The organism is Bacillus cereus group sp. BfR-BA-01382, assembly GCF_022663475.1.
Classification (GTDB): Bacteria; Bacillota; Bacilli; order Bacillales; family Bacillaceae_G; genus Bacillus_A; species Bacillus_A thuringiensis_S.
Window position 1 is genome coordinate 1 of the sequence record NZ_JAKUFQ010000002.1, and the last position, 204,036, is coordinate 204,036.

The window sequence follows — 204,036 nt, forward strand, 5'->3', positions numbered from 1 at the left end:
TAAGTTTCCAAGCATTCCAAGCTGACCGTTACCTCCGGTATTTCCCCATCCCATTGGGGCCCACGGACCACCCCATCCTGAAGGATTTCCAAAAACACCCGAGTTATTGGTATTGAAATGAAAAGGCTTGGCTGGCGGCGATAGTAAAGCGGCAAGATGACCTTGTGCGAACATCCCTGTATGATTGAATGGTTGCGCCCAGGGGAAGGGAGGTTTTTGAAAATTAAAACCTGCATGACCTGGTAATGGAGTCCAATTAGCAGGGTGACCTTGTGGTATTATCCCTGTATAATTAATTGGCTGCTGCCCCCAAGAGAAGGGAGGGGGTTGGGGAGTGAATCCCGTATAATTGGCTGATGAATCCCAACTAACTGGATAGACTCGGTAACTCCAATTCTCAGGAATCTTCAAATCATTCATTACCTCAGATTTAGTTATTTCGGGCTGTGAATATAATGAAATTTGGTTAGTATATTGTTCCCCGTTTCCCTTTGAATTCAAATACCAATATTGGTGCATACGCTTATTCTCCTCACTTTAAAAATGTAATGTTAGACTTAGCCTATGTAATATTCCTTTTTATGGATGGTTACATAACTAGATCTACAAGCCTGTATTTAAAGGAATGGGTGTGTGGCCTTGTTGATTTAAAGTTTCACTTTATTTTAGAAGGGTATTTTCAGTCGCTTCTTTTATATATTTCAGCCTAATTTAAATTCCGTTAACAAACGTTTTTATAAAGGTTTAATCAAAAAAAGATTTTAAAATGTTATGTTGGGCAAGTGGAATTGCTAAAAAGAGAATATCCATTCGAAGAGTTTGGCAAAATACTGCAAGGGTAATGTTTTCTTGTGCAAATATGTAAACGATTTAAACGAATCAATGAAATTTATAATGAAGGGGCAATTAAATATATGAGTGAAACATTACATAAAAGAAAACCACCATATTTAATGCTTGTAATCCTTTTTATTGGGGCATTTGTTTCATTTCTAAATAACTCGCTTTTAAATGTAGCCTTGCCATCAATAATGAAAGATTTAGACATTCAAGATTATTCAACGATCCAGTGGCTTTCTACAGGGTATATGCTTGTAAGTGGTATATTAATTCCGGCATCAGCATTTTTAATAACGCGTTTCTCGAATAGAAGCCTATTCATTACATCTATGGTGATTTTTATTCTTGGTACTGCCTTAGCAGCTGTAGCGCCGAATTTTGGTTTATTACTTACTGGTCGGATGGTTCAAGCGGCAGGCTCTTCAGTTATGGGGCCTTTGTTAATGAATATTATGCTAGTAAGCTTTCCAAGAGAAAAAAGGGGAACAGCAATGGGGATTTTTGGACTAGTTATGATTACAGCTCCAGCAATTGGACCGACACTATCAGGTTATATTGTAGAGTATTATGACTGGCGTTTGCTTTTTGAAATGATTTTACCGTTAGCAATCATTAGCTTACTGTTAGGGATTTGGAAATCTGAGAATGTCATGAAACAAAACAAAAATGCAAAACTTGATTATCTCTCATTACTATTATCTTCTGTCGGTTTTGGCGGTTTGTTATATGGATTCAGTTCTGCAAGCTCCGATGGTTGGACAAATAAAGTTGTCTTAACAACCTTAATCATAGGCGCTATTGCCCTAATTGCTTTTATTATCCGCCAATTAAAAATGGATGAGCCGTTATTGGATTTACGTGTTTACAAGTACCCAATGTTTGCACTTGCGTCTGTAATTGCAATTGTCAACGCAGTGGCCATGTTTTCGGGGATGATTTTAACACCAGCTTATGTACAAAACGTCCGCGGTATTTCACCGCTGAGCTCTGGGCTGATGATGCTTCCAGGTGCGGTAATAATGGGGGTTATGTCACCAATTACAGGTAAACTATTTGATAAATATGGCCCTCGGATTCTTGGTATAGTAGGACTTTCCATTACAGCCGTTTCAACTTATATGCTGGCAAATCTGCAACTCGATTCTAGTCACACACATATTATTCTTATTTACACATTGCGGATGTTTGGGATGGCGATGGTGATGATGCCACTTATGACAAATGGCCTCAATCAATTGCCAACGCGCTTAAATCCGCACGGTACAGCTGTTAATAATACAGCTCAACAAGTGTCCGGTTCGATTGGTACTGCTATTCTTGTTACGATTATGAATTCTGTAACAAAAACAAAAGCTGAAAGTCTAATGGCTGATGTAGATCCAACAACCTTCACAGAGGCTACGAAGGCAATGTTAACTCAGAAGGCTTTATTATCCGGAATTCAATATTCATTCTATGTAGCGCTTGGCATGAATGTTGTTGCACTACTATTAGTTTTTTTCGTTAAACGTGTAGATACAAGTGCGGAAGCTGTCGAGAAGTTAAATCGGTAGAGAAGAATAAAACGCTAGATAATGATTCCTACAAGTTTTTTTGCTGCTAAGGCGCCGATATTTAAAGCTGGAAAAGAGCTGAAAGAAGCAGTGAAATAATTATATATAGTGAAAGAGGACCTGACGTTCATATCAGGTCCTCTTTCATTAGTAACACGGTATACTTGCTTATCGTATTGGTTTAACTAAACTACTGATTTTTCGAATACTACAATCTTAAGCTCGTCAACTTCTCTATTTTGGGGTGTTTTAGAAGAAAATAAATCAAAATGATCGTTTTATAAACAAATGCAAGAGATGAGATCCGTTTGCAAATTCTCATAAACATTATAATTTTAGCTTATCTTTTAACGCCAATATTAAAAGGATCCAATTATATTTATTCGCTTCATTTTAATTTAGTATTTTTCTACAATTTATAAATCTAATTGCCAAGCTTATACTCAATATCATAATCATGAATAGTTAGGGAAAAGATAAAATAAGGTAATCAATTACATATCTGTATCCCAGGCAATTAGTTGCTATTTCCTCTTTATTAAATGGGATATGCTATTTCATGCTTTTTTGAAAGGGTGTTTTAAATGGAAAAAAAAGTATCTGCCATTCCCCAGCCGAAAACATATGGACCGCTGGGTAATCTCCCATTAATCGATAAAGATAAACCGACTCTATCGTTTATTAAGCTGGCGGAAGAGTATGGTCCCATTTTTCGAATTCAAACTTTAAGTGATGCCATAATTGTCGTTTCTGGACATGAACTGGTAGCAGAAGTTTGTGACGAAACGCGGTTCGATAAAAGCATAGAGGGTGCTTTGGCAAAGGTTCGTGCCTTTGCTGGAGACGGATTATTTACTAGCGAGACTCACGAGCCTAACTGGAAAAAAGCTCATAATATTTTGATGCCTACATTTAGCCAACGGGCAATGAAAGATTACCATGCCATGATGGTCGATCTTGCTGTACAACTCGTTCAAAAATGGGCACGGCTTAATCCGAATGAAGACGTAGATGTTCCGGAGGATATGACTCGCCTTACGTTAGATACAATTGGTCTATGTGGTTTTAATTACCGATTTAATAGCTTTTATCGTGAGACCCCTCATCCTTTTATCACTAGCATGAGCCGTGCTCTAGATGAGGCAATGCACCAATTGCAGCGGCTGGATATAGAAGACAAACTCATGTGGAGAACGAAACGTCAATTTCAGCATGATATCCAATCTATGTTTTCTTTAGTAGATAATATTATTGCTGAACGTAAAAGTAGTGGAGATCAGGAAGAAAATGATTTACTTTCCCGTATGTTAAATGTACAGGATCCGGAAACTGGTGAAAAATTAGATGATGAAAACATTCGTTTCCAAATTATCACTTTTTTAATAGCTGGGCATGAGACAACAAGTGGATTGTTATCTTTTGCAATTTACTTTTTATTAAAGAATCCGGATAAGTTAAAAAAAGCCTATGAAGAAGTAGACCGTATTTTGACAGATCCTACTCCAACATACCAACAAGTTATGAAACTGAAGTATATACGGATGATTTTAAATGAATCGCTACGTCTATGGCCTACCGCTCCAGCATTCAGTCTCTATGCAAAAGAAGATACAGTGATTGGCGGGAAATACCCAATTAAGAAAGGAGAAGATCGTATTTCTGTTCTTATTCCACAGCTGCATAGGGATAAAGATGCATGGGGAGACAATGTGGAAGAATTCCAACCTGAACGATTTGAAGAGCTGGATAAGGTTCCTCATCATGCTTATAAGCCATTTGGAAATGGCCAGAGAGCATGTATCGGTATGCAATTTGCACTTCATGAAGCCACTCTTGTAATGGGAATGCTTCTTCAACATTTTGAATTAATCGATTATCAAAACTATCAGCTGGACGTAAAACAAACATTAACGCTAAAGCCCGGTGATTTTAAGATTAGGATTCTACCCCGAAAACAAACTATTAGTCATCCTACTGTTCTTGCACCTACAGAGGACAAGCTGAAAAACCATGAAATTAAGCAGCACGTTCAGAAGACACCTTCTATTATTGGGGCTGATAATCTTTCACTTCTTGTTCTGTACGGCTCGGATACAGGTGTAGCAGAAGGTATTGCAAGAGAATTAGCAGATACAGCTAGTTTAGAAGGGGTTCAAACGGAAGTGGTAGCTCTTAACGATCGAATTGGAAGTCTACCGAAAGAAGGAGCGGTTCTTATTGTAACTTCTTCTTATAATGGAAAACCGCCAAGTAATGCAGGACAGTTTGTGCAATGGTTGGAGGAACTAAAACCAGATGAGCTAAAAGGTGTTCAATACGCAGTTTTTGGTTGTGGAGATCATAATTGGGCTAGTACCTATCAACGGATTCCAAGATACATTGATGAGCAGATGGCTCAAAAAGGAGCAACAAGGTTTTCTAAACGCGGAGAAGCAGATGCAAGTGGTGATTTTGAGGAACAGCTCGAGCAATGGAAACAAGGCATGTGGTCTGATGCGATGAAGGCATTTGGATTGGAATTTAACAAAAATATGGAGAAAGAGCGTAGTACTTTGAGTCTGCAATTTGTCAGTCGTCTTGGAGGATCTCCTCTTGCACGAACATATGAAGCAGTTTATGCAACTATACTAGAAAATCGTGAACTCCAATCATCCAGCAGCGATAGAAGTACACGACATATCGAGGTATCCTTGCCAGAAGGCGCTACATATCAAGAAGGAGACCACCTTGGAGTGCTGCCAATTAATAGCGAGAAGAATGTTAATCGAATTTTAAAACGCTTTGGATTAAACGGAAAGGATCAAGTCATACTGAGTGCAAGTGGACGAAGTATAAATCACATACCTTTAGACAGTCCTGTTAGTTTATTGGACCTTCTTAGTTATAGTGTCGAAGTTCAAGAAGCAGCCACTCGTGCACAAATACGGGAAATGGTAACATTCACAGCATGCCCTCCTCATAAAAAAGAATTGGAAGCATTATTAGAAGAAGGGGTCTATCATGAACAAATACTAAAGAAACGTATTTCAATGTTGGATCTTCTTGAAAAGTATGAGGCTTGTGAAATCCGATTTGAACGCTTTTTAGAACTGCTTCCTGCGCTCAAACCGCGTTACTATTCTATTTCAAGCTCTCCACTTGTTGCACAGAATCGTCTGAGCATTACGGTCGGTGTTGTTAATGCGCCTGCATGGAGTGGAGAAGGGACATATGAAGGAGTCGCTTCTAATTATTTAGCTCAGCGTCATAATAAAGATGAGATTATTTGTTTCATTCGAACGCCACAATCAAACTTTGAATTACCTAAAGATCCAGAAACACCAATTATTATGGTTGGGCCAGGTACTGGAGTTGCACCATTCCGTGGATTCTTGCAAGCGCGTCGTGTTCAAAAGCAAAAAGGTATTAATTTAGGACAAGCGCATCTATATTTTGGTTGTCGTCATCCTGAAAAAGATTATCTCTATCGTACAGAGCTAGAAAATGATGAAAGAGATGGATTAATCTCTTTACACACAGCTTTTTCTCGTCTAGAGGGACATCCCAAAACATATGTACAGCATTTAATAAAACAAGATAGTATCAATTTAATTTCGTTATTAGATAATGGAGCTCATCTTTATATATGTGGTGATGGCAGTAAAATGGCTCCGGATGTAGAAGATACCCTTTGTCAAGCATATCAAGAAATTCATGAAGTCAGTGAACAAGAAGCAAGGAATTGGTTGGATCGTGTGCAAGATGAAGGGCGATATGGAAAAGATGTTTGGGCTGGTATATGAATGTTTCTTAATTAGATACGTATTAACTAATGAACTTCTTTCGAATAAATTTCACTTTATTAGTATCGTGTATTTAGCTGAATAATGATTAACCGGACTATTTAGTATCTACTAAATAAAAAACAGGACCTGATATGCATCTATCAGGTCCTGTTTCACATAGACATTATACATGGATATTTTCCACACATTATCAATGTTTGTAATGTAGTTAGCCTTGTGGGTCAGCTATAAAATCAGATATTATTTTTTCAATATCGAAAGGAGTAATCCCTTTATCCAAAGAGAAAATAGTTTCTGCTTCTTCGATGTCTTGAACGAGTTCACCTCTAGCTTCAATATGTAATCGGAACAAGTCATATAAATTCGGTTTAACTAAATTAGTTAAAGCCTTTCCAACTAGTATCATACCTTTTTGATTCGCCTCGATGGTATTATCATAAGTTAGATCTCTTGTAAGAGATAAATCTGTCCAAATCAATTTTCGTTCCTTTAAGTCTAAGATAACTGGAATAGAGATTTGGGTGTCGGCAGTAATATCCACTTTATCTTGAACAGTAGAAGGTTCAAATATTTCACCTGAACCAGGATATTGACGAACCATCCAACCAGTAAAGCATTCTGGTAAATCTTTATATGGTTGGTCTGTGTAAGAAAGCAAAGTCATGACTACATAGCGTCCACCATATTTCAGCACAGACGGAATATCGAAATCAATGAATTCAGATGCCCCCTTTGGTGCAGAAGTAATGTCTCCGCTATGGTAGGCTTTGAAATTTTTTGAACGTAAGTTCGTGAAGGATACATGTTCTTTGTATTGCCAATCTTCGTCGTACATTGCAGCAGACAAATCAATGTCAACGCGTCCTGTATGTTGTCCATTCACATAGCCTTCTTTCCACCATAGGAAAAAACGAATCGTATCTCCTTCTGGCAAATCTACTTTACTTCCTCGAGATAATGTGCGAAGCGCTTTGCTGGCTGAACGTTGAGAGAAGGGAACTAAGTGATTTTTTAACTGTTCATCCAAAAATACTTTTCCGAGACTTGGAAGTTTTGCGAAGCGATTTTTTAAAGTATCTTCACACATTTTTACAATCATTAAACAAATATCCTTTGAGATAAATGGAAGTGTATTTTCAATACCTATAGCTTTTGCTACATTTCCCTTTGGAAAAAAGGTACGAAATTCATTTTTATCATTTCGATGCTTAAAATGAGCTGTGAGTTGAAGTAATACAGGAGTAGAAACATCTCCTATTATACTTAGAAACTCTTCGAGAATATGGAAAACATCTGTTGACTTATCACTACATAAACGGATTAAATGATCCAAGCGTCTGGCAAATTCCCCAGGGCGAGTTTTTAAAAGATTTTTCGCTGTCATGATATCACGATTCAACAAAGCTGCTTCTATTTTTCCATTAAATGTTTCAACTTTAATGTTGTTGCGAAGAATCTCAAATGCTCGGTGGGTTTTTGGGAAACGAGTATGATATTCTGCTGGATGAAGAATTTCACCTAGACGAATCCAACGTTTTTTGTATCGAAGCATATCTTCGGTAATGTTTCCGCATTGCTCTAACAATCCTAAAAGGAAGCGTCTTTCTGCTCGGTTAAACTTCTTGAATCGAACGGAAGATGCTAAACTCACATCGCCTTCAGATAAAGCAACTGCAAGGCGAAGAACATCAGTTGCTGTTTTAAAATACTTTGCAGCAGCATCGGCTGATATTTTTCTGTTTATTAATAAAACTCCAATTATAAAAGACATATTTTCCTTATGAGGAATTACATTAGGTAGAAAACAGGAAACATCTTCAGTGTGTGTAATAGCCCATTCTACATCTGTCTTATCAGTTGAGGAAATAGAGCTGTTTGCACTAATCAATTGAGAAATCATTTGATTGAAATCTTCTTCACTTCCTAAGTTAATAACTTTCAAATCAACGCTATCTAAAAGAGGAAGTCGTTCTTCTACTTTTGATACAGGTAGGCGCAACGTCACATAATGAATAATAGCATTAATGTATAAATCAGCGTCACTTAAATCCATCATTTGTTGCGGAAAGTTTGGATACATAGGAGCAAACTGAATATGTGCACCAACCATTTCTTTTAAATGTTTTACCAACTCTTTGTAAAACGATGTGAATGTATCAACCGAAAGTGTTTGCAACTCTTCTATTAAAGGCTCGGAAAAAGTAAATCCTAAACTTTCCAAGTTTTTTAAAACAGTGGCTAAATAAATGTTCGGTAGTTTATTTTCTTCTCTTTTTATAATTACTTTCAAACTTCTTCTTATGTAAATAGAATTTTTCATGAGAACGCCAGCTATTCACTCCTTATAAAAGAGGGGAATAGTCTGACTGTCCTCCTTTCAGTGGTAGATTTTTATTTTTACATGCATAAACACACTAATTATAGAGAAATGCACTGAGGGTACATAGCTATTTTTTAGTGGAAAATTAGGGGTATAACATTTAGTTGTTAAGTGGTAATTTGTTAATTAAGAAAAGAAAACCTCTACATCAATGGTTGATAAACTAAAGTTTATTCAATCCCAAAGAAGAAAGAGGTTTTATAGTCTAATTATTTTCATAGGAAATTGACAACTCTAAAACAATTTGAAATTTCTACAAAGAAGGAAGAATTGTCATAGCCTATGTGTTTAGCAGGAAAGTAACATCCCTATTTGGTCAAAGAAGTTAGAAGGAAGGAACGTCATAGCCTGCTTTATTAGTATATTCTCTTGCGAAGAGCAATTCAAGTATACTGTCTGATTTTTTATATTTTTCTTAAAGGGGAATTTTCATGTTTATCCCGCATTAACGGGTAGCCCGATTGGTGAGTGGGATTAAAGTTTCACTTTATAAATAGGGAGACCATCACATGCCCTTTTTATAATACTATTACGGGAGGATTTTTATTTTTGATATATTATACCATTTATTTAATGGTATAATATGGTATTAGTTCTATGGAATGGAGTTGAATGAGTATTATAAATACAAAAGGTGAAATTAAAAAAAACAAAAAGAAAAGTATTACTAACTATAATTACTATGTTAGTAATTATAGTTGGGTTTGGATATTGGAAATTTTTTAGTTTGCAAGGTGTTCCAAAAGGGGAATTAATTCGAACAGTGAAATCTCCAGATGGAAAATATCTCATCAAGACTTATTTTCATAATGCAGGATCATTAAGTGCGGATGCTGTTAGGGGTGAATTAGTTAACCTTGATACAGATTCAGAGAAAAATATATATTGGAATTATCCAGATACCGATCCATATATTGAATGGGTAAATAAGAATATTGTTAGAATTGGAGATCAAACTTTAGATATTTCACAGAAAGAAACCTATGATTGGCGTGATGATGATAAGCACGTTAAAGAAATGCCTAAACAGTTTAGTAGATAAAGCAAGAAAATTTAAATTTATTTAATCTTATTCGTTTAACTATAGATAGGATTATATGAGTAAAAAAGTCCATTTAGATCTTCTAAATGGACTTTTTTAGGTTTCTAGATACGACTACTGATAAAAATGGAACAAACTTGTTACTTAAGTTGTCTATTAAGTATACGTATAAAACAGGTGTTCATGATAATTCGCTCATTTTATCCCGCTATTTACCCGTAAAAGCCCGATTGGTGAGGGCTTCTTGCATTTCACTTTATGAAAAGTGAGATGCAAGAAGAGTGATATCCGATAGACTTTTTCATTGTGTCGGTATGTATAACACCTAGAAAAACTATATATTCTTGAAAGAGGTTGAAAATGTATGATAGTCTTAAACAAGTTTTTTAACATTTTACATTACAAAAAGATGGTACCTGTAGTATTTCTTTCATGTGCAACGCTTATAGGCTGTTCCGATGGTAATACTCAATCTGAATCACTTAAACAAACGAAACAAACAAATCAAATCAAACAAGAAACTACTGGTAATGATTCTTTTGCTAAACTTGAAAAAGAATTTGATGCTAAACTTGGTATTTATGCATTGGACACTGATACGAATCAAACCGTTACGTATCAATCAGATAAACGGTTTGCATACGCATCTACCCACAAAGCTTTAGCTGTGGGAGTACTTTTACAAAAGAAATCAATAGAAGATCTAAATCAAAGAGTTTTGTATACTCGTGAAGATCTTGTTAATTACAATCCAATTACAGAAAAGTATGTTGATAGGGGGATGACTCTGAAAGAGCTTGCAGATGCTTCCCTTCGATATAGTGATAATACTGCACAAAATCTTATTCTTAAACAATTAGGTGGACCTAGTGAATTCAAAAAATCACTGAGAGAAATAGGAGATACCGTTACAAATCCTGAACGTTTTGAACCAGAGTTAAACGAAGTGCATCCAGGAGACGTACATGATACTAGTACCCCAAAGGCATTAGCTACTAGTCTTCAGGCTTTTGCGCTAGGAGATGTACTTTCAACTGAGAAACGGGATTTATTAATAGATTGGATGAAAAGGAATACTACGGGAGACAACTTAATTCGTGCTGGAGTTCCAGGAGGATGGGAAGTAGCTGATAAGACGGGATCGGGATCTTATGGAACCAGAAATGATATCGCAATTATTTGGCCACCAAATAAAAAGCCAATTGTTCTTGCGATACTTTCTAATCATGATAAAGAGGATGCTAAATACGATGATAAGCTTATTGCAGAAGCAACCAAAATAGCGCTGGGTGTCTTAAAAGCTAAAAATAAATAATAATAGTATTAGTTATTGAAGTTTTCCTGTTTTTCCGTCACAATACTGTGACGGTCTTTTTGTGTATTTTACAAAGAATCGTCTTAAGTAAAGAAAAAAGATAGAAACCATCTCTATTAAGTTTATTAACTAAGTAACAACAAATATATGCTTTATTGAATACTTATTGCATTTAATGTGGAGGAATAATATGGAGTCAAAAATTCTTATTGTTGATGATGATAAAGAGATTAGAAATCTTATCTCTGTATATCTAGAAAATGAAGGCCTAAAAACTCAAAAGGCAGAAGATGCTATACAAGCTTTACAACTGTTAGAAGAAAAGGAATTTGATTTGGTTATTTTAGATATTATGATGCCGAATATGGATGGCATTGAAGCATGTATGAAAATTAGGGAAGATCGCAATATGCCTATCATTATGCTATCTGCAAAATCTGAGGATATAGACAAAATTCAGGGCCTAGCCTCTGGTGCAGACGATTATTTATCAAAACCGTTTAACCCATTAGAATTAATCGCTAGAGTGAAATCCCAATTAAGAAGATTTAAAAAATACAATACGTCCGTAGAACATAATAAAAGCATTCTAGAAATTGGTGACTTAACCGTAAATACAGATACACGTCAAGTATGGGTAAGAGGAAAAGAAACAAGGTTAACTCCAAAAGAGTTTGCTATTCTCGAACTACTTGCCCGCAATAAAGGGATTGTCCTGAGTGTAGCAAAAATATATGAAGCAGTTTGGAAAGAGGTTTTTTATAAATCAGACAATACCATCATGGTGCATATTACAAAAATAAGAGACAAAATTGAAGAGGATTCTAAACATCCCATTTACATTAAAACTGTTTGGGGAATTGGGTATAAAATATGAAGAATGTTAGTTTCAGAAATAAGATCATTATAAAACTTCTTGGTGCTGTTGCAATTAGTTTTTTTATTTCATTTGGTTTAACAATCCTCATTTTGGCATACGTCATAGATCCATTATTTATAAAACACGAAGAATTTGGTATGTTTGAATTCAATGTCGCAATGTTGTTCTTATTCGCGTTCGCAATCTTTACCTTTATTATACTTTTTTTGATATTGGTTCGAAAGAAAATAGTATATTTGAAGCTTATTTCTGATAACGTGAATGATATTGCCAATGGAAAACTAGGTCTAACAATTGGGATTAAGGGGAAGGACGAATTGACCCAACTTGCTAAAAATATCAACTATATGTCTAAGGAATTGGAAAATACATTTGAACAAGAAAGACGATTAGAACGTACAAAAAATGAGCTCATAACTAACGTATCTCATGACTTACGCACACCGTTGACATCTATTATTGGTTATTTAGATTTATTAAAAAGAGGGCAATACAACAATAACACACAATTACAGGAATACCTTGAAACCACTTATTCAAAGTCACAGAGACTGAAATATTTAATTGATGAGCTGTTTGAATATACTCGTTTATCAGGCATAGATGCTAAGTTAAATCTTAATGAAGTTGATTTATCAGGTCTGTTGGAGCAAATAGTTGGAGAATACATTCCTATATTTGAAAAGGAAAGTTTAATCGTTCAAAAATCAATTACACAAGAAATAATACCTATCTTCATAGATGCAGAAAAAATGGTACGTGTATATGAAAATCTGTTTATGAATGCGATAAAGTACAGCATGAAACCATCCCAATTATTCATATGTCTTGAATTAATGGATAACAAAGCAATTTTAAAAGTATCAAATAAAGTCGAGAGATCGCCTGTTAGCGATCCAAATAAATTGTTTGAAAGGTTTTTCAGGGGTGATAAGGCAAGAAAAAATAATCAAGGAAATGGGCTGGGACTTGCTATCTCAAAAAGAATTGTTGAACTTCATGATGGTAATATACATGCAGAATATAAAGATGGCTGGATGTCCTTTATTGTTGAACATCCAATCAAATAGAACGGCTTATGGAATTACAGGTTCCATAAGCTTTTTTTATAAAACTTAAGAATTCTTAAGGATTTTACAGGGTGTTTCCTAATTTTTATAGTTTATCATGGGTGTATTCAAAGTGATGAGGTGAGCAAAGAAGAAAAAAGGAAAGACTTCATTGTAGCTTTAGGGTGAATGCAATATGACTATTTTATTAGTAGTAAACAAACGTAGTAGCTTATTGTAATGAAATAAAAAATGTAGGAGGATATAAATGATAAAGCCAGTTGTAGATGTAAAAAACATTCAAAAATTGTACGGTAAAAAAGGTGAGAATCAATCACATGCATTAAAAGGTGTATCATTCTCAATTCAAGAGGGGGAGTTTGTCGGTATTATGGGGCCTTCTGGTTCTGGTAAAACAACATTATTAAATGTAATTTCAACGTTAGATAAAGCGACAGGCGGCGTTGTTGAAATTGCAGGAACGGATATTACGAGGATGAAGCAGGGTGAACTTTCTGATTTTCGTTCACAAAAGTTAGGATTCATTTTCCAAGACTTTAACTTATTGGAGAATTTATCTATCTATGAAAATATCGCACTCCCACTTTCACTTCAAGGTGTTTCATCTCGTAATATTGGAAAGAAAGTAGAAAAAGTAGCTGATATGTTAGGCATTACAGCTATACTTCAAAAATATCCTTCTGAAGTATCTGGTGGACAAAAGCAACGTTCCGCAGCAGCACGTGCGTTAGTTCATGAACCAGCAATTATTTTGGGAGACGAGCCGACTGGAGCCCTAGATTCTAAAAATGCAACGAGTTTACTTAATGCCATGACAAGCTTAAATAAAGAGCAAGGTGTATCCATTATGATGGTTACGCATGATCCTTACAGCGCAAGTTACTGTCAACGTATTTTATTCATTCAAGATGGTGAGTTATATAAAGAAATTCATCGCGGTAGTACCCGTGAAGAATTCTATAAAGAAATTTTAGATGTGCTTGCAAACTTAGGCACAGAAAAAGCGTAAGGAAGGAAGTTCAATCATGTTATTTAAGCTTTCTATGTCAGGCCTAAAAAGTAAGTTGCAAGATTACATTGTTTTACTTGTTGGTCTTATTGTCTCTATTTCAACTTTTTATATGTTTCAAACGCTAGCATCCAATAAAACGTTCCTTGAATCTAACTCTTCTATTAGGGATATTGTGGCTGTCTTTAAAATTGGTTCCGTTTTGTTAGCGATTATCACATTTTTCTATATTTTATATGCAAACTCTTTCTTATCAGCTCTTCGTCAAAAAGAATTTGGTATGTATATGATGTTAGGAGCAAAAAAGCATAAAGTTACCTTACTTATGTTCATTGAAACAATCATATTAGGTGCCACCTCTCTTTTGATTGGAATTACAATTGGTGTAGGACTTGCAGAAGGTATCGGTCAGCTATTAATGAAACAACTCGAGTTTGCTGGTGAAGGTTATAAAGCATTTTATCTGCCATCAATAGCTATTACTTGCGTCTTCTTCTTTGCACTATTTGTATTATCTGCAATTATGAATAGTATTAAATTATCGCGTATTTCTGTACTGCAACTTGTACATGCAGATGCACAAACAGAACGTGTTGCCATAAAAGGAAAAATGACAGTTGTAATTGCATTCCTTGGTATTCTTTTATTAGGTATTGGTTATGCATCACTGATCTATATGTCATATGCAAATCCGCTAATTGCTTTGGGATTAATGGCCGTCGGATTAATCTCAGCAACCGTTGGTACTTACCTTATATTTGGATCCCTTCTTCCAGTTATGATTAACAAGCTAAAGAGTAATAAAAAACGTAGTGAAAAAGGCCTCAATGCTTTTACTTTTGCACAATTAAATTTCCGCATTAATAGTCTAACAAATGTGCTTGCAACAGTAGCAATTTTAGTGGCTCTTGGTGCTGGTGGAATTGCTTGTGGTATGGCATTTAAAAACAACATTATAAACATGACAGATCAAATGCGAATTTACGATTCAGTCATTCATAATCCAACTGCGGAAGAAAAGACAATTTTGGGTGGTATCTTATTTCAAGAAAAATTTGAATACCATTACAAAGTTGATGATAGGTATGTTTATTATCTTAAAGAAGATGTAGAAAAAAATCGTCCTTTCTTGCAAGGTATGAAAATAGAGAAAGTTTCAGAGGAAGTACCAATTGGTGCATTTTCAATAAAATGGGTTAAAGGAGAGATCGACACAAAACAATGGATTCAGGCTTTCAGAACGATCCAGCCAAATTATATGTATCCTGATTATGAAATCAAAATTGTAGAACAAAACATATACGATGGGTTGAAGGGTAAAGAAAGTACTGTATTTATAGGGAAAACAGATGATTTTGGATCATACATAAAAGAATGGAAAAAACTTGATGAATTACAGATAGCAAAATATAAAAATGTGAAAGCGGAAGAATTGGATAGTAAGTATCAAAAATATATTACGAGTCATGATTTTTCCAGCGGACTAATGTTTATGGGCTTTTTCGTTGGAGTTGCATTTTTAGCAATGATGGCAAGTTGCTTAATGTTTAAAGTTCTGTCGGGAGCATCAAAAGATGTAGCACGTTATCAAATGCTTCGTAAAATTGGTGTTCGCCGAGAATTATTAACAAAATCAATCTATAAAGAGTTATTCTTCATATTCTTATTCCCAGCAATTGTGGGGATTACTCACATATTAGTTGGTATGAACATGTTTGGATCGCTTTTAATCGATCCGTACTTTCGTATTTGGTTACCACTTGTTATTTTTGTAGTAATTTACTCGATTTATTACTTGATTACAGTTCAATTATATAAAGGGATTGTACTCCCGAAAAAAGATTAATGTAATGATGTTATTTATACGAAGTACAGACATAATCGGACCTCGTTTTATTGATTATTTTGAATGGGTACAAGAAATTTAGAAATAATAGGTGGACTAGCACTACAGTCCATAAACTATTTATTTTAGATTTTAAATTAAAAATTTATCTTTTATCTAAGAAGGGGCGCGGCAACGATTACTACTTTTAGGGGCCATTGGCAAGTTTTATTTAATAGGATTAATTTGTATGAGTTTTCTTTAAAGCTTGTAATGCTATAATCTCATAAGTTAAAGTTTCACCCTGAAAATCTATTATTTATAATGAGTAGCCCGAAAGAGAAAGGATTGTTGCCGTGTCCTATCACCATCAAGCAAGGTTGATAGGTATGTATGCGTCACTACGCCATATAGTAAAAATAAAGTCTCAAAAACGGCTTTTGTCGATTTAAAAGCTGCACGGATTTGTTTAATTTTATGAAAAAAAGTAAGAATCACCAATATAATTGGCGGTTCTTACTTTTTTTTACATACATATTATTAGCATGATAGCATTAAAAATTTTTGTACGGAGAGAGAGGTTTCTATATGCTCTATGATGAAAATATAAGTTTAACAGGACGTATTGTATCGCCTGGTGAAGCGCAATATGATTCAGCACGTCAAGCGTTCAACACATTTTTTAATAGATTCCCTTTTGTTATTGTCTTTGCACAAAATACTCAAGACGTTGTGAATGCAGTACGATGGTCGTTACATAATAACGTACCTATCCGAGTACGTTCAGGAGGGCACAATTATGAAGGCTTGTCAGTTTTAGATGGTGGTATTGTAATTGATGTCAGTGAGATAAATCAAATAAAAATAGATCCAACATCAAAAACTGTTACAGTAGGAGCTGGTTGTAAAAATCTCCATCTAGCTGAGCTTCTTGGGAAAGAGGGATTAGCTATTCCTAATGGGGTCTGTCCTAAACCAGCTATCGCAGGAATAGCGCTAGGTGGTGGGCAAGGTATTCTTTCTCGACCATTAGGACTACTACTTGATCATGTCGTAGAAATAGAAATGGTTGATGCTAACGGCTGTGTATTGCAGGTTAATGATCAGGAGCATCCTGATCTATTTTGGGCTTTACGTGGTGGAGGCGGAAGTTTCGGTATTTGTACATCTTTTCGCTTTCGTACTCAGGAAATTAAGACTGTTGGTTTTGTTGAAGTTAGTTGGAGGCATCAAGATTTAAAAGCCGTTATACAGGAATGGCAAAAGTATACTCTACCTACTTCTGATAAACGCTTTACTCCTACATTATTATTGTCTTCAGAAAAGACAGCTCCTGTGTTGATGCATGGGATTTTTCATGGATCAGTTACAGACTTACAGAAATTGATACAACCACTTCTCAAAATTGGATCACCTATAAAGGTAGACATAAAAGAACTCTCTTATTTAGAAGCTATAACGTTAATATCCAATCATCAGCCTACAACTCCTTTTCCATTTAAAAGCGTAGCACCTTTTATGGATTCTTTATTACCTGAAGAAGGTATTGCTACGATTCAACATTTTATGAGTCAATCTCCACCTAATTCTACTGTTTCTATATTTTTTCAGGGCTTAGGGGGGACTGTTTCTGCAGTACCCGAGGAAGCAACTGCTTATTTTTATCGAAAAGCTCTAATGAATATGGTGTTATTTTCCACTTGGGACAAACCTGAGGGAGCTGCACAAGGGATTCGTTGGGTAGAAGCTTTTCGTCACGCGTTAATTCCTTTTACGAAAGGTGTCTATGTTAACACACCTGACCTCTCAATGAAAGATTGGTCGGATTTATATTATGGTGAAAACTTTAAACGATTGACTCAAGTGAAAGCTAAATACGATCCAGAAGATATTTTCAATTTTCCACAAAGCATTCCACCTGTTTATAAAAAATAGAAATCCTTTGCCGACCTTAAATTTTGCAATTTATAAAGAATGATAGATAATCCTTTTTGGAAATAACAATTAAAAGAGAGAGATAACATTGATTATTGACTGTATCAAAAGTTAAATCACTTCTTTACAGAAGGAGAAGGAGAATTAAGTCAATCGGATGAATAGTATAGTCCTGCTAATATCCCAGAGTATGTTATAAATGATATTGCCACTTGGGTGCAAGGAAGAGTGAAATGAAATTAGCAACTATATTTTTAAATGACTATTTTCAGAGACAACAAGTGAATTAGGGGGGACTGGTTTAGAGGAATTCCCACATGAAAAGACCTGAAACTGTCTTCCGTATAGCGATAATAAAGATGTTTAATTTCTAATATAGAAAACAATAGCGTTGCTACATTCAATATGTAGTAACGCTATTTAAATTTTTTAAAACAGGGTTAAATTTTTCAAAAAAATTACCTATCAAAAATAATATTCAACTAAATTCATAAGTTTATCCCGCATTAACGGACAGTGAGACCCCCACCTCAAAATTCAGCGAGAGCAAAAAAGTGAGGTGGGGCGGGCTGCCCGTAAAAGCCCGATTGGTGAGGGCTGATTAAAGTTTCACTTTATCCTTTACTGTATCTTGTAACTACATTTTACCTTGCTGTAGAGAAACAAAAAACATTTTTCTTATTCAATAATTCCAATTTCTAGAGCCTTTTGAACAGCTTCTTCTTTGTTGCGGACTCCTAGCTTTGTATAAGCTGTGGAAGCATAATTTCTGACCGTACCATTCGATAAATATAACCTTGATGCTATGGTAGTGTATCGAAGTCCCTTTGCCACTAGCTGCAATATTTCTATCTCCCTAGCTGTTAGCTCATAAGCGGTTGCTTTTGATTGTGGTGTCTCTTTTTGCTCATCAAACTTCTCAAATATTTTGTGAGACATTCCCTGATCAATCAGTGTCCCACCTTTGTGAATAAGTCGGATCGTATTAGCTAGCTCCAATGTTTCAATAGATTTGAGTAAAAAACCATCCGCACCGTTGCGAAGGGATTCCAACGCCTGTTCGGTATCCTGAAAAGTTGTGAAAATCAATACGCGGATATGTGGCCATTGTTGCTTGATTTTTTTGGTTGCTTCGACTCCATCCATGTGCTGCATATCTAAATCCATAAGTATAACATGGGGTTGAAGGCGCCCACACAAATCGATGGCTTCATTGCCATCCTCAGCTAAACCGACTACATTTAAATCTTCATATCTATCGAGTAGTGTCCTCAAACTTTCCCGAACAAATGGTTGATCGTCTACAATTAACAAACGAATAAGTCCATCTTTTATTTCAGTTTGTCGCGGTATGGTACATGTAATAAGCATTCCTTCCTCTGGCTTTGTATATACAGACAATTGACCTTGCAAGTTCATTGCCCGTTCTTTCATCGCATTCATACCAAAGCCTTCCTGCCATTCTACATTTCCTTTTCCATTATCTTGAACTTCTAACCTCGTATATTGTTCGTCAAACTGCAATGAAACTATAATTTCAGTCCCCAGACCATGACGTACTGCATTCGTAAGGGACTCTTGTAAGCAACGAATGAATGCGATCTTCGCTTGCCGAGACAGCTGATATTCCTCTCCGAATGTCCTAAAACTTACATTTACCTGAGCGTGCTCCTGAAATTCGGCTCCAAGATTTTGTAGAGATTGAATTAAGGAAGGCGATTGACATGAAGAATCCATTTGATGTAGGTAACCTCTCACGTCCTCGATACTTTTCCGTCCCATTTCAAGCAGAGAGTCTAGCCTCTGTATACCCATTTCAGTAGAAAGTTCGGTACGCAACGTTTCCATCCCCATAATAATAGAAGTATAAGCATGACCAACTGTATCATGAAGCTCACTCGACAGTCTGTTCCGTTCTTCCGCCAGTGTGATGCGTTCAATCTGAGACATATATTGCTCAAGTACCGCGTTTTGTTTACGAATTGATTCATTTTGTTTATGATTGACGATTAATAAATGAAAAGCGAAGCCCATTACATAAGCAAGTCCATAGTAGGTAACCAAAATCCAATAGCTATTACTTGGCGCAACCGCATAGAGAATTCCAGTTGTTATAAAAACTGTTGTTGGAGCTGTCCAATAATAGGACAAATGCTTACTATTCGCAGCAATTAGAAAAGCCGATATCAGAAATGTAACGTTAGCTTCCGGAAATAAAGAGGTTAAATATATACACAGTCCACCATATAGCAGTATTTCTGTGAACAAGTAATATTTGTAATTGAACAGTAAGGCTACCCATGGAATCGAGAAGGCAACAACCTCCCAAAAAATAACAATCCAAAGTGGCAATGTTAAACTATCCTGAAAATCTAATGTGGTTATGGCGATAGAGACACTAACAAGTATACGGACTCCTAACATAATCCAATCGTACCAAAACCAATACTTAACCATATCTAACAAGTCATTTACCCCCTAAATAGCCTACCTTTTTACTTCCTATAGTATAAATTAATCCTTCATGCCTTATTATACTTTTTAATTTAAAACTGCGATACTACTCACAGACTGCAAACTTCTATTGATTTAGTTGCTGAATCATACTACGTGTATAGCCCCCAATTTTCTGTGTCAAACCTTCTACTATTCTAATACTTATGGCGGTAAATACTATACCCATAAACATTACAAAGAGTGACTTGGCAAACGTATCTATCTGTATGAATATAATATTCATATCGATGTATCGATACAGTAGTGGTGCCAACAGGAACATAAGTGGCATTACATAAAAAATGATTGCACTAATAAGACTGAAAATGCCAATCACAAATTTCTGCATTAACCAATAGACAGCAGACCAAGTACAACGATCTGTAAGCACTAATTTCACCTGAGCCCAGTTCGATGTATCCATTGTTATATTTCTATCGTAAGAGTCTGTTGAAATATCTGTATAAATTTTCGTCTGTATGCGCTCGAATTGGATAAAGTGTGTGGTAGTCTGTAGTACGCGCATAATTAATGGAATCCCAACAACAGTAAATGAAAGGGTGAAACTAAATAGCAGAGCTATTAGATAAAAACAAAAATAAAACAATCCTGTAACGAAAGTTAGCAATAAAAAATAACCATTCTGGATGAATTTTGATTTCATAAAGTTCATCGCTCCTATCTATGTAATAACCGAATCATACTGCTTTTTTTGTCATTCTCACTAGTGTAAAAGTGTCATATGACATTTCTAAATGATGCTAAAAAGGGGAGAGCAGCCTACTGCTGGTTAAAAAGATGCTTATATCCCGCTATTTGCCGGGCAGTAAGACCCCCACCTCAAAATTCAGGTGGAAGCAAAGAAGTTAGGTGGGGGTCGGGCTGTCCGTAAAAGCCCGATTGGTGAGGGCTGATAATCAGTTGGGATGAACAAAACCCCTACTGAATAAAGTTTCATTTTATTAATCCTCCACAAAACAATCCCGTTTTTGCATTTGCAAGAACGGGATTGTTTTGTACTTTTATTTAATATGAGATGGACTTGTTTTTCGAATGTGAAAAATAATATCAAATTGCTCAAGCAATGATTTATCAAAGTATGTCGATTCGTTTGGGAATATTTGTCCCCCTATACTTAGTAATGGTCTTTTGGCTTTAACCCATTTCTCTGCTTGTCCTTTAAGGTGACGGTTATCCAATAAAAACATGTTATATGGTACTTTTCCGAGGGTATAGTTAAAACTATTTACATTTTGTGGAATCGCACGCGTTGTAATCTTACCTCCAGTAGAAGGATCATATTCGCTGTATAAGGTGAAATTCCCCTTCGTAGTTGTACTACCAATTGTGACATAATTATTGTCTAAACGTTCCTTCAAAAATTGCCCCGCAACATAAGGGTATAATTTCTCATCGATAATTCCTTTAGCAATATGAATATTGTGTCCCCATACCATTGTTTTACCACCAAATGTTTCTTGTGCCCACATTGCATGATCGGCCAAGTATTGCTCATGTAGCTTTAACATACTTGGATAGTCGTTAGGAATTAGCATTGTGGTAAATTTCTCTATTGCACTTGCCGTTGCTTTCGCCCAGATGTACTCGGGTGAAACTATTTCTGTGTTGGCTTGTTTATTCTCATCTTTTAGTAATCGAGCTACTCTCTCAGCGTTTGCTTTGAACTTTTCTTTTATTTCAGGAGCAAGGTCCATATATTCCTGTGTACTTCCATTAAAAGCCGACAATTCTTTATAATTTTCTTCTACTTCTGCCAGCAAATTTGGTCGATGCAGCTTTACATAATCAATTACTTTATTAAAGCAACCTTGGTCCAATTCCTTTAAGTCGAGCCCGATAAATTGGATCTTGTTTTTATTGGATGGATCGGCATTATAATCTTTCATCCACTCAATCATGGCTATAATTTCATCAGTAGGATATAACAAGTTTAAAAACTCCCTAGGGTTTCCTTTTCCTGTTTGGATATATTCATTTAGCTTTAAGCCGTTTCCCCAATCTTCTTCCATTGCGAAATTTGTAAAACCCATCTCAGTAACCAAATATTTCACAAGGCGAAATTTCATAGTGAAAATTTCAGAGCTTCCATGAGTATTCTCTCCTAATCCCACATATTGCGCGCTCCCAATCATTTTCTTAAGTGGTTTTAAATCCTCAAATGATTTTGACGGCTCTATCGTTTTTAATGGGTAAGCCTGTGATTGTATGGATTTAACTATATTTTTTTGTATTGATTGACCTGAATTTTCGACTGCTACTGTTTGAGCGTTTCCTACTTCTACACATCCTGTGACTAATAAAGCTGTACTAACCATTGCAATTATGCTTTTCTTATTCATTTTTTCCACCTCAATTGAATTATTTGTAAAGCAAGATTGATTCATTGTACTTGAACGAATCAATTGCCTTAATTCAATTGTTATCTATTCCATATCATATTTTCTAGTTACATATTGTCATAAGGTTAATTGACACAGGTCATAGACTAATCATTACACTTTTGTACTATCGGTTATGACAACTTATAAATAATAATTACATTGATGAGTCGTAAGTAAGACTAGACTATAAATTGGGGAGGGATTTTAAAGATGAATGAATCTGTATACAAAAACATTTTTATTCTAAGTTGTGTCTGTGGAAATGACAAGAAGTAAATTCGATAAACAAGTGAATGAAAGGGGAAGGGCGGATTAAAATGATATTACACGCAAAATCGTTCCACAATAAAGATAAAATCCAACGTGCTAAAATAGGACTTCAACTCTTTTTGAGTATCTTAATCATTACTTCTATTATCCTAAATGTAGTAGTAATAATTACGAAAAGTATGCCGCTTATTGTGGTATATATGTTTACCCCAGCATTATCTTCTATTTTGACTCGCATAATACTGAAAGAAGGGTTTAAAGATGTATCTTTTAGTCTCGGTAACTTAAAGATATGGAAAGGGATTGGTTTTGCTCTGCTAATCCCTATGATTATTTGTGGAATTACTTATTCTATCGCCTGGTTGAGCGGAATTGCGGGGTTTCAGTATCCCGAAGTTGGTATGTTTATTTTAGAACCGATCTACAATATGCTTGGGCTTCAGTATGTAACGGCACCATTCAACTTCATTTATCTAGTAGTATTGAGCGGCATTTTCGGAAGTTTGCTTGGCTTAATCCCGGCTTTGGGAGAAGAAATGGGTTGGCGAGGTTATATGCTCACAAGGCTAGTCGATGCAGAGTTTTCACGGCCCATCCTTATTAGTGGATTGATTTGGGCAACGTGGCATGTTCCAATAGTTATTGCTGGTCTATATGTAGCGGGACCATCTGTCGTTCTTTCAGTACTTGGTATCTATCTTTGTATTGTACCATTCGGTTATATTATAGCTTATTTACGACTTATCACAGGTAGCATTTGGCCTTCGGTTATCATCCATGCTACTTGGAATGCCATTATTCAAGGACCTTTCACACGTGCAAGTACAGGGTATCAAACTGAGATTTGGATTGGAGAATCTGGCTTGATAACCGCTATTATTATCTTGATTACTGCAATAATTACGTCTCGAATCGTAAATTTTACTAAATAGCATACGGATGTGTTTTAAATTCAATTAGTGAAATATGACGAGGCGAAATAAGATGCACCTAAAAATATTAGAAAAAATCTAGTTGAATGGACTCTTACTTAATCTTAGGCTGCTGGATATATGGGAGGCATCAAGCTAAGGGTTTAATTTATAAAAATAAACTTGATTGTCATAAAAAACATAATGTTTTTCATTTAAAGGCTATGAGATGAAATTTCATCATCTTCATCACGTTAGACCTTCAGGAAATAAAAAGTTAAACGATTATACAAATACTCTAACTGAAAAAACGATAGTCCTTTTATCAAAAATGTAGAAGGACTATCGTTTATTTTTTTGACAAAATTAGGGGTTGATGTTCATAAAATGGAGAATATAATTCGTATTTTACGTAAAGAGGAAAAATTTTCGGAATAAGATTTAGCTAATTTTCTTGATGTATAACGATTGATTGAAATTTCACTTTATGACTTGTAAAGGGATGTTCAATGCATCGTACCATTAAAAAATCTAAATTTAATCGATGAATTGCGATAAAATGTGGTCGGAAATAATGAAATTTTAGGAAAAATAAGGTACACTAGTCTATGATTTTAGTTGAAAATCGTTTGACGTTAATGCATACGGGGGAAAGATTGATGAACAACAATACAACAAATGAATCAGTTGAAGAAATTGATCAAAAACGAGTAAGATCAAAAAAACGTTATACAAATTGGAAGTTTATCGCAGTGGGTATTGGTGTAATTGCACTTCTTATTGGGGGAATGAGTTATTATCAGGCAACTCACTTCAATTCGAATGTTACAATTAATGACACAAAAGTTGGTGGTCTGAGCGCTGATCAGGCAATACAGAAATTAAAGACATCTGGACTAGCAAACAAAGTCTATGTTGATCAACAACAAATTTTAGATGAAAAAGATACAAAAACGGAACTTACGGAAAAAGATTTGCCTCAAGTTAAGAAACTATTAAAAAGTCAGTGGACATTTGTCCCTACCTCAAAGGGAGAAAATTATTCATTGCTACCAGAGAAGGCAGATCAGTATCGTAGTGAAACGATGAAAAAACTTGTAGAAGAAAAGCTCATCTCTATGAATGCAAAATTAAAAGCGCCTCAAGATGCTATGGCGAAGCTAGAACAAGGAAAAATAGTTATTTCGAAAAGTGTTGAAGGAAAACAGTATGACGTTACTAGTCTACTAAAAGATTACGATAAGCAAAAATATAAAAGCGAAATTCACCTGAAGTCTGCATACATAAAACCTATTAAAGAAGACGATCCAATTGTCAAAAAAGAGGAGAAAGCACTACAGAATCTTCTTGGGCAGTCTGTTGAGTATAAAGTGCAGAATGAAGTTTATCCTTTAAAAGCGAAAGATTTAATTCAAAATGCCTCTATGTCAAAGGATATGAAAGTTACAATTGACGCGAGCGACATTAAGAAGAAAATTATTGAAATTAATAATGCCAAATCAACATTAAATAAAGATTTCTCATTTAAAACGCATTCCGGTTCAATCATATCAGTAAAAGGGCAAGGCTACGGCTGGGCACTAGATGTTGAAAAAGAAACTAAACAAGTTCAACAAGCCTTTGAGAAAGGCGAAAAATCGCTTTCTGCTTCTAATATTCATGGAAATGGTTGGGAGAAGGAAGGTATCGGTTATAAAACAACATCGAATAATGGCATCGGAGACACATATGCAGAAGTTTCAATTGCAGAGCAACAAATTTGGATTTATAAAGATGGAAAATTAGTTGTTACAACAAATGTAGTAACTGGTAAACATAGCACGGGTGAAGATACATCACCAGGTGTTTGGTACGTCCTATATAAACGAACACCATACACGCTCAGAGGCAGCGCAGTAGGTAAAGCTGATTATGCAGTTAAAGTAGATTACTGGGTCCCATTCACAAATAGCGGTCAAGGGTTCCACGATGCCGGTTGGCGAAAAGACTGGGCAAATAATGCTTATTTAACAGGAGGATCAGGTGGGTGTGTGAACCTTCTTCCTAATGTTGCAAAAACTGTATATGATAGTTTGAACACTTATGATCCAGTTATCGTGTACTAAAAAATAGCTAAGTATCAAGAAATAAACAAAGCAGGAAATCTTACCTGATGGTATATGAAAAAAACACCTCTTGCATTCGCATACTAAGTGTGCAAATGTAATGGAGGTGTTTTTGTTTGAATATAAAAGTGTATTGCTTATAAGAAACAAAGTAGAAAGAGATTGAGAATAAGTATTCAAATAATCAATAAAATTGACAATGAATATCATTTTCACTTAATATAGAATCGTCGCATTTAATTAGACATGAATTTTTTGTTAATATAATAGATTTCTATTAAGTTGTCATATTTACGAACTATCATTAAATATTTTAAGAATTTAAACGTAGGAAAGGGTAATATAAAATGAACTGGAAAAAAGGCGGGTTATGGGTTATTATTTTTTTCGTTGTAAAAGGCACGATTTCTACACTTTTAATCGTTACAGGTGCTAAATATTTTGATTTATCATTTATGCAACTTATCTTATTAATTCTGACCTTATTAGTGATTTCTCTAATAAGTCGAAAATTGCTGTATAGACATAAACAAAACAAAAAGCAAAAAGAGCTAAATATATAATGGAGCCCCAGAGACCGTTGGATTTCTGGGGTTTTATTTCGATAGTTTTTTCGCATGTATATCAATTTAACAGAATAGGTTGTCCAAAATGATAAAATCGATGATGTTTAAAATGCGTCAGTTATTTTTACATAAGGATTGTAGAGAGCCTTTAAATATCAATCTTTATTTTGAAGCGACAGATGCGCATAAATTATGCTTGTTTTTCAATTGGTAGTTTAAATGTAAAAGTACTGCCTTCTCCTAATTCACTTTCAACTGTAATTTCTCCTCCGTGTAGTTCGACAATCCATTTTACCATAGACAATCCTAAACCTGTGTTTCCGATGTTTGAAGATGTTCGTGCTGCGTCAACTCGATAGAAGCGGTCCCATATTTTAGTAATATGTTGCTCGCTGATGCCTATACCATTATCAGAGACTTTACCTATTATGTTGGTTTCATCACGGAATAGTTGCATATTCACAGTTCCACTCGCTTTACTATAAGCAATCGCATTCGTTAGTAAATTCATTAATAAACGCATCATCAATGTTTGATCGGCTTTAATAAATAGGTCTTTCTCTATATTAATTGTTATATCAATCGAAGCCTCTTGTACCATTAATGAGAGCTCTTCTACGACGATTTCCGTTAATTCACTCATATTGATACATTCAAATTGGAAAGTATTATGGTTTCCTTGGTCAGCTCTTGCTAATAATAAAAGTTGTGAGATTAGAGTGGATATTTTACGTGATTGCTTTAAAATTACTTCTAACGATTCTTCCATTTCTTTCGGATTATTCTTCTGCGATAAAGCGTATTCGCATTGTGAAATAATAACAGATGTTGGTGTTCTTAATTCATGAGATGCGTCAGATGTAAATTGTTTTTCACTTTCAAATGATGTCTCCAATCGCTCAAACATTTTGTCAAAGGTTTGTGCTAAATGATACATTTCGTCTTTCGGTGAACCTTGTAAATTAATTCTCTTCGAAAGGTCTTTACCATCACCAATTTTACTAGCTGAATCACTCATTTGTTGCACAGGTCGAAACGCCCTTTGCGTAATAAAATATCCTCCGAATGCCGCAATAAGAATAAGTAATGGGAATGAGATGATTGTTACCACGATAAGCGTATTCATCGTTGAGGATAATTGGTTCATAGTCATTATTCCACGAACCCAGACTTGCTCATCGCCGCCTGCATTATGGAGAAAATCATATACTATCCATTCTTTATTGCCGTCTTTAATGGTTTGTATTTCATCGGATTTAAGCGATATCTTTTTATTAAAGCTTGTTGGACTATGTCCTACTAACAGCTCACCTTGTTTACTATAAATACTAATATTTACGCCATCTTCTAAGGTTTCAAAATCATCGTCAATCTTTAACTGCCCATGCTTATATTTGATATCTTCCATGCTTTCTTTTACTGTGCTCTTTAATTGATCTTTCATATTAAAAAGCAAAACTTTATCTGAAGAAGTTAAAATAAAAGCTAACACGAGTGCCATAATAATTACAATTAGCCCCGTATACCACAGGGTTACTCTCATTTTTATTGATAGTCTTTTCATGATTCTACTCGCAATACGTAACCAGTTCCTCGTACTGTATGAATTAACTTCGTTTCAAACTGGCTATCAATTTTTTTGCGAAGATAGCGGACGTAAACATCAATAATATTCGAGCCACCTTCATAGTCGTAATTCCACACATGTTGCTCAATTTTATCTCGTGTCAGCACAACTTCTTTATTACGAATCATATATTCTAAAATAGCAAATTCCTTACTGGAAAGAGTGATAACTTGGTCTCCTCGTGTTACTTTATGCATATTGCAATCTACCACTAGGTCAGCGATTTCAAACACATTAGATGTATTTCCTGTTTTTCTTCGCATTAACACTCGAATTCTTGCTAACAGTTCGTCAAAAGCAAACGGCTTTACTAAATAATCATCCGCACCTAAGTCGAGTCCTGTTACACGATCATCAATTGTATCTTTAGCTGTAAGAAGCAAGACAGGAGTTGTATTATTGTCCGCGCGTAATCTTTGTAATACTTGTAAACCATCTATTCCTGGAATCATAATGTCAAGCACAATCAAATCGTAGGTAGCCATGTTTATATAATCCAAGGCATTTTCTCCATTCCCACATGCATCGACACTATAATGTTCTGCATTTAATCGTTTTACCAATATATTTTGTAAGTCTTGTTCATCTTCGACAATAAGAACTCGCATTAACATTCTCCTTTTCTTCTTATTAATATGTATCACTATAATTCCAAAACATTAAAGCAAGATTAGAAACGATTTAATTATATCATTTTATCCAGCATTAACGGGCAGTAAGACTCCTCCTTCAAAATTCGGCGAATGCGAGGGAGTTAGGGGAAGTCGGGCTACCCGTAAAAGTCTTCACTTTATTTTTTTATACATTAATCTTCCTTTAATGTTTGTTCAGTAATATAAAGGCAAGGATAAGGTGCACATGTAAAGGGAGGAAAACAGAATGCGAAAATGGATGCTGATTGGAGCGATATCTTGTGTATTGTTAACAGCTTGTTCTACTCAAGCTGTTAACAATACAGAAGTGCAACAACTGAAAGTGGAAAATGATAAATTACAAAAAGAAGTTGCTCAACTACAACAAGAACCAAACAAAACAGAGCCTGCTACGAATGATACGAAGCAAACACAAGATTTCAAAAACGAAGTCACATCTATTGTAGAAAAGGCAAATAACACGAAACCAGTTGGAGCAAAAGAAGATAACTTAAATATGTACTTGGCAACAAAAAAAGAAATTGACCAATTGGATGACAAGATAGATCTATCTGATAATCAGCTAGAAGCAGATTATCACGCTGGAACGATAACTGTTGAACAATATCAAACGCAAGAAAAAGAACACGATATACTGGAAGATCAATTAGAGCAAGCAGAAAATGCGCTTGAAGCAAGATTTGGAATAGAGGAGTAATCATTAAGGAGTGGATGAAAATGTTAAAGCATAAAAAGAAAATAATTATAAGTGTAATTGCTATTTTAGTAAGTGGTATTGCTATTGTTGGTGGATATTATGGTATGGGTTACAATTATGCAAAAAAGAATGAAAACTACACAGAGAAACAAGTTCGTGAAATTTCTTTAGCTCATACAAATGGAGAAATTATTAATGTGAAAAAAGAATTCGAATTAGAAGATGATAACTTAGCACAATCAAAATTTGAATATGAAGTAGAAATCAAGACACCTGATAATTTGTTAAATATTTTAAAGGTTAGTGCTAGAACGGGTACAATAGAAATCGATAATGAAGATTGAAAAAATATCGACAAATAAAATATTACGTACTTGATTTTTGTTATCGATAGCGAAGAAAAAGACGGTTCCCTAATTTTACAAGGGAATCGTCTTTTTTTTTGTTCTATGGATCTATGCATTTTTTATACTTTCCTATCCTGGTGCGGTTTTAGGGTTCTTGTCTCTTATTGGATTAACTGAAAAACTGTATAAAACCTTGTATACCCTTAGTGTGGTTTTTTCCGAAATACTGGCGGTACCCCGTCGCTATCAATCAAAGCTCATACAACGTCAATTATATTAGGGGGTGTTTCAGTTCTCGTTTTATCTTTTTACAATGATGAATATGAAATAATGACTTCCACTTATAAGAATGTGAAGAAGTGTTGATGCCAGTTGGAACTGTGGTAAAGGTTGAGGGTGGAATCTAAGGGAATATTAGAGATGTGCATGAAAGGTTATTAATCCATCTTCTATAAAATCGTGGGATTATATATGCACTTATTATCCTGGAGATTTTAAAATAAAACCTATCTAATTATAGAAGTGATTTGAACGTAAGGAAATTGTAAGAAATGGATAAGAAAAAAGAAATTTTTATTGTGTAGGATACAAATATAGAGAAGCGTAAAAGAGGGAGGGTAAATAGGATACATTTATACGAAAAACAAACTAGTAATAAGAGCATTCTATTGGTGGCAATTACTGAAAGAACAGAATACTCACTACAGTTCCTACAGGAAAGGGAAGAATCAATGGATATGGTCTAGGAATCTATGAAATTATATTTCCTAACGGTGTCCCGATATGGGAACATACAGATGTTATTCTAGGATTTGATACTTTTGCTGGAGGGGCATATGTTGACGGCAATTTGAACAGTATGGGTAGAGCCGAGAATACTGGTCTTTTTAAAAGTATTTTACTTGTTGAATATAGACAGTAGGGATAAAGCCAGAATAGTAGTTTATGTGATGTTTGTAATTGAACAAATAAAAGATGAAATCGATCATTTATCTAAGGAGGAATTTTTCTTATGGAAAATAAATTATCTGGAGTGTTAGCCGCTACCTTAGCTCTAACGATGAGTCTACCAACAGGAGCGATAGCGTCTTCTAGCAGTAAGACTCCGGTTGTATCTAGCCAAGAAGTTGCTAGCAAAGATTTGGAGAAGATTGCTGCAGAGAACGCTGCACTGCTCACGAAGTCCTATGAGACGACTAGTGTACAGTATGCGCTGATTGATAATGGTAAACTTATTTTGTCGGGGCAGACAGGTAAGAACGACATAGAAGGGAAAGAGCCACTAACCAAAGATACTCTATACGGAATTGGTTCAACCAGTAAAGTATATACAGCTGCGGCTGTTATGAAACTGGTAGACGAAGGAAAAGTTGATTTGGATGCTCCTGTTGCCCGCTATATTCCTGATTTTAAAATGAAAGATAAACGATATAAGCGTATTACACCGCGTATGCTGTTGAATCACTCCTCGGGTTTGCAAGGTTCGACGTTCAATAATGCATTTTTATTTAAAGATAATGATGCTTATGCCCATGATATATTATTGCAACAATTGTCCAACCAAAACTTGAAGGCAGACCCTGGTGCGTTCTCAGTATACTGTAATGACGGTTTTACACTGGCTGAGATCTTGGTAGAAAGAGTCAGCGGTATGAGTTTTACTGAATTTCTACATCAAAAGTTTACAGAGCCATTAAAACTGAATCATACGATAACATCGCAAGACAAATGGGAAGACGAAAAGCGGGCTGGACTGTATTCTCCGACATACCAGGGACAGCTACCAAGTGAAATGGTGAATCTAATTGGTACGGGAGGAATCTCTTCTACTGCAGAAGATGTGGTGCGATTCTCACAAATATTTATGGGACAGGGAAAAGAAATTCTCTCTAATAAAGCAGTCAAGGCGATGGAACAAGAAGAATATAAAAAAGGAATGTGGCCGGGAGATAGCGGAAATGTGTTCAACTATGGACTTGGCTGGGATAGTGTAAAACTATACCCATTCAGTGAATATGGGATAAAAGTGTTGACTAAGGGTGGGGATACGATACTGCAACATGCTACATTGGTCGTGCTTCCAGAACAGAAGATGGCAGCAGCTGTATTGTCCTCCGGCGGCAGCAGCATGACAAATCAACTGTTGGCAAATAAATTACTGCTAGCTAGGCTTAAAGAGAAAGGGACAATTAAGGATATAAAGCCAGATAAATCCTTCGGAAAGCCCGTCAAGGCTAAAGTGCCTCAAGACGTGGTAAAAAAAGCAGGATTTTATGGAAATAGCTATAGCCATTTCAAAATAGAAATTACGAAGAAGGGAGAACTGGTTTTACCAACTAAACCGGAAGAAAAATATGTATATACGGCGGATGGAAGCTTTATAAATGAGAAGGGTACTTCCAAGCTTAACTTCGTCACAGAGAAGAATGGAAAAGTTTATTTGAGAGAGAGCACATATGAATTATCACCGGGATTGGGGCAAAATGTGCTGACTCACTATTTAGCCCAGAAATTAGAAAACAATGTGTTACCGAAGAAAACAGCTGCTGCATGGGCGAAGCGCGAGGGTGGCAAGTTCTATCTCGTTAACGAAAAATTTAATTCTATGAACTATCTAGGACAACTAATGCCTCTTAACACACAAATTACGATCAAGGATGGATATTGGGACGGCAAAAAAATTACAGGTCCGAATACGGCGACGCATCAAATTCAAATTCCTGTGATGAATGGGCGGGATACAAAGGAAGCCCATTTCTATACAGAGGATGGTACTGAATATATGGAGATGTCCAGCTTTTTATACGTCAGTGAATCTAACGTAAAACCCCTTGATACAGGTCGATTATCAAAAGTTACATTGCAAAAAAATGGGCATGCGAAATGGTTTACGGTCCCGCAAGAGGCAGCAGGGAAAACGATGAATGTGGAGTTGCCATCAGGAAGTTCATTCGCGGTGTATGATGAGAATGGAGTATGCGTCAATTTTACCGTCGTTAGTGATAATAACAAAGTGAAACTACCAGGGAATGGAACGGTTGTATTTGCTGGCGCACCGAACTCCGAATTTACAGTCGCATTGAACTAGCTACAACTCGGGATAGACTTCAATAAAACAGTGCGACATGGAAAAGATATTTTATTTGTATCTTAAGTATTACCTTATTACAATTAAATTCTTAGCTTAATAGCAATGGGATAGCACCACATGCCTATCAGCCTAAGAAAATAAATCAACCCCATGTCCATCAAGCTAGTAAAAATAAATACCCAAAATATAGTAAAATTGACATCTCCAGAGTAAAAATGTAAAAAATTATTGTTTAGGGGCAACATAAAACCTTAGTTTGATAACGATATGGCGCTACTCATAAAAAAGAAATAGGAGAGAATATCCTATTTCTTTTTATTGATATAATAAAATGTAATGAATAGATCCAAAGTAATGATAATAATTAGAAGTAACAAGTGTATAAGTGCATCAGTTTTTCCGTTTAGTAAAGACTTTACAAAGAAATCCCATTCTGTTTCATAGGGAGGTTCTACCCAATTTCGTTGCAGACCTAATACCATTCCATTTATAAAATAGACAATACTTAATAGAATCCTTCCAACAAATAAGGCAGCTGTTTTTATATTCCAATCCTTTATCTTGATTACATAAAGGATTGGAAATAGTATCAGTATCCAAAAAACAATAATAAAGACTGTATTTCCCATTCTCTCCTCCTAACAAAATGATTGTATTTTTAATCTTGGCAAATTCTTAGGTTGGAGGTATGTTTCATTGTTACTGGTTAAAAACAAGGACCGTAATTCCGGCTCCTTTTCTATCCCGCAAAATAAAGGTTTGTTTTATCTCTCTGTCTCAAAAAACTCAATCCACTCTCCATCAGGACCAGCGAAGAATATGTAACGTGTTCCATCTGGTAATGTTTCGACTTCTTCTCCTAGTAAAAAGGTTACTGTGTGTTTCTTTAGTCTTGTGATTTCTTCTTCTAATGAATCTACCTTAAAGCAAATGTGATGTACTTTTCCTTCTGCCGGAAGAGAAGAATTGTAGCCTTCAATTAATTCAAGTATCGTTTCCTTCGATTCTTCTACACCTAAAAAAGCGAGTTTTAAGTCTGGGTTTGGGTGTCCCATTCGCTTAATGAGCTGTAAGCCAACTACTTTTTCATAAAAAGTAATAGATGTTTCTAAGTTTGCAACCATAAGTCCTACGTGTTCAATTCTTCTAACTGGCATGTAGATTCCTTCTTTCTGAAAATTATATACAATATATTATTGAAAATTAAGAAAATAAGCAAGATAAAAACCTTACAAATTTAAGCGTGTTGTATGGTATAGTGAGAAAGTATGTTTGGGGAGAAGGAAGGAGATTATACGATGAATATACCTACTCAAACTCCTTCATTATCGGAAACGATGAAAGAGTGGCATTATGCATTAGCATATGAAATTAAACATTGGAAAACGATAGGTGGTAGTAAAATTTCTATCATGAACGGTCGTTTTTTATATACAGATTATGAGAATACAGTGTATGTATTTCAGCTTATTTCGGAAGTAAGTTTACCTGAAGGTTCACCAATTCGAATTGAGTTCGATGGTGAGGAAGCGACAGGAGAAGTATTATCTGTACATGGATTAGAAATAGAATTGAAATTAAATGATTATATACAAGGTGAAATAAGAGAAGCGGTTTTATACAGTGAACCGTGGCAACTTTTAGAGCAACTGCAAGAGCGATTGAAAGAAGCACGTAAAGATAAGCTAAAACGTAATCGTATAAAGCGTCTCGTTGATGGGACGAGCAGTCCGAAGCATATTGAGAAGATGAAAAATCCGAAAAATGAACTAGCATATCGTTCGTTTTACAATCCGACAACGTACGTATGGGGACCGCCTGGAACAGGGAAGTCGTACAATTTATCACGTATTATTTCGGCTCATTACCAAAAAGGAAAATCGGTACTTGTGTTAGCTCATAGTAATGCGGCAGTGGACGTATTAATGAGCGAAGTAACGAAACAAATTGAGAAGAAAAAGAAATGGACACCTGGCGAAATTGTTCGTTACGGTTATAGTCAACATGAACATATACGAAATCATGAAACATTACTTACGTCGAAGCTAGTTGAAACGACGAACGGATCTTGGGGAGAAGAAAGACTCTATTTAGAAGAAACACGACAAGATCTTCGTGAAAAGATTTTATCATATAAAGCGACTTCTGCTGATAAGAAGCGTATACAAGAGATTGAAAGTGATCTTCGAAAGCAAAAAGCGAAAATTAAAGAAGTAGAAAAAGAATATATTGAAAATGCGAAAGTAATTGGTGCAACTCTATCAAAATGTGCAATTGATGCGCTAATTTATGAGCGTACATTTGATTTAGTTGTCGTAGATGAAGTGAGTATGGCGTTCGTTCCGCAAATCGCATTAGCTGCTTCACTTGGAAAACGTATCGTTGTTTGTGGCGACTTTTTACAATTACCTCCAATTGCGATGGCGAACCATGAACTTGTTCGCAAATGGCTTGGGGAAGATATGTTTTACCATGCTGGGATTGTTGAGTCTGTTAATAAATCAGAAGCACATCCGAACCTATTTATGTTGCAGGAACAAAGACGTATGCATGCGGATATATCGAAGTTTACGAATTCGTTTATTTATAAAAATAGAGTATACGATCATCCGTCTGTTTCAGAGCGTAAAGAACTTGCGCAATTGCAGCCGTTCGCAAATGAAGCGAGTGTTTTATTTGATACGAGCCAAATGGGAGCTTTTTCGTTAAAAGATGCGGCTTCTGGTTCACGTTTTAACATTATGTCTGGTTTAGTAGCGATGCAAATGATGTTAATCGGATTATTAGACGGTGTTCAGTCGATTGGTGTTGTGACACCTTACAGGGCGCAGTCACGCTTTTTATCAACGTGTATTAGAGAAATGTTGCAGAGAACGAAATATCAAAACATACCAGTTTTAGCGGCGACAGTTCATAAGTTCCAAGGTTCTGAAAGAGATATGATGATCTTTGATACGGTTGACAGTTATCCGCAAGAACGACCTGGCGTATTATTCTTTGATCACAAAAACCATCGCCTCGTCAATGTAGCAGTGACAAGAGCGAGAGGGAAGTTCATTCAATTATCAGATTGCCATTATATGCGTAAAAACCTTTCGAGAAAACAAGCGTTATCACAATTAACAGCTCATATAGAACGTCATGGAGATGTGTATGATCGCACGACATCAAGACAATTGTGGGAACGGAAAATTTCGAAACGTTTACGCTGGTTTATGGAAATGAATCTTGAAGAGCCGAAAGGGTTATTAAAAGATATTTTAGCCGCAAAACGAAAAATTATTATTTCACTTCCAAGTACAAAACAAGTGGATAAGCGAGTATGGCAAGCGTTAATGCGTACAAATGCACAGATAACAGTTTATAGTGATGGACCAGTTCCACTGAAAAATGTAAAGTTACAAAGACAAAATAAAGCATTCCCGTTTATCGTAATTGATGATGAAATCTTCTGGGCAGGCGCACCGCTTACATCTCAAATGATGTTTGAAGGTAGTACAGAATTTCCGTACGTATGTGCCAGACTGCAAGCGCCAGAAACAATTGGTGTATTAAAAGGATTTTTAGATATTCGGTAAATTCGGATAGGAATTCCTTGACTTTTATTTGGAATGAACTTAGAATGAATGTAATTTAATATAATTTTATGAAAATTCTTATCACGAGAGGTGGAGGGACTGGCCCTATGATACCTCGGCAGCGGATTCGTTATGAATACTGTGCCAATTCCAGCAAGGTAACTTGAAAGATAAGAAAGAAGCTCATTTCGATTGTATATACAGAAGCCTCTTTCTATCTTTTAGAAAGAGGCTTTTTTACGTGAAAATAAAAGGAGGAAGAACAATGGGAGCGACAGGAGTAACGTCACAAAGAAAAACAATTGAAGAGAGTATCGAAAGAAATAAGGAAAAGTACATAGAAACAAGTCATGATATTCATGCGAATCCGGAGATTGGAAACCAAGAGTTTTACGCATCCAGAACGTTAAGCTTATTACTAGGTAGTGCAGGATTTCAGCTGCAACACAATATAGCTGGACATGAAACAGGTTTTATCGCGCGAAAAAGTTCAGGAAAACAAGGACCAGTCATTGCATTTTTAGCGGAGTATGACGCTTTACCAGGACTAGGTCATGCGTGTGGTCACAATTTAATTGGCACAATTAGCGTTGCAGCAGCAATCGCATTATCAGAAACGCTTGAAGAAATTGGCGGGGAAGTTGTCGTGTTTGGTACACCAGCAGAAGAAGGCGGGCCAAATGGTAGCGCGAAATCAAGTTATGTAAAGGCAGGTTTATTTAAAGACATTGATGCGGCGCTTATGATTCATCCGAGCGCAAAGACAGCGACAACGAGTCCTTCATTAGCAGTCGATCCACTTGATTTTCATTTTTACGGAAAAACAGCTCACGCTGCAGCCTCACCAGAAGAAGGGATTAATGCATTAGATGCGGTTATTCAGCTTTATAACAGTATTAACGCACTTCGCCAACAACTGCCGTCAGACGTGAAAATTCATGGCGTTATTACAGAAGGCGGAAAAGCACCTAACATTATTCCTGACTACGCCGCGGCAAGGTTCTTCATCCGCGCAGCAACGCGAAAAAGATGTGCAGAAGTAACAGAAAAAGTAAGAAACATTGCTGAGGGAGCAGCGTTAGCAACAGGTGCAAAAGTAAAAATTCATCAATTCCAAAATGAAATCGATGAATTACTCGTAACAAAAACATATAACGATATCGTAGCGGAAGAATTAGAACTATTAGGTGAAGAGGTAAATCGTAAAGAAAGAGTAGGGATCGGTTCAACCGACGCAGGAAACGTAAGTCAAGTCGTACCGACAATTCATCCGTACATTAAAATCGGACCAGATGACTTAATTGCACATACGAATGAATTTAGAGAAGCAGCACGTTCAGAACTTGGAGATAAAGCATTAATTACATCGGCAAAAGCATTAGCAAATACGGCGTATCGATTAATTACGGAAGAAGGGTTGTTAGAGAAGGTGAAGGAGGAGTTTAGAGAGGTGCAGAGGAATCAAGGGTAAGGGATTAAGGTGCTTTTTTCGAATAGCAATCGAATTAATAAGTAGAGATATAAAAAGAACATTGAAAAATCAATGTTCTTTTTTGTTTGCTAGTCATTGATTTTGTTGGTTTTTCTCAAGAAAGAGAAAATTTTACTGTTAGTGAGGATAATAATACGTATCCCTTTATTAGAATGACAATTTCTCCTCGAACTCACTCTTTAAAACAATTAAAGGAGATGATAATCCGAATTGCATTAACGAGTCTAAAAACGCAGCGAGGGAATCCATCGAATCGCTCATGACCTTCATCATATAATTAAATTCCCCGCTAATTCGATATAAATCAGTTACTTCAGGAGCGGCATTACAATATTGGATGAAATCAGAGCATTGGCTCGTTTTAAACATGATGAATGCTTGAATGTTTTTATTAATTTTGGAAGGCTCAAATTTCGTTCGGTAAGCCGCTATAACTCCTTGATCTTCAAGTTTATTAATACGCTCTTTTACAGCAGGTTGCGTCATGGATATAATTCGTCCTATTTCTGAAACAGAAATTCTCGCATTTTCATACAACAAGTTCATAATCTTATGATCGATTTCATCCAGTTTTACTGTGTTTTGCATTGTGTAGTCTCCTTATTTTATTTTCTAAAGTAAAACGTAAGTTATAACTATAATATCATAAGTGAACGAACTGAATTACTTATAAATCTATATTTAAAATTATCGGTGTTTGCATAAAAATATAAGTGTTGGATTTTTTAAACGGAAATTTAGAAAGGATGGAAAAAATGAAGAATCTTGATGGGAAAGTAGCGTTAGTAACAGGGGCGAGTCGCGGTATTGGTCGTGCGATTGCGATGAGATTGGCAAACGACGGTGCATTAGTTGTGATTCACTACGGACGAAATAAGGCAGCTGCAGATGAAACAATTAGTGAGATTGAATCTAATGGAGGAAAAGCATTCTTAATTGAAGCAGAACTCAATTCAATTGATGGTGTCAAGAAGCTAGTAGAACAATTGAAGAATGAATTACAAGTAAGGGTTGGTACATCAGAGATTGATATTTTAGTAAACAATGCAGGGATAGGTACACAAGGAACGATTGAAAATACGACAGAAGAAGTTTTTGATGAAATTATGTCTGTAAATATTAAGGCACCGTTCTTCTTAATTCAGCAAACATTGCCGTTACTACGAGCAGAGGGGCGTATTATTAACATTTCATCAGCTGAAGTACGACTTGGTTTTACAGGCTCAATTGCATACGGCTTAAGTAAAGGTGCATTAAATACGATGACACTTCCTCTAGCTAAACATCTCGGAGAAAGAGGTATAACAGTGAATACAATTATGCCTGGATATACGAAGACAGATATTAATGCAAAATTGCTAGATGATCCGGAAATACGAAGTTTTGCTACGAATTCATCTGTGTTCGAACGAATAGGGCAAGTTGAAGATATTGCAGATGCAGTAGCATTCCTTGCTTCTGCTGATAGCCGCTGGATAACAGGGCAGATTTTAGATGTTTCTGGAGGGTTTTGTTTATAGGGGCACTACTCCATACCCATCAAGCTAATCAAGTAAATTACTAGATATGAAACGATCCTTGTTTCATATCTGGTAATTTATAGAAAGATAGGCATGCTAAAGAAGTCTATTAAAACGTGATTTTTTGGCTAGGCAACTTGAATAAGGGGGCATTTCTTTTTCTTAAGTTGATGGGTATGTATGGTGACCTCTATTAGACGATAGTGAATTAACAATTTCGGGGTTCAGTTCAACTTTATTCAAAATAAGATTTTTTTTGCAGTAAAATCAATGTTAGTGGAACTTTTTTAAACAAACTTTTTTCTAAATTAACATAAATACTTGTAATATTTAAATTAGTACTATATAGTTCTAGTTATGACAAAGGTAAAATTAATGAATCAAAAACGTGTGATTGAAGTAGCTGCAACATTATTTTTAGAAAAAGGGTTTGCTTATACAAGTATGGATGAATTAGTACGTGTAAGCAAAGTTTCAAAGTCTAATGTGTATTATCACTTTTCTAATAAGGAAGTATTATTAGAAGGGGTCGTTGATTATTGGATTGAAATGTATCAATCTGCAATTGATGACGTACTTTCTCAGAACCAATTTTTAGTTGAAGATCGTATCCAACTGTTTTTAAAGCAATTATCACAAGGAGTTCAGTCGAGAGAGTATAAGGGGAGCTGTCCATTTATTACTCTTTATATTCAAAGTCCTAAACAGGCCACGCAAATAAAAGAAAAAATAGGTCTTTTTTTTACAGGATTACAAAAGAAAGTTTCTCTATTACTTAAACAAGGGGTAGAGAATGGAGAATTTAGAAATACGATTCATATTGATGAGGTTGCATCACTTTTTATTACAAATCTTGAAGGAGCGTTATTTATTTCAGAAACATTGAAGGATGCAACTGTAATCACGAAAACAGCAGATCATTTTTTAAAATTGCTTCGATAAAAGAAGCATTTTTTTTAAATTAAATTAGTACTGATTAGTACTAAAAGGGGGATTTTATATGAGAACAGTATTTTTAACTGGTGGAACAGGCTTTATTGGAAAGCAATTAGTGAAAGAATTAGCCAAAGAGGATGTTAAAATTCTTCTTTTAGTAAGGTCGAAAAGTAAAGCAATACGCCTTTTTCAAGAAAGAGGAAACTTAAAAAAGGAAGTTATGGACTTTATTGAAGGTGATTTGACGAAAAAAGATTTAGGTCTAAGTGCTGAAGATAAGGAGAGGGTATTGAAAACGGATGTGATTATTCACGCAGGAGGCCCCATGGATATTCAAGCGACAAGTAAAGAGGCAGCTTCCGTATTTTTAAATGGCGCAAAACATATTAGTGAATTAGCTAAAAGTATTCATCAATTGAAGGGCTTGCAACAATTTATTCATGTTGTAGGTTATATGAGTCCCTTTGATGATAAAAATAGCAAGATTGCAATTGATGTGTTTCAAGAAGGAAATAATTATTTGAAAATAAAAAATCCATATGAGAGAACAAAATTTTTAGCAGATCTTTATATCCGTCAGCAGGCATCAGCAGTAGGTTATCCGCTTTCTGTAATTAATCCGCCAACTGTAGTCGGTAGTAGTAAAACAGGGAGTACAGAGCAGATAGCAGGATTAGGTTTGCTTGTGATGAGTATGCGAAGAGGGCTCATGCCAATGATTCCTGGAGGTAAGGGATATAGGTTACCACTTATTTCAAACGATGAGCTTGCGAAGTTTATTGTGCAGGTTTTCAGATTAGAGCAACCGACTATTCAAACATATACACTTGTTGAAGACAAACAGCACGATCAGAACATTGCTGAGTTATTAAGTATTATGTCAGAAAGTATGAATATGAGGGCACCAAAAATCTCTGTCCCAATGCCACTTATGAAAGCAATTATGAATAGTGGAGTAAGTAAAATAACAAAAATTCCTTCTGATGGACTGAATTTTATTACAAAACGAAAATTTTCAAATGTTTCAGCGAAAAAAATTATGGGAGGAGATTGGTTTAAGGAGACGAGTGTAATGAAATTTTTCCCTGCCGTAGTAGCTGATCTGGATTATCGAATGATGTATCAATATGGCCAGCATAATCATGTATTTAAACGAACATTATGCGATAACAATACCCTTTACCAATTACAAGGAGAGGGTAAACCGTTTATTTTATTACATGGTTTATTGAGTGATGGAGAGGATTTATTTCCTTTAGCACAAGAGCTTCATGAAAAAACTGGTCAACCTGTATGGATTTTGGATCTTCCAGGTTTGGGACGTTCTCCTTTTAAACAAGAGAAAAATCTTCTAGCTATCTATTTGAATGTAGTGAAAAAGTTATTGGAGAAAGCTACGAATGGTGCACATCTAATTGGCCATTCATTCGGTGCATTTATTCTTCTGGAAGCATTGGTACAAGAGTACATAGATAAGAAGTATTCAATTACGTTACTTCAGCCACCTGTTGCTAAAAAAAATGCTAAATTGCTAAATGTTCCCCAATTTATAAACAAATGGACATTAAAATTGGCAACTCCTAATTTGATAGGGCGTTATTTATTAAATAATGGTTTGTTTGAAAGTATGGAGAGCATCCCTGAACATTATATCGAAAAAGTAAGTAACAGTTTTACTTCTCCTAGAATTTTAAATACTACGGTTCAGCTTAACAGTTTACTACTGAAAAAAGATCAAGGTGATTTCAAGGAAGTAACAAAGTATAATCTTCACATTATTTTGGGGGATTATGACAGAGGTTATTCTGCTCCATCGTATCTTGGTAAGGTTGATTTTGTTCCATATGGCCATCATTTTCCTCTTAGCCATCCGAGTGAAACGGCAAGATTAGTAATGAAAAATAGTAATACTAGCAGATGAGAGTTTGGGATAAATAAAAAGTGTGTAGTAAAATCGTTGTGTTTTTGAAATAAAATCGTACTGTGTGGGGGCCCACCCCATCACTATCAGACTAAGAAACGCAAATACCTCAAAACGAAAAAATGAGCATTTTATTACAAGATAGTACAAAATTTCGTTCTGGGGGTGCTATAAAATTTTAGCTTGATGGCGATGTGGTGCTACCCCATGCCCATCAACTTAAGAATGTAGAACTCCCCAAAAAAATTATGAGTTTTTTGTTACAAGTTATCACAAAATTTCGTTTTTGGGTAGTTTTATTTTCTTAGCTTGATGGCGATGAGCGGTACCCCATAAAGGCCCCTGATACATAATTGATGTTCTGCCATTTGTAGAAAACAATCCACTTATACCATTTTAACAAGAAGAAATATCTCGTCCATGTTGTAATATTGGCTTACGTTAAGCTTGTGAAAAAAACATATTCATGTATAATACAATTGATGTATGATACATTAGTTGTAGGAGGGTGACCTATTTGAAAAGAGAAGATGCCTTAAAACTAAGAACGGATATTAAGAAAATGATTATAATAACTGGGGTTTTTGAATCTCAAAATTTGCCCAATGGACCATTTGAAAAACCTTTACCAACTTCTCAAATGATGGCGTTAGAGGAACTAGAGGTGGAAAAATTAACTGTTTGGCAACTATCCAATAAACTTAGATTAGAGACTTCAACTGTAAGTAGATTGGTAGATAAGTTAGTAAAAAAGGGGCTTGTTTATCGTGAAGTAAATGAAAAAAATAGAAGAGAACTTTTTCTGCACCTCACAGAAAAAGGTCACATAACTGTTAATTGCTTAAGAGAGCAATCCATTACATTTTATCAAAGTATTCTCAATAATTTATCAGAATCAGAACAAAAAATAGTTGTGGATGGTTTTGAATTATTTATTGATTCTATTTCTAAGTCTTTTGATTAGAGTGAGGTAAGTCATAACATTTGGAGGATAAAATGAGTTTGCATTTTGAACGTCCTATTATTGAATTAAAAGAGAAATTTGATGAATTAAAGAAAATTATGAAAGAAAATAATGTAGATTTATCGTCAGAAATTCATGAATTAGAAAAACGTTTAAATAAAATGCAAGATAAAATTTATTCTAATATTACACCTTTTCAACGAGTTCAAATTGCAAGGCTACGTAACCGACCCACGACATTGGACTATATACCTTTATTGTTTACAAACTTTCTCGAACTTCATGGTGATCGATTATATGGTGATGATAAAGCAATGATAGGTGGTATTGCAAAATTTAAAGGAATGCCCGTTACGGTTATTGGTCATCAAAGAGGTAGAAATACAAAGGAAAGTATAGAAAGAAATTTTGGAATGGCACATCCAGAAGGTTATAGAAAAGCGCTAAGACTTATGAAACAAGCTGATAAATTTAATCGCCCTATTATTACATTTATTGATACAATAGGCGCCTATCCAGGGATAGGGTCTGAAGAACGTGGGATTTCTGAAGCGATAGCTCGAAATCTATTTGAAATGACTACACTTAAAGTGCCAATTGTTTGTATTGTAATTGGAGAGGCATCAAGTGGTGGAGCTCTTGGCATTAGTGTCGGTAACCATATCCATATGTTAGAGTATTCATGGTACTCGGTGATTTCGCCAGAAGGAGCAGCATCTATCCTATGGAAGGACGCTAAGTATGCTCCAGAAGCTGCTGAACATATGAAAATTTCAGCAAAAGATTTAAAACATTTAGGAATTATTGATGAAATCATTCCTGAAATTAAAGGTGGAGCACAAAATGATATAAAATCACAGGCAAAAATGATTGAATCTGTAATCGAATTATCTCTAAAAAAATTGATACTATTATCCTCAGAAGAGCTTATACAACAGCGGTATGAAAAGTATAGACAAATAAAGAATTATAAATGAAAATATTTAAAGTCCGTATTACATTTCGGAGGATTCTCGCGGAAAAATTTTAAATATTTTGTAAGTAACCTCTTAAACTGGGATATGCTGATACTATTACTCTACAAAAGATGTGTGATTGGTATGGAAAAGGAAAATTTGTTCAAATGGAAGCATTATCACATACCCATCAACTTAAGAAATTGATTGTTCCCCAAAACGAAAAAATGAGCTGAATTCTCATAAATAATTGTAAAAAGGTGAAAATTTCGTTATGGGGGGTATCACAAAAGCTTAGGTTGATGGCAATGGGGTACCGCCACATCGCTATCAAGCTAAGACCATAAAACGTTAATTATAATAGAGGTTGTTTCTTTTTTTTAAAAGCTACGTGTAGGGAATTTAAAGATTTGCATACGAAATAAACCCTAATGGGTTTTAATTTTTTGATTTAAGCCGCTTGATTATCAAACATGGTACAATTGTAAATGACACCTAATATATCAAAGACTGTTTTCTTCTCATATCGATGAGATTTTCTCCCGTTTTGCTGTAGGAGGTTGAACAGGCGAATTAAAATCTTTGATAGCTCTTGGGTGTCTTTCTGTATAGCTTGGAAAATAAGAAGAAAGTAATCTTTAATCATATATATGGCCTTATATTCACTCAGTTCTCGTTTCTTTTTCATAAGAAGCAATTGTCGCATTTGAAACATGGTAGAAGAACAAAGTAAAATGGCAATCAGTTGCCCATACAAATGGCATTCTAATCGTTCTCGTTTTATCTTTTTACAATGATGAATATGAAAGAATGATTTCCACGTTTTAAATAAAAGCTCGATTTGCCAACGTAAAGAATACCAATCATGTACTTGTCCCATCGGGACAATATCTATAGAGGTATTTGTCATATATACATTGATACCGCTAAGTCGTTTACTACGAGCAGAATACTTCATTCCTTTCTTTTTTTCTCTTACAGTTTGATCGTGTAATCGTTTTTGTTGTTGTTCTTTTGTTAGTCGATGAACAATCACACGAGTCGGCACTTTATCAGTCATTCCTACATAAGCGTCAGCTATTTCACATGTTTGTCCTGGTTGAAGAGAGCTCATTAAACCCTCCATATCTATTTGAATATACTCTGTACCTTTCTTAATTCTTCCATCTTGAAAATAATCAGGATTGGGATTTTTTTGATAAATACGTGTATTCGACTTGATACGAGAGATATAGTAAGCCTTTTGGTCTTGTATATGTTTAAGATCTTTCAAATGAAAATACCCTAAATCTCGGATACATAAATCATTCGCTGTCACAGTTGGAACACGCAGGGAACCGTAGGTTCGATCATGTTGTTTACCTGGACCTGTATGGATATGCAGGAACTGGCCACTTAATAGATCATACTCTAGCTGAATCTTCACCCCCGCTGTATGGCTGTATCCTCCTGCACCTGGATAAACAAATGAAAAGGGATCTGGAAGTTGAAATGCAGTTGAATCTAAAATACGAATACGCTTGAAAACAGAAATATATGGAGAAGGAATAGGTATAGATGAGGCCAATTTTTGGTTTAGTAGTTTAGATAATATGTGTTGTAAAAATTGGACAGCCGCTTTATTAAATCGTTGATTCAGTCCCTCAGGACTGATGAGCACTTCTGTCGATGCTTCTAAACAGCTAGATAACTGGGTTGAAGAAGTTGTAGCGACATTTTGACTCATCCATACACATAAAGCGACTAAATCTTTTGCTTGGTATTTACTAGTTCTTTGTACAAAATCAACATCTCTAGCAAGATCTCGTAAGATATTTGGAGATAAGAATTTTTGAATTTCTTGAGCAAATAGTTGTAATTCATCAGATACAGAAATAGACATACAAAAACGCCATCCTTTCCTATGATTCTACAGAAAGAATAGCGTATTTTTTCATTTTATGGGGTATTTTGTTTTGGTATCTTGATAGCGATGGGGTGGACTCCCTTTTTAACATAAGGGTAATTTATGTCGTGTTTAGCAATTATTCATTACATAATGCAAATGATTGTTTACATTTTGTTAGTAATCATTTACAATTACAGTAATTGTAAATGAGGAAAGGGGAATTATGATACTAGAAAACAGAGTTAGAGAATTACGAGCACGATTTAGATGGACTCAGCAAGACTTGGCCGATGCAATTGGGGTCACAAGGCAGACAATTGGATTAATAGAAAAAGGTGATTATTCTCCATCTGTCACTATGGCGTTAAAATTAGCTGCTGTATTTCAAGTTACCGTAGAAGAGGTTTTTTATTTAAAGGGAGAGGAACGATTATGATAAAACAGGTTTTAAGATCTCCACTTATAGGGGCCAGTATATTTGTGTTGATTATTGCATTTTTACTATTTTCTCTTATGAATACACAAGTCATTTTAGCTAAGTTATGTTTCGGGATTTTAGTGACGGTTACTTTTTTATGGCTCATTCTCACAAGGATTTATAACCGAAAGAATCCTCATGATAAGATTAGGCTATTTGGTTTTATACCATCCGAATTTCGTGAAATAGATGAAGGGCAGCAGTGGGTAACCTATAAGGCTTGCCGAAATGTGTATATTTACTATAGCATTGCGCTTCCAGTAACGGCAGGGATTTGCTTTCTCTTTTCTCAACATAATTTTGTTCCATTATTGTGCATTGGTTTACTAGGTGCAGGTCAATATATTGTCTATTGGTTAACCACTATTTTTATTTTAAATCGTATTTAACAAAGGGGATGAAACAATATGGTGGAGTGGGCTCAAAATGCGGGGGCATTATGGCAATATGTAGTGTTATTTCTTTTAGCATTTGCCCCATGGATGGATGTATCAATTGTTGTACCACTTGGTATCGCATGGGGATTACAACCATTTGCAGTAGGAGTAACAGCATTTGCAGGAAATCTTATCTTGGTTCTATTACTCGGTTTTTTCTTTAAACAGTATGCAAAATGGCAAGCAGCAAGAAAACAAAAAAAAGGTATAACAACACCTTCTAAAAAAGAAACCCGATCAAGAAAAATATGGGATCGATATGGTATTCCAGGTTTGGCTCTTCTAGCTCCAATTCTCGTAGGAACTGATATTGCAGCCGTATTAGCTTTAACATTTGGATCTAACCGGACACACGTCATAAGTTGGATGACGGTCAGTCTAGCAGTATGGACAGTCATTTTTACAGTTGCTGCGATGTATGGACTTAGCTTTTTAAATATTATTTAGGATATCATAGTGATTTTAGGTAATCTAAAATCGTTCACTACCTAAAAATTATGGAGTGATGAAGTGAGTTCATATGATATTAGGAGAAAAGCTTTGACCAAAAACATTTGAACACTCAACTAGCTGTACGATATGGTCATAGTACCGTAATTCACGAACCTATATGGATAGAGACACATTGCTATCAAACTAATATTTTGAAGCATCCTCAAAATAAAAAATGAGCATTTTGTTACAAGTTAGTACAAAATTTCGTTCTGGGGGGTACTATAAAATTTTAGCTTGATGGGCATGGGGCACTTCAAAATATTAGCTTGATGGGCATGGGGTCCCGCCCCACAACCATCAACTTAAGGATTTAGACTATTTTTGAGATTAAAAGCACGTTACTATTCTCTTATGTTAATGAGAAAGGGTGACGTGCTTTTTATGAATATGCACCAAAAACAAGAGTTATCTTTATTTGCCGAAGAGTTATATCGATTTTTCTCATTTGGGGGTATTTGTTTTTCTTAGATTGATGGTAATGGGGCACTACTCTATAATAATCAAATTAAAAGTTAAATAGTTATAGAGACTCCATTACTAGGAAATATTGTAACTATTAAGTTGTAAAAAGAACCGTAGTTTTTCATTTTTGAAAAGGCGATGGTCCTTTTTACTTGTAGCAAAGATATAATGGGAGAAATTTTTTCTAAATCAAAAAACTTGATTAATAAGTTGCATAATAAACTCACTAGCGTATATACTATAAACATCAAAAAAAGTTGATGAAGGGAAGTGAACTACAGTGGCACAAGATTTTCAGCTCTATGAGAAAAAATTTAAAGCGTTGGCGGATCAGAAACGTCTAGAAATCATGTATGAACTTTGTCAGCGAGGACAGACGTGTGTATGTGATTTAACCGAAGTTTTTGAAATGACGCAATCTAAGTTGTCCTATCATTTAAAGATTTTATTAGATGCAGGTTTAATTGTAAAAGAAACAACAGGTACGTGGAGTTATTATGATTTGAATGATGCGGAAGTGAATAATTTATTATCAGAAGAATTGTGTTGTATCTTTAGAAAAACAGGAAAAGGTAGTTGTTGTTAAAATTTTGTACTATTAATCAAAAAAAATTGATTAATGACATATAAAGAGGAGGAATAAGGTATGAGATATGTTCACGTCGGTATAAACGTTACGAATTTAGAGAAATCTATTGAATTTTATGAAAAGGTATTTGGTGTATTACCAGTTAAAGTGAAATCAGATTATGCAAAATTTCTATTAGAGACGCCAGGACTTAATTTCACGCTAAACGTACGAGATGAAGTGAATGGAAATCAAGTAAATCACTTTGGTTTCCAAGTGGATACAGCTGAAGAAATTACATTACATAAAGAGCGATTAGAAAAAGAAGGTTTCTTTGCGCGTGATGAGATGGATACGACTTGTTGTTATGCAGTGCAAGATAAGTTTTGGGTAACGGATCCCGATGGTAATGAGTGGGAGTTCTTTTATACAAAAGCTGATAGTGATGTTCACAAAATAGAAGATTCATCTTGTTGCATGACTTCAAATGAGGTAGCTAAAAATTCTTGTTGTTAATAGGAGATGGAAAATAAAATGAAACGTTTATCTTTTCTAGATCGATATTTAACACTATGGATTTTTCTAGCTATGGCAGTTGGAATTGGTTTAGGGTTTGTGTTTCCTAGTGTAGTAGATGGACTGAATACATTACAAGTTGGAACGACGTCTATTCCGCTTGCTGCTGGTTTAATTGTCATGATGTATCCACCATTAGCAAAGGTTCGTTACGAGGAAATGGGCCGAGTATTTAAAGACGTAAAAGTATTGGTTTTATCTTTAGTACAAAACTGGATTATTGGACCTGTACTTATGTTTGTTTTAGCAATTATTTTTCTTCCTGATAAGCCAGAATACATGGTCGGGCTCATTATGATTGGTTTAGCACGTTGTATTGCAATGGTAATTGTTTGGAACGACCTTGCTGATGGGGATAAAGAGTATGCGGCAGGTTTAGTGGCTTTTAACTCAGTATTCCAAATGTTATTCTTCTCCGTTTATGCATACGTGTTTGTAACAGTCATTCCAGAATGGTTAGGAATTGAAGGTGCTATTGTCGATATTACAATGATAGAAGTAGCGAAATCCGTATTTATCTATTTGGGAATTCCTTTTATAGCAGGTATGTTGACACGCTTTGTACTCGTTAAGTTAAAAGGAAGACAGTGGTATGAAAAGGTGTTTATACCGAAAATTAGTCCACTTACATTACTTGCATTACTATTTACAATCATCATCATGTTCTCCTTAAAAGGGGAGATGATTGTTAGCGTGCCACTAGATGTGGTAAGAATAGCGATTCCGTTACTCATTTATTTTATTGTAATGTTTTTTGTATCTTTCTTTATGGGAAGGAAAATTGGTGCCAACTATCCGGTGACGACAACGTTAGCATTTACAGCAGGTAGTAATAACTTTGAGTTAGCAATTGCTGTAGCAGTTGGGGTGTTTGGTATTCATTCAGGCGCAGCATTTGCAGCTGTTATCGGACCGTTAGTGGAAGTACCTGTAATGATTGCACTTGTAAACGTTGCTTTTTGGTTTAAACGTAAATATTTTAATGACCAACCAGTCTAAATATAAAATAAAGGTGGAAAATACCATGGAAAACAAAAAGACAATCTATTTCTTATGCACAGGAAATTCATGCCGAAGCCAAATGGCAGAAGCGTGGGGCAAACAATTTTTAGAAGATAAGTGGAATGTGTATTCTGCAGGAATCGAAGCACATGGAGTAAATCCGAACGCAATTAAAGCAATGAACGAAGTAAATATCGACATAACAAATCAAACATCAGATATAATTGATGCAACCATTTTAAATAGTGCTGATTTAGTCGTTACGCTTTGTAGTCATGCAGATGCTGTCTGTCCATCTACTCCGCCGCATGTGAATCGTGTTCACTGGGGATTTGATGATCCAGCAGGAAAAGAGTGGTCTGAATTTCAACGTGTTCGCGATGAAATTGGTGAACATATAAAGCGATTTTCTGAAACAGGGGAGTAAATAAAGGAAAGAGTCAATCTTCTATTTTATAGGGATTGGCTCTTTTTATTATCTACTTCTTTGGTTTAAAACAACTATTAAAACGAATAGAGAATATTCTGTCATGGTGGTAAAGTTAGAATAGAGCAGTTTCAGGGGGGATAACATATGATTTCTGAATTAAACAAGGATGATTTTTATAAATGTAACCGTTTAGTAAATGAAAAAGGGCAATTGGAGGTAAAGGCTGTAATTGCAAGAGTGAATCCTGGTCGTATATTTGTAGATAACATTTATTGTCCTAATTTACGATTCAAAAAAGAAACAATATGGGGTGTCCGAAAATGAAAATACAAATTGTATTGTTTGATGGCTTCGGAGAACTTGTCTCTTTCGCGTCGTTTGAAGTACTGAAAAGAGCAATAGAAGAAGGGGCTCCGTTTACAGTTGAACTCGTATCAAGTGAACGAAAACAAGAAGTTACTACCTCGTTTGGAGTTACGGTTACACTACATGATTTTTTACGAATGGATAATCGCCCAGATTTGTTAATTGTACCTGGTGGTGGCTGGAATCATAAAGCTGAACATGGGGCACGAAAGCAAGCAGAGCTTGGAACACTGGCAGAAACGATTAGAGAGATGCATAATGAAGGAACGATTGTTGCGGGAGTTTGTACAGGAGGTATGCTACTAGCAGCCTCAGGTATATTGAATGGTAAAAAGGCGACGATGCACCATTTGGCACAGGGTGAAATGAGTAAATATGGGGCAGAACTTCTTCATTACCGAATTGTAGATCAAGGCGATATTATTACTGCAAGAGGAGTTACTTCAGGAACTGATTTAGCTCTTTGGATTACGGAAAAGTTCGCAAGTTCTAAAATTGCAGCTGCTGTTGAATATAGAATGGAATATGAGAGGCGAGGTGTTGTTTGGAAGTAATTTAATTATATTTTTTGCTGCAGAGCGTATCAAATATTGTAAAAGAGAAAGAGCCAACTCATACGAGTAGGTTCTTTCATTTATATACTATATTGCTTATTTTTTCACAGTAATATCTTTTTCAAAAAATCATAAAATAGATAATATATTTTGTTCCACATTGATAATTATTTTCATTATATATTTATAAATTAGTAAAATTTAGTTTACAAATTTTCATATAGCTTATATAATTTGACTCATATAAAAAAGTTTCCTTAAGGAAACTTAAGCGCGGGTTTACATTCGCTTTATATTTTTTTGCTTAAAAGTTGCCTTTGCGCAAAATAATTATATACACGAAAAAAAGAAAGGGGAATGCATAAAAAATGGGTGAGGCTATAATTGTTAAAGATTTGTTTGTATCGTATCAAGGGAATCAAGTAGTTCAAAATGTCTCCTTCGATATTGAAAAAGGGAAGCTCGTTGGAATTATTGGTCCAAATGGAGCGGGGAAATCTACTTTAATGAAAGCTGTATTAGATTTAATCCCAAATGATAAGGGATATGTCCAAATTCTTGGAGAGGATATTCGAAGCGTTAGAAAGAGTGTTGCATATGTACCGCAAAGAAGTGATATAGATTGGGACTTTCCGATTACAGTTTTAGATGTCGTGCTAATTGGAACGTATCCATCTTTAGGTATGATGAAAAGACCGAAGAAAGAGCATCGGGATTGGGCGTTTGATTGCTTAAAAAAAGTCGGAATGGAAGAGTTTAAAAATCGCCAAATCGGTGAGTTGTCAGGTGGACAACAACAACGTGTCTTTTTGGCGAGAGCTTTAGCGCAAAAGGCGGAAATATTCTTCTTAGATGAGCCGTTTGTCGGAATTGATGTAACAAGTGAAGAGACAATCATTAAAATTCTTAGGGAACTACGTAAAGAAGGAAAAACGATTGTCGTTGTCCATCATGATTTAAGTAAAGCAGAATCGTATTTTGATAAATTACTATTAATGAATAAAAGCTTAATTCATTACGGAGAAGTACGCCAAGTATTAGAACCAACTGTTATGTCAAAAGCGTATGTGAATCAAGGAATATTGTTTAATAATGCAGCGGAGGTACATTCATCATGAAGATTGTAGAATTTATAGATGCATTAACGCAGTATAGTTTTCTGCAGAAGGCGTTATTAACTTCCGTTATGGTAGGAATTATCTGTGGTGTCATTGGATGTTTTATTATTTTACGAGGTATGGCATTAATGGGTGATGCCATTTCACATGCTGTTCTTCCAGGAGTAGCGCTTTCTTATATGATTGGAATGAACTATTTTATAGGAGCGGTTTTAACAGGTGTTATTACTGCAGTAGGAATCGGATTTGTAAGTCAAAATAGTCGTATTAAACATGATATGGCGATAGGAATTATGTTTACATCTGTTTTCGCTGTAGGGATTATTTTAATTACCTTTATGAAGAGTAGTTCTGATTTGTATCATATTTTATTCGGGAATGTCTTATCCGTTCGTTCTTCTGATATGTGGATGACACTGATTATTGGAGTGGTCATTATTGGTCTTGTAATGTTGTTTTACAAAGAATTACTCGTATCCACGTTTGATCCAACTATGGCGCAAAGCTATGGATTACCGAATAAATGGATTCATTATGGCTTAATGATTCTCCTTACAATGGTTACAGTAGCTTCACTTCAAACTGTTGGAATTATTCTAGTCGTTGCGATGCTTATTACACCAGCGGCTACAGCGTATTTATTAACAAACCGTTTATGGGTCATGATTTATTTAGCAGCAGGCATTGGTGCGCTTTCATCTGTAGTAGGGTTATATTTTAGTTTCTCTTATAATCTTGCTTCAGGTGCAACAATTGTTCTTGTCGCAACATTCTTGTTCGGATTGGCATTCTTTTTCTCACCGTCACAAGGTTTGTTTTGGAGAGCTATCAAAATTAGAAAAAATAGAGCAGAGTTGTCATAATTGATTGGAGGATAATGATGAAATTTAAAAATGTTGTATTATCGGTAATTTGTATTTTTGTATTTGCATTAACAGCGTGTTCGAGTAACACAAATGGAAAAGAAGAGGGTAATGGAAAATTAAAAGTTGTAACTACATACTCCATTATATATGATATGGTGAAGCAAATTGGTGGAGATAAAGTTGAGATTCATAGTCTTGTTCCAATCGGAGCTAACCCGCATGAATATGATCCACTACCAAAAGATGTTATGAAAATGACAGATGCAGATATGGTATTTTACAATGGGCTAAACCTAGAAGAAGGTGGAGCGTGGTTTAAAAAGCTATTAAAAACGGCAAATAAATCAGCGAAAGATGCACCGGTTTATAAAGTAAGTGAAGGTGTAGAAGCTATTTACTTAGAAACAAAAGGATTAGAAAAAGAACCAGACCCACATGCTTGGATGAATATTAAAAATGGTATTTTATACGCTGAAAATGTGAAGCAGGCATTAATTAAAGAAGATCCTAAAAATAAAGAGTTCTATACTAAAAATGCTGATGAGTATGTAGCAGAACTTCAAAAGTTACACGATGAGACAGTAAACAGAATTCATCAAATTCCTGAAGAAAAACGTTTCTTAATCTCTAGCGAAGGTGCTTTTAAATACTTTGGAAAAGCATATGACATTAAGACGGGATACATTTGGGAAATTAACTCAGAGAATCAAGGTACGCCAGATCAAATTAGAGATGTTGTAAGTTTAATTCAAACAAACAAAGTGCCAGCTTTATTTGTTGAAACAAGTGTAGATCGACGTAGTATGGAAACTGTTTCAAAAGAAACAAACGTGCCAATTGCAGGGACAATTTTTACAGACTCACTAGGTAAATCAGGTGAGGATGGAGATACTTACTTAAAAATGATGAAATGGAATATAGATACCATTATTAATGGGCTACAAAAGTAGGATTTATCTGTTTTTCAATGTAGCGTAACTATTGAATTTTTATAAAATAAGAGATGAAAGAGCTAGCTCATATGAGTTGGCTCTTTTATTTATCCCAATATTTGCGGGCGGATAAGATTTCCTCCTTAAAAATTCAGCGAATGGGAGGGAGGGCTGCCCGTAAAATCCCACTGAATATGTACTAATAATCAGTGGGGGTGACAAAACTTCTACTAATTAAAGTTTTATTTTATAATTTTTACTTTATTAAAAGTAGATTTGTTAGAAAGGATAATCATTTATTGATATAATGAATGGATGCGTGGCAGGAAATAGATAGAAAGATACTGCTAGTAATTTATACTTAAAATGTAGGGAGATTGAACAGAGTTATGGGGAATGAAAAAGAAATTAGTTCCGCTAAATTAATATGGAAGATGACGCGCCCACATACATTAACGGCGACGTTTTCTCCTGTAATTTTAGGAACAGTGGCATCACTTTATGTTGCCAAAATTGATTGGCTTTTATTTATTGCGATGATGCTTGCATGTTTAGCATTGCAAATCGCAACGAATTTATTTAATGAGTACTATGATTTCAAACGTGGATTAGACACTGCTGAATCCGTTGGCATCGGTGGCGGAATTGTCCGTCATGGATTGAAGCCAAAAAATGTGTTAACAGTTGCGCTTTTATTATATGTCGTAGCAGCTTTTATTGGCATTTATATTTGTATGAATAGTAGTTGGTGGTTAGTGGTTATTGGTTTAATTGGAATGGCGGTTGGCTATTTATATACAGGTGGTCCATTACCAATTGCGTACACTCCGTTTGGAGAATTAGTTTCTGGATTGTTAATGGGGACATGTTTTGTACTTATTGCTTTCTTTATTCAAACAAATACGATAACGATTGAAAGTGTATTGATTTCCATTCCAATTGGGATTTTAGTAGGTGCAATCAACATGTCGAATAACATCCGAGATATCGAAGAAGATATTAAAGGTGGAAGAAAGACGTTGGTAATCCTCCTTGGGAGAGAAAAAGCAATAGTAACACTAGCTGTAGCCTTTTTCATTGCTTATTTATGGATTGCGGTGATTGTATTGATGGGTTATATAAGCCCTTGGGCATTAGTTATGTTCCTAGGTTTGAGAAAGCCAATCTCTGCTATTCAAAGTTTCCAAAAAGGAGCAAAGGACCCTGGGTATATGCGCATCGCAATGAAATCAACAGCAATGACAAATACGATTTTTGGCTTCTTATTATCGGCAGGATTATTAATTAGTTATCTGTTTTAGATAAAAAATCTTGTTAAATAACTTAACCCCAATTTCTCAATTTTAATATGGAGAAATTGGGGTTTTTATTTTGACTTTGTTTAATGCTAAAAACAGTTTCATTTGAAATATAAATACCAATAAATTGCAACTTCATCATTTTCAATATCTAAACCTTTATAAACAAGAAAATCAAACCCACCAATTACAAATCCACATTTTTCATAAAATTTACATGCTGCGACATTATTATTTTGCGTTTCAAGCATGATCCCGGGCATGTTGCCTTCTTTTGCCCATCGCTTTGCCTGATCAACCAATCTTTTACCAACTCCGAGTGTACGATATTTTTTATCCACCGTTATATCTTCTATGTAAGCATAGTGATTCCAATTCTTTTTCAATACCATTAATCCAATGATTTGGTTATGTAACAGTGCTATGTAAATGACTTGATTAGGTTTATTTATATATTCATTGTAAGCCAGTTCTTCATTATCATCTTGATTTTGTAAATAACTTTTTTCATAACTTGGAACGTCTTCTACTGTATATTCTATGCGTCTATTTACTTTGGAAAGAGAAAGAATTAACCGAGCATTCACTATAAAACTGTCATCGATCTTCGGGAAATTGTCTAAATCATTTTTTTCTAACTCTCTAATTAAAAGATTCATCGGAGCACCTCCACATAATAATATTTCTTCTAGTTCTTTATTTGATTCAAATGAATTCCAATTACAAAATTATAATAGAATTTCAATAGTATGGCTAACTCAGTATTTTATCTTTATAACAGCATACTATTATCTTGATATAAAAATTTTGTTTAGAAAGAGTAGTATTTTTTATTTTGGATGTATATCCAGTTTTCAAATTTAACTGTATTAGAGAAAACAATATTTTTCTAAAGAGTGGATGCAGTACGCTATTCTTTAACTAATTTCGACATTATCTGCATTTTATCTTCACCTTCCTCTATTAATCTATTTATTGTAAATATCAACTGGAGTTAATGCTTAGCTGTATAAATAATGAATATGAAAATTAGTAGGGAAAGGATCGAAACATAATGAAAGAATCACAAAATAAGAAAAAAACAAATGTAGGAACTAAGGCAATACTATCTCTAGGGGTTGTTTTAGCAACGACCTTTTTCACATTCTTTTTAATTGGGAAATGGAACTCTATCCCAGCGAAGGGAGTAGCTAATGAAAGTAGTAATCAAGTTAATACGCAACAACAAGAAAAGAAAAAGGAGACACCACCAGCAAAACAGAAAAGACCTGATGGAAAACCGGTAGGAAAGGTTGTTTATTTAACATTCGATGACGGTCCTAGCGAATTAACTGGGAAATTTTTAGATGTACTAAAAGAGCAACATGTTGCTTCGACATTTTTTATGCAAGGTAGCAATTTACAGAATACCGCTTTTCAGGAAAACGTAAAGCGAGCAGTAAAAGAAGGACATTATATTGGTGCTCATAGTATGACACATAATAGTGATAAGTTATACAAAAAAGGACAATTTGTACCGGAGATGAAAGAAACGTTAGCTCTTATCCATAATATTACGGGTACAACTCCTAAACTAGTTCGTCCGCCATATGGATCTGCACCAGGATTAAAGGGCGAGGAAATTCGTAACCAAATTGTAGAAGCAGGAATAAAAGTTTGGGATTGGACGATAGATTCAAATGATTGGAAATTAAAAGGTAATCCACAGCAAATTATAGAGAATGTAAAGCGTACAACAACAGAAGATGTGGAAGTAGTTCTAATGCATGAAAAACCACAAACATTACAAGCGCTTCCTGAAATTATTAAATTTTATAAGGAAAAAGGATATGAATTCGGGGTATACAATGAAGCGGATCATTTTCAACTAAACTTCCAGAAAGATCAACGTCTATAGTATAAACATAATTATCTTAAAAAGGTGTTTTCCATTACTAAATCAATAACTAAGCCAAAAGTTGATTTCTTATTTTATAAAGAAATCGGCTTTTTCGTTTGTATATTACGTTACAAGAGTTTTCTTATTTTCTCCGGAATGTCCTTTTTAGAAATGTATGCAACAGAGTCTTTATAGTAAGAGTATTATGTTGGAGATAATCAAAAAAACGTATATTGCAATATAAAAATTCACTTTAATACTAAAGGATACATGACAACGATTCCTATAAATTCTTCTCAATAATTGAAAATAAAATCAATCCAGATTATTATATTGTTATTGTAATTACATTTTATTGAAGGAGGATACAAAGATGAAAAACTCAAAAGGCTCTATTGAATCAGAGATAAGCAAAGCAATTACTCACTGGGAAAAGGACTACCTAGGACGCGGGTCTATATCCGTTAAGACAGATATAGTACGGGATATGATTATCGTAAATTTACAAGGTGTTTTAACGCCGGCTGAATATACGGTTTGCGAAACAAAAGACGGTATGCTAACGATAAAGAAAAATCGTTCGGAGCTAGTTGAATCTGGAATTGATGATCTGAAAGAGATTATACTAGAATTAACTGGAGAAAAAGTGAAAAGCTTTCATACGGATATAAGCTCCCGTACAGGCGAACGAGTAATGATTTTTAAATTGCTTCATAATCTTGAGGAGAAATTTTAAAAATACCTTAAGGTTAGTGGAAGGATTAAGAAACCTACAAGTTTGGCACTTTATTAACAGGCTAATAATTAAAAACTTGAAGTTATTTAGGTATAATAAATCTTAATTCTAATAACTCTTAAAAAACGGATAAAGAAATTGACAAACTGCTTAATATGGTTTATCTTATAATTGTTTTAAAAAATTGATAGATGCTCATTTTAACAGTTTGCTATAATTAAGGCTTTAGCATTTTTTTAATATGTAATATTGACTAAATGAAAAAGTTTCTTAATTAAAAGATAGCGTATAACATAAATTGATATATTGATTGCATAATCTAGGAGATCAGAAATATACATTTCTTTTTAACAGGAGTAATACATACATTATTATCCTCTATAAAATGGGAGCTCTTCAAAAAACTTTATTGAAGTTAGTTGAAGGGAAACCGACAATCTCCATAATTCAATGATGATATAAAATCATTGAATTATGGAAGTTGTCGGTTTTTTTATGGGAAAAAACGATGCACTAAAAAGAGTGAATGAAAATTGAAATTTAAAAAATCATCTTAATTAAAAGGAATTTTTATAGTTTATTTTTGCTTAGAAGGGGGTATTTAACATGTTAATTTCGCTGAGTTCATCAACACTGTTAACATTATTTTTTATGGCGCTTAGTGCTTCTTGGCTAAGTGGATTATTGTTTTTACATGCAAGGATGCCTTTACGTTTTGTTCATATCCATATTGGTATCGCTGCATTGCCTTCATTGGTTTCTTTACTCGCACTTGTTAATCACAATGAAGATAGAGTTGTAGGGCCTTGGCATCTAGATACTTTAGCTTGGTTCATGGCTTTCTTTGTTCTTACAATTGGTTTAATCATTCAGCGTTTTTCTATACGTTACTTACTGGGAGATCGCTCATATCGAAAATACTTTGCACTTTTTACATTTACTACAGGTGTATCTTCAGTCGCATGGTTAAGTAATGATCTTCGTTTCATGATTATTTGTTGGGGAGCAACTCTTATAGGATTGGTTCTACTCATAGGGCTAAATAAAGGTTGGAAAGTAGTTAGTGAAGCAACAAAAATTTCTAGTTATTTATTTACAATAAGCTGGATCGCCTTGCTATCAGCTATCATTTGGCTTTTTCAAGGCACTGGACAGTGGCAATTAACATCAGTTTTAACGAATGAAAATGTAGCTCAATTTGGAACGTTGGAGAAAACAGGAATTAACTTATTGATTATAGTAGCTGTGATGATTCCAGCAGCACAATGGCCTTTTCAAAGATGGTTAATTGAGTCAGCTGTAGCTCCAACTCCTGTGTCTGCTATTATGCATGCTGGTTTAGTAAATGCTGGCGGTATCATGTTAACTAGATTTTCACCTCTTTTTCATGATGATATTGCACAAATCATTTTACTAATTTTCTCAAGTATTTCTATCTTAATCGGAACAGGAATTAGCCTAGTTCAAGTTGATTATAAACGTCAGCTAGTGGGATCAACTATTGCACAAATGGGGTTTATGCTTATTCAATGCGCATTAGGAGCCTATTTAGCGGCTGTTATTCATTTGATTTTACATGGTTTGTTTAAAGCTACACTGTTTTTACAAGCTGGTTCTTCCGTGCAACGTTTTGGGGCAGTGAAGCAGTCTAATGAAAAGATATCTGATTTATGGATTATGGTCGGACGTGTTTTCGGATTATTTATAGCGATTGCTTTTTGGTTTACGACTTCTGGAGAAGGGTATGAATTAGTTAGTGCGTTCATCTTAGGGTGGTCATTATACTTTTCATGGAAACAGCTTGTTGTTTTTGGAGAGGGAAGAATGGGACGAATTGTTGGCGTAGTTATTTTAGCTGGTTTTTCTCTCATTTATTTTACCGTTCATAATTCTCTTTACAAATGGTTGCATACTGACATGTATCAAAGTGTTCAACCTTCAGCTCCAGCTGTTATCTTTGTTATATGTATTTTACTATTTAGTAGTGCTATTAGTACTTTCGTTACTCGTAATCAATCTTCTACTTTATTCGCTGTACTTTATCTTTGGTTAGTTCGAGTAGGTGAGGCGAGAAGAAAGTCAGTAGAAAGTCACCCAGGCTATCTGAAACATTATGTATCAAAGGGAGGTAATTCGTGATGAGCATATTGTCAATATTAAAGAAAGATACAAATATTGATATGCAAGAAAATAATATAAATGATTTAGTTGCATCTGCTAGCCGAGTGATTGCACCACTTTGGCCTATCTCTACGTTTGCAGCTCATCACCCTTGGATGGGACTTGAAAAACAATCATTTGAACAAGTTGCAGATTGGTTAAAAGAAATTCGTAATGTGGATATATATCCGAGTGCTGCTATGATTCATTCGGCAAAGGCAAAAGGGGAGATTGAGGAATCATTTTTACAAAGTGGCTTGTCTCGTTGGCTTGATTCACAATCTTTTCATATCCCGCGAAAGAAAGTGGAGCAGTTTTGCCAAGTAGCTTTAAAATTAGAGGAATTACCTTCTAGTCTATTATCATTGCCAGAAGTAAATAAACTGGCAGAAGAAATGAGTTATATAAATACAGAGAGTATGAAAGACTCTTCTTTGCAACCTGTAAGTTCACTTATAGAGAACCAAAAGGGTGAAAACCTATCTGATATTCTTAATTATCATATCATTAAATGGTGTAAATTATATCTTGATGACTCCGGATCAAGTTGGACGATGCCAAATCGAGAGAAAGGTTTTTATCGTGCATGGCAACACCTTATTAAATTTGATCCAGCGCTCAGTAAAAATGAGCGTAAAGTTTTAAAAGATTGGCCACAAGATGCCCAAGTAGCTTTAGCGAGAGCATTATCTGAACTAGGAATTTCTGAATCTAACATACAAGCTTACCTTGAAGGGCACTTACTTTCTTTGCCTGGGTGGGCAGGAATGATACGATGGCGCTCACAACAATCAATTCAGGAACAGGAACTCCTAATAGAATATTTAGCAGTTCGAATTTCTATGGAGCTGGCTATTACAAAGCCTTATTTACCTTTAAAAAATCAAAAGGTTGAGAAAAAAGTTGCAATCGTCCCGCTTATAGCTTCTTGGATCTATTGGGGGAATATTTCAACACGGGAATGGTTACAAATGCCTGCTGCTGAACAAAGTGAATTATTAGTATTCGCTTATCGTTTTGATGAAAATATTCGTAGGAAACTTTGGCTGGAAGCTTGGGAACAGACGCATGCAGAGCAATTAAGGAAGAAGATTGCTTCTAAACAACGTGCAACTAATGATAAAAAGCGTGTATTAGCTCAATTAGCATTCTGTATTGATGTACGTTCAGAACCGTTTCGTCGCCATCTTGAAAAATTAGGTCCGTTTGAAACATTTGGAATAGCTGGTTTCTTTGGATTACCAATTGCAACTAGTGAACTAGGTAGTAATAACAACCATCCTTCTTTGCCAGTTATACTCAAACCGAAACATCAAATAAAAGAGCTCACAAATGAAAATGAACTTAAATCTTATGAGCAACGTAAGAGGGTAGGCAGTTCGGTACGTTATACATTTAAAACGATGAAACAGAACGTACTGACGAGTATGGCGCTACCTGAGTTAAGTGGTCCTTTATTTGGTCTACAAATGGTGACAAGAAGCTTTGTCCCAAGAGGAGTTGGTGCTTTCATTCGTAACCTTCGTAAAACTATGTTACAAAAACCTGATACAACATTCTCACTTAATCATGTTCATGACACAAAGGGCGAGATACCTATCGGTTTTACGAAAGAAGAAAAAGTGAACTATGTGCGTCAAGCTTTAAAAATGGTGGGACTGACAGAAAAATTTGCTCCTTTAGTTGTAATGTGCGGACATAGTAGTCAAAGTACGAACAATCCTTATGCTGCAGCGCTTGAGTGTGGTGCTTGTGGCGGAGCAGCAGGGGGATTCAATGCAAGAGTTTTTGCTACTTTATGTAATCTTCCAGAAGTAAGAGAGGCATTGGCTGCTGAAGGTATTAAAATTCCTGAGGACACCATTTTTGCAGCAGCTGAACATAAAACAACAGTGGACGAATTGGAATGGATTTACGTCCCGGAACTTTCGGAAGCTGCGCAAGAAGCATTTGATTGTATCGAGTCGATTATGCCAAATGTGAGCCAACATGCAAATAGAGAGCGTTTAACGCAATTACCAAATTTTAAAACGAAAATAAAAAATGCGAGTAAAGAGGCACATCGATTTGCAGAAGATTGGAGTGAAATACGTCCAGAATGGGGATTAGCTCGTAATGCATCTTTTATTATCGGGCAACGAGAATTAACTCAAGATTGTGACTTAGAAGGTAGGGCGTTCCTCCATAATTATGATTGGAAACAGGATGAAAGTGGCGATATATTAGCTAACATTATTGCAGGACCAGGAACAGTAGCTCAGTGGATAAATTTACAATATTACGCTTCAACTGTAGCACCTCATTATTATGGTAGTGGAAACAAAACAACCCAAACTGTAACGGCAGGTCTCGGTGTTATGCAAGGGAATGCAAGTGACCTGTTGCCAGGCTTACCTTGGCAATCGGTTATGCAGTCAGATAGTGAGACGTATCATTCACCACTTCGTTTACTAATTGTCATTCAAGCACCTATTGAATATATAGAACGTTTGTTAAATAATGATTTCACATTTCGAGAAAAAGTTCAAAATGGATGGGTTAGACTTGCAAGTGTTGATCCAGAGGGACGCTGGAAAAACTGGTAACAATTATTATTGTTACTAGCTTAAAAGTTTCATAAATACAATAATGAAGAAGGAGTGCTCCATATGAATTCAAAGAATAAAAAAGTTTTATTATTAACAGACATTGAACACGGAATAGAGCCTAGTATCCAACAAGTAACTAACATTCACCAAGAAAACATGTTGACTATACACAGCTATGATTCTGTAATTGTACATCCTTATGGAGATATAATGAGATCTATTATTATTGCTATTTATCAAGAAAATGTTAAAGAAATTTTTGTTGTTGGAATAGAGGATAAAGAAACGTCTTCAGTTAATCTACAAACTCAACGTGATTTCATAAAAGATAATATAGAATTAGACTATCTCTTTAAAAATTGCATGCCTGAATTTTCAAGTGGTAGCCTCGATGAATGGCTAATTGGAAAAGAAAATGTTAGTGAAAATATTGAGAAGAGTATAGATATGATTTGTCATCATCCACTAGTACCGTCTGATGTTAAAGTTCATGGTTTCAAGATTGATAGAATAGGGGAAAAAGAAACGGTTGTTAAAATTCCTACTAATAAAATAGTTGAAAAAGTTAACTAATTTATTAAAGACAAATAAATTCTTATGTATAAATTGCTGTTGTATAATAAATTTTATTATGTTTTAAGAATCAGAAGAGGTAGCCATGCAAAACAAAATTATCGTTATGTTTCAAAAAGATTTTCGTTTATATGATAACCCAGCTCTATTTGAGGCTGTTCAGTCCGGGGAGGTTCTTCCGGTATATGTACAAGATGAAACTTTTTCAATAGGAAGTGCGGCAAAGTGGTGGTTACACCATGCTGTAATAGATGTAAAGAAGCAACTTGAGGCATTGGGCTCTACTTTAATAATTCGTAAAGGACGTACGGAGGAAGAAATACTTTCTCTCATAGAACAATTAGATATAACGGCTGTATATTGGAATATTTGCTATGATCCGGACAGATTACAATCTAATCAAAAAATGAAAATGATGTTAGAAGATAAAGGTATTATTTGTAAGGAATTTAATTCGCATTTATTATTAGAACCGTGGATTATAAAAAAGAAGGACAACACTGAATATAAGGTGTTTACGCCTTTTTACAATGCATTTCAAAAGCAGGTAATACCTAAACCTATTAGCAAAGTGCAGAGTATAAAATGGGGAAGCTCTTTACCAGCAAGCTTATCTGTTTCAGAATTACACTTGCTGCCAACTATACCGTGGACATCTCATATTGAATCAATATGGGAGCCTACAGAGGAAGGGGCATACAAAACATTCAAGAAATTTTTCTCTAGCAAATTAGCCTCTTATAGTGAAGGAAGAGATTTTCCAAATCAAAATGCTCATTCGATGTTGGCGCCATATCTTTCATTTGGCCAAATATCAGTGAAGTTAATGTATCATTACTTAATAAATAAAAGTACCGAAAGACAATGTAGTCTTTTTGAAAAACAAGTGAATAGTTTTATACGCCAATTAATTTGGCGAGAGTTTTCTTATTATTTGCTATATCACTATCCGTTTACAGTATATAAACCTCTTAATAAAAACTTTGAACATTTTCCGTGGAATAAGGAAGAGGAGTTATTAAGAGTATGGCAAAAAGGTGAAACTGGTTATCCGTTTATTGACGCGGGAATGCGGGAGCTTTGGCAAACAGGTTTTATGCATAATCGGACAAGAATGGCTGTAGCCTCTTTTCTTGTAAAGCATTTGTTAATTCCGTGGCAAGAAGGAGCAAAATGGTTTATGGATACACTACTAGATGCTGATATTGCAAATAATACAATGGGATGGCAATGGGTTGCTGGAAGTGGAGCAGATGCATCACCGTACTTTCGTATTTTTAATCCTATCACACAAGGAGAAAAGTTTGATAAAAATGGAGAGTATATAAGAAAATGGGTACCAGAATTAAGAGATATACCGAATAAGTATATACATAAACCTTGGGAAGCACCTGAGCATATTTTACAAAAGGCCAATATAAAGCTTGGTAATACATATCCTTTGCCAGTCGTTGATCATAAGGCAGCAAGAGAGAGAGCACTGTGTGCATATAAAAGTATGAAAGAGTTCGTATAAAATAGATTAAACGATATGTATTTGAAATTTAAATATTAGAAATTTATCCATTACAAGGGCATACTAATCATATAAAGTTTCTATAATCTTCTAGTAAAAAGGAGAATGTTTATGAAAAAATCTAGTATTATAGTATTTTTACTAACATATGGTTTGTTTTATGTTTCTAGTGTTTTATTCCCTATTGATCGTACTTGGTATGATGCGTTAGAAAAGCCGTCTTGGACACCTCCTGGTATGACAATCGGAATGATATGGGCTGTATTATTTGGACTTATTGCATTATCAGTTGCAATTATTTACAACAACTATGGATTCAAGCCAAAAACATTTTGGTTTGTATTCCTTTTAAATTATATGTGCAATCAAGCGTTCAGCTACTTTCAATTCATTCAAAAAAATTTGTTTTTAGCAACAGTAGACTGTTTACTAGTCGCTATTACTACGTTACTTCTCATTATGTTTTCTTCCAATTTATCTAAAGTATCGACAGGGTTGCTAATTCCATATTTTTTATGGTCTGCATTTGCTACATATTTATCTTGGACAATTTATAGTATAAATTAAAGACGTAAATGAAAACTTGAGCACAATAAAAATGCTCGAGTTTTTATGTTTATTAATGATAATCTAAAGTATAGAATATATACATCTTAGGGAGGTCATACATATGAAGAAATGGATGAAAATTGTTCTGTACTCTTTACTTGGTATTTTACTTATAGGGAGTATTACTTTTTTTACTTGGTCCCAGTTTACTTACAAACCAACGAAAGAGGCTTTGTCGTTAGTGAATGATAAAAAAGATGAAGATAATATAGTTTTTGGACAGAAAGATGCTAAAATAGGGGTTGTTTTTTATCAAGGTGCTAAAGTAGAAGCTGAAGCTTATAGTTACTTAGGAGAAGCTCTTGCAAAAGATGGGCATTTTGTAGTAATGCCTAAGTTACCATTAAACTTAGCGATACTTGGAATCAATGCGGTAGATAGTGTAATTGAACAGTACCCTGAAGTTCAAAAATGGTACGTTGCTGGACATTCAATGGGCGGAGCTATGATTTCTAAGTATGCCTTTCAGAATGAAGACAAGGTAGATGGGATCATTTTCTTAGGCTCTTATCCTGCAGATGATTTCTCTACAAAATCGATTCCAATGTTATCTATTTATGGAGAAGTAGATGCTTTAGCAACTGTAGAAAAAATAGAGAACAATAAAAAGTTAATGTCAAAGAATACAACTATGCACATGATAAAAGGCGGAAACCATGCTCATTTTGGCATGTATGGTGAGCAAAAAGGTGATAATGCAAGCTTAATTACGTCAAAAGCACAACGGGATGAAACAGTTAAAGTAATTGAAGAATGGTTGTTAAAACAATGATAACGAACTTAATAAATCGATCGAAAGAATTCTCCAAACGGTAGATGGGAGCGATAATAAAGAGCCAACTCGTACGAATTGGCTCTTTTATTTCTTTGCTATCTCCAATTGTCCCCTTATTTTCTCTGGAATGTCCTTTTCAGAAATAATATCGTAGGAATAGACATACTTACCTTTCACATGAATTTTTAAGTAAATTTTTCTTGTAAAATCATTAGGCGTGTTCGTTCCAACTTTATATTCTTTTTCATTGCTTAATTCATCAACACCTTTTAGTGAGTACATAGCTCTTCCTTTATGATGATAATCTGGAACACCATATCCTTTCGCAACGGCATATACATTCTTTTCTTCAGCAATCGGATTAAATCTGTCTAAATCTCCGCGTAATATGAAAGGTAGTAAGTATATAGGGAGGCCTATTCCTAGTATGCAAATTACAAATTTCTTCATGATCGTTTCTCCTCTTGTTCATTTACATGATTCAGTATAGAAAAAAATTCTTATAAATATAGAGGGAAATTCCTTAAGGTTTTCTTAATAAAGTTTAACCGTGTGAAAAAAGACTAACTTGAGCAGTAAGCTTACGGAATGAATAGCCAAATAACCTGTTTTCTTTATTTTTTGAGGATAGGTTATTAGGTTTTATATTGGTATGAGTGAATTAAGAAATAAGTGAGATTTAGGAAATAGAATAAATTTATTTTACAGTAATAAGAGAATTAACTAAATAAATGAGAGTGAGAACAATTAAAGAAAGCATCTAGTGGGGTGCTTTTTTCTTTTGAAACAGAGAATCTCATGGGTCATTTACATGTAAATTAGTGCTGTGCTTCTAAGTCCTTGGAAAATCCAACAATAAAAAAAGAGGGGGAGGGCATTTTTTATTGAAGTTTGTTAATGATAGATTTTTAATTAGTTAGGGGGGATCGTAAAATAGATTATTAATCTCTTTGATAATTTTTATTTTCCTTATAGTTGGCATACTGTATTAGAAATTTTAAATTTTGAAAGGAGAATCAATAAGTATGGGTAAGAAAAGAAGAACAAGTAATAAGTTATTACTTGTTAGTGCGATTTTTTCAATAACAATTCCCTCAGTCTCATATGCGGAGGAAGTAATTTTACCTGAAAATTTTACGAGTTCTTCAAGTTTGTATGAGGGACGGAATACGGAAGTATTGAAAACAAGCTTATATCCTGATACATATAATTATCCGTTTAACCATCAATTTATTTCGAAATTAAAGGAAGCAAACACAACTATAAAAAAAGTAGACAATAGTGATGATGAAAATCCTATTATATCTACTACTCTTTCATTTATTCGTCATATGAATAGTGAAGATTATAAATCTGCATTTGATTTAACCTCAAGGTCATTACAGAAAATAATATCCGAAGAATGGCTGAAGAGCTATTGGGAGGGACTCCCAGTACAATTACAAGCAGGTTCTTTTATAGAAATTGGAGAGGTTACACAAAAAGAGACAAATCCTGTTCATACAAATGTGGAGATTCAATTAGTTTTTGAAAAAATGACTGTACCTTTACTAATTAAACTAGATCCATCTGGAAAAATAGACGATTTTCAACTAAGCATGTCGTTTAGTCCTGTTGCAGAGCGTCCATCATATAGTAAGCCTGAATCATTTGTTGATAAAGAAGTAGTAGTTGGAAGTGGTGCATTTCCATTACCAGGAACATTGTCGGTTCCAAAAGGAAAGGGTCCTTTTCCAGCGGTTATTCTTGTTCAAGGATCAGGAGCAACCGATCAGGATGAAACAGCGTTTGCTTTAAAACCATTTCGCGATTTAGCTGAAGGTCTTGCATCGAAGGGAATTGCTGTTCTTCGCTATAATAAAAGAACTTATGAACATGGGTTGAAAACACAATTTAGTCCCTTTTATACAGTTGATAAAGAGACAACAGATGATGCTCTTTTTGTAACTCAATTTCTTAAAAATGAGCCTCTAATAAATAAGAATCAAATATATATTCTTGGTCATAGTCAAGGTGGAATGATGCTTCCGAAAATGATTGAAAAAGACCAAAATAATAATATTGCTGGGGCAATTGTAATGGGTGGGCCAGCTCGTACGATCCAAGACGTTGTTTTAGATCAATTTGAGTACCTTTTTTCTATTGGAGCAATGAATCTAGATGAATATAAATTCTACAAAGCACAATTTGAATTATTAAATGATCCAAATTTCTCTAGTCAGAATCCCCCAAAAGATTTTTACTTAGGATCAGCAATATTTTGGGATTCTATCCGAAAAATTAAAGCAGCCGAAATGTCAAAAGAACAAAAGACACCGCTTCTTATTATTCAAGGGGAAAGAGACTATCAAGTTCAATCAAAAATCGAAATTCCTCTTTGGAAAGAACAATTAAAAGAACGAGATAACGTCGATTATCGACTATATCCGAAGTTAAATCATTTCTTTACAGAAGGTGATGGAGAAATAAGTAAACCGGATGAATATTATAGTCCTGCTAATATCCCTGAGTATGTTATAAATGACATTGCTGCTTGGGTGCAAGGAAGATCGCAATTAAATTAGCAACTATATGTTTTAATAAAGACTTTCTTTCTGTAATCAAACTAGAAACATTATTAGGTTATATGTTTTTTAGCACTCTTTTAAAAAGAGTGCTTTTTTATTTTCCTAGGATTTAATTAACGAAAAAAATATCTTGTACTCCTTTTGTAACTTTTTCTAAATAGAAATTTTCTATAAAACAATGGGCTTGCCTTCCAAACAAATCGTTATTTGTAGCACTTTTATCAAAGCAAACTTCTCGTGACATCGCTGTGATATTCAAAAACATTTATAACTTATTTTATGAAATTTTTTGAAAATTTAGGTTTAACATCTTTAAAATAGGTGTATTACATATTACATAACAACTAAATAAAAAAATAAAAAATTTAAAGGAGGAAAAATACAATGCACAAGAATGAAAGAAAACCGGTGGTTCATGAATATGAAAATGAACAGGAAGTAGTTATGAAAGTAAAAGAGCTAGAATTGCAAGGGATTCACCAAGATGACATGTATGTCTTAACACATGAAAAACATCTAACAAAAAAGATTGCGGATGATACAAACACAAATACGATTGGAGTAAAAGAACAAGGATTGGGAACAAGTATTATCAACTTTTTCTCCAAAAAAGGGGACGAACTTCGAAATCAAATGGAAGAAATGGGATTGTCGAAGGAGGAAGCTAACTTATATGAAGAAAAGCTAGATCAAGGGAGGATTTTACTCCTAGTAACAGCTGAAACACCAATGGCGAGTGATAGGAAGTCGCAAACCTATCATTCTCTCTAATAGATTGCAATAGGTAAGGTAATTATTTTAAGTTGTAGCATTGAAGAAAATAAAAGTAGAGAAGGGTGAGAAAAATGAAACATACAATATTTAAATATGCTGTGATTGGGATTACGACCGGAGTCATCGTCTCCCTATTAAAAAAAGAAAATCGGAAAGCTATACAAACAAAAGGAAAAAGCGTAAAAGAAAAACTACAAGAAGGAAACATAAAGGAAACATTGGAGAAGGTAACTGAGACAAGTAAACAATTCTCTGCAACTGCAGCTAATGTTGCAAAACAAACATTACCACAATTGCTTACAGCCACACCAGTTGTCATTTCTACCATTAAAGACTTAACAGAAAACGAAAGTAACAAAAAGAAAAAAGATGAAAAGGATTACGAAATAAATGAAAATAGTAGGAACCTAGACGGAGAAAAAACGGAAAATGAAAAGAAATATGTGAAAGAAGGGAAAGAAGAGAAAGAAGAGAGTGCCTAGATTTAATTCTTAAAAGAGAAAGTGAGGAAAAAAGTATGAAATCTCTGTATGCAATTGATGTAGGAATTGGCTTTACCAAGCGGGCATATCGACAGGATGTAGATTCTGAGATGACGATTAAGAGTGAAGCTTCCACACTAGCCCCTGTACCTAATCATACTGACAGTGAAGATTTAACAAAGGTGAGTTTTATAGACTTAGACTTTGCATACTACATGGGAAATGAAGCACATCAATCTGACGCTTCATTGCTTCCTCCATTTAATGAAGAAATAGAAAATTATTATGAAAGCGAACGTTTTAAACAACAAATATTTGGTTGCATTGCAAAGGATTATAAAGAAAATGTCGTGTTACCTTTAGTTGTTACCGGGCTTCCAGTCACTTGTTTTGGTAGTCAGCACGAGCAATTACAACATGCACTAAAAAAAGAAACTTCCGTGCAAATTGATGGGAAATTTATTAATATTACGGTGGAAAATGCTTTGATTCTTCAGCAACCAGTCGCTTTACATGCCTATTTCTTAAAAGAGGGAATTATTCAGGAACAAGATCGCATCTTAATTATTGATGGTGGATTTCGTACATTAGAAATGGCAGATATGAAACAGAATCTCATTTTAAATCATTATGAGACGGAACTAGGATGTAGCAAGCCTTTGAAAAATATTAAGAATATCCTGCAGAATCATGCGGGTGAAAGTAATCAATTGCATATTAACGACATGCCAAAAATATTAGAAAAAGGATATGGAGATCGAGACGAAAATTATGAGACAAGTCAGGTGGATATTTTAATTCAAAAAGAGTTGGATGCACACTTCCAAGACGTCATGCGTGTATTACAAGAACAATTTAAGTTAGACCAGTATGATACTATTATTTGGACCGGAGGAATAGTAGATATCCACAAAAAACGAATTGAAAAAATGCAAGGTGAAATTGCTTCTTTCCGTATGGTAGACGCTTCAAAAGAGGCCGCGCTTCATGGATACTATATTATTGGAAGTCAAGTATTTGAGGACATCACCAATCAATCTGCATATGAATCCAAATTATAATAACGACTGAAATGGAGTTCATTGAATAGACGTGCCAAATTATGTAGCTTCTTTTCCACATATAATAAATTCTTTATAAGAAAAGATAAAAAGTGCTTGTATAGAGGAAATGTTTAAAATTGAAAATAAAAATAACTAATATATAGGGGGTCTTCCTTTTAAAAGAATAAGACCTCCTATGTCATTTATTTTGTAATTTAGATGATTTAAAAACTTTTCCTCCAAGACATGAATACCTACATACAAATTTCGTATTACGGATATGATTCGATCAAACATAAAACTATTTAGAAAGGAAGAATAATATGGAATGCATAAAAATGACGAAATGGAGTTGGTATCATGTGAAAACTAGTGAGCTTGAAAAACTTTCTTCTATAATCCCTCGTGATGTAACATCTTATTTCTCTCAATTTGTAAAGAAAATAAGTTCTCCTTGTGAAAATGGATTATATGTTTATACGTTATCACCAAGTCAAACTTGTGTATATGGTTCGTTTTTATATGATCAAGATAAAAAGGACGCCAAAATTCAAAAATTTCTTCATTATTTCGTAGCTCATGGAATACTGATAACAGTTCAGGAAAAAGAGGAAGAGGATTTCCAAAAATTAATACATAATTTCCCTATGGGTATAAAAAATTGTAATAGTTCCGCTGAAGGAGTATGTGCTATCTTATCAATATTTATATCTCACTATTTACGAAAGGTTGACTATTTTGAAAACAATTTCAGAAATGTATTATGGGATTTTTATCATCATAATAACATAGCAGTTTTAGAAAGAATTTATCATATTCGTCATGAATTATTTATGAACACACATGTGTTTCGCTTAATACAGGAAGTGTTACAAGGCTTGGAGGAAGCTTGGTTAGAAAACTTAACAAACACCCTTTGTTATAAACAAACACACGTAAAATTAGAGCGTGGATTACAACTTGTTAAAGAGTACCAAGAAGAATTAGACACGATGATTCATTTACAAGAAGTTGTTTCTTCTCATCGTGGGAATGAAATTATGAAAGCTCTTACTGTATTAACTGCTGTGAGTACGCCTTTGACAGCTTTAGGAGCATTATGGGGAATGAATTTTAAATACATGCCTGAACTAGAATGGAAATATAGCTATTTAATCGCTCTCTTATTTATTATTTTCACAACGGTAGGTATGTATATGTATATGCGATTCAAAGGGTGGACAGGTGATTTATTACGAGTAAAGAAAAAGAAATCTTTTTTTAAATCTAATTAGTCCTGTTTATAAAAAATATGATAGATATATAGTTAATAATATTTATTAATTGGGGTAGTGCCATATCCCTATCAAGTTAAAGTTTTGATGTCCCCGCAATGATAAAAATTGTGAATATTTATATGAAAGATTAGAGCTCTCCTTCTTGTAGGAGGGCTCTAATCTTTGTTTAAAAACTATAGCATATACATGGGCAGACTCAATATGTGAACTTTGTCCGGATTCAATTTAGAATATAAAAAAGGAGAACTTGCGTTAGAATACAAGCTCTCTTTAAAAGAAATAACGTAATTGAGATACTTATATATTAACAATTTTTTCTTCTAATTCCATATTTCTTATGTTGAGAAATAAATGATAAGGGGCTTAATAAAACTAAAATGAATTATTGACATAATATTTCGACGATAATATAATAAATCTCGAATTCAAGATAACTTGTAAAGGATTGGTAATTATGAGTGTGATTAATGATGAGAGCTTATCTTTAAAGTTATTTGTTACATTATCAAGGGCAGCACAGGCAATTACTAAGCGTATTGAAGAGGATATAAAAAGTTATGGACTTAATCCAACTGAATTTGCAGTGCTTGAGCTACTATATAGTAAAGGCGATCAGCCTATACAAAAAATTGGAGGGAAAATATTACTTGCAAGTAGTAGTATCACGTATGTAGTGGATAAGTTGGAAAAGAAGAGGTTCTTAATACGAAAACCATGTCCAAAAGACCGCCGTGTCACGTATGCGTCAATTACTTCAGATGGTATTCAGTTAATGGATAGTATTTTTCCTCAGCATAAAGAGGCGATTCGGCATATATTTGGTGGTTTGGACTATATTGAGAAAAAAATGATAATCGAAAAGTTGAAAAAATTAGGGTATTATGCACTCGAACTATAAATTTTTAGAAATATATCTCGAATTAGTAATGTCCTAATTAAATCTAATTTAAATAAATAGGAGGAAAAATTAATAAATGGTAGTAAATTTATTATAATACAAAATGAATAAACCATGTAATTTCAATTGGTATAGCATGAAATAAAGTTGTTATGTTAACGTATACATATCGTCCTTTAAATTATAAATCTTTCATAAAGCGGAGAGTGGGTATCAAGAATGGAATTACGTCATTTAGAGTATTTTATTCAAGTTTGTAATAATAATAGTTTCACTAAAGCTGCGGAAGTTCTAGGTATTTCACAGCCGACTTTAAGTCAACAAATCCGTGTTTTAGAAGGGGAACTTGATACACCCTTGTTTCATCGAGTTGGAAGAGGTATCAAAATGACAGAAGCGGGTAAGCTGCTATTTGATAAAGGAAAATTTATCATGCAACAATTTGATGACGTGTATAATGAAATTTTTGAATTAAAGGGTGTAAAAAGAGGTGTGATTACTATAGGAGGTTTATTAGAGGATCTCACTTATTTAACACCTTATATTATGAAGTTTCAACAACATTATCCCAACATTGTAGTAAAGATTATAGAATCCGAAGTTGCTGTAAATCAAATCGTTGACAAAAATATTGATTTCGGGATTACACGTAGTGCTCAAATTCCAGACATATTAACAAGCACCCTTTTGTATAGTGAAGAGCTCGTCCTTGTAATTCCAAAAAATCATCCTTTGAATGAAAAATCATTTGTTTCTTTTCGAGAATTAGTAGGGCTGAGTAGAATAATGGTTTCATGTAGTTGTCGTGAATCTATTAAGATATATTGTGAGAGTTTAGGGTTATCTTTATCTGAAGCAAATATAGAAACAAAATCTTCTATTTCTCTATTGAGCCTTGTATACAATGGACATGGGGTTGCCATAATACCTCTTTCACTGGTTAACTTTGTTAATAATGATACTTTGAGCATAGTTCATATTACTGATCCAACACCAAGCCAAGATATTAATCTTATTCACTTTGATGATAAATTTTTAAGTTTTGCAGCACGTATCTTTATGCAGAAGTTAAATGATTCGCAAAAAGTATCAGTGTAATAGAAATAATAATGATTCTAGTGTAACAATTGAAAAATTAAGATCTATATTAAAGTCAAAGGGCAGTGGATTTATATGTGTGGTGTAGTCGATCAAGAGGGGGATACCATTGACTTTTAATTAAGGAAAAAAGGACAGACTTTGCAAGGAGAGAAGGCTATCAAAAACAAGTTAAGTTAATCAATCAATTCTTCGGTCTTATCGCATAGTAACACATTCCATGTAGGGATATAAAATGCTATTTCGAATCTACATACCCTTATTGCAGAAAGAAAACCACCGGCATTATACCGGTGGTTTTGACTTAGAAAGCAAAGCAAGTACAACCGATACCCCATGTAGTTCCATCTTTTCCTATTACGGTATGAGTGTGTTGATGGAGAGGGTTACTGCAACTATGTAACTTGTTATCATGGGAATCGTGGGAAAGTATAGTGTTGGCTAGGTTAGCACCACCATAACCATAAACGCCCGTCGGTGACCAATCAGGTGATGCTGGCGGCAATTCAGGTGATAAATTTTTAAATTCATCATTTCCATAAACAACCTGCCCACCCATAATGGTGAGTAATGATTCAAGGTTTTTGATTTCTTCTTCTGGCACAGTAAAGTAGTCAGCAGACAATACAGCAAGATCAGCAAACTGACCTACTGCCAGGGTTCCCTTTTTACCTTCATCATCAGAGAACCACGCACTTCCTTTTGAATATAATTCCAGGGCTACTTTTCTATCAAGTTTATTTTTTTCATCGTATATGGAAAGCCCACCAATGGTTTTTCCGGCAACCATCCAGTAAAGGGCAACCCAAGGGTTATAGCTGGAAACCCTAGTTGCATCACTACCGGCGCCAACAGGTATACCAAGGTCTAACATACGATAAATCGGAGGAGTACGCTTTGCAGCTTCCTTTCCGTATAAATCAACAAAGTATTCACCTTGAAAAGCCATGCGGTCTTGGATGGCAATACCGCCATTTAAAGCCTTAACACGTTCCATACTACGATCTGAGATTGTTTCTGCATGGTCAAACCACCATCGTAGACCATTAAAAGGAATTTCACTGTTAACTTCCTCAAATACATTTAAGAAACGTGTGATTGACTCATCATAAGTTGCATGTAAACGGAAGGGCCAACGGTTTTCCACCAATAGAGAAATTACTTTCTTTAAGTCAGCTTCCATCATCGTAGCTAGTTCAGGCCGTGGCATTTGAAATTTTTCAAAATCGGCTGCTGAGAATACTAACATCTCTCCGGCACCATTCATTTTATACTTATCACTTCCTTGACCTGGAGAAACAATTTTTGCCCATGAAGCAAAGTCTTCATATTCATGATTTGGATTTTGCGTAAATAGATTATAAGCAATACGCAAAGTTAATTGTTCCTTCTCGGCTAAATGTTCAACAACTTTGTAATCATCCGGATAATTTTGGAATCCACCACCTGCGTCAATAGCACTTGTAATACCTAATCTATTTAATTCGCGCATAAAATGGCGAGTTGAGTTAATCTGGTCGTCAAAATTAAGTACTGGTGCTTTACCCAAACTTGAATAAAGAATAGAAGCGTTAGGATTCGCAATTAAAAGGCCTGTTGGATTACCTCGTTTATCCCGCTCAATTAAGCAGCCTGGAGGGTCTGGTGTATCTTTCGTATATCCCAGTGCATGCAGCCCTGCACGATTTACAAGTGCTCTATCGTAAAGATGTAGCACAAAGACAGGAGTGTGTTCAGAAACGGCATTAATTTCTTCCAAAGTTGGCAACCGTCTCTCTTTAAATTGAAATTCAGACCAACCTCCAACTACTCTTACCCACTGAGGAGCAGGTGTACGCCTTGCCTGTTCTTTGAGCATTTCTAGAGCAATAAAAAGTGATGGCACGCCTTCCCAACGTAATTCCATATTATAATGTAGACCACCACGAATAACGTGTATATGAGAGTCATTCAGGCCTGGAATAGCTCTCTTTCTTTTAAGGTCTATTTTCTTTGTTTTTTCCGTGGCACTATTAAGAAGCTCATCTCCACCTACTGCAGTGACTAAACCATCAGTTATGGCGATAGCAGATACCTCAGGTTGAGAAGGGTCAAGGGTAGTAATTTTTCCGTTATATAAGATCATATCCGGTAAAGTCATGTTCACACCTCGTCTACTTTCTATTATTTTGTAACCATGGATGAAATAATTTACCGAAAATCGGCATGACTACCCATGATAGCAAGGACACTATACATACAGAAACAAAAAAAGCTGACATAATAGGATTCATATGTTTTATAATAGGTCCTATCAATTTAGGAACTAACATGCTAAGAGGCCATACACCCAAAAGGGTAACGATAGACATTTTCCATTTTGGCGGTGGAACTGGCGTTTTCGGAGTAACAAACCAATAAGCCAAACTGCTTTCAGTTTTGTAAGTTGGATTAGTGGCTTGAAATTGCTCGGCCGTTTTTAACAAATCCCGGCGAACATCTGATTCTTGCCAAGCACGTAGATGCTCATACGTATCAAAGCGAAAAATAACAGTATACTCTCTGGATTCGTTACTTGGGACTATTAGATTTACACCTAAATGTCCTGGGAATTTAATAGCCGCAGCCTCAATTTCATGTCTCCATGTTTCAAACTGTTTTTCTTTACCCTGTTGAATTTCCCATGTAACAATCGTTGTTACTGGATTAGCAGCATCCATTGTGTTCTCTGTATGAGTCTCTTCGACAGCTACTCCTTCTAGTTTCATATTTTTCTGCTTGGAAGCGCGCCGTGAACCATAGTATATGCGTATTCTACACCTTGACCATAAGCGCCAGTGTGTTCTTTTACAATCTCCATTACAGCATCATAAGTGTCTTTGTGTGCCCAATCACGTTGGTATTCAAGTAAAACTTGAATTGCTGTCACTGGAATTGCACCAGCTTGTTCTACACGACGCATAGCAGCGTTATGTGCTGTCAAACTAGTACCACCTGAAGCATCATCAACTGCATACACCTCATAGCCAGCTTTAATTGCTTCAAGCACAGGGAATGCAAGGCAAACTTCAGTCCAAAGTGCTGCAAATATTAATTTCTTTCTACCTGTTGCTTTAACTGCTTCAACAAATTTTGGATCTTCCCAAGAATTCATTGAACTGCGTTCTATAATTTCATGGTTTGGGAATATGTCAAGAATTTGCGGCCAAAAATAACCAGAAAAGCTGCGTGTTTCAACTGTAGTAAGAATAGTAGGTACGTTAAAAGTTTTTGCTGATTTAGCAAGCAGCATAACGTTATTAATCAATGTTTGTCTATCAATACTTGCAACTCCAAAAGTCATTTGAGGCTGAAAATCAATCAAAATTAAGGCACTGTTCTCCGGATTTAACAATTCTAAATTACTCATAATAAAACGCTCCTTTTTTAATTGTTTAAAATCAATATTATTGAAAATAATGTTTTTTCTGTTAATTAAAAAGAGAGTGCTGATTTAATCAGCACTAAATGTATACTATCCATTTTTTAAAAAGTGATTTAAAGCTATTTCCTTGAAATACATTTATGCATTTTGTTTACTAAGATCTCGCTGTGCGCCCATATAGCTTCCAATTATATTTTGATAGCCTGGAAGATTGCTAGCAAGCAAATTGCCAAAACCTTCGACATCGTTGCGCCAATCGCGTTGTAATTCGCAAGCTACGCTAAACCAGTTCATAAGTTGCACACCACTATGTGCCATACGAGTATTTGCAGCATCTGCAACTTGTTTATTGAAAGTACCTGAAGCATCAGTAACAGCAAATACTTCATATCCAGCTTTTATAGCGGAAAGTGCAGGGAAAGCAACACAAACGTCCGTAACTACGCCGGCGATGATAATTTGCTTTTTTCCAGTTTCTTCGATTGCTTTTACAAAATCATCATTATCCCATGCGTTAATTTGTCCAGGTCGAGCTATTTTTGGTGCATGAGGAAAGAGATCAACCAATTCTTGCATTAAAGGTCCGTTAGGTCCGTTTTCAAAACTTGTTGTTAAAATAACTGGTAAATCAAAAAACTTAGCAGTATGAGCAAGAGCTAAAACATTGTTCTTGAATTCATCAACACCATAGTCACGTACTAGTCCGGACATAAGACCAGTTTGATGATCTACTAAAAGCACGACAGCATCATCTTTGTTAATACGAGAATAGAGATCAGTCATTATGTATTCCTCCTAAAAATTAAGTAATCGAAGAAAGTTTAAATAGTCGAATACTATCATAAGTTTCTTCGTTTATAACTAAGCTGACCAATAATATTGGTTATAGCAGCATTCACAGAACATGAAGTGCTATACAAATTTATAGTATTTGAAAACTGATTCATTAATCAATTCTAAATTATCTATAATTTGTATAGGTCGTAACTATAGTTGTTTTCACTATAAAATAGATTGGTTTTACCTATACATCCTATAGATAGAACAATATTGATAGTCACCTATTTTTGTTATTACAATTGAATATGAGTAATGTTCAGTAATTATTTTATGATGAAAAAGGTATTAGAGGGGGGATTGTTCCAAACGGAGAAAAAATGCATTGGAACAATAGAGTTTCATACTTAGAGTTCACAACATAAACGTGCATGAATAGCTTATGAGATTCATCCGAATTATTGAAGAAAAGGATACATATTAAAGGAGGTAGGAGAATGGCAAAAATTACTGTAGGAACCGAAAATCAAGCACCAATTGAGATATATTATGAGGATCATGGTATAGGAAAACCAGTTGTACTCATTCATGGTTGGCCGTTAAGTGGTCGATCTTGGGAATATCAAGTTCCCGCTCTTGTTGAGGCTGGATACAGAGTTATAACATATGATCGTCGAGGCTTTGGAAAATCATCTCAGCCGTGGGAAGGGTATGAATATGATACCTTTACTTCTGATTTACATCCACTATTAGAACATTTAGAGCTTCAAAATGTCACACTTGTTGGTTTTTCTATGGGGGGAGGCGAAGTAGCCCGGTATATTGGGAAATATGGAACCCATAGAATAGAGAAGGCTGTATTTGCCGGAGCTGTACCACCATTCCTTTACAAGTCAGCAGATCATCCTGAGGGTGTATTAGATGATGTAGCAATTCAAGGATTTGAAAATGGAGTGAAAAGTGATCGCATAGCATTCCTTGATGAGTTTACGAAAGGTTTTTTTGCTGCTGGAGATCGAACTGACTTAGTTAGTGAACCATTTCGACTTTACAATAGGGATATCGCTGCGGGTGCATCACCTAAAGGAACATTAGATTGTATCGCTGCTTTCAGCAAAACAGACTTCAGAAGCGATTTAGCCAAGATTAATATACCTACCCTTATCATTCATGGTGATTCAGATGCAACTGTACCATATGAATATAGTGGGAAATTAACACATGAAGCAATTCCTAATTCTAAAGTAGCATTAATAAAGGGTGGTCCACATGGGCTCAATGCAACGCATGCTAAAGAATTTAATGAAGCACTCCTATCATTTTTAAAGGACTGATTACAACTATATAATTGTTAATTGAGACATTATAAATAAGTTAAAATAAAGCTTTATAAAAGATGCTCTTGGATAAATCCAGGAGCATCTTTTTAAATATTGATATTGAGATGTTAGGTTAATAAATCGCCATAAGTTTTGGATTGAATATTCTTCTTAACAGCTAAAATGTATTGATTAGAGTTTTTTAGATTTCTTAGAAGTATTGTTATATTACTATCAAGATAATATTTCTTCCTCAAAACAAAGAAATATACATTTTTTTGAGGAAAAAATATCTTGTCAGAAAACAATAAAATCTTATTAATTTTTATAATTGGTAGAATTTTTATGGAAATAATTCTCTTAATATATTAAAATAACATCGTATTATGTCAGATTTTAATTAGGGGAGAGAAATTTTATGTTGAAAAAAATCATTCCAGTTGCTTTAGCATTAAGTACAGTTACTTTTACTAGTGTATTTGCTGCGCCTTCAATCCAAGCGAGTACAGAACCAAACCGCTACATAGATGTGCAAATGCTCGGTATTAACGATTTTCATGGGCAACTAGACACTGTAAAAAAAATTAACAATAAAGATGCAGGGGGAATTGAGTACTTAGGGGCTTATTTACGTGATCGTGAAAAACAAAATCCGAATACATTAAAGGTACATGCTGGCGATGTTGTTGGAGCAAGTACTCCTGTTTCAGCATTATTACAAGACGAACCTACGATTGAATTTCTAAATGATTTGAAATTCGATGTTGGAACTATAGGAAATCATGAATTTGATGAAGGTGTTGCGGAAATGAACCGCCTTATTTATGGTGGATATCATGAGAAAACAGGGAATTTTAAAGGAGCAAAATTCCCATATGTTGCTGCAAATTTCTATAATAAATCCACCGGTCGTTTATTTTTACCACCATTCACTATAAAAAAGGTACAAGGAGTTCCTGTTGGATTTATCGGAGTTGTAACAACGGATGTTCCTAACCTTGTTATGCCTACTATGCTAAAGAATGTGGAAATTACAGATGAAGTTGAAGCTATTAACAAATCCGTAAAGCAATTAAAAAAACTAGGCGTTAAATCTATCGTTGTTCTTGCACATAACGGAGGTACAACAGATGGGAACGGCGTAACGAATGGTGATATCGTCCGATTAGCAAATGAGACTGATCCAGAAGTCGATGTTATTTTTGGTGGGCATAGCCACACGTATGTAAATGGAACTGTTAATAATAAACTTGTCGTACAAGCAAATTCATATGGTATGGCTTTTGCTGATGTTGATGTAAAGATTGACCGTAAGACACAAGATATTGTTGAGAAAAAAGCAGAAATTGTTACAACTTACCATGAAGGCATGGAGCCTGATAAAAAAATAAAGAAGAAGATGGAGAAATATCAAGCAAAAATCGCACCTCTTGTTAATGAAGTTGTAGGTAAGTCTATTGCTCCACTAGATCGCAAACTCAATACGGCTGGTGAATCTACTCTCGGAAATTTGGTTGCTGATGCCCAGCGTGCAACAATGCAATCCCAAATTGCACTTATGAATCCTGGTGGTATTCGTAATGACTTAGATGCTGGTGATATTACATGGGGAGAGATATATGGTATTCAACCATTCGGAAATCAATTAATAAAAGTAAATTTAACAGGTCAAGACATTCGTGATATTTTAAATCAACAATGGCAAAAAGACATAACAAGAATGCTTCAAATTTCAGGGATCCAATACACTTGGGATGCGAACAAGCCTAATGGAGAAAAAGTAACAAGTATTCGCTTAACAAATGGAGAAGAAATTATTCCTTCGAAAACTTACAGCGTCGTTGCTAACGCATTTCTAGCTTCAGGTGGAGATGGATTTGTATCTTTTAAAAACGGTAAAGATGCTGAAACAGGACCAACTGATTTTGAAGCATTAGTAGATTATATAAAAAAATCAAAAGAACCAATTCAGTCTATTATTGATGGAAGAATTCAAAAAATAAATTAGGTTTTTATTAATCTCAAAAAAAATAGATTACCTATACTTTTTATTGTACAGGTAATCTATTTTTTGTGGGTTTGAAATAAAGTCTTACTGTGGCCAATTAATAGTGACGGTGAATTTGGCCCCTATGGAACATTAAAATTGGATGATCCAAACAGTTATAACTACATTTTTGGACAGGTCAAAAAAGATCAATTTTTTATTGATTTACGTAAGGCGAACGGCGTGACAAAAACTTGGTTACACGAACAACATCCAATTTTCGCTGGAATAACTACCGAAGGGCCTGATATACCAAAAACTGTTGATATATCATTAGGTAAAGCGTTTGATATACTTGTTCAAATTCAAAAAGTGAGTCCATCTCAAGTACATCAATAAATTTAGAATAATATGCCTTAATGACAAATTTCATAGTGTTTCATATAACACAATGAAATTTGTTTTATATAGCAAGAAGAATAATCGCATTAGAAAAAATTAGCAGTTTAACCTGTTAAGAGTAAAACGAATCTTCAATATGTAAAGCGCAAAAACACTGAAGCGAAAAGCATCGGTGTTTTTTGCGCTTTCGGGCACAGATGCTACTTCAACCCTAGTGTACAAGTGATTTTGTATGTAAGGAATTTGTAAGGAATAGGTAAGAAAAAAGAGATTTTCATTGTGTAGGATAAAAATATAAGGAGTCGTGAAGGGGGGATAAGTACGGCCTATATATAACAATCAGTAACAAGAGTGTTTTGTGAAAATAATGAGTACAATGATTGCAAATGCATTGTTGCCTTTTCATCATTGGGAGAATGGATAGCTGTGTGGTTCGTATATGACACTGCTATCAACTATCTATACAATTTTAATAGAAGAGAGGAATTCTTTATGAAAACACGCAGTAAAATTACATGTGCAAGTCTAGCACTTTTAATAGCTGGAAGTTCCCTGTTATACATAACACCAACATCAATTGTAAAAGCAGAACCTACGCAAAATGTATCTAGTTCGTTACAAACAAGTACGAAAAGCGATCGTACTTCCGTTAAGAAAGCAATGCGAGATGAACTGCAACTTGGATACCCGGGAATACTCGCTCAAATTTCTAAGGGGGGTAAAACTTGGAGTTATAGTGCTGGGATAGCGGATTTGAGAACTAAGAAACCAATGAAAGCAGATTTTCGCTTTCGCATTGGCAGTGTGACGAAAACGTTCATTGCAACAGTTCTACTTCAATTATCTGGAGAGAACCGTTTGAATCTAGACGACTCAATTGAAAAATGGTTACCTGGTGTGATTCAAGGAAACGGATATGATGGTAACCAGATTACTATCCGGCAAATATTGAATCATACAAGTGGTATTGCTGACTATATAAATTCAAAAGACTTTGATATTACGGATATAAAAAAATCGTATACGGCTGAAGAATTTGTAAAGATGGGGATTTCACTTCCCCCAGACTTTGCCCCAGGAAAGGGTTGGTCTTATTCAAACACAGGATACGTATTACTGGGGATCCTTATTGAAAAAGTAACTGGCAACAGTTATGCCGAAGAGGTTGAAAATCGGATTATTGAACCGCTTGATTTGTCAAATACATTCCTACCTGGCAATTCAAGCGTGATTCCAGGGACTAAGCATGCCCGTGGCTATTTGCAACTAGACGGAGCGAGTGAGCTAAAAGACGTTACTTATATTAACCCAGGTAGCTCGGATGGAGATATGATTTCTACTGCTGACGACTTAAGCAAATTCTTCTCTTACTTACTAGGTGGCAAATTACTGAAGGAACAGCAGTTAAAACAAATGCTTACTACAGTTCCTACAAATAGAGAGGGAACCGGATATGGTCTTGGAATCCTTGAAATTAAGCTTCCGAACGGTGTCTCGGTATGGGGACACAGGGGGGCCGTTCCAGGGTTTTCCACTTTTGTTGGTGGAACACTTGGAGGTAAACATATACTCGCTATCAATTCGAACAGTTTAAACATTAATAACCCGGAATTTTTTAAAAACATTTTACTTGCTGAATTTAGCAAGTAGGAAAAACGGATAAATTTTGTCATTTGTAATTTCCATCGGAATGGATTACCGCTTGAAATGAGTATAGAGGGATTAAGTATCTAGAAACAATCAAGCCAATCATGAAGGATGGCTAAGTAAAAGGATTTGTTTATACATTGGCCAATTAAAAGAGCAACACATATAATGAGTGATTATGTATATAGTATTGCATTTGTGTTGGTATCGTCACGGATTGTAAATTTGTATAAGGTGCGAAGTCTAATTTAAGACTTCGCACTTTTGCTGTTTAACAGCTTTTATTACGAAGCTATTAACAATAGAAAAAGGAGAATGTAACTAGTTATGTGGATACTACTGTATGATTGGTGCAACAAATTGTGACTCTAACGTATTTGAAAGGTTTGATAAATTCACCGTTTATCGTCCTGACATTGATATTAAAAAGGCATTTAGTGGTACTGCAAGACATCTTGCTTTTGGATCAAGTATCTATAATTGTGTAGGAGCAGCATTTGCAAAATTAGAAATTGAAATAGATTCAACGATCAAAGATAATATTAGCGGAAAAAAATTGAGGGACATTAAAGATTTTGTGAAGAGGACTTCAAAAATGAAATAACATTGTAATAAGTTATATTTCTATTATTAATTGAAAGTTATTACCCTATAAATTCAGTCATTTATTATATAACTGAGTGCATAAAAAATGAACCGAACTCTATTAAATAACGTAAAAGCTAAAAGGTTTTCGCTTTGGGAACATCTCAAAATATTAAATTGATGGTAACTTTGTTGTAGCTCTTTAAACATACCTATATTAAAACCCAAATTTCTCAATTTAATGCTGAGAAATTTGGGTTTTTCTAAAGGAATCAATTTTTTAAAAAATTTTTAGAAATTTAAAGATAAAGTATTGTATACATGTAAGTATGATTAAAAATGAAAAGTTGTAAATGCTAAATTTAATTAAATATGCCTTACTCTCTTTAACATTGGCCTGAATGAATAGTTTATAGGAGATTACACTGGCTAAAGATGCGATAATTGTTCCAAGCCCTCCAATATTTACTCCTAGTAATAAAGCTTTCCAATCAGAAGTAAAGTTTGATAGAAGAATTGAAGTAGGAAAATTGCTAATCAATTGACTCAAAAATATGGAACTAAAGAAGACTGAAGTATCTCCTCTTAAATTAGCGCGAGCAAATGTCCCCAGTGCATCGGAATGGGAAATGTTTCCGATAAAAATAAAAAAACAGACAAAGGTTATTAGAAGAAAGTAATCGATCTTAAATAGTAAGTTTCTATCTAACGTAAATGCTGCTATCAGTGTGACTATTAGCGCGATGTAATAATTAATAACACCAAAAATAGATGCAATGATAGTAATAAGTATCAAAATCCAGACGGTAGCTTTTTTTCGATTTTTCACGGTAATAACAGGTAGTTCTATTTTCAAATCTGTTTTTTGAAGTTTTTGAGTAAATATAAATAATAAACTAATTCCAAGTACAGCTAAAAGCAGAATTGAACCTAAAAATGGGATGAGCTTAATTCCATAGTAAGAATATAGGTATAAATTTTGTGGGTTTCCCATAGGCATCAAGCTACTACCGATGTTTGCTGCAATTGTCTGCAGGATGATTGTCTCCATCATGTTCATTTGTGTTTTTTTACTAATGACAAGTGTTATTGGTACAAAAGTGAGGAGAGCAACATCATTTGTTACAAACATGGAGCAAATAAAGCATAACAAAATTAGAATAATAGATATTGACCTGCTGTTATTGCATTTATTTAAAATCGCAACGGCAAGTTTGTCTAATATCTTTAGCTGTTCCAAGGCCTTAATGGCTACCATCAGATTAAATAAGCTAATTAACACTTCAAAGTTAATATATTCGATCTTTGGCGAATGTATTAAGCAGCTTACAATTGCTAGTATCAGTGAAATGGTAAGTACTAAATCCTTTTTTAAAAATTCGAATTTCATAAGGAGTCTTTTTTTATTTTGAACGAATACTATTTCTTTCACAATACACCACCTGTAATCTATGTTAGTAAATATACGTTTTTTGGGATAACTCGATATTGCTAGAAAAGAGGATGTCATAAGGTCCTAAATAAGAGTTTTGTAATGTTTCATCCCTTCAACAAAATCTTTTTTTCTTAGTGTCTTTCCTGTTGTAAATATGTGCAATATAGACGAATCCAACTAGGGGGATTAATTGAGAAAACAAATGTTTTTTGTATGATAACATAAATAAATTAAATGTTTTATTTTTTTTAATATTCTTATAATATTCCATTGATTCTTGATTTCAAATACTTTATATGAACTTCTAAAAGAGAAAAAATATGCATGTTTTTATGAAGAAAATAGAGGCTTGTCAGAGGTTAGGTAGAACAGCATCCGCGACGTTTGGATACTGTATAAAATTCACAAAATCTCACTGTTTTTTTAGATGAAAAATCTTAAAATATTTTTTTGTTTTTATAAAAATCTGTACTTTTTCGTAACATTCTGTACTTTTAATTATAAATTAAAGACAAGCTTCTCTTAGTTGAAGATTGAAAGCGCTTCATAGTTTTTCTATAAATTTTTTATCTAGCCTATTTTTGAGATTAGTAGTGAGAAAGGAGATATTTCCATGTTCTTGAGAAAATTAACAAATAACCAGTTAATCACTATTGATTTTATGATTTAAATCACCGGTAAACGAAACAAACATAATAGTACAACAATGTTAGTGGATAAAAATATTAGTTTGCAGAAAGGGGTAGAGCATCCGTTTGTATAAGCGTTAAGTACTTCAAAATTTCAGTTTTACGGTTACATGTTGTGCTGTTTGCTTAAACAGGCCAATCCGATTAATATAGAAAATTTTTATCCTTGTTGTATTTGAATATGAAAGAGGTATTTATACCAGGAAATATAGGTGATTTTATATAAATTATAATATATAAACTTTGGCATGGAGTGATGATATGGAAAGGTTTTTTGTAGAGTTAGTCGGATCAACAAATGATTTTTTATGGTCTAAATTGTTAATTATTATGCTTGTTATTTGCGGAATTTATTTTACATTTAAATTGAATTTTGTACAGTTTCGAATGTTAAAAGAGATGGTCCGTGTATTAATGGAGGGGAAAAGTGGTTCTAAAGATCAAATCTCTCCTTTTCAAGCGTTTTGTATTGGTATGGCAGCCCGCGTTGGGACAGGGAATATTACAGGAATTGCGATTGCAATTGCATTAGGTGGTCCTGGAGCTGTATTTTGGATGTGGATTATTTCTATTATTAGCTCGGCATCTAGTTTTGTCGAAAGCACATTAGCACAGATATATAAAGTAAAAGATAAAACTGGTTTCCGCGGTGGTCCATCCTATTATATGGAAAAAGGGTTGAATAAACGTTGGATGGGAGTATTATTCTCTATTTTAATCACAATTACTTTTGGACTTGTATTCAATTCAGTACAATCAAATACAGTTACAATTGCTTTTCAAAACTCATTTGGTACAGATCGTCTAACAGTTGGGATAATCATGGCCATTGCTTTCGCTGCGATTATTTTTGGTGGTGTACAACGTATTGCAAAAATGGCTGAATACAAGGTGGTATTTTTAGCGGTATTATACATTGGAGTTGCATTATTTGTTGTAGTTACCAACATATCAAAAATGCCGGAAGTTCTTTCTCTTATTGTTCAAAACGCATTTGGTTTTAAACAAATAGCAGGCGGTTCAATTGGTGCAGCACTTATGAATGGAGTTAAACGCGGTTTATTCTCAAATGAAGCTGGTATGGGAAGTGCACCAAACGTTGCTGCAACAGCAACAACAAGTCATCCGGTGAAACAAGGACTGATTCAAGCATTTGGTGTATTAACGGATACACTAATCATTTGTACTAGCACCGCCTTTATTATTTTGCTGTCTGATGCATATAAACAACCGGGGTTAAATGGTATTGCACTTACACAAGCAGCATTAAGTGAACACATAGGCCCTTGGGCATCGGGTTGTCTTGCTATCTTTGTTTTTTTATTTGGATTTGGTGCGTTAATTGGCAACTATTATTATGGTGAAACAAACATTCGCTTCTTACATACAAGTAAAGTGTGGTTAATGATATACAGAATAAGTGTGTTGGCTATGATTGTATTTGGTTCTGTTGCAAAGATTCAAATTGTATGGGATTTAGCGGACTTATTTATGGGCTTTATGGTTATTATTAATTTAATTGCTATTACCTTACTTTCAAAAGTAGCATTTGCGGCGTTACAAGATTATATAAACCAGAAAAAAGCTGGTAAAGATCCTATTTTTTATAAAGAAAACATTAAAGGACTTGAAAATATTGAATGTTGGGATAGTTATGAGAAAACTTCAAAAAAGAAAAGTGTGTAATAAGAAGGATATTCAGACTGCAATATGTCTGAATATTTTTCTTGGTTCTAGTGCAAATATTATTGATTATAGTAAAGAAAAAATCATTCTATATAAAGTTAATAGTACGGGGGAATATTATTAAATGATAAAGGATTCTAGCGTTCAAGTTGAGGGGCAAGAAAAAGTTTGCTTAGATCAATGGGTAGCTCATTATCGAGCGTATGCAGCTAAGGGACGAAGCGCCAGTTATATTCCCGCTCTGGGGGAAATAAATGTATCGCAGTTAGGTATTTGTATAGTAAAGCCAGATGGAACAATGATAAAATCAGGAGATTGGGAGATACTTTTCACATTACAAAGTATATCAAAAGTAATCGGTTTTATAGCCGCTTGTTTAAGTCGCGGTATTTCTTATGTATTAGAACGAGTTGACGTAGAGCCAACTGGAGATGCCTTTAATTCAATTATTCGTTTAGAGATACATAAACCAGGAAAACCTTTTAATCCTATGATCAATGCTGGAGCGATTACGATAGCTTCACTTTTGCCAGGGACATCGGTGCAAGAAAAATTAGAATCTCTATACGTATTAATTGAAAAAATGATAGAGAAGCGTCCCGCTATTAATGAAATAGTATTTCAATCAGAATGGGAAACGGCTCATCGTAATAGAGCATTAGCATACTATTTAAAGGAGAATGGTTTTCTAGAATCAGATGTGGAGGAGACACTAGAGGTTTACTTAAAACAATGTTCGATTGAAATAAATACAGAAGATATTGCCTTAATAGGGCTTATACTAGCACATGATGGATATCATCCTATTCGCAAAGAACAAGTGCTCCCTAAAGAAGTAGCTAGGTTAACAAAAGCTTTAATGCTTACTTGTGGAATGTACAACGCTTCTGGAAAATTTGCTGCTTTCATTGGATTACCAGCTAAGAGTGGGGTATCCGGCGGAATTATGACACTTGTTCCCTCAAAATCTAGGAAGGATTTATCGTTTCAAGATGGATGTGGTATTGGTATTTACGGACCAGCCATTGATGAGTATGGGAATAGTTTACCAGGAATTATGTTGTTAGAACATATTGCAAAAGAATGGGATTTAAGTATATTTTAAAAAGGAGCACAGATATTTTGGTGTTAGAGCGAGTCCAAAAGTGTTCAGACCTTATATTGTGTCTGAACATTTTTGAGTTATAAAGTATCTTTCTAAAGTAGAAGAGTGTAATGAATACTCACAATCTATAATGCTTTCGTTTATAACTTATTTATCAGTTTTTGAAAAAAATAGAGTAAGTATTGTATTAATGCAAATAGGTTTGTATACTGACTGTTAGGCGAAAGTGAGAAGTGATTATTTTGAATCTTAGTAATTTAGTAAAAAAAGACATCTATATTCTCGTTTTAATGATACTTACAGTACCCTTAGTAGGTGAAATAAAGTCATTTCCCTTAAATGAAACATTTAGAATGAGCTTTGGTGCACCAACATTTTTCTTTTTTTTATTATTGTTTCGACGATTTCCAGCATTTTTACCGGGTTTTTTAACAGCGATAGTCGTGGTAGTATTTCGTATCTCAATGGATGTCATTATAAAGGAAAATATGGATTGGCTAGCCGCTTTTCATACTCACTATCCTAGTTTTTTCTTTTATTTTACTTATTCGTATCTCTTTCATTTAGCAAAAATCAAACGTTTTTATCATCAACCACTAATGATTGGTTTTATTGGTTGCATGATTGAAATACTGTCAGACTGTGTGGAATTAATGATTCAATATTTCGTATTAAAAACATCGATCACATCCGAGGCAATAAATGAGATCATTGTTATCGCATGTTCCCATAGTTTTATAGTTCTAAGCTTTTTCAATATGATGAAATTGTATGAAGCACAATCAAGGGAGCGACATATAAAGAAACAAAATGAACATATGCTCATGCTCATCTCTAATTTATATGAAGATGCTGTTCATTTAAAAAAAACATTACAAGATGCTGAGAATATAACAAAAAAATCCTATGATTTATATAAAACTTTAGACTCTTTTGAGCATAAACAGATGGATTTTCAGTTTGAGGATTTAAGGCAACAGGCATTACAAATTGCTGGTGAGGTCCATGACGTTAAAAAGGATAACCAACGTATTTTTGCGGGACTTTCAAAACTAATTTCTGATGAAAGTTTTACAGATTATATGTCTGTACATGAACTAGTAAATATCATTATACGGGCAAATACGAAATATGCACAGTTGTTAGAGAAAGATATCCAATTTGTGTATAAAATTGATGGTGTGCATCCTCATTATCATATTTATACAATCTTATCTATTATAAATAATATCGTTACAAACGCTGTAGAAGCTATCCAAGGTATGGGAACCATCACAATTGACATTAATAAAGACCACCATTTTGTTGAATTTCAAATAGGCGATAATGGTCCTGGTATTTCTTCAAAATATAAAGATTCAATTTTTGAGCCTGGGTTTACTTCTAAATATGATGATTTAGGCAATCCATCGACAGGTATCGGATTATCGTATGTTAAAGAAATGGTCGCACAACTTGAAGGTGATGTTACGCTTGGGGACAGAACCGAAGGAAAAGGATCAATTTTTATAATTAGATTAGGGATTGATCATATAATTTCGAAAGGGTGATTCTATGTATTTTTATATAGTAGATGATGAAAAAGCGGTTCGCTCAATGTTGGCTCAAATTATCGAGGATGAAGATCTTGGGGAGGTTATAGGAGAAGCTGAGGATGGTTTATCTTTAGAGCAACAAATGGTAATCCTTAAAAATATAGACATTTTATTTATCGATTTGTTAATGCCGAATCAAGATGGAATAAAAACAATTCGTCAAATAAAGCCTTCGTTTAAAGGGAAAATCATCATGGTCTCTCAAGTAGAATCAAAAGAATTAATTGCTGAAGCTTATTCGCTTGGTGTTGAATACTATATTATTAAGCCAATTAACCGGATTGAAGTATTAACAGTTGTTCGGAAAGTCATTGAACGAATTCGTTTGGAAAAATCAATAAAAAACATTCAAGAATCGCTTAATATGGTACTAAAATTGGATAGTAATTCAAGTGTGCAAGAAAAATACCGTAATGAAAAACATTTAAATACTTTCAATCATTTTCAAAATTCCATTCATTTTCTTTTGTCTGAATTAGGAATAGCCAGTGAAAGTGGAAGTAAAGATTTAATGGATATGCTAGATTATTTATATAAATATGAACAAGATAACACGTTGGAACAAGGCTTTCCCTCACTAAAAGAGATTTTTATGAATTTGGCTCAAAAAAAACTTGGGGATTCAGCTGAAGATGCCGAATTAAAAAGGTTCATAGAAGCTTCCAAACAACGGATTCGGAGAGCTATTTATCAATCATTAAACCATTTAGCATCCCTTGGACTTACTGATTTTTTAAACCCGAAGTTCGAAAATTATGCTTCTAGATTTTTTGATTTTACTACCGTAAGGAGAAAGATGACAGAATTGAATAATGAACCAACATTACCTGCTCGTATTGATACGAAAAAATTTATTCAAGTTCTTTATTTTGAAGCAAAACGAATACACCTGGAGTTAAGATGATAAACTCTTACTAATTATTATTTTCAATTGCTAGATTGATAATTGTTTTCATGTTATTTGTTTTATATAGTTTTTCTAAGAGAGTATTTTCCTTTATTTCATATTGATTTTAAAATCAGAAAATTCCGTATCGATTTGGTAGAAGTGTATGAACTTAGAACAAAAGAATATGTATTTTTTATTTTTTTAAACATTAATATTCATTAAAAAAAACGAGTATTTTCACAATAAAATATAAATACATAGTAAGTTGAATTTAAAAAAAGATGCTATCTTCTAGCATCTTTTTTTCTTTAAGAGGAAATATCATTGATCCTTATATTATTTGAAATTCAAATGCGGGCATATAAATAACGGAAAAGGAGATAATATTTAACAAATTATAATTGGAAATGGTATTTTAGGTCAGAAATGTTTTTATACTAATTAGGTTATTGGTACTAAATAAGCATAAAGTATCGCTTTTCTGCTCTTTAATCTTATCGTTATTTTTTATTAAGTACATATCGTTTTTTAGAAATCTCAATCCTAGCAGAGTATATAAATTGGGTGATAAAAATGTGGAACATAATTACTTCTTATCTTCCAGATTGGAAAGTCTTTGTACAAGCTTTTATCTTGTTTTTAATTCCGTATACTATCTCAAGAGTTTTTCATTGGGTTCGTATGTCAGAGAAAGAGTGGGAAGAATGAGTTGGTGGAAGTCAAGAGACAAACAAGTGAAAAAAAATAATATTCAAAGTAAAACGAAACAAGAGCATAAACCTTCTCAAAATGCAATCGTTCATTTCACAAATGATTTTGCCTCTAACTTAGAACTTATAAAGCAACAAATCGGACATAATTCTGATGTTCGCTTTCGGAAGTTTAATATTGGACGCACAGATATTCAGGCTGGGATCGTTTTTGTTGATGGCCTATCAGATAAAGAGATAATTGACAAACATATTATGAAATTACTAATGGATGATTTTTCTGATGAATATAAAAATGAAACTTCTTATGTGGAGGGGACTGTTTCAAAAGAATATATTAAAAATAAAGTTCTTACAATTAGTGAAGTAGCAGAAGTCCATTACATAAAAGATTTAATACCCAAAGTATTGATAGGTTCAACAGTTCTTTTAATTGATGGTTTAGCAGATGTGTTTATTCTTGGTACAACAAAAGCAAATAAACGAAACATTGAAGAACCAGTATCGGAGGCATTAGTCAGAGGGCCACGGGTCGGTTTTACTGAAGTATTAAGTGATAATACCTCACTTTTGCGACGACATTGTGCGGATGAGAGCTTATCATTAGTAAAGCTACCAGTAGGAGAACGTGCAAAGAAAGAGTTAGTTGTCGCATTTATTAGAGATCTTGCTAGTACAGAATTGGTGGATGAAGTAAAAAACAGAATTCAGAAAATTGACATAGACAGTGTACTCGAATCTGGTTATATAGAGCAACTCATTGAAGATAATTATCTAAGTCCTTTTCCACAGATTCAAAATACAGAACGACCTGATCGTGTTATTAGTGCTTTAATGGAAGGTCGAGTAGCTATTTTGTTAGATGGAACACCATTTGTTTTAATTGCTCCAGTTACATTTAGTATGCTGCTGCAATCACCAGAAGATTATTATGAAAGGTGGCTTCCTGGTACGCTTCTCCGCTTATTACGCTTCATGACAGCTTTTGTTTCATTATTTGCTCCAGCACTGTATATTTCTTTTATTTCATTTCATCCAGGATTAATTCCCACTAAGCTCGCTATTTCTATTATCGGATCGCGAGAAGGAGTTCCTTTTCCCGCTTTAATAGAAGCGTTAATTATGGAAGTAGCTATCGAAGTTTTGCGAGAAGCAGGTTTACGTCTGCCTAAACCGATTGGACCTGCAATGGGAATTGTGGGCGGTTTAATAATTGGTCAAGCTGCCGTAGAAGCAGGAATTGTTAGTCCAATAATGGTTATCGTTGTTGCGGTAACAGCTATTTCTTCTTTTACTATTCCACAATATAGTGTAGGAATTACGTTACGCATTCTTCGTTTTGTAGCTATGTTTTGTGCTGCGATATTTGGTTTGTATGGAGTTATTCTCTTCTTTCTTTTACTTTGCAGTCATTTAGTGAAACTGAAAAGTTTTGGCGTTCCTTATACCAGTCCTGCTGTTCCATATCGATTCAGTGACTGGAAAGATTTTATGGTTCGCATGCCATTAAAAATAATGAGACGACGACCAAAAATAATGCATACCCAAAAAAATATCCGCAAAAGGTAGCTGATGACGAAAGGAAGTGGCCTTCAGTGATTACTAAACTTAAAGACCGAATAACAACTTCACAGGCAGTTGTTATTATTGTAAATTACATACTTGGGACAGGAATTCTCACTCTGCCTAGAGCATCTGTGGAAAAAGTGAAAACACCAGATGTATGGATAAGTGTGATATTAGGTGGAATACTGGCAATGGTTTCAGGAGTAATTATGGTCAAATTAAGTCAGCAGTTTCCAGAAAAAACATTTTACCAATACAGTCAAGATATTGTAGGGAAATGGATAGGCAGGTTGCTTAGTTTTCTTATTATAGGGTATTTTCTTACAACTTCAGCATTTCAAATTCGTTCAATGGCAGAAGTAATAAGCTTTTTTTTGCTCGAAGGAACCCCCACATGGGCTATTGTTATGCCTTTTATGTGGATAGGTCTCTATTTGATTATGAGTGGTATTAATTCAATTGCACGGATGTTTGAAATAATATTTCCTATTACTGTTTTTATTTTTTTAATCATTTCCTTTATGAGCATCGGAATATTCGAGATAGATAATCTCCGTCCCGTATTAGGTTTGGGAATTAAACCAGTATTAGATGGGATAAAAACAACGTCTCTCGCATATACAGGTCCTGAAATTATGTTAATTCTTTTGGTATTTATGGAACAACGAAATAAAGCAGTAAAAGCTATTTTAGTTGGAATTTCTATTCCGTTAATCTTTTATGTAATAACTGTTGTAATGGTCATTGGTGCATTATCAATTGATGGGGTTGTAACAAGAACATGGCCGACAATTGACCTTATGCGCAGTTTTGAAATTTCTGGATTGATATTTGAACGTTTTGAATCTTTACTGCTTGTAATATGGATTATGCAAATATTTGCTACCTATACGATTAGTTATTATGCAGCTGCATTAGGATTAGCGCAACTCTTTAAAAAGAGTATTCATCCGTTTATTTTTGCTTTGATTCCAATCATTTACATCATTGCTATGACTTCGAAAAATATAAATGACTTGCTTAAATTGGGGGATATGCTCGGTAATGCTGCTTTATTTTTATTTGGTTTACTGCCACTGCTTCTTCTTATTATTACGCGATTAAAAGGAGGAGTAGTGTGAAAAATAAATTTAATTATATGCGGTTCTATTTTGCTTTGTTATGGACGCTTTTGCTTCTATTTTTAACAGGATGTTGGAGCAGTAAAGAAGTAGAAGAGTTGAGTTTAACTGCAGGTATAGCACTAGATAAAGGGAAGAATTCAACAATTGAGAAAGAAGATGAGGAAGGAGGTTATCCTAAAAGAAATCTTATAACAGCTACTTATCAAATTGTTAGTTCGCAAGCACAAAGTAAAGGAAATGGACAACAAAAACGTTATATTAATGTTTCTGAGACAGGTGATTCCATTCATCAAATTGTTCGTGAGTTTTCATTGAAAAGAGAGAGCACAATGTTCAGCCCACATTTAAAAAACATTGTTATTAGTGATAGTCTTGTACGTACATACAGTTTAGAACAATTACTTGAACAGTATCTCCGTGACAATGAAGTTCGGCTTAGCTGTATGCTCTTAATTAGTAAGGGGCTAGCGAAGGAGGTACTGGAATCAAACAAAAAAGGAGAAATTCCAGCATTTCGTTTGTCTGGAATTGCAGATAATAGAAATAGAACAACAAGGATTTTACCTCCTGTATCGCTCGCTAAATTGGAAGGAAAGATGCGGTCAGGATCCAGTTTTCTTTTGCAAAATATAATCTCGATAAAAGGGGAAACAAAATTTGCAGGAGCTGCTGTAATTAAAGGGAGGACAAAAAAGTTGATGGGCTTTTTAAATGAACAGGAATTGGAAGGAGTAGTATGGATAAACGGAAAAAGGAATGGTGGTGTGGTAAAAACTTTTGATAAAGAATCAAAGAAACTCATTATATACGAAATAAAGTCAATAAAAAGCAAAATCATACCACATGTTAACGGAAATAATATTTCCTTTGATGTAAACATTGAATCAGAAGGGCGTTTGTCTGAAAATTGGATGCAATCAGGAAAAGATTTTGAAAATGAATTTTTAAAAAAGGAAGAAAAAGCTATTGAAAAAGAAGTAAAGCACTTAGTACATCATGTTACAAAAAAAATACAAAAAGAATATCAAGTCGATATTGCGGGTTTTGGCAACCAATTAAGAATTAAACACCCGAGAACATGGGAGAAAGTCAAAAAAGATTGGGATCAAAAATTTAGTAAAGTACCGATTAAATATCATATAAATGTAACTATACAAGATTATGGAGCGTCAAGTTTAAAACGATGAGATACCTTAATTGAAATTATATTTGAATCAAAACAAAAAGTTATAAAAGTTTTAATTTGAAAATTTTTGTAACTTTTTGTTTTTTTATGTCCTTCTTATTATAGATTAAAGAAATGATTTTATCCCGCTATTTGCCGGGCAGTAAGACTCACACCTGAAAGCAAAGAAGTTATTAGAGGTATATGTAAGCTCTATATAGGAAGGAGAATTTTGAAATTCTATTGATAAACCAAGTAATTGTAATAGCCCTTATTTAGAATAATAATTTCAAAATCAATAAAATTTAGAGTAGAAGGAGCAAGAGCAAATTATTATGAATAAACAAATAGGTTTTATCGGATGTGGAAACATGGGTATTGCTATGATAGGTGGGATGATTAAAAAAAATATAGTTTCTCCAGATCAAATAATTTGTTCAGATTTAAATGTCATTAATTTAAAAAATGCTAGTAATGAATATGGCATAACTATAACTACTAACAACAATGAAGTCGCTAACAGCGCTGACATTTTAATTTTATCAATCAAACCAGATTTATACTCATCGGTAATTAACCAAATAAAAGATCAAATAAAAAATGATGTAATCGTTGTAACTATTGCTGCAGGAAAAAGTATTAAGAGCACTGAGAATGAATTTGGTAGAAAGTTGAAAGTTGTTAGAGTAATGCCTAATACACCGGCACTTGTTGGAGAAGGAATGTCTGCGTTATGTTTTAATGAAATGGTTACAGAAAAAGATATAAAAGAGGTACTGAACATATTTAATATTTTCGGCCAGACGGAGGTCATAAATGAAAAACTAATGGATGTTGTTACATCTATTAGTGGTTCTTCTCCAGCATATGTGTATATGTTTATAGAAGCCATGGCAGATGCTGCTGTACTTGGCGGTATGCCGAGAAAACAAGCTTATAAATTTGCGGCTCAGGCTGTATTAGGTTCTGCAAAAATGGTATTGGAAACAGGAATACATCCAGGTGAATTGAAGGATATGGTTTGTTCTCCAGGTGGAACGACGATAGAAGCTGTAGTAACGCTAGAAGAAAAAGGTTTAAGAACAGCTATCATTTCAGCTATGAAACGTTGTACGCAAAAATCTATGGAAATGTCTAGTTTAACTAGTAAGTGAGAAGCGAATTTATATAATATTTCAAATCTATTTAATGTAAAAGAAATATTATAAGACTATCTAATAACTAAGTAAATTTATATACAACAATAATGAGAAGAGCAAACCTTATTTTAAAGGGGATACAGAGAATATGAGTAAGTTATTAAAAAAGAAATCCGTTACACAATTGTTGGAGCATAATCAAAGTAAGGCCTTAACGAAAACATTAGGAGCATTTGATTTAATTATGTTAGGGGTAGGCTCGATAATTGGAACGGGGGTTCTTGTGTTAACTGGATTAGTAGCAGCAAGAGATGCTGGTCCAGCAGTTATTTTTTCATTTGTACTTGCAGCAATTATATGCGGATTTATAGCATTATGTTACGCAGAAATTGCTTCCACACTCCCGGCGTCTGGTAGTGTATATACGTACTCATATGCAACAATTGGTGAGTTTGTTGCTCATCTAGTAGGTTGGTCTTTACTGTTAATATATATTGTGGCAACAGCGGCTGTCGCTGCTGGATGGACAGGCTATTTCCACAATTTAATAAAAGGGGTTTGGATTAGAGATACCTAAAGCTCTAGTAACGATCCCTTCACATGGTGGTATTGTGAATCTACCAGCAGTAATCATTACATTGATATTAGCATGGATGTTATCCCGTGGTACAAGGGAAAGTAAACGAATCAATAATATAATGGTATTGATTAAAATTGGTATGATTTTGTTGTTTATTACAGTTGGTATATTCTATGTAAAACCAATGAACTGGATACCAATTGCACCATACGGTTTAAGTGGGGTTTTTACGGGTGGAGCAGCTATTTTATTCGCTTTCACAGGTTTTGATATATTAGCAACTTCAGCAGAAGAAGTAAAAGATCCGAAGCGTAATCTTCCCATCGGTATTATTGCATCATTAATCATATGTACAATTATTTATGTTATCGTATGCCTTGTTATAACAGGAATGGTTTCCTATAAAGAATTAAATGTCCCTGAGGCAATGGCTTATGTAATGGAAGTGGTAGGACAAGGAAAAGTCGCTGGTGCAATTGCTGCAGGTGCTGTAATTGGCCTTATGGCTGTTATTTTTTCCAATATGTATGCAGCAACACGAGTATTCTTTGCAATGAGTCGTGATGGATTGTTACCGAAATCATTTGCGAAAGTTAATAAGAAAACTGGAGCACCCACTTTTATAACTGGATTGGCAGGAATAGGGAGCTCTATAATAGCTGGGTTTATTGATTTGAAAGAATTGGTTAATTTAGTTAATATCGGTAGTTTGGTGACGTTTGCGTTAGTTTGTCTATCAGTTATTATTCTACGTAAATCACACCCAAATTTAAAACGTGGATTTATGGTACCTTTTGTACCTGTATTACCAAGCGTTTCAATTGTATGTTGTTTGTTTTTAATGCTAAATTTACCGTTAAGGACATGGATGTACTTTAGTATTTGGATTACTATTGGGGCAGTCATATATTTCTTTTATTCGATAAAACACAGTAATTTAAATGAGGAAACGATCTCGAAATTACATAATAAAATTGCGAGATAATAACGATAGAAAATTTTATTAATAATCATATTGATAGTTGAGCAACATAGAAACAGTTTTTTGATATTTAGCAAGAAATAAAATGAAAAATCCTAGGACAGCTGAGTGCCTTTTTTAGAAACCTTGCCTGTTTTTCATGATTTAAAACTAATAAGGAGAGGAAAGTATGAGTGAATTGCATTTTATGAGTCTAGAAGAACTGGATAATGAATTAGAAAAAGATGACAGTGGTATTTATTTTATTAAAGATTATAATGACAATATTATTTATATAGGCAAGGCTTTTAGTATAAAAAGTAGAGTATTAGCTCATTTTAATAGTTATTCCAATATTAAGGAATATGTACATTTATTTAATAAAGTAGCGTATCTCATTGAAGATAGTTTGTTAAAACGCTCATTGTTACAAGTTACTTATATGATTAAATATAAACCAGTATTAAACAAAGAAGTCCAAAAAGAATTCCCAGAGTTATATACTCAATACATTAAGCAAACAAATAAAAAATCCATGTTGTTAGAAATTGAGGAAGCTAAAGAAAAAAGGGATGAGTTAAAGAATAGATTGATAAAATTAGTAGGCGGAAAAACTATGTTTTATGACATAATTTCTCTGTTAAACAATGGATATAACTATCATGTTCTCGCAAAAGTATTGAGCATAGAACTTCAAACTTTAATTATAATGAAAGAACACCGAAACAAATTCCCGATGCCACATAATTATAAGAGGACAATAAAGCATCAAGATATAATGTATGCTTTATCTGGAAAAAAGAATTTAAGTATTTCAAGGTTAAACACTTAACTTTAAAGTAGTAAATTCGTTGCTTTTGTAGCTTTTATTGTTATATTGAACTGCAATGTACATTTGTGTTTCAAATTTAATTGGTGGAATAAGGGGAGGGAAAGGGTTCCTATAAAAATGCTGGAAGAAATTAGGTTACTTATGCATAAATAGCATAAGTAGGCACATGTTATTTATAAATATATTGGAAGTGCAATTATAAATATTCAAAGATACGAAAGTAATACAAATGAAATTCTTATTTCTGCTACTACAAGTACTATTGAGCAAATAAAGTATGAAATTGCTTTTGAACTAGGAGTCACACTGGGACCTGATACATCACATCATCTGCAAATGGTTCGGATCGGTGGAGAGATTACAAAACGCTTAGTTCGAATGGCTGATAAACAGTTAACAGGTCAATACAGATTACACTAAGAAAATAATCCGTATATATATGGATTATTTTTCCTTTAATTTACAAAAAAATAAATTTCGGAATTGAAAAAACCTCTCAGATTCCTTTGTGATAATCTTTTTTAGTTGTGTTAATGACATAGGTATCTAAAGGTGGTAAATTCGATACGAACGATGTATGAGCTCTTAAAATAGTTTTGGTGTTATTTGTAATTTTAATTCCATAATACTTAAGCTGATATAATATAATGTTTTATGTCTAAATCGATATAAAATAATAATTGTTAAGTGATATTTCTTTTTTTATAGAATAAGTAAAAACTGATACTGTAGTAATTACTGTTTTGAGATCAATTTACTGTGTACCTTAATTATTGAAGTTTTTTGTTGATTAACAACTATTGTGTTTGGAAATTAATAATAAGTTTATCCCGCTATTTGCCGGGCAGTAAGACCCCCACCTCAAAATTCAGCGGAAGCAAAGAAGTTAGGTGGGGGATCAACTGTCTGTAAAAGCCCGATTTGTGTGGGCTAATAATCAGTGGGGGATGAACAAAACCCCCACTGATTAAAGTTTCACTTTATGTGATGCGGTAATAAAACTAGCTATTTTGCTATTCTTAGTATTTGTAAAGTCTATATATTTTTCCCTCTTTTGTGGAAAGTAAAACTAATGTTACGACCAGTAATATAGTGTCATTTTTTGAATATTCCATTCGTTTTTTATTTTTATTTTTAGTTGATGAAAAGACCTTTCTCTCAATTAAATGTTTAATTGAGCACTTGAATTTCCTCCACCTTGTACTTTTCAAAACATAGTGTTTCAAAAATAGCCGTATCGCTTTCCTCTTTTTCCGATTTCACGACTTCTTTATTATCTTTTTCTAAAATTTGGAGCAAAATAGTTTTTCAGTTTCATATTTAAATTAGCAGTATTTATTTTTTGAATTCAATTTGTATAAATGATTGAATTGGAACTTTGACTGTTATTTCTTGCGGTGGTACAGTATCTCCTGTTACTTTCGTTTTATTTGTAATATTTTTCTATCTCGGTCCTCGCATTGACTACCACTGTATTTTGTAGTGCTTCACTGTTTTCTCAAGTTCAATAATTATATCTTGTAGAATTAAGAAAAGAACTTAGCTTATTTCGTTTACTTATCTACTCTGATATTTAGATGCTAACTACAATTAAATAATATATGATTTTTATAAAAAAGATATAGTAATATTTTGTTGTGAATTGTACTAATTTGATATTTTATAGTATTATTTGTCGTGAATTATATCTAACAGAATATATTTTATGGATCTATAAAGGAGAATGTAATGAATACTTCTATCGATATACAACACTTGTGTGATCTTGCACATAAAGCATTTAATGCCCCTGTACATATTTTATCTGCAGACAGAAAAATTTTATATCATTCTACATCTGATAATGTTTGTAGTCCTTTTTATTCTTCAAAAGAAGAACATCTTAGTGATATTTATCAAGAAAACGATCCCTTTAACTTGCCACTTTTCCGAAGTAACAACTATCTTGAAAATTTTGTTCTAATTCATATAGAAAATCATGATGATATTAAAGGGACTATTATAATCGGTCCTACTATACATCCAAAAGATTCAGATGATATGATCATAAAATTTCAGAAAGAATTTAAATCAAATGATAACATTCAAGAAAGACTTGCCTATTATCAGTGTTTATCTGAGATTAAAAAAACTACATTAATTGATATGGGAATTCTATTACATTACATGATTTTCAATGAAAAGTTAGATGTAGATATTGTCTTGGAAAAAAATAAAGTACTAGAGGAAATTCCTAATAAAAATGTGAAACCTGATTTATATATTTTAAAACGTCGACAAAACAAACCTAAAACGCACAATATGTCATTAGTAAATGATTTCTTTTCGACTATTAAAGAAGGGAATAAAAAAAAGTTAATACAGTATATGTATGCGGTTTCGCAAGAAGATGTTGAACTTATGCTAATAGAGGATCCGCTGAGGAATCAAAAAAACCTTGGAATTATTGCGATTACCTTAGCCACTCGATATGCAATAGAAGGAAACCTGCCACCAGATATTGCTTTTGCTCATAGTATTTTATATATACAAACCCTGGAACAATTAGATAATGTAGAATCTGTAAAGCGATTGTCAGGGGATGCTTTACGTACTTTTGCAGATCGTGTGAAAGAATACAATGCAAAAAAGTATTCTTACGCGGTTACTACATGTATAAAACATATTAATAAAAATGTTTACGATGGAATATCTCTGAATGAACTTGCTAATCATTTAGAAATTACGCCTACTTATCTGTCTAAACTATTTAAAAAAGAAATGGGAATTACTTTAAGCGAATATATTCAAAGGGAACGAGTGGAAGAAGCAAAGAAATTATTAACACTCACTACTTATTCGTTATCAGATATCTGTGCTTGGCTTAACTTTAATGACCAAAGTTATTTTATAAGAGTTTTCAAAAAAATCACTAGCATGACCCCTAGGCAGTACCGTGAAAAATATACAATAATATAAGTTTGTTACCTACTGTCTCCAATGTAAAGACTTAAACATGGGTGTAAGTATCCCAAAAAATGAAAATTCACTAACCATTATTTTGCTAAAGGAAACAAAAAGATAGAAGGCTGCAAAGTGTTCCAAGGAAGCTTTGTAGCTTTTTTGTAATTTAAAACCTATGTTTATAACGATGATAAGTTTATAGACTAATATCTTCATATTAGATATTTATTAATAATGATATTGGGATATTCCGTGAAAAAATCAATAATATAACATATATTACTAAATATATCTACATTTTATGCAATTATACATAACTAAATAAAGGTAAAAAAGTATAAAAAAACCTATTATATTATTCTATAAGTATTTTTTCTAAAATAAAATTTCTTGGTTGAGCTAAAATAGTTATTTTTAACCGTATACACATTAATTTGTAATCATTACAATTACAGAAATGAAATTTACGAATAACTATATTTATATAATTTTTTTCGGTTCATATTTTTATTTAACAGTAAATTATCGAGCATAATCGACAAAATTTTTCTATTTACGCATTAAAAATTTAATGTTTTAATGAACAACATAACTGGTATGACCAGACAGAAAGGAGAAGGTTACGCTAATAGGAATTATAGTGAAGTTATAAGTAACATTATGTCTTTAATAATTTTCTAAATAGTCAATTTATTTACAAGAGGTCAAGAATCAAATTGGTAATAAACGTGTTCTAAGTTTCTGCATAACAAAAGTGAAGTTATTCCGCAATAAAAGTATAAGTAATGTACAGTATAATTTCACCTTTTGTTGTCTACTAAGGAGTTTGCTGACAAAACTAAGAGGGATATTATCAAATTGAAATTAAACAATGTTATGACAAGATTAACTGTAAGCATTGGTTTATTGATCCTCACGATTCTGTAAGTTAAACCGCAACTTTAGGAAAGAATTAATAATTTACTACTCATAAGGTGCCTGATTCAAATATAGTTAATAAATTTTTGTTATTTATATTTAAAAAAATAGAGTATCGAAATGAGAGATAAATAAAATCCTTACATCCTATTAGAAGTAAAAAACAACGATATTAACGTATCTGAAAGATTTCTCCTTCTTATCCAGTTTACAAAGAGAGCGGTCGTACAAGTTATATGAATTAAGTTATAAAAACAATGGTAAAGGAGTGTACGGAATGAAAACTAAAATAATGACAGGATTATTAGTCACATCCATTGTAACTGGAGCAACTATTCCTATCAATACTCTCGCAACACCAATCGTTCAAGCGGAAACTCAACAGGAAGGCATGGATATTTCCTCTTCATTACGAAAATTAGGTGCGCAATCTAAATTAATCCAAACGTATATTGATCAATCTTTAATGAGTCCTAATGTACAGCTAGAGGAAGTCCCAGCTTTAAATACCAATCAATTCCTAATCAAACAAGATATGAAGGAATGGTCATCGGAACTCTATCCACAGTTAATTCTATTAAATTCAAAAAGTAAAGGATTTGTAACAAAATTTAATAGTTATTACCCGACATTAAAATCGTTTGTAGACAATAAAGAAGATAGAGAAGGGTTTTCGGATAGACTTGAAGTACTTCAAGAAATGGCTATGACGAATCAAGAAAATGCGCAACGACAAATCAATGAATTAACAGATCTTAAATTACAGCTTGATAAAAAATTAAAAGATTTTGATACTAATGTGGCAACTGCGCAAGGCATACTAAGTACAGATGGAACAGGAAAAATAGATCAGTTAAAAAATGAAATATTAAATACCAAAAAAGCAATTCAAAATGATTTACAGCAAATTGCATTAATACCAGGAGCTTTAAATGAGCAGGGATTTGCTATATTCAAAGAAGTTTATAGTCTTTCAAAAGAAATTATTGAACCAGCTGCTCAAGCAGGGGTGGCAGCGTATAACAAAGGAAAAGAAATTAACAACTCTATTCTAGAAGCGGAGAAAAAAGCGGCGCAAGAAGCGACAGAACAAGGTAAAACTGCTCTAGAGATTGAATCAGCAAAAAAAGCAGCTCGTGAAGCAATTGAGAAAAGCAAACAAGGTGAAATAGCAGCCGCAGCCGCAGCAAAAACACAAGAGTATGACCTGATGAAGGTCATTGATACCGAAAAGATTAAGAAAACATTTGGCGTTTTTGCTGAAGTAAATAAATTAACAGCAGAACAGCGAGCATATTTAGATGATTTAGAGAAACAAAATCAAAAAATATATGATTTAACAACGAAACTATCAATAGCTGATTTACAAAAATCAATGCTTCTTCTTACACAAAATGATTTGCATACGTTTGCAAATCAAGTAGATGTAGAACTGGATCTACTAAAGCGCTATAAAGAAGATTTAAATCTAATAAAAAATAGCATTACAAAATTATCTACTAATGTTGATACAACTAACGAGCAGTCTCAAAAAGATACATTAAGACAATTAAAAAATGTAATAAGTTACCTTGAAGAACAAGTATATAAATTTTAATATTGCGTTTTTAGGGAATTCATACAGATTATAAGCATTTAGCGAAAGAAGGAGAATAGTCATGAAAAAATTTCCATTCAAAGTACTAACTTTAGCTACATTAGCAACTGTTATAACTGCTACTACCGGTAACACTATTCATGCATTTGCACAAGAAACGACCGCTCAAGAACAAAAAGTAGGCAATTATGCATTAGGCCCCGAAGGACTGAAGAAAGCATTAGCTGAAACAGGGTCTCATATTCTAGTAATGGATTTATACGCAAAAACAATGATTAAGCAACCAAATGTAAATTTATCTAATATCGATTTAGGCTCAGAGGGGGGAGAGTTGCTCAAAAATATTCACCTTAATCAAGAGCTGTCACGAATCAATGCGAATTACTGGTTAGATACAGCGAAGCCACAGATTCAAAAAACTGCTCGTAATATTGTAAATTACGATGAACAATTTCAAAATTATTACGACACATTAGTAGAAACTGTACAAAAGAAAGATAAGGCAGGTCTAAAAGAGGGTATAAATGATTTAATTACTACAATCAATACAAATTCAAAAGAAGTTACAGATGTGATTAAGATGCTACAAGACTTCAAAGGGAAACTATATCAAAATTCTACAGATTTTAAAAATAATGTTGGTGGTCCAGATGGGAAAGGTGGATTAACTGCAATATTAGCAGGTCAACAGGCAACGATTCCACAACTTCAAGCTGAAATTGAGCAACTTCGTTCTACACAGAAAAAACATTTTGATGATGTATTAGCATGGTCAATTGGTGGTGGATTGGGAGCAGCTATTTTAGTTATTGCAGCTATTGGAGGAGCGGTAGTTATTGTTGTAACTGGCGGTACAGCAACACCGGCTGTTGTTGGTGGACTCTCGGCTCTTGGTGCAGCTGGTATCGGTCTAGGAACTGCGGCTGGTGTCACAGCATCTAAGCATATGGACTCCTATAATGAAATTTCTAACAAAATCGGAGAATTAAGTATGAAAGCAGATCGTGCTAATCAAGCAGTTCTTTCGCTTACTAACGCGAAAGAAACATTGGCATATTTATATCAGACTGTAGATCAAGCGATATTGTCTCTAACAAATATTCAAAAGCAATGGAATACAATGGGCGCAAATTATACAGATTTACTGGATAATATCGATTCTATGCAAGACCACAAATTCTCTTTAATACCAGATGATTTAAAAGCCGCTAAAGAAAGTTGGAATGATATTCATAAAGATGCAGAATTCATTTCAAAAGATATTGCTTTTAAACAGGAGTAGAACTGAAATTTAAAACCTAAATTGGAGGAAAATGAAATGATAAAAAAAATCCCTTATAAATTACTCGCTGTATCGACGCTATTAACTATTACAACTGCTAATGTAGTTTCACCAGTAACAACTTTTGCAAGTGAAATTGAACAAACGAACAATGGAGATACGGCTCTTTCTGCAAATGAAGCGAGAATGAAAGAGACCTTGCAAAAGGCTGGATTATTTGCAAAATCTATGAATGCCTATTCTTATATGTTAATTAAGAATCCTGATGTGAATTTTGAGGGAATTACCATTAATGGATATGTAGATTTACCTGGTAGAATCGTACAAGATCAAAAGAATGCAAGGGCACATGCTGTTACTTGGGATACGAAAGTAAAAAAACAGCTTTTAGATACATTGAATGGTATTGTTGAATACGATACAACATTTGACAATTATTATGAAACAATGGTAGAAGCGATTAATACAGGGGATGGAGAAACTTTAAAAGAAGGGATTACAGATTTGCGAGGTGAAATTCAACAAAATCAAAAGTATGCACAACAACTAATAGAAGAATTAACTAAATTAAGAGACTCTATTGGATATGATGTTAGAGCTTTTGGAAGTAATAAAGAGCTCTTGCAGTCAATTTTAAAAAATCAAGGTGCAGATGTTGATGCCGATCAAAAGCGTCTAGAAGAAGTATTAGGATCAGTAAACTATTATAAACAATTAGAATCTGATGGGTTTAATGTAATGAAGGGTGCTATTTTGGGTCTACCAATAATTGGCGGTATTATAGTGGGAGTAGCAAGGGATAATTTAGGTAAGTTAGAGCCTTTATTAGCAGAATTACGTCAGACTGTGGATTATAAAGTAACCTTAAATCGTGTAGTTGGAGTTGCTTACAGTAATATTAATGAAATGCACAAGGCGCTTGATGATGCTATTAACGCTCTTACTTATATGTCCACGCAGTGGCATGATTTAGATTCTCAATATTCGGGCGTTCTAGGGCATATTGAGAATGCAGCTCAAAAAGCCGATCAAAATAAATTTAAATTCTTAAAACCTAATTTAAATGCAGCGAAAGACAGTTGGAAAACATTACGAACAGATGCTGTTACATTAAAAGAAGGAATAAAGGAATTAAAAGTGGAAACTGTTACTCCACAAAAATAGGGAAATATTAATTCTGCGTAAAGTGAACTAAAACATAGAAAGTCTATGATTACACTGTTAAACAGAAAAGTAATAATTAATAAATCCTTATATAACAGAAAGGCGGAGTCTCATTAAAGACTTCGCCTTTCAATTATATATAAGTATGATTCGAATAAAAAATAACCTTGTAGTTTAATTGCTTTTTTAAAATTTGCAACAGAATCGGTTAATTTGAAGCAGATTATATACATTTTCTTTAATACTTAATGATTTGAAGGCTGCTAAAGAAAGTTCAAACGATACTGATAAAAGATGTAGAACTCATTTTGAAAGACATCGCTTTTTAATAAGATTAGAACTTGAAACCATACCTTATATAGGAGGAATACGAAATGATGAAAAAAATCCCTAATAAACTACTCGCTGTATCAGCGTTTTTAACTATAACAACTACTTATGCAGTCATACCACTAGAAACTTTTGCGATTGAAATTGAACAAACGAACAATGAAAATATATCTCTTTCAGCAAATGAAGAACAGATGAAAAAAGCTTTGCAAGATGCTGGTTTATTTGCAAAAGCTATGAATGAATATTCTTATTTGCTAATTAATAATCCAGATGTGAGTTTTGAAGGAATAACTATTAATGGAAATGCAGATTTACCTAGTAAAATTGTACAAGATCAAAAGAATGCAAGAGCACATGCTGTTACATGGAATACACAAGTGAAAAAACAGCTTTTTGATACATTGACAGGCATTATAGAATACGATACAAAATTTGAAAATTATTATGAAACATTAGTAGAGGCGATCAATAATGGAAATGGAGATACTTTAAAAAAAGGGATTACAGATTTACAGGGAGGAATTCAACAAAATCAAAAGTCTGCAAAAGCATTAATAGAAGAATTAATTCAATTAAAAAATGCTATTGGAGAAGATGTTAGAACATTTGGAAGTCATAAAGAGACATTGCAATCGATTTTAAAAAACCAAGGTGCTGATGTGGAGGCTGACCAAAAGCGTCTAGAGGACCTTTTAGGACAAGTAAAATATCAGAAAGACATAGAATCTAAGGGGTTAGACATGGTAAAAATCCCCTTTATTCCAACCTTGATTGCTGGTGGCATAATGATAGGTGATGCAAGAGGTAAGTTAGGTTGGCTAGAACCTGAATTAGCAAAATTGCGTCAGACTGTAGATTATAAAATAACATTGAATCGTGTAGTTGGAGTTGCATTTCATAATATTAGTGATATGCATAGTACGCTTGATAGTGCTATCACTGCTCTTACTTATATGTCTACGCAATGGGAGGATTTAGATTCTCAATATTCGGGTGTACTGGGACATATTGATAAAGCTGATCAAAAAGCTGATCAAAATAAATATAAATTCTTAACCCCTAGCTTGAATGCAGCGAAAAACAGTTGGAAAACATTAAAAACAGATGTTGTCACTTTGCAAGAAGGGATAAAAATTGCAGAGAAAAAAGAACAGGATTTTTTGAATCAGCTTCGTCCATCAAACGTTTTCTACTTTTATAAAAAAATTCATAACGCATACACTTTTGAAATAAAGACTGGAACAAATGCGCCAAATGCGTCTTATAAAGTTATGAATTTAACTAAAAACACTGTTCATAATATGTGGAGTGGAGGGGCTAATACTAACATGTGGGCTGATTGGCTTTCATTCAATCCAAATGATGAATTTGCGGTAGTAGCAGTAGTGGATGGTAAAGAATATGTTGTGTATAAAGACAAAGTACAAAATATAATGAACTGAATCTGAAAGTAACGAAGTAATTGGAGCTGGAGAATAAACTAGACACCAAGTTAATTGAAAAATCTCCTTATATCCTAGAATATTTTGCTCAAGAAAAAGAATTTGTTCAGCGAAAAAGTAAATATTGAACCAAGGAGTTAGTTGTATTATGTGTATGGTTTTACCGAAAGGTTTCAAGTACATTACTCATACAATTATGTAGTTATCCTGAAGCATCTACAGGTGTTCTTATCGACCTTGAAGAACTACTTAGCTTCCTAAGTGGAGTGACTTTATGCAAAATTAAGTGAACGTTTTTGTACATAGATTAGTTGACATTTATATAGATTTTTTCCATTTTCAAAGATAGTTTTGTTTTTTTATGTTATTTTTCAAAAATTACTGTTGAAGTTTCTATATTCATGACTCAGCATATAATCATTGTTTAATGAAATGACATACCACGTCCCTTAGAGTTTCATACGTATTACGATAACTTAAAGAAAAAAGATAATAGTAGTCAACGGTTACTATTATCTTTTTTGAACTATTTTTCATTAAAATATCTCATCTGCTGTGCTCCTTATTTACTTTTCCAGATTTTATCCTAGTTTAAAATTTATGCATTTGAACTGTTTATACAATTTGTAGGATTTTTAGCTTTTTTGTCGAATACACTTAATGCAAGGAGGGACATTACATGATTATTAAAGATTATTTCATCAACCTTTCTATTTTTTCTTTATTAGTTAGCGCAGCAATATTTATTCAAGTGTTTACAATTAATTCTAGTCGATATTTCGAAAAGCTCTATGGAGGGATTATTGCAGTTACGTTAATGTTCTTTTCTTTTCCATACATGGGATTTTCTTACGATCTTCGGGTTGTTCCTCTTATTCTATCTTTTATTTACTTTGGTCGTATTGCTGGTTGGATTACGTTAATTAGCATAATTGTAATGCGTATCTTTTACACAGGAGGGTACTGGGAACCTCCTGTGATTGCTTATTTAGGTATGGGGATTCTATTTTCTACCTTTAAAACTTATTTTAAAAAACTACATCCTTTTAAAAGTGCATCGTTATATTTTTCTGTTTTTATTGGAATAAAGTGGTTAGTTGGCGTATTATTTAATACTACATTACTTTACACAGGAGGCTTATTATATATAGCGTTAGGACTTTTAATTGGGCTATTTCTTATGGAAGCCTACCAGAGATTGTATTATTTAACACAGGACTTATCTAAAATGAATCGAGAATTAAAAAAATCGAAGCAAGAACTTGCAGATACCGTACATGAGCTTCAAGGAGGAATTTTTAAATTTAAAAAAGTGGATAAGCACTTTATACACACTTTATGTGATGGACAGTTTTATTATCAAAACGGATTTTATTCTGAACAGGTGGTAGGAAAAAGCTTACGTACTATTGATGCTTCTATTGTTCCTCCACATTTAGTTCCACAATTGATGAAGTACTATCTTCAGGCATGGGAAGGAAAAGAAATTATATTTGAATTACCTTGGCCAAATGATAAAACTATTATTCTTATTGCGCTTAGGCCGATTAAACGAAATGGACAAGTTATTGAAGTTGTTGGTTCTACAGTTGATATAACCGAAAGGAAAAAGGTAGAATCAGAATTAAGCGCTACCAAAGAATTATTGGAATCATTTATAAAGCACAATCTAGATGCTATTACCATTTCTGATCGAGAAGGGCATATTTTACAAGCAAATAAAGCTTATGAAAAGATATTTGGGTGGTCATCACAAGAAATCATAGGTAAGAGATTACCTTGTGTACCAGATTTTTTAATGGAAGAATCGCTTAAAAATATTCAGAAAATTCTAACAGGCGAATCTGTGGTTACTAGATTAGAAACTGTTAGACAAAGGAGCGATGGGAGTCTTCTTGATGTCAGTCTGACAGTTTCTCCTATACTAGATGTAAGAGGAAATGTGATAGCTTTATCAGCAATATGTAGAGACATCTCTGAAAGAAAACAAGCAGAAAGAGAACGACATCGATTACACCAGCAATTAAGAGATAGTGAAATGAAGTACCGTGCACTAATTGAACAAGCAACTGATGCGGTATATGTAGTAGAGCTGAATGAAGATAATGCTCCAAGTCGATTTATTGAGGTAAACCCTGTTGGGTGTAGAAGATTTGGATATAGTAGAGAAGAGTTGCTCTCATTATCATTTTCAAATATAGTACCACAAGATTCTCAAATGATCGTAAGGCTATTAGAAAAAATTAAAAAGGGACAAACTTCCTTCACTTTGCAAGATGAATATGTTTTTCCAACAGGAAAAGTAATAACAGCTGAGTTTAGTGTTCGTGTTTTTAACTTAAATGGTAAAAAGGTTTTCCTAAGTATTTCTCGTGATATCACTGAACGGCTAAAAACAGAAGAATTATTACGAAAATCTGAAAAACTTGCTGTTGTAGGACAATTAGCGACTGCAATGGCTCATGAGATTAATAATCCATTAACTGCAATGAAAGGGTTCATGCAATTACTAAAATCAACAGAAAATGAGAATAATCAGGGTTATATTAATATAGTATCATCAGAGATTGAGCGTATAGAGAGCATAACAACTGAATTTATGGCGGTAGCCAAACCACAGGTGGTAAAAATACAACCTAATGATATTAGTGTGCTAATGGATCAAGTTTTAATGCTACTACAACCTCAAGCAATGATGCATAATATAAAATTTAGAATCGATCTTAACCCTGGTATTCCATTGATTTCATGTGAAGGAAATCAATTAAAACAAGTATTTGTTAATATATTAAAAAATGCAATTGAATCTATGCCGATGGGAGGGGAAATTCTGATTCAAATAAATATACTTGATAATAATCAAGTAAGAATTCGTTTTATCGATCAAGGGTGTGGGATTCCAAAAGAACGTATACCATACCTTGGAGAACCTTTTTATAGTATTAAAGAAGAGGGGGTTGGCTTAGGGTTAATGATCTGTTATAAAATCATTGAAACACATCAGGGAAAGGTATTTATTGAGAGTGAAGTGAATAAGGGGACTACAGTTGAAGTCACTCTCCCTATTTGTACACTTCAAAATTAATATATTCTTTTACTGAAATTTTTAAAGAAACCATACAGAATGTAATGCTAATGTTACTTAATGAAATAATAAAGAGAAGAACACTGGTAAATTTACCCTATAGAATAGACAATTGAAAAAGCTTGTTATAAAAACATCCTTTCTTTAGAACTAAAAGAAAGGATGTTTTTAATATTGTAATTATGCTCGAAAACATTTCTTATTTTTACTTTTAATACATTTTTTAACTAATTTTGGTTAAGTTATTTTCAAAGGCGTTATTATTAATTCAATAAGTATATTTACATATCACCATCCCTAATTTTAAAAATAGCAATTTCCTGAAAACTATATATAGTTTCTTTCTGAAAGGAAGGGTATTATCAATTGAAACCACATGAAAGAATATCTGTTTACTCTATAGAATCTTTGCAGGATTTAATGAAATTACTAAAAAAATCTAAAGATTTTATAACGTTGGAAATTGCTTCTAATAATTCCTCTATAGTCATTTCATATTTTAGAACATTAATCGATGTAAATATATTTCATGAAGAGGTTTTGACTTATATAAAAGAGAAGAGCTTCGATTCGTTACAAGATATTCACTCTGTCTTACCTTTTGAGAATTCAAAAATAACAAATCAAATGGAAGATATTCAGGATAGTATTTTAAATGGCTATATACTGATTCAGTTCGATACAGATAAATTAAATTGTTTGTTAGTAAATGTGTCAAAGAAAGAAAAAAGGGATATTACAAAAGCCGAAATTGAATACAATATTGTGGGTCCGCAAATCGCATTTGTCGAAGATTTAGATGTAAATTTAAATTTAGTACGTAGAAAGCTTCCAACACCTTATTTACAAATGAAAGAATTGAAAGTAGGATCTCTCTCTAACACAACTGTTGCGATTGTATTTATTGAGGGAATTGTAAATGATCAAAATCTACAAGAAATTATAAAAAGGGTAAGTCAAATAAAAACAGACCATGTTTTGGATAGTACTTATTTGATGCAGTTAATTGCAGACAACCCGAATTCTATATTCCCTCAATTTTTGAATACAGAACGTCCGGACCGTGTGGCAGCTGTATTAGCAGAAGGGAAAATTGCACTTTTTGTAGATGGCTCGCCTTATGCTATCACTCTTCCAACAACATTAATTGACTTTTTTTCTACGACAGAAGATTACACCATGCCTTGGATTATTTCCTCCTTTTTTCGACTGCTAAGGCTTTTTGCTTTTATTTTTTCTGTCTTAACAACTCCATTATATGTTGCAATTTTAACATATCATTACGAGCTAATTCCGAGAGAACTTCTTGAAACGTTAATCATATCGAGAAGTAAAGTACCTTTTCCTCCAGTTATTGAAGCACTTTTTTTAGAAATAACGATTGAATTACTGAGAGAAGCGGGGGCACGTTTACCAACTAAAGTGGGTCTAACTGTCGGTATAGTAGGTGGTATTGTAATTGGACAGGCATCGGTAGAGGCAAGTCTTACAAGTAATGTACTTATTATCATTGTTGCACTTTCAGCCCTTAGCTCATTTACAGCACCAATATATCGAATTGGTAATACAATTCGAGTAATTCGTTTTCCTTTTATAATCGCCGCACACCTGTTGGGTTTATTAGGAATTGTTTTAACAAGCTCTTTGCTTTTAGCACGTTTATTACGTACAGAATCATTAAGACGTCCTTATTTGTTTCCTTTTTATCCTACACGCCTTACAGATTGGAAAGACAGTATTGTACGTATGCCGATTTCAGCGATGTTTCGACGTCCTATTTTTTCAAGGTCTAAACAGCGTTTTCGCTTTAATCCAGAAGAGGTAGAGAAAAATAAAATACTATCAAGAAATGATTTTGATGATTGAATTTAACAGGGAGGAGCATTATGAAACAGATCCCAATTGAGTATCAAGTCTCTCCATATATGGTATTTTTTTTAATTATTACTATACAGATGGGGGTTGGTATGCTTGGTTTTGAAAGGATTAGTGCAAAATTAGTTGGAAATGATGCGTGGATTAGCACGCTACTTTTTGGAATATCTGTTAATCTTATGATTTGGATCATATATCAGATTTTAAATCAGGGTAATGGAGACATCATTGCAATCAATCAAAACGTACTTGGAAAATGGATTGGTGGAATATTCAACTTCATTTTTTTATCCTATATTGTATTGTTAGGTGCAACAACACTACATACTTATATCGAAGTAGTACATGTTTGGATGTTTCCTTCTATTTCATCTTGGGTTATAGCTGGGGCTTTTTTGGGTTTATGCTATTACATTGTTACTGGAGGATTTCGTGTAGTTGCCGGAATCGGTTTCTTTGGAATCGTTATCCCAAGCATTCTAATCTTCACATTTTTTTATCCTTTGCAGTATGCAGATTTCCGAAATTTATTTCCAATTGCACAGCATTCATTCCTAGAAATTATGAAAGGAATGAAAGGAAATATGTTTAGTTTTTTTGGATTTGAAATGTTATTGCTGTACTACCCATTTATTAAAAAGGCAAAAACGTCTCAAAAATATGCGCACTATGCAAATTTAGTAACGACTATTGTCTACACATACCTTATGATTTTAACTCTTGCGTTTTTTAGTGAAAAACAACTAGCGAGTGCGATATGGGCATATTTAAGCATGATTAAAATTATACAATTTCCCTTTATAGAGCGGTTTGAATACATTATTGTTTCTGTTTGGGCTTTTTTTATATTACCCAATGTTTCCTTTACATTATGGGGAGTAAGTCGTGGTATAAAAGAGGCACTGGGAATAAAGCAAAAATATGTTTTGCCAGTTATCATCCTATTCATCTTTGTTTTATCATTTTTCTTGAATAACCGTAATAAAATTAACTTATTAAATACTTGGACAGGTCAAATGGGCTTTATATATATATATGTATACCTACCTGTACTATGGCTAATTCAAACCGCCAAAATAAAGTTAAGGAGATAAACATGAAGCGATGGATACTTTTCCTTATAGTAAGTGTCTTCTTAATAGGTTGTGCTAAAACGAAAATTGTGGATGACATTGACTTAGTTCAAGTTGCGGCATATGATACCGAAGCAAAAGGTAAGCTAAAAGGAACCTTTGCGATTTCAGCTTATAAAGGAGGCGGGGAAGGTGAAACGAAAATCTATTCAGCATCAGGCCAGACTGGTAGAGAAGTTCTTGCAAGAGCATCCGAAAAATCTTCTGGACCTCTAGAGTTGGGGCAATTGCGTGTTATTATATTTAATGAAAAAATAATTGAAAAGGGAATGCAGGAAATTTTAGAGACTTTGAATCGAAATCCTAGTGTAGGAAATGCAATTTATTTAGCAATTACAAATGTAAAAGGGGAATCACTATTAAAGGGGAACTATTCTGAAGAAAAAGAAATTGCTTCCTATCTATCCTCTTTACTGGAGCAAAATATGGATAATGGAACGCAGCCAAAAACAAATTTTTTTATGTTTTTAAACCAACTTAATGATGATGCGAGAGATTCATATTTACCGATAATATCTAAAAAAGGTAATGTGTTGGAGTTAGATGGAATAGCACTTTTTAAAAGATGTAAAATGGTTGATAAAGTAAACCCTAAAGATTTATTTGTATTTAAATTGTTGACAGATAATTTTAAACAAGGTACATACCAATTCAAACTACCTGGTTCCCCAAATACTTACGCCACGATAGAGAATATAAAAGCTAGAACAAAATATAAGATGGAGGGGAATAGTAAGCATCCATTCGTAAATGCTCATATTCAAGTTAAAGCTGAAATTCAAGAATTTACAAAAACAAAAAATCTAGATAATCCTAAAGAAATAAAAAAATTAGAAAAAATTATGGAAAAAGAAATAGAGAAAAAAGCAACTACATTGATAAAGAGATTTATTAAAAAAGACACAGATCCTATAGGACTTAGAAAGCTTGGTAGAACTCACGTAAGAAAATGGAACAGTCAAGAATGGGAAGAATCCTATAAACATTTACGTTTTCGTGTAACAGCTGATGTAAAAGTAACCCAATCTGGTGTTACAGAATAAATCAAATAAGATATGGGGAATTTTAATGAAAAAATATAGTCTCGCAGGAGATTAGGGAGAAGAGAAACGATTAACAAAGAATTTCATAAACATTAAGATGCTTTGTTAATCGTTTTTATACCTGTAGCTTTATCACTTATAGTAATCATAATTATAATAAAAGAACACCGAAACAAATTCCCGATACCACATAATTATAAGAGGAAAATAAAGCATCAAGATATAATGTATGCTTTGTCTGGAAAAAAGAATTAAGTACTTCAAGGTTAAACACTTAACTTTAAAGTAGTTGTAGCACTTCAACTAGACTGTGCCCCCGAAAGTTAGAAAGGTCGGTTTATTAAGTAGTCTCTAGGGAATGAGCCTAGTACAATACTGGATTCATTTCCTTTTATTTTTCCTTGATTCTTTCATGATTATAGTACTTTATCTACTTTATCTACTTTGCTAATTCTTGTTAATTCTGTTATACTTTCAAATTCTTTCGATACAGAAATAGACATACAAAAACGCCATTCTTTCTTATAAATCTACAGAAAGAATGGCGTATTCTTCAAAAGTGAGTTCCTTTATTGAAAAGCTTTAGTTCTATATGACAGATAAAAGGGCAAGCAACGCTAAAATAGCGAGAAATCCTTGTTTCATGATAATTGATTTATTGGATGTGAAACCTCCGAAAATAGCTGCTACCACTACACAAATGATGAAAAATAATTGAATCATATAACCAATGGGATTATTTCCAAGTATAAGTCCCCGAATGAGGCCAGCTGCTAAGAATTCATTATATAAACCGTTTGCAAATTAATTGTCTAAGTATTTCTAAGTTTAAAGAGTACAGTGTCTTCGTTTTTTATTGAATCAACTTTTACATGTTGGTTCAATATTTTCTATTCTCTTGGAACTTAGTTCTCGTTTACTTCTCACAAAAGCAATAAAATCTATTATCTCTTCTGTTGACAGTGCTTCTCCATCTATTAAAAGTGTTGGATCTGGATCGTTTAGGAGTCTTGTAATATCAATTACATCTTTGTTTTGATGTGAATGTTCAATTCGACCTAATATATAATCTACAGATGTATCAAATAAATCGGCTATTTTTGATAAAGATTGTAATGAAGGTAATCTATAACCATTTTCATACCCGGCATAGGTGCTTTTCGCAATCCCAAGTCGATCTGCTGTCTCTTGTAAGGACCATTTTTGATTTTTTCTTAATTTAGATAAACGTTCCAGCATTCGTCTCATACCCCATCTAATTTTATTAAATTAATTATAACATAGAAAAAGAATCAAGAATAGAAAAAAGTACGCGTATTGAATACAAAATCTTGATTAATTCAAATTAAGTTCTATAATGATAAATATAAATACGCATTACGCGAACGATATATCGTTGTTTATTTTATGGAGGGGTTGTGTATGAAGAAAATTTTATTACTTGCAACTGGTGGGACAATTGCATCTGTGGAGGGGAATGAGGGGCTTGTTCCAGGATTGTCCGCTGAGGAATTATTGAATTATTTTTCGAAGTCTTCTCGAAACTTAGAAATAGATTGCAAAATCTTAATGAATATTGATAGTACCAATATGCAACCTGAGCACTGGAAAGAAATAGCTAATGCTGTTTTTAATCACTATGATGACTATGACGGGTTTGTGATTACACATGGAACGGATACGTTAGCTTATACATCTTCCGCGTTATCTTATATGCTTCAAGGTTTAAGAAAACCAGTTGTTTTAACAGGTTCACAAGTACCTATTAGTTTTAAAAAGACAGACGCAAAGAAAAATGTAGCTGATGCTCTTAGATTTGCCTGTGAGGATGTTGGGGGTGTGTTTATTGTTTTTGATAGTAGGGTGATTATTGGGACGAGAGCAGTTAAAATGCGAACAAAAAGTTATGATGCATTTGAAAGTGTGAATTATCCATATGTTGCTGAGGTAAATGAAGATGAACTGAAATATCATTGGAAGCCAAAGTCCTCCCATAATGAACTTTCAATAAATACTAATTTATGTACGGATGTTTTTCTTATGAAATTGTATCCAGGTACAAAACCAGAGATATTTGATTGTTTAAAAGATTTGTATAAAGGGGTTATTATTGAAAGTTTTGGTAACGGTGGATTACCTTTTGAAGGAAGGAACTTGCTTTCGAAAATTCAAGAGTTGACTGAAATGGGGATTGCTGTAGTGATTACTACTCAATGCCTGGAAGAAGGAGAAGACATACTTCTCTATGAAGTAGGACGGAAAGTGGCACAACATCAAGTAATATTATCTGGAGATATGAATACGGAAGCCATCATAGCAAAATTGATGTGGGCGCTTGGGAAAACTAATAAATTAGAAGAGATTAAAAAAATTATTGAAGAGCCTTTAGCCTACGATTTAACAATAAAATCTGATAAGGATTGGTAATGACTTCATATGATTTATTTAGGTTTTACATTTAATATGGGGGAGAAATTAAAATGGCAATGACAAACAAGAACGTGCGAGTGGAGAATGATTTTTTGGGAGGAAAGGAATTACCTATTGAGGCATATTACGGAATTCAAACTTTACGCGCTGTTGAAAATTTCCCGATTACAGGGTATAAAATTCATGAAAGTTTAATTAAAGCGTTCGCAGTTGTAAAAAAAGCTGCAGCGCTTGCCAATACAGATGTAGGAAGATTGGAATTAAACAAGGGCGGTGCCATCGCAGAAGCTGCTCAAGAAATTCTTGATGGAAAATGGCATGATCATTTCATCGTAGATCCAATCCAAGGCGGAGCGGGTACTTCAATGAACATGAATGCAAATGAAGTCATGGCCAATCGTGCTCTTGAATTATTAGGGATGGAAAAGGGAGACTATCATTATATTAGTCCAAATAGTCATGTAAACATGGCGCAATCAACAAACGATGCATTCCCAACGGCGATTCATATTGCAACATTAAACGCATTAGAAGGCTTATTACAAACGATGGGTTATATGCACGATATATTTGAATTAAAAGCAGAACAGTTCGACCATGTGATTAAAATGGGTCGTACACATTTACAAGACGCTGTGCCAATTCGTCTTGGACAAGAATTTAAAGCATATTCTCGCGTACTTGAACGTGATATGAAACGTATTCAACAATCGCGTCAACACTTATATGAAGTAAATATGGGGGCAACTGCAGTTGGTACAGGCTTAAATGCAGATCCAGAATATATTGAAGCAGTTGTAAAACATTTAGCTGCAATTAGTGAACTCCCGCTTGTCGGTGCAGAAGATTTAGTAGATGCGACGCAAAATACGGATGCGTATACTGAAGTATCTGCAGCACTGAAAGTATGTATGATGAATATGTCTAAAATTGCGAATGACCTTCGCTTAATGGCATCAGGTCCTCGTGTTGGTTTAGCTGAAATTATGTTACCAGCTCGCCAACCAGGTTCTTCTATTATGCCAGGGAAAGTAAACCCTGTTATGCCAGAAGTAATTAATCAAATTGCGTTCCAAGTAATTGGTAATGACCATACAATTTGCCTTGCTTCAGAAGCAGGACAATTAGAATTAAACGTTATGGAACCAGTACTTGTTTTCAACTTACTGCAATCGATTAGCATTATGAATAACGGTTTCCGTGCCTTTACAGATAATTGCTTAAAAGGAATTGAAGCGAATGAAGATCGCTTAAAAGAGTATGTTGAGAAAAGTGTAGGAATTATTACAGCCGTGAACCCTCATATCGGTTATGAAGCAGCAGCTCGCGTTGCGAAAGAAGCAATCGCGACAGGGCAATCCGTTCGAGAACTTTGTGTGAAAAATGGTGTACTGTCACAAGAAGACTTAGAATTAATTCTAGATCCATTCGAAATGACACACCCAGGGATTGCAGGAGCAACTCTTTTAAAGAAAAATTAAAAGAAGAGGGGGGAGAAGTCCCTCCTCTTTGTTTACAATATAAGGATGTTATACGTGAATAGAGGTAGAGAGATTATAAGTAAGTATACAGTGGCGTTTAATGGTTCATAGAAACAAAATTAAGAGGAGCAGCAATATAATCAACATCACTTTTAAATAAAGAGGATTTATTAAAACATCCTATCATGTTAACAACAAGTTTACATGAATCTTTATAAATAACTATGACCAACCATGAATCAATAGTTGGCCATAATGATCTTAAAGACCCATATCTTTTAATCCAGGACTATGCTCATTTGGCATTTCAGGAAGTTCTGGTACAGGAAAACCTTTTGGCGGGTCAGTTACTGCTAATGTTCCTTTGTTTCTACTTGGTGATTCACCTTGGAATATTTCTCCCATTCTTGTTGGATCTAAGCTAAAATTAAATTGTGCGTTATGGAATCCCATGTCTACATACTTTCTGCACTCTGGGTATTTATTAATATCATAGTTCGGCACAGGGAAGAGTTTTCCCCATTCAACACCCAATGTCTCTAAAGCTTTTGCGAAAGCATTTTGATGTGCATTATCACGTACAATTAAAAATGCAAGAGTTTCTCTAAATGTTTGATTAGAACTCATTTCATAAATTCTAGTCTTTTGAAGTACGCCTGTAGATTCAAGTACGACATTATCTAGTAAATCGCTAATTAAGTTTCCATGACTATATACCCAAGATCCATTCCACGGATTTCCAGCTGCATCAACAGGCAATGAACTTTGAGCACCTACAATAAAGTGGTGAGGGTTTGCATGTTTAACCGCTTCATCAAGCGGTGCTTTGTCAATACCAGCATTTCCTGGCGTAGGTTCACCAGATCCAGTTAGTAGCTGATTAATTGTATGTTGTACAAGTTCTACATGGCTTATTTCCTCTAAAAAAACACCTCGAAGTAAATCGCGATATTGCTTCTCTTTACCTCTAAAATTTGAGCTTTGGAAGAAATATTGCATCATTGTACGCATTTCCCCATAATGCCCGCCTAATATTTCTTGTAAAACTTTTGCAGCAGCTGGGTCTGGTTTATCCGGCTTAATCATATTAATTATTTCCTCTTTATAATAAAACATGAAGTACACCTCTTTTAAGTTAGTTAACATTGTTATCGTGTCCGCTATTTGGTTGCTTAATACTTTAATTCATGTTTTTACCAATTATTTATTAACTCAAAATGCAAAGTTTTTGAAAATAACTATTTTAGATGTGAGATGAAAATAGGGGATAGATACTTATCTTTTCATTAAGAATAATGAATTGTAGCTTCAAGGCTTCAGAATGACTTTTATACAATCATCTTCACGATTATTAAAAATTTGATAACCGTAGCTCGCTTCTTCAAGGGGGATTTTGTGTGTAATAATCTCTTTTGGATCAAATTCTTTATTTGTTATTTTTTTAAATAGTTCCGGCATAAAATGAATGACAGGTGCTTGTCCCATTTTAAGATTAATATTTCTAACCCAAAATGCCCCGAGTGGAAATGCATTATAATTGCCACCATAAACGCCAGTCATTTGAACCGTTCCATATTTCCTTACGGCTTTCGTAGCGATTTGAATAGGGCCGAGAGTTCCGCCTTGTAGTTTCAATTTTTGTTCCAGAAATTCTAGAGGCGATTTTTTTCCATCCATTCCCACGCAATCAATGACTACATCGGCACCGCCATGTGTAATTTCCTTTAAATGTTCTCCCATATCTGGAAATTTTGTAAACTCAAATACCTCAACATTGTTAATCTTTTTTGCGTAATTCATTCGATAATCTAAGTAATCCACTGCTATTACGCGCTTAGCACCTTGCATCCAGGCAAATTTTTGTGTCATTAATCCAACAGGTCCACAACCAAGGACGATAACGGTATCACCTGGTTTAACGCCTGCGTTTATTACACTCCAATAGGCTGTTGGTAAAACATCTGATAAAAATAGTAGGGATTCATCTTCAAGATCGCATGATTCCGGTATAACAAATGGAGTGAAATTTCCAAAAGGAACTTTTAAATATTCTGCTTGTCCGCCTGGATGATTACCAAATTTCTCCGTATAACCAAAGTATCCACCAGAATCGTAATGAGGGTTTGAGTTATCACATTGACTTTCCATTTCATGTTGGCAATAGAAACAATGTCCACAAGAAACGTTGAAGGGGATGACAACACGATCGCCTTTTTTCACTTTAGTGACATCTGGCCCGACTTCTTCAACGATTCCCATTGGTTCATGGCCGATAATGTATCCTTGAGGTAAGGGCATGTTACCTTGATATAAATGTAAATCAGAACCGCAAATAGCGGTTGAAGTAATTCTTACAATAATATCATCTTTTTTCTCTAACTTTGCATCATCAACTTGTTTAACTTGTACTTGATTTGGTCCTTGATAGGTTACAGCTTTCATCTCATATCTCCTTTTGGATTATGTCTCAAAACATAATTTTATTTAATCTCTTGGTGAAATAGAAATCTTTCTTTTATATACTGAAGGGAATTAGGAAGTATACATAGTGTTGTTATGAAAGTATGTTATATCAGTTATTCTTTCTTATATGTTTTGCCCTACTTTAAGAAAAAAATCAATTTTTATTCATAATCTAATTCCCACAAAAAGGATAATTATTATTTCATAATTTGTAGCATATTAAAAACATCGGAGGTGAAACAATATGGCAAACAATAATAGTGGAAGTCGTAATGAATTGTTAGTTGGAGGTGCTGAACAGGCCCTTGATCAAATGAAATATGAAATTGCACAAGAGTTTGGTGTACAACTTGGTGCAGATACAACAGCTCGTTCAAACGGATCTGTTGGTGGTGAAATTACAAAACGTTTAGTAGCAATGGCTGAACAACAACTTGGTGGTAGAGCTAACCGCTAAGTAAATTGGCATACAATATAGCAGATATGTAAATCAATTTCTTTTGTATATGTATAAAAATAAAAACCCTTATAGTAAATGGATTCTCACTCAAAGATTATTGATAATCTTCTTTCATAATCTTTGAGTATTTAATTTGTAAACTACTTTCCTAAACAATAAACACGCAGTGTTGGAAAGGTGTTTTCCATGCATAGTAGAAAATCTTTTGCAGGAAAAAGCATACTTAAAAATTTGATTTCAATATTGAAATCAATATTGATTATGATATTTTCGAAAGGGAGGAATTTAAAAATGGGTATTTTAAGTGGAAATCCTCAAAATGAACCGTTACATTACGGAGAAGTATTTGATATTTGGAGTTATCTTCTAGCTGCACAAGGTGGAATCGCAAGCCATCAAGTGTTTATGAATCACACAGGTGACGAAGATTTGAAGAAGTTTTTAGAAAGCTTAATTGAAAATGATATGAACTCGGAAATAGAAGAGTTAAAAACTCTTTTAAAGGTTAATGGCGTAGCTTTACCGCCTGCTCCTCCAGAACGACCAGTTGCATCTATCGAAGACATTCCCCCAGGGGCACGTATTAATGATGCTGAAATAGCAGCAGCTGTTTCTACAGGATTAGCAGCTGGACTTGTGACATGTAGTCAAGTGATGGGAAAATGTCTTCGAGAAGATGTAGGGATGTTATTCGGACAATTTCATATGAAAAAAGCGCAAGCAGGTGTAACTTTGCTGCGTTTAAGTAAGAAAAAAGGGTGGGTAGTTCCACCACCGTTACATGTAAGAAACTCTGATCAAGCTTAATAACCAAAAATAAAAAAGTGGCATTGGCCACTTTTTTATTTTTTAGATGTATCCCCAATTTTGGATTTATTTATTGTAGAAGAATCCATATATTCATCTGACATTTCCATAGCATATTTATCATGATGAATATGCTTGTGATTTCTTAATTCATCGTCGTTACGCAGCACTAGTCTCTTCATATAAATGTGGAAGAAAATTTCTGTTCCACCAATAATTAAAGCGGCTATAAATGAAGAAAGTCCAATATTACGAGTAGTGTCTAAATTAGTGAATAAGTATGTTAGTAACCAAATTCCGAAAAAAGTTAAGCCGAAATCTGCAATTGTAGCAATCATATTTCCGTATTTAGGTAAAATGAAGAGATCGCCGATTAAATAGGCAGCCCCTGTTAAGAAAAGAGAAATGAGTAATACTCTAGGAATTGAAATGCCTTGAAAGATACTGAGTACGATAAGTAATACTGCAGTTATCGCTGTGTATTTAATTAATAAAGCAACAATATGTTTCATCATTTTCCTCCATTATTTAAACGTATATGGAATAAAAGATTTCATTAAAAACGGGTTATGCTATATAGCGTAACCCATTTTAATCAACCTTTAATGGTAAGAAGTACAACCTGGGTAAGAAGCGGGCTTATACTACAGATAGTATTTGAGGAATATCGAGTTTTATTCACAAGGCGTAGTTCTATTCTAATAATAGAGATGTTGCCTAAGTACAGTGTTTTTTATTAAACTTAATAATTTTTTCCGTTTTGATTTTGTTTCTTAAATATAAGAATAAAAATTATTTTCATGCTTAATGTATCTTTTAGTCTACATATTTTCCATAATCGGGTAAAGCGATTTTATCAAATTCTTGAACGAGTGTTTTGAGGCTTGTTGATAGCAATTCACCCGACATCGGTATCCCATGTCCAGTAACAGCGGTTAGAGGCTTTAACTTCTCTAGCTTAATAACTGACTCTTTAGCGGCTTTCCAGTCTGTTGTTAAATAACGAGGCGGACCGCTTATTTCCTGTTCTTGAGTTATTACTTTATACAGATACTCCTGTTTCACTGTAACAAAAGCGTCCCCAGCAATTAAAGTTCGTTCTTTTTCTCGGAATAATGAAATATGCCCTGGAGTATGTCCTGGTGTATGAATCCATCTAAACTCTGGCATATGGGGAACAGTTCCATCGGTAGGTAGCGCTTTTACGTTATTTCCTAAGTCAATTGGTTCGTTTGGGAACAGAGGAGACATTTTTGCTACCATACCACCTTCAACTGTAGGGTCTGGTTCTGGATAGCTTTGTTGTCCGGTCAGGAACGGTATCTCCATCTGATGTGCATAGACGGGAACATCCCAATACTTGATGAGTTCAATTATTCCCCCAACATGATCAAAATGGCCGTGAGTTAAAATAATGGCTTTTGGGCGACTATTGGTACCAAATCGATCCTCAGCGATAGAGATAATTTTATTTGCACATTTAGGCATTCCAGCATCAACTAAAACAAAATCATTGGTCTCAGGATTTCCAGCAAAGCATATATTGACGATTTGAATCGTGTAACAAAATAAATCAGGCAATACTTCAATGCCATGACCACTTTCAATTGAAGTTGCTGGAATAAACTTGTAATCACTTCCATAATTCATTTCATTGTCCAATTTTTCTCCCCCTTAATATATTTTAATACGACATTATAGTTCCCTAATCTTGAAAATTCATTTTGGCGAATTTGAGAAAAGAATTAATGTGGGATTAAAAAACAATAATTTAGTCCTAGAATTAAGAGAGATTCATATCAATTTATATAAAGTGCAAACAGGAAATATTAATTTTACAATTGTAGTTTCTACTATTTTTTGAGGAGGGATTACGAGTTAATAAAAGATTCATCTGGATATTATAATGTAAGTTTATACAAAAATTACATAACAGTAGCTGATATAAATCCATTAAATAAGACGATTACTTGTATCGATGCTTTTCATAATCAAAGAATGTTTAAGTTTGGAGATATAATTGAAGTGAATTCGAGGGGATAAATAAAAAAGATTATCTCTTCCTAACTTAATTATATCATGTAAATCAAGTTCGAAATAGACTGTTTCTTCTCATTTACTACTGATACAATCAAGAACACAAGTAAAGTAAGGAGAGATGTTACATGAGTTCTTTCGTTCTCGATTTTCAGGAAATAGAAAACACGTACCTTTCACTTGTCGGTGGAAAAGGTTTGAATTTAGGGGAGTTATCCAACATTCAAGGGATACAAGTGCCAGAAGGATTTTGTGTTACAACGATAGGGTATGAAAAGGCCATCGAGCAAAATGAAGGGCTTCAAATTTTGTTGCAGCAGCTAACGATGCTAAAAATTGAGGAACGAGGTCAAATTTGTGAAATTAGTAAGAAGATTAGAGAAGTCATTATGGCGGTGGAAATTCCAGTTGATGTAGTGGAATCAGTAGCTCATCATCTCTCTCGCTTTGGCGATGAACATGCGTATGCAGTGCGTTCGAGTGCTACTGCTGAAGATTTACCGTATGCCTCGTTTGCTGGTCAACAAGATACGTATTTAAATATTATTGGAAAAGAAAGTATTTTGCAGCATATTAAAAAATGCTGGGCTTCTTTATTTACAGATCGAGCGGTTATATACCGAATGCAAAACGGTTTTGATCATAATCAAGTTTCTATATGTGTTGTCGTTCAAAAAATGGTTTTCCCTGTGGCTTCAGGGATTTTATTTACTGCCGATCCGATTACTTCGAATAGGAAGGTGTTGTCAATCGATGCCAGCTTTGGACTTGGCGAGGCGCTAGTATCTGGATTGGTTTCTGCCGATAATTATAAGGTAAAAGAAGATGAAATCGTCGGAAAGGTCATCGCAACGAAAAAATTAGCCATCTATGGACGAAAAGAAGGCGGAACAGAGACAAAGAAAATTGCTCCTAATCAGCAAAAAGTTCAAACACTTACTGAACAACAAATTTTACAACTAGCACGCATCGGAAGACAAATCGAAGTTTATTTTGGTTGTCCGCAAGATATTGAATGGTGTTTAGTTGATGATACATTTTATATAGTCCAAAGCAGGCCGATTACGACTTTATATCCAATTCCAGGAGTAAATGATGGGGAAAATCATGTGTATATATCGGTTGGTCACCAACAAATGATGACCGATGCGATGAAACCACTTGGGTTATCTTTTTTCTTGTTAACGACTAGTGCTCCTATGCGTAAAGCGGGAGGCAGGTTATTTGTTGATGCTACGCAACAATTAGCTTTACCTGCTAGCAGAGATTACTTAATAAACACTTTAGGAAAATCGGATCCACTTGTAAGAGATGCATTAACGACTATAATCGAGCGAGATGATTTTATTCAATTGTTACCGGATGATGAAAAAGGAAAGAGTGCTAGTAAAAGTAAGCAACCTGCAAGTTCGCAAACAGAAATCGAAAATAATACGGCAATCGTTACGAATTTAATACAGAATAGTCAAGAATCGATCGAAGAGTTAAAACGAAACATGCAAACGAAATCAGGTGTGGATGTATTTGATTTTATTTTGCAAGACATCCAGCAATTAAAGAAAGTATTATTTAACCCGCAAAGTATAGCTGTTATTATGGCTGGTATGAATGCTTCAACATGGATGAATGAAAAGATGGAGCAATGGCTAGGTGAAAAAAATGCAGCAGATACACTTTCTCAATCCGTACAAAATAATATTACTTCAGAAATGGGTTTAGCATTATTAGATGTTGCAGATGTGATTCGGCCGTATCCAGAAGTCATTGCGTATTTACAGCATGTAGAAGATGACAGCTTTTTAGATGAATTAGTTCAGTTTAAAGGCGGGGAAAAAGTTCGGGATGCAATCGAGGCGTTTCTAAGCAAATATGGAATGAGATGCAGCGGAGAAATCGACATTACGAAAACGCGCTGGAGTGAAAAGCCAACAATCATTATCCCGATGATTTTAAATAATATAAGAGACTTTGAAGCTGGCGCTAGTAAGCGAAAGTTTGAAGAAGGACTACAGGAAGCTTTGAAAAAAGAAGAAGAGTTAGTAGAGCGATTACAAGACTTGCCGGATGGAAAACAAAAAGTAGAAGAAACGAAGCGAATGATTCGCAACATCCGTAATTGTATCGGTTATCGTGAATATCCAAAATACGGCATGATTAATCGTTATTTTATATATAAGCAGGCGTTATTGAAAGAAGCTAAGCAACTTGTGCAGAGCGGGGTCATTCATGAAGTCGATGATATATACTACTTAACTTTTGAAGAACTTCACGAAGTCGTCCGCACAAATAAACTAGATTACGAGCTTATTCATAAGCAAAAAAATGAGTACAAATTATATGAAAAACTAACGCCGCCGCGAGTTATGACGTCTGATGGAGAAATCATTACAGGTAAATATAAACGAGAAAATCTCCCAGCTGAAGCAATAGTAGGTTTGCCTGTTTCTTCTGGAGTGATTGAGGGGAGAGCACGCGTTATTTTAAATATGGAAGACGCGAATTTGGAAGAGGGAGATATATTAGTTACGGCATTTACCGATCCTGGCTGGACACCTTTGTTTGTTTCTATAAAAGGGTTAGTAACAGAAGTCGGTGGGCTTATGACGCACGGAGCAGTAATTGCACGTGAGTATGGATTACCAGCAGTCGTCGGAGTAGAGAATGCTACGAAACGAATAAAAGACGGTCAACGAATTCGGATACATGGAACAGAAGGGTATATTGAAGTGTTGTAAGTAAAAGAGCATCCACTATTATAGTGGATGCTCTTTTATTATATAGCTGACTTATTTCTTTAAACCAGCCGCATAAAAAGGTCCATGAACTGCAATAGTTGATAAAAAGCGAGCAATCTCCTCAGGTGTTTCTTTTTGTCCATTATTTAACCATTGCTGTATGACACCTATATGTGCAGATGCCATATAAGAAGTTAAGTATTCGCTTGGAACAAGTAAATTTTCCTTATTAATGAGAGGACCATTCGTATCTTCAAATAATGTTTTCCACATAAAATCTTTCAGTTTTGTTTGGAAAGATAAATCTCCATTTGGGCTAAGCACAGCTCTCATAAAATCACTATTTTCATTTAGAAATTCAAGAATAGAAGTGATAAGTATAAATGGCATTGTTGGAGAAGGATTTGTTCCAAGATCAGCAATAACTTCCGGGAATTTCTGTTTGGCAATTTTAGAAAACTCGTACATAATGTCTTCTTGGCATTTTGTCATTAAATCAAATTTATCTTGATAGTGCGCATAGAAAGTACCGCGATTAATGTTTGCTTTCGTTGTAATATCTTTCACTGTAATGGCGTCAAAACCTTTTTCTTCAATTAGCTCCACCAATGCATTTCGTATGGCGGTTTTCGTACGAACAACACGCAAATCTAAATTGCTATCGCGCAACGCATGTCCCTCCTTAATTTTACTCAACACATTTAGAAAATGTGTCTTATAACCGACACATTCCCGATTTTTGATTATTGTATATGGTTCAACTCGAACATATAATTCAAAATATAAATAAACAACACGTTGTTGATTATTATAAATCAAATTAAAGGAGGAAAAAAGAAAATGTTTAAAAATAAACTTTTATTTTTATCACCAGTTATTGCACTGCTTGTTGTTTTTATTTTTTCATTAACGTTATTTCCAACTGTTCAACCGCAGCCGAAAAACTTGCCAATTGCAATTGTAAATGAGGATCAAGGTGTAGAAATTCCAAATCAACCGAAAATGAATATGGGGCAAACAATTGTTGATACGGTGAAAAAATCATCGAAATCAGATGAAGAACCTGCGGTAAAGTGGGTAGAAGTGAAGAATAAGGAAGCAGTTCAAAAAGGGCTAAATAATAAAGAGTATTATGCAGCGTTAGTCATTCCGAAAGAATTTAGTGCAAAACAAGCATCGTTACGAACACCACAGCCATCTTCACCTGAGATAGAAATATATATTAATCAAGGAATGAATACGGCTGCATCAACTATGGCAGGACAAATATTAAATGGCGTGGTTGATAATATGAACAATAATGTCCGTACACAAATATTAGAAGGGTTGAAAACAAAAGGAGCTACTGTAACAACAGACCAAGCTGAGAAATTAGTAACACCTATTGTAAAGAACGTGAAAAATGTGAATGAGGTCGGCAAAAATAGTGCGAACGGTAACTCACCAATATCATTGTTCCAACCGTTATGGATTGCAAGTTTAGCTAGTGCAGCGATTATTTTTATTGCGATTAGTAAAATGCCAGTAAGCTCAAGAAAAGAAAACTTTCTGTTAAAAGTAAAACAAATCGTAACAGGGGCTATTGCGACACTTGTAATTGGGTTTGGTCTTACATGGATTGCAGATGGGATGGTAGGGTTAAATATTTCGAACTTCACGGATACAGCTCTATTCTTATCTATTACTTCTTTTAGTTTCTTCTTAATGATATCTGCGGTACTTTCATTAGTTGGACTAAAAGGAATCGGTTTATTCGCTTTATTACTATTCTTCGGAGCGCCGTTATTATCGTTAGCACCTGAGATGTTGTCTCCGTTTTATCAAGACTGGGTTTACTCATGGTTACCAATGAAATTTATGATTGAAGGCCTAAGAGAAATCTTCTTCTTCGGAAAAGGATTAAGCTGGAATACACCTGTTACTGTACTCGTTTGGATTGGTATAGTAAGTATGGTTACTATATTAGCAACTACATTCAAACGTAGTGTAGTAAAAGGGCATAAAACAGAATTGAACGCTTAAAAAAAGCCGTTTCACTAAATTAGTGAAACGGCTTTTTTGTGATGAAATCTAAAAGCTGAAGAATGAGTATCTGCTGTTGTCGCCTTAGAATTAAGTCGGAATCTCTAAAAATCGCGTACGTTCCAAACAATCTCACCACGTTCATCATCCCACGTACTGTGATGACGCTTAAATCCTATCTTTTCTAGTACCCGGAGTGAAGCGATATTCCAAGTGCCTACAGTCGACCAAAGTCTATGGCGCCCAGTAGCAATCGCAGCGTCCAGTACAACGGATGCCGCCTCAGTTGCATAACCTTTACCATGGGCGCTGCGGAACAACTCGTATGCAATCTCCGGCTCTTCAAGTGTGGAACGACCGATAATTAAGCCGCAGTATCCGATGAAATCGCCTTCATTGCGCCTTCGAATAGTGAGAAGGGAAATGCCATTTTCCTCTGCCTTCTTGCGCATCTCAATGAGCCGGTTACGAACGGAATCAACGGCTGGAATGTCCACACCACGTTCGCCAATTAATTTGCTCAGCCAAACGGAATCGGATTCCTCCCACATACTAAGCTCAAGTCTTTCGGTTTTCAGCTGGAAGGCCATAGGTTTAAATAAAGATGGCATAGTGGTACCTCCTAGTTATATGACTGGATTCATAATAGCTTCGCATCTCAACACCACATCTGGTTGGAAACCTGATTCATTCGCGAATTTATAGCAACAGCGTACAAAAAAATAGTGATATTTTATCCGCTATTTGCCGTGTAGTAAAATCCCCATTGATTATAGTTTCACTTTATGAATAAGCAATTCCTTTGCAAAATAGACCCTTTTCTCAAACTTTACTTTCAATCTAAAGTCGTCCCGTTATATACACAGGCTCCTACTATTTCTAAATGCATAAAATGTTAAGCGAAAGTATGGAGGGATACGATGTATAATTCGAATTATTATGATTGGTATAGACAAAATGATAAGTTGATTAGTGATATTGAAAAAGCTATAAACGGAGAGTATAGCGCTATAAGCTGCTATGCAAAATTAGCGAATATGGCTCCAAATCAAGTAGAACAAAAACAAATTCTTGAAATTCGTAATGATGAAATAAAGCATTTCCACAACTTTGTACAAATTTATACGAGTTTAACTGGTAGGCAGCCAAAACCACAAATTACTGAAGACTGCCCAAATACGTATTTACAAGGATTAGAGTTCGCTATACAAGATGAACAAAAAACAGTAGATTTTTATTTGGAAATTTCAGATGAGACATCGGATGCACATCTGAAAGAGTTGTTGCGGAGAATAGCTGCGGATGAACAAAATCATGCAGTATGGTTTTTATATTACTTCGTGAAGTCGAAGTGAGCATTAAGAATGAACGACTGATGTGGTGCATATATTAAAAAATATTTTAAAACGTAGTGCAACAATTGAATGAAATATTTAAATGTAAGCAGAAGGAAACCGTTTCGCTAGTAGTGGAGCGGTTTTTTTATGATGTACATATGTATCGACAAAATATAGTAATTACATTTGATATATAATGTATGAAATGAAAATGAATAAGTTAGGAGCAAGCATATGAAAAGAGGGATTACAGTAGATATTCTAGATGGATATGATAATTTACTTTGGAAAGTATTAAAGCCAATTGATATTACTGTATTTGATTGGCAAGTCATGGGAAGGGAGGAAGCTTATATAATAATAGGGAATGAATTAGGTTCAGAGTTATTTTCAGAAGATAACGAGATTATGGAAGGATCAGAATTAAAAAAGCTAATAAAAGATAACATATATTATCTTTTATTTTTAGATTTAAAAGCATGTCCAAAAGGAGAGGTACTAGGAGAAATTGCAACATTTGAAGAATTTAAGGAGAGTAAGTGTGAAGTAGTCGTATTAGTAGCGGATGGTGAGTATATACAAATTTATGCGAAAAACCAAGAAGAGATTGAAATGATGTATGAAAACGCAGTGAATCAAGGATTTTATGTAGAATATATTATAGATGAAAATGATGGAAGGACGCATTTGTCAGTATGGTAGCAATTTGAAAGGGGAACGGCAATATGGAGAGAAATATAAGTAAAGAACATGAAATTCGAATTGCTACTGAAATTGAAAGTGATAGTATTCTCCTTTTATTAAAAGAAGTAGCGCAATGGCTACAATATAAAGAAGTGGATCAGTGGCAGTATCTTTTAGGAGAGGAAGCTACGGCTGAAATACTAGAATGTATAAGAGAAAAATATACATATGTTGTTCTGAAAGAAGATGAAATAGTTGGTACGGTTACAGTTTCTCCTAAACAAAATGAATGGGATGAACATATTTTTGGTAAAGAGGAAGTTTCTAATTCATTATATATTCATAGATTTGCGGTGAAACGGAAGTATAAGGGAAATGGAATAGGCGAATGGATTTTACAGTGGGTAGAAGAGAATGTGCAATGTGATAAAGAGTATTTGAAGTTAGATTGTGTGGGGCATAATCGTACGTTGAATGATTTTTATAAGAAAAATGGTTTTGAATATGTTGGAAGTACGGATGGGCTTAGTAAGTTTCAAAAGAAAAGGAGAATGTGAATGCATCTAATTAATGTAAGTTTAGTTGAAAAGTTAATACAGGAACAGTTTCCCGAATGGGCCCATTTAGAAGTGAAACCTGTAAAGTTTAGTGGGCATGATAATAGGACGTTTCACTTAGGGGATGAGATGAGTGTAAGATTGCCAAGTGATGTGGCATATGCACCGCAAGTAGAGAAAGAAAATAAGTGGTTACCACTATTAAGTAAGAGGCTTTCTTTACCGATTTCTACCCCACTTGCGAAAGGAAATCCATCTGAAGCGTATCCATTGCCTTGGTCTATTAATAAGTGGATAGAGGGGGAAACAGTTACGAAACAAAAAGTTCGTGATTTAAATGAATTTGCAGCGGATTTAGGATCTTTTTTAGTAGAATTGCAATCTATTGATGCGAGTAACGGACCTTTAGCTGGAACACATAATTTTTACCGGGGCGGACTTATATCGGTATATGATGAAGAGGCGAGAGTTGCTATTGAAAATAATAAGGATGTTTTTGACGAGGCATTATTAAAGCACCTTTGGAATGTAGCACTTAGTTCAACATGGGACCGTAAGCCAGTTTGGGTTCATGGAGATGTAGCGCCAGGGAATTTACTCGTTAAAGATGGAAAGCTTTGTGCTGTAATTGATTTTGGTATTTTAGGAGTAGGAGATCCTGCATGTGATGCGGCGATGGCTTGGACATTTTTTGATGAAAATAGTAGAAACGTATTTAAAGAAGTGTTACGTATGGACGAAGAAACATGGAATAGAGCGAGAGGATGGGCACTTTGGAAGGCGTTAATTACATATGACGCAAATAAGGATAGTAATGAGAGGGTGGCAGAAGAATCTTATCGTATCATTCAAGTGATTGTGGATGATTATAAAGGGGAATAGAAAAGCCTATTTCAAAATAGGTTTTTTCATATGATTAAATAGTAGAAACGGAAAGAAGGAATATAACATAATTATACAGAATATTTAGATAATAGGAGGTGTCGAATTTTGAGTGAAATTGAATTAAAGAGCAATATAATTAAGGCAGGGCGAGAGAAGGGGATTATTCTCCGGTTTATACTTGCTAGTCTCGTTGGAGTGTTTATGTTTTTCGTTCCTGTTACGATAAACGGTGCATCGTCTATTATGATTGATCACATCGTATCGTGGATTAGGGCTTCGGTTCCTGACGTAGTACCTTATTATGCATTATTTGTTATGGCAATTGGTGCAATTTATCCATTTTATACGAAGAAATGGAATGCATCTATCGTAGACATTTGTTTTTCTATTTTAAAAGTAGTTGGCGTTGTTTTTGGCATATTATATTGTTTAAAAGTAGGACCAGCTTGGTTCTTTGCGCCAGATGTTGGACCGTTTTTGTATGAGAAGCTAGTCATATCAGTAAGTTTGCTCGTTCCAATTGGCTCGGCGTTTTTAGCGTTATTAGTCGGATATGGATTGCTTGAATTTATCGGTACATTTTGTCGTCCGATTATGAGGCCATTATGGAATACGCCGGGGAGATCGGCAATCGATGCAGTTGCGTCCTTCGTTGGAAGTTATTCGCTTGCCCTCCTTATTACGAATCGCGTGTATAAAGAAGGAAAGTATACCACAAAAGAAGCGGCGATTATCGCTACAGGATTTTCTACAGTATCCGCTACATTTATGATCATCATCGCAAAAACATTAGATATTATGCATTTATGGAATGTTTATTTTTGGACTACGCTTGTTGTAACATTCATCGTGACTGCTATCACCGTAAGAATCCCGCCCCTCAGTAGAAAACCAGATACATATGTAACAGAAGAAGGGTTCCCAGAGCCTGTTTATAAAGAGAAAATGTTAGAATGTGCTTGGGAAGATGCGTTAGAAGTATCAAAGTCTGCACCGAGCATTATGAAAAATATTGCAGTGAATTTAAAAGACGGATTTATTATGACGATGGGAATTTTACCATCCATTATGTCAGTAGGATTAATTGGTATCGTCTTAGCGAAGTTTACGCCAATATTTGATTGGATCAGTTATATTTTCTATCCGTTTACATGGCTATTACAATTACCAGAAGCAGACTTAGCCGCTAAAGCCGCATCAGTTGGTATTGCAGAAATGTTTTTACCGTCATTATTAGTTGTAAGTGCGCCACTTGTGACAAAGTTTGTCATTGCAGTTGTTTCCGTATCATCTATACTGTTTTTCTCCGCTTCCATTCCTTGTATATTATCAACAGATATTCCGTTAAAAGTATCTGAACTTATTATTCTGTATGTGCAGAGAACGATTTTAACGTTGCTTATCATTACGCCGATTGCTTATTTGTTGCTTTGAACTAGAATGTAAGTTCTAAATATATGACGTTTACTAACTTGTGTAAATGAATATTTATTGTAAAATCGTAGGTAGTGCGAAATTATAAGTGCGATGCTTGAATAAAGGCATCGCATTTTTTATTTTTAGATGTACTACACGTTTACGAAAAAATATTTTTATATATTAATAAAACGATATCGATGGTATGTTATAGTAACAACAAAGGGGGCTTACAAATGGAAATTATTCACGAAAGAGCAAAGTTGCGGTTAATGGATAATACTGATGTCGAAACTTTGTTTTCGATTGTAGAAGGAAATCGGGATATTTGGGCGTATTTAATCTCTAAAATGGATAGTGTGCAAGATATGCAACAATACGTTCAAAAAGCGATAAAGGGTTACGGAAGAGGTACTCAAATACCTTTGGTAGTCGTAGATCAACAGACGAATAAGATTGTAGGAAGTACACGTTTATATAATATTTCAGTAGAAGATAAGACAGTTGAGTTAGGGCAAACGTGGTATCATCCGAGTGTGCAACGTACGAGTATAAATACAGAGTGTAAGTATATGCTTCTCCAGTATGCTTTTGAAAAACTGCATATGCTTAGGGTACAAATTAAGACGGATGCAAGAAATGAAAAAGCACAACGAGCAATTGAAAGGTTAGGCGCAGTAAAAGAGGGTGTGCTTAGAAATGAAAGAAAATTACCGAATGGTTATGTGAGAGATGCGGTGGTGTACAGTATTATCTCGAGTGAATGGCCAGGCGTAAAAGAACAATTGTTAGAAAAATTACAGTTATATAAAGAAAAGGTATAATTCGTGTTTTGAAAGGTATATTGTTCGTGAGATATGAAAAATATACCTTTTTTCTTACAAAATGCTACTTTATTTTAATTCCTTTTGTTTCATCGTTCCCTTCTGAGAAAAAATTCGTTACAATGTAGTTGTATGGTAATAAACTTATGAATTTAAAAAAATGTAATGAATACCGCAAATGAAAATGAATTGATAATCCTCAATTTTAAATGAAAACCCTTTTATATATAAATAACAAGTAAAGTTCCTTCTTTTAAATAAACTCAAACAAAACGATTTGATATAAATGTTTTTTATAGAAGTATGGATGATGTACGGAGGCAATTACAAATGAAAGAAAATAAGAAGAGTAAGAAAAGACGAATCTTTCAAGTATTTTTACTAATGATTTGTTCTGCTATTTTATATGTAAGTTATGCAGCTTATGATATTTGGAGTTATCGTTTTAAAGCAAATGATGACGTGAAAACGGATGCTGGTATCGTACTAGGCGCAGCTTCATGGAACGGAAAACCATCTCCTGTATTTAAAGAAAGAATTAATCATGCGATTTCTTTATATAGGAACGGAAATATTAAAAAGATTATTTTTACAGGTGGTACAAAGTTCGAGGCAGAACTTGAGGAAGCACGTACTGCAAGAGTATATGCAATGAAACAAGGTGTAAAAGAGGAAGATATTTTAATTGAAACAAAATCCCTTTTCACTGAAGAAAATTTAAAGAATGCGAAGCAAGTTGGAATAGAGAACGGAATACACACATACACGATTGTAAGTGATCCACTTCATATGAAACGCGCAATGAGAATCGCAAAACATATTAATATTGAAGCATATGCTTCACCAACGCCGACATCAGCATATAAAACGTTAGATACAGAAATACCATTCTTCTTTAAAGAATTATTCTCGTATATTGGATATGTAACCTCTTTGCCGTTAAAAGCATTGAAGGGGGACTAATATAAGAAAAGGATCTATCCTTAAATAGGAACTTTTCTTATTAGTCAAAAACATTGTATTTTTATCGGAATAGTGAAACAATAGAGAGGTAGCTTCATATAATCATAATGACAAAATGAACGGTTTATGAATCGAGCATAAAGTGAAACTTTAATCAGTGGGTGGGTTTCTCACTGATTATTAGTTGAACCAATCGGGCGTTTACGGGCAGTTGATCTCCCGCCTAACTTCCTTTGCTTCACCTGAATTTTTAGGTGGGAGTTTTACTGCCCGTTAATGCGGGATAAAGGAGATTATAGTATGGCACTCTCATTTGTTGAAACAGAAGAACAGTCTTTAATTATTGAGAAAATAAATAAATTGATTCCGAAGTTCATGGAAAGGGAGCATCAGCTAAGTGAATTAGGATCATTTCCGTATGAAAATATAAATGATTTGAAAGATATCGGATATACGAAATTAACGTTACCGAAGGAATTTGGTGGTAGTGCCATTTCTTTATATGACTTCGTTTTATTTCAAGAGAAAATCGCGGAAGGCTGTGGAGCTACTGCATTATCGATTGGCTGGCATCTTGGCATTGTGAAGGAGCTAGCGGAAAATCGCTCTTGGAATGATGAGATGTTCAAATGGTTTTGCGAAGAAGTACGTAATGGTGCGCTCTTTAACAGGGCAGCAACAGAACCGAAAACAGGGAGTCCGACGCGTGGCGGCAAACCAGAAACAATTGCGGTTCAACAAGGCGAGAAGTGGGTTATAAATGGAAGAAAAACTTTTACAACGATGGCGCCAGTACTTGATTATTTTATTATTTCAGCAAGTATGGAAGGCCAAGAAGAAGTTGGTGAGTTTGTTATTCCAAGAAATACACTCGGTGTGTCTATTGAAGAAACGTGGGATAGCGTTGCAATGCGAGGGACTGCTAGCCACGACCTTCTCTTACAAAATGTAGAGATAGACAACCGCTTTTTTACGGATGTAAAAGGCGGGAAAGTGAAACAAAAGGGTATTGGCTGGTTGCTACATATACCAGCATGTTATTTAGGAATTGCACAATCAGCAAGAAATTATGCAGTTCAGTTTGCGGGATCATACAGACCAAATAGTTTAAACCATTCTATTAGTTTATTACCGAATGTTAGAAGATTAGTTGGAGAATTAGAACTCGAGCTTATGCAAGCTCGCGTCTTTTTATATCAAATTGCGAAAAAATACGATGAGGCAGAAGATAAACTGTCACTGCAAGCAGAATTAGCGGCAGTGAAATACGCCGTAACAAATGCGGCGATATCCATAGTGGATAAATCAATGCGCATCGTAGGAGCAAAAAGCTTATCAGAAAAAAATCCGCTCCATCGTTACTATTTAAACGTCAGAGCAGGATTACACAATCCACCGATGGATGATGCAACATTGTCTATGCTGGCGGATGCGGCGTTTCGGTCGTAGTTTTTAAAGCTTATATTTTATTGTTTATGGATAAAATAGTTGTTTTGAAAGCACGGGTTTGATTAGTGATCAAATCCGTGCTTTTTATGTGTATGAAGTACTTGGTTGAGATGTAGGTTTTTAATATAAATGATTATCATGGTTTTGTGATTGTTTCTTGTTGAAAAATTCTTGTTGTAATGCCAGTTTGAAGGCTGTATAAACATTTTTCGTATTTAATCCCAAATTAATGGTCTTTCTAAGTTTATCATTCGTAAATATTGTAAAAATTGACCTGCATGGACCGCATCATGATAGGCAATTCGTAATAGCATGTCTCCTAAATATCTTTGATAGCCAACATCGCTTCGATCGATAAGGGTTGAATCTAGCTCTGCTATGTTTATGGATTGAACATACTCTATGAAGTCTGTAAAGTATGATTGTGCCAATTCAATTTCCTTTTTTACACAAGTAATTGGCTCTTCATCATACGGGAAATGTATATCATTTATTGAGCCGTTGTTTTTTAAAATCATATGATAGTAAAAAGTTGAGCTCCATACGTGACGAATCATCTCACCAAAAGAAATAGCCTCATTATCAGGCCTCCAATTAAGAAAATTATCGGGAAGAGAATTCCATAATTTTTCTGAGCGCCTTCTCGTCTCTTTCAAATTTAATATACTAAGATCAATTGCATTCATAATAAATTCTTCTTTACTATTAAACTTAAAATAATTGTATCAATTTAACAGTTAGGGTATCATCGAAATATGAATGTATATCCGAATATCTCATATATAGCTAAACTAATTGCTGAACCTACAAGAGCAATCATCTTAGATTGTCTAATGAATAATCAGGCACTACCTGCTAGCGAATTGGCTTATATGGCAAAAGTGTCACATCCAACAATTAGTTCTCATCTTTCTAAATTAGTAGAGGGGAATCTACTTACAGTTGAACAACATGGTAGACATCGTTACTATCGACTTGCTAATCAAGAAGTTGCAGAAGTGCTTGAAAAGTTAGAGACAATCGCACCAACAGTTCAAGTTCGCTCTTTAAAACAATCAGGTCAACTAAAACAAATTCGTTATGCTCGAACTTGTTATGATCATCTTGCAGGCAAACTCGGTGTAGAGATAACTGAAAAATTACTAGATAGGAAATTTATAATTTTAGGGGATGGAGAATACATTGTAACAGAACAAGGTAAACAATGGTTTCTGAATTTTGGAATAAATGTTGATGAGGCAGATACAAAAAGGAGGGTATTTGCAAAACCTTGCCTTGATTGGAGTGAACGGCGTTACCATATTTCTGGTTGGCTAGGGTCTGCAATTGCAAAACTGCTTTTTGAACAAGGATGGATTACGAAAACGGATAAGAACCGAGCTGTCCATCTTACAAAGAAAGGTGTAAAGTTATTGGAAGATCAATTAGGCATTGATATGAAAACTGAGGAAAGAAAAGCTTGAAATTAGAAAAGTCCGTCAAAATGACGGGCTTTTTCATTATGGTAGGAGTGTACATGAATAATAGGATGTTACCAATAATCGTTGCCAATAAAAAATCTTTCTTTTCATTCTTCTTTTTTAAGTTTTAAAGGAGAAAGCTAGGCTTCTTATTTTTACTAATGTTATAATAAGAAAAAAGCACGAAAAGAGGTCATCTCATGCTAGAGGTTATTGCAACATGTTTAGAAGATGTAAAAAGAATTGAAAGTGCTGGCGGGAAGCGGATTGAATTAATTTCATCTTATACAGAAGGTGGTTTAACACCAAGTTATGCTTTTATAAAAAAAGCGGTAGAAGCGGTGAGTATACCAATTCATGTTATGATTCGTCCGCATGCGAAGTCTTTTACATATACGGAAGAAGAAATTGAAATGATGAAAGAAGATATTATAGTTGCGCAGAAGTTAGGAGCAGCTGGTGTAGTATTAGGCGTATTAAACGAACAAAATGAAGTAGATGAAGAGAAATTAGCGGATTTACTATCTGTTGTAGATGGAATGAATGTAACGTACCACCGTGCGATAGATGATATAGAAAATCCAGTAGAAGCGATGAGAACTTTAAAGAAGTTTCATAAAGTAACTCACGTTTTAACTTCAGGTGGACAAGGAGATATAGTAGACAATATTCCGGTGCTTACAGAAATGCAAAAAGTAAGTGATGGTCAAATTCAGCTTGTAGCTGGAGCTGGCGTGACGAAAGAAAATATAAAGCGATTGCTAGATGAAACTGGAATTTCGCAAGCACATGTCGGTACAGCGGTAAGAGAAGCAAAATCATGTTTTTCTGAAATAGATCCTAATGTAGTACAAGAACTAGTTGAAATAATAAAATAAGTGCTTAAGAAAGAGGAGAAACGATGAAGGAAAATACGAAGAAAGAATTATTCTCTTGGGCTAAAACGATAGGGTTTACCCTTGTATTAATTGCTATTATTCGCGGCGTTTTATTTACACCTTCTTTAGTGCAAGGTGAATCAATGATGCCCACTTTAGAAAATAATGAACGAGTTCTCGTAAATAAGATTGGTTATAGTATAAGTGGATTAGAACGCTTTGATATTATCGTCTTCCACGGCAAAGAAGGATACGATTTAGTAAAACGAGTAATTGGTTTACCAGGTGATACAGTTGAGTATAAAAATGATGTTTTATATGTAAACGGAAAAGCGATGGAAGAACCATATTTAAAAGAGTTTAAAGAAAAAGCAACTGACCGTGTATTAACTCCAGACTTTACGTTAGAACAAATTACAGGGAAAACGAAAGTGCCAGAAGGCCAAGTATTTGTTTTAGGGGATAATCGTGAAGTTTCTAAGGATGGTCGCATGTTTGGCTTTATTTCAGAAGATGAGATTGTCGGAAAAGGACAAGCTGTTTTCTGGCCGTTGAAACAAGTAAGAGCGTTATAAAGTGTAGTGAAGTATGGGAGAGATATTCTTCCGTACTTTTTTATTTGTTTAAAATCTATTGAATGAATTGAAAGAATATTTTATAATTTTAAATTATATGTTTGTTTCGAAAAATGGAATTTAAGTTCCGAAATTCAGAACGAAAGGAAGAGAGAATGAGTATAAATAAAACGGCAGTTAAGACAATGGATATTTTAGAGTTGTTTTATGAGCATGAAGAGCTAAGTTTAACTGAGATGGTTCAGCTTACAAATATGCCGAAAACATCTGTTTATCGTTTAATTGGCTCGTTAGAAGAGATGGAGTTTTTACAAAAAAACGAAAAGGGGAAATATCGTTTAGGGGTCGTATTTTTACGGTTCGGTCAACTTGTTTCACAACGATTATCAGTAAGAAATATAGCAATTCCTTATATGAAAGAACTTAGAGATAGTTTAGGACAGGCAGTTAATTTAATAATTCAAGATGGTAATGACGCAATTTATGTTGAAAAGATGGAAGGTGTTCAGCCAGTACGCGTGTATACGGCGGTTGGAAGAAGAGCACCGCTTTATGCTGGTGCATGTCCGAGAATTTTACTATCGTATTTTTCTGAGGAAGAGAAACGGAGATACATAGAGGAAGTGGATTTAAAACAGTTTGCAGATGGAACAATTGTGGATAAGGAACAATTGCTAGAAGTGTTGCAAATGGCAAAAAAGGAAGGCTACACAATTAGTTATTCTGAGTTAGAAAATCATACAGCCGCAATAGCAGCGCCCATTTTCGCAAGTGATGGAACGGTTGTAGCAGGCATTAGTATTTCGGGATTAGCAATTGAGTACAGCGAAAGTAACATTTCATATTTTATCGCTAAGGTGAAAGAAACAGCACATCGCATTTCGAAAGAACTCGGCTTTTTGGCATAGAAAGAGGGAGTAGGATGAAATTTTCTGCGTTAGGGGATCAAGCAATTATTGTTACATTTGGTGAAGAAATTAAGATGGATATATATGAGAAAGTACAGCGGTTATTTCAAGCACTGCAGCAACATCCGTTTGCAGGAATGATTGAGTGCGTTCCGTCGTTTACTTCATTAGCTGTTTACTACAATGTATACGAAGTATGGAAGAGAAATGAGAGAAATGAAAGGCCATATGATTACGTTCACCAGTATATAAAGGAGCTGTGTGATTCTTATAAAGAAGAAGTAAAACAGGATGTGAAACATATTTCTATACCAGTGTGCTACGGGGGAGAATATGGACCTGATTTAGAAGAGGTTGCGCATTATAAAGGTTTACAAGTAGAAGATGTGATTCGAATACATAGTGAAACTACATATTTTGTATATATGCTAGGTTTTACACCAGGGTTCCCGTATTTAGGAGGACTATCAAAAGAATTAGAAACACCTAGAAAAGAAACGCCACGGTTACAAATCTCTCCTGGTTCAGTAGGTATTGGCGGAAATCAAACAGGTATTTATCCGCTTGAAACACCAGGAGGATGGAATATTATCGGCCGAACTCCTATTTCATTATTTAATCCAGAAGAAGAAATACCAACATATATTCAAAGTGGTATGTATTTACGATTTATCCCAATAACGAAGGAAGAGTACGTATCATTTGAGGGGGCTAAAGAATGGATGTAGAAGTTTTGCATGCAGGAATGTTTACAACAGTCCAAGATTTAGGGCGATCTCATTATCAACAATACGGTGTACCCGTTGGCGGGGCGATGGATCAAAGTGCACTTCGAATGATCAATATGTTAGTTGGCAATGAAGAGAATGAAGCGGGACTCGAAATGACGATTATGGGACCTAAATTGTTAATAAAGAAAACGACTTTACTTGCGATTGGCGGAGCAGATATGGAACCGTTATTGAATGGAGAACGTATCCCGTTATGGCGTCCCATTTTAGCGGAAGAAGGTAGTATGCTTTGTTTTGGAAAAGTGAAAAGTGGTTGCAGAGCGTATGTGACTTTTGCGGGTGGCATCCATATTGATCGTACTATGGGAAGTAAAAGTACGTACATACGTGCTGCGATTGGCGGTATAGAAGGAAGAATGCTCAACAAGGGTGACTACTTCCAAATTGGTGCACAACCAGAAATGGCGAATCGTTTCATTCAAGACTTACAAAAAGATGGGAGAATAAAAACGAAATGGGCAATTAACAACAGCGTACTATCAAAGTATAAGAAACATCCTAAGCTTCGTGTCATAACTGACTTTGAATATGATCAATTTACAGAAGAAAGTAGAAAGGCATTTTTTACGAAAGAGTATAAAGTATCTAATTATGCTGACCGCATGGGCTATAGGATTGAGGGAGAAGTTTTAAATAGGATTGAAGAAAAAGAGGTTTTATCGAGTCCTGTTACATTTGGAACCATTCAAGTTCCAAATGGTGGACAGCCAATTATATTAATGGCAGATAGGCAAACGACAGGTGGCTATCCGAGAATGGGAAATATCATTTCTGTAGATTTACCTCTTCTTGCCCAGCTAAAGCCGGGGGACTATGTTTCTTTTGAGGAAATTACGCTTGAAGAAGCGGAACAATTGTACATAGAACAAGAAGTAAATATAAATCTATTAAAGAAATTTATCGCTTTACGAAGCTGAAATTAGGAGGGATACATTGTGACTACAATCGATTTAAACTGTGATTTAGGAGAAAGTTTTGGAGCTTATAAAATGGGGAATGATGATGAAATTCTTCCGTTCGTTTCCTCTATAAACGTTGCTTGCGGTTTTCATGCGGGTGATCCGTCTGTTATGCGGCAAACTGTTGAAAAAGCTTTGGAGCATAACGTAGCGATAGGGGCGCATCCTGGATTTCCTGATTTAATTGGATTCGGTAGAAGAAACATGAATGTTTCAGCAAGTGAAGTATACGATTATGTTTTATATCAAATCGGCGCATTAGACGCATTTGTAAAAGCGGCAGGCGGGAAAATGCAGCATGTAAAGCCGCATGGTGCCTTATATAATATGGCGGCAACGGATTCGAAAATTGCAGATGCAATCGCTAAGGCAATTTATCATATGAATCCGAGTCTATCGCTTTACGGATTAGCAAATAGCGAGGCGTTTATACAGGCTGCAGAAAAATACAATGTAACTCTCGTACAAGAAGCGTTTGCGGATCGTACATATAAGCAAGATGGAACGTTAACGAGCCGTACAGAAGAAAATGCACTTATAAAAAATGAAGACGAAGCGATAAAGCAAGTGCTTCAAATGGTGAAAGAAGGCTATGTAAATTCGGTCAATGGAGAGGAAGTAGCAGTTCAGGCGCAGACGATTTGTTTACACGGTGATGGAGAAAAAGCAGTACAATTTGCGGGAAAAATATACAGAATATTCGAACGTAATGGTATTTCTATTTGTGCACCGAAATAAAAAATAGGGGGAAGTGCTGGGATGATTAAATTAATCGGAATACTACTTGTTGCAGTGGGCTTTTTATTTAGATTAAATACACTTTTAGTAGTTATGGTTGCAGGTATTGTTACGGGGATGGTTTCAGGATTAAGTTTTTATGATGTGATCAGCATGTTCGGTAAATTTTTCATAGAAAATAGATATATGTCTATGCCAATTATATTAACTTTACCGGTAATCGGAATTTTAGAGCGTTACGGTTTAAAAGAAAGAGCAGAAGCACTTATAACGAAATCAAAAGGAGCAACAACTGGAAGAGTATTAATGTCATATTTTACGATAAGAGAATCGTCAGCAGCACTAGGGCTTAATATTGGTGGGCATGCACAAACGGTAAGACCGCTCGTTGCACCGATGGCAGAAGGGGCCGCGCAAGGTAAATACGGTAAACTTCCTGAAAAATTAAGAGAAAAGATTAAAGCAAACGCAGCTGCTGCGGAAAATACAGCTTGGTTTTTCGGAGAAGATATTTTCATCGCAACTGGTGCTATTTTATTAATGAAAGGGTTCTTCGATTCAGTAGGTATGCATGTGGGTGTATGGGATATGGCACTTTGGGGCATTCCAACTGCAATATCTGCACTTATTGTAAGCTGGATTAGATTTAGAAGGTTTGATAAATATATAGAGAAAACAATGAAGGCAGAAGGAAAAGAAGAGAAGGAGGCAATCTAATATGAACATCATCACAATGGATACAATCTATTATGTATTAGGGATAATCGTTGCTTTTATCGCTGTTCGTATCGCATTCGATCGTGAACATCCCAACAGATTCGGTTCTAGTTTATTTTGGGCATTGTTTGCAGTTACATTTTTATTCGGAAATGTAATTCCTTCGTTTTACGTTGGCTGTATCGTGCTCGCTATGGTCGTTTTAGCCTCGCTAAATAAAGTAACAAAATCAGAGGAAAAAGAAGTTCCAGTACAAGAGCGTGTAAAACATGCTGAGAAATTAAAAAATAAAATTTTTATGCCTGCACTATTAATTCCTATTTTTACAATTATCGGTACGTTGACCTTAGGGAAAATTAAATGGGGAAATGTCTCTCTTGTTGATCCAGATAAAGTAACATTAGTTGCATTAGCGCTTGGTGCATTACTCGCATTCGTTGCGGCGATGCGTATTACAAAATCAAAAATAACAACGCCTGTACAAGAAGGAAGCAGACTATTACAAGCTGTCGGCTGGGCTGTAATTTTACCACAAATGTTAGCAGCACTTGGCGGTATATTCGCGAAGTCTGGCGTTGGACAAGTTGTTTCAGATTTAGTCGGACAAGTGTTACCGACAGAGTATCCGTTCGTTGCTGTTATGGCGTATTGTTTAGGAATGATGCTTTTCACAGTCGTAATGGGAAATGCATTCGCAGCGTTTGCCGTTATTACTGGCGGAATTGGTTTACCTTTAATTGTTCAAATGCACGGTGGGAATCCAGCAATTATGGCAGCACTCGGTATGTTTGCTGGATATTGCGGAACGCTACTTACGCCAATGGCAGCAAACTTTAATATCGTTCCGGCGATGCTTTTAGAACTAAAGGATAAAAATGCAGTTATTAAAGCACAAGTACCAATTGCTCTTTCAATCTTTATTATCAATATGTTTATTATGTACGGCCTTGTATATCGTTTCTAATTAGGAGGGAAAACTATGAAAACAGTATTATTAACAGGATTTGATCCGTTTGGCGGAGAAAGCATCAACCCAGCTTGGGAAGTAGCAAAAAGTTTGCATGAAAAAACAATTGGAGAGTACACGATTATTAGCAAACAAGTCCCAACGGTATTTCATAAATCAATAAAAGTATTAAAAGAATATATAGAAGAACTAAACCCTGAAATGATTATATGTATCGGACAAGCTGGGGGCAGACCAGATATTACGATAGAGCGTGTCGCAATTAACGTTGATGATGCAAGAATTGCTGACAATGAAGGGAATCAGCCCATAGATGTGCCAGTTGCAGAAGAAGGACCAGCTGCTTATTGGTCTACACTTCCGATGAAAGCAATCGTAAAAAGACTGCAAGAAGAAGGTATACCAGCTTTCGTTTCACAAACAGCAGGTACATTCGTTTGTAATCATTTATTCTACGGTCTCATGCATGAACTAGAGAAGCGTGATAAGAAAATAAAAGGCGGATTTATTCATATTCCGTTCTTACCAGAACAAGCGAGTAAATATCCAGGGCAACCGAGTATGTCACTTTCTACTATTCGTAAAGGGATCGAATTGGCAGTTGAGGTAACGACAACAGTTGAAGTAGATATTGTAGAGGTTGGGGGTGCGACGCATTAAATAAATCGAATCATACAACACCTCCTGTAAACAACTGGTATAATAAGTATAGGAAAATACATAGAGGTGATTTTTGTGCAACAATTTGAAGAAGTACGTTCAATTTTAGAAAAAGCGAAGAAAATTACAGTGTTAACAGGTGCAGGAGCAAGTACGGAAAGCGGTATTCCAGATTTCCGCTCAGCAAATGGATTGTATGCTGATGCGAATGTGGAGATGTATTTATCAAGGGGATATTATAATAGAAATCCGAAAGAATTTTGGAAGCATTATAAAGAAATATTTCAAATTAATACGTTTCATCAATATAAACCAAATCGTGGCCATTGCTTTTTAGCTGAATTAGAAGAACAAGGGAAAGATATTACGATTTTAACGCAAAATATTGACGGTTTACATCAATTAGGCGGTAGTAAGCATGTCATTGATTTACATGGAACACTTCAAACAGCACATTGTCCGAAGTGTAAAGCGGGATATGATTTGCAGTATATGATTGATCATGAAGTGCCTCGCTGCGAGAAGTGTAATTTCATTTTAAATCCAGATGTTGTTTTATACGGAGATACATTGCCGCAATATCAAAATGCGATAAAACGTTTATATGAAACAGATGTGCTTATTGTTATGGGAACGTCATTAAAAGTACAACCCGTCGCTTCATTCCCGGAAATCGCAAAAAGAGAAGTAGGGGCAACAACTATTTTAGTAAATGAAGAGTTAACAGAACAGGAATATAACTTTGATTATGTTTTTCAAAATAAAATTGGTGAATTTGTTGAAGGATTATCTTCAATGAAATAAGTTATCGAAAAAACTGAGGTATCCGCCTCAGTTTTTTATTTGAGTAATCACTGTTTTAAGCCATATGAAAACATTTTGATAATGTAGTAACCACATCTCTATAATTTATAAAAATCAATTTGCCCCATTTTTCTTTTAGAATAATATTCATGTTATTGTGCATTAAGGGAATGGTAATAAATAGGATAATTAATTAAAAAACTGAAAATTAAATCTTTTATTTCTTTTGTAATTAATATAAAATTCTATATATATCATATAAATAAATTTGATACATAATGATTTTGCGTAGAAATGTTAATAGAATGAAGCGAGGGAGCGAAATGAGACAGAAAAAGGAGCAGAAGAAACAATCGAAAAAGAAAAAGACTCATATTCCTTTTCGGTTAAATGTACTATTTTTTATTGTCTTTCTTTTATTTTCAGCTATTATAATTCAATTAGGTAAAGTACAAATCATTGATGGAGAAACGTATAGAAATGAAGTAAACAAAAAGGAAGATGTAACGGTAAGCACTCCCGTTCCTAGAGGGAAAATGTTTGATCGGCAAGGTCACGTTATTGTAAATAATAAACCATTGCGAACCGTTACATATACGAAAATGAGAGGAGTAGACTCGAAAGAAGTTTTACAAGTAGCAAGAGATTTAGCCAAGCTGATTGAAATGTCGCAAGAGGACATGGATAAGTTAACAGAGACAGATAAGAAAGATTTTTGGATGCAGTTAAATGAAAAGCGGGCAGCAGCGAAAGTAACGAAAGAAGATGAGAGTAAATTTAGAAAGCAAGAAATAGAAGGAAAAGAATTAGATAAAAAAGTAGAAGAACTGCGCCGGGAAAGAATTACACAAGAAGAATTAAATGAGCTTTCAAAGGAAGATATAGAAGTATTAGTAATTAAAAGCAAAATGAATGCAGGATATAAAATGACACCGCAAATCGTTAAAAAAGATGTAAGTCAAAATGAATATGCTGTCGTTAGTGAAAGATTGGCAAGTTTACCGGGGGTAGATACGACAGTAGATTGGGAACGAGAATACCCAAATGATAAAATACTGCGCTCTATACTAGGTAGCGTTTCTAATGAAAATGAAGGGTTGCCAAGAGAACAATTAGATTATTATTTAGTTCGTGATTATAATCGAAACGATCGTATTGGTAAAAGTTACATTGAAAAACAATACGAAGATGCACTACATGGAACGAAAGAACAGTCTAAAAATATTATGGATAAAGCAGGGAAAATTGTTCGAACAGAAAAAGTGACCGAAGGAAAAAGTGGAAATAACTTAATGTTAACAGTCGATATGGATTTACAGAAAAAAGTAGAGGGAAGCCTTGAAAAGAATTTACGAGCTTTTCATGCTGCAGAGCCGATGATGGATCGTGCGTTCGTAGTAATGATGAATCCGAAAAACGGTCAAATTTTATCAATGGCAGGAAAGAAAATTGTAAATAAAGATGGCGGTATGCAAATAGAAGATTATGCATTAGGAACGATGACAAGTTCTTATGAGTTAGGATCAACTGTAAAAGGTGCTACTTTATTAGCTGGATATCAAACAGAAGCGATTAAGCCATATACACATTTCTTTGATGCACCAATGTATTTTAAAGGAAGTTCTAAGCCGAAGAAATCGTGGAAAGAATTTGGGGATATTGATGATTTAAGAGCTTTACAAGTTTCATCGAACGTTTATATGTTTAATACAGCTTTAAAAATGGCAGGCATTAATTATGTCTCAAATAATCCATTAGATATTAAACAAGAAACATTTAATAAAATGCGCTACTATTTTAGACAATTTGGCCTAGGTGTGTCGACTGGTATTGATCTGCCAAATGAAGCAATCGGTCAAGTAGGTAGAACTGATAACATACCCGGATTTTTACTTGATTACGCGATTGGACAGTATGATACATACACGCCGCTTCAGCTTGCGCAATATATTTCCACAATTGCAAATGGCGGTTACCGAATGAAACCACAAATTGTACAAGAAGTTAGAGAGCAACCGAATAGACCAGAGGATGTAGGAAAAGTCGTTCGGTCGATTGAACCAGTTGTATTAAATCGAGTGGATATGGACACTTCGTACATTAATCATGTAAAAGAAGGGTTTAGAAGAGTTTTTCAAGAAGCTGACGGAACAGGTACCGGAACGTTTAAAGGTTTACCATATAAACCAGCGGGAAAAACAGGAACAGCTGAGACGGTATATGGTGGAGAAAGTGATATTGGAAGAGATGAGAATAACAACCGAAAAAAATGTTATAATTTAACTCTTGCCGGTTATGCACCATATGATGCTGATCCGGAAGTAGCTTTTTCAGTTGTTGTACCATGGGTGAATGATGATAAATCAGGAATTAATTCTGCGATTGGTAAAGAGATTTTGGATGCGTATTTTGAATTAAAAACAAATAGATCAAATACAAATTCAATTCCAGTAGAACAACCGAACAAGGCACAGTAAAAATAGTATCACTGCATGGAAACATATTGTGCAGTGATATATTTTTTGAGTTAAAAAGCGCTTTATAAGGTGGGAATGGATATGAAAAAGGAAATTAAGAGAGGCTGGGGAAAGTACATACTATTTATATTGGTGATGGTAATAGGCTACCATTCTTTTACTTTATGTAAAGTGGAAGGGGAATCGATGCAGCCGACTTTATATGAAGCAGATTACGTATTTGTAAATAAAGCAGTAGTACGTCTTTCTAATTTACAACGCGGAGAAATTGTCATTATAAAGGAAGCGGATGAATCGAAATATTATGTGAAACGTGTAATAGGGCTTCCGGGTGATGTAATTAACATAACGAACGGAAAGGTATATGTGAACGATAAAAAGCAAGAAGAACCATATACGAACAAAGATTTATTTAACAACACACAAGTGTTTTATAACTTTCAAAAGACAAAAATTCCGCCAAATAAGTTATTTGTAATGGGAGATAACCGCGAAGTAAGTAGAGATAGTCGAAATGGCTTAGGATATATTGAAGAAGATAACATAATTGGCAAGGTGGAATTCGTATATTATCCTTTTTCAAAAATGAAAATGATAGAATAAGTGGGGGAGAAGCAAAACCCCACTTATTAAAGTTTCACTTTATTTTCTTTAAAAAACCTTTTGGATTAAATGATATGAAAAATTTATGTTTAGACTCGTCGATTATGAAGTTATTATTTTTAGTTAAAAACTCATCCACAGCCTCCATCGGACCAGGACCCCAATCGGGAAGAAGCGGATTTCCATTAATGGAGGTATCTTCTACAATCATATAACTGCCAGTAGTGACGATAGATTTATATAGTAATAGTTCTTTGGATACATGCTCTTTACTATGATCAGAATCTAAAATAACTAAAACCACATCATCAGGTTTGCGCATGCTTACTATTGTTTGGACGGCCTGCACAGAAACAGAAGAGGCTGTTAAATACGTAATCCGATTATGTGATGGCCGATTTGGCTGCGGAGTTATATCGATAGTAAGTACGTGACCTTTTCCAATTAAATCTAACATAGAAGCTAAATACAGTGCACTACCACCGTGAAAAGTCCCGCATTCAATAATTAAATCGGGCTTTAATTCATAAATAATTTCTTGATACAAAAAGAGGTCAGAGGGAAGTTTACAGATTGGAACTCCGAACCAGTGTGTATCGTTTAACCACACGAGGCTGTTGTAATATTGGTTTAGAAATTCATTGCTTATATTATCGATTTTAAATTCTCCTTTCTAAAAAGGATTCTCTCGTTTGACGTAAAGTGTTTACGCATGAAAGTTGTACTATATATTATGTAGTAAGGAATTGTAAGGCGAGTGTTTTTACTTGAAAATAAGCCAAATAACTCATGTGGAAAATGAAAGGAAATGATTGTATGTACAAATACACAATTTGTTTTATTAGAAAAAGCGATAAAATACTGCTATTAAATAGAAATAAAAAGCCGAATATGGGGATGTGGAATGGTGTTGGAGGAAAAATAGAAGATAATGAAACGCCATACGAAGGAATAATTAGAGAAACGTTTGAGGAAACGGGTATAGAACTTTCAAGTGTAATGTATAAAGGGACTGTTGGTTTTAAAGGTAAAGATGAGCCCCAGGCTAGTGAAGGAATGTATGTGTTCGTTGCTGATTTGCCAGATGGAATGCAAATGAATACACCATTTCGTACGGCTGAAGGATTATTAGAATGGAAAGAAATTGATTGGATATTAGATGGTGATAATAGAGGTGTTGTTAGCAATTTACCAAAATACTTACCGACAGTATTAACAGAAGAAAATAAGTTAAAACATATATTCACGTATGATAACCGGAATATTATTCATTACACAACTGCATGTTTGACAGAAGATGATGCGAATAAGCGATATGAAAAACAACTCATTTCTCAATAGAAGAGGATAGTGAAAAATCACGTTTTTGCTCTCATTATATATGCGAGGTGATTATATGTTTCAGAAATACAATTTATTGGCCATAATTGTAATATGCATGATATAACTTTTCTTATGGTGAAAGAGTAGAGAATATACGTAAACGGAACAAAAAAGGAGGTGGCTTTGCTACCTCTTTTTGTTAGCTACGAATCGCCTTAATTATAAATCGATGTTGATTCACATCTAAATATCCTTTTTGCGAAATAATCTCATGTATACGATATAACTCCTCAAAGTACTTTTCGACAGTAAAATCAGGAATTTGCCACGGAATTGCTTTTAAATAATAGATGATAGCGCCAATATCATAAAAACGTTGGAAAGGGAATTCTTCTTTTGCTTCTAAAATAGTAAATCCATTTTGGTTTAACTCACTGCATGCAGTTTCGAGAGACCAATTTGCAAACTCACTATTTAGAGGCATACCCAATTGTTCATTAAGTTCAACGCAATCAAGACCGCCAACTTGTTGTGTAAGAAATATTCCATTAGGAGAAAGTATTCTATTTACCTCAGAAGCAGAATAGGATTCATGTTGATTCAGAATGAAATCAAACTGTTCATTTTGAAATGGTAAAGCAGTATCATCACTTACTGCCACAACTGTAACCCCTAAAGGTTCTAATTTCTTCTGAGCAATTGGCACGTTTGGAGCGTAGCCCTCAGTAGCGAATGTAGTTGACGGGAACGGTTGTAACATAGATAAAAACTCTCCGCCACCAGTACCCATATCGAGCATTGATTCTGCACGTTGCATAAGCTGAAAAGCAGTACTGCCGTACGACCACGATAATGGCTCGCTCTTCATTCGACCCGTTTCTGAAATGAAAGAAAAATCCCAGCCACTAAAGTTTGTATTTGCACTTTCTAATAAAGTTAAAAATAATGGATCACGTTTCATAAATTTGTCCTCCTATTTTTTAATGGATAATATGATGAGAAAAGAAAAAGGGAGGACCTCTTATTAAAATGAAGCAGTTTTATGTTTCATGTTCGAATAGATTCATATAAATTCGCTCCTTGTGAGAATGGTTATTTATATATTCGGGATAAATAAGTGGAAATCCTTTGATCAAGAGCTAGGGAATTTAGTAGATATGACTAAGGAAGTTCTAAATCGCTTGGAAAGCATGATAAGTGATAAAAATATATTAATTGGAATGCACCGAGAGAAATAATCGTTATTCACGAAAAAATATAGATGGAGGAAGCTTTGTTAAACCTGTTGAAGAATGCAATAGAACATTCTAAACCAGGTGGTAACATAATGATTCAGGTCAAAAATTCTCCAATCTATATCGAACTAGTGATCCAAGATTTTGGAGAGGGAATTTTAGCTGAAGAATTACCTCATATTTTTGAACGATTCTATAAATCAAGTAGTTCTAAAAAGCTTGGCTCGAATGGAATTGGGTTGGCACTTGTCAAAGCTATTATTTAGGCTAACTAACATATTGTATGTTTCAGTATCTATTTTATAAAAAAGAAAATAGATGTAACGGTCCTCCTTTTAATAAAAAAATCCTATAAAAATATAGTGCTCTTAAAAAATTTTGTTACAAATTTGTTTTGTTTGACTTTAAAAAAGGAAAGTAATATTTATTTGTAGAAAATTTTTAAGGATAAAAATAGGATGAATATCCATGGTAAGAAAAAGGGGGCACTTAAATGTTAACAAATGATTTAGATTTTCGATTAGAACCACGTTTAAAAGAACTGTATGAACAACATAAAATAAGAGCGCAGAAGATAGACTGGGCTTATCATGAGTTTTTACCATGGGATAAGGGAATGGACTTTAAAAGAGTTCCTTGGGATGAAAGTCAAGTTACTCTCCCTTCTGGTGTAATTACGGCCATTGAAACAGCTTTATTAACAGAAGTGAATTTACCATGGTTTACAACGTATTTATCTGCGACTTTTAAAGGTTCCCTTTCTGTTATTACAGACTTTATTCATACTTGGACCTCAGAAGAGGATCAACATTCGAATTTATTAGAGACATATTTACTACTCACTCGAAGTGTAAACCCTAAACGTATACATGAATTAAGAAAATCAGTCGTTGAGTGTGGATTTGAGCCTGATTTTCATACACCAATCGAAGCCATGACATATACGACGCTACAAGAACTTGCAACAATGGTGTTTTACAATAATGTAGCTAAGGTGGCAAGTAAGCATGATCCAGATCTTGCTACATTATTACGCCGTCTTGCAAAAGATGAAACACTTCATTATGCGTTTTATCGAAACGTTATTCGAACACATTTAGAATTGGAACCAAATTATTGCTACCATATTGCCAATGTGATTAGGAATTTTAAAATGCCAGGTGCCGTCATGCCTGATTTTGAAAATAGAATGGCTGTGATTGCAAAAGAAGCAAACTATGGCCCACTACAATATTTTGATCAAGTACTTGATGTAGTGGTTGAGTATTGGGGGTTAAAAGATTTACGACCAATTGCCCCTCTAGCAGAAAAAGCAAGAATTGAGATTTTGGAGTATCATATAAGATTGAAAAAAATACGGGATCGATTTGGCCGTTTTCAAGGGGAAATTGATCTACGTTAATGGGTGGAGATTTCAGGATATACGCGTATGGATTCCCTTTTCTTTTATTGGAAATCTCGAACGCTCTTTGGTATTTTACGGCTGTTTTACTTGATTTAACTTTTGAAGAAAAAAGTAATTGACACCTAAAATGAACTTGTGATATTATTAAATTTTTGATAAAAAACAACATATGTGTTAAGCTTGAAAAGGTTACCACATATGGAGGTGGATTATATGTTTCAAATTGGCGATAACATTGTTTATCCAATGCACGGAGCAGGTATAATTGAAGCCATAGAAGAAAAAGAATTCTCAGGGGAAAAACAACAGTATTATGTCATCAAAATGTCAATCAGTAATATGCAAGTCATGATTCCTACGGGTAAAATATTGAATTCGAATATACGCCCAGTTACTGATATACTTGCATTAAAACACATTATACACATTTTTCAGCATGAAAAATCATGTAAATTACTGCCGTGGAAACAAAGGCATAAAGTGAACACGGACAAAATAAAAACGGGTGAAATACAAGAAGGTGCTGAAGTTGTACGCGATTTAATGCGTATGAAGAAAGAAAAAACACTGAATACAAGTGAAAAAAAATTGTTGGATGATGCATATAAGTTTTTGGTCAGTGAACTAGAATTAATTAAAGGAATCACTGAAAATCAAATAAAAAGTTTCTGTTAAGGTTTATTATAGATAATGTATTATATCTCCCGAAAACATCCTGAATTTTTCGAGAATATGATGAGTATTAAAAGTAAATCATTTCAAAGACATTCAATTTCTTCAACTCACTTTTAGAGTAGAAACCTCTTTTGTTATTACTTCAATCTAATCCATTTTTATTTTTAAATTTATTTTACGAACATTCGAAGTTTCATTAAATAACTCGATTAAATAGTCACTTGATTTTTGCAATCCTGATTCACACTGGCACGGACAAGGAGCCGTAAGGATGAAAGAGAGGTAGGGCTTTCATTGTTTTAGGTAATATACTATCTAAGTCATTATTTCTAGAAGAAAAAACAATCAATCTCACCGCCAGCTTTAAGAGTTCCTTACATCTACTGAGACAGTGAATAGTAATTGTTTATCTTCTTTACGTAAAATTGATAAACGAACTGGTAACACCATATGGTAAACTACAAAAAATGGTTTCCAGACCAAGAAACCATTTTTTATTTTATTTACATAACAATAGTAAATTAAGCAGTAAGAAGGAGTCCGCACATGAAAAAAATGTTAACAAAAGAATTAAGTAATGAATTAAAGAAGCGAGAAGGGATTATTTCTATTACAGTTGAGCCTTATGAAAAAATCGAAGTTGGTGGAATTCGTGTAGATGGACCAGCTATTATTCTAATTAATCAAGAATAGGTAAAAATAGTTGCATGCAAGGAGAAAAGGATCAGCCTTTAAGAAAAGGGGGATCCTTTTTGCTTGCTGCAGCTAATATGGGATATACATAACTTTTATCTGATGTGTTGGGGTTAAAAGGAAGGAGAGGATGGAGATTATCATGGTGGAAAGCTTAATATTGGTAGGATTTCTTTTTACGTTATATAAATTAGTTGATAAAAAAACAAACTAATTATTTAAAACGATAGATTGTTTCCTTTTTAAGGCCGAGATTTATCTGAGAGTGAAATGGATCATCTAAAGGAGGAATTAAAATGGATGCAAGGAAAGAACGCATAAAATACGAGAAGATGTCAAAGAATTATGATCGTATTTATTTAGTTTCGTTTATCCTATTAATTGTACTTGTTTGTAGTAGTGTGATTATCATAGGAGCTACAGGCGGAAAATATGGAGTGTTTTTATTGTTAGCAATTTTACTTAACGCACGTATTACGAAAGAATCTCAAAAAAAGTATGAGCACTATTCTAATAAAGGGCGTATTTAAAATGATACATAACCAGAAAGGAACAACCTAGATGTATATTCAAAATATCCCTTTATCATCTCCTATTAACTAGTAAAAGTAACTTTATATAAATCATTTTTTTAGCAATGTAGAAATAGAAACCGTACCCTATTAAAATGTTATTTCCGTCCATATAATGAATTATCCTTCTAGCATATTTATAAGATTTATATCATATATTAGTAGAAAGAATGCAAGTTAGAAAGGAGTTTTATAGAATGAGTTATTTGGAGGGAAATGACTTTAGTAAACAAAATATGGTAAGTGTGCCTAATCCCTATGTATATCAGACATTACAATCAGTAATTGGTAAACATGTGGTTATTGAAACTGTAAGAGGCAATATAAGAGGTAAATTAAAGGATGTGAAACTAGATCATTTGCTCATTGAAGATACGGTGCCATATATTGTACGCATTCAACAAATTGTATGGATTATGCCAAAACAATAATCACATGTAATTTGATTTATAATAGATTAGCATTATAAATCAAATAAAAACACAGGGTTTTATCTCTGTGTTTCTTCAAATTTTCGTTTTTGGATATATGCTTGAGCATGGATAATTTCTTTCTGAAGTTCTTTTAATTCTTCCATAGATCCAGATTCAATCCTCATGTACGTAGTAACTAGACTAATCATCATATCCATCTTCTCTACTATATTTTGAATGACCTGTTCAGATTGCTCTTTTTTAGGGTGTTGTATTGCTATTAGAGCATTTTCTATATAATTGTTCTTTCTTTGCTGGATATCATAAATAAACTGTTTTGTGTTTGAGTTCATTTGTTATTCCTCCGTTTTGGATATACTTCTATTCTATCATATTTGAATGGTGAATATTAGATTCCCCTAAATATACACCTGTCACATACATCTCCTCAAATATAGAAACTAATTCCTTAACGTACAGGGAGCTAATCAAAATATGTTAATTTTGTGTCTAAACGTACAATTTTCGTTTTTGATATGGTGAGCCCTAATTGTAGTGCCCAATCCGATGTAAATTCCTCAATAACAACAGATTTTTCCATATCTCTAATACCCTTATGTATTTTGTGCTTGAATATAATATCAGATTTAGATAAGCAAAACTATTTCAAGTGAATAGAATCCACTCTTTAAGAATACATAAAAAATATATATAAAAGCGTATTCTAATCACTGCATCATTGGTGAAAGTAGAATTCTATAAATTTTGGAGGAAGAGATATGCAAAAAAAGGTTCTCCTGTTTACAGATTTAGGGATTGATGATGCGTTTGCTATACTGTACACCTTTTTTCGTAAAGACATTCAACTTGTAGGAATTGTGGCCGATTATGGAAATGTATCAAGAGAAGATGTAATAAGAAATATTAACTATTTAAAGTACATTGCGGGAAGAGAAGAAATACCTGTATTCCTTGGTGCTTCTGTACCGTTGACAGGTATAGTGATTCAGTATTTCCCTGAGGTACATGGAAAAGTTGGATTAGGACCTATTATTCCACCTGAAATTTCATATCCAGTTTATCCTTTAAATGATATTTATCAAATTATAGAATCAAATTTAGAAGATCTTACAATTATCAATTTAGGAAGACTTTCTTCGCTAGCTACGACTTTTGTATTAAATTTAGAAACAATGCGAAATGTAAGAGAATGCATTTGCATGGGGGGAGCTTTTTTCTATCCAGGTAACGTAACTGCTGTGGCTGAAGCTAATTTTTACGCAGACCCGTATGCAGCAAACTTAATTCTGCAGCATGCAAAGAACTTGACGATTATTCCTTTAAATGTGACTCAACACGCGATTGTTACACCCGAAATGGTCCAGCAAATTGATGCATTTCATCGGAGTACACAGGATCTTGCAGGACTCATCATCAAACCTATGTTAGATTATTATTATAATTTCTACTCCAAGTCTAATCCTGGTATAAGTGGAAGTCCTATGCATGATTTTGTAACAGTTTGGTATTTGCTAAATCAAGACGCTGTTAGTCTTTCAAGAGTACCTATTAAAGTAATCCCTGATCAAGGAGAAGGATTTGGTCAAAGCATTGCAGATTTTCGTTTTGTTACTAATCCAGGCTATAAAACGCATAATGTAGCTTTTCAGTTTGATTATGAAAAATTTAAGAAAGATATTATGGAAACGTTCCTAAAGAAGAGAGTGTAATAGACTTTATTAACTTCAGATAATACGGATTATGAGAATCAAATGTCACTTAACTTAACTTAACTGTAAATATCAAATTAACAAAACAAGTTCCCCTAAAATAAAAAAGACGTTGACTTCTCTATGTAATTAACTGTCGTTTCATGTCCAGCGATGATGAATAGCCAAATTGTCGAAAGAAGCTCGTTCTTATTCAACTTGTTTTCTTGCTCTCTTGTTTGAATGAGATCGTTTATCAAATCAGAATCAGGATTTAGACGCTTTTCGTTAAGTAATGTCTCAATGTAATGAATAAACTTTTAAGTGTTGTTTTAACTTCAGTTCCCTGAATAGGTTCCACAGAGGTGTCCATGAGTTTTTTGTCTATTTGCGGAACTGGTTTCGATCAGTGGCGGGAATCCCAAGCACCTCTGAAATGAAAATAATGGGTAGTGGTTAAGCAAAATCTGCAATAATTTCCATCTTTCCTTGTTCTTGTACAGCAACTAACAATTCGTCGGCAAGTTGCTGAATACGGGAACGAAGGTCCTCAATCATACGTGGTATAAAGGGTTTAGAGACCATCCGACGCAGGCGAGTATGATTAGGAGGATCTACCGTAAGCATATTCGGACTCTAGATTCTACAACATTTCAACTTACAGACAAGTTTTCTTGACATATACATTATTTTAGACAAGCCTTTTATAATGCATATAGGGTAAATTGTTAAATTTTGATTTTTTATATGTAAAATGATAATAAAGTTATTTAATTTCAAAAGTCCAAATAAGTATAACCCGATCTAAATTTAGATCGGGGTTAAAAATATAGTTGTTTAATCTTGATGTAAGAAACGTCACTAGATTGAAAAATATAACAAAAAAGTTATTGAAAAATGAATCTTTTCACTTGATATATATTTCTTCTGGAGCATTTATACATTTTCATAGTAACCAACCAGCTAATCAATATGATTCCTGCAAAAAGTAATAGTAAATTACTATACAAATGAGTGAAAGAATTAGCATTCATAGGTAGTAATTTTCGGTTTAGCAAATGTATCGATAATAATCCACCTACAATCGCAATCCCCATTCCTTTCGTTAGAAAGCCTGGGAAATTAAGCAAACTCATTCTAGTACCAGCAGCCTTTTGTTCCAAACTACTGAAACACTGATAGAGATAACTGTTTTGGTCATGAACTCACTGTTGTAATATGTCTAGTGTGTCTTCATGGTATGTTTCAAGAAAAGGCCGAATGGCATATTCAGCGTTATTCCTTTTCGTTATTTCATACATGGTGTTGAATGAGGTTTCAAAATCGTTCAGACCATATTTTTCAACGTATTTTGCGATAGGCATGTACATATATCCGTTTGTGAATGTGCCTACTTCTGTTGTATTTTCTGGTCCTAATGTTTTCAGTAATATATGTATTGCTACATTAAAATCTTTTTGTAAAGCATTGTGTAATTCATCTGCTATTACTTCAATACGTTGTTTTAACTCTAAATTTTCAACTTTATATGTTACAGAATCTACAAAGATTCTTTTAGAAAAATTAGGATCGTGTTTACAAATAGAATCAGCTATTTTCTCTGCTAATTCTTCATTAAATAAAAATTTTAACGGAACATATTTACCCATTTTTTCACCTCGGTGGTCAAATGAAAACAATTTTTATTTTTTAATCGACAATCCATAAACTAAAGTCTCACTCGGAGTCGTAATACTAAAACCTGTCGTCTTATAATCAAGTTTCACTGTATCACCAGTGTATTCTTTCGTGAATGAATCCATTTGTACGATAAGCTCTACATCTTCATATACAACATCATCTGCGTTATATGTATCCCAAATTAAATCGACATCAACGAAAATACTACAAGAGTTCGTCATTGTTCCTCTAATGCGAACGATCTTTTTATCTTCACGTTCTAATCTACGTATAGCTGCTTTTGCTTCATCAGTAATACGAATGTTCATTGTATCCCAACCTTTATTTATATTTCCTTTATTATTGCAAAAACAGGAGCAATAATAAAGGAAAGAGGTTTGCAACAAAAAACGAGCAAACAAATTTGTTTGCTCGTTTCACTTTATTTTAGTTCACATTTATCAAGTGGAATCACTTTTGTTTTTTTCGTAAATTTATAACCTAACCATAGTACTAAGAAGAGTGGTAAACCGATGTAAGAAACGAGTACACCGTTCCAATCAATTGCTTCACCCATAAATGCGCCGTAGTTTTGTCCTAAAATTACGATGATACAAAGTGTAAATGCGAAGATTGGACCGAATGGGAACCATTTTGCTCTATATGGTAAGTCTTTTAAATCTTTTCCTTGTGCGATATATGCTTTACGGAAACGGTAATGACTAATTGCAATTCCGACCCATGCGATAAAACCAGACATTCCAGATGCGTTTAATAACCAAATGTATACAACACCGTCACCGAATAAAGAAGCAATGAAAGCAATACTACCAACAATTGACGTTACGATTAATGCGTTAACAGGTACACCGCGGCTATCTAATTTACCAAGAAACTTTGGTGCTTTTCCTTGGCGAGCTAAGTCCCAAAGCATACGAGTTGATGCATACATACCAGAGTTACCAGCAGATAGTACAGCAGTTAAAATAACAGCGTTCATAACAGAAGCAGCAAAGGCAACGCCCGCTTTTTCAAAAATAAGTGTAAACGGACTTACTGTTACATCACTTGCAGCAAGGCTTTCAGTTGTATAAGGAATTAGTAAACCGATAACGAGAATCGCAAGGATATAGAATAAAAGAATACGCCAAAAGATTGAACGAATTGCTTTTGGGATATTACGTTCTGGATCAGATGTTTCACCAGCAGCTACTCCTAATAATTCAGTTCCTTGGAAGGAGAAACCAGCTGCCATAAATACACCGATAATTGCCATGATACCGCTGTTAAATGGTGCATCTGCAACTGTGAAGTTTTTAAATCCAACAGTTTCGCCGCCCATAATTCCGAAAATCATCATGAAACCAACAATTAAAAAGATAATAATAGTAACTACTTTAATAAGTGCGAACCAATATTCAGATTCACCAAACCCTTTAACAGATAAATAGTTTAAAAGGAAAATAATAGCTAAACATAATCCACTCCAAATAAGAGAAGGAGTATCTGGGAACCAAAATTTCATAATTAATGTTACAGCTGCAAGTTCAGCAGCAATCGTAATTGCCCAGTTATACCAATAGTTCCATCCAAGTGCAAAGCCAAGTGATGGATCAACAAATTTTGTTGCATACGTACTAAAAGATCCAGTAACAGGCATGTAAGCTGCAAGTTCAGCTAAGCTTGTCATTAAAAAATAAACCATAATTCCAATTGCGGCGTATGCAATTAATGCGCCACCAGGTCCAGCTGTATGGATGACACCACCGCTGGCAAGAAATAGTCCGGTACCAATTGTACCACCGAGAGAAATCATCGTAAGGTGACGAGATTTTAATCCGCGTTTTAATTCACCTTGTCCTTGTGTAGTTTGCGTTTTAGAGGTAGATTGATTTGTTGCGCTATTCATGTTCAACACTCCTTTTCTTGTAGGTTAGGAAGGAGCGGGGGAGAAAAATACAAAAAACCGCCAAAGGAATTTGGCGGAACGTTTCACAAATAACCACCCCATCATACCCTTCCGTTAAGATAGCACCCCACGTTTACACGGTAATTTGTAAACGTGACAGTTCTGTTCCTTTCGGAGACAGCCCCAGCTCATATTTCCAGAGAAGAAATATAAACTTCGGCAACCTTTCCTTTCAAACGGAGTTGGTGACATTCTCTGTGTCTCGTCCGTTTTACTCATAAAAGTCGCAACCTCTACCTCATCGGATTGATGAGGATTTGATATATTGCTAAGATTTTTAATATATGGCAATTGTAATGACTTTCTGAATATATTGCAAGATATTTTGTTAGGAAAAGTCAAAAAATATCGGTTATTGTATAGGAAACGCTTGCAAAACTCCACCCGAACCTACTATTATGTAGCAATAAGCAAAGAAAAAATTGTTATACAAATGTTTCGCAAAAAATATTGAAAAACCCTCTAAATTAAAAGAAAATTCAGAAAAATATAATTCGACATAACTATCAAAAGAGGATTATTCCTTAAATTCGTTTCAAAGAATAAGTATAAATTTAACGGATAGAATGAATATTCTTTTTATTTTTAGTAAAATTGAGGTATTGTTTAATTGAAAAGGGGAAATCAATATGAAATTAGAAACAGAAAGGCTCTATATAGTGCCGTGTACAGAAGAGAGGATTCAAATTGCTAACGAGCAAGGATACAATAGCGGTCCGCATATTGTAGGGCATGTAAAGAATGTAAAACAAGATGCAGCTATATTACCATGGGGTGCGTGGTATGTTCTTCGGAAAGAAGATGATAGCTTTTTAGGTGATATTGGGTTTAAAGGGAAACCAAACGAGAAGCAAACAGTAGAAATTGGCTATGGATTTATTGAGAAATATTGGAATCAGGGCTATGCAACAGAAGCTGTAAGAGAACTAATCGATTGGGCTTTCAAAACAGGAGAGGTAGAAACAATAATTGCAGAGACACTCCTAGATAACTATAGTTCGATTCGTGTTTTAGAAAAGTTACATATGAAGAGAGTAAATGCTACAGAAACGATGATTAATTGGAAAATAGAAAAATAAAAAATACCGCTCGAAGTATATCGGGCGGTATTTTTATCGTTATGGTAGCATTTGTTTTTGATCATTCGGATATCCGGCTGTCGATGCGTTAGAACGCTTGGAATGATTGCGAACAGCAATGAAAATAGAAATAATAACGACAAGACCAACTGCCACGTAAGAAAGTGAAATAATAGTTGGATCCACTTTAAATGTAGTCAGCAGTGTACGTATATTCGTAAAGATAATAAGACCACCAACTAATACCCCAAGTAAATGTGCTGGAACGATACGAACTAACCATGCAGCAATTGGAGCTGCGACAATACCGCCAAGCATTAAGGCAAATACCCAAACCCAGCTTACTTGTTCCCAGCCAAGTGAGATGAAGAAACCAATTGTTGCAGCGAGTGAAACAGGAAATTCACTCGTATCTACAGATCCAATAACTTTTCTAGCTTCATTTCCTCTTGCTAGAAGAACGGGTGTCGTAATCGGCCCCCAGCCACCGCCACCAGTTGAATCAACGAATCCAGCAAATAAACCAAGCGGCACAAGTTGTTTTGCAGACATACGCTTATTTGAAGCAACAATTTGTTTTTGAAGGACGAATCGTAATAAAATATAAACCCCTAAAGTAAATAAAAAAACGGAAATGTACGGTTTAATTACATCGCCAGGTAAATTACTTAAAAAACATGCCCCAACAAATGCACCAATTGCTCCAGGTAATGTAAGTCTGGAAACTGTATATTTATCAACGTTTCCAAATTTGATATGAGATGCACCGGAAGCGGCGGTTGTAACGACTTCAGCTAAATGAACAGAAGCGGAAGCTACAGCCGGTGCGATACCAAACATTAATAATAGTGAGGTAGATGTTACCCCATACGCCATTCCAAGTGCCCCATCAATCAATTGAGCGAAAAATCCGATAATAGCAAAGACAATTAATTTCTGCATAAATAATCCCCCTGTAATAATAAATGAAAAAGGCACTTTTCCCGTATGAGAAAAGTGCCTTTGGTTTTTCCAATCAGCAATAATTAAATTTGTTTCATTATAATACATATTAATCGTATAAATCAACTGGGTTTTAAAGTTTTTTGAATTGAATGAAAGAAAAATAAAATATACAATAAAAGGATGGAGAGAAAGGGGAGAAGGACATGTTGCGATTTGATCATCTAGTACACGCCGTACATTGTACACCGGAAGAAGCGGCAAAACAAATGCAGGCGCACGGATTTTATACTGCAATAGGTGGAGAGCATATTACTTGGGGTACTTGGAATAGTTTATGTTATTTTGATTTATCATATATCGAATTTTTAGCAGTGCAGCATGAAGAAAAAGCGAAAGAAGCAGACAATCCATTAGTACAAGAAACAGTAGTGAAATTACAAGACGGAGAAGGAATGCTGCAAATCGCAATTCGAACAGATGCAATTGAAGACCTAGCAGTAAAGTTTAGTAAGCACGGTTTACATACGATAGGACCATTTGAAGGGAAACGTATGAGAAAAGATGGTCGCCTTTTAGAATGGAAAATGTTATTTGTAAAGCAAGAAGAGAACGGACCGAAATTACCTTTCTTTATACAATGGAATGAAACGGACGAAGAAAGAAGAAATGATTTACGTAACATTGGAACAATCACGGAACATAAAAATAAAGTACAACAAATTGAAACGATCCATTATGCAGTGAAAAACGTTCGAGAAACGGTGCGGAAATGGAAAGAAGTAATGGGGCTATCTACAAGCTCAGTTGTGAAAAGTGAAAAATGGAATGCCGAGTGTCAAAGTGTAGTATTTGGAGATATTCATGTGCAGTTTTGTGAGCCGATTGGAGAAGGGCTAGTGCTAGAACATCTGAATAAGAATGGCGAAAATCCTTTTGCAGTGGAGTTTAAAGGTGAAAATAAACGAGAGCATGAAGTGTTACATAGTTTGTACATATATTGATAGAGGTGAACGTTGTGAAGGAAATGCTTAGAGAGATAGAGAGTAAACTAGAATGGCCTCGTATTGTAAAGTGTACAGTTATTTCAAAAGGTTTTTCACATGAAGAGAAATATAAAATAGAATTAGAAAACAGAGTAACATATTTTGTGAAAGTATGTGATGCTGTTCATTTTGAACGTAAACAAGAAGAATATATGTATATGAAACAATTAGAGTCATTACATATTCCAACGCCTAAGTTAATTCATTTTATAAAACTTGAACAAATAAATAAATGTGTTCAAGTATTTGAATGGATCCAAGGTATAAATGGTGAAGAAGGTTTAGGGAAGCTATCCGTGGAAGAACAGTACCATGCAGGAAGAAAAGCAGGAGAAGTACTAAAGAGGATTCACTCAATTGAAAGAGAAAGTGCAAGTAATAAATGGGAAACAGTTCGATGGAATAAATACGAAAGATACGTAGAAGCGTTAGCAAATTATGAAATAGACTTCCTTGATTTGAAGCCAGTATTAAGATTTGTAGGGGAGCATAAACAATTATTGAAAAATCGCCCTATTACCTTTTTACACGATGACTTCCATCCAGCAAATAGTATGATTCATAATAAGGAGTTTATCGTTATCGATTTTGGTGGATATGATTTTGGTGATCCAATACATGATTTTTATAACGTAGCGATTTTTACTACAAGAATAAGTAAACCATTTGCGGTTGGACAAGTTCACGGATATTGCGGAGGCGAACCGTCGCTTCATTTTTGGAAACTGTACTCATTATATGCAGCAATGACATTCCCAGCTGATATCGTATGGACAAACCGAAGCACGCCACATTTAGTAAATGATATGAAGGAAAGATTGAACGGAATTTTAGAAGATCATAATCATTTTTCATCCTATATTCCAAAATGGTATCAATCACTACATGAGGATATAATAAACTATAAGTAATGGAGGGATTCATTTGGATAAAATAGCGGTAATTTCAGATATACATGGTAATATTCCAGCATTAGAATCTGTACTGCAAGATATTAAATTAAGAGGAATCGAGCGCGTCGTGTGTCTTGGAGATTTAGTCGGAAAAGGTCCTCATTCTAGCGAAGTGATTGAAATCATTCGTAAAGAATGTGAAGGAGTTGTAATGGGGAACTGGGATGATTTCATTACAAAACCGACTGAATTTGAAACGTTAAAATGGCATCAAAAACAATTATCGGAAGAACAAAATGACTATTTAAGAAGCTTACCATTTTCAATCGAATTTTTTATGAGCGGCAAACTGATCCGTATGTTCCACGCTTCACCGAGAAGTTTATATGAAAGAATTCAACCACATGCCTCAAGAGAAGAGCGTATTAGTATGTTCGAAAATAGTGAGCTCACAGAGAATATAGAAGGGGAAAGAAAACCAGATGTCGTTTGTTACGGTGACGTTCACCAAGCGTTCGTTCAAAATTTCAGAGGGAAAACGTTATGTAATGCCGGTAGCGTAGGAAACCCACTTGAAATAACACAAGCTTCCTATTTAATATTTGAAGGAACTTACAATGAAAAAGAAGCAGCGAGCTTTTCTATTCAACTCGTACGAGTACCGTATGATATTGAATTAGCTATCAGGCTGGCAGAAGAGCTCGATATGCCAGAAATTGAAGAATACAAACAAGAGTTACGGACTGCTTTATATCGAGGGTTTAAGGGGAAGTAAGCCAATCATAATATATCAACGATTTTTCAAATATATCTATCATGACTTAAAATATATCAACGATTTTTTCAATATATCAACGATTCGACAAAGGATATCGACTTACCGACAAATAGTGACATAAAAGTTAATTATAATTTTGTTATGTAAACTAAATGAAGGGAGAAATATCATGAACCGAAAACAATGTATAAAAGAAATTGCTAATCATATTTTAATGTTAAATTTAACGCACCCAACAAGAGTTGGAGTAAGCGGTATTACAGCATCAGGAAAAACAACATTTGCAAACGAATTAGCGGAAGAAATAAAAAAACGAGGGTTACCAGTAACGTGCGCTAGCATTGACGATTTTCATAACTCAAAAGTGATTCGTTATACACAAGGTAAAGAATCTGCAAGAGGGTATTATGAAGATGCACACGATTATACAGCTTTCAAAGAAAGGTTATTAAAACCTTTAGGACCTAATGGGAATTTACAGTATGAAACGATCTCTCATAATTTAAAAACGGATATTCCTGTACATAATGAGCCGTTAATGGCTCAACCCAATATGGTACTCATAGTAGATGGAACATTTCTATTGAAAAAAGACGTTGAGTATTTATTTGATTACAAAATCTTTGTAGATACAGATTTTGAGATTGCGAGAAAACGTGGTGCAAAGCGCGAGACTGAGGCTTTTGGAAGTTATGAAGAAGCTGAGAAAATGTTTTTAAACAGATATCATGCGGCCTGTAAGATGTATATAGATGAGCATAATCCGAAAAGTTGTGCGGATGTTGTATTTCAGAATAGTGATTTAGGAAATCCAGAAGTTATATTTCATGAATGAGCGTATTACATAATCAGAAATATATGTATAGCCTTTTGTTTATTGTTATAATTAAATTAATTTTATGAAGCAAATAAAAGGGGATAAGACAATAAAAAACGCAAAAAGGGGACAAGAAATATAATGAATGAAGTACTAGAACTAAAAGAAGAACTACTACAAATTAAAAATAATAATTATGCTGTACCAGAAGACGTAGATGCTTATCCATATGCACAGTGGATGTTAGATTATATCGGGTCAACTGATGCTGAATTACGCGATGATTTAATTTATAGTACGCTTCACAAATGGATTACAAATGATGTGTTTAGACAAAAAGAATTACGAGGATTAATGCTGCAAGCAATTAGCCCTGATTATTTATTTTATAAAATTGGTGAAAAGGGAACAGATTCTGTCTTTAAACGTGCATTTTCTGTATTAATTCCACCACTTATTTTATCTGTTCATGAAAGAGAACCATTGTTATCTGAAGAACAACTGTACAGTGTGGCAGAACAAGTGCTGGAATATGTATATTTAGAAGAAGATGTAAGAGGCTACGTAGAAGGAAAAGGCTGGGCACACTCTACTGCACATGCAGCAGATGCGCTCGATGCTTTAGCACGTACAATCCAAAATCGTGAGTTCTCATATGCAATACTAGCTGCTGTTCGCCAGAAGGTACGCTTACATGACTACGTATACATTCACTTTGAGGATGAGAGATTAGTAGCACCAATTATGTCGTTACGTAACCAAAATCTTTTAACTGAAGAAGAGTGGAGCAACTGGTTACATAGTATAGCAATTGTTGAAGACATCCCGCATCCTCAATATGATATTTTAGTACAAAATATTAGAGCTTTCTTAAGAAGTTTATATTTTAGAGTTTTAGAGACAGAGGGTAGTACAGCCTTTACAGAGGATATATTGGAGACTTTGAAAGGGTTGCGTAGGTATTAAAAATAGGAATATAAGAAAAGAATAAGAGTAAAAAACCGATTATACTTGTAGGCCCTCTACAAAAATAATCGGTTTTTTAGTTGAATTGAAATTTTAGACTTAACTATACACGAGTGTATTAAATATGTAATTGTGGTTGTTCTTCATATAAACTATTCACGTACTGTTTTAAATTCTTGATGAATAATAGAATATCTTGACTAGGCATTCTAGCATGTAGAAGATGAAATATATTTCCTTTCCCAATTTCAAATTCATCCGAAGTTAAAGTAATAGGGATGTTTTTAAAAACATGCCATGGGAAATATAAGTGTACAAAAGCTTCTCTAAAATATATACCTGATTGACAAATTAATACCCCATCCGATCCTTTCCCCATATTCCCAAGAACAGATGTATCTAAAAAAGCGATGATCTGTTCTTCTTTTGGAATGATAAATCGTGCCTCAATTGCTTTTAACTTTTTTTCTGAAATATGAGTGTCTACAAATAATCCATTATCAGGTTCTAATAATTCATTGTGCGTTTCAAATAAAGAGCAAATAGATTTTATCTCATCCATTTTTATAATTGGATGTATATCCTGTTGTTTTGAATTTTGGAATGAATTCGTAAGAGCTATTAGCAATTCTTTAAATAATAGTGGGGGATAGTCACTCCCGTTAATATTGAAACTTTTTTGTGCATCAAAAGATAAGAAACCATCTTTATCAATTTCAATTTGTTGCACTTTATTTAATTGTTCCCATTTCAAATTTCCTTTACCTAATAACCAATTTTTCCAGTATAAACCCGAACTCGTAAAGTAAACACCATACTTGCCTGATCCTAATAAATTACAACTTAAAAAAGCGACAATTTGATCTTCCGTTGGTATAGAAAAACGTTTTTGAGCAATTGATAAGAAATCTTTAGGAATTCTAGTAACATAAAATCTAGATTGTTGAAACTCTAAACAAATATTAGTTAAACGATTAAAATCTATATTCATCTTAACCATTCCCCATTTCAAATTTTGTTTCGATATATTAAATTATAAGGTTGTTAGGAAAATATTAACACTTAAATTTACCTTAAATTAATAAGTAGAGGGTTTATAAAATAAATTTATATTAGGATAAAATTATGATTTGCATTATATATTTGGAGTAGTAAAGTCTTGTTAAGTTAATAAAAAGGTACATAAAACCAACACCTCCCAACCATACTAAAAAATGTGTTGGAGGTGAATGTTATGGACAAAAAAGACTTTGAAAAAGTTTATAATGATTACTTACATCAAGGAGAAGAACAAGCTCAATTTGAAGTAGACCATGAAGTTAATTCAGGAGCAGAACAAATTGTTGCTGTTCGTAAAAATGATGATGGTGATTTAATTGCGTTTAAAACAAGTAGCGGGAGAGAGTTAGATTATATGACTGCCCTTGAAGAAGCAAAATCAGGGAAGTTAGCTCATGTAGACGTATTTCATAAGTATGGCAGAGATATTATACGTAGTGAACCTGATGGAATAAAGGAAAATAACTTAGATAATTTACCTTCATTTTAAACGGGTAAACCTCAAGAAGAGAATGTTCATTTGGATATTCTCTTCTTTGTGTTGCGAAGTTTTCCTTGCGAAAAGAAGGTTCATCTTTAATGAGCGATCATACTTTTAAAGAGCGCTCTAAATTTCTCTTTATCTTCTGCTGTAAATGGTTTCGGTCCCTTTGTACGCTTACCGCTTTTTCGAACCATTGCACTTAAATACCGTGTTTGTAACAATTGTTCAATGTTGTCATTCGTATACTTATAGCCTTTATGGTGTAGTACGATACAGCCTTTTGCTAAAGCGAGTGAAGCAAGACCGTAATCTTGCGTTACGATTAAATCTTCTTTTTTTGCTAACTGCATAATCCGGTAATCCGCAGCATCTGCTCCAGAATCAACATAAATTGTTTCGACACCTTTTGGCTGCTCTGCATTAGAATAATGTGAAAAGCTAGTAACGAGGGTAACAGGAATTTCCACATTCGTAGCCTCAAAAATAATTACATCTTTTACAGGACAAGCATCTGCATCAACGTAAATCTTCATTTTATCACTCCTATAAATAGGTTCGAGTTGATAATAATGGTAGATTTAGGTTTTGTCAAACGAGAAAGCTTTATTTAAAGTTATTTTCACATACCAAAATAGCCTCGCGTAAACGAGAAATACCTTCCTCAATTTGATCAATATCCACTTTTCCATAAGATAAACGTATATAACCATCTTTCGCACCGAAAATACTACCTGGCATAAAAGCAATTTCTTGTTTTAAACTTTGCATAATGATTTGTTTTTCGTTTATAGGTTCTTTTAATTTCCCCCAAATGTATATACCACCAGTAGGGTTTGAAAAAGAGATTTTATCATGAAGTTGCTCGTTTAGGGCACGAACGATAACGTCTCTTTTTTCTGCTAGTTGTTTTCGTAACGGTACGATATGAGACTGAAATGGTACAGTTTCAAAAAATTGTTGCATAAGCCACTGCGGGAAAATACTCATTCCTAATTCCATTTGGTGCCGTGCATCTGATAATCGCTCTACGACAGACTGCGGGGCGACAAGCCAACCTACTCGTAATCCTGGCGCAATCATTTTTGATAAAGAATGTACATAAATGACAGTTCCATTTTCATCTATTGATTTCAAAGTAGGACAAGGTTGTTTCTTTTCTAGCGTCAGCAAACTAGATGGATCATCTTCAACGATTGCAATTCGTAAATCTGCGCAAAGTGATAATAGTTTTTTTCTACGGTTTGGATGAAGCATCGTCCCCGTAGGGTTTTGGAAATTTGGATTTAAAAAAATCATTTTAATGCGGTGCTTTCTGTATAGCTCTTGTACATCGTCTGGATTAATGCCGTGTTCATCGACAGGTAATGGGAAAATACGAATACCTGCTGATTGGAATAACGGCAGGGAATAACAGTGTGAAGGACTTTCGAAAGCAACAGCATCACCTGGATTTAATAAACATTGCACGATAAGGTGCAGTGCTTGTTGAGCGCCGGATGTAATCATAATGGATTGTTCAGTCGCCTCAACTTTTAAATATTCTTTCATATATTTTACGACCGCTTGTCTTAGCGGGAGATAGCCTTGCGGATGATCGTAACTTAATGAATGCGTTAACGGTTGTTCACGTAAAATCGTTTGTAGTTGATCGTGAGGATAAAGATTACAACCGAGTTCTCCATTAGCGAAATCTATAATATTTTCATTTTGTTGTACTTCTGCCCGAATATGGCGAAGTAGTGGTAAGTTTGGTAAAAAAGTACCACCTTCTACGAAATTTCTCCAGTTCGGCGTTAATGTTGGAGAAACGCCCCACATATGTGTACTCACACGTGTACCTTTACCAGTCGTACTTTCTACAATTCCCATAGCACGAAGTTCATTATAAGCAGTCGTTACTGTACTTCTGTTTACATTTAACTGCGTAGCTAATTTCCGTTCTGAAGGGAGGAAGCTTCCTGGAGGAAGTTCTCCATATGTAATACGTTTTTCAATAAAGTCAACCACTTGCTGATAAATAGGGATTTTACTGTCACTATCTAGCTTCCATTCCATACAAACGCCTCCGTATCTCTTATATACATTAAGTATAACAAATTGGCTGGGTAAAAAAACAGCCAATTGGACGGTGCTATATCCAGCCAATTTTACTATGCTAAATATGGAAGGGGAGATTCGGATGAAAAGATGGCAAATGGAATGGCTCCTAGTATCAGTAGCGTTAGTATGGGGAGCAAATTATACAATAGGAAAGTATGGCGTGGCATATATGTCATCCATTCAATTTAATAGTTTACGATTTTTAGTAGCATCACCGGTCTTATTACTTATTACATTTATGATGGAACGCTCATTACGTATTGAAAGAAAAGATTGGTTACGATTAGTAGTAGTCGGTATAGTTGGAACGGCAATGTATCAAACGATGTTTATGCTATCTGTGAAATACACTTCAGCAACGAACGCCTCATTATTAATTGCGATGTCACCTATATTTACAGGGATATTAGCAGTATTGCACAAACAAGAACGTTTTTCGATGAAAGTACAAATTGGTTCAATAGTAGCGTTTATTGGTGCAGCATTTGTTTTATTAACAGGACATACAGGAGGAGCTACTTACGAATATGCGTGGCTCGGAAATGTAATTGGATTAGTCGCAGCAATTGCGTGGGGATGGTATCCAATATTAGCGCAACCTCTTATTACAAAATACTCCGCAATGAGAGTTACATCATGGTCTACTTTAATTGGAATTGTACCACTTGTTATATACTGTTTATTCAACGTAAACTCTTTAACATGGCCAGTAGATACGCCAAGCTGGGGTTCACTAGCATATTCAATCATCTTTGCGACCATCTTCGGACTATCAATGTGGTATGTCGGTATTAGTCAAATAGGCTCAACGAAAGTAATGGTTTATATGTATCTCGTACCATTGTTCGCAGTTATCTTTGCGGCAGTTACAATTGGAGAGCAAATTAATATGATGCAACTCGTTGGCGGACTTATTATCTTCATCGGCTTATATGTTGTAAAAAAAGGCGGAATCAAAAAGCCTGCTTTCAATTTGAAAAAAGTCAGTTAATAGTAAAAATGATCTCTTTCATATAGAAGGAGATCATTTTTGTTTTCGTAATAAAAGTGCTTGTTCAACCGCCCATTTTTGATGAGCGTGAATGAGAAGCTTAACAGCAAGTAATGGAGACATCCATCGTAAAACATGATCCTCCCCACAGTTTTCAGTTTGTTTCTGCACCATGTTCGCAATATAAAAGAATCCATCATTCAAATAATATGTATCTTCCTTTTCTGCATAAAAATATCGAACCGCATTACCGATATACTGATCAATTTTAATTGCCCATCCTAATTCCTCTAGTAGTTCACGGTGCAAGCATTCTTCTTTTGTTTCATTACCTTCCATACCGCCACCAGGTAAAAAGTAACGGTCACCTTTTTGGATAACAGCAATCATTGAAGAAGATGAATGGAAAATAACTGCATAACAACTAGGTCTTAATACATAATGAACGGTACGCTTTTTCGAGCCAAACGTAAGTTTTGAAATCATAAAACACGACCTTTCTCTATAAAATACATAAAAGGGATATTAAGGTAAATGTAGAATGATATAAGTATAATCTTAATAGATTGGAGTGGTAACAACATGATAAATCGAAAATGTTCAAGGTGTAAAGAGATAACGGGTACAATACATGGGGGTAAAAAAATTAAGGAAGAATTTTTATGTGAGGACTGTTTGCAAAAAGGAATTGCGAGCGGGGAAATCGAATTATCACAAGTGGAGAAAGAACAAACTTCGTATCTTTCTATAAAAATATTAAAAATAATGAGTGTTATTTATTTAATAGTATCAATTATAACCGCTTTTTCTGCTGGAGCATTTATACAGGATCCAGGGCTTGGTGGAATATCTTTTTCAATAACAGGTGCAGTTGGTGTTATGATAATTGGATCGATATTTCAGTCTGTTCTTGTATTTTGTGGAATATGGGTATTCATCCTTTTAGTAGAAACGGTTATTAAAATTTATGAAAAAATGAAGTGAGTGAAAGGGAGAAACATATGCAAGTAAGAAACATCCAAGGGGAAGATTATGTAAAGATTCATTCTGTTTTAAATGATTGGTGGGGCGGTAGAGATATGGCTGCTATGTTGCCAAAACTATTCTTCGTTCATTTTCAAGAAACGAGTTTTATCATTGAAGAAGATGGCGAAACGTTAGGTTTCTTATGTGGATTCTTTTCACAAACATATAAAGATGAAGCATATGTTCATTTTATCGGTGTCAATCCGAAGTATAGAGGAAGAGGAATCGCATCGACATTGTATTCTTATTTCTTTGATATCGCTCGTGCAAATAATCGTAAAGTTGTAAAAGCAATTACGTCACCAATTAACAAAAAGTCGATACAGTTTCATCAAGAAATCGGTTTTCGAATTGAGGCCGGGGATGATGAGGTAGAGGGTGTATCGGTACATACAAATTATGATGGGAACGGCGGTAGTAGAGTTTTGTTTTTGAAAAATGTGTAAAAGTAGGCTAGCTTAACGGTAGCCTTTTTGTTGTGAGGAGATAAAAATATGGAGAGTAAACAAAGTAGAAATGAATACTTACGACGCATTTATAAAGTGCAAGATTATATAGAATCACACATAAATGATTCACTATCCATTGAAGAGCTAGCGGATATAGCAGGATTTTCAAAGTTTCATTTTCATCGGATTTTCAAGGGGATAGTAGACGAGCCATTATCACGGTATGTAAACCGATTGAAGTTAGAAAGGGCAACAAATCTACTTACATATCGCACAGATATGACGATTACACATATTGCGTATCACTTCGGGTTTACAGATTCAGCAGTTTTCTCCCGCACATTTAAAAGTCATTACGGAATAAGTCCATCTCAATATCGAAACGATAATAGCAAGAATTGCAAAGACGTAAGGAGAGCTTCTCAATACAATAAGTGTAAGAAGGTTCGAGGAAATGTTGAAATTGTAACAGCGGACGATATACACGTCGCATACATAAGGCATATCGGTACATATGAAGAGTTAACGATAGCTTTTCCAAAAATGATAGAGAAATTATTTCATTACGCAGCGAAGGAAAACTGTCATGTATTTGAGGATACGAAAGTATTAACCATTTACCACGATCATCATGAATTTACTGAAGAAAATCATTTAAGAACAAGTTTATGTACAAAAATTCCAGAGGGGTCCCCAGTAGAAACGAGCGACATTGGAATAATGGTAATACCTTCTGGAAAGTATGCGGTAGGTCATTTTGAAATATTCCAGGATGAATATAAAGGAGCATGGGATTTCTTATACGGTGAGTGGCTTCCTAATAGCGGATATAAACCGAGAGATTCGTATCCTTTTGAAATGTATAAAAATGACCCAAGACGGCACCCGGAAAATAAACATATAGTTGATATATATGTACCGATCGAACCTTTTTAATTATGGGTTAAAGGGGAATAAAAATGAAAACTGCTGAAAAGTTAGATTTGATTATAAAAGAAGAGTATAAAAATATTAATGGGATGTTAGTAGTACAAAAAGGTGATGTTATTTTTGAAAAATATTATAACGGTCACGGTCCAGATGATGCATTTCATATAGCGTCAGTCACAAAAACGATTATTTCTGCGTTAATTGGACTATGTGTAGATAAAGGCTATATAAAAAGCGTTGATCAAAGAGTAATAGAATTTTTCCCGGAATATAACGTTAATTCATCTGAAGTAACAGTAAGCCATCTTCTAACGATGACAGCTCCACATCCATTCGTAGACTGGCAGGAACCGTTAGAAGAACTATGTACACAACAAGATTGGATACAATATACGTTAAATAGGATAGGAAACGGCGGAGAAATTGGATCTTTTAAATATTCATCTGCAGGAGCTCATATACTATCAGCGATCATAACGAACGCAATAGGAAAAAATGCGCGTGAATTTGCGAATGAATACTTATTTCAGCCACTCGGCATGAGAGAAATTCCAAACTATAATATGAAAGCATTTGGATTTGATGACTTATTCGGAAAAGATGTGAAAGGATGGGTTCACGATCCAAATGGTATTTCGGCGGGCGGCTGGGGACTAACGTTAACGGTTAGGGATATGGCTAAGTTTGGACAGATGTATTTGAATGAAGGTATTCATAATGGAAAACAAATACTATCAAAATCATGGATAAAAGAATCAATAGCGATGAATTCAAATCAATATGGTTACTTATGGTGGTTACGAGAAGAAGAGGGTGTCTATTCGTATTGTGCAATGGGTGATGGTGGGAATATGATTTGTTGTATTCCAGAGAAGGAATTGGTGGTGGTGATGGCTTCTGAAGTTGTGCCAGAAACAAAGGATAGATGGAGATTAATCAAAGAGTATATACTTTTAAAAGAGTAATGGTGAACTTGTAGAAAAATTTAAACGCTCCCCGTAACTTTCCTCAATAAAAAATCGTTAAACATTAGGAAGGGTTATTAATCACGAATGGGGGAGAACCATGAAAATTCTAATTCTAGGCGGTACACGATTTTTAGGAAGAGCATTTGTAGATGAGGCTTTACAGAGAGGGCATGAAATTACGTTATTTAACCGAGGAACAAACAAAGAAATTTTTTCTAATGTGGAGCAGTTAACCGGTGACAGAAATAACGATGTATCAAGTTTAAAAAATCGAACGTGGGATGTTGTCATAGACACATGTGGATTTTCTCCGCATCATATTAGGAATGGTGGAGAAGTGCTTAAAGATAATATTGAACACTATATATTCATCTCAAGCCTTTCCGTATATAAAGATTGGATTCTGCATGACATAAAAGAAGACTATATATTACAACCTGAACCGACGGAAGAGCAAATAAAGGCTGTAGAGAATGGTGAAATATCTCCTTATGAGCATTATGGTGCGCTGAAAGTATTATGCGAAAAAGAAGCAGAGAAGTATTGGCCGGGGCGTGTTTTACACGTAAGAGCAGGACTTCTTTCAGGAATGTTCGATTATACAGATCGACTTCCATACTGGATCGGGCGTGTAGCAAAAGGAGGTAAAGTGTTAGTTCCAGGAAGAAAAGACCGTCCAGTACAGATAGTTGATATAAAAGACGTCGCAAACTGGGGACTAAACATGGCAGAAAACAAAAATGCAGGTACATTCAATGTAACAGGTCCGAATTATGATTTGACGATGGAAGAGCTATTAAATACGTGTAAAAAAGTTACGAATAGTGATGCTGAATTCGTTTGGATAGAGGAATCGTTTATGAATGAACATAAAGTGCAGCCTTGGACAGAGATGCCTTTATGGCTTCCAGAAACTTTTTCATTAGAAGGTGAAACGAAGCCGTGGAAAGGTGGATTTTCAATTAGTATTGAAAGTGCTGTTAAAGAAGGACTTACTTTTAGAAGGTTAGGACATACAGTTACAGATGTGTATGAGTGGATGAAGAGTGTGGACGAATGGGAATTAAAAGCAGGTATTTCAGGGGAGAGGGAGAAGGAATTGTTAGAAAGATGGTATCAATAAATTTAGCGGTGTCCTTTGAATATACTTGATTGCACATAAGGAGGAGAAAAGGTGATGTGGAAAGACACCATTCACAGTATCTCATCAAACTTAAGCTTAAAAAATTCGGCTACGAAGGAGGAACTTACTGATATACAACAATGTATACATGTGGAGTTACCGAATGATTTATATCAATTATTACAGGAAACAAATGGTATAGAAGGTGAATACGGTGACTTTATATGGTCTGCTTCAAAAATTAAAACTGAAAATATGAGTATGAGAAATATAGTTGATTTTAAGGATTTATACATGCCTTTTGACTGTTTATTATTTTTTGCTGATGGCGGAAATGGTGATTTGTTTGGCTATTCCATTTTGAATGGAAAAGTGCAAAGAGATGATATATATGTATGGAATCATGAAAATGATAGTAGAACGTGGGTTGCTCCTTCTTTAAAGACTTTTATGGAGTGGTGGGAGAGTGGGAAGATAATAATTTAAATATAGTATCAAAAAAAGCGCCTTGTTACTAAAGAAACAAGGCGCTTTTTCACGAATAATTAATCTACTACTCAATCGGTTCTTCCCCATACATCTCCCATAGCTTAGGAAACATCTTTTTTAAACCTTCTTCATCGTCTTCATTCCAGTCAAATTCAAAATCTACATCGTCGAATTCTTCATTAGATAAGACATGGTAAAGTGTAAAGTAAGTATCATCTTCGTCACCAGTTTTTTCTGCATATACAGTGAAACCGAAATATAAAGAAAGTTCTTCAATCTCTGGGACGTCATACTCACTCAAGTTTTCTAATACAGGAATTAATCGTTCTGGATCTTCAATACAAGCTTCGTATGTCTCTTTTCCTTGATATAATAACCATCCGCGGAAGTAATCGAAAGTATCATCTGAACAGCCACCCATAATAATATAGGCTGCTGCCCATAAACGGGAGGTATAGGAGTCTTTCAAAAGACGATGCATATGCGTATCAAATGCTACAATTTCATGTACTGTACGTTTAGCAAGGTGAGAAGTAAGCCATTCTATTTGTTCTTCTTGGTCCTCACCTTTCGTTTTTGCACGATGAAGTAGTTCCCAAAATTCTTCTTCGGTTATCGTTTTTTCTTTTATGTAATCTTCCCCAGGCAACGGGTCTGTATATCCTTTTTTACGTTTGGAAGCAACTAGTTTATTAGCTTCTTTCATACATTCTTCTTCTGTTTCAAACTCTTTCGCTTTCACACTGCCAGCTGTGCCAATTTTTCCGTAAAACACAACATAGTCTTTTTCTTTCACAACGATTTTCCAAAACTTATTTGATTTCTCAGTTTGCTGGATTAATAACGTTTCCATCCGTACCCCCATAATGTTTTCTAGTGTGCAATGTGATTGTAACATATGTATATACACTTGTAATGATGAAAAATAATAGTTTAGAAAATTCAAAAACCATTGAATGAAGTGGATAAATTTAGTAACCTTATTTGTACAGTAATTACATAATTGTTTTGTAATAATTCGATATTTATATGAGGGGGCATTACGGATGGATCTTACGTTTAAAGTAGAGGAAACATGTTTTAATTATCGCGTCGGAGCAATTTGTAAACAGGATAATAAAATACTTATTCTTCAAAACAAAGGGGAAGATTATTGGTATGTACCAGGCGGAAGAGTGAAAATGCTAGAAAATAGTGAAGATACGTTAAAACGAGAACTTGCAGAAGAATTAGGTGTTCCTATGAAAGGGAAAAGATTAATATGGTCAGTAGAAAATTTCTTTACACTTTCTGAGCGAAAGTTTCATGAAATTAGTTTTTATTATGAAGTAGAGCTACATGAGTTACCTGCAAATGGAGCGGATCAATATATTTTGGAAGAAGAAGGTAGAACGTATTTCTTTAAGTGGGTGCCGGTAGAAGAGTTAGAGGCATATAATTTACAGCCTGCATTTATAAAAGAGAAAGTAAAGGATATAGCAGTTCATACAGAACATATCGTTTTACAAAATTAAATGTATTCGGAGGGGAAAAGGGTGAAGGGGACTAAAAAAGAAATACATATAGATGATAAAGTAATTCGTTACACACATATCGAAAAAGGTTCTAGTAGGATTTGCTTTATGTTCTCCGGTTCAGGATACAATTACGATAAACCGTTATTTTATTATGCGACGATGCTTATGCTCGAAAATAAAATAGATGTAGTACATATTCATTATTCTTATGACGAACAAGTAATGAATAAAACAATGGAAGAAATAACGAAAGTAATGATGGATGATATTAATCCTATAATGAAGGGCGTATTAAAAGGTAAGCAATATAACGATACTATGTTTTTAGGGAAATCACTCGGAACAATTCCGATTGCAAATGATTTAATGAAGAGAGACGAATTCGCGCAGTCAAAAATGATACTACTTACACCTTTACTGACGTTTGATACAATTTTTGATTCTATCTTACATAGTCGACACGAAGGGTTTTTAGTTATTGGGGATAAAGATTACCAATACAATGCAGATCAAATTGATCAGTTATATAAAACGAATTTACAGATTGAAGTTGTCAAAAATGCAAATCATTCTGTAAATGTTGGGGGATATGAAACGGAAAATTCAATTGAGGCTATAGCGAAAATAATAGGAGAACTTAAAGAAGTTGTTAGGACAAACTAACCTATTAATACATGCAAAAGAGGTGCGAATTGCACCTCTTTTACTTTAATAAGCCTTCAAAACATGAAGTAAATAATCCTTACGGTTCAGCGGATTATAATCAACACGTTTTCGAGTAGGGAAGGGAGCCATAAGCTTTGTGAAACCAGCTGGCTTCGTTGTAAATATGCCGTCTCCTTCTGTAAATGAATGTAGCATTCGTTTAAAATTCTCTGTTTTTGCAACAGGTAATGATCCTGTTAACTGGTAAGAGTTATTATTCAATATAGGCTCTCTAAAAGTTGCTGGAACGGCAGCGAGCTTATACATCGCGGTACTAATTGCGTGCTCCGGTACAGTTAATTCAAACTCGTTTATTGGTTCATATACATGTGTTTCAGCTTGCTTTAAAGCATCCATTAATACGATCGGTGTTAAATTTCTAAAGTCACTCGCTGTTGTAACAGGACTAGCATAACCAGTATGTGTTAACGTGACGATAATATCTGTAACTTCCCATCCATATAATCCTTGTTTTAACGTTTGAAATACCGTCTCTTCAATCGCTTTATGGAATGCTAAAGGTAGTGAACCGAGCTCAACACCTAATTTATATGTTATGCCGCAATTAAGTTCACCACGTTCAACTTTGAATCCGACTGTTGCGTAAAATGGATTCGCTTTTTCACCCATGACTTCAACGGAATTCCCAATGCCAATTGGCTTTTCAATACATACAACTCGCGTATTTGAAAAAGTAACCTGCAAATTATATTTTTCAAAAAGAGTCGTTTCAATTACTTCTTTCTGTACTTCACCGAAAAGGCGAATATATAGTTCATTATGAACATCATCTTTCCACACTTTAATAAGTGGATCTTCTTCACATAGCTCCATAAGTGCAGCGTATAAATCATGAATTCTTTCTTTTGATACTGCATCAATGGAAGCTTCCATTTGTGGTTCGGCAAAGTGAATATCTTTTATATAATCCGTACGTTCACCAATAATATCACCAATTTTAATATCATTCAGTCCCCACACTTTACAAAATTCACTACTAGGAACGGTAGTAGTTTGAACGGCATCTCCATTATGAAATAGGCATAGTTTTTTAATCTTTTCTTTATGGGATAGAGATTTACAGCGCTGTATATCAACATATTTTCTAACGTGTAAACTACCAGAAAAAACTCTCACGTAAGTAATTTTTTCACCGGAAGATTCACGTTCAATTTTAAAAACAACGCCAGATAATGTTTCATTTTGTACCGATGTATGAGCTGGAATGAGAGCCGGAAGTTTTTCAAGAAGTTCTGTTACGCCCATACCAGTCATTGCTGAACCGAAAAAGATTGGATACACATTCGCTTGCTGTATTTGTTTTTCGAGTTCTTCTCTTAATAATACGTCCGGTACGATTTCATCATTTACATATGACGCAAGTAACGATTCATTATATGGCGCTAACAGTTCCGTACAATCGTCATATGATTTGTATGCAATAATCCAGGCTCCTTTCGTTCCTACGTTTAGAACAGAGTAGAAGGGGAATGCTTCATTTGAAAGAATCTCTTTTATTTGTTTCATAACTTTTTCAGTATTTGCGCCATTACTATCAATTTTATTTACGAATAATATTGTTGGTATGTTTAGTTTCTGTAATGTTCGCATTAAAATCTTCGTTTGTGCTTGCACACCTTCAACGGCAGAAATAACTAAAATCGCACCGTCTAAAACGCGGAAGGATCGCTCCACTTCAGCGATAAAATCAGCGTGTCCAGGTGTATCAATTACATTTACTTTTAAGTCATTTATATAGAAAGAAACGACAGATGCTTTAATCGTAATTCCGCGCTGTCTTTCTAATTCCATTGAGTCAGTTTGTGTATTACCACTATCAACTCGGCCAATTTCTTTAATTACATTTGTTTCATAAAGAATACGCTCAGTCAAACTCGTCTTGCCAGCGTCTACGTGCGCGACAATCCCTATATTTATTGTTGTCATATTTAAATATCCTCATTTCATTTTCCATTTTCATTTCCTCATTTCTATTTGTGTATTGCCGCATTACAATCACTCTCCAGTTCTTTAAATTAGTATTATTATAGTGCAATTAACATTATTTGTAACGCTACAAAGCGCCTTAATTTGGAAAAAATAAAATAAAAACAAAATGCTTGCATTCTAAATCGATATAGATTATATTAATTGACATATCAACTATTGATACATCAAATGTTTTTATTTTGATTGTAAAGGAGGGTTAATTTGACAAGTTCATGCTCAAAAGAAGCGATTATTTTATATAAATTACACTTTCTAAATAAAGAAGTAAGTTCGAAATTTGAAGGGTGTACGGGTATGAGCCAGTCTCGATTAGAGCTTATACTTCAATTATTTGAAGTAGGTGAAATTAGTCAAAAAGCACTTCAGCAAGAAGTGAATATTGATAATGCTGCGATAACAAGGCATTTAAAGCAGCTTGAGGCCAATGAAATGATTGTAAGACGTAAAAATCCAGAAGATAACAGAATTACGTTAGTTTCTCTTACTGAAGAGGGACGAAATAAAATTCAAGCGTTTCAAGAGGAAAAAGAACGTTTTGCAGCATCTGCATTTAAAGGATTAAGTGAGGAAGAACGCGATAATCTTTTAAATATGTTAAATCACATTCAAGAAAATATAAAAGAATTATAAAAAAGGGAGAATACAACTATGACTAACTCAGTAAAAACAAATGATTTTAACGAAATTTTAACAGGACGTCGTTCAATTCGTAAGTACGACCCTTCAGTGAAAATTAGCAAAGAAGAAATGACAGAAATTCTTACAGAAGCAACACTTGCACCATCTTCAGTAAACATGCAACCATGGAGATTCGTAGTGATTGAAAGTGACGAAGCGAAAGCAACACTTGCGCCACTTGCGAAGTTCAATCAATCTCAAGTAGAAACATCTTCAGCAATGATTGCTTTATTTGGTGATTTAAACAACTTTGATAACGCAGAAGAAATTTACGGTACAGCAGTAGAGCGTGGACTTATGCCAGCAGAAGTAAAAGAAGATCAAATGAAAAAACTTTCAGCTTACTTCTCTATGGTTACACCAGAAGTAATGAAAGATACAGTATTAATTGACGGTGGTCTTGTAGCGATGCAGTTTATGCTAGCAGCTCGTGCGCACGGTTATGATACTTGTCCAATTGGTGGATTTGAAAAAGACCAAATTGCAGAAGCATTTGGACTAGATAAAGAACGCTACGTACCAGTTATGTTAATTTCAATCGGGAAAGCTGCAGACAGTGGTTACCAATCAGTACGTCTTCCAATTGAAAAAGTTGCAGAGTGGAAATAATTTTATAAAAGAACTTCAATAAGTGAAAGATGAGAGGGGAAGCACCATGATTATTATTCACGCAATATTTCAAGTAGATCCAACGAAACAACAAGCATTTTTAGAAGAAATTCGTCCGCTTATTCATGGTTCAAGAGAAGAAAGTGGAAATGTATCTTATGACTTATATAAAGATACAGAAAAAGAAAGTGTTTATACGATGGTAGAAGTATGGAAAGATGAAGCAGCAGTTGCGAGCCATAATACGAGTGCACACTTCACATCTTTCGTTAGTAAAGCAGCACAATTTTTAACTGCTCCGCTTAATATAAAAGCTTATAATGGAGAATTAGTAAAATAATAAGGTAGAAAAAGATGACTTTAGCATATGGCTGAAGTCATCTTTTTTGTATAAGTAGAATCCATCTTGGACTCAGTTATGTTGATAGATAAGCGTTGCTCGTATCCTCAGTAACTGTGGTGAATTGTATGTTAAATTCGAACATTCGGTTTATTGGGATATTTTTCCGTGTTATAATTTTCTTGTAAATAAAAGGTAGAGGGGAGTAAGTAATGGGAGAATTTCAAAGTAATTTGCATACGGCAACGCAACTTGCAACGAAAATGAGAAATGCTTCAGATAGGATGCAAAGTGCTACTAGTCGCTCTATAAATAAGGCAACGCGTACGACACTATCTGTGAACTTCAAAGCACAAGAAGCAAATCAACAAAATTTACAAATCACGAAACAATTTTGCGCTACTTTTCAACAAACGATTGATAATATCCATTCCGTAGCAAATGAATTTGAGAAAATGGATACTGGACTTCAAAAGACTTTTCAATAATGTAACAACCTACGTAAAGGGGAAAAGGTAGGGAGAAAAGATGAGTCAAGAAATTGAAACGAGAATCAGTCAATGTAATCAAAAATTACGAATTATATTTGAAGAACAAAATGAAAACCGAATCGCGCTGCAAAATCAAGAACGAGCTGAGGCTAGTTTTCATGAATGGAAAAATAGAAGCAATCGTTTATTTAACCGAATACTAGAAACTTGGCACGACGACAAAGAAGTGTTTCACCTTTTTACGAATATGCGGCAAGAAATCGGACAGTATGAAAGAAAACTTACATTCGAATTAGAAAATGAAAAAGAGACGTTGCTTAAAGAAAAACGGCATCTCAGTGAGAAAGAAAACGACCTTTCCTATGAACAGCAGCAACTACAAAGGGAGGCCGATACATGAGTTTAAACATGTATTTGGGAGAAGTACAAAGTCAAACTCAAAGTATGAACGCTATATGTAATGCTACGATTCAAAGTATGGAACAAGCTATTCAATCTATTGATGCCTTTGCGATAGACACAGTATTACAAGGACAAACATACAGTAGTGCAAAAGCCTACCTTGTCCAAACATTCCGGCCATTAGCGCAAGGAATCATATGCTTATGTGAAGAATTAATTCGCCAAAACGAAGCATTTCCAAACGATTTTCAAGCAAAAGTTGCTTCAACAGATGTTATCGAACATGAAATAAGACAACAAATACAAGAAACCAATCAATCCATTGCAAGTATAGAAGCAATAGAAGTGCTTACACCAATGCCTGGAGTAGACGCAATTATTGCAGTCTTAATTGTAATGAGAAAAAAACTAGAAGAAAAACTAGAGCGTCTATATGAATTCAATCATTCGTCCAGCAACAACTACAGCACCGCCCTCCAATTAGCCGCTAGCATCACAGCCGGACTCGCTGAAGTGCAAAGCGGGAAAGGATTTAGTCCTGTGAGTGGGACGTTTAGTACACAAGGGTTGAATATGGATTGGGTGAGTTCTATTCAGGGGATTATAGAAGAAACAGCCCGAAAAAATGATCAGTCAATTAAAGATATAGAAACAAATAACATAATTGAGGAGAAATCTCCGGTTAGAAATGCTTGGGACGATGCGGCAGACAGTATAGTTGGTACGTTTGAAACAGCGAAAAAGATGTGGGAAGCTATTCAAAGAGGATCGGGGAAAGCTATTGGTGATGAAATCGAGTCCGCAATAGCTTTAAGTAATATGGACATAGGAACTTTTATTAATGTAACCTATGCACTTTTCCATTTGGATGAAACTGCAAAAAATATGTGGCATGCATTTTCAAATAAAATAAAACGAGATATGATAGAGGGAGATGCAGAGAGTCGTACAGAATTGACTACCTATGGATTAACACAAATAGCTACCACAATATTAGGCGATAGGGCACTAAATAAAGTAGGCCATATCACAAAAGGAGCAAAAGTATCAAGTGGAGTAAGTACATTTGCTAATGCAGTAAAACTAGCAAAAGAATTGAAGCCTACGCTTGAAATGTTACAATCATTTAAGAAAGAGGCTTCTTATACATTCTCTAGTGTTGGTGGAACTATTATAACCAAAATACCACAAGGCGAATTATTAGAAGCTTTTTATAAGTTTGCGAAGTCTAAAGATGGTGGTAAGGGTAAACCTAGCAGTAACAAAAATACAAATGTAGACAATTTTGACGCAAAAACAGCTACAAATAAGCAAAAAGGTAATTATGGTGAAATAAAATCTAGTGACAATTTATTGAATAATCAAAGTTTAAAAGAAGCTGGATTTGATTTAAAGCCAGTCGGAAAAAGTGCACCATCAGGCATAAATGATAAAATAGTAAAAGGGATTGATGGATTATACGAAAATGCAAATCCAAATTCAAATATTAAATATGTTATTGATGAAGCAAAGTTTGGTAGTTCACAATTAGGAAAAACTAAAGATGGACGACAAATGTCAGATGGTTGGTTGACAGGTGTGAATACTGAAAAAAGTAGAATATTGAAAGCTGTTGATGGAGATAACAAATTAGCAGATAAGATTACAAAAGCGTTGGAGAGAGATAAGGTAGAAAGAGTATTATCAAAAGTCGATAGTAGCGGAAAGGTTAAAACATTTAAGATAGATGCAAAGGGTAACATCGTTGGAGAATGGCCATAATTTAGAAGCTAGGAGGAATTGAATGGTATGAGAGATTATTTATGTATAGAAGAAAAGTGTAGAGAAGGAATTGAATATCATAAAGAGTTTATAGAGGAAAATAGAGAAGATATTAAAAGTTTAGAAGAAGATACTAAAAATGGAATTCAAAGATATTCTAAAGATAATAAGAGTATTATAGAAGGGACATATCTAGCCAATTTTAGATATGAGATGGAGGATATTAGGGCAAAGTATTCTTTAGGGGAAGATGTTAGTGTAATAGAAGAAGATTTTCATAATGCAATTTATGATTTAGAGAATACAGGAAGTAGGGAAATTGGATATTTAAGTCTGATTTGGATGATTTCCTTAGGGATTTTGTTAGAAACGGATAAAAAGAATATAGAAAGATTAAAAAAGATAGTTGATAAAAAAAATGTGAATGACGCAGTAATTGATTTCCTCTTATGCGCTAGTGATATCGGATACACAAAAATGATGAATAGATATTATAAAGAAAATCCATATGCAAAAACGAGAGAAATTATAGAACTTGCACAAACAGATAAAAAAGAAGCGTCTAAAAGATTACAAACGTACATGGAGAAAGAATGGTTTAGAGGCCATTATGATTATGAATGGAAAAATGCGCATAAAGAACCTGGATATGTAGGATATTGGAGTTTTGAAACGGCAGCGCTTGCAAAAATTTTGGAACTGGATGATACAAGTTTAAAAGATAATAACCATTATCCATATGATTTGGCACATTATAAAAATGAAATGAAATTCAAGCATATAGACCTAAGTGAATATCACTATGAAGATGAGACAGAAGAAATTGAGGAAATAGTAGAAGGAATTGAACATAATCCTGCATTGGAAAACATTATTCCGCCAAAATGGCATTCATTGGTCAATGAATTAATACATGATTATAAGAATATGGATGATAGTAGTTTTTATGAAAAATACAAAAAAACGATAGGAATAGGTCAAGTGTGGTTCTTACCACAAGAGTATGAAGAAGAAAATGAACAAAAAAATCTATTAGGAAGTTTAATTGTGTTTGCCCTGACGGTAAGAGATTATATATTACAATTGGACTATAAAGAAGATTTAGAGGACTACATCGATAATCTTAAAAATTTCTGGAATGTTTCAGAAACAAAGTTAGTTCAATTTATGTTAGAGAATGATCAAAATTATTATGCATGGGTACCAAAAGAAGCAAGCATCCCAAATATGTATGAAGTGAAGATTGAGAGTGTCGATGTAGAGGAAGTTCTATAATGAACAAATCGAAATATACGCATCATGAGTAACGTTAAAAAACTAATTTATACGTAATTTAATGAATGAAGAATTTAAAAATAGTGGTAGTTTGGAGAATCCAACTGCCACTATTTTTGTGTTTACGAATGGTTCTGTAAATTAAGTAGAGTATTTCAGAGTATATATATTATGTAGGAGAAGTAAATAAGTTAAAGGCGCTAAATAAAATCGGTCATATCGCAAAGACATCAAGTGGAATAAGTACAATTGCTAATGCAGAAAAACTAGCAAAAGAATTGCAGCCTACGCTTGAAATGTTACAATCATTTAAGAAAGAGGCTTCCTATGCATTCTCTAGTGTTGGTGGAACTGTTGTAACCAAAATACCTCAAGGTGAATTAATAGAAGCTTATTATAAGTTTGCGAAATCTAAAGATGGTAGTAAGGGTAAAACTGGTGAAATAGCTAAGGAATCTAGAAAAGTAGCCCAAACATTAGAAGCAGCTAGAGCACAACAACGTACGGTAATAGAATCAGTAGAAAGTGGCGAAGTAGCTTTAAAAACAACGAAGCGTAAAGGAAATTATGGTGAAATGAAGATGGATGACTTTTTTGAAAGTCAAACATATACTAGAATTAGTGATGATCGTGTATTAACATTAGATCAAAAAATTGTTAAGGGAATAGATGGTATATATGAAAATTCATCTCCGCCGCCTAAGTATGTAATAGCGGAGGCTAAGTATAATACTGCGCAACTTTCAAATACAAAAGATGGAAAGCAAATGAGCGAAACATGGATAGATGGTTCTAGACGTTTGGAATCAACTGTTGGAGAAGAAATGGCAGATAAAATTCGAGAAGAAATGCTTTTGAATCCTGAAAATGTACAAAATATACTAATTAATGTTGATAAGGATGGTAATGTGGTTAAAAGCATTTTGGATTCTTCTGGGAAGAAAATAATTGAGTAAGGAGAATGAAATGAGAGATATTTTAAAAAATGAAGATTATTTCGAGGATTATTTAAATAGACAGAATAATAGAATAGAAAAGTATAAAGAATTAGCAATGAAAGTAAAAAATGAAAGACCAAATGATTTAGGTAGTATTAAAAGAGCTTATGGATATATTGAATCAATTTGTATTGATAAATTTAATTGTTTATATTCAATGGGAAGACCTATGGAAGTACTAAGAGATTTTTACCCCGAAATAATTGAGGCGATGAAAAAGGGGTGGAGTGGCAAATATAGATATATAGATTTATTGTGGGTTCTTTCTATTGGGATAATGCTAGATGTTTCAAAAGATTATATAATTGAATTAGAAAAGTTGGTAGAAAAAGAGAAATTGAATGATTATTTGATTGATTTTTTATTTAGTTATAAAGATGAAAATTGGGAAGGGAATACCACAGAATTTATCTTTGCAGACCCATATAAATCAATTTATCGTGTGGTCAATGCAAAGAATAAAGAAGAATCAGTAAAGGAATTGAAAGAATATTTAGAGGGAAAATGGTATAAGGGGCATAGTGATACAGGCTGGTATGATTCACATGAAAATAAAAATGATATCTACAATGGTTATTGGAGTTACGAAAGCGGAGCAATCGTAAAGATTTTAAAATTAGATGATTCAAGTTTAAAAAATACTTTATACTACCCTTATGATATGGTGCATTATCAAGGAAAATAAATGTAATAATCCACAGTGTTCAACTTTTTACACTGTGGATTTTTTAGTTTGTGTTAAAGTAGCTATAAGGGTAATGTTGGTAAGGGATCTAGTGAGCTAGAAGTAAGATTGATGCAGAACTAATTAGGAATTATCACTGTTTTTTTATCTAAATATCCATAATATCTAATTGACTGTTAGTAAATTCATCAACATGTTGTTATCAGAATATATTTTTATATATATAAATTGATTTAAGAGTTTAGCTAAATCTTCAATAGGCCATATCACAAAAGGAGCAAAAGCATCAAGTGGAGTAAGTACATTTGCTAATGCAGTAACACTAGCAAAAGAATTGAAGCCTACGCTTGAAATGTTACAATCATTTAAGAGAGATGCTTCTTATGCATTCTCTAGTGTTGGTGGAACTATTGTAACCAAAATATACCTCAAGGCGAATTAATAGAAGCTTATTATAAGTTTGCGAAGTCTAAAGATGGCGGTAAGGGTAAGACTACAGAACCATACGATGTAGTACCGTATAGACCAAGCAATTCACCATTAGAAAATCATCATGGCGTTATGGATGTATGGGCTGAACATAATGTCCCTGATTATGTTAGTAGAGGGGCGAATACTCCAAATATAGCTTTAACTAAAGAGCAACACAATGATACTAAAGCGGTTTATAGACAATGGCTCTTTGATAAAACAGGGAAAAAGGTTGGAGGTAAAGTAGAGTGGAAATCTGTTTCAACAAAGGAAATACAAGAATTGACGGAAAAAATGTTTGATGCTGCGAATGTACCACGTTTAGCTAAGCAAGAGTATTATAGGGCTTTTAATCAATATAATTTTAGGGAGTAATTCAGATGGAAAATATTAATCAGTTGATTAAAAAAGTAAAATCATTACCTAATTGTCGAGTTCAGGAGCCTACAGAATTACCGTTAATTGATAAGAATAAGCATATGCTACCAGGTGATTTAAAAGAATTTTATAGTCTTTGTGGTGGTCTAACTTTATTTGAAAATGAGGAATATCCTATTCATATTGTTACCCCAAAGGGGTTTATTTTGGCTAATCCCGTAATTGTAGGAGAGTTATGTGAAGAAGATATTTCATCAACTTGGTATATTATATGCAATGATGGCAAGGATGAATATTTAACAATAGATCTTAGTGAAGAAAGACTAGGTAGATGTTATGATAGTTTCTTTGATCGGCATGGAATAGTTGGGGAGTCGCAAATTATTGCCACTTCATTCACTGACTTACTTGAAAAACTTATTAAGAATAATGGACAATATTGTTATTGGCTAAAGAGTGAATTTGAATCACTGGGTGATGCTTATGATGATCAAGAGTGAAAAGAGAATCTTTAAGTGAGATAGGAAAGTGACAGGGTGTTTGAAAATACGTATTCTATGATGGTTGAACCATTATGGAGTACTATGTGCAATTATAGAATAGAAAAAGAAGTACGAGTTTAGGTGAGATGAGACCATGAACAGAGAAGATTCTCTGAAACGATGTAACAATGGCAAAAGAGAATTTGTAGAACGAGAGATATTATTCCGTTATATGAGTCTGTTCGTTATGGTGAAAAGACGTATACGGATTTAGATGTGGAAGAAATAATGAAGTGGGTAGAGGAAGATGGGAAGGTGGATACATAAATATCCACCTTTTCTTTTTTATACGGAAATTTGATTAACATGAATTCTTTTTTTATATGAAACCGTCTTCAAATAGGTAAACAAAATTAACTTTATTTACTTATACTTTATTACATGTTAACCTATACTTAATTTTTATAAAATATAATTAATTTTTGATTTTTTAAGGGTGTGAAAATGTAATGAAATCGGTATTAAAAAGCATACTTATTTCCTTTGTTTTTTCTGCAGTAGGTATGTGTTGGTTACTGTACGTATTATTCAAAGGGGACGGAGACTGGTTGTTGTCTTGGATAGGTGTATTAATGGCATATTTATCTTTATATACTTTAATAGATTTATATTGTAAAAATACATACGATAAAAAAATAAATAAATGGCTTATAAAAACATCGGTGACTAGTTTTAGTTTTGCTGTATTAGGAATCTCATTTTGTATCATACATGAGCTATTAACACCATGGAGTCTTAGTTTAATGGTGTGGTATTGGTTGCTAATGTTAGTATTATTTTTAACGACTATAATATCATTAATCAGTTTAGTATTTGTTAATCGTAAAAATCACAATTTCACCGTTGGATATAGAATGCTCATACTTCTAAATGTATTTCTTACATTGGGACCAGTATTATGGCCGCTATTACTTTCTATTATTGGAAATGGTATGAATGCTAGTGCGGGCTGGTAAAAAGGAATTTAGATTAGTTGTGCAAAGAATAGGATGACAAGTTGATATAGAATTTTAAATGTTTATGAGAACATGTTTACATAAAAAATGAAAACATGTTCTCTTTTTATTTGCATGCATAACTCTTCCTCAGTTTACCGTATTTAAATTTAAACGTAAGTATTTCGTAAGGAATGGATAAGAAAAAAGAGAGATTTATCATATAGGATGAAAGTATAGCTTGAATCAATCCGATATTCATGGAGGAGAGAAAGCCTTATGAAAAAATGTAATTCAATTAAGTTAGCAAGTTTTGCAGTTTTATTAGCGGGTACTGCTCTATTCACACCTGGTTTTACTGTGACTGCAGAGTCAACTCAAAATATTTCTAGTTCGTCACAAGTACATGATCAAAAGAATCGTAATGGCTGGAAACAAGTAATGCAGGAAACAGTACAGCTTGGTGCTGTAGGAATATTAGCTAAGGCGTCTAATAACGGAAAAACTAGTAGTTTTACTGCTGGCTTGGCGGACTTAAGTACAAAGAAACCGGTGAATTCGGATTATCGCTTTCGGATTGGTAGTGTGACGAAGTCGTTTACTGCGACGACTGTTCTTCAATTAGTAGGAGAAAAGCGCTTACAACTTGACGATCCAATTGAAAAGTGGCTACCGGGTCTCGTGCAAGGAAATGGGTATAATGGTAATCAAATTACGATACGACAACTTTTGAATCATACGAGTGGTATCGCTGAATACTTAAAGTCAAAAGACGCGGACATAATGAATTCGAAAAAAACGTATACAGCAGAAGAAATAGTGAAAATAGGCCTTTCGCTGCCTCCAGATTTCTCGCCGGGTAAAGACTGGTTGTATTCAAACACAGGATACGTAATACTAGGAATGCTTATTGAAAAAATAACTGGAAATAGTTATGCGGAAGAAATCGAAAAGCGAATTATTGAACCTTTGGACCTATCAAATACGTTTTTACCAGGAAATTCACCCGTCATCCCAGGAAAGAATCATGCTCGTGGATATGTAAAAATGGAAGGAACAGGCGAGTTGAAAGATATTACTTATTATAATCCGAGTTTAGCTAATGCAGCTGGAGATATGATTTCTAATGCGGATGATTTAAATAAGTTCTTTTCATCTTTACTCGGTGGTAAGTTACTGAAGGAACGCGAGCTAAAAGAAATGCTTACTACAGTTCCTATAGAAGGAAAAGGGGTTGGTGACGCATACGGTCTTGGAATCTATGAGACTAAACTTCCAAACGGTGTTTCAGTTTGGGGGCATGGAGGAGGAATTCCTGGATTTACAACTTTTGCTGGGGGAGTAATTGGAGGCAAACATACATTGGCTATCAGTCTCAACTCTATAGGTGGGGTCGATATTGTTCCACAGTTTAATAAAATGATGCAAATTGAATTTAATAAATAGATGAAAAGAAAGTGAATGGAATTTTTTTATAGTTATATTTAAAAGAGGTGCTTTTTTAAGTTCGCAACTATGGACAGTAGTTGCATTTATGATATGGCATCAAGTGTATTTCAAAGTGAAAATCAATCTTAATGCTTACGATAAAAATAAAAAGGATGTCAGTTGCATGGCATTCTTTTTATTTTGAAGAAAAGAAATGTGTTTATTTCTGAAAATTGTTATTTTTATAATCTTTTCATATAATGAAAGTAATAGGGGGTATAAAGGGGAGTTATGAATAGATGATACTTTAGTTTGTTAATTATTTCTAATATTAACTAATATAACAGTGGAGTTGAATACAATGGGACAAAATCATTTTAAATGGAGTAATAAGCAATTACGAGAACATGTTGAAGTACTAGACGGCACAAGAAGTCCACACATATTATTAAAGAATGTAACATATTTAAATTCCTATATACGCGAGTGGATGACAGCGCACATTTGGATATATAATGATCGAATTGTATATGTAGGGGAGCAGCTGCCAAAGCAATTAACGGAGTGTGAAGTTGTTGATTGTGAAGGAAAGTATGTCGTACCCGGTTACATAGAACCCCATGCACATCCATATCAGTTGTATAACCCAGAGACGCTAGCGAATCATGCGATGCAGTTTGGGACAACAACTTTTATTAATGATAATTTAACTTTATTTTTCACATTAAAGCGTGAAGAAGCATTTCGTTTATTAGATGAATTCAATAAGATTCCAGCAAGTATGTATTGGTGGTGCCGTTTTGATGGACAGACTGAATTACAAAACGGGGAATCTTTGTTTAATAGTGAAGAAATAGTAGAGTGGCTACAGCATGAAGCGGTGATTCAAGGCGGCGAGCTAACAGCATGGCCCAAATTATTACATGGTGATGATGAAATGTTACATTGGGTGCAGGAAACGAAACGATTACATAAAAAAGTAGAAGGACATTTTCCAGGTGCATCTGAAACGACTTTAGCGAAGTTAAAACTGTTAGGTACAGATTGTGATCATGAGGCGATGACAGGGCAGGAAGCTTTCGCTCGTCTTATGCAAGGTTACACTGTTTCCCTAAGAAATTCTTCAATCCGTCCAGATTTAGAAGTTTTACTGAAAGAATTGTTGGAACTAGGCGTAAAGCAGTTTGATAGATTTATTCTTACTACAGACGGCTCACATCCTTCGTTTTATGCAAATGGAATGACAAACGTTATGATTTCTACCGCGATAAAACAAGGAGTGCCAGTAATAGATGCATACCATATGGCAAGTTATAATATTGCTCGCTATTATAATATGGAGCATGTGCATGGTTCAATTGCGACAGGTAGAATCGCCAATGTCAATATTTTAGAAAGTAAAGAAAATCCGGTGCCAACGAGTGTAATCGCAAAAGGACAATGGGTAAAGCGTGATAGAGTAAACAAAAATGAATCGTTACTTATAGAATGGAGTAACTTCAAAGTAACTCCACTACTGTTAGACTGGACCATAGAAAAAGAGGATATGGTTTTTTCTAATAAAGCAGGTATACACTTATTGAATAACGTTATAACAAAACCATACGTTAGCGAAATCGACTTAGGCCTTAATGAACTGTCTATTGTTCATGATGAATGTTTCCTCATGATGATTGCCCGTGATGGCAGTTGGCGAGTGAATACAGTTGTGAAAGGTTTTGCGAATGAATTAGGTGGCCTTGCTAGTTCTTATTCAGGTACAGGCGATATCATTCTTATTGGAAAGAGTAAAGAAGATATGCTTACAGCTTTTCATAGAGTAAAAGAGCTTGGCGGAGGGATTGTAATTGCTGAAAAGAATGAAGTATTGCACGAAATTGCATTACCATTGCTCGGGATTATGTCGGATGTAAAGATGAGTGAATTAATACAAGAAGAGAAAAAGATGGTGAACTTACTGCAAGCGCGAGGATATGCTTATAACGATCCAGCATTTACGATTTTATTCTTTTCTGCGACGCACTTGCCTTTTATACGAGTAACACCTATAGGATTATATGATGTGAAAAGTAGTAAGGTAGTTGCCCCGCCCGTGAATTTGATAAAGCAATATTAAAAGGAAAGGTCCTATAAAAAATTTATTTTATAGGACCTTTCTCATTTCTAGCATAAGAATATTGTAAGCCTCAAATAATATAGTATCTAAATCATTTGAGGTGATATGTAATTATGAAAAAAATATTGTACATCTTAAGCATATTTATTTTGTGTGTATCGATACAACACGTTGTACATTCTCAAACAGATGCACCAAAGTTAACTTCAGATTGTCTCGAAGAAAGTAAAATTCGGGATGAAAAGTATGTGGAAAATATTATGAAGGACATTAAATCCGTATTTCATTTGGATTTTGATGAAGGTGGCTTTTGGGAAGTTAATAAAAGAGATTTAGAAGCTGCACATTTAATGTATGGTGGTCGGATTGATGATACGTATTATAATTCGTTAACTAAAGTTTTTGAAAGTGGTGGATATAGAGGAGAGCCAAGATTGTTTGTAAAGCCGCTTGAAGCATTTTTACTCTATAAAGAAATAGACGATACAAATGTGATAAAACACCTTGAACTTGAAAAAGGGGAATGGGTTGTTACTGAAACGCAAAAGAAGCAAGGGGAAATAGTGGAATACAAACCGTTGCAATGTGAAAAAGATTATTTGAAAAAGAGATATGAGTATCATAATCCCAAATGAAATAACGGAAATTTTGAAGGAGAAAAATTTCGTTAATACTTGTAAATGAGGCGGTAGAAATTCCTAGTAATTTCGCCATAAAAAAAACGTCATTTTATAGATTAAAAATGACGTTTTTTTTATTCTCAAAGCTTTTGTATTGCACTCTCAATTTTATTCACCAAATCAGCTGACACTTTATGAAAATACCCCAAAACTACCTTTCGAATATCATCGGATATAACTTTCAAATCACTAGCTAAGTTTTCAGCGAGATGTTCTTTTTCTATCGGCTGTAACTTCGTATAAAATTCACCAGCCTGCGTAAAGTCATTTTGTTTTGTTATAGAAGTTCTTTCAAGTTTACCTTCAACGTATCTTCCGTCACCGCTCGTTATTTGCTTAGTCGGTGTCCAATCTTGCTGCTGGTTAATCGTTAATTTGCGAAATTCGGGACCAATTCTTCTTCGTTGTGAATCACTGTAAATATTAGCGCGCCCTTGCAGCATTTTATCATCTGATAGTTCTGCACCATCCAGTAAATTAGAAGGGGAAAATGCGACTTTTTCTACTTGTTCCATAAAATTTTCAGGATTTTTATTTAATACCATTTTCCCGACTGGTATGAGAGGATACGTCTGTTCATCCCATACTTTTGTGTCATCTAAAGGATCATAAGATAGGTGCGCTTCATCTTTCGGATCCATGAGCTGGACGTATAAGCCATACTCCACTGGTTTACCATTTTCAATTGCATCATATAAATCTTTCCCGCTATAATCAGGATTTTCGGCAGCTAGTTTAATTGCTTCTTTACTAGTAATGTACTGTACACCTTCAAATGGGTACCAATGATACTTTACATACTTTCGATTACCTTCCGCATTTCTCCAAATGTATGTATTTACACTATGTCCTGGTATGTGGCGAAGACTTTTGACTGTACCATTATTAGAGTATAAACGGACAACAAAATGAATAGATTCAGGTGCTTTAGCGACAAAACTCCAAAATCTATTAGGGTCTATTAAGTTATTTTTAGGTGAAGGCAATAATGCTTTAATTGTTTCAGGGAAACGCATAGGATCACGAACAGAAAAAACAGGGATGTGATTGCATAAAAGGTCAAAAATGCCTTCTTTCGTATAAAATTTTGTGGAAAAACCGCGTACATTTCTAGAAGTATCCGGTGTTCCTTTCGTACTAACAGCTAACGAAAATCGCACCATAACAGGAACTTTCTCATTAGAATTTTGTAAAAAACTTAATTTAGTATGTTCAGACATCGAATATATCGTTTGAAAATAACCGAACGCACCAAATCCTTTTACATGAACAGGTCTTTCTAAAATTTTTTCATGAATAAATTCTTGTAATGACTCATGCAGTACACTATCTTGCTCTAGTACGGGTCCACGTGAACCAACTGTTTGAGAGTGAAGTTTAGCTTGTTCATTACGTTCGTCATTTTCATTAAAGTCTTTCCCTAGTATAGATTGCCCCTGTTTATCATAGTTTTCATCCATCGATATAGCCTCCAAATCTTTTTTGTCCATTGTTACTAAATATGATTTTATAGCCTTAATTATGTATGACACGCACAGTTCAAAGCAGTAACATACCGCTAGATGAAAAAAACACATATGTAGTGGACCTGTTGAAATAGAAGAAATTATGGAAAAATGAATATCGGGAAGAGAAAGCACACGTTTTACTAAAAATGTGGAAGAAAACCACTATTAAAATTTCAATCTTAAAACTTAATTTATAAACGATTATATAGAGAATGAACGTTAAAAAAGGGAAAATAACTAGGAGGAATTTAGCATGTCGGATTGGTTTCAATTAGATAAAGAATATATGATGTCTACATATTGTCGTACAGAGGTTGCAATGGAAAGGGGAGAAGGGTGTAAACTGTATGATGTAGATGGTAAAGAGTATTTAGATTTATTTTCTGGCGTAGGAGTAAATGTATTAGGATATAATCATCCTAAAATTGTACAAACGACAATGGAGCAAGTTGCGAAATCGTTGCATTTACCGTTTCATTTTTTAAACCCAGTTGCAATTGAGTATGCAAAGAAATTAGTAGGTTGTACTTTAAAAAGCGGAAAAGTCTTTTTTACAAACTCTGGTACGGAAGCGACAGAAACGACATTAAAATTAATTGATAAATATAGATCTATTGCGAATGAAGAGCGTGATGGAGTAGTTGTGTTAAAAGATAGTTTTCACGGGAGGACGTTAGGGGCACTACATTTTACGAGACAAGAAAAAGTATATCAAAATTTTCCTAAAACATCTATTCCTGTATATGAAGTAGAGCGCGAGAATATAGACCAATTAGAAGAAACCATTATTAAAGAAAATCCAATTGCGATTATGCTAGAGCCTGTTTTAGGTAGCGGGGGGATTTATCCTTTATCAAGTGAATATTTACATGGTGTTCAAAATTTATGTAAAAAATATAATGTACTTCTTGTCGTTGATGAAGTTCAAAGTGGAATGGGTCGAACGGGAAAACTATTTGCTTATCAAAATTTTAATATTACACCGGACATTATTCAAATCGGTAAAGGAGCAGGAGGCGGGATACCGCTAGGGGGAATTATTGTAGGTGAAAAGTTATGTGATGTATTTTCACCAGGAGATCACGGGACAACGTTTGCTCACTCATCAATGGGAACAGCATTAGGTTTAACTGTATTAAATACATTACTTGATGATGGGTTAATGCAAGAAGCTTATGAAACGTCACTATATTTAAATGACAAACTGCAAGACATTCAGAAAGAAAATTCTTATTATATTCAGGAAGTGCGTCATGCGGGGATGATGTTTGGGATAAGTGTGAATGACACGAATGAAAATGTGAAGAAATTACAGATTGAGTTAATGAATAAAGGGATGTTAGTCGATGTAACACAAGGGAATATTATTCGATTACTTCCGCCGTATATTATTACGAAAGAGGAAATTGACGCATTCACTTATGAATTTATTTCCTGTGTTCATAACATAGCTGCTACAGCAAGTATTTAAAAAAATATAAAAAAATATAAAAAGCTAAAGAAGCCGCTATTTTAGCGGCTTCTTTAGCTTTTTAAAATAGTAAATTACTTAACATAGAGAGCATCTCATTGGACAAATAATTAATTATGTGAAACAATAATAACAGATAAGGAGACGTTAATTTTCCTTAAGTGCTTCGAATTAATTTTATTCAATAAGAGAAGGTGTGCTTAAAGAAGTTAAATTAAATAAGGAGCTGTTTTATTATATGCAACAAAATAATGATTTAAATTTTGAACCTCAAGACGTTAATATTGTCAATCCTAAACAAGCCAGGAAAGCAGTAATTGCTACTGGTATAGGAAACGCAATGGAGTGGTTTGACTTCGGATTATACGCGTATTTAGCGGTTATTTTAAGTCAATTATTCTTCTCAGGTGTTGATAATAGTGGATTGCAGCTTGTACTTACATTCGGTACATTTGCAGCAGCCTTTCTCGTTCGACCAATCGGAGGTGTATTCTTTGGTAGAATAGGAGATAAGTACGGCCGAAAAATCGTGTTAAGTACTACTATTATTTTAATGGCACTTTCTACATTATTCATCGCATTACTACCAACCTATGAACAAATTGGTGTATGGGCACCAATACTACTTTTAGTTGCCCGAATGATTCAAGGCTTCTCTACAGGCGGCGAATATTCAGGTGCAATGGTTTATATCGCAGAATCTTCTCCAGATAAAAAGCGTGGTATACTCGGTAGTGGTCTTGAAATTGGAACACTCTCAGGTTACATTGCTGCATCGGTAATTGTTACCATTTTGACGTTATTGTTAACAGATGAGCAAATGCTCAGCTGGGGATGGCGTATTCCGTTCTTAGTAGCTGCACCAATTGGTTTGGTCGGTTTATACTTACGCCGTCATCTAGATGAATCTCCAATCTTTGAAGAGATGGAAAAAGCACAAGAGGAATCTGAAGACAATGAACAATTTTCATTTATGGATATTATTAAATATCACAAAAAAGACTTCTTATTAAGCACAGTAATTGTCGCCTTCTTTAATATTACAAATTATATGATTCTTTCGTATATTCCTTCTTATCTAACTCAAGTACTTAAAGTCGAAGAAACAACAGGCTTATTAATTATTTCTATTACGATGGCACTTATGATTCCACTAGCACTATATTTCGGTAAGTTAAGTGATAAAATTGGTAATAAACGCGTTGTGCAAATTGGTTTACTTGGTTTAACTGTATTTGCAATTCCAGCATTTTTACTAATAGGTAACGGACATATTGCAGCTATATTTGCAGGTATTTTCGTACTAGGTTTCTTCTTAAGTGTATATGAAGGAACATTACCTTCATTATTACCATCACTCTTTTTCACCGATGTACGTTATCGAGCACTTTCGATCTCATTTAATATTTCTGTATCGATATTCGGTGGAACAACACCGCTCGTATGTTCATACTTAGTTCATGCAACTGGTAACCCGCTCGCACCGGCATTTTATTTAGCAGGTGTAAGTATTATTGGATTAGTTGTATTTAGTGTACTATTTGTTACGACTTCAGGGCGTGCGCTAAAAGGTTCATATCCTACAGTAGAAACGAAAAAAGAAGCACACCTAATCGCTAAAGAAGACCCTGAAGAAACACTTTGGTGGCATGAAGAGTCATTAGAAATTGAAGCAGGGAAGAATGCTTCCATTTAAAAAGCAACGTAGAAGTATAAAAAGACTCCTATGAATAAATAACGGGTTCAGTTACGGGAGAGAAAATATAAAATAACAAACAAAAAAGGGATGTAAATCACATATGATTTAGCATCCCTTTTTATATTGTTATTAAAATGTTTAAGCACTTTTATGTACTCTTGCTATTTTATATACTAAAACCATTGCTAAATTGGTTGTCTAGAAAGACCTTTAATGATAGCTCGTGGAGATGGTAAAAGTTATATCTATTCTAATTTTAATCCAAAATACGCACAAATGGCTCTAACGATAATTCGAACCCATTATAACTTTTGTATGCCATTTACCACAAACGAAGGGAAAAAGAAAACAGTAAAAACACCAGTATAACGATTGGGTATTACTGGAAAATTGTTTGATTTAAAAGATATAATTTAATTTAGATAGTTCACTCAAATAATGGTGGACTATATTTTTTAAAAGGTAAATGGAAAATTACGTTAAAATAATTATAGAGATTGTGAAAAAATGTTCTTAAACTAACGGTCAGGTTACTTTAAGCAGGATTTTTCAAAGGAAATGGTGAATATCATATTTTGAAGGGGTGATTGCAGTGAAGTAAGTGATTTTTTTATCTTGGTTAAATACTTTGAAGAAAGGGATTTATAATTATGAACACAAAACTAATAATAGTAGAAGGTTTACCTGGATTTGGAAAATCAACCACTGCAAAGCTAATAAATGAAATTCTAAGCCAAAATAAAATTGAAGTTGAACTATTTTTAGAGGGAAATTTGAACCATCCAGCCGACTATGATGGTGTATCTTGTTTTAATAAATTTGAATTTGATAGATTATTATCTAACAGTGGAGATTTTAAAGAAGTGCTTCTTAAAAGAGTTCTAAAAAAAGGAAGCAATTATTTATTACCATACAGAAAGATAAAAAATGAGTTTGGTGATCAGTTTTCGGACGAATTATTTAACGATATTTCAAAAAACGATATATATGAATTGTCATTCGATAAAAATGTTGAATTAATTGCTGACAAATGGAATGACTTTACTGAAAGTGCTCTAGAAGACAATAAGGTTTATATCTTTGAATGTTGTTTCATACAAAACTCATTAACTATTGGGATGATTAAATATGGTGAACAAAAAGAAAAAATAATAAATTATGTAATGAAAGTTGCAAAAATTATAGAGAATTTAAATCCAATGTTATTGTATGTAGAACAAGATAATCTTGAATTTTCATTTAGGAAGGCACTAAAAGAAAGAACTCCAGAATGGTCCACAGGAATCGTTGACTATTACACTAACCAAGGCTATGGGAAAGAACATAACCATTCAGGTGTAGAAGGAGCGATAAAAGTTCTTGAAGCTAGAAGGAATTTAGAATTAGAAATATTCGATATGTTAAAAATGAAAAAAGAAAAAATCAATAATACAAA

The 204,036-nt window shown here is 34.3% G+C and carries 180 protein-coding genes, 12 pseudogenes and 2 riboswitches; of the genes and pseudogenes, 147 read left to right on the forward strand and 45 right to left on the reverse strand.

Annotation, left to right across the window (positions count from 1 at the left end):
• Nucleotides 1-519, reverse strand: a 519-nt coding sequence (locus MR160_RS00995; RefSeq protein WP_242297029.1) for a hypothetical protein, incomplete at its 3' end; no start/stop codon positions are given.
• 395 nt (nt 520-914) lie between these two features.
• On the opposite strand from MR160_RS00995, the gene MR160_RS01000 reads away from it, so the two are divergent.
• Complete coding sequence (locus MR160_RS01000) at nt 915-2,393, forward strand: DHA2 family efflux MFS transporter permease subunit (protein WP_000005102.1); 1,479 nt, start codon at nt 915-917, stop codon at nt 2,391-2,393.
• Between the two features lie 584 nt (nt 2,394-2,977).
• Nucleotides 2,978-6,175, forward strand: a complete 3,198-nt coding sequence (cypD, locus tag MR160_RS01005) for a bifunctional P-450/NADPH--P450 reductase (RefSeq protein WP_000412781.1) — start codon at nt 2,978-2,980, stop codon at nt 6,173-6,175.
• Between the two features lie 211 nt (nt 6,176-6,386).
• Here cypD and MR160_RS01010 read toward each other — a convergent pair whose 3' ends face one another.
• Nucleotides 6,387-8,498: a TerD family protein gene (locus MR160_RS01010; protein ID WP_136804197.1), complete on the reverse strand. Its 2,112-nt coding sequence runs from the start codon at nt 8,496-8,498 to the stop codon at nt 6,387-6,389.
• Between the two features lie 742 nt (nt 8,499-9,240).
• On the opposite strand from MR160_RS01010, the gene MR160_RS01015 reads away from it, so the two are divergent.
• The 8 genes and pseudogenes from MR160_RS01015 to MR160_RS01050 all read left to right on the forward strand — a co-directional run.
• Complete coding sequence (locus tag MR160_RS01015) at nt 9,241-9,600, forward strand: DUF5412 domain-containing protein (RefSeq protein ID WP_033669673.1); 360 nt, start codon at nt 9,241-9,243, stop codon at nt 9,598-9,600.
• A gap of 364 nt (nt 9,601-9,964) precedes the next feature.
• A complete protein-coding gene (bla, locus tag MR160_RS01020) occupies nt 9,965-10,915 on the forward strand; it encodes a class A beta-lactamase (protein ID WP_000636466.1) in 951 nt (316 codons plus the stop codon).
• A 190-nt stretch (nt 10,916-11,105) separates the two neighbouring features.
• Entirely contained in the window at nt 11,106-11,792 is a 687-nt protein-coding gene (locus tag MR160_RS01025; RefSeq protein ID WP_000444081.1) for a response regulator transcription factor, read from the forward strand.
• The gene (locus MR160_RS01030; RefSeq protein ID WP_000800283.1) at nt 11,789-12,865 is read left to right on the forward strand and encodes a sensor histidine kinase; all 1,077 of its coding nucleotides are present in this window, start codon (nt 11,789-11,791) and stop codon (nt 12,863-12,865) included. The genes MR160_RS01025 and MR160_RS01030 overlap by 4 nt, the downstream gene beginning before the upstream one ends.
• Nucleotides 12,866-13,112: 247 nt before the next feature.
• A complete protein-coding gene (locus MR160_RS01035; protein ID WP_000595169.1) occupies nt 13,113-13,874 on the forward strand; it encodes an ABC transporter ATP-binding protein in 762 nt (253 codons plus the stop codon).
• A gap of 16 nt (nt 13,875-13,890) precedes the next feature.
• Complete coding sequence (locus MR160_RS01040; RefSeq protein ID WP_000897822.1) at nt 13,891-15,720, forward strand: FtsX-like permease family protein; 1,830 nt, start codon at nt 13,891-13,893, stop codon at nt 15,718-15,720.
• A 567-nt stretch (nt 15,721-16,287) separates the two neighbouring features.
• Nucleotides 16,288-17,634, forward strand: coding sequence for an FAD-binding oxidoreductase (locus MR160_RS01045; RefSeq protein ID WP_000964999.1), 1,347 nt, complete (start codon nt 16,288-16,290; stop codon nt 17,632-17,634).
• Between the two features lie 42 nt (nt 17,635-17,676).
• A pseudogene (locus MR160_RS01050) lies at nt 17,677-17,871 on the forward strand (alpha/beta hydrolase); the annotation flags it as partial.
• Nucleotides 17,872-18,312: 441 nt separating this feature from the next.
• On the opposite strand, the gene MR160_RS01055 reads toward MR160_RS01050, so the two are convergent.
• The 3 genes from MR160_RS01055 to MR160_RS01065 all read right to left on the reverse strand — a co-directional run bounded on the left by MR160_RS01055 (nt 18,313) and on the right by MR160_RS01065 (nt 22,490).
• Nucleotides 18,313-20,100: a helix-turn-helix transcriptional regulator gene (locus MR160_RS01055; protein ID WP_098900458.1), complete on the reverse strand. Its 1,788-nt coding sequence runs from the start codon at nt 20,098-20,100 to the stop codon at nt 18,313-18,315.
• Between the two features lie 115 nt (nt 20,101-20,215).
• Nucleotides 20,216-20,794: a sensor domain-containing protein gene (locus tag MR160_RS01060; protein ID WP_000836848.1), complete on the reverse strand. Its 579-nt coding sequence runs from the start codon at nt 20,792-20,794 to the stop codon at nt 20,216-20,218.
• Nucleotides 20,795-21,152: 358 nt separating this feature from the next.
• Nucleotides 21,153-22,490 (reverse strand): erythromycin esterase family protein, encoded by a 1,338-nt coding sequence (locus tag MR160_RS01065; RefSeq protein WP_242297030.1) that lies wholly within the window; start codon nt 22,488-22,490, stop codon nt 21,153-21,155.
• Between the two features lie 359 nt (nt 22,491-22,849).
• On the opposite strand from MR160_RS01065, the gene MR160_RS01070 reads away from it, so the two are divergent.
• The 3 genes from MR160_RS01070 to MR160_RS01080 all read left to right on the forward strand — a co-directional run bounded on the left by MR160_RS01070 (nt 22,850) and on the right by MR160_RS01080 (nt 26,381).
• Nucleotides 22,850-23,734, forward strand: coding sequence for a CPBP family intramembrane glutamic endopeptidase (locus MR160_RS01070; RefSeq protein WP_000600467.1), 885 nt, complete (start codon nt 22,850-22,852; stop codon nt 23,732-23,734).
• Between the two features lie 638 nt (nt 23,735-24,372).
• The gene (locus MR160_RS01075) at nt 24,373-25,818 is read left to right on the forward strand and encodes a L,D-transpeptidase family protein (protein ID WP_001064076.1); all 1,446 of its coding nucleotides are present in this window, start codon (nt 24,373-24,375) and stop codon (nt 25,816-25,818) included.
• Nucleotides 25,819-26,165: 347 nt separating this feature from the next.
• Nucleotides 26,166-26,381 carry a hypothetical protein gene (locus tag MR160_RS01080; RefSeq protein WP_001104104.1) on the forward strand — a complete coding sequence of 72 codons (216 nt, stop codon included), beginning with the start codon at nt 26,166-26,168 and terminating at the stop codon, nt 26,379-26,381.
• 193 nt (nt 26,382-26,574) lie between these two features.
• Here MR160_RS01080 and MR160_RS01085 read toward each other — a convergent pair whose 3' ends face one another.
• Nucleotides 26,575-27,948 carry a sensor histidine kinase gene (locus MR160_RS01085; RefSeq protein ID WP_000826690.1) on the reverse strand — a complete coding sequence of 458 codons (1,374 nt, stop codon included), beginning with the start codon at nt 27,946-27,948 and terminating at the stop codon, nt 26,575-26,577.
• Nucleotides 27,945-28,619, reverse strand: a complete 675-nt coding sequence (locus MR160_RS01090) for a response regulator transcription factor (RefSeq protein WP_098506801.1) — start codon at nt 28,617-28,619, stop codon at nt 27,945-27,947. Before MR160_RS01090 ends, MR160_RS01085 begins: the two co-directional genes overlap by 4 nt.
• A gap of 271 nt (nt 28,620-28,890) precedes the next feature.
• On the opposite strand from MR160_RS01090, the gene MR160_RS01095 reads away from it, so the two are divergent.
• From MR160_RS01095 to MR160_RS01105, 3 genes are all read left to right on the forward strand, one after another.
• Complete coding sequence (locus MR160_RS01095) at nt 28,891-29,361, forward strand: hypothetical protein (RefSeq protein WP_001233663.1); 471 nt, start codon at nt 28,891-28,893, stop codon at nt 29,359-29,361.
• Nucleotides 29,362-29,381: 20 nt separating this feature from the next.
• Nucleotides 29,382-29,705 (forward strand): PepSY domain-containing protein, encoded by a 324-nt coding sequence (locus MR160_RS01100; RefSeq protein ID WP_000912129.1) that lies wholly within the window; start codon nt 29,382-29,384, stop codon nt 29,703-29,705.
• 1,015 nt (nt 29,706-30,720) lie between these two features.
• On the forward strand, nt 30,721-32,796 hold the full coding sequence (locus MR160_RS01105) for a serine hydrolase domain-containing protein (RefSeq protein ID WP_242297031.1): 2,076 nt from the start codon (nt 30,721-30,723) through the stop codon (nt 32,794-32,796).
• Nucleotides 32,797-33,104: 308 nt separating this feature from the next.
• Here the strand turns inward: MR160_RS01105 and MR160_RS01110 are convergent, their stop codons facing one another.
• A complete protein-coding gene (locus tag MR160_RS01110) occupies nt 33,105-33,428 on the reverse strand; it encodes a hypothetical protein (protein ID WP_000528636.1) in 324 nt (107 codons plus the stop codon).
• Between the two features lie 135 nt (nt 33,429-33,563).
• A complete protein-coding gene (locus tag MR160_RS01115) occupies nt 33,564-33,956 on the reverse strand; it encodes a VOC family protein (protein WP_001145295.1) in 393 nt (130 codons plus the stop codon).
• Nucleotides 33,957-34,067: 111 nt separating this feature from the next.
• On the opposite strand from MR160_RS01115, the gene MR160_RS01120 reads away from it, so the two are divergent.
• Together MR160_RS01120 and MR160_RS01125 are read left to right on the forward strand one after the other, a co-directional pair.
• Nucleotides 34,068-36,377: an AAA domain-containing protein gene (locus MR160_RS01120; RefSeq protein ID WP_002162750.1), complete on the forward strand. Its 2,310-nt coding sequence runs from the start codon at nt 34,068-34,070 to the stop codon at nt 36,375-36,377.
• Between the two features lie 75 nt (nt 36,378-36,452).
• A riboswitch (SAM riboswitch) is annotated at nt 36,453-36,554 on the forward strand.
• Nucleotides 36,555-36,642: 88 nt separating this feature from the next.
• Nucleotides 36,643-37,848, forward strand: coding sequence for a M20 family metallopeptidase (locus tag MR160_RS01125; RefSeq protein WP_000501376.1), 1,206 nt, complete (start codon nt 36,643-36,645; stop codon nt 37,846-37,848).
• Between the two features lie 168 nt (nt 37,849-38,016).
• Here MR160_RS01125 and MR160_RS01130 read toward each other — a convergent pair whose 3' ends face one another.
• On the reverse strand, nt 38,017-38,457 hold the full coding sequence (locus MR160_RS01130) for an Lrp/AsnC family transcriptional regulator (RefSeq protein ID WP_001181721.1): 441 nt from the start codon (nt 38,455-38,457) through the stop codon (nt 38,017-38,019).
• Between the two features lie 167 nt (nt 38,458-38,624).
• On the opposite strand from MR160_RS01130, the gene MR160_RS01135 reads away from it, so the two are divergent.
• The 5 genes from MR160_RS01135 (at nt 38,625) to MR160_RS01155 (ending at nt 44,187) form a co-directional block, all read left to right on the forward strand.
• Nucleotides 38,625-39,389 (forward strand): SDR family oxidoreductase, encoded by a 765-nt coding sequence (locus MR160_RS01135; RefSeq protein WP_000792677.1) that lies wholly within the window; start codon nt 38,625-38,627, stop codon nt 39,387-39,389.
• Nucleotides 39,390-39,764: 375 nt separating this feature from the next.
• Nucleotides 39,765-40,331, forward strand: a complete 567-nt coding sequence (locus MR160_RS01140; protein WP_001072318.1) for a TetR/AcrR family transcriptional regulator — start codon at nt 39,765-39,767, stop codon at nt 40,329-40,331.
• 58 nt (nt 40,332-40,389) lie between these two features.
• Nucleotides 40,390-42,246 carry an alpha/beta fold hydrolase gene (locus MR160_RS01145; RefSeq protein WP_001261152.1) on the forward strand — a complete coding sequence of 619 codons (1,857 nt, stop codon included), beginning with the start codon at nt 40,390-40,392 and terminating at the stop codon, nt 42,244-42,246.
• Between the two features lie 517 nt (nt 42,247-42,763).
• Nucleotides 42,764-43,210, forward strand: a complete 447-nt coding sequence (locus MR160_RS01150) for a MarR family winged helix-turn-helix transcriptional regulator (protein ID WP_002094076.1) — start codon at nt 42,764-42,766, stop codon at nt 43,208-43,210.
• A gap of 32 nt (nt 43,211-43,242) precedes the next feature.
• Nucleotides 43,243-44,187, forward strand: a complete 945-nt coding sequence (locus MR160_RS01155) for an acetyl-CoA carboxylase carboxyltransferase subunit alpha (RefSeq protein WP_000052084.1) — start codon at nt 43,243-43,245, stop codon at nt 44,185-44,187.
• Between the two features lie 430 nt (nt 44,188-44,617).
• On the opposite strand, the gene MR160_RS01160 is transcribed toward MR160_RS01155, so the two are convergent.
• Nucleotides 44,618-46,048: an IS4 family transposase gene (locus tag MR160_RS01160; RefSeq protein ID WP_079245733.1), complete on the reverse strand. Its 1,431-nt coding sequence runs from the start codon at nt 46,046-46,048 to the stop codon at nt 44,618-44,620.
• Nucleotides 46,049-46,277: 229 nt separating this feature from the next.
• Between MR160_RS01160 and MR160_RS01165 the strand changes: the two genes are divergently transcribed.
• From MR160_RS01165 to menA, 13 genes and pseudogenes are all read left to right on the forward strand, one after another.
• Entirely contained in the window at nt 46,278-46,490 is a 213-nt protein-coding gene (locus MR160_RS01165) for a helix-turn-helix transcriptional regulator (protein WP_000599740.1), read from the forward strand.
• The gene (locus MR160_RS01170) at nt 46,487-46,921 is read left to right on the forward strand and encodes a hypothetical protein (RefSeq protein WP_000595642.1); all 435 of its coding nucleotides are present in this window, start codon (nt 46,487-46,489) and stop codon (nt 46,919-46,921) included. The genes MR160_RS01165 and MR160_RS01170 overlap by 4 nt, the downstream gene beginning before the upstream one ends.
• Before the next feature lie 18 nt (nt 46,922-46,939).
• On the forward strand, nt 46,940-47,416 hold the full coding sequence (locus MR160_RS01175; RefSeq protein ID WP_000230643.1) for a small multi-drug export protein: 477 nt from the start codon (nt 46,940-46,942) through the stop codon (nt 47,414-47,416).
• A 790-nt stretch (nt 47,417-48,206) separates the two neighbouring features.
• Entirely contained in the window at nt 48,207-48,512 is a 306-nt protein-coding gene (gene arsR / locus MR160_RS01180) for an arsenical resistance operon transcriptional regulator ArsR (protein ID WP_002162753.1), read from the forward strand.
• Between the two features lie 60 nt (nt 48,513-48,572).
• Complete coding sequence (locus MR160_RS01185; RefSeq protein ID WP_001271002.1) at nt 48,573-49,010, forward strand: ArsI/CadI family heavy metal resistance metalloenzyme; 438 nt, start codon at nt 48,573-48,575, stop codon at nt 49,008-49,010.
• 18 nt (nt 49,011-49,028) lie between these two features.
• A complete protein-coding gene (gene arsB, locus MR160_RS01190; protein WP_000826537.1) occupies nt 49,029-50,069 on the forward strand; it encodes an ACR3 family arsenite efflux transporter in 1,041 nt (346 codons plus the stop codon).
• A 25-nt stretch (nt 50,070-50,094) separates the two neighbouring features.
• Nucleotides 50,095-50,499, forward strand: coding sequence for an arsenate reductase (thioredoxin) (gene arsC, locus MR160_RS01195; protein WP_000428339.1), 405 nt, complete (start codon nt 50,095-50,097; stop codon nt 50,497-50,499).
• Nucleotides 50,500-50,646: 147 nt separating this feature from the next.
• Nucleotides 50,647-50,784 (forward strand): annotated as a pseudogene (locus tag MR160_RS01200) (GNAT family acetyltransferase); the annotation flags it as partial.
• 38 nt (nt 50,785-50,822) lie between these two features.
• On the forward strand, nt 50,823-51,422 hold the full coding sequence (locus MR160_RS01205; protein ID WP_242297032.1) for a DJ-1/PfpI family protein: 600 nt from the start codon (nt 50,823-50,825) through the stop codon (nt 51,420-51,422).
• A 368-nt stretch (nt 51,423-51,790) separates the two neighbouring features.
• On the forward strand, nt 51,791-52,540 hold the full coding sequence (locus MR160_RS01210) for a metal ABC transporter ATP-binding protein (protein WP_000503231.1): 750 nt from the start codon (nt 51,791-51,793) through the stop codon (nt 52,538-52,540).
• Entirely contained in the window at nt 52,537-53,403 is an 867-nt protein-coding gene (locus tag MR160_RS01215; protein WP_000706183.1) for a metal ABC transporter permease, read from the forward strand. Before MR160_RS01210 ends, MR160_RS01215 begins: the two co-directional genes overlap by 4 nt.
• Nucleotides 53,404-53,420: 17 nt before the next feature.
• A complete protein-coding gene (mntA, locus tag MR160_RS01220; RefSeq protein ID WP_000669597.1) occupies nt 53,421-54,356 on the forward strand; it encodes a manganese ABC transporter substrate-binding protein/adhesin MntA in 936 nt (311 codons plus the stop codon).
• A 371-nt stretch (nt 54,357-54,727) separates the two neighbouring features.
• A complete protein-coding gene (gene menA / locus MR160_RS01225) occupies nt 54,728-55,639 on the forward strand; it encodes a 1,4-dihydroxy-2-naphthoate polyprenyltransferase (protein ID WP_000526088.1) in 912 nt (303 codons plus the stop codon).
• A 98-nt stretch (nt 55,640-55,737) separates the two neighbouring features.
• Here menA and satA read toward each other — a convergent pair whose 3' ends face one another.
• Nucleotides 55,738-56,295, reverse strand: coding sequence for a streptothricin N-acetyltransferase SatA (gene satA / locus MR160_RS01230; protein ID WP_001050464.1), 558 nt, complete (start codon nt 56,293-56,295; stop codon nt 55,738-55,740).
• 395 nt (nt 56,296-56,690) lie between these two features.
• On the opposite strand from satA, the gene MR160_RS01235 reads away from it, so the two are divergent.
• The 8 genes from MR160_RS01235 to MR160_RS01270 all read left to right on the forward strand — a co-directional run bounded on the left by MR160_RS01235 (nt 56,691) and on the right by MR160_RS01270 (nt 66,469).
• Entirely contained in the window at nt 56,691-57,533 is an 843-nt protein-coding gene (locus tag MR160_RS01235; protein ID WP_000665156.1) for a polysaccharide deacetylase family protein, read from the forward strand.
• Between the two features lie 355 nt (nt 57,534-57,888).
• Complete coding sequence (locus tag MR160_RS01240; protein ID WP_242297033.1) at nt 57,889-58,251, forward strand: Na-translocating system protein MpsC family protein; 363 nt, start codon at nt 57,889-57,891, stop codon at nt 58,249-58,251.
• Between the two features lie 606 nt (nt 58,252-58,857).
• A complete protein-coding gene (locus MR160_RS01245; RefSeq protein ID WP_000908926.1) occupies nt 58,858-60,390 on the forward strand; it encodes an NADH dehydrogenase subunit 5 in 1,533 nt (510 codons plus the stop codon).
• On the forward strand, nt 60,390-62,996 hold the full coding sequence (locus MR160_RS01250; protein ID WP_000025795.1) for a DUF2309 domain-containing protein: 2,607 nt from the start codon (nt 60,390-60,392) through the stop codon (nt 62,994-62,996). Before MR160_RS01245 ends, MR160_RS01250 begins: the two co-directional genes overlap by 1 nt.
• 63 nt (nt 62,997-63,059) lie before the next feature.
• Nucleotides 63,060-63,572 carry a carbonic anhydrase gene (locus tag MR160_RS01255; protein ID WP_001086241.1) on the forward strand — a complete coding sequence of 171 codons (513 nt, stop codon included), beginning with the start codon at nt 63,060-63,062 and terminating at the stop codon, nt 63,570-63,572.
• An 85-nt stretch (nt 63,573-63,657) separates the two neighbouring features.
• Complete coding sequence (locus MR160_RS01260) at nt 63,658-65,088, forward strand: cryptochrome/photolyase family protein (RefSeq protein WP_001179984.1); 1,431 nt, start codon at nt 63,658-63,660, stop codon at nt 65,086-65,088.
• A 111-nt stretch (nt 65,089-65,199) separates the two neighbouring features.
• Nucleotides 65,200-65,655, forward strand: a complete 456-nt coding sequence (locus MR160_RS01265) for a TspO/MBR family protein (RefSeq protein ID WP_242297034.1) — start codon at nt 65,200-65,202, stop codon at nt 65,653-65,655.
• A gap of 103 nt (nt 65,656-65,758) precedes the next feature.
• Complete coding sequence (locus tag MR160_RS01270; RefSeq protein ID WP_000759149.1) at nt 65,759-66,469, forward strand: alpha/beta hydrolase; 711 nt, start codon at nt 65,759-65,761, stop codon at nt 66,467-66,469.
• Between the two features lie 87 nt (nt 66,470-66,556).
• On the opposite strand, the gene MR160_RS01275 is transcribed toward MR160_RS01270, so the two are convergent.
• The gene (locus MR160_RS01275) at nt 66,557-66,922 is read right to left on the reverse strand and encodes a YxeA family protein (protein ID WP_000714889.1); all 366 of its coding nucleotides are present in this window, start codon (nt 66,920-66,922) and stop codon (nt 66,557-66,559) included.
• A gap of 575 nt (nt 66,923-67,497) precedes the next feature.
• On the opposite strand from MR160_RS01275, the gene MR160_RS01280 reads away from it, so the two are divergent.
• Nucleotides 67,498-69,036: an alpha/beta hydrolase gene (locus MR160_RS01280; RefSeq protein WP_000516868.1), complete on the forward strand. Its 1,539-nt coding sequence runs from the start codon at nt 67,498-67,500 to the stop codon at nt 69,034-69,036.
• Nucleotides 69,037-69,148: 112 nt separating this feature from the next.
• Here the strand turns inward: MR160_RS01280 and MR160_RS01285 are convergent, their stop codons facing one another.
• Nucleotides 69,149-69,304: an acyl dehydratase gene (locus tag MR160_RS01285; RefSeq protein ID WP_074789697.1), complete on the reverse strand. Its 156-nt coding sequence runs from the start codon at nt 69,302-69,304 to the stop codon at nt 69,149-69,151.
• A gap of 119 nt (nt 69,305-69,423) precedes the next feature.
• Between MR160_RS01285 and MR160_RS01290 the strand changes: the two genes are divergently transcribed.
• The 6 genes from MR160_RS01290 to MR160_RS01315 all read left to right on the forward strand — a co-directional run bounded on the left by MR160_RS01290 (nt 69,424) and on the right by MR160_RS01315 (nt 74,611).
• Entirely contained in the window at nt 69,424-69,810 is a 387-nt protein-coding gene (locus tag MR160_RS01290; protein WP_000549431.1) for a YflT domain-containing protein, read from the forward strand.
• Nucleotides 69,811-69,884: 74 nt separating this feature from the next.
• The gene (locus MR160_RS01295; protein WP_000683212.1) at nt 69,885-70,295 is read left to right on the forward strand and encodes a hypothetical protein; all 411 of its coding nucleotides are present in this window, start codon (nt 69,885-69,887) and stop codon (nt 70,293-70,295) included.
• A 35-nt stretch (nt 70,296-70,330) separates the two neighbouring features.
• Nucleotides 70,331-71,356 carry a ParM/StbA family protein gene (locus MR160_RS01300; protein WP_000839446.1) on the forward strand — a complete coding sequence of 342 codons (1,026 nt, stop codon included), beginning with the start codon at nt 70,331-70,333 and terminating at the stop codon, nt 71,354-71,356.
• Between the two features lie 305 nt (nt 71,357-71,661).
• Nucleotides 71,662-72,612 (forward strand): magnesium transporter CorA family protein, encoded by a 951-nt coding sequence (locus tag MR160_RS01305; RefSeq protein ID WP_000388934.1) that lies wholly within the window; start codon nt 71,662-71,664, stop codon nt 72,610-72,612.
• Nucleotides 72,613-73,069: 457 nt separating this feature from the next.
• Nucleotides 73,070-73,513: a MarR family winged helix-turn-helix transcriptional regulator gene (locus tag MR160_RS01310; RefSeq protein ID WP_000111431.1), complete on the forward strand. Its 444-nt coding sequence runs from the start codon at nt 73,070-73,072 to the stop codon at nt 73,511-73,513.
• A 219-nt stretch (nt 73,514-73,732) separates the two neighbouring features.
• On the forward strand, nt 73,733-74,611 hold the full coding sequence (locus MR160_RS01315) for a LysR family transcriptional regulator (RefSeq protein WP_242297035.1): 879 nt from the start codon (nt 73,733-73,735) through the stop codon (nt 74,609-74,611).
• Nucleotides 74,612-74,915: 304 nt separating this feature from the next.
• Here MR160_RS01315 and MR160_RS01320 read toward each other — a convergent pair whose 3' ends face one another.
• The 4 genes from MR160_RS01320 to ycaC form a co-directional block, all read right to left on the reverse strand.
• Nucleotides 74,916-76,751 (reverse strand): amidohydrolase, encoded by a 1,836-nt coding sequence (locus tag MR160_RS01320; protein ID WP_000174494.1) that lies wholly within the window; start codon nt 76,749-76,751, stop codon nt 74,916-74,918.
• A 13-nt stretch (nt 76,752-76,764) separates the two neighbouring features.
• The gene (locus MR160_RS01325) at nt 76,765-77,358 is read right to left on the reverse strand and encodes an antibiotic biosynthesis monooxygenase (protein WP_063675511.1); all 594 of its coding nucleotides are present in this window, start codon (nt 77,356-77,358) and stop codon (nt 76,765-76,767) included.
• Nucleotides 77,355-77,999 carry a hydrolase gene (locus MR160_RS01330; protein WP_000067162.1) on the reverse strand — a complete coding sequence of 215 codons (645 nt, stop codon included), beginning with the start codon at nt 77,997-77,999 and terminating at the stop codon, nt 77,355-77,357. The genes MR160_RS01325 and MR160_RS01330 overlap by 4 nt, the downstream gene beginning before the upstream one ends.
• A 153-nt stretch (nt 78,000-78,152) precedes the next feature.
• Nucleotides 78,153-78,797, reverse strand: coding sequence for an isochorismate family cysteine hydrolase YcaC (gene ycaC, locus MR160_RS01335; RefSeq protein WP_000131212.1), 645 nt, complete (start codon nt 78,795-78,797; stop codon nt 78,153-78,155).
• Nucleotides 78,798-79,288: 491 nt separating this feature from the next.
• On the opposite strand from ycaC, the gene MR160_RS01340 reads away from it, so the two are divergent.
• The 5 genes and pseudogenes from MR160_RS01340 (at nt 79,289) to MR160_RS01360 (ending at nt 84,750) form a co-directional block, all read left to right on the forward strand.
• Nucleotides 79,289-80,125: an alpha/beta fold hydrolase gene (locus MR160_RS01340; RefSeq protein ID WP_242297036.1), complete on the forward strand. Its 837-nt coding sequence runs from the start codon at nt 79,289-79,291 to the stop codon at nt 80,123-80,125.
• Nucleotides 80,126-80,528: 403 nt separating this feature from the next.
• The gene (locus MR160_RS01345; protein WP_044783657.1) at nt 80,529-82,118 is read left to right on the forward strand and encodes a bifunctional metallophosphatase/5'-nucleotidase; all 1,590 of its coding nucleotides are present in this window, start codon (nt 80,529-80,531) and stop codon (nt 82,116-82,118) included.
• A 99-nt stretch (nt 82,119-82,217) separates the two neighbouring features.
• Nucleotides 82,218-82,496: pseudogene (locus tag MR160_RS01350) on the forward strand (erythromycin esterase family protein); the annotation flags it as partial.
• A gap of 429 nt (nt 82,497-82,925) precedes the next feature.
• Nucleotides 82,926-84,149, forward strand: a complete 1,224-nt coding sequence (locus MR160_RS01355) for a serine hydrolase domain-containing protein (protein WP_015945838.1) — start codon at nt 82,926-82,928, stop codon at nt 84,147-84,149.
• A 340-nt stretch (nt 84,150-84,489) separates the two neighbouring features.
• A complete protein-coding gene (locus tag MR160_RS01360) occupies nt 84,490-84,750 on the forward strand; it encodes a hypothetical protein (RefSeq protein ID WP_000578627.1) in 261 nt (86 codons plus the stop codon).
• 261 nt (nt 84,751-85,011) lie between these two features.
• Here the strand turns inward: MR160_RS01360 and MR160_RS01365 are convergent, their stop codons facing one another.
• Nucleotides 85,012-86,163, reverse strand: a complete 1,152-nt coding sequence (locus MR160_RS01365) for an anion transporter (protein WP_000659290.1) — start codon at nt 86,161-86,163, stop codon at nt 85,012-85,014.
• A 953-nt stretch (nt 86,164-87,116) separates the two neighbouring features.
• Here MR160_RS01365 and MR160_RS01370 point away from each other — a divergent pair.
• The 11 genes and pseudogenes from MR160_RS01370 to MR160_RS01420 all read left to right on the forward strand — a co-directional run bounded on the left by MR160_RS01370 (nt 87,117) and on the right by MR160_RS01420 (nt 100,627).
• Nucleotides 87,117-88,541: an alanine/glycine:cation symporter family protein gene (locus MR160_RS01370; protein WP_000439283.1), complete on the forward strand. Its 1,425-nt coding sequence runs from the start codon at nt 87,117-87,119 to the stop codon at nt 88,539-88,541.
• Nucleotides 88,542-88,665: 124 nt separating this feature from the next.
• On the forward strand, nt 88,666-89,646 hold the full coding sequence (gene glsA, locus MR160_RS01375; protein WP_242297037.1) for a glutaminase GlsA: 981 nt from the start codon (nt 88,666-88,668) through the stop codon (nt 89,644-89,646).
• A 233-nt stretch (nt 89,647-89,879) separates the two neighbouring features.
• Nucleotides 89,880-91,196, forward strand: coding sequence for a sensor histidine kinase (locus MR160_RS01380; RefSeq protein WP_000584786.1), 1,317 nt, complete (start codon nt 89,880-89,882; stop codon nt 91,194-91,196).
• Nucleotides 91,197-91,200: 4 nt separating this feature from the next.
• On the forward strand, nt 91,201-92,145 hold the full coding sequence (locus MR160_RS01385) for a response regulator (protein WP_000274088.1): 945 nt from the start codon (nt 91,201-91,203) through the stop codon (nt 92,143-92,145).
• 689 nt (nt 92,146-92,834) lie between these two features.
• Nucleotides 92,835-94,409 (forward strand): spore germination protein, encoded by a 1,575-nt coding sequence (locus MR160_RS01390; RefSeq protein ID WP_000119226.1) that lies wholly within the window; start codon nt 92,835-92,837, stop codon nt 94,407-94,409.
• A 26-nt stretch (nt 94,410-94,435) separates the two neighbouring features.
• Nucleotides 94,436-95,527, forward strand: coding sequence for a spore germination protein (locus MR160_RS01395; protein ID WP_000628928.1), 1,092 nt, complete (start codon nt 94,436-94,438; stop codon nt 95,525-95,527).
• A complete protein-coding gene (locus MR160_RS01400) occupies nt 95,524-96,717 on the forward strand; it encodes a Ger(x)C family spore germination protein (protein WP_000790794.1) in 1,194 nt (397 codons plus the stop codon). Before MR160_RS01395 ends, MR160_RS01400 begins: the two co-directional genes overlap by 4 nt.
• A 313-nt stretch (nt 96,718-97,030) precedes the next feature.
• Entirely contained in the window at nt 97,031-97,849 is an 819-nt protein-coding gene (proC, locus tag MR160_RS01405) for a pyrroline-5-carboxylate reductase (protein WP_001041290.1), read from the forward strand.
• 133 nt (nt 97,850-97,982) lie between these two features.
• A pseudogene (locus MR160_RS01410) lies at nt 97,983-99,399 on the forward strand (amino acid permease).
• Nucleotides 99,400-99,565: 166 nt separating this feature from the next.
• On the forward strand, nt 99,566-100,207 hold the full coding sequence (locus MR160_RS01415; protein WP_001292175.1) for a nucleotide excision repair endonuclease: 642 nt from the start codon (nt 99,566-99,568) through the stop codon (nt 100,205-100,207).
• Between the two features lie 198 nt (nt 100,208-100,405).
• Nucleotides 100,406-100,627, forward strand: a complete 222-nt coding sequence (locus MR160_RS01420) for an alpha/beta-type small acid-soluble spore protein (protein WP_044783651.1) — start codon at nt 100,406-100,408, stop codon at nt 100,625-100,627.
• A 750-nt stretch (nt 100,628-101,377) separates the two neighbouring features.
• Here the strand turns inward: MR160_RS01420 and MR160_RS01425 are convergent.
• Nucleotides 101,378-101,506, reverse strand: coding sequence for a hypothetical protein (locus MR160_RS01425; protein WP_003281887.1), 129 nt, complete (start codon nt 101,504-101,506; stop codon nt 101,378-101,380).
• A 429-nt stretch (nt 101,507-101,935) separates the two neighbouring features.
• Here MR160_RS01425 and MR160_RS01430 point away from each other — a divergent pair, with 429 nt between their 5' ends.
• From MR160_RS01430 to MR160_RS01475, 10 genes and pseudogenes are all read left to right on the forward strand, one after another.
• Nucleotides 101,936-103,165 carry a helix-turn-helix domain-containing protein gene (locus MR160_RS01430; protein WP_001097907.1) on the forward strand — a complete coding sequence of 410 codons (1,230 nt, stop codon included), beginning with the start codon at nt 101,936-101,938 and terminating at the stop codon, nt 103,163-103,165.
• A 1,180-nt stretch (nt 103,166-104,345) separates the two neighbouring features.
• Complete coding sequence (gene hblC, locus MR160_RS01435; RefSeq protein ID WP_000850235.1) at nt 104,346-105,665, forward strand: hemolytic enterotoxin HBL lytic component L2; 1,320 nt, start codon at nt 104,346-104,348, stop codon at nt 105,663-105,665.
• 61 nt (nt 105,666-105,726) lie between these two features.
• Nucleotides 105,727-106,947 (forward strand): hemolytic enterotoxin HBL lytic component L1, encoded by a 1,221-nt coding sequence (gene hblD / locus MR160_RS01440; RefSeq protein WP_000714435.1) that lies wholly within the window; start codon nt 105,727-105,729, stop codon nt 106,945-106,947.
• Between the two features lie 36 nt (nt 106,948-106,983).
• Nucleotides 106,984-108,111, forward strand: coding sequence for a hemolysin BL binding component B (gene hblA / locus MR160_RS01445; protein ID WP_000591973.1), 1,128 nt, complete (start codon nt 106,984-106,986; stop codon nt 108,109-108,111).
• Nucleotides 108,112-108,485: 374 nt separating this feature from the next.
• Nucleotides 108,486-109,886, forward strand: coding sequence for a hemolysin BL regulatory component HblB (hblB, locus tag MR160_RS01450; RefSeq protein WP_000976159.1), 1,401 nt, complete (start codon nt 108,486-108,488; stop codon nt 109,884-109,886).
• A 20-nt stretch (nt 109,887-109,906) separates the two neighbouring features.
• Nucleotides 109,907-110,134, forward strand: a pseudogene (locus tag MR160_RS01455) (hypothetical protein); the annotation flags it as partial.
• Nucleotides 110,135-110,565: 431 nt separating this feature from the next.
• Nucleotides 110,566-112,971 carry a PAS domain S-box protein gene (locus MR160_RS01460; protein WP_086390633.1) on the forward strand — a complete coding sequence of 802 codons (2,406 nt, stop codon included), beginning with the start codon at nt 110,566-110,568 and terminating at the stop codon, nt 112,969-112,971.
• A gap of 366 nt (nt 112,972-113,337) precedes the next feature.
• Nucleotides 113,338-114,837: a spore germination protein gene (locus tag MR160_RS01465; RefSeq protein WP_000802307.1), complete on the forward strand. Its 1,500-nt coding sequence runs from the start codon at nt 113,338-113,340 to the stop codon at nt 114,835-114,837.
• Between the two features lie 20 nt (nt 114,838-114,857).
• Nucleotides 114,858-115,940, forward strand: a complete 1,083-nt coding sequence (locus MR160_RS01470) for a GerAB/ArcD/ProY family transporter (RefSeq protein ID WP_000809703.1) — start codon at nt 114,858-114,860, stop codon at nt 115,938-115,940.
• 2 nt (nt 115,941-115,942) lie between these two features.
• Complete coding sequence (locus MR160_RS01475) at nt 115,943-117,022, forward strand: Ger(x)C family spore germination protein (RefSeq protein ID WP_000832876.1); 1,080 nt, start codon at nt 115,943-115,945, stop codon at nt 117,020-117,022.
• 588 nt (nt 117,023-117,610) lie between these two features.
• Here MR160_RS01475 and MR160_RS01480 read toward each other — a convergent pair.
• Both MR160_RS01480 and ansR read right to left on the reverse strand, forming a co-directional pair.
• Nucleotides 117,611-117,826: pseudogene (locus MR160_RS01480) on the reverse strand (DUF1304 domain-containing protein); the annotation flags it as partial.
• Nucleotides 117,827-117,883: 57 nt separating this feature from the next.
• Nucleotides 117,884-118,261, reverse strand: coding sequence for an HTH-type transcriptional regulator AnsR (ansR, locus tag MR160_RS01485; protein ID WP_000893569.1), 378 nt, complete (start codon nt 118,259-118,261; stop codon nt 117,884-117,886).
• A gap of 183 nt (nt 118,262-118,444) precedes the next feature.
• Here ansR and ansA point away from each other — a divergent pair, with 183 nt between their 5' ends.
• Together ansA and aspA are read left to right on the forward strand one after the other, a co-directional pair.
• Nucleotides 118,445-119,449 carry an asparaginase gene (ansA, locus tag MR160_RS01490; protein ID WP_000722294.1) on the forward strand — a complete coding sequence of 335 codons (1,005 nt, stop codon included), beginning with the start codon at nt 118,445-118,447 and terminating at the stop codon, nt 119,447-119,449.
• Nucleotides 119,450-119,502: 53 nt separating this feature from the next.
• A complete protein-coding gene (gene aspA, locus MR160_RS01495; RefSeq protein WP_001251916.1) occupies nt 119,503-120,933 on the forward strand; it encodes an aspartate ammonia-lyase in 1,431 nt (476 codons plus the stop codon).
• A gap of 261 nt (nt 120,934-121,194) precedes the next feature.
• On the opposite strand, the gene MR160_RS01500 is transcribed toward aspA, so the two are convergent.
• Both MR160_RS01500 and MR160_RS01505 read right to left on the reverse strand, forming a co-directional pair.
• Nucleotides 121,195-122,049, reverse strand: coding sequence for a manganese catalase family protein (locus MR160_RS01500; RefSeq protein ID WP_000500336.1), 855 nt, complete (start codon nt 122,047-122,049; stop codon nt 121,195-121,197).
• A 192-nt stretch (nt 122,050-122,241) separates the two neighbouring features.
• A complete protein-coding gene (locus MR160_RS01505) occupies nt 122,242-123,375 on the reverse strand; it encodes a zinc-dependent alcohol dehydrogenase (protein WP_000649089.1) in 1,134 nt (377 codons plus the stop codon).
• A 265-nt stretch (nt 123,376-123,640) separates the two neighbouring features.
• Between MR160_RS01505 and sasP the strand changes: the two genes are divergently transcribed.
• A complete protein-coding gene (sasP, locus tag MR160_RS01510) occupies nt 123,641-123,853 on the forward strand; it encodes a small acid-soluble spore protein, SasP family (protein ID WP_000002835.1) in 213 nt (70 codons plus the stop codon).
• A gap of 294 nt (nt 123,854-124,147) precedes the next feature.
• Nucleotides 124,148-124,663: a DUF3231 family protein gene (locus MR160_RS01515; protein WP_000512140.1), complete on the forward strand. Its 516-nt coding sequence runs from the start codon at nt 124,148-124,150 to the stop codon at nt 124,661-124,663.
• A 35-nt stretch (nt 124,664-124,698) separates the two neighbouring features.
• On the opposite strand, the gene MR160_RS01520 is transcribed toward MR160_RS01515, so the two are convergent.
• Nucleotides 124,699-125,175, reverse strand: a complete 477-nt coding sequence (locus MR160_RS01520; RefSeq protein ID WP_000680680.1) for a YndM family protein — start codon at nt 125,173-125,175, stop codon at nt 124,699-124,701.
• Between the two features lie 304 nt (nt 125,176-125,479).
• Complete coding sequence (locus tag MR160_RS01525; protein ID WP_000368266.1) at nt 125,480-126,325, reverse strand: MBL fold metallo-hydrolase; 846 nt, start codon at nt 126,323-126,325, stop codon at nt 125,480-125,482.
• Between the two features lie 503 nt (nt 126,326-126,828).
• On the opposite strand from MR160_RS01525, the gene ppsA reads away from it, so the two are divergent.
• Nucleotides 126,829-129,435 (forward strand): phosphoenolpyruvate synthase, encoded by a 2,607-nt coding sequence (ppsA, locus tag MR160_RS01530; protein ID WP_000094222.1) that lies wholly within the window; start codon nt 126,829-126,831, stop codon nt 129,433-129,435.
• Between the two features lie 51 nt (nt 129,436-129,486).
• Here ppsA and MR160_RS01535 read toward each other — a convergent pair whose 3' ends face one another.
• Nucleotides 129,487-130,104, reverse strand: coding sequence for a TetR/AcrR family transcriptional regulator (locus tag MR160_RS01535; RefSeq protein WP_001205690.1), 618 nt, complete (start codon nt 130,102-130,104; stop codon nt 129,487-129,489).
• A gap of 171 nt (nt 130,105-130,275) precedes the next feature.
• Between MR160_RS01535 and MR160_RS01540 the strand changes: the two genes are divergently transcribed.
• On the forward strand, nt 130,276-131,457 hold the full coding sequence (locus tag MR160_RS01540; RefSeq protein ID WP_063675506.1) for a YhgE/Pip domain-containing protein: 1,182 nt from the start codon (nt 130,276-130,278) through the stop codon (nt 131,455-131,457).
• Between the two features lie 104 nt (nt 131,458-131,561).
• On the opposite strand, the gene MR160_RS01545 is transcribed toward MR160_RS01540, so the two are convergent.
• The gene (locus tag MR160_RS01545; RefSeq protein WP_063675505.1) at nt 131,562-132,068 is read right to left on the reverse strand and encodes a GNAT family N-acetyltransferase; all 507 of its coding nucleotides are present in this window, start codon (nt 132,066-132,068) and stop codon (nt 131,562-131,564) included.
• A gap of 309 nt (nt 132,069-132,377) precedes the next feature.
• On the opposite strand from MR160_RS01545, the gene MR160_RS01550 reads away from it, so the two are divergent.
• From MR160_RS01550 to MR160_RS01585, 8 genes are all read left to right on the forward strand, one after another.
• Complete coding sequence (locus MR160_RS01550; RefSeq protein WP_000282834.1) at nt 132,378-132,812, forward strand: ferritin-like domain-containing protein; 435 nt, start codon at nt 132,378-132,380, stop codon at nt 132,810-132,812.
• Between the two features lie 216 nt (nt 132,813-133,028).
• Nucleotides 133,029-133,496, forward strand: coding sequence for a DUF2691 family protein (locus MR160_RS01555; protein ID WP_063675504.1), 468 nt, complete (start codon nt 133,029-133,031; stop codon nt 133,494-133,496).
• 23 nt (nt 133,497-133,519) lie between these two features.
• Entirely contained in the window at nt 133,520-134,035 is a 516-nt protein-coding gene (locus MR160_RS01560; protein ID WP_000440746.1) for a GNAT family N-acetyltransferase, read from the forward strand.
• A complete protein-coding gene (locus MR160_RS01565; protein ID WP_118961880.1) occupies nt 134,036-134,917 on the forward strand; it encodes an aminoglycoside phosphotransferase family protein in 882 nt (293 codons plus the stop codon).
• 108 nt (nt 134,918-135,025) lie between these two features.
• Complete coding sequence (locus tag MR160_RS01570) at nt 135,026-136,354, forward strand: YjiH family protein (RefSeq protein ID WP_001289409.1); 1,329 nt, start codon at nt 135,026-135,028, stop codon at nt 136,352-136,354.
• Nucleotides 136,355-136,572: 218 nt separating this feature from the next.
• Nucleotides 136,573-137,160: a GNAT family N-acetyltransferase gene (locus MR160_RS01575; RefSeq protein ID WP_000402591.1), complete on the forward strand. Its 588-nt coding sequence runs from the start codon at nt 136,573-136,575 to the stop codon at nt 137,158-137,160.
• Nucleotides 137,161-137,490: 330 nt separating this feature from the next.
• Complete coding sequence (locus MR160_RS01580; protein WP_000662217.1) at nt 137,491-138,123, forward strand: YdcF family protein; 633 nt, start codon at nt 137,491-137,493, stop codon at nt 138,121-138,123.
• 300 nt (nt 138,124-138,423) lie between these two features.
• Nucleotides 138,424-139,572: an acyl-CoA dehydrogenase family protein gene (locus MR160_RS01585; protein ID WP_001218363.1), complete on the forward strand. Its 1,149-nt coding sequence runs from the start codon at nt 138,424-138,426 to the stop codon at nt 139,570-139,572.
• 215 nt (nt 139,573-139,787) lie between these two features.
• On the opposite strand, the gene MR160_RS01590 is transcribed toward MR160_RS01585, so the two are convergent.
• Nucleotides 139,788-140,258: a DinB family protein gene (locus MR160_RS01590; protein WP_000991277.1), complete on the reverse strand. Its 471-nt coding sequence runs from the start codon at nt 140,256-140,258 to the stop codon at nt 139,788-139,790.
• Between the two features lie 69 nt (nt 140,259-140,327).
• Between MR160_RS01590 and MR160_RS01595 the strand changes: the two genes are divergently transcribed.
• The 13 genes from MR160_RS01595 (at nt 140,328) to lepB (MR160_RS01655) (ending at nt 152,109) form a co-directional block, all read left to right on the forward strand.
• The gene (locus MR160_RS01595) at nt 140,328-141,035 is read left to right on the forward strand and encodes an ArsR/SmtB family transcription factor (protein ID WP_001103797.1); all 708 of its coding nucleotides are present in this window, start codon (nt 140,328-140,330) and stop codon (nt 141,033-141,035) included.
• Nucleotides 141,036-141,232: 197 nt separating this feature from the next.
• Entirely contained in the window at nt 141,233-141,910 is a 678-nt protein-coding gene (locus MR160_RS01600) for a copper homeostasis protein CutC (protein ID WP_000895107.1), read from the forward strand.
• A 23-nt stretch (nt 141,911-141,933) separates the two neighbouring features.
• Nucleotides 141,934-142,485, forward strand: a complete 552-nt coding sequence (gene lepB, locus MR160_RS01605; protein ID WP_000662494.1) for a signal peptidase I — start codon at nt 141,934-141,936, stop codon at nt 142,483-142,485.
• 155 nt (nt 142,486-142,640) lie between these two features.
• Nucleotides 142,641-143,393 carry an IclR family transcriptional regulator gene (locus tag MR160_RS01610; RefSeq protein WP_000026365.1) on the forward strand — a complete coding sequence of 251 codons (753 nt, stop codon included), beginning with the start codon at nt 142,641-142,643 and terminating at the stop codon, nt 143,391-143,393.
• Between the two features lie 14 nt (nt 143,394-143,407).
• Nucleotides 143,408-144,121: a 5-oxoprolinase subunit PxpB gene (gene pxpB, locus MR160_RS01615; RefSeq protein ID WP_000672262.1), complete on the forward strand. Its 714-nt coding sequence runs from the start codon at nt 143,408-143,410 to the stop codon at nt 144,119-144,121.
• Nucleotides 144,112-145,101: a 5-oxoprolinase subunit C family protein gene (locus tag MR160_RS01620; RefSeq protein ID WP_000382228.1), complete on the forward strand. Its 990-nt coding sequence runs from the start codon at nt 144,112-144,114 to the stop codon at nt 145,099-145,101. The genes pxpB and MR160_RS01620 overlap by 10 nt, the downstream gene beginning before the upstream one ends.
• A gap of 18 nt (nt 145,102-145,119) precedes the next feature.
• A complete protein-coding gene (gene pxpA / locus MR160_RS01625) occupies nt 145,120-145,881 on the forward strand; it encodes a 5-oxoprolinase subunit PxpA (protein ID WP_000207324.1) in 762 nt (253 codons plus the stop codon).
• A gap of 21 nt (nt 145,882-145,902) precedes the next feature.
• A complete protein-coding gene (locus MR160_RS01630) occupies nt 145,903-146,598 on the forward strand; it encodes a DUF969 domain-containing protein (protein ID WP_000593392.1) in 696 nt (231 codons plus the stop codon).
• A 1-nt stretch (nt 146,599) separates the two neighbouring features.
• Nucleotides 146,600-147,562, forward strand: coding sequence for a DUF979 domain-containing protein (locus tag MR160_RS01635; RefSeq protein WP_001021658.1), 963 nt, complete (start codon nt 146,600-146,602; stop codon nt 147,560-147,562).
• A gap of 15 nt (nt 147,563-147,577) precedes the next feature.
• A complete protein-coding gene (pcp, locus tag MR160_RS01640; protein ID WP_000859748.1) occupies nt 147,578-148,225 on the forward strand; it encodes a pyroglutamyl-peptidase I in 648 nt (215 codons plus the stop codon).
• A gap of 66 nt (nt 148,226-148,291) precedes the next feature.
• The gene (locus tag MR160_RS01645; RefSeq protein WP_079997208.1) at nt 148,292-149,029 is read left to right on the forward strand and encodes an NAD-dependent protein deacylase; all 738 of its coding nucleotides are present in this window, start codon (nt 148,292-148,294) and stop codon (nt 149,027-149,029) included.
• Between the two features lie 323 nt (nt 149,030-149,352).
• Nucleotides 149,353-151,506 carry a peptidoglycan D,D-transpeptidase FtsI family protein gene (locus MR160_RS01650; protein WP_242297038.1) on the forward strand — a complete coding sequence of 718 codons (2,154 nt, stop codon included), beginning with the start codon at nt 149,353-149,355 and terminating at the stop codon, nt 151,504-151,506.
• Nucleotides 151,507-151,587: 81 nt separating this feature from the next.
• Entirely contained in the window at nt 151,588-152,109 is a 522-nt protein-coding gene (gene lepB, locus MR160_RS01655; protein WP_000711484.1) for a signal peptidase I, read from the forward strand.
• 34 nt (nt 152,110-152,143) lie between these two features.
• On the opposite strand, the gene MR160_RS01660 is transcribed toward lepB (MR160_RS01655), so the two are convergent.
• Nucleotides 152,144-152,767 (reverse strand): cephalosporin hydroxylase family protein, encoded by a 624-nt coding sequence (locus MR160_RS01660; RefSeq protein WP_265736909.1) that lies wholly within the window; start codon nt 152,765-152,767, stop codon nt 152,144-152,146.
• A gap of 158 nt (nt 152,768-152,925) precedes the next feature.
• Between MR160_RS01660 and MR160_RS01665 the strand changes: the two genes are divergently transcribed.
• Complete coding sequence (locus MR160_RS01665; protein ID WP_000280180.1) at nt 152,926-153,450, forward strand: NUDIX hydrolase; 525 nt, start codon at nt 152,926-152,928, stop codon at nt 153,448-153,450.
• Nucleotides 153,451-153,631: 181 nt separating this feature from the next.
• Here MR160_RS01665 and MR160_RS01670 read toward each other — a convergent pair whose 3' ends face one another.
• On the reverse strand, nt 153,632-154,393 hold the full coding sequence (locus MR160_RS01670; protein WP_242297039.1) for a class I SAM-dependent methyltransferase: 762 nt from the start codon (nt 154,391-154,393) through the stop codon (nt 153,632-153,634).
• A 163-nt stretch (nt 154,394-154,556) separates the two neighbouring features.
• On the opposite strand from MR160_RS01670, the pseudogene MR160_RS35040 reads away from it, so the two are divergent.
• From MR160_RS35040 to MR160_RS01700, 6 genes and pseudogenes are all read left to right on the forward strand, one after another.
• Nucleotides 154,557-154,930: pseudogene (locus MR160_RS35040) on the forward strand (sensor histidine kinase); the annotation flags it as partial.
• Between the two features lie 230 nt (nt 154,931-155,160).
• Nucleotides 155,161-156,069, forward strand: coding sequence for an acyl-ACP desaturase (locus MR160_RS01680; RefSeq protein ID WP_000957094.1), 909 nt, complete (start codon nt 155,161-155,163; stop codon nt 156,067-156,069).
• A 216-nt stretch (nt 156,070-156,285) separates the two neighbouring features.
• The gene (locus MR160_RS01685; RefSeq protein ID WP_000486295.1) at nt 156,286-156,747 is read left to right on the forward strand and encodes a CarD family transcriptional regulator; all 462 of its coding nucleotides are present in this window, start codon (nt 156,286-156,288) and stop codon (nt 156,745-156,747) included.
• A gap of 546 nt (nt 156,748-157,293) precedes the next feature.
• Nucleotides 157,294-157,440: a BC1881 family protein gene (locus MR160_RS01690; protein ID WP_000738546.1), complete on the forward strand. Its 147-nt coding sequence runs from the start codon at nt 157,294-157,296 to the stop codon at nt 157,438-157,440.
• 296 nt (nt 157,441-157,736) lie between these two features.
• Nucleotides 157,737-157,970, forward strand: a complete 234-nt coding sequence (locus MR160_RS01695; RefSeq protein WP_000340032.1) for a hypothetical protein — start codon at nt 157,737-157,739, stop codon at nt 157,968-157,970.
• A 239-nt stretch (nt 157,971-158,209) separates the two neighbouring features.
• Nucleotides 158,210-158,443, forward strand: coding sequence for a YuzF family protein (locus MR160_RS01700; RefSeq protein WP_000120816.1), 234 nt, complete (start codon nt 158,210-158,212; stop codon nt 158,441-158,443).
• 59 nt (nt 158,444-158,502) lie between these two features.
• Here MR160_RS01700 and MR160_RS01705 read toward each other — a convergent pair whose 3' ends face one another.
• The gene (locus tag MR160_RS01705) at nt 158,503-158,778 is read right to left on the reverse strand and encodes a hypothetical protein (protein WP_001087711.1); all 276 of its coding nucleotides are present in this window, start codon (nt 158,776-158,778) and stop codon (nt 158,503-158,505) included.
• 426 nt (nt 158,779-159,204) lie between these two features.
• On the opposite strand from MR160_RS01705, the gene MR160_RS01710 reads away from it, so the two are divergent.
• Nucleotides 159,205-160,155, forward strand: coding sequence for a nucleoside hydrolase (locus MR160_RS01710; RefSeq protein ID WP_001170286.1), 951 nt, complete (start codon nt 159,205-159,207; stop codon nt 160,153-160,155).
• Nucleotides 160,156-160,277: 122 nt separating this feature from the next.
• Here MR160_RS01710 and MR160_RS01715 read toward each other — a convergent pair.
• The 5 genes and pseudogenes from MR160_RS01715 to MR160_RS01735 form a co-directional block, all read right to left on the reverse strand.
• Nucleotides 160,278-160,767: pseudogene (locus MR160_RS01715) on the reverse strand (cytochrome P450); the annotation flags it as partial.
• Nucleotides 160,768-161,021: 254 nt separating this feature from the next.
• Nucleotides 161,022-161,332, reverse strand: a pseudogene (locus MR160_RS01720) (tetracycline resistance MFS efflux pump); the annotation flags it as partial.
• Between the two features lie 10 nt (nt 161,333-161,342).
• A pseudogene (locus MR160_RS01725) lies at nt 161,343-161,783 on the reverse strand (hypothetical protein); the annotation flags it as partial.
• Nucleotides 161,784-161,816: 33 nt separating this feature from the next.
• Nucleotides 161,817-162,122 (reverse strand): iron-sulfur cluster biosynthesis family protein, encoded by a 306-nt coding sequence (locus MR160_RS01730; protein WP_001026197.1) that lies wholly within the window; start codon nt 162,120-162,122, stop codon nt 161,817-161,819.
• Between the two features lie 113 nt (nt 162,123-162,235).
• Nucleotides 162,236-163,702, reverse strand: a complete 1,467-nt coding sequence (locus MR160_RS01735; protein ID WP_242297040.1) for an amino acid permease — start codon at nt 163,700-163,702, stop codon at nt 162,236-162,238.
• A gap of 112 nt (nt 163,703-163,814) precedes the next feature.
• A riboswitch (Lysine riboswitch) is annotated at nt 163,815-164,006 on the reverse strand.
• Between the two features lie 385 nt (nt 164,007-164,391).
• Between MR160_RS01735 and MR160_RS01740 the strand changes: the two genes are divergently transcribed.
• A complete protein-coding gene (locus tag MR160_RS01740; protein WP_000764593.1) occupies nt 164,392-164,841 on the forward strand; it encodes a GNAT family N-acetyltransferase in 450 nt (149 codons plus the stop codon).
• Between the two features lie 39 nt (nt 164,842-164,880).
• Here the strand turns inward: MR160_RS01740 and MR160_RS01745 are convergent, their stop codons facing one another.
• The gene (locus MR160_RS01745; protein WP_002082558.1) at nt 164,881-165,891 is read right to left on the reverse strand and encodes a sulfite exporter TauE/SafE family protein; all 1,011 of its coding nucleotides are present in this window, start codon (nt 165,889-165,891) and stop codon (nt 164,881-164,883) included.
• A gap of 98 nt (nt 165,892-165,989) precedes the next feature.
• Here MR160_RS01745 and MR160_RS01750 point away from each other — a divergent pair, with 98 nt between their 5' ends.
• The 5 genes from MR160_RS01750 to MR160_RS01770 all read left to right on the forward strand — a co-directional run bounded on the left by MR160_RS01750 (nt 165,990) and on the right by MR160_RS01770 (nt 170,283).
• Nucleotides 165,990-166,787: a VOC family protein gene (locus MR160_RS01750; RefSeq protein WP_000943330.1), complete on the forward strand. Its 798-nt coding sequence runs from the start codon at nt 165,990-165,992 to the stop codon at nt 166,785-166,787.
• A gap of 14 nt (nt 166,788-166,801) precedes the next feature.
• The gene (locus MR160_RS01755) at nt 166,802-167,740 is read left to right on the forward strand and encodes an aminoglycoside phosphotransferase family protein (protein ID WP_242297041.1); all 939 of its coding nucleotides are present in this window, start codon (nt 166,802-166,804) and stop codon (nt 167,738-167,740) included.
• Nucleotides 167,741-167,753: 13 nt separating this feature from the next.
• Nucleotides 167,754-168,497: a metallophosphoesterase family protein gene (locus tag MR160_RS01760; RefSeq protein ID WP_000357646.1), complete on the forward strand. Its 744-nt coding sequence runs from the start codon at nt 167,754-167,756 to the stop codon at nt 168,495-168,497.
• Nucleotides 168,498-168,669: 172 nt separating this feature from the next.
• Nucleotides 168,670-169,335, forward strand: a complete 666-nt coding sequence (locus MR160_RS01765; protein WP_001080476.1) for a nucleoside/nucleotide kinase family protein — start codon at nt 168,670-168,672, stop codon at nt 169,333-169,335.
• 123 nt (nt 169,336-169,458) lie between these two features.
• Entirely contained in the window at nt 169,459-170,283 is an 825-nt protein-coding gene (locus tag MR160_RS01770) for a DUF2785 domain-containing protein (protein ID WP_001006698.1), read from the forward strand.
• Nucleotides 170,284-170,401: 118 nt separating this feature from the next.
• Here the strand turns inward: MR160_RS01770 and MR160_RS01775 are convergent, their stop codons facing one another.
• Entirely contained in the window at nt 170,402-171,274 is an 873-nt protein-coding gene (locus MR160_RS01775; protein ID WP_001017805.1) for a hypothetical protein, read from the reverse strand.
• 243 nt (nt 171,275-171,517) lie between these two features.
• On the opposite strand from MR160_RS01775, the gene MR160_RS01780 reads away from it, so the two are divergent.
• Nucleotides 171,518-171,832: a DUF3892 domain-containing protein gene (locus MR160_RS01780; RefSeq protein WP_000358166.1), complete on the forward strand. Its 315-nt coding sequence runs from the start codon at nt 171,518-171,520 to the stop codon at nt 171,830-171,832.
• Between the two features lie 86 nt (nt 171,833-171,918).
• Here the strand turns inward: MR160_RS01780 and MR160_RS01785 are convergent, their stop codons facing one another.
• Both MR160_RS01785 and pdxR read right to left on the reverse strand, forming a co-directional pair.
• A complete protein-coding gene (locus MR160_RS01785; RefSeq protein ID WP_000708771.1) occupies nt 171,919-172,359 on the reverse strand; it encodes a YaiI/YqxD family protein in 441 nt (146 codons plus the stop codon).
• A gap of 70 nt (nt 172,360-172,429) precedes the next feature.
• On the reverse strand, nt 172,430-173,881 hold the full coding sequence (gene pdxR / locus MR160_RS01790) for a MocR-like pyridoxine biosynthesis transcription factor PdxR (RefSeq protein WP_000454934.1): 1,452 nt from the start codon (nt 173,879-173,881) through the stop codon (nt 172,430-172,432).
• A 124-nt stretch (nt 173,882-174,005) separates the two neighbouring features.
• Here pdxR and MR160_RS01795 point away from each other — a divergent pair, with 124 nt between their 5' ends.
• Nucleotides 174,006-174,917: a DMT family transporter gene (locus MR160_RS01795; RefSeq protein ID WP_000832992.1), complete on the forward strand. Its 912-nt coding sequence runs from the start codon at nt 174,006-174,008 to the stop codon at nt 174,915-174,917.
• Between the two features lie 33 nt (nt 174,918-174,950).
• Here the strand turns inward: MR160_RS01795 and MR160_RS01800 are convergent, their stop codons facing one another.
• The gene (locus tag MR160_RS01800) at nt 174,951-175,403 is read right to left on the reverse strand and encodes an NUDIX hydrolase (RefSeq protein ID WP_000624006.1); all 453 of its coding nucleotides are present in this window, start codon (nt 175,401-175,403) and stop codon (nt 174,951-174,953) included.
• Between the two features lie 96 nt (nt 175,404-175,499).
• Here MR160_RS01800 and MR160_RS01805 point away from each other — a divergent pair, with 96 nt between their 5' ends.
• From MR160_RS01805 to MR160_RS01830, 6 genes are all read left to right on the forward strand, one after another.
• Nucleotides 175,500-175,901, forward strand: coding sequence for a DUF3980 domain-containing protein (locus MR160_RS01805; protein ID WP_000610481.1), 402 nt, complete (start codon nt 175,500-175,502; stop codon nt 175,899-175,901).
• 17 nt (nt 175,902-175,918) lie between these two features.
• A complete protein-coding gene (locus MR160_RS01810; protein ID WP_001198085.1) occupies nt 175,919-176,389 on the forward strand; it encodes a GNAT family N-acetyltransferase in 471 nt (156 codons plus the stop codon).
• 48 nt (nt 176,390-176,437) lie between these two features.
• A complete protein-coding gene (locus MR160_RS01815) occupies nt 176,438-177,328 on the forward strand; it encodes an AraC family transcriptional regulator (protein WP_242297042.1) in 891 nt (296 codons plus the stop codon).
• Between the two features lie 23 nt (nt 177,329-177,351).
• Nucleotides 177,352-178,287 (forward strand): serine hydrolase domain-containing protein, encoded by a 936-nt coding sequence (locus MR160_RS01820; protein WP_000844642.1) that lies wholly within the window; start codon nt 177,352-177,354, stop codon nt 178,285-178,287.
• Between the two features lie 100 nt (nt 178,288-178,387).
• Complete coding sequence (locus tag MR160_RS01825; RefSeq protein ID WP_242297043.1) at nt 178,388-179,413, forward strand: SDR family oxidoreductase; 1,026 nt, start codon at nt 178,388-178,390, stop codon at nt 179,411-179,413.
• Between the two features lie 54 nt (nt 179,414-179,467).
• Nucleotides 179,468-179,899, forward strand: coding sequence for an SMI1/KNR4 family protein (locus tag MR160_RS01830; protein ID WP_000265344.1), 432 nt, complete (start codon nt 179,468-179,470; stop codon nt 179,897-179,899).
• 67 nt (nt 179,900-179,966) lie between these two features.
• Here MR160_RS01830 and MR160_RS01835 read toward each other — a convergent pair whose 3' ends face one another.
• A complete protein-coding gene (locus tag MR160_RS01835; RefSeq protein ID WP_000449118.1) occupies nt 179,967-180,755 on the reverse strand; it encodes a DUF4240 domain-containing protein in 789 nt (262 codons plus the stop codon).
• A gap of 193 nt (nt 180,756-180,948) precedes the next feature.
• Here MR160_RS01835 and MR160_RS01840 point away from each other — a divergent pair, with 193 nt between their 5' ends.
• Together MR160_RS01840 and MR160_RS01845 are read left to right on the forward strand one after the other, a co-directional pair.
• The gene (locus tag MR160_RS01840; RefSeq protein ID WP_000366247.1) at nt 180,949-181,416 is read left to right on the forward strand and encodes an NUDIX hydrolase; all 468 of its coding nucleotides are present in this window, start codon (nt 180,949-180,951) and stop codon (nt 181,414-181,416) included.
• Nucleotides 181,417-182,082, forward strand: a complete 666-nt coding sequence (locus MR160_RS01845) for a hypothetical protein (protein ID WP_003278835.1) — start codon at nt 181,417-181,419, stop codon at nt 182,080-182,082.
• A 45-nt stretch (nt 182,083-182,127) separates the two neighbouring features.
• Here MR160_RS01845 and MR160_RS01850 read toward each other — a convergent pair whose 3' ends face one another.
• On the reverse strand, nt 182,128-184,071 hold the full coding sequence (locus tag MR160_RS01850) for a GTP-binding protein (RefSeq protein WP_242297044.1): 1,944 nt from the start codon (nt 184,069-184,071) through the stop codon (nt 182,128-182,130).
• Nucleotides 184,072-184,335: 264 nt separating this feature from the next.
• Here MR160_RS01850 and MR160_RS01855 point away from each other — a divergent pair, with 264 nt between their 5' ends.
• The 16 genes and pseudogenes from MR160_RS01855 (at nt 184,336) to MR160_RS01930 (ending at nt 197,878) form a co-directional block, all read left to right on the forward strand.
• Entirely contained in the window at nt 184,336-184,764 is a 429-nt protein-coding gene (locus MR160_RS01855) for a MarR family winged helix-turn-helix transcriptional regulator (protein ID WP_000204164.1), read from the forward strand.
• 18 nt (nt 184,765-184,782) lie between these two features.
• The gene (locus tag MR160_RS01860) at nt 184,783-185,421 is read left to right on the forward strand and encodes a nitroreductase family protein (RefSeq protein ID WP_000185391.1); all 639 of its coding nucleotides are present in this window, start codon (nt 184,783-184,785) and stop codon (nt 185,419-185,421) included.
• A gap of 46 nt (nt 185,422-185,467) precedes the next feature.
• Entirely contained in the window at nt 185,468-185,761 is a 294-nt protein-coding gene (locus tag MR160_RS01865; protein WP_000583832.1) for a putative quinol monooxygenase, read from the forward strand.
• Between the two features lie 212 nt (nt 185,762-185,973).
• Complete coding sequence (locus tag MR160_RS01870) at nt 185,974-186,249, forward strand: TIGR04197 family type VII secretion effector (RefSeq protein ID WP_000503638.1); 276 nt, start codon at nt 185,974-185,976, stop codon at nt 186,247-186,249.
• 40 nt (nt 186,250-186,289) lie between these two features.
• Nucleotides 186,290-186,652 carry a DUF3958 family protein gene (locus tag MR160_RS01875; protein WP_000076591.1) on the forward strand — a complete coding sequence of 121 codons (363 nt, stop codon included), beginning with the start codon at nt 186,290-186,292 and terminating at the stop codon, nt 186,650-186,652.
• On the forward strand, nt 186,649-188,415 hold the full coding sequence (locus MR160_RS01880; RefSeq protein ID WP_242297045.1) for a T7SS effector LXG polymorphic toxin: 1,767 nt from the start codon (nt 186,649-186,651) through the stop codon (nt 188,413-188,415). Before MR160_RS01875 ends, MR160_RS01880 begins: the two co-directional genes overlap by 4 nt.
• Nucleotides 188,416-188,442: 27 nt before the next feature.
• Entirely contained in the window at nt 188,443-189,690 is a 1,248-nt protein-coding gene (locus MR160_RS01885) for a PoNi-like cognate immunity protein (protein ID WP_063675489.1), read from the forward strand.
• A gap of 296 nt (nt 189,691-189,986) precedes the next feature.
• On the forward strand, nt 189,987-190,646 hold the full coding sequence (locus MR160_RS01890; RefSeq protein ID WP_000941894.1) for a hypothetical protein: 660 nt from the start codon (nt 189,987-189,989) through the stop codon (nt 190,644-190,646).
• A gap of 10 nt (nt 190,647-190,656) precedes the next feature.
• Nucleotides 190,657-191,373 carry a PoNe immunity protein domain-containing protein gene (locus MR160_RS01895; RefSeq protein WP_001204727.1) on the forward strand — a complete coding sequence of 239 codons (717 nt, stop codon included), beginning with the start codon at nt 190,657-190,659 and terminating at the stop codon, nt 191,371-191,373.
• Nucleotides 191,374-191,629: 256 nt separating this feature from the next.
• Nucleotides 191,630-192,219 (forward strand): annotated as a pseudogene (locus tag MR160_RS35255) (sugar-binding protein).
• A 5-nt stretch (nt 192,220-192,224) separates the two neighbouring features.
• Nucleotides 192,225-192,722: an SMI1/KNR4 family protein gene (locus tag MR160_RS01905; RefSeq protein ID WP_000427920.1), complete on the forward strand. Its 498-nt coding sequence runs from the start codon at nt 192,225-192,227 to the stop codon at nt 192,720-192,722.
• Nucleotides 192,723-192,857: 135 nt separating this feature from the next.
• A pseudogene (locus tag MR160_RS01910) lies at nt 192,858-193,031 on the forward strand (signal peptidase II); the annotation flags it as partial.
• Nucleotides 193,032-193,213: 182 nt separating this feature from the next.
• A complete protein-coding gene (locus MR160_RS01915; RefSeq protein ID WP_000843839.1) occupies nt 193,214-193,720 on the forward strand; it encodes a DUF3902 family protein in 507 nt (168 codons plus the stop codon).
• A 258-nt stretch (nt 193,721-193,978) separates the two neighbouring features.
• The gene (locus tag MR160_RS01920) at nt 193,979-195,145 is read left to right on the forward strand and encodes a serine hydrolase domain-containing protein (protein WP_044782833.1); all 1,167 of its coding nucleotides are present in this window, start codon (nt 193,979-193,981) and stop codon (nt 195,143-195,145) included.
• 343 nt (nt 195,146-195,488) lie between these two features.
• On the forward strand, nt 195,489-197,243 hold the full coding sequence (locus MR160_RS01925; protein ID WP_000531325.1) for an adenine deaminase C-terminal domain-containing protein: 1,755 nt from the start codon (nt 195,489-195,491) through the stop codon (nt 197,241-197,243).
• 113 nt (nt 197,244-197,356) lie between these two features.
• Complete coding sequence (locus MR160_RS01930; RefSeq protein WP_000723218.1) at nt 197,357-197,878, forward strand: hypothetical protein; 522 nt, start codon at nt 197,357-197,359, stop codon at nt 197,876-197,878.
• Nucleotides 197,879-198,003: 125 nt separating this feature from the next.
• Here MR160_RS01930 and MR160_RS01935 read toward each other — a convergent pair whose 3' ends face one another.
• Nucleotides 198,004-199,383 (reverse strand): catalase, encoded by a 1,380-nt coding sequence (locus tag MR160_RS01935; protein WP_000344194.1) that lies wholly within the window; start codon nt 199,381-199,383, stop codon nt 198,004-198,006.
• A 301-nt stretch (nt 199,384-199,684) separates the two neighbouring features.
• Here MR160_RS01935 and MR160_RS01940 point away from each other — a divergent pair, with 301 nt between their 5' ends.
• The 3 genes from MR160_RS01940 to MR160_RS01950 form a co-directional block, all read left to right on the forward strand.
• Entirely contained in the window at nt 199,685-200,902 is a 1,218-nt protein-coding gene (locus MR160_RS01940; protein WP_001286468.1) for an aspartate aminotransferase family protein, read from the forward strand.
• 238 nt (nt 200,903-201,140) lie between these two features.
• Nucleotides 201,141-202,598, forward strand: a complete 1,458-nt coding sequence (locus MR160_RS01945; RefSeq protein ID WP_001186930.1) for an MFS transporter — start codon at nt 201,141-201,143, stop codon at nt 202,596-202,598.
• A gap of 653 nt (nt 202,599-203,251) precedes the next feature.
• A partial coding sequence (locus tag MR160_RS01950; RefSeq protein WP_242297046.1) for a P-loop NTPase family protein occupies nt 203,252-204,036 on the forward strand: 785 nt, incomplete at its 3' end.

Excerpts from the sequence above, each read along its gene's own strand:
- MR160_RS01885 (WP_063675489.1), top strand. The coding sequence starts at position 188,443 with ATGAGAGATTATTTATGTATAGAAGAAAAGTGTAGAGAAGGAATTGAA.
- arsC (WP_000428339.1), top strand. The coding sequence starts at position 50,095 with ATGGAAAACAAAAAGACAATCTATTTCTTATGCACAGGAAATTCATGC.
- MR160_RS01665 (WP_000280180.1), top strand. The coding sequence starts at position 152,926 with ATGTACAAATACACAATTTGTTTTATTAGAAAAAGCGATAAAATACTG.
- MR160_RS01130 (WP_001181721.1), bottom strand. The coding sequence starts at position 38,457 with ATGCAAAACACAGTAAAACTGGATGAAATCGATCATAAGATTATGAAC.
- MR160_RS01800 (WP_000624006.1), bottom strand. The coding sequence starts at position 175,403 with ATGATTTCAAAACTTACGTTTGGCTCGAAAAAGCGTACCGTTCATTAT.
- pxpB (WP_000672262.1), top strand. The coding sequence starts at position 143,408 with ATGAAATTTTCTGCGTTAGGGGATCAAGCAATTATTGTTACATTTGGT.
- MR160_RS01620 (WP_000382228.1), top strand. The coding sequence starts at position 144,112 with ATGGATGTAGAAGTTTTGCATGCAGGAATGTTTACAACAGTCCAAGAT.
- hblA (WP_000591973.1), top strand. The coding sequence starts at position 106,984 with ATGATAAAAAAAATCCCTTATAAATTACTCGCTGTATCGACGCTATTA.
- MR160_RS01385 (WP_000274088.1), top strand. The coding sequence starts at position 91,201 with ATGTATTTTTATATAGTAGATGATGAAAAAGCGGTTCGCTCAATGTTG.
- MR160_RS01635 (WP_001021658.1), top strand. The coding sequence starts at position 146,600 with ATGAACATCATCACAATGGATACAATCTATTATGTATTAGGGATAATC.
- MR160_RS01290 (WP_000549431.1), top strand. The coding sequence starts at position 69,424 with ATGCACAAGAATGAAAGAAAACCGGTGGTTCATGAATATGAAAATGAA.
- MR160_RS01340 (WP_242297036.1), top strand. The coding sequence starts at position 79,289 with ATGGCAAAAATTACTGTAGGAACCGAAAATCAAGCACCAATTGAGATA.
- MR160_RS01080 (WP_001104104.1), top strand. The coding sequence starts at position 26,166 with ATGAACTGGAAAAAAGGCGGGTTATGGGTTATTATTTTTTTCGTTGTA.
- MR160_RS01935 (WP_000344194.1), bottom strand. The coding sequence starts at position 199,383 with ATGGATGAAAACTATGATAAACAGGGGCAATCTATACTAGGGAAAGAC.
- MR160_RS01470 (WP_000809703.1), top strand. The coding sequence starts at position 114,858 with ATGAAACAGATCCCAATTGAGTATCAAGTCTCTCCATATATGGTATTT.
- hblD (WP_000714435.1), top strand. The coding sequence starts at position 105,727 with ATGAAAAAATTTCCATTCAAAGTACTAACTTTAGCTACATTAGCAACT.
- MR160_RS01695 (WP_000340032.1), top strand. The coding sequence starts at position 157,737 with ATGGATGCAAGGAAAGAACGCATAAAATACGAGAAGATGTCAAAGAAT.
- MR160_RS01850 (WP_242297044.1), bottom strand. The coding sequence starts at position 184,071 with ATGACAACAATAAATATAGGGATTGTCGCGCACGTAGACGCTGGCAAG.
- MR160_RS01125 (WP_000501376.1), top strand. The coding sequence starts at position 36,643 with ATGGGAGCGACAGGAGTAACGTCACAAAGAAAAACAATTGAAGAGAGT.
- MR160_RS01035 (WP_000595169.1), top strand. The coding sequence starts at position 13,113 with ATGATAAAGCCAGTTGTAGATGTAAAAAACATTCAAAAATTGTACGGT.
- MR160_RS01115 (WP_001145295.1), bottom strand. The coding sequence starts at position 33,956 with ATGCCAGTTAGAAGAATTGAACACGTAGGACTTATGGTTGCAAACTTA.
- MR160_RS01100 (WP_000912129.1), top strand. The coding sequence starts at position 29,382 with ATGTTAAAGCATAAAAAGAAAATAATTATAAGTGTAATTGCTATTTTA.
- MR160_RS01175 (WP_000230643.1), top strand. The coding sequence starts at position 46,940 with ATGGTGGAGTGGGCTCAAAATGCGGGGGCATTATGGCAATATGTAGTG.
- MR160_RS01265 (WP_242297034.1), top strand. The coding sequence starts at position 65,200 with ATGAAAAAATCTAGTATTATAGTATTTTTACTAACATATGGTTTGTTT.
- MR160_RS01415 (WP_001292175.1), top strand. The coding sequence starts at position 99,566 with ATGAGTGAATTGCATTTTATGAGTCTAGAAGAACTGGATAATGAATTA.
- MR160_RS01600 (WP_000895107.1), top strand. The coding sequence starts at position 141,233 with ATGCTAGAGGTTATTGCAACATGTTTAGAAGATGTAAAAAGAATTGAA.
- pdxR (WP_000454934.1), bottom strand. The coding sequence starts at position 173,881 with ATGGAATGGAAGCTAGATAGTGACAGTAAAATCCCTATTTATCAGCAA.
- MR160_RS01795 (WP_000832992.1), top strand. The coding sequence starts at position 174,006 with ATGAAAAGATGGCAAATGGAATGGCTCCTAGTATCAGTAGCGTTAGTA.
- MR160_RS01275 (WP_000714889.1), bottom strand. The coding sequence starts at position 66,922 with ATGAAGAAATTTGTAATTTGCATACTAGGAATAGGCCTCCCTATATAC.
- MR160_RS01310 (WP_000111431.1), top strand. The coding sequence starts at position 73,070 with ATGAGTGTGATTAATGATGAGAGCTTATCTTTAAAGTTATTTGTTACA.
- MR160_RS01500 (WP_000500336.1), bottom strand. The coding sequence starts at position 122,049 with ATGTTTTATTATAAAGAGGAAATAATTAATATGATTAAGCCGGATAAA.
- MR160_RS01090 (WP_098506801.1), bottom strand. The coding sequence starts at position 28,619 with ATGCGAGTTCTTATTGTCGAAGATGAACAAGACTTACAAAATATATTG.
- MR160_RS01550 (WP_000282834.1), top strand. The coding sequence starts at position 132,378 with ATGTATAATTCGAATTATTATGATTGGTATAGACAAAATGATAAGTTG.
- MR160_RS01700 (WP_000120816.1), top strand. The coding sequence starts at position 158,210 with ATGAGTTATTTGGAGGGAAATGACTTTAGTAAACAAAATATGGTAAGT.
- MR160_RS01475 (WP_000832876.1), top strand. The coding sequence starts at position 115,943 with ATGAAGCGATGGATACTTTTCCTTATAGTAAGTGTCTTCTTAATAGGT.
- MR160_RS01765 (WP_001080476.1), top strand. The coding sequence starts at position 168,670 with ATGAACCGAAAACAATGTATAAAAGAAATTGCTAATCATATTTTAATG.
- MR160_RS01590 (WP_000991277.1), bottom strand. The coding sequence starts at position 140,258 with ATGAATGCAATTGATCTTAGTATATTAAATTTGAAAGAGACGAGAAGG.
- MR160_RS01240 (WP_242297033.1), top strand. The coding sequence starts at position 57,889 with ATGAAAAACTCAAAAGGCTCTATTGAATCAGAGATAAGCAAAGCAATT.
- MR160_RS01905 (WP_000427920.1), top strand. The coding sequence starts at position 192,225 with ATGGAAAATATTAATCAGTTGATTAAAAAAGTAAAATCATTACCTAAT.
- MR160_RS01705 (WP_001087711.1), bottom strand. The coding sequence starts at position 158,778 with ATGAACTCAAACACAAAACAGTTTATTTATGATATCCAGCAAAGAAAG.
- MR160_RS01895 (WP_001204727.1), top strand. The coding sequence starts at position 190,657 with ATGAGAGATATTTTAAAAAATGAAGATTATTTCGAGGATTATTTAAAT.
- MR160_RS01745 (WP_002082558.1), bottom strand. The coding sequence starts at position 165,891 with ATGTATTATAATGAAACAAATTTAATTATTGCTGATTGGAAAAACCAA.
- MR160_RS01560 (WP_000440746.1), top strand. The coding sequence starts at position 133,520 with ATGGAGAGAAATATAAGTAAAGAACATGAAATTCGAATTGCTACTGAA.
- MR160_RS01785 (WP_000708771.1), bottom strand. The coding sequence starts at position 172,359 with ATGAAGATTTACGTTGATGCAGATGCTTGTCCTGTAAAAGATGTAATT.
- MR160_RS01825 (WP_242297043.1), top strand. The coding sequence starts at position 178,388 with ATGAAAATTCTAATTCTAGGCGGTACACGATTTTTAGGAAGAGCATTT.
- MR160_RS01075 (WP_001064076.1), top strand. The coding sequence starts at position 24,373 with ATGAACAACAATACAACAAATGAATCAGTTGAAGAAATTGATCAAAAA.
- MR160_RS01025 (WP_000444081.1), top strand. The coding sequence starts at position 11,106 with ATGGAGTCAAAAATTCTTATTGTTGATGATGATAAAGAGATTAGAAAT.
- hblC (WP_000850235.1), top strand. The coding sequence starts at position 104,346 with ATGAAAACTAAAATAATGACAGGATTATTAGTCACATCCATTGTAACT.
- MR160_RS01845 (WP_003278835.1), top strand. The coding sequence starts at position 181,417 with ATGTATTCGGAGGGGAAAAGGGTGAAGGGGACTAAAAAAGAAATACAT.
- MR160_RS01690 (WP_000738546.1), top strand. The coding sequence starts at position 157,294 with ATGAAAAAAATGTTAACAAAAGAATTAAGTAATGAATTAAAGAAGCGA.
- satA (WP_001050464.1), bottom strand. The coding sequence starts at position 56,295 with ATGAATCTTTTAATTAGAGAGTTAGAAAAAAATGATTTAGACAATTTC.
- glsA (WP_242297037.1), top strand. The coding sequence starts at position 88,666 with ATGATAAAGGATTCTAGCGTTCAAGTTGAGGGGCAAGAAAAAGTTTGC.
- MR160_RS01320 (WP_000174494.1), bottom strand. The coding sequence starts at position 76,751 with ATGACTTTACCGGATATGATCTTATATAACGGAAAAATTACTACCCTT.
- MR160_RS01840 (WP_000366247.1), top strand. The coding sequence starts at position 180,949 with ATGGATCTTACGTTTAAAGTAGAGGAAACATGTTTTAATTATCGCGTC.
- MR160_RS01270 (WP_000759149.1), top strand. The coding sequence starts at position 65,759 with ATGAAGAAATGGATGAAAATTGTTCTGTACTCTTTACTTGGTATTTTA.
- MR160_RS01805 (WP_000610481.1), top strand. The coding sequence starts at position 175,500 with ATGATAAATCGAAAATGTTCAAGGTGTAAAGAGATAACGGGTACAATA.
- MR160_RS01545 (WP_063675505.1), bottom strand. The coding sequence starts at position 132,068 with ATGCCATCTTTATTTAAACCTATGGCCTTCCAGCTGAAAACCGAAAGA.
- MR160_RS01575 (WP_000402591.1), top strand. The coding sequence starts at position 136,573 with ATGGAAATTATTCACGAAAGAGCAAAGTTGCGGTTAATGGATAATACT.
- MR160_RS01740 (WP_000764593.1), top strand. The coding sequence starts at position 164,392 with ATGAAATTAGAAACAGAAAGGCTCTATATAGTGCCGTGTACAGAAGAG.
- MR160_RS01105 (WP_242297031.1), top strand. The coding sequence starts at position 30,721 with ATGGAAAATAAATTATCTGGAGTGTTAGCCGCTACCTTAGCTCTAACG.
- MR160_RS01430 (WP_001097907.1), top strand. The coding sequence starts at position 101,936 with ATGAATACTTCTATCGATATACAACACTTGTGTGATCTTGCACATAAA.
- MR160_RS01920 (WP_044782833.1), top strand. The coding sequence starts at position 193,979 with ATGAAAAAATGTAATTCAATTAAGTTAGCAAGTTTTGCAGTTTTATTA.
- MR160_RS01680 (WP_000957094.1), top strand. The coding sequence starts at position 155,161 with ATGTTAACAAATGATTTAGATTTTCGATTAGAACCACGTTTAAAAGAA.
- MR160_RS01830 (WP_000265344.1), top strand. The coding sequence starts at position 179,468 with ATGTGGAAAGACACCATTCACAGTATCTCATCAAACTTAAGCTTAAAA.
- MR160_RS01945 (WP_001186930.1), top strand. The coding sequence starts at position 201,141 with ATGCAACAAAATAATGATTTAAATTTTGAACCTCAAGACGTTAATATT.
- MR160_RS01245 (WP_000908926.1), top strand. The coding sequence starts at position 58,858 with ATGTTAATTTCGCTGAGTTCATCAACACTGTTAACATTATTTTTTATG.
- MR160_RS01730 (WP_001026197.1), bottom strand. The coding sequence starts at position 162,122 with ATGAACATTCGTATTACTGATGAAGCAAAAGCAGCTATACGTAGATTA.
- MR160_RS01810 (WP_001198085.1), top strand. The coding sequence starts at position 175,919 with ATGCAAGTAAGAAACATCCAAGGGGAAGATTATGTAAAGATTCATTCT.
- MR160_RS01890 (WP_000941894.1), top strand. The coding sequence starts at position 189,987 with ATGTTACAATCATTTAAGAAAGAGGCTTCCTATGCATTCTCTAGTGTT.
- MR160_RS01145 (WP_001261152.1), top strand. The coding sequence starts at position 40,390 with ATGAGAACAGTATTTTTAACTGGTGGAACAGGCTTTATTGGAAAGCAA.
- pcp (WP_000859748.1), top strand. The coding sequence starts at position 147,578 with ATGAAAACAGTATTATTAACAGGATTTGATCCGTTTGGCGGAGAAAGC.
- hblB (WP_000976159.1), top strand. The coding sequence starts at position 108,486 with ATGATGAAAAAAATCCCTAATAAACTACTCGCTGTATCAGCGTTTTTA.
- MR160_RS01390 (WP_000119226.1), top strand. The coding sequence starts at position 92,835 with ATGAGTTGGTGGAAGTCAAGAGACAAACAAGTGAAAAAAAATAATATT.
- MR160_RS01215 (WP_000706183.1), top strand. The coding sequence starts at position 52,537 with ATGAAGATTGTAGAATTTATAGATGCATTAACGCAGTATAGTTTTCTG.
- MR160_RS01770 (WP_001006698.1), top strand. The coding sequence starts at position 169,459 with ATGAATGAAGTACTAGAACTAAAAGAAGAACTACTACAAATTAAAAAT.
- MR160_RS01735 (WP_242297040.1), bottom strand. The coding sequence starts at position 163,702 with ATGAATAGCGCAACAAATCAATCTACCTCTAAAACGCAAACTACACAA.
- MR160_RS01610 (WP_000026365.1), top strand. The coding sequence starts at position 142,641 with ATGAGTATAAATAAAACGGCAGTTAAGACAATGGATATTTTAGAGTTG.
- arsB (WP_000826537.1), top strand. The coding sequence starts at position 49,029 with ATGAAACGTTTATCTTTTCTAGATCGATATTTAACACTATGGATTTTT.
- MR160_RS01870 (WP_000503638.1), top strand. The coding sequence starts at position 185,974 with ATGGGAGAATTTCAAAGTAATTTGCATACGGCAACGCAACTTGCAACG.
- MR160_RS01555 (WP_063675504.1), top strand. The coding sequence starts at position 133,029 with ATGAAAAGAGGGATTACAGTAGATATTCTAGATGGATATGATAATTTA.
- MR160_RS01235 (WP_000665156.1), top strand. The coding sequence starts at position 56,691 with ATGAAAGAATCACAAAATAAGAAAAAAACAAATGTAGGAACTAAGGCA.
- MR160_RS01255 (WP_001086241.1), top strand. The coding sequence starts at position 63,060 with ATGAATTCAAAGAATAAAAAAGTTTTATTATTAACAGACATTGAACAC.
- MR160_RS01565 (WP_118961880.1), top strand. The coding sequence starts at position 134,036 with ATGCATCTAATTAATGTAAGTTTAGTTGAAAAGTTAATACAGGAACAG.
- ansR (WP_000893569.1), bottom strand. The coding sequence starts at position 118,261 with ATGCTGGAACGTTTATCTAAATTAAGAAAAAATCAAAAATGGTCCTTA.
- MR160_RS01685 (WP_000486295.1), top strand. The coding sequence starts at position 156,286 with ATGTTTCAAATTGGCGATAACATTGTTTATCCAATGCACGGAGCAGGT.
- ansA (WP_000722294.1), top strand. The coding sequence starts at position 118,445 with ATGAAGAAAATTTTATTACTTGCAACTGGTGGGACAATTGCATCTGTG.
- MR160_RS01315 (WP_242297035.1), top strand. The coding sequence starts at position 73,733 with ATGGAATTACGTCATTTAGAGTATTTTATTCAAGTTTGTAATAATAAT.
- MR160_RS01045 (WP_000964999.1), top strand. The coding sequence starts at position 16,288 with ATGCTCTATGATGAAAATATAAGTTTAACAGGACGTATTGTATCGCCT.
- MR160_RS01670 (WP_242297039.1), bottom strand. The coding sequence starts at position 154,393 with ATGAAACGTGATCCATTATTTTTAACTTTATTAGAAAGTGCAAATACA.
- lepB (WP_000711484.1), top strand. The coding sequence starts at position 151,588 with ATGAAAAAGGAAATTAAGAGAGGCTGGGGAAAGTACATACTATTTATA.
- MR160_RS01280 (WP_000516868.1), top strand. The coding sequence starts at position 67,498 with ATGGGTAAGAAAAGAAGAACAAGTAATAAGTTATTACTTGTTAGTGCG.
- MR160_RS01820 (WP_000844642.1), top strand. The coding sequence starts at position 177,352 with ATGAAAACTGCTGAAAAGTTAGATTTGATTATAAAAGAAGAGTATAAA.
- MR160_RS01205 (WP_242297032.1), top strand. The coding sequence starts at position 50,823 with ATGAAAATACAAATTGTATTGTTTGATGGCTTCGGAGAACTTGTCTCT.
- MR160_RS01460 (WP_086390633.1), top strand. The coding sequence starts at position 110,566 with ATGATTATTAAAGATTATTTCATCAACCTTTCTATTTTTTCTTTATTA.
- MR160_RS01120 (WP_002162750.1), top strand. The coding sequence starts at position 34,068 with ATGTTTGGGGAGAAGGAAGGAGATTATACGATGAATATACCTACTCAA.
- MR160_RS01630 (WP_000593392.1), top strand. The coding sequence starts at position 145,903 with ATGATTAAATTAATCGGAATACTACTTGTTGCAGTGGGCTTTTTATTT.
- MR160_RS01285 (WP_074789697.1), bottom strand. The coding sequence starts at position 69,304 with ATGTTTTTGAATATCACAGCGATGTCACGAGAAGTTTGCTTTGATAAA.
- MR160_RS01300 (WP_000839446.1), top strand. The coding sequence starts at position 70,331 with ATGAAATCTCTGTATGCAATTGATGTAGGAATTGGCTTTACCAAGCGG.
- MR160_RS01520 (WP_000680680.1), bottom strand. The coding sequence starts at position 125,175 with ATGAAACATATTGTTGCTTTATTAATTAAATACACAGCGATAACTGCA.
- MR160_RS01915 (WP_000843839.1), top strand. The coding sequence starts at position 193,214 with ATGAAATCGGTATTAAAAAGCATACTTATTTCCTTTGTTTTTTCTGCA.
- MR160_RS01185 (WP_001271002.1), top strand. The coding sequence starts at position 48,573 with ATGAGATATGTTCACGTCGGTATAAACGTTACGAATTTAGAGAAATCT.
- MR160_RS01710 (WP_001170286.1), top strand. The coding sequence starts at position 159,205 with ATGCAAAAAAAGGTTCTCCTGTTTACAGATTTAGGGATTGATGATGCG.
- ppsA (WP_000094222.1), top strand. The coding sequence starts at position 126,829 with ATGAGTTCTTTCGTTCTCGATTTTCAGGAAATAGAAAACACGTACCTT.
- MR160_RS01940 (WP_001286468.1), top strand. The coding sequence starts at position 199,685 with ATGTCGGATTGGTTTCAATTAGATAAAGAATATATGATGTCTACATAT.
- ycaC (WP_000131212.1), bottom strand. The coding sequence starts at position 78,797 with ATGACTGATCTCTATTCTCGTATTAACAAAGATGATGCTGTCGTGCTT.
- MR160_RS01165 (WP_000599740.1), top strand. The coding sequence starts at position 46,278 with ATGATACTAGAAAACAGAGTTAGAGAATTACGAGCACGATTTAGATGG.
- MR160_RS01325 (WP_063675511.1), bottom strand. The coding sequence starts at position 77,358 with ATGAAACTAGAAGGAGTAGCTGTCGAAGAGACTCATACAGAGAACACA.
- MR160_RS01070 (WP_000600467.1), top strand. The coding sequence starts at position 22,850 with ATGATATTACACGCAAAATCGTTCCACAATAAAGATAAAATCCAACGT.
- MR160_RS01065 (WP_242297030.1), bottom strand. The coding sequence starts at position 22,490 with ATGAATAAGAAAAGCATAATTGCAATGGTTAGTACAGCTTTATTAGTC.
- MR160_RS01305 (WP_000388934.1), top strand. The coding sequence starts at position 71,662 with ATGGAATGCATAAAAATGACGAAATGGAGTTGGTATCATGTGAAAACT.
- MR160_RS01250 (WP_000025795.1), top strand. The coding sequence starts at position 60,390 with ATGAGCATATTGTCAATATTAAAGAAAGATACAAATATTGATATGCAA.
- MR160_RS01060 (WP_000836848.1), bottom strand. The coding sequence starts at position 20,794 with ATGAAATCAAAATTCATCCAGAATGGTTATTTTTTATTGCTAACTTTC.
- MR160_RS01505 (WP_000649089.1), bottom strand. The coding sequence starts at position 123,375 with ATGAAAGCTGTAACCTATCAAGGACCAAATCAAGTACAAGTTAAACAA.
- MR160_RS01930 (WP_000723218.1), top strand. The coding sequence starts at position 197,357 with ATGAAAAAAATATTGTACATCTTAAGCATATTTATTTTGTGTGTATCG.
- MR160_RS01345 (WP_044783657.1), top strand. The coding sequence starts at position 80,529 with ATGTTGAAAAAAATCATTCCAGTTGCTTTAGCATTAAGTACAGTTACT.
- MR160_RS01295 (WP_000683212.1), top strand. The coding sequence starts at position 69,885 with ATGAAACATACAATATTTAAATATGCTGTGATTGGGATTACGACCGGA.
- MR160_RS01925 (WP_000531325.1), top strand. The coding sequence starts at position 195,489 with ATGGGACAAAATCATTTTAAATGGAGTAATAAGCAATTACGAGAACAT.
- MR160_RS01650 (WP_242297038.1), top strand. The coding sequence starts at position 149,353 with ATGAGACAGAAAAAGGAGCAGAAGAAACAATCGAAAAAGAAAAAGACT.
- MR160_RS01135 (WP_000792677.1), top strand. The coding sequence starts at position 38,625 with ATGAAGAATCTTGATGGGAAAGTAGCGTTAGTAACAGGGGCGAGTCGC.
- MR160_RS01330 (WP_000067162.1), bottom strand. The coding sequence starts at position 77,999 with ATGAGTAATTTAGAATTGTTAAATCCGGAGAACAGTGCCTTAATTTTG.
- MR160_RS01040 (WP_000897822.1), top strand. The coding sequence starts at position 13,891 with ATGTTATTTAAGCTTTCTATGTCAGGCCTAAAAAGTAAGTTGCAAGAT.
- menA (WP_000526088.1), top strand. The coding sequence starts at position 54,728 with ATGGGGAATGAAAAAGAAATTAGTTCCGCTAAATTAATATGGAAGATG.
- cypD (WP_000412781.1), top strand. The coding sequence starts at position 2,978 with ATGGAAAAAAAAGTATCTGCCATTCCCCAGCCGAAAACATATGGACCG.
- MR160_RS01370 (WP_000439283.1), top strand. The coding sequence starts at position 87,117 with ATGGAAAGGTTTTTTGTAGAGTTAGTCGGATCAACAAATGATTTTTTA.
- bla (WP_000636466.1), top strand. The coding sequence starts at position 9,965 with ATGATAGTCTTAAACAAGTTTTTTAACATTTTACATTACAAAAAGATG.
- proC (WP_001041290.1), top strand. The coding sequence starts at position 97,031 with ATGAATAAACAAATAGGTTTTATCGGATGTGGAAACATGGGTATTGCT.
- MR160_RS01210 (WP_000503231.1), top strand. The coding sequence starts at position 51,791 with ATGGGTGAGGCTATAATTGTTAAAGATTTGTTTGTATCGTATCAAGGG.
- MR160_RS01515 (WP_000512140.1), top strand. The coding sequence starts at position 124,148 with ATGGGTATTTTAAGTGGAAATCCTCAAAATGAACCGTTACATTACGGA.
- MR160_RS01595 (WP_001103797.1), top strand. The coding sequence starts at position 140,328 with ATGAATGTATATCCGAATATCTCATATATAGCTAAACTAATTGCTGAA.
- MR160_RS01360 (WP_000578627.1), top strand. The coding sequence starts at position 84,490 with ATGATTGGTGCAACAAATTGTGACTCTAACGTATTTGAAAGGTTTGAT.
- MR160_RS01010 (WP_136804197.1), bottom strand. The coding sequence starts at position 8,498 with ATGAAAAATTCTATTTACATAAGAAGAAGTTTGAAAGTAATTATAAAA.
- MR160_RS01000 (WP_000005102.1), top strand. The coding sequence starts at position 915 with ATGAGTGAAACATTACATAAAAGAAAACCACCATATTTAATGCTTGTA.
- MR160_RS01880 (WP_242297045.1), top strand. The coding sequence starts at position 186,649 with ATGAGTTTAAACATGTATTTGGGAGAAGTACAAAGTCAAACTCAAAGT.
- MR160_RS01160 (WP_079245733.1), bottom strand. The coding sequence starts at position 46,048 with ATGTCTATTTCTGTATCTGATGAATTACAACTATTTGCTCAAGAAATT.
- MR160_RS01815 (WP_242297042.1), top strand. The coding sequence starts at position 176,438 with ATGGAGAGTAAACAAAGTAGAAATGAATACTTACGACGCATTTATAAA.
- MR160_RS01030 (WP_000800283.1), top strand. The coding sequence starts at position 11,789 with ATGAAGAATGTTAGTTTCAGAAATAAGATCATTATAAAACTTCTTGGT.
- sasP (WP_000002835.1), top strand. The coding sequence starts at position 123,641 with ATGGCAAACAATAATAGTGGAAGTCGTAATGAATTGTTAGTTGGAGGT.
- MR160_RS01585 (WP_001218363.1), top strand. The coding sequence starts at position 138,424 with ATGGCACTCTCATTTGTTGAAACAGAAGAACAGTCTTTAATTATTGAG.
- MR160_RS01775 (WP_001017805.1), bottom strand. The coding sequence starts at position 171,274 with ATGAATATAGATTTTAATCGTTTAACTAATATTTGTTTAGAGTTTCAA.
- MR160_RS01865 (WP_000583832.1), top strand. The coding sequence starts at position 185,468 with ATGATTATTATTCACGCAATATTTCAAGTAGATCCAACGAAACAACAA.
- lepB (WP_000662494.1), top strand. The coding sequence starts at position 141,934 with ATGAAGGAAAATACGAAGAAAGAATTATTCTCTTGGGCTAAAACGATA.
- MR160_RS01140 (WP_001072318.1), top strand. The coding sequence starts at position 39,765 with ATGAATCAAAAACGTGTGATTGAAGTAGCTGCAACATTATTTTTAGAA.
- MR160_RS01780 (WP_000358166.1), top strand. The coding sequence starts at position 171,518 with ATGGACAAAAAAGACTTTGAAAAAGTTTATAATGATTACTTACATCAA.
- MR160_RS01540 (WP_063675506.1), top strand. The coding sequence starts at position 130,276 with ATGTTTAAAAATAAACTTTTATTTTTATCACCAGTTATTGCACTGCTT.
- MR160_RS01260 (WP_001179984.1), top strand. The coding sequence starts at position 63,658 with ATGCAAAACAAAATTATCGTTATGTTTCAAAAAGATTTTCGTTTATAT.
- aspA (WP_001251916.1), top strand. The coding sequence starts at position 119,503 with ATGGCAATGACAAACAAGAACGTGCGAGTGGAGAATGATTTTTTGGGA.
- MR160_RS01170 (WP_000595642.1), top strand. The coding sequence starts at position 46,487 with ATGATAAAACAGGTTTTAAGATCTCCACTTATAGGGGCCAGTATATTT.
- MR160_RS01085 (WP_000826690.1), bottom strand. The coding sequence starts at position 27,948 with ATGAAAAGACTATCAATAAAAATGAGAGTAACCCTGTGGTATACGGGG.
- MR160_RS01860 (WP_000185391.1), top strand. The coding sequence starts at position 184,783 with ATGACTAACTCAGTAAAAACAAATGATTTTAACGAAATTTTAACAGGA.
- MR160_RS01110 (WP_000528636.1), bottom strand. The coding sequence starts at position 33,428 with ATGGGAAATACAGTCTTTATTATTGTTTTTTGGATACTGATACTATTT.
- MR160_RS01750 (WP_000943330.1), top strand. The coding sequence starts at position 165,990 with ATGTTGCGATTTGATCATCTAGTACACGCCGTACATTGTACACCGGAA.
- MR160_RS01155 (WP_000052084.1), top strand. The coding sequence starts at position 43,243 with ATGAGTTTGCATTTTGAACGTCCTATTATTGAATTAAAAGAGAAATTT.
- mntA (WP_000669597.1), top strand. The coding sequence starts at position 53,421 with ATGAAATTTAAAAATGTTGTATTATCGGTAATTTGTATTTTTGTATTT.
- MR160_RS01835 (WP_000449118.1), bottom strand. The coding sequence starts at position 180,755 with ATGGAAACGTTATTAATCCAGCAAACTGAGAAATCAAATAAGTTTTGG.
- MR160_RS01580 (WP_000662217.1), top strand. The coding sequence starts at position 137,491 with ATGAAAGAAAATAAGAAGAGTAAGAAAAGACGAATCTTTCAAGTATTT.
- MR160_RS01875 (WP_000076591.1), top strand. The coding sequence starts at position 186,290 with ATGAGTCAAGAAATTGAAACGAGAATCAGTCAATGTAATCAAAAATTA.
- MR160_RS01095 (WP_001233663.1), top strand. The coding sequence starts at position 28,891 with ATGCGAAAATGGATGCTGATTGGAGCGATATCTTGTGTATTGTTAACA.
- MR160_RS01015 (WP_033669673.1), top strand. The coding sequence starts at position 9,241 with ATGTTAGTAATTATAGTTGGGTTTGGATATTGGAAATTTTTTAGTTTG.